This window comes from Njordella aestuarii (genome assembly GCF_056494165.1).
Genome location: NZ_CM151397.1, coordinates 2825897 through 3056582, shown reverse-complemented (window position 1 = coordinate 3056582; position 230686 = coordinate 2825897). Strand labels below are relative to the sequence as shown.

The following is a 230686-nucleotide window of genomic DNA, read 5'->3' as shown; positions in this document are numbered from 1 at the left end:
CAAAGCTAACACTAAGCCAATCTCAAAACAAAGCCAGCCCTTTGAATTCGTATAGCGTTCTGCAACCAACGTCTCATTCAAAAGACGCGGAAGTGTCGCCTGTAACTTTTTTGGAAATATGTACCCAGGTGGCACCGGGAAAGTGTTGTCTTCCGTCGAAGCAGGTACATCAAGATTGCAGTTGCACGCCGGGCAATGATCCACACCATTTTCGCGTGAAACGCCGATCGCAATCTTCGCCCCACATTCGTCGCAATCGAATCGTATCTCCCGCACTAAGTCTTGAGAGAGAGTTTCGTGCTGTTCACGTTCAAAGACATCGTAAATCTGCTTTGCTCTAGCACTATCGTCTGTTCTAACTTTGACTTTGAATCCACCCGTTGCGATTGTCAGCAGAAAGTGCATTGCACCCAACTGCTCGTTATCCAGCACGCTTTCAATGTCTTCATCTTCTAAGAGAAGTTGAAAACGTCGAGCCATCGGCTCGCGATCAAACGCCGCAATCGTTACTAAGTCGGGCATGTTCCCAATCATCCTAAAGGACCGGTGCGATGCATAACGTTGCTTGACCGGTTACCGAGCATTCCAGAATCGCGAGTATTTCTATTCTAAATGACGTTTGGCGACAAGTATCACCGCACGTTACTGAGCCTTTTACTACGTTATGGCCAATCGTGGCCATTCGCTGCATCGGAGACCTCCTAAAGATGTTGCCGATTCTTGCGACATGCGTCTACCAATTTGGCCTTTCATTATCCAGTTCGATATACACTTTTGCCCGCCCGACCGCCAATCAGTCCTACCGAACTTGGAAACGCTAATAGAGAGAATGTTAGAACGCATGAAAAATCATTGACAGCTTTCTTCAATGGAAGCAACCGTTATCGAATCAAAACAAAGAGTCCTGACACCTTTCTTTGAGTCGTTTTCGACCAAGCTGTACTTTGAAGCCACAATTGAATTCCACGCTGGCGAGAATTCTTGCTGTCTAGTTTTTATTAGAAGGCAACGTCGGCTAAATACGGTAAAGAAGGGCTTAACATCCAGAGCGGTATGACCTTTGCCCAGGAGAGCCCACCATGGGTAGCGTTGAACAAGACAGCTTGAAACGCTTTTCACGCCCAGCGAACAACGCCTCAAGTGCAAAGGCCTGCGGCCTGACTAACCCGACAGTCAAGATGGACGTTGGAAAGTCTAAGCGGTCCTTGGTAATTCAATTTTTCCATACGAGAAGCGTTCGTTGTTCGCGTTTTCACGATTCTCCAACGCCCCACACGGGGCAGTCTAAAACATAGAGGAATAGCCGTATGAGACGATTTAATTATCTTAAACTTAGGCTCCGACATGCAACCGCAATCGCTGCAAGTCTGCTGACAATCTCCAGCACCGCCATCGCACAACAAACGTCTGAAGCCGGTCGCCAAACACAGACAGCTCGCACAGGAGACGGATTACTTTCAATTGAAACATCCTTCCCAGAGCAAGTTCGCGCTAACGAACAATTTGATTTCGACGTCACGCTGACAAACTCGACAGACAATATGGTGTTGCATGACATCAAATTGAAGCACAAGGGCGATCAGGGTATAAGCATCGAATCGGTCAAGGGTGACGATCAGGCATCGAATTCGAAAAAAGAAAGTAGCCAATCCACCAATGATGCGGATCATGCATCTGATGCCGCTGCCAGGTATGACCGTGAAGCTGATAGTAATACGACGAATAGTAATACGAACAAGGGAAATCGCGGACAAGCCAAGGATTCGTTAGCAATCTCGAAACTTGAACCCGGCGAGTCGAAAACTCTGATTGTCACAGCATCGGCCGATCAGGAAGGTGCAGCCAATGCATGCTTGATGATTGAATCGTATATGCCAGCGCTTTGTCTGCAAACGCAAGTCGTAAAACCAGACTTGAAGATCACGAAAACTGCTCCAGACCGCGTTACCCAGTGTGATGTTATTGAGCTAACCTATACCGTGACGAACGATGGAACCGGTCCTGTTGGCGAGTTCGAAATCATCGACGAGCTTTCAGATGGCATCAAGACCATCGATGACCAGAACCGCTTGGCTTTCAAAGTCGATAATCTTCGCGCAGGCGACTCACGGCGGTTTGTCGCGAGAGTCTTTGCTACTAGAACCGGCGAGTTTAGAAGTCGTGCTATGGCTCAGGCAAGCCAAAGCGAACTTAAATCCCGTAGTCAAAACGTCGGCCCCCAAGTAGTTGGAACGGACCTCGAGGTAAACGTCGAATCGAACGGCACCGTTTATAGCAGCCGCCCCGCGATGTTTACGGCTCGGATAATGAATCATGGAAACGCCGCAGCCGAAGATGTACGCGTTCAAGTTCGCTGGCCCGAAAAGGCTCGTTTAGTCAATATCAGCTCGCCTCGCCTTATGAACCAACAAAATTCACAACAAAGTACTGCCACTCAAGAGAATAGTGATGCGGAACGCAACCAGCCAGCAAACGCCCAATCGGAAACTGTGTTAGAACAACAGGCCAACAGCGACACGGACAATTTAGCTAATCGCGATAACGAACCCGGGAGTGAGCAAGTTGCTAACCGAGAACAAAACACGCAAGCGAAGCAGAATAACATTGCAATGGACCAAGAAGAGATGACCATCGATCGTTTGGAACCAGGCCAAGCCGCTGAGTTCACGTATACCATTGCTATCCAAGGGATGGATCAAGTTCCGACCCGTGTAGAGGCAACGTCGATTTGTGCTATCGAAGGATTCCAGGACTCTGATCAAGCAGATGTTCGTACTACTGCACAAGGTATGGCGACCGCAGAAGTTATCCGACTTCCTTCACTTCAAGTGTATGCACTTGATGACGTCGACCCTGTCCCTACCAACAAACAGGTCACTTACACTATCAATGTGAAAAATGAAGGCGATGCAAGTGACAATAAAGTTCGTGTAACTGCCACTCTTCCAGACGAACTGGAGTTTGAGAGCGCCAACGGACCGACCGAGCACGAGCAAACTGATAACCGAATCACGTTCGATCCGATCAACACGCTGGAAGGCGGTCAAGAAGTCGGGTACACCATAACAGCGACTGCGAAAAGCGAAGGGAATGTAAAACTGCAGGTGCAGTTGGAAAGCGAAGCACTCAGTTCAACTGTAAGAGTCGCTGAACCGACGCAGCTCTTCAACGCCCAAGCGTCGAACTAGTACCGAACGCTGCCTCGCGGCCCTGCGGTTGCGTATTGGCAGGGACCGCACAAGATTCATAACTTTTCCCGGGTTGTTCTGATACGTTGGAACGGCCCGCTTACGAATACTTTCAAGGAGCTTTTCCATGATACAAAAACTTTTAGCGAGTAGCACACTTTTGATGCTTTTCACAGCTGGCTGCGAAAGCACAGATACCGAGGACATCCGAGTCGTGCCAGGTGCCAGTACCGACGCGAATGTCGATCCTTCTCATGATCATGCTAGCGTTGAGGACATAATCAAACCAGTCGAACCGGCAGAGCCTGTCGAGCCAGAGGCGCCGATATCCACACCCAACCCGACGCCCACTCCAAATGATGGGACCGATGAAATCGCAAACCCTGCGGTCGAAGAAGTTCCAAGCGGTTCTTAAAACGTGGACGGGGTGCATCGACCCTGCCGATTGCCACCCGCACAGGTTCGTAAGTGTATACTTGGTAAGGGATTTTCAAAAGGTTGGCTGCGAGTGACGCGTTGGGGCGTCGCTCGCAAACAGTTCATGAGTACGATTCAAGTGAAAGTGCCTATCGGCTTCGAACTATTGCGAAGCCGAGCAATCATCAAACGATACAGCGGGAGAGATTGGCATCGTTTGCTAATAGATCTTCCACCTCTGGCAGAACGTTTCGACTTGACAAGATCGTGTAAAAGGATTGTTTTATTGAAGGCGCCAACCGCACAGCCTCAATCCATTCTGATTTCGAAAATGGATCTGCCATTATTGTCTGCCAAAATCCAGTGGTTCGAAAAAGTTGGTCAATAACAGCATGATTGTCTGATTGCAATCGACTAATCAGATAGCTTGCAACGCCGACCTGCAGCCCGTGCAACCTCGGGCGCTGCGAGATTTGATCCAACGCGTGTGAGATCAAATGTTCGCTACCACTGGCGGGTCTTGAGGAGCCGCTCATCACCATTGCAACTCCGTTCATCATCAACGCAGTCGCAAGTAGTCGCATTCCAACGATGTCAAAAGTTGGATGACTGAGAAACGCATGCACGGATCCATCGGATAACAACGCTGCAAAATCGTCTACCGGTTCATTACACGCATGAAAGGCGAGCTTCCAATCCCGCACAGCCGTAAACTTGGCCACTAAATCGCCGATTCCGGATAGTGTCAGCTCCTTGGGAGCTTGTCGACAGACTTCCGTATCGATGACTAAGCCATAAGGAATGGTTGCCGGTAAGGAGCGACGTTTACCTCGGACCAACAAGCTTGATTGGGGGCTGCAGAACCCATCGTTCGACAATGATGTCGGCACTGCAAAATAAGGTAGGCCGGCAATGAAAGCTGTGTATTTCGCTACATCCAACGCGCGGCCACCACCAAGCCCGATAATAGCTGAAGCTTGGCTTGGAAGTTGGGAGAAGCGATCGATAACCGACTCCAGTGACAGCTCCGACGCCTCCAACCAACCGACTGCCTGAATTGATTTGCTTTCCAAGCTTTGCCGAGCCCGCGTCATCAGTGAACTAATGAGCCCATCGCTATGGATCACTACGACACATTTGTGTTGTGCTCGTTCTAGGTATATTCCTAGCCGATCGAGTGCTCCGTCTTTGACGCGAACTAAGGTCGGCAAACTAATTTGAGTACGAAGGGGCATATCTCAGATGTTTCTTAAGAGTTGCTCTGCAATATCTGACCAGACGTCGAACTTTCGGAATTCAAGTCCATCCCGTTGTAACTGTTTTGCGAGATCTCCACGTGCGAAACGTAGTGACCTGTCGACCAATCGAGCTGCTTCGGCATCTGGAAAGCCATCGCCTGCAAACGCCACAGAATAGCCTTGTTCAAGCCAATGCGAAACAACGCCAGCCTTATCGACGCCGATCGTTGGCGAAAGGAAGCGATCGCTTGCCGGAAGACTCATTTGTAATCCTTTACCAGGAATGAACACGCCTGGATTGGCGTAGACTTCGAGCGAGACGCCAGCTCTGTCGAGTAGATAATTGATATACCAGTCGCAACCTGCTGACGTGATCACCACCTTCCATCCAGCCTGGGCGAGAGCGGCCACAGATTTTGGAAGTTGCGGATCGATCTCCATGTCATTTACCATCGAGAGAACTTCTTCCTCGCTCGCCTCGATACTTTGAAAGTAGGCTTGAAGAGCTTCGAAGTGCGTCATTCTTCCTTGACGATAGTCTGTCCAATAGTTGGGACAACTTGCCGGTATTACCCGTTCAATCGCCAGCAAGTAAAAATCATGCCGCGTCATCGTACCGTCAAAGTCAGTAACCAAGACTCGCGGCCCATCTTTTTTAACCATAGCGAAAAGGTGTCAGGACTCGTTTTTAAATATTCGCAAAATACCAGCTTATTCATCGCAAAACCGGACACCGTCTCGTCAAAACGCAGACATGGTGTCGCAGATCCACCAAGCTCCCTAGTATTTAACCGGCAATACGGTTTTCTGAATAGTCGTAAGCCCGGTTGCGAACTCATCCAGTGCCAGCCCAGTAAGGATCTTTAGCCACGATGCAGCATCAAGATTTCGTTGTATACATTCGCAGTCCGAACGGCTCCCTTTCAAGCCAACCATGACGTCGCAATGCTCTTGAGGACCAACTAGTTGATCTTTGTTAAGACAACGCTATTAGCTCAGGTCCTGTTTTGAAGCGAACTCCCCGCAGGACGCAACGTCCTCAAGCTCAGTGAAGCTATACTACATGCGCCGTGAATTCCGGAGACCGGAGTTTCTGCCTAATGTCGTTGAGGTATTTCATAATGCAATATCTGAAAAGCCTTTGGAGTTGTGTGACGCTGAGATGCAGAGGTTTTATCAAAATTGATCGTTTGCATTTAAGCGACTCGACTTCTGCTGTGCCGCACGATTCCAGCAGGTCTCGTGCTGTGCGCCGGATATTTGCTGTCGGGGCGATACTGGCTTGTGTTACAACACCATCTCTCTGACAGCAATTAGATTGCAGTGAGATGCGTGCATCGGAGACAGAACCGCGATTCCTCGATGGTTTTTTCCCCATTGGAGTCTTTTCACAACATGCGCCTGCTCTCGAGCAATGGAAGAATCGCGGAATTAACACAGCTTTAGAAACACCGCAAAACCACGATCCTGTCGAATGGGATCAAATGGCACAGCGCGTCGGCCTACGTGTGATCCGTAGACCACTTCCTAACCCAAGCGACTATATTGGACGCGAGGATCTTTTAGCGTGGTCCCATTGGGACGAACCAGATGCTTCCGGACGCATCTTTGAATGGACGCCCATGTTCGAAAAGACGTACGATGAGTGGCGTAGCATCGATCCAAATCGAAAAATTTTTATCAACTTTGCGGGGCCGGACATAAGTTGGTTTGTTCCTCGGAACGACGAGTACTCTCGAAAGTACGCAGCTTTTTACCCGAGGCTGGTTGCAACGGCAGATTGGATTGCCAGCGATCTCTATCCTTGCGCGGGCTGGTTGAATCAAGCTCACTAGAAACGTCGCGGCGATGTAACGCTTATCACCGAACCATCGAGCTATATTCACAAGCTTGATCGCGACAGCGGAAATTTTCGACGCGAATACCGGTCCCAGTTTCCGGTGCAGCGATTATCGAGAAATCGGCGAAAAGTTCAGCTCGAATCGCTCAAGAAAGTACGATTGGGGTAAGGAACTGGCCGCCAAATCCCCCAGCTTCGAAATAAAATTGCGATATCTAAAACTTTTTCTGTCACGACTTCGACTGATCGAGATATGGGGTGACGGGCTCGATCATCATCGTATTGATAACCACGTCCTATCAATCCGCAACAATATGAATCATTCGTTTCTGCTAGCAACACAGGTTTACGTGTTCTCATCAGGTTCATCCCGTGCAGAATCGTTTTATCGATGTGATACGATTAGCTGCAAGTCAATCGCAAAATAGCGTCTAGCGATGTTAAAGAAATAACGTTTATGAATGACAGCGACCCACAAGCTTTGCGTATAGATGGAATTCCGACTGAATTGTCGGGAGTGTTACGTGCGATTGGCAGGCCCGTGCCTATTCCCAAATCAGACGATCCGCCTGAGGTGCAAGACCGCTTAACCAACGCACGTGCGCAGCAACTGCACGCGCGGGAGCTATTTTTAAAGCGTTATCAAGCCGCCATCCGCGCTTACATTGCGACCATTCTGCGCCAGCCCGAAGCGGTCTCGGCAGTGTGGGATTCGTTTGTCGACAAATGGCTCAATGGCAAACTGTCTGGGTATGAACCCGAAAAAGGGGAGTTTCGCAAGTATCTCAAAACGGTGTTGCGCAATGATTGCCGAGCCTATTGGATTCAAGCTCGCAGGTCAGAACTTGACCAGCGGCTGGATACCTCTTACGAAGATCAACTTGACTTGCAGGCCAATGCTTCAGCGGCATTTGACCGAGAGCTACAGCAAGATATTTTGCGTAGCGCGCAACGTGCCATTCTCGCAAGGGATCCTCGCAGCCATGAGTTGATCATGTTTCTTTCCGAAAATGAAAATGCAAGTCAGGTAAGTTCGCAACAAGTCGCGAATTTTTTGTATGCGCGCTGTGGCGAGGAAGTCACGGTCTCGCATGCCAGGCAGCTGAAGCATCGTGCGCGAGAAATGTACACTCAACAGATTATCGCGCAAGTCTCGCTGCTGTTGGACTCGCACTCGCTGACCGAAATTGAAGAGACGCTTTCGGACTTAGGCTTGCTTCGCTTTTGTCGCTCTGCCCTTCAAGCTTTAAAGTCAATCTAACTGCTTTAGTATGTTAAGGCATGATCTATCACGATGAATAATAACGATTATCCGCCGCAGTCGCCTGCATCGCCCGTAGATGACAGTTCTTCGCAAAAGAATACGGAAGAACAGTTGTTGGATGTCACTGCCGATCTAAGCGGCGGTGCATCTTCAAAATCAGGCACTGCATGGCCCGCCTTCGACGTGCAACCCACGGCGGAACATTCGGACTCCGACCATCAGACAATTGCAAAAGCTGCTAACGCTGCTAATTGGCCCAATATCGATGGTTATGTCATTCAGGAGTATTTGGGTGGCGGCGGTTTCGGAGATGTCTACCGGGCGCATTCGGTCAAGCTAGGCGGACCAGTTGCGATCAAAATTCTGAAGCCGCGGTTCAATGCAGACCAGAAGGTAGCACAGCGTTTTCAAATTGAGGTCCAAGCCGCAGCTCGCACTCGCCATGCCCACATCGTCCAAGTACTGGATACCGATGTTGCGCAAAATCCACCCTATCAAAATTGTCGCTACCTAGTAACGGAATACTTATCCGGTGGCGACTTTGGGCAGTGGATGCGAGCGAATTTTGCAAGCGCTCCGCTAGCCAAAAGCAAACTAGTCGATGCTGTTCGAATTCTGGTGGGTGTCTGCCGAGGCTTGGAAGCAATTCACCGCAACGGCATCGTGCACCGCGACTTAAAGCCTGAGAATGTTCTGCTAGACCAAGAAGGGAACCCCAAGCTAGGCGATTTCGGTCTGTCCGTTTTTCATCAAGAAGAGAATTTGCGGTTAACAGGCACCGATCAAATCTTCGGCACCTTGCCTTACATGTCGCCCGAACAAATCCTGAGTACGAAGAATGCCGTACCAGCGTCCGATCAGTATGCTTTTGGCGTGATGCTGTATGTCATCTTATTTCGCTTGCGACCTTGGCAAAGCAAACCAGCGGATGACCAAGAGCGAAGCCGCATCTTGTCCAATTTGAAATCGCAGCCTTCGCTACCGACGGAAGCAAGGTCAGTGGTTGATCCGGAGTTGCGTAACATCTGTCTTCGCTGTCTGCAGCCTTTGCCTGATATGCGTTATCCGTCAACGACTGAACTTCGAGAAGCTCTCGAAGCCTGGTTGCATGAGGATAAACATGCGGGAACAAAAACAACGGTTAAGCGAAGTAAGAACGTTATCCATTGGGCTTTGCCGACCGTGCTGCTTGGAGTCCTCTTATTGGGTGCTGCCGCTTTCATGATTTGGAACCGTCCATCGAAGGTAGCCGAAGGACCAAACGCGAGAAATGACCAAAGTGCGCCATCCGAACTTCCATCGGACTCAGTGCAAGAACCAAAGGTTGCTACGGCGTTACCGAGCAAGGTATCTGACAACGAGATCATCCGATTCGTCGAACAGGTTGGTGGTCGCATCACTTTGAACGATCCGCCTCTGGCGTCGATCAATCTTGCGACTCTGCAGGCCCCGCCTCCGTTGGCCGGCAATACGGTGCACTTCGATCTGCGCCGCTCGCCTGGATATCCAGACAAGTCATTCAACAATCCTGAATTGAAAGAATTCGCTAGGCTAATGGCCAGTCGTCCGGACATTCGAATAGGCGTCCTTTTTCTAGATAGCGGAATCACAAACTCAGGTCTTCTATCCTTGCGTGAACTGCCCATTCAAGAACTCTTGGTCCATCTAACGCACTGTGATTGCGATGCGATGGCAGGCGAGCTATCCCAGTTCCAAGTTACAGATATGGACGTTGGTGCATTGCTCAGCTCCCGAGGCTTGCCAACGATCATGCAGAATCCGAACCTCAAGGGAATCTCCTTGGATGCAGGTTTGATCGATATGAAGTCTCTTGCAGTCTTGGAGAATTCTACGATAGAACGACTGCAAATATTCGGTGGAAAGAATCGCCAAGTACCAAATCCAGAAGTCTTCCAGAAGCTTAAATCACTACGAGATTTATACTTGCCAATGTACGGCTTGAACCAACAGCAGGCCGATGAATATGAGAGAAAGTTACCTGGAGTCAAATTGCATTTGACCAGTTACGCAGATCGTCTGCCCGCCCGCACTTTGTATCCTGAGACCGACCAGCAAATACTCCAACTCGTCGAATCCTATAACGGATATATCCAACACAATGGACCCAATGGCTGGTCCATGATTCACGCGGCAGACTATCCACAACTAAACTCTCGATTGATGAGCGTCAACCTCACGGGGCAATGGGGTTTCAATGATGAAGCGCTGATGAAACTTGCTGGACTTTTGAAGGTGCGCCCCGATCTGCGCTTGCTTACTCTGCATTTATCCGGTACTTCCATCACCAATACTGGTCTTCGGCACTTAAAAGGAATCCCGATCGATCTACTCTTATCACACGTGGATGGACACGATTTAGCTCCGGAGATCGGCGAGTTTCGAATCAAGCAGTGGGCGTTTGTTTCGATTTTGCGTCCAGCTGACGCTATTGAATTCTTAAAGTCACCCTGGATAACGAAGTTTGACTTCTTGCCGCAGAATCTCAATGCAGACGTGATCGAAGCCATCAACCGCAGCGGATTGAAAGACATCGTGATTCTCGCTGATACCGATTCGATTCTTGAAAAGATGGATCTGCTCGGGCAGTTGAAAAAGTTGGGACGCTTGCATGTTGGAGGGAAAGCAGAAATCCCTGAAACTTGGTTAGATGAACTTCATCACAAGTTACCATTCATGGAATTGATAGATGCGCAGCGCAATAAGACGCGAGCACCGAAGCTAGACTCCATTCGTGAGCTATTGCAAGGAACAAGTGTCATTTCGTCAGGAGACTTTGCTCTGCTCGCCAATGACTTACCTGAAAATTATACGCTAGAGTTCAACATCCGTCGCATGTCGGGCGATAAAAGTGGATTTGCGATACGTTTTCCGATCGGGGACTCGGCAGCCGATCTGCATGTTGCTTGCTGGCCGGAATCGGGATACATCAGCGGTATTTCGATGGTAGACGGTGTAGCTGTTCCATCGCGAGCGGATAAGGTTGTCGGCGATCTGTTTGCCGATGACAAGGACCATCACTTGAGATTGGCAATCTCGCCCGATTCGATTCAGTTAGACGTGGATGGTACAAGCTATATCACCTGGCAAGGCGACCCATCGCGACTGACACCTCACGACTACTTTCGAAAGGACGTCGAGCTCTACCTTTGGTTCTTCTCTCAATTTGAAATCTCAAACCTGATGCTGAGCACCTCAAACTAGACTCCGCCGCTCAACTCCTCAGAAAAGGTGTCAGGACTCGATTCGAGTTGGTGCCCGCGAGCTTTGAGGAAATTCGCTGATTTCCTAGGGTCAAATGGAGTTTCGCTGTCTATCGATCACTCGTTCTAGCTGACAATCGGACTTTCCGGGAATTAACTTTCAGTTGGAATCATCTGCGGAAGATCGCTCGTTGAAGATTCCAAGATTATCATCCTTTTTGAAAGTGATGGTTCGGTATGGAAACGGAATCTCAATGCCAGCGTCGTCCAGCGCGCGTTTGATTGCGCTCACAACTTCGTCACGACTGCGGCGGATATCGATGGGCTTGGAACCTGTCCACCAAGCCACTTCGAAGTTAATGCTCGAACTGGCAAACTCCTGCGCGAACACTTCAACTGTACGCTTGCCTTCAACGGAGTCGCATGATTGAACTGCCTTCAAAATGACAGAACGTGAAGCGTCTACGTCTTCACCATAGGCGACTCCGCAAATGATTCGGACTCTGCGTTGCGGCATGCTCGTCAAAACGTCGACGTTATTTTTGAACAAAGTCGCATTGGGTACGACGGACAATTCACCATCCAGTTTTCTAACCAACGTGTTGCGGATCGTAATCTTGCTGACTTGACCAGTTACCTCTCCACAAGTTATGAAGTCGCCGGGATCGAAAGGGTATCTCCACAGAATCAAAACGCCGGCGAAGAAATTTCCGAAGATGTCTTTGAACGCAAAGCCCACGGCGATGGAGCCAAGGCCGAGGACGGTTAGTGCCTTGGCGGGTGTCATACCCGGAAATGCAACGACTGCAGCGATCATTAGGCCAACCACCCAGATGCCAATCGAAGTTAGCTGATGAATTAGATCCTTAAGACTTGTTCGCATCCCACGTTTGCTAAGAACCCGACGTATCGACCAGCCAACTGCTTTAACAACAAAGCTGGTAAGGACCAAAAACATCAGCGCCGAAAGTATTAATGGTGACCTTACAAGAAAGTCGGTCCAGAGCGCATCAAGTGATGTACTGATGATGTTTTTCGTTGATTCAAAATCGACTGCTTGGTCGACGGTAAGCTGATTTATTACGGCGACAACATCTTCAGTTCGCCCTGCGATATGCGCAGCCCATTGACGATGCTCTTCTGTATCAGCTTGACCAACGATAGTCACGATACCGCTCTCAAGCACAACGTCTGCGTCGGTTAGCCAGCCCGCCTTGCTAGCAGCTTCATAAATTCTCTTCAATCGACTTCGGATTGCATCGTCGTCGACAACATCCGCGACGGCAACCACTTCACCTGATGTGCTTTCATTATTAGGGGCATCAGCCTCGATCGACCGCTCTTGTGCGATTATTGGCGTCGCCAAAAAAATTGACAGCAGCCATAAACTGCAACAAGCGACTCGAGCGCGATTAATTTCGATTATCACAATCATAACATTTGTTGTTAGGCTTCAAAGGACGTCAGAATTTTTTGTTGAACGACAGAATTCTCCATGAAAACGTGTGAAACTGCTGTGCAAAGACGATACCAAAACGCACAAAAGCCTGCCTATAAGCTTCCTTACCCAGAAACAGAAGTCTGGAACACGCCTGTGGTAAATCTGAAAGTCTTACGTCTATTCGTCGGAATTACGGTGCAAGTGCTTGTCAAGAAACGATTTGATCAGTCGCATCCGCGTTTCATCGTAGAACGCGTCTTCGCCGTGTTGGCCGCCGTGGACTACTTCGAACTCAACTGGTAGGTTGAATTCCCGATAGCGGCCATGCAACTCGTGCGATTGATTGATGGGAACTTGTGGGTCCTGGTCACCATGTACAAGCAAAAGCGGAGGGTCTTGGCTGTCGATGTGAGACACTGGACTTGCAAGCCTCGCTAACTCAGGACTATCCTCGGGTTGTGCTCCTAACAGCAGTTGCAGTGCAGGAACGCGTACGTCCAGACCATGAGGCGTCGACTGTTGCAGGATGGTTGCAAAGTTTGTAGGACCATACAAATCAACTATAGCATCAACACGCGACGATTCGTCCAGACAATCGCCAATCGTTCCTTCGAGCTGTTTATGTTCGTTAGTAACACCAACTAAGGCCGCCAGATGTCCTCCCGCGGATGAGCCAGCGATCGCAATTCGGTCAGATCGATATCCATAACGCTTGGAAAGAGAGCGAAGATAACGAATCGCAGCCTTAATATCATGGACTTGCGCCGGGAACAGCGCTACGGGACTTAGCCGGTAATCGACGCTCGCGACGGTATAACCCGACTTAACAAGTTCACCAAGCGGCATTTCTTCTTTCGAACCACTTCGCCAAGCACCACCGTGTATCCAAACGACGAGCGGCGAATTGGAAGCGTGAAGCGGGAAATGCAAGTCCAACCGAAGCTGGGTTTCACCCACGGTCGCATACTCGATGTCTTTCAAAATCCAAGGTTGGTCGGCGTTTTTCGACGCCGACCAACTGCGTTCATGAGAGCCGAGTCCGCTGCCGTCGTCGATCGATACGCCCGCATCGGTCATGACACTCTGTAGAGCAATGATCGTTTCTGGTGACGGGCGAAAGTTACCCGGTCGATAACCGATCGCAATCTGCAGCGGCGTCCAGCCAGCGCGATTCGAGCGATTCCATACCTTGACATCAGCGCCATGATCGTAGAGAGCCTTTGTTAGAACGGGCAGGCTTTGATAGGCGGCACCGTGCATAACGGTTTCACCGTTTTGATCAACGGCATTGATGTCTGCACCAAGGCGAAGCAAGTATTCAACCGTCGCAAGGGTTTCTTCTTCGGTTCCTGCGGATTCATCGCCGTCCCCCAGAGCGCCGACACCTGACGCCGCCAGCAAGGGAGTCGTGCCGTCGACATTTGGGATCGTCACATCCGCTCCGAGCTCAACAAGCAATTTCATCAGAGGCAGGTCGGATGCTTGAGCGGCCAGCAAGAACGGAGTTGAACCGCTGTAGCTGAAGCGCCCGAGTTCCGATTTGCCATTCTCAAGTCTTGCGTCTAGATCAGCTTGTGCTTCGCTGAGCAGGCGGACCATATCGAGACTGTTGTATTTCCCTGAACCGCGGGGCGAGGGATCTCCGTCGCCGCGAATCGGTTTTCGAACCCATGTGATAACATGCAAAGCGGTATGGCCCGACGGTGCAGCGTTCGGATCGGCGCCTGCTTTGAGCAACGTTGCGGCCAGCTCAAAGTGACCGTTCTCGACCGCTAAAATCAAGGGCGTGAGTCGCAAACGGCCGTTTCCGAAGCGAACGCTTTGCTGCGTTTGGAAAACTTCGTTGACATCGCAACCTGCTTGAAGCAACCTCAATGCGACATCGGTTTTGCCTTGCCTAACAGCGAAAAGCAACGCAGAGAAACCAGAGCGAAGTTTCGCATGCACATCGGCTCCAGCGTCGATGAGCGCGTCTACAACTTCCAGATGCCCTTGAGCCGCCGCCCACATCAAAGCCGTCTGACCTTTCTGTTCGGTCGCATTGACATCAGCCCCTTTATCGATCAGCAGCTTGACAGGAGCAAGTCGCCCGGTTCTTGCCGCAGTCATAATCGCCGTCTCACCGCCAGGCAGACTTGAATTGGCATCGGCTCCATTCTCAAGCAGCAGGCTGACAAGCCTTTCTTCCCCGCTTTGGCATGCAAGCGCCAGTGGAGTCACCCCGTAGCGATTCGTTGCTTGAACATGGGCGCCCGAAGCGATCAGTCGCTGAGCCTGATCCAGCGCGTTGTGATGAATCGCCCAATGCAACGCCGTCATCCCGTCAGCTTGTGCTTGATTTGCATCGCTATGCTTATCGAGCAACGCTTGAAAGGTCTCGATATCGCGTGCTTCCATTGCATCCGCAAGTGATGGTTCGGCTGCGGCGACTGGCCGAACATAGCAAAGTGCCAGCAGGAGATAAATTCCGAGGAGTCTTTCGATTCGCATCTTGATCACGACTTCAGGGTTGCGATTTTGATTTGATTGGTGCGGCGGTTGCGTTGGATAACGCGACGCTCAAGTTAAGTTAAACGGGAAGAGGTTCGAACAGTTCATCAAAACGCCCGCTGCTATCTGCGAAGGCATCCAGGTGGACGCCGACTTTATCTAACAGCGACAAATGTAAATTCGCGAGCGGTGTTGGTTCGTTGCACTGGATGTGACGACCGCCTCGCATTTTGCCGGCCGCTCCGCCTGCTACAATGATGGGAAGGTTTGTATGGTCGTGCACATTAGGATTGCCCATACCGCTGCCGTAAAGGTAGAGCACGTTGTCGAGCAGCGAACCACTTCCTTCGGGGGTCGATTGAAGTTTCTCGAGGAATTCGGCAAAGAGCGATACGTGAAAATGATTGATCTTTGCCATCTTGGCGATCTTCTCGGGATCGTTGCCGTGATGCGTTAGCGGATGATGAGAATCATTCACGCCAATTTCGGGATACGATCGATTGCTGGTCTCTCGTGCCAACTGAAATGTTACAACGCGCGTAATATTGCCTTGCAAAGCGAGCAGTTGCAAATCGAACATCAACCTCGCATGATCTGCGTACGAAGCGGGCACACCCGTTGGACGATCAACGTCTGGCAAAGAGTTTTCTGCCGCAGCAGCTTCGGCGCGTTGGATACGTTGTTCTACATCGCGAACGGAATGAAGATATTCGTCGACTTTTCGCTGATCACTTGGTCCTAACGTACTCTTGAGTCTCTTCAATTCGTCCGAAACCGAATCGAGCAAACTCGCCTTTTCACGCATCGCTTCACGGCGAGCCGTTGCGTCGCGACCTTCCCCAAACAGTCGCTCAAAAACGATACGGGGATGGGCTTCAGCCGGTAACGGCGTTGTCGGCGATGACCACGAAAGGTTGTTTTGATAAACACATGCGTAGCCGTTGTCGCATTGTCCCACGACCGACAGCAGATCCATAGAAAGCTCGAGCGACGGAAGTTGCGTATCATGTCCGATTTGAGCCGCCGCAATTTGATCAACAGTCGTCCCTAAATGATAATCCGTGCTCTCGGTCCGTTTCGCCTTGGCCGCGCTCAGGAAAGAAGAGTTCGATGTAGCATGTGTACCCGGGTAAGCGTTTTTTAACTCAAGATTGGATACGATACAAACATTGTTTTTAACCGGAGCTAGTGGCATGAGAGTCGGCGATAACTCATCAAGGCGATCGGTTCCGGGCGGTGTCCAGCGTGTCACATCGCATCCCATCGGCATATAAACGAAACCAAGCCGCCGTAGTTGAGTTGCACTAGCAGGCGTTTGTGCGACTGCGGTCATCGCTGGGATCATGGCGTCCAAGAGCGGCAGCGAAAGCGCGGTCCCGAACCCTCGTAGGAACGTCCGCCGAGGCAATGCTTTTCGCGAAATGATCATTGTGATTTCCTCATCTGAAATGGAACGCTCTTTGTAATTTGCAACACGATATCCGAGAAGCGATAGTTCGATCGTTCGGCTTCGCTAACAATGTGACGCACTGCAGGTGCATCGAAGTGTTCTAAGCCGCGACCTAACGCGAAAGTCATCAGCTTTTCAGTCAGCGTTTGAACAAACAATTCTGGACGCTTCAATAATCCTTGTTCGAGGCCGTCGATTCCGTCAAATTCGTCACCGTCAGGCAGCCCACCAGACACGTCGAGCGGTCGACCGTCTTCCATTTCACGCCAACGCCCGATCGCATCAAAATTCTCAAGTGCAAAGCCAACCGGATCCAGCAAATCATGACAAACCGCGCACGCTTCATTTTCACGATGTTTCTGCAATCGTTCGCGAACCGATAGCGAGGCAGATACAGTGTTGTCCTCCAGGGCTGGCACATCGGGAGGTGGTGGCGGCGGTGGATTTCCCAAGATGTTTTTCAATACCCAATGTCCACGAATCACGGGCGAAGTTCGCGTCGCGTACGAGGTCACCGTCAAGATGCTGCCATGTCGCAACAAGCCGCCGCGGTGGCTCGCTTCGTTTAACGAGACCCGACGAAAATTGCTGCCGTAGACATGTTCAATTTCGTAATGCTTGGCAAGTCGTTCATTGAGGAAAGTGTAATCCGACTTGATCAAGTCGAGCACGCTGCGATCTTCGCGCACGATGCTTTCCAAGAAGAGTTCCGTTTCGGTTCGCAATGCTTGCCGCAGATTGTCATCGAAATCAGGATAGAGCCTCATGTCGGGAATGACGGAATCCAAATTGCGCAGATAGAGCCACTGACCAGCGAAATTGCGAATCATTGAGTCCGACTTTTTGTCTGCAAGCATTCGTCGCACTTGCGATTCAAAGATGTCAGGCTCTCGCAGCGTCCCGTTGATCGCGAGGCCCATCAGTTCGTCATCCGGTATGCTGCTCCATAAAAAGAACGACAGTCGCGATGCCAGCTCGATGGGCGACAGTTGATATGCTGTCTCGGGTGCAATTCCTGCTGGCTCGCGTTCGATGCGGAACAGAAACTGAGGGTTCACGAGTATAGCGCAGAGCGCCCGTTCGATTCCGGCATCGAAGCCACCGCTGGCGTGTCCTTCGCGATAGAAAGTCATCGGCGACTCCAAATCGTCGGCTGTGACTTCTCGTCGATATGCTCGACGCATCAAGTTCGACAGAATCGTCTCCGCGCACTTGAGTTCTTCGTCAGGTTTCTCTGGGTAGCAGATGAAAACACGTTCGCGACTAGGGGTCTCTCCGCCCGCTTGTCCGTTGAAGGGCCCACGAATTGTGACTTGATAGACGGCTGGCTCAATTCGTGGATGTCGGTAGTAATTAAAGTGAACATTCAGCGGTTCACGCGCAGTTTCAAGGAGCGAAGAAGAGTTCTTTGCAAAGACAACGGCGATATCGTGCGGGCCTGCCTTGATTGGAACTCTGGCAATCAAGTTTGCGTCAACGACTTTATCGCTCTGGCCGCGCGGTGGCGGGGCAATTGTGAACGATTTCGCTGGAGCTCGATCAACTAGAAAATCGAGTTGATGTTCGCCACGCATTCCTTCGAGTTCTTCATTGCGATCGCGCATCAGCCAAGCTTGAATTTCGTATTCACCATCTTGTGGGAACGTATGACGAACCACAGTTCCACCGCGTGAACCGATGGGAGTGCCTGGCAAGTGGGCGTCTTGCGTGACGTCGGGTGGAACGCGAAACGTTTTTTCTGCTGCAGGTTCGACTCGGACACCGATCGCTAATCGACTGATCTTTTGCGCCGCCGAAACATAACGATCCAGCAGCACCGGAGATAGTCCCGTGACCGTGATGTTGTCAAAACCATGGCTCGACTCATCGGCCGGAATCAAGTCGCTAGCATCTATATCCAGGGCCAAGAGATCTCGAATCGCGTATTGATATTCCGTTTGAGTCAGGCGTCGGAAAGAATCCGTTCGGCCAGGGTCGGGTTCCGACGCTGCTGCATGGTCAAGCTTATTAACTAAGCGAACAATCGTATCGTCGTAGTCGGCTTCACTGGGGCGAGCATTACCGACTGGTGGCATCTGTCGAGCCGAAAGTTTGCGAACGACCGACTCCCACGGCATTGCGCGTAATTCGACTGGCTGTTCGAGCAGCTCAACGAGTGACAAACCGCCTTCGCGATTCTCTGGACTGTGGCAATCGACGCAGTGAGACTTTATGAAGTTGGCGATATGAGGATCAGCTTGGGAATTGCCGCTGCTGGATAATGAAGATTGCGCGACCAGAGTTGACGAAAGCAGAAGTAGGACGAGCAAACTGCGGGTTCGTCGAAACGTTGGCGCACACTTATATAGGAGAGTCATTGTGCGGGTCGATAGAAGGCAAGAGGCGGGAAGCCCGAGAGGACTTGGTTCGAATCTAACGCAACTACTAGTATGAGGGCTGGCGTGGTGAAAGGCAAGCTAACACGTGAAGGTTCGTAAATATCCCGCGGACGAGCGAACATGCGTATACTCACCTTCGGCAAGAACCGTACGTCAGGAAAGGGCGGATTCTCGACGGTCGCGGGAATCATTACGCCAACGTAGTTATTTGATAGGGGTTTTCCCCTTGGCAAATTGCAAGTGCGCGCGGGTCGTGTAAGATTGACGAAAAGTCGACACTTTTTCAGCGACTGATTTTTTTCGCAAATCTTGCGTTGCCCGTCAGCGCACGAATTAACTCTGCTAGAATGAGGCGTATTACGACGTCAAAACCGCTGGAGACTTCTCATGGAAAATGAACCAAACGACTGGCTCGGTTCTGCGGATAAAGAAATGTTTATGGCTGGACGTGATGCGATCACGACTGACCGCAATGGCCGAACGGTTGACGATCTGATTAACTGGATTGTCGAAGATGCGCAATACCATAGCTCTGAATACTTACAAGAAACCAAAGTCGACTGCGAAGGTGAGTGACTCGCCGGTGTTGTCGCGCTTGATTGGCATTGAGACGGAGTATGCCTTTCGCTATGCCGACGGTAAACATCGCAACTCACATTTGCTGTATCATGCAATCGTGGCATCTGTTGCGCATCGGATGCCTCTCGTGCAATCGCTGCGAAATCCTAATCGCTGTTTTCTCGCCAATGGTGGCAGCATATCTTGGGAACCGGTACGAACGACACTTTCTGAATATACTGGATTCGTAGAAACCGCTACCCCACAGTGCAAGCGTCCCAAGCAGGTAGTCGCGTATTCGACGGCTTTTGATCATTTAATCACGGAAGCGTTGCTCGACCCGTTTGCGGTAGGTCGCGAACAACTTCCATTTTCCGCGATTAGAAATAGCTCTGATGCCTTTGGGAGAAGCTACGGCCAGCAAGAGAATTACGAAGTCGAAATCGCGAGCGGCACGTGGCTCTGGCTCTGGCGTCTCGGTTTGTTACTCCTGTTTCCACTGCTCCTTTGCCATCGAGTCTTCGCCAAGACTATCTTGGTATTAACGCTTGGAAGCACTTTCTTAACGACACGAGAGAACAACGGAGAAGATGAACCCTTTTCGCCCCAAAACTTTAGTAGTTTTCGGATTCGGGCCGCCGCCAAGATGCTCGAAGCTTGCCACGCTCCACTAGAGTTCATGTTCGCCCAGCTCTGTCGCTGCACATTGCTGAAAAAACAAAAGAATGCGCTTGGGACTTTCCTCGCGTCGCGTGTCATCATGGACGGCGGCGGGCATGTTGATAAGTACGGCTGTTTTTGGTTGAGTGCTCGAGCTCAACAGGTGACAGACTATATCGGCTTTTCGGGAGATGGCATTAAAAAACCGATCATTGATCTATCGCATTGGTTTCGCAGCTTGTGCCTTGACGATACCAGTGGATTCGTCGCGTATCGCAAGTTGTTCGGAAAACGGCAGCGTCTGCAGATATGCTGCGGCGATACGTCTACTAACGAACTTGTACGCTGGATACAAATCGGTTCAACTTGCTTGGTCCTGGATATGATCGAAGCAGGTTTTCTGAAAGATTGCCCAAAGATTAGAAGTTGCGAGCGCGTATTACGAAGATTTGCTCGCGATTCGAACCTTGATTTTGAAGCGGTAGATTTAAAGGGACGAAAGTGGTCCGCTCTCGCACTGCAGGATTACTTTGTGAAACATACAAGACGTTTTCTCCATGCGAACAAACGAACGCCCAGTGAAGCTTGGGAGATCCTCAACGCCTGGCAACTCATGTTAAGTCGTTTGCAAAGTCGACATACCGATCCAAAAGACTCGCAATGGCTGATCGCCCGCAGTGATTGGTATACCAAGCAGACTATTTTACGACACCTTCCAGCCAATGCTTCGTTTGCTACTCGTAAGAAAGTAGATATTCGTTATCACGAAGTTGGCGTTGAGGGATATTATCAACGGATTGCCCGGCAGCGAGAGATCGTGCCCTTGATCGATCGTCAGAATCTCGACCGCGCTACGCGTATGCCACCCGATGGAACTCCGGCAACAAAACGAGGCTACTTGATCCGCGAATTCGCCGGCAGCGACCAAGCGTTGTATGTGGATTGGGACGACACATGGCTGCATCCTCGAAAATGAAGATGCAACTTTCACGATGGATATGGTGCGCAGTTATGTTTGTCTGGGGTACATACGCTCCACTAGGCACGGTTCTTTTTTGAGCTGATCGACCCACTAGTTTATCGCAGCATCCCACGTTCTGGAGCTACTTTAGTGCTACTGATACTCTTACTTGCATTTCTTATAATCGTGTTGAATCACTTCCTTTATCCGTTTGTTGACTTTCTGTACGAGCGACACAGCGTAGAATGGCGAAAACGATGGAACAGCTTGCCGGAAGAACCAGAACTAACGCCTGCGGCATCCGAATTCATTGCGGCGAATACGCCTTGCTCGACAGCTTCAATGAAACTTGAAAACCCCCCGCCACCTTCTGTCAATCCTAACAATCCATAATTGAAATGCAATAATCGCGAGGTAGCCGTGGTTCTCGATTCGATGTTTGCCTTTTCGAGATGCATACGTTGCGTTGGTGTGGGTTGAGACAGTCGCTGCACCCTGGAAGGTAACGATACAACGTCAACGGTGAAGATCACGCCCGATTGCCCATGGCAGTATTATTAATCGAGCAAGCGGCGTTAATAATGCTACGAGGCTGACAATCAATATTGGTTGCGTTAACCAACGCAACATTTCGGCAGTGAAACTTGAGAGCCCGGTAGCTTGTACGCCCGAATAAGTGATCCCTAATATTGGGATGGTAACGGTTGCAACCAGACACATCCAAGCTAAGGTTGCACGGAACAACCAAGCGTATCGATGTGTTGTGTTCGGGAATGTCTTTAAGTGAATTCGCACTGAGATTGCAACGATGACGCATTTCGCCACGAGCGCAAATATGATCAGTGGCGGAAGTGTCGATCGCATTTCTAGCAGCGTACGTTGCGTGCTTTCCAAAGATTTTTGATTTATAAACCAGACCAAAACGGCTATCAGTGGCACGAGTATCGCCAACGCATTTAAGAACGAGGCTACAAATTTTGCTTTGCTGCGGTCTTGGTCATACAGCCAAATCCAAGCTAGCCCGCGCGATACGGACAGAAACAGGCTGACGATCGCAATGCACCATAGTAATTCGCGCCGCTGCTGCCACGCCGCCGCGTTAATCCACGAATCAAACCAAAGGATGACGCAAGCACCAAGCATCGCGATAAGACTCCAACGCAGATTCTTCATGAGTTGCCAAGTCGCTAACTGAATTTCCGTAAGCGGGCTGGTCGCAATCAGTAACGGCAAACGACGATCACCGCTGCGATTGTGCTCGGTTGCCGCTCCATTGCTGGTAAGAAAGACAAGATATATCCCGAAAGCAATCAGCAAAATACTTGGGATGGGATCATCAATAAGAATCGCCCACACCACCACGATCGGCAACGCAGACAATGCTAATATCGTATGCCGCCGCGTTACGAGGTCAGTGTATGAGGCAGCCGTGTTTGCCCCGTTAAGCATGTTACTGGATAAAAGCTGCCTAACGGAATCCAACACATAGGTCGCCTTCTCGCCAACCCAGCGTACGGTACTCTGAGCAGACGAACTTTCGTTATAACGCGCTCTAACAAACCAGCGGTGCGCCAAAACGAGACTTAGGCCTAGCCAAGCCATGTTCAGGAGATAGATGGGGGCTAGCCATAGCGTCGACCATCGTAACTCGTATAGGACTACTATATGGGCAATACCAAGGCAGTAGCTCAACGGTAGCACAACGATTATCGCCAAGATTCTCAACCACGCGGTTTCAAACTTCCGCCAACTTATTGCGGACACCCAAATCGCGGTGGCCATCCAGGCTAGCACTGAAGTTAGAGGAAAATCGGGATAATGTTCGAGGGGTACAGAGCTGAAGAAGCCAACCGATACAAGCATCACGATTAGCAGACTTTTCGCAGCTAATGGCACGCTGACGACTTTAAATGAGCGAATTGGGGATCGCAATAGCCACGGGTTGAACCCGGATTGCGCGTTAGAGAGATCTGGGTTGCCGAAGTCTAAGGCAAAAGTCGCAATGAGAGCCAGCGGCATCAAACAGATCGCTAGGATGCCGACATAGAATGGGGCGTCCAATTCCGGCAAAATTTGCCTTAGCAAAATGGTTAGCATGACTCCAGACAAAGCGGTCAACGCCGATCCAGTCAACGGCCAGCGATTGCGAACCCACAGTAACCTTGCGAGCGACAGAGTTTCGTTCATGCTACCACCTTTGTTTGACCAACTGCAGACTGACTCTTGGAAATTCTTGCTTCGAAGAACGTCTCCAAATTTACTGGCTTATGATTGATTAAAGACAATTGGTTCGTTGCGCAGAACGCCTGAGCCGACTGGGAACTGGTTGTGGACCGTTGGTCGAATTCTAGGATGATGGAGACCTCGAAATCGAACTCACGCACGCTAACGACTTCAGGAATGCCACGGAGTTCCGCTAGTCGCCGTGGGTGTGTCAACGATTCTGCAATTATTTCTACAAAACAACTGTCCAGTTTTTCCAGAGAAAAGCGTTCGATAATTTGTCCTTGGTGAAGAATCGCAATCGAATCACTTAGCCGTTGTACTTCGTCTAACAAGTGGCTGGAAAAGATAACCGTGCGGCCATCCTCGCTGATGGCACGAACGATCGACTCAAGAATTTGGTTGCGAGCTATCGGATCCAACCCGCTGCTAGGTTCATCTAGAATTAGGACTTCCGGACGGTGACCGATGGCTACCATCAAGCCTGCTCGGGCTCGCGTCCCTTTGGACAGCGACGATAGCTTTGCAGTCTTAGACAATTCGAACATGTCACAGAGATCGTTTGCATATCGTTCATCCCAAGTCGAGTAAACTGAACGGCAAAAACCCATGATGTCCGCTATCGTCAACCAAAGAGGCAAGGACTCTTCTTCAGACAGAAATCCTATCCGTTTCAAGACCGTCTCGCGGTCTGCGATCGGATCCTGTCCAAAGATTCGTACTGTGCCACTGTGAGGACGGTACAGGCCTAACAGATGTTTCAATAAAGTTGTTTTCCCCGCACCGTTAACGCCGACGAGTCCAAGTACGGTGCCTGAGGCGACCTCGAGACTAACGCCATTTAACGCTTGAGTCTTTCCGAAGCCGTACGATAATTCGCGAATGCAGATCGGCAACGATGCATTCGTAGCTTCGATAGGTCGACTAGTTCTGGTCGTCATGAGAATGCTCCTTTGCAGCCAAGCTAGTTTCGAAAAGTGATACTTCACGCGATCGAACTAGCTGAACTAGTTCGTCGATGGGAATGCCTAGACCTTGAGCGAGCACCAGTAGTTCGTCGATCGAAGGCATCAAGAGCTTGGTTCGCTCCGCGGTGGCAAGACTCACAGCCAGAGGCGCGACATAGGTCCCACGCGTCCGACGTTTCTCTACCAACCCTTCATGCTCTAATTCCCGATAAGCTCGCGCGATCGTATTCGGATTCACACGCAGTTGAATTGCCAAACTTCTGATCGCCGGAAGCTCGTCACCAGCAGCTAACTGACCGGCCAGGATCCGGTGCCGCAACTGCTGCACAACCTGCTGGTACAGCGGCATACCATCGTCGTTTACTTGAATTCGCATAAAACCGACCTCCCTTGTATTAGTACATTAATACAATAATGAAGTGACTGTCAATACTTTGCGGGAAGCATGTTTGGAAGAATTCCTAGAATTTTTGGGCACCGGCCGACGGGCAGAAATAGATCTTGAAGCAAGTTCAGCTGACCAATTCGAACAGAATCTTGGTCGCTTGCTTTGCCAAGCGCGACAGGACTATATCTGGATGGCCTGAAAACGGCACCGATTCTTGCCGCGCTAGGTTCGAGTGATGGTACACGCTCACCAAAACCTCTCCGGCCGGCTTTTCCGAAGCGACAACCTTCGGCACTGGCCCAAAGACTAACAGCCAATCGGCCGACGCTGCATGTCGCTCGGTTTCATTTGCATCGGGCGCCACGTACTGCCAGTGGGAATTGAGTACAATTGGCTGCGCGGGAGAAAGCGAATTTTGCGCTGCGGCAAAAAATGGGCCGGCGATGTTGCTAACTCCATACTCCAAAATGCTCAACGTTTCGCTCCGCTCCAACAGTCGTCGAAGCACTACGTCCCACAACTCGTCGTCGTCTTCCCCGAAGATGAACTCGCCTAAGCTAGAACGAATCTCAAGCAACGTCGATTGCATTTCAGCATCTGCTTCCTCCTGACTGGCAGCCAAAGTCGCAATTCGTAGATTGATCGTCGCTCTTGATACAGTGATTCCTACGAGCGGCTCACGTTGACGGGCAATGAGATCCGGAATTCGGACTTCAACGTCGCTTTCGCCCAGCCCGAAGAGCCGAAGATTTTTGAAGTACCATTGCTCTTTGCCAACGCCCATTTCGTCGATCAATCGCGGGCGCACTACTTCACTAAACATTTCATGCATTTCCGCCGGTACACCCGGCAAAGCAAAAATGCGAGTTGCACCCGACGGGGAAGATACGCCAGCGACATCAAGATCGATTCCTGGTGCCGATCCGAAGCGATTATCGATCAGGCGGCTTCCTTGCGGAAACATCGCTTGCACACGGTTGCGCTCGGGCATTGGTCGTTTGCGATGTGCGAACAATTGTTCGATATGCGTCATCGCGATTTGGCTAAACTCAAGCGGCCGCTGAAATGCATCTGCAATCGCATCTCGCGTCAAGTCGTCCGCTGTTGGGCCTAGGCCGCCGGTGGAAATAATTAGGTCGCTGCGATTGGCAGCCGAACGGAAAACATCGATATTTTCCGCGAGAGAGTCACCGACCGTGGAATGAAACGCCGTGCGTACGCCCAGCTTGGCAAGTTCCGCTGCGAGCCATTGCGAATTGGTGTCTAATCTTTGTCCGGAGGTAAGTTCGTCACCAATCGCAATTATTTCTGCTCGCATACTACTACTTGTTACATGTCCAACGAAATCGTCACCGTCTTGGTCTCGGTGTACGCTTTAAGGCCCTCTTCGCCCAGCTCGCGTCCTTGACCAGACATCTTGAAACCGCCAAACGGAGCGGCTGCATCGAACACATCGTAGCAGTTTACCCAGACCGTACCAGCGCGAACGCGTCGCGCAAAATCGTGGGCCTTGGCAATGTCGCGCGTCCATACGGCAGCCGCCAATCCGTAGAAGGTATCATTGGCACGAGTCAATAGGTCGTCCCAATTGTCGTAGGTCAAAATGCTGAGCACCGGGCCGAAGATCTCATTTCTTGCGATTTCCATATCGTCTGTAACGTTATCGAACACGGTTGGCTTAATAAAGTAACCTCGATCGCCAGCTCGTTCCCCTCCGGTCACGCATGTCGCGCCAGCAGCCTTGCCCTTTTCGATGTAGGACATGATTTTGTCGTACTGCGCTTGATCAATTTGCGGACCCTGCTCGGTACCTTTGTCGAAAGGATTTCCGACTTTACGATTCGCCGCCAACTTAACGAGCTTTTCCACGAATTGTTTGTGAACGTCCTTATGTACAAAGACGCGCGATCCAGCGCAGCAGCATTGGCCTTGGTTCAAGAACAGTCCGATGTAGCTTCCTTGAGCTGCCTTGTCTAAGTCGGCATCCGGAAGGATGACGTTCGGACTCTTGCCTCCAAGCTCGAATGTGATCCGTTTAAGCGAGTTGGCCGCTTCCTTCATAATGATCTTGGCCGTCGTAGTTTCGCCCGTGAAAGCGACTTTATCGACGCCGGGATGATTGACGACTGCGGCGCCAGCGGTGGGGCCGAATCCGGGAACGACGTTGATAACGCCGTCAGGAAAGCCGACCTCTTGTGCAAGCTGTGCCATTTTTAAACAAGTCAGCGGCGTCTGTTCCGCTGGCTTCATAACAATGGTGCAACCTGCTGCTAGGGCTGGCCCCCACTTCCAAGCTGTCATCAGCATCGGAAAATTCCAAGGGATAATCTGACCAGCCACGCCGACAGGTTCGCGACGCGTGTAGGTAAAATAGTTACCTCGAACAGGAATCGTCGAACCTTGGATTTTGTCTGCAAAGCCACCATAATATCGCAAGCAGTCGACGACGAGTGGCAAGTCGCCGTTGCGTGCTTCGGATAGCGGCTTACCATTGTCGAGCGTTTCTAGCGCTGCGAGATCATCGATCTGTTCCTCGATTACATCGGCTAATTTGTAAAGCAGACGACCGCGATCGCGTGCATCGATGCGAGACCATGGGCCATTGTCGAACGCTTTGCGAGCCGCTTTAACGGCTGCGTCGACATCTTCCTTGTCGCCTTCTGCGACGTCCGCGATCACTTCTTCCGTAGCGGGATTGATCGTTTCAAAGGTCTTACCACTTTTGGCCGGGACCCATTTGCCGCCAATAAAGCACTCTGTGTATTCAACTTTTACATCCGCTGGATTTTCAGCAACAGTCGCCATGGGTAGGATCTCCAACATTCAAACAGGCATTAAGGAAGGGAACATTACTAAAGCGTATCCGATACGAACTCAGATATAAACCCCCGGCCCGAATTGCAAATCGCAACTTTTTAGCGTCTTGGCGATAAAGCGAGACTGCAAGATGGCGTATCCGACGATCGCACGAAACTTCCTAATCTGAATCGCCCGCGCTCGCTTTGCCAGGAAGCAACCGCAAGAAGGCACGCAGAGAACGGCCGCGATGAGAGATAGCAGACTTGACGGCCGGTGCAAGCTCCGCGAAAGTCCGATGAAGTTCGACGATCTCAAAAAGCGGATCGTAGCCGAACCCGCCTTCACCTCGCCGCTGTGGCAAAATTCGTCCGTGGCATTCGCCTTCGGTAGCAATCAAAATGTTGCCTGCCGGATCGGCAAGTGCAATCGATGAAACGTAGTAAGCGCTGCGCTGCTCGTTCTTCAGCAGCGACATCTTTTCCAAAAGCAAGTCGTTGTTGGCTTGATCGTTAAGCATTGGATTATCGTGAGGTCGCCCCGCATACCTTGCCGAGTAAATTCCAGGCTCGCCATTCAAAGCCGGAACAACTAGACCGCTATCTTCGCCGATCGCATGCAGCCCAAAGTGTTTAGCTTGAGCAATCGCTTTGATGGCAGCATTTTCCGCGAAGGTCGCTCCGGTCTCTTCAACATCTGGAGCACTCGACAAGTCGACGTCGGCAATATCAAAACCCAAAGGAACGAGAAGCCGCCGCATTTCCGCAAGCTTCTTTCCGTTTGTCGTCGCAAGTACCAGTCGCATACTCAATCACAAGCCTTTGTATAGTCAGCCCGAAAAACATCTATCCTCAAATTCTGCAGTTCGACAAGCTTTTTACCATCGAGCGAAGGCCTTTCAAGCCACGAATCGGTCTTTTATTTCGCGCTTGCTTAATAAAGTCGACTCCCTAACGTATTAGAAATGCCAACTAGCACTTTCGTCGAGACGGTGCGATAATGTCGCAATGCGTCGGTGTGGTTCCATTGGCATGAGGCTTCACGCACTTACGACTTTTGCGGAATACCGCCACGATTGTACATGGAAGACGAAACTCATAGTGCTTTTTGCTTGCTTGCAAAAACCTCTTCGAATCAGGAGATCATCATGGTCAAACGCCCGCTTTCTAAACTTGTCTTGCTGTCATTGGTCATTCTTCTTGCAGGCAAAATTGCTGTGTCCCAGAACTCCGATAAACCTACGCTCGAATCTCTCTGGGCATCTTATCAAACGGCCGTCGATCGAGGGCTTCCTCAATCGGCTATCCAAAGATTGGAGCCAATTATCGAATTGACCAAATCCAGCAATAACTACCCAGAATTAGTCAAAGCAACCAGCCTCAAAATAATGTTGGAGGGCTCCATTCAGGGGAACAAACCAGAGGAAAAAATCACTCGCATGAAAGAGGAGATCGAGCAAGCGAGCGACGAAACGAAGCCAGTTCTGAATGCGATTCTCGCCAACTGGTATTGGCACTACTTCCAACAGAACCGTTGGCGGTTCATGCAACGAACGCAGACCGCGGAAGTGCCCGGCGACGATTTTACGACATGGAGTTTGCCTCAGATCTTGGCCGCAGTCGACGAGCAATTCGACAAGACCTTCGAATATTCTGAACAGTTGCAGAAACTCACCGTTGAAGACTACAAAGCGATTCTCGAACCTGGCACTGTTTCGAATACTTTTCGCCCTACGATGTTCGACGTGATCGCCCATAACGCGATTGAATTCTACTCGTCTGGAGAACAAGCGGGTGCCGCTGTGCAGGATGCCTTTTATCTAAGCGCCGATAGTCCTATCTTTGCACCTCGTAGCGAATTCATCGCCTGGAATCCCGAAACTCCCGACGAACGCTCGCTGATTCTCGAAGCGATAAAGCTTCATCAAGAACTGCTTAAGTTTCACCTGGACGACGAAGACAAAGCAGCGCTGCTTGATGCCGATCTCATCCGGCTCCAGTTTGGCAAGAAACAAGCTAAAGGCGAAGGAAAAGACGACTTTTATCGTCGGGCTCTCGAGAGATTTGATGAAGGTAACTCAAACCATGAAATTTCGACTCGAGCACTTGCCGAGCTCGCAAGTCTTGAATTCCAGAAGCAAAACTTTATTGAGGTACGCAAGATTGCTCAAAAAGCTATCGAGCGTTTCCCTGAAAGTATCGGTGCAAACCAATGTTATAACCTGATTCAGCAAATTGAACATCCTGAACTCAGTGCCAGCGTTGATCGAGTTTGGTCTGATCCGGCGCCGGTGATCAACGTTCGTTATCGTAACGTCGAAAAAGTCTTCTTTCGCCTAGTCAAATTTGATTTTCGAACAGATCTCGCTAACGGAAAATTGCCGCAGCAATACTTAGATGAGCAAGAGTGGCAGCGGCTTTTGCGACAAGCTCCAACGCAAGCGTGGAGCGCGGATCTCCCCAAGTCAGAAGATTTTAAGACGCAGAACGAACAACTAAAAGTTCCGACCGATCTGCCTTTAGGTTCCTATTATCTCCTATCGAGTCACCGTGAAGATTTTGCCGACACGTCCAACCGACTTGGCATGACCACGATTTGGGTCAGCAATCTGTCACTTGTTTTGCGAACCAATCATGAAACGGGAATCGTCGAGGGCTTTGTGCTGGATAGTAAAACTGGCAACCCGATTGAATCAGCAACGGTCGATGGCTGGCAGCAAAACTATGCTAACAACCGCCAGCAGATGGTAAAACTGGCGACGGTCAAAACAGACAAGAATGGCATCTTCCGTTTTGCGGCGGCAAACAACCGTAGCATGTTGCTGCTCGCCCAGAAAGATGGCGATGCACTCTCTTCCGTCGATCTTGTCCATTCATATCGACAACGGCAAGAGCGAGCGATTCAGTCACGCACGGAGTTTTTTACCGATCGCGCGATTTACCGACCTGGCCAAACGATCAACTACAAAGGCATCTCCTATTCCTTTGATCAGCAGAATGACAAGTATAGTGTGCTTCCGAATCAAAATATGAACGTCGTCTTCTTTGATACCAATGGCAAAGAAATCGAACGCGCACAGCATCGTACAAACGACTATGGTAGCTTCTCCGGTTCATTCACTGCTCCACGTGATCGCTTGATGGGCAGCATGTCTATCCAAACAGAGGGCGTTGCGAACGGCGGTACTTCAGTGCGTGTTGAAGAATACAAGCGGCCGAAATTTCAAGTTGAACTCGAGGACATGACCGACGCCGTAAAGCTTGGCAGCGACGTGACGGTTAAAGGCAACGCAAAATCTTACACCGGCGCTTCCATCAACGACGCCAAAGTGACGTGGCGCGTGGTTCGCCAAGTCCAGTACCCAGGCTGGTGGCATTGGCGATACTGGTGGCGGCCGTTTCCTCAACAACCCGCTGCAGAGATAGCAAACGGAATCACAGAAACGGATCCCAATGGAGCGTTCACGGTTAACTTCGTGGCAAAACCTGATCCTTCCGCCAGCGATGACAAAGACGCAATCTTTACGTACACAACCTACGCCGATGTGACCGACACGACTGGTGAGACTCGTTCGACCGAATCTTCCATCCGCGTCGGCTTCAAATTGATGACTGCGGAAATGAGCGCCGATGATTGGCAAGTTAGTAACGAACCGACAAAGATTAACGTAGTCACGAGGTCGATCAACGGAGCTGGTCAGGCTGCGACGGGCATCATCAAAATTTACGCACTTAAGCAGCCTGAGAAGGTCGTCCGCCCGAATCTCGGCGGTATTGATCCCATCCAGTTCGATTACCAGTTCAATCAACCGTCTGGTTATGGGGCTAAAATCCTACCAGCGCCCGGCGAGCAACCCGATAGAGACCTGAGCGATCCAAACACTTGGGCGCTTGGCGATGTCGTTGCAGAAGCTCCGTTCAATACCAATGGAGCGGGCACGGCGTCGGTAGAGTTTGACTTGAACGCCGGAGCGTTTCGCGCAGTGCTGGAGACGAAAGATGCTGATGGAAATGAAGTCGAAGCACAGCTTCCCATACAAGTCGTGGATCTCGAAGCTCAGAAATTTGCGATCAAGATACCTAACGTTTTGAAGGTCGAAGAAAACTCGCTGCAACCTGGCGACGAATTAAAAGCCGTGTGGGGCAGCGGCTACGACTCGGCACGCGCCTACATCGAAATCGAACACCGCGGCAAGCTACTACAAAGCTTTTGGACAGATGCCACACGTACACAAGTTGTCATTGACCAGAAAGTCAGCGAAGCAATGCGTGGCGGTTTTACTCTGCGAACAACAATGGTCCGTGAAAATCGCGCTTACATCGAAACGCAACAAATCGGTGTGCCTTGGAAGAACAAAGAACTAGAACTGAAGTGGGAGCACTTTACGTCCAAGCTGGAACCGGCTCAAAAAGAAACTTGGACGGCGATCGTCACCGGCCCCGATTCAGAACGAGCAGCGGCCGAGATGGTCGCAACGCTTTACGATGCTTCCCTTGATGCGTTTATCACACACGATTGGCTAAGAGCGTTCAACGTCTTCCGCCAGGAGTATAGCCGAACCAATTCCAGCTTCCAGAATTCGAGCCAGTCCATTGCCATTCGCCTGGATAATCTGCCGATCGACACAAGAAGCACGTATATCGTTTATCCGCAACTTTTGAACAGTCTGATTCAAGACATGCAGAATCAGTTGTTCTTTAGCAAATCGATGCGTCGCGGGGCACCGGCTGCTGGCGGAGGCTATAGTGCCGATTTCGGTATTGCGGAAGCGGCTCCGATGGAAGCTGACATGATGGCGGCCGAGCCTGCGATGACTGCGGCCTATGGAGCAGGTGAACTTCAGTTAATTACGAATGCTGCACTTAATTCGGAGGAAAGCAAATCTGATATCGATTTCTCCAACGTTTCCGCTCGCAAGAACCTATCGGAAACGGCGTTCTATTTTCCACAGTTGATCGCCGGCAAGGATGGATCGGTCCGCATTGAATTCACCATGCCGGAAGCATTAACCGAATGGAAGTTCCTTGGTTTTGCTCACGATAAAGAACTGCGATCGGGTTTCCTTTCCGGTTCGACGGTAACATCGAAAGAACTGATGATTCAACCGAACCCGCCTCGATTTTTGCGAGAAGGCGACCAGATCGAGTTCACAGTAAAGGTCAGCAACCAATCGGCAACTCGGCAGAACGGAACAGTGCGACTTACCTTCGCCGATGCTCGAACCAATGATTCTGTCGATGGCTCGCTAGGAAACAGCAACACGGACCAAGCGTTCGACATTGCGGCCGGCGAATCAAAATCCTATTCGTGGAAGTTGAACGTACCCGATGGACTCGAGTTCATCACTTACAAGGCGTTAGGTTCGAGCGGCCGCGTATCCGACGGTGAAGAAGGCTATCTGCCAATCCTTCCACGAAAGATCTTGGTAGCGGAATCCATCCAACTGCCGATTCGCGGCAAGCAGACGAAGACGATCAATTTTGAGAAACTGCTGAAGTCTGGCAGTTCCGATTCTCTAACGCACCAATCGTTGACCGTGCAGATGGTTTCAAACCCATCTTGGTACGCTGTCATGGCGCTGCCTTATTTGATGGAGTATCCATATGAATGTAACGAACAGACTTTCAATCGGCTCTATGCTAACGCACTCGCTCAGCATATTGCCGGCAGCGATCCGAAAATCGAACGCATCTTCGCTCAATGGCGTGCCACTCCAGCGCTCGACAGCCCATTGGCAAAAAACGAGGAACTAAAAGCGGTAACACTCGAAGAGACTCCTTGGTATCGTGATGCTCAAGACGAGTCTCAGGCGCGACGCAATGTCGGATTGCTTTTCGACAACAATCGCTTGGAAAGCGAAATAGCTCGTGCAATGTCAAAGCTTACCGAATCCCAATTGCCCGACGGCCAGTGGTCTTGGTTTCCAGGTGGACGTAACAACGAATATATTACGTTGTACATCACGACTGGCTTCGGTCGATTGCGACACCTCGGTGTCCCCGTCGATACCGCACCAGCAGTTCGGTCGCTCGCTTCCTTGGACGGTTGGATCAGTCGCATTTACGAAGACATTAAGGCGGTCGATCGCAAAGAAAACCACCTAAGCTCGACGATTGCGTTGTATCTGTACGGGCGCAGCTTTTTCCTTGACGATCTACCGGTCGCGCCCGAGCACAAAGAAGCATTCGATTACTTCATAGCTCAGTCACAACAGTATTGGTTGGAACTGAATAACCGACAATCGCAAGCTCATCTAGCAATTGCGCTCAAACGACTCGGACGACTCGATTCCGCAAAAGGTATCATGGCATCGATCAAAGAGCGCTCTGTGAGCAATGAAGAGATGGGGATGTTCTGGCGTGATACCGAACAATCGTGGTGGTGGTACCACGCTCCAATCGAATCGCAGGCTTTGATGATCGAAGCATTTGACGAAGTCATGAACGATACAGCCGCTGTCGAAGACTGCAAGGTTTGGCTTCTCAAGCAAAAGCAAACTCAAAATTGGAAGACGACCAAAGCAACAGCCGACGCCGTCTATGCCCTCCTGCTTAGAGGTACGCAGTTGTTAAGTTCGAACGAACTGGTTCAAGTGTCGCTGGGCGGCGAAAAGATCAGGCCGAAAAACGTTGAGGCCGGTACGGGCTTCTTCCAAGAACGATACACGGGTTCGGACATCAAGGCTGCCCAAGGCGAAATCGTCCTAACAAAAGTCGATGAAGGAGTCGCTTGGGGCGGCGTACATTGGCAGTACTTGGAGGATATCGCCAAGATCACTCCTCATGCAAGTAATCCGCTCAGCCTGACCAAGGAGCTTTATATCAAGAGCAACACGCCTCAAGGCCCAACGCTCAAGAAAGTTGAAGGACCAGTCTCGGTCGGCGATGAATTGGTTGTTCGTGTTGTCCTGCGAACCGATCGCGACATGGAATATGTTCACTTGCGAGATCACCGCGGCAGTGGTACCGAGCCAGTGAACGTCCTTTCGCGTTACAAGTTTCAAGATGGACTCGCGTACTATGAGTCGACACGTGACACGGCAACCCACTTCTTCATCGATTACTTGCCAAAGGGAACTTACGTGTTTGAATATTCAACTCGCGTCCAGTTGCGAGGTGAATATCAAACAGGCATGGCCAATATCCAGTGCATGTACGCTCCAGAATTCAGTAGCCATAGCGAAAGCTTACCGTTGAGCGTCAAATAATCGTTAGCCAATCGATGGTGCGTCCGGCAATTAAGTTTGCTTGACGCACGCTGATGGAGGCTCGCAGGGGCTCATTGCCAGTCGCAGATCGAATCGACATAGGCAGCCGACCCGTCGCGGACCCAGCCGTCCAACTGTGCGACGTCTTTTAGTTGCTGTCCGCGTTGGATCGGTACCGCAAAATATTCGCAGCTTACTTCAGGAAGGCTGCTCATATCGCCCCAAAGTTTCTCGAACTGGGAAACTGGGAAGATATCTTCTTGGCCTTGCCCCCAACGCTTCTTCACATCTTTAATGGTAATGTAAGTTGGCAGTCGTGCTGCAAGCTTTCGGACAGCGGCGCGAACCACTTCGGGACGATGAAGATCTTGTCGGCTAAGTTCAAAGACTCGAAGCAATTCATCGATATTGATCCACGTGGTCATCGAGTTGTAATAAGTCAGTTTGAATTCGGCGCGTTCGTCTGGCATTGCCAGCCCTTCAAGCAAGCGTGGTCGGCCGTCAACTAACGCTAGTCCACCACCACGATCGTCCATGCGCCTGGCAATAACTTCAAAACTTAGCGTGACTCCACTTTCGATGTGACGTCCTAGCAAGCTTGGATCGACGGCCGCACCGAGTGTATCGATGTTGTGTAACATCAGGAACTGCACCTGAGGCTGATCCTCGATCAGCTTTGCCAGTGTTCCGTTGAGTAGCATATTTGGGAATTCGTACCAATGTCCAACGGGATGCATGCACTGCATTGGCAGGTTGTCGACGTAATCCGACGCTGGCCCAGCGTCTTCCGCCCATTGCAGAAGCGCCGCTTGGGCACTTTGCTTTACTTTCTGTTGTTGTTCGTCCAGGACTTGCTGAGGCATCTCTTCCCACAAAAATCGGAGGTCGCGAGGAGTCGGAATCATGCGCAGGCCAACCGACATGCCTTTTGATAGATAAACCGGGCCCTCGAAGTTGTAATTGCCGTTCGCGGAGAGCACTTTTTCGATCGGGTCATGGGTAAGATAACCGGTCGTGAATACGTGCGGAATTTGCGTTGCATATCGCCGCGAAACTCGCCGCGTCTTGGCTAAATGCGTTTCGATAAATGTCCGGTGCCTGCCGTTGAACTGGCAGAAAGGATGCAAACCTTTGACAACGCCGGCGCCGCCAGTCCATCGGCTGCCTACACCGGCGGCCAACGTTACAATCGCGACTCTGCCATCAACAATCGCTTGCTCGCCCTTGAGCCGGTAAGCCTCGCCAGCATCACGTCGCATTTCAAAGACATGCTCAGAAGCGACATCTTCAATCTTTGTTTGCGGAGGTAACAAATTCTGAGCAAGCCCAATTCGGCCGTTTAAAATCGCTTCACGCAATTCATTGTGCGCTGTCGTATCAAAGCCGTTTTCAACGAGTAGTGTTGGAAGCGAATTGGTCTTCTGATCGGCCTTTTGCGATTGAGGCAACACGCAGTCAAGCATCCACTGCGACGTGTCGACATCGTCGCGAACTTGGGCGCTCAAGCGTATCCATTCGCGTTGAACTTGTGGTGTCATCGTGCGAAGATCGGCTTTGAGCCATTTCGGAACCATGATGGAATAGTAGCCGCGCGGCAGCATTGCCGCGGCACCTTCCAGAAGATCTGCCGATGTTCCATTATCGTTAATTTCGAAATTGTAAACGACGGGATCCATAGCAAACGGCAATTGCGTCTCCATGGCTCGTTTCGTGTCGACTAATGCATTTTCCAACCAATCCTGAGCCTCGCTCCGAATTTCGGGATCAAAGAGAAAGCCCATGCCTCCGCCGGACATGCCACCTAACATCCAAAAGCCCCAAAAGTGTTCCCCGAATCTCTCAGAGCATTGCTCGATCATGGAATTCGTAAAACGGTTTGTACACCACGGGATGATCGCTTGCAGTGCTTCTGTAAAATTCAAAGTTGTCAGTTGCCCGACACGCTGAATGTCGCCCGCTTCCAAAGCGAGTTGAATCTCATCAAGGATACCAATGGCAAGCTTGCGGGCCTTCCATTCGTCGTCACAACGCAAAAGATATTTTTCGGTAACCATTTCCAGTATCGGGCCCACATTCTGAGCCATCCCGCCATAGATAAGGATCAAGCTTTTTTCAAGCTTCCAGCGGGCTTCATCTGAAATCTGGTCCCGTTCCAATATCGTATGCTGTGGTAACAGACGACCGCGACTGATCCCGAATTCGCTATCATCCTGATTCGCCGTTGCGCCCGTGATCAGTTTGATGCCTGGCCATATGCCGCCAGAGTCTTGCCAACCGCCACCTGAGCCGCCCAGCCATTCACCCAAGATTGCTCGTGCCGTAATAAGTCTTCGCTCTTCCGCCGAAAGCCGTCCGGTGAACTCGTTGACTTGGCCTGTGATGCGCATCAAGGCTGATATTAGCGAGCCTAACAAGTTTGTTGAAACGGCAAGTCGAGAGCCTTTCGGAATATTGTTCACCGAAGACACTATCTCCAATCCCAAGTTAGGCCGGCCGATAAGCTGCAACAAAAGTTCCGCCATACTCCGGTGACACCCTTCCATCGCTGGTGGTACCAATCCTGAGGCGATCACCGCGGCTTTGAGCAGGCCAAGATAGTCTTTTGCAAAATCGAAAAGGTCGTCAATCTTAGTCAGCTCAACTTCGGCCTGCAGGTCAACGCTAACAAGTCGCAGCACGGGTCGGTCGATAACCCGAACATAAGCTTCCACCGGGGGCTTTGGAATTCTATCGCGACCTTCAACGCCCAAGTTAATCGACGCGTTGATCACGCGAGCCCCTTCGGGAAAATCCATCCCCAAGAAGAAAATGTCGCTCCAACCCGAGTGCGAAAAATCCATACGCACACTGGTTTCTTCGCGCAGGATTGGAAATGGCGATGTTTCGCTGTCGCGAGTAAGCATCCGCTTGTCCAATCGCAACGGATAGTCACTCGGATGTCCAATTCGGAACATCCACTGATTGCCGCGGACCGTACGCACGCTGCGTCGGACTTGGTCTGCTAGACGTTGAAACGCAAGTTGATGGTAGGCGCGGGACAGGGCGCTTGCGATCAAAACAGAAGGCCCCTCTTCATTCTGCACATGCAACAACTTGTCGATCGCTTCGTTGCTGTGACGTCGCAGAATTTGTTCGTACGCTTCGTAGGGGAGGTAGCTGTTCTTGCATTCGTCCAGAAGCGGTGGAAGCTGATAGCGATAAATGGACGTTAAGAAAAACAGGGCGCGAACTTGATGGTACAGATTCTCGTTGTCGCGCCGAAACTTATCGAGGCCTTCTGCAACTGCGAGCAAATCGTCGCGAGTCATGCCTCGACAAAGCGAATCGAGCGACTGATCGCGCACGCTCGAATCCGCTGCAACGATAGTCTCTATGAATTTCGCAGATAGATTTATTTTGACAGGAGTCACAGAGCAGACCTAAGACGTAAAGATTGGAAACGATAAAGTTATGAACGGTTTACTTGGCCAACGCAAGGTTCGACGGATGTGCTGACAAAAGTTCAATCATTTCGCGAAGGATGCGATCTCGATCAACCCCAGAAAGAGCAAGTGCAAGTTGCGTTTGTAACAAACCGTACTTAACGCCAATGTTGTGTCGCTGGCCTTCAATCTGAAGTGCAAGGACTTGCTCGCGAGAAGCAGCAAGGTTCAAAGCTTCGGACAACGCTACGGGGCGATCGAACGTCACGGCGAGCTCATTAAGCGCTTCGAAAATCCCCGGCGTTATAACGTGCATACCAAAGAAGCAGAGATAGGTCCCGCTGCGGAAACCGGCCGTCGTCAAGTATTGTTCCGCTTGAGTTGGAGTCGGCTTCTCAAGAACAATTTTTACATCGAATAGATCATCAAAGCCTGGGAGACGCTGACCACCGATTGCACCGAAGTACGGTAGCATCGATTCTCGCGTTGGTTGAACTGCAGATACGCAGCAGTTATGCGTCCGAGCAACTTGGAGAAGCTGTTCCGCGCACCGCACGGCAGAATGGCTGATATAAATATGGTCGCCAACCAGATGAAGCACGCTCTCGCCATCGGCGAAATCCTCACCGCATAATATTGCATCGCCGTAGCCGAGCGGCTTTCTTTGAATCAAAAATTCGAGACGATCAACCAGTCGACCAGCTGCGGATCGATAGGCGTCTTGATCTCCGTCGCGGATTACAATGGCCACTTCCTCGATTCCAGCCGAGTCAACTTCCTCAATAATCATTTCCAGAGCAGATTTCTCGACGCCATCGCGATCGACTAACCTTTGCAACGGAAGGGTATTTTGACCGGGGCCAGCAGCGGTAATGATTGCTTTTTGGATGGGCATCGTCGCAAGAAATCTCAAAATGGCGGAAGAGTGCGTTGGAGCGAACAGTTCCTTAGTTTACTCCGGCTCGGATGTCCGCCAATTCTCGGTTTAAATATTGCAAAGCAATTTTAGCTGGCTTAACGGAGCAATCGGAACCAGGAACGCTCTGAACGCCTCTACGAGGTGCTAAGGTCGCATAATCTTACAAAATCGCCACGAAACTATTAAGGATATGTCCGTTGTTTCAGAAAGTTAAAGGATCCGAATGCGGTAAATTCGCCGCCTCATATTGATGTCGCGATGGTAATTTGGCTAAAACGCACAAGGCGGTTTGAGCATCTGCACGCCGCGTCCCGACTTCATTCGATTGAGTATAGTAATGGCCGCGAGTAAAGCGACACGTCCAAGTTACCGACCACGATTTAGAACCGCCATTGCAGTCGCGTTTAGCTTCGTCTGTATCCTTTCGGGAGCCAACAGTGGTCGGTTGGCAGCACAATCCAGTCAGCCAACACACGGCGCGATCATCGATGGCAGATTTAATGTCCTCGAAGCGCCCCCACCTCCGAGTCCCTGGATTTTTGACATCCCTGACCTGACTGTTTCGGCAGACTCGACAACATTTGATCCGTTCAAACGAGATTTACCAGAAGCTGCTCCAGAGCTAGCTCCTCCATCATTACGCGTGCAAGTCTTTTCGCCCACGCTCCCGCAGTTACCCGACGACAACGGTGTCCAAAATGCCGTTCATTTTGACAATGGGGCAAGTGGCGTCGAACAAGCTACTGCGATTTCGGATCGGAAGATTGAAGATAGTGACAGCAGTTCGGACACCGCGGGATTGAATCGCGTTCCACGTTCATCAACGGCAACGGTTCAACTCGCCGCTCGTCAGCCAGACGAAACCAGCACTACAGCTGAAGTCAGCGAATTGCCTGCTTCCGCAACCGAACCAGCAACTGCGACCGAGAACGCGGTGGCACCGCCGACAAACGCCAACGTTCCAGCCGCCGGGAGCGCTTCGCCAGCCGTATCGGCAACTCCGTCTACGAACAGCATTGAATCACCGATATCAATCGAGCTCGTCGAACTTCGAAAACAGCAATTGGCAACCAGCACTGAACTTGAGGCGTCAGTGCGTGACGAGCTTATCAAACACTACGATATGATTCTCGCCGAATTGCAGTTGAGAAATGAGCGCGAAAAGAAAGCCAAGGAGTTTTCGGCCAAGGCGGAAGCCGCCCCGGGTGCAATTGCTGACTACAAACGTCGCAAAGAAAACCCGCCGAAGCTCGAGTCAATGACGACCTTCGCCCTGCGAACTTCGAAGCAGGAAGATCTGCAATCGATGTTACAGCAGCAGCAGACGGCGATGCAGTCGATCATTGATGGCAAAAGTTCGATTGACACAGCGGTAGCCGCACGTGAAGTGCAAAAAGGAAAAATTCCGCGTCTCATTAGCGAAGAAAAAGCATTGCAGGCGAAGATCACTGAGGATCTGGCAGCGCGTTCGAATGGAGATGCAAATCCACAGATCTCTGAAGCCAAAAACACACTTTTACGCGCGCGTCTGTCGGCCAGCATGGAACAGGTACGCATGCTTGAGCAAGAGATGCGAGCCTACCAAGCGGAAACTGAATTACTGCCACTGCAGAAGGAAGTCCTCGCAGTAGATGAGAAGCTGCTGAATGCAAAGATCAAAGAAATCACAGCTGAACTTGAAAGCCGCCGCGAAACCAAGATCGATAGCTACCGCAAATTTGCAGAGTCGATCCTTGCCAATTCGCCTTCCGCGAGCGATCGCGCGAGCGCGGAGAATATGATCAGGGCTTGGCTCGAATGGCGGAAAATCGTTTTAGAAGACCGCAAGATCCAACTTGAACTCGAGCAGTCGCAAGCTCGCTATGAGCTGTGGGATGAACGCAAGAAAGAAATGACGTCCCGAATTGATTCTAGGACTAAAAAGAGTTCCGGAAGCCAATTGGGCGGCTTAAATAGCTGGATCGGACTTATGCTCCGTCGCCAGCGGACGGAGTTGCCCAGCCTTCGACTGTTACAGCAGCAAATGGAAGGCTATCAGACTCGTATGCAGGACGTTGATCGATTAAACCTCGAGCTTAACGACTGGAAGAGCCGGCAGAGCGCCCTGAAGGAGGGCAGCTCTGAAGAATTAAGCAAGGTTCAAGAGAAAGAAATCGAACTGATCAACGATTTTCAGAAGGACGCCGACGACTTCTTTAATGACCTGATCAATATTTCTGATCGCAAAGATGACATGATCAAACTTGTTACAGCGTATCGGCAAATCATTGACCAGCACGTGTTGTGGATTCGATCAACGGAACCGATCAACAAATCCTATGCCCAACAGTTATGGCCTGCGCTTTCATGGATCTGTGACTTTGATTCCTGGAAAATGGTGGGCATTGCACTAGTAGCTGAATTTCGAGCCCGGCTAACCGAATCAATACTGTTTGTCATCGGCTGGATTGTGCTCGTGTTCAACACTCGCAAAATGCGCAACAAGATTCGAGAAGCGGGTGAAGCGGCGAGCAAATCGAGCAACATGCGCTACCTGCCCACCTTTCAAACAGTTCTATTGACCCTTCTGATCAGCTCGCCCTGGCCTGCGCTGATGGCCTACATTGGCCTTCGTCTTTACGGAGCACATAACGCTCAGCCATTTGTACAGCAGTTTGGTTTTGGGCTGGCCATAGCTGCGCGATTTTTCTTCGTCATCGAAGTGTTAAGGCAAGTTTGTCGGGCCGGCGGACTGGCTGAAAAACATCTCAATTGGGCCAGTGGAGCGACGGCACTTTTTCGGCGACATCTGCGCTGGTTCATCGACCTTTCGTTGCCGCTCGTTGCCATCGTAGCTATGGTCTTCGAAGGGGGCGACGAGGTATGGGAAAATTCCTTGGGGCGATTTGCCTACATCATCCTCATGGTAATCTCTGCATTTGCCATCGCTAAAATCTTCCATCCGACGCACGGCGCACTTCGCGAATACATTGCACGTCACGGTGGTGGCTGGGCAGACCGGTTGAGGTACGTTTGGTTCATCGGTTTAATCTCTATACCGCTTCTGCTCGCGTGTGGCTCGGCACTTGGTTACCATTACACGTCAGTACGACTCGCAATACTTTGCCACCGGACTGCGATCACGATGGTTGGAATTTTCATTGTCTACTGCTTGGCAACGCGCTGGCTGCTGCTCAGCCGACGCCGGCTTGCGATCGCACAAGCGCGGCAACGTTTGGAAGACGCCCAACGTGAAACGGCCAATACTCCTGTCGCCAGTGGTATGCACGATGTTCGAAGTACTGAATTCCGCAATGAGATGCGAAACGAGCAGAATTCAGTCGACTTGGTAGCAATCAATGCGCAAACAATGCGACTTGTATCAGCTTGCGCAGTCGTAGCCGCCATGGTTTCGTTCAGCCTGATTTGGAGCGACGTGCTTCCCGCTGTGAATGCCTTAGATCGGATTCAAATTTGGGATATTAAGGATGCCGCTGGTACTGTCACGGAAGTAATCACGCTTTCGAACATCCTGTTTGCAATTCCGATCGCAGTGCTAACGGCCTTTGCCGCGCGCAATTTGCCAGGGTTGTTGGAGATTGCGTTGCTGCAGCACCTACCAATTGAAAACGCTGTGCGCTATGCAATAACCACCGTCTCTCGCTATGCACTATTGATGGTCGGCATCGCAATGACCTTTAATTATATCGGCGTCCGCTGGTCCAGTATTCAATGGTTAGTCGCTGCATTGGGGGTCGGTCTTGGATTTGGTCTTCAAGAGATCTTCGCCAATTTCGTCTCGGGATTGATCCTATTGTTCGAACAACCGATTAGAGTCGGTGACGTCGTAACAATTGGTGACACGAGTGGTGCGATTGCAAAAATCCGCATGCGTGCTACTACGATCACAAACTGGGACCGCCAAGAATTGATCGTTCCTAACAAGGATTTGATTACGGGACGTTTGCTCAACTGGACGCTTTCCGATTCAACAAACCGCACGGTCATCACAGTCGGGATTGCTTATGGGTCGGACACCGAGCTAGCATGTAAGATTTTGCTGGACGCTTGTGCGGCACATCCAAACGTCTTGGTGGATCCTACACCGACTGCGTTCTTTGAGAACTTTGCCGATAGCACGCTACAGATTACATTGCGTTTTTTCTTACAAACTTTGGATCAGCGTCTGCAAACGCGACATGAGTTGCTGACAACGATCAATAAGATGTTTTCTGAAGCAGGAATTGAAATCGCATTCCCTCAGCGCGATCTACATCTGCGTTCCTTGCCTGTATCGCTCACCGATTACCTGTCCCGTTCCAACTTGTCGCTCGACCAGACAAACCAACCGCAAAACGGTAGTGTGTCCAACAGCGTCGACCAAACGTCGAAGTAATTGCTGTCCAGCGAGACCAGCCATCGCAGAGCTTATCGCGTTCGCTTTACGGGACAGCCGGCGGAGGATCGGGCACTTCTGAAGTAGATGTAGAAGTCGCAGCCGCAGCCACCGCTGCAGGTATTGCAGTTGGCACTACCGCGGCGATCGTCAAACGTGGTTTAGTACATTTAGCGACCAAGTTTGCATCGCCAAAAAAACGGCTCAACCCATAGCCATTTGTGCGTATGGGTGCAGTAATGACGATCGACAGTTGATCGGTACTATCCGTAATTTCTTCGGGAAACACTTCGACGACAAAATCCGATGCGCGTACAACAGAAAGCACTCGTGTTGCTTCTGCTCTTACTTGATCCGCGGTTGCGCCCGGGACAATGCCTGCTCTGGCGGCCTCGTAGGCGGCATTATCAAGCGTGTGCCGCAACATTGCTACGCGAGAAAATTCGATCGTGCCCATAAACATCATCAGCACGATGGGTATGGTGATGGCCATTTCTAGCGAAACAAGTCCGGAACGCTCTTTTTTAATACGAATCATGGTTCAATCGTTTTCAACTACACTACTCTTTTTACAATTCGATGCTTAGTTCGCAATCGGCAATACTTACTGTACGAGTCGGATCGGCAAGTCAGCGGCGATTTGACGAAATGCATCTTTTAGAGCTGATTCTGTGGGTGCGTTGTAGTATGTTCCGCCCGTAATGTCGGCGATCTGTTGCATGATGGCGGTGTTTGCGAAGTTACCGAACGATACAGCGTGAACCACGATACCTTCTGCGGCACACTCCGTAGCAGCTTCGATAGGATCTCGACCGACGTTTGGAATTCCATCTGTTAACACCACCATCGTCTTGACCGCGTCAAAGCGTGCGTTGGGGCTATTTTTAAGTTGGTTAAGGCCAACGGTCATTCCATCTCCCAGATTCGTCCAGCCATTGATAGGCGCACTTCCGCGAGCAGCTAGCGAAGCCGAAATACTGCCAAGCGAAAATGTAAAATCCAAGTCAGCGGTCGCATCGGTGGCATAAGACGCTAACGAAACTTTTTCGACGGCTGTCGTCGCATTCAGTGCTTGTTCAAAAATTGTGTAGCCATTACGCAACGCAGCCCAACGACTGCTGAAGAAACTAGGCGGCGTGAACTCGCTATGAAAAAACGGATAGACTCCGTCTTGATCTAACCGCCACATCATCGACCCACTGCGATCAATGACCAATGCAATGTCTCGATCAGATTTTACAGAGACGGCCGTTTCTGCGATGTCATATGAGCTGACTCCCAACAGGCCGCCGAAGAAAGTTGGTATTCCACTATTTCCCGAGGCCGACGATCGATCGACGCGCACTTTCACTGCGTTGATGGGTGTGGCACCTTCGTTGAATGTAAATAGACCTGCTCCATTTCGAGCGGCATTACCAAAAATAACAGCGTCAGGCGGCAGGTTATAGGTTTTGCCGGCGATCTTATTCATCGCAGCCACATTGATCGCGACTTGTCGAGCTTCCGCAACACTTCCGCCCATGTTCAGCTTTTGTGCAGCGGCTTTCGTCGCAGCATCGACCGTCGTGCGCAATTCCGTGCGCGAAGTTTGCATGTAGGCCACATTGACTGCGATGGCAGAAAATGTTGCGAATACGGACAAACTGATGGCAAGGAAAACGACTAACGCACCGAGCCGCGAGGGCCGCTGATGTCTTTTTTGTCGTAAAGGATTTCGATTCTTCATGTTCGGTCTGGTTTATCTTAGGACTGACCTATTCACGTACCATCGACGCCGACACGGCGACGGTCTTCGGTGAAAAAAGCCCCGTTCGAAGGTAAGTGTTTTGAGACATTGGGGCTGAGACGGTAACTGTCAATATCTGGCCGGGAGTTGAACTTTCCGGTGGCATACTGAAATTGAGTGAGGCACCGACGATTCGGCGTTCATCAAAAATCCGTGTACCCTCTTCGGTCGCGCTCGACGCCGTTCCCGCAGGACTTGCCGCGTTTCTGGCGCTCTCGTAAGCCGCAGTAGCTAGTGACTGTTTGAGAAAAATGTAAAACGTTAGTTCCAGCGATCCAAAGCAAAAAGCGACCAGGATTGGAGCAAACACAGCTAGCTCGACGACGGCAGCGCCGCAGCGGTTGCGCTTTTTCCATCTGCCATTGTTTGTAGTAAGCAACATTTCGAACTGCGCGGACTTTTGATACCAAGGGTTTCTCAATTGCTTTCCGCATCCAGATCGCTTCGAAGTTCGATGCAACCGCGCGGCTAGCTCACGACAATAAAGCTAAGTTGCAGTAGAGAAACACGCGAAAAATGTTGCAAACACGGCATTAGGTAATTCGCAACATGGACGGTTTGTGCGCGTCGTAGCGATTAAGCGGCTAGAAAGAAACTTCCGCGTTCAGAAGTTCGTCAGAAACGTAGGCTTTGCACGGAAATGCGAAACGCTATTAAACGTTTAATCTCTCAATCCGCATGGCTGCCATTATCTCTGCAGCGAGGAAGAACGACCCTGTAATACAGACAAGGCCACGTGTGCCGGCCAAGGTTCGGGCAAGGCGTAGGGATTCGGACGGTGAAGAACAAATGTGCGTTTGAGCGAGCAGTCGATCGACCTTCGACTCAAGAGCTTCTTCCACCAATTGACTTCCAACTTTCTTGACCACGGTTCGCAAAGTCTGGCAGTCGACCGCACGCGGGTTGGAATGGTATTGAGTTAAGATCAGTTGGTCGCACGATGGTAGCAACATCTCAATCATCTTCTGATATTCCTTGTCGCTGCTTGCCGCATATACAAGCACACGAGGAATCTTGGGACGCGCTAAATCGCGAGGCCAATAGCTGTCGAGCGTGTCGAGCATCGCTCCGATAGATGCTTGGTTATGGGCGGAATCGAGAATGATGGGCGGCGAGCCCGGAATAAATTGCATTCGAGCGGGAACTTGCGTGGTCGCCATCGCTTCCGCCACTGCTTCATCGGAAATCTCGAGGTGCACGCGTTGCGATAGAACGTCGAGCGCCGCAATTGCGGTCGCCGCATTCGACGCTTGATGAGCCCCCTTCATCCGTATCGTCAAGTTAGGCCGCGGCTTCGAGCGAGGCCAGCGATCACAGTCGACTTCATAATCGATGACCATGTTGCTCGGCGAATTGAAGCTAGCCGAACCCACTTGCATATCTTGAGATTCGGCCGTCGTAGATCCACGAATGACCGTCGAAAAATCTTCGCCAAGCTGACGGAGCTCGCTTCCACAATCAGCCGCTTTCCGGCGAATGACCTGTTGCGCTTCCGGATCCAAGACACCACTTACAACAGGTATCGCAGGTTTGATAATTCCTGCTTTTTCTTGCGCGATAGCTGGTATGGTGTTTCCAAGCTGTTGTTGGTGGTCAAAACTGATCGAAGTAATCACAGACACGGCGGGCACGCAGACGTTTGTACAATCCAACCTACCGCCCAAGCCTACCTCAATTACGGCAATATCAACATTCCGATTGGCAAACATCAGAAATCCGATGGCCGTCGTAAGTTCAAAGAAGGTTGGCTTACCATCACCGTTTGCAGTAAGCGATTCGGCGATCGGGAAAATCTGATTTACACCGTCAACAATCTCGGATTCATCGCATGGCACGCCCGCGATGACGAAACGTTCTTCCAAGCGGGTCAGATGAGGGGAAGTGTACAGCCCAACGTTTTGCCCATTGTGACGCAGCGTTTCAGCGATCAACCAAGCGACCGAGCCTTTGCCTTTCGTGCCAGCGATATGAACGATCGGGTATTTGCGATGCGGATTTCCAATGGCTGCCAGCAACTTGTGCATTCGAGCCAAACGAAAGTTCTTTTGGCTGTAAGACTTCTGACCTACTTTCTCGTAATTGATACGATCAAATAAGTACTTTGTCGCTGAAGCGTAATCGAAAGCCGGTGGGATGATTGATGAGTTCATCGAAACACGAATTGCGGCCCGACGACAGTTATTGCCGGAGCCTGACTTTCTTCAATCACCCAACTGAACTGCTGACCTTGCTCCCCAGCCACGAATGCTGGGAACTACTTCTCAATAAATCTAACCGCTCTGCGAGTATCGGCAAGATCGCGTCGGCGACATTTTAACCAAACATGCTAAACACTTGGGATTGTAGCAAAAAGGTTATAACACCAGAAAAATATCCAAGCAGTGCCCACGGGCCAATCTTGCGTAGATACCAAACAAATTCAATATGCTCTAGCCCCATCGCGGCGACTCCCGCCGCCGATCCGATGATCAAACAGCTCCCGCCAGTGCCTGCACAAAAGGCCAACATCATCCAAAAGTAAGAGTCTTCGGGGTAGGAATACATCTCGATACCCGCCGCGACTAACGGGACGTTGTCCACGATCGCCGACAAGAGCCCGATGATGATCGCAACTATCGACTGGTTTCCAATCGTATCGCTCAACCAAGTCGCTAGCTGACCGAGCAACCCAATCGATCCCAAAGCCCCAACGGCCAACAAGATTCCTAGGAAGAACAAAATGCTGGACATGTCAATGTTACGCAACACATGCAGTACGCCCGTCGAGCTTCTTGTGCGTTCGTCGACGGTGTGCGAGATGAGTTCCGAGACGATCCAGAGAATCGATAAGACAAGTATCATACCGATGAAAGGTGGCAAATGCGTCACACTCTTGAAGACTGGTACACTGATCAAACCACAAACGCCCAAGATCAAAAACAGCCCTTGATGAAATGGCGTCAAAGTCTTGTCGACGTGTTGATTGTCGGATGCTTTTACTTGCACCAAATCTCCCTTCAACGTTCTTGATAAGACAAGCAAGGGAACGAGCAAACACATAACACTCGGTAAAAAAAGCTGCTGCATCACGGCGATGGGAGTAATCTTGTGCTTCACCCATAGCATGGTCGTGGTAACGTCGCCAATAACAGACCAAGCGCCTCCGGCATTCGCCGCCACAATGGTCATACCGACAAAGACCGCACGCGTTGATCGATCGTGCACTAGCTTTCGCAAGAGAGATACCATGACGATGGTCGTCGTCAAGTTATCAAGCACCGCAGAAAGGAAAAACGTGAACCAAGCGACGATCCAAATCAGCTTGACCTTACTGGTCGCGTTGATGCGTTTGGTGACAAGAGCAAATCCCTCGTTGGCATCGACCAATTCGACGATGGTCATCGCCCCCATCAGGAAAAAAAGGATGCTCGCGATTTCATAAAGATGGTGCGCCAGCTCTCCTTCGATCAAGTACTCTCGGTTAATATTCGCGCCCGATTCAACATCCGAAGCGGGCACTACCGATGCCGTGTGGTTGGTTGCGTCGGAATCGACAGCTGGCGGTACCTGTGGATCATCGGCGTCGGGGTCAGACGCGGGACCGTGAGCGTGCGCTTCTGCGAGCTGCATCTTGAATGACTCAGGAACTTGCTCGATTGGCAATAACGAGTCAACATTCAATGCGCACAGAGTCCAGCACAAGCACCCTGTCAAAATCGCTGTCGGTGCCTTGTTGATATGTAGAGGATGTTCCAGCGCGATCGCGAGGTAACCCACTACGAAAATGATGATGATAGTCGCGACCATTCCGAACCCGTCTTTGTACACGTCATGTTAAGAAGCTGGATTTTAAGCTGGAACCTTAAACCAACCGAGCCGTTTTGCCTAGTCGTTTCGCTTCATATCACTGCAGGAAGCTACTGGGCAAGACCACTTTGGGAGTAGACAAGTTGCATACAAACATGAGCGAACCGCAATCGAATCGTGCTAGAAAAACTAGGGCGGAAGCGTTCTGGTGAAGTTTGTGCGGGTCGGCTATAAATGCGACTTCGCTGGAGACTCTTCGCAGTGGCTTGGAACACTCCAAATCATACGTCACTCCCATCAATTTTTTCAGATCGACAAGGAAATTTAGCTGTGCAAGCATCAATCGTACTGCTCCCCGGAGATGGTATTGGTCCTGAAGTTACGGCCCAAGCGGCGCGTGTCTTGCAAAAAATTGCCGAAAAGTTCGCTCACCGCTTCGATATGTCCGAACATTTGATTGGCGGAATTGCGATCGATCAAACCGGAAACCCGCTACCTGACTCGACCGTTGAAGCTTGCAAGAAATGCGATGCTATTCTACTTGGTGCGGTTGGCGGTCCTAAGTGGGATGATCCCTCTGCAAAGACTCGACCTGAAGCAGGCCTTTTGAAGATCCGTAAAGAACTTGGCTTGTTTGCAAACCTCCGCCCCATCGTGACGTTCGATGAACTTGTCGACGCTTCGCCATTAAAACGAGAAATCGTGGAAGGCACCGATATTCTTTTCTATCGCGAGCTGACCGGTGGTCTCTACTTCGGCGAATCGGGCTGTGAAACAATTTCCGAAGGTGTGGAGCGAGCGTTTAGTACGGCCGTCTATACGACCCCGGAAGTTGAACGCATCGTTCGCATGGCCGCCGAAGCGGCACGCAACCGCCGTAAGAAATTGACGATGGTTGATAAGGCAAACGTACTGGAGGCAAGCCGACTGTGGAGGCGCGTATCCGCTCGGCTGATGAAAGAAGAGTTCAGCGATTTGGAGTACGAAGTTGTATTAGTTGATTCGATGGCCATGCACCTGCTCTCTCGGCCCCGCAGTTTCGACGTTGTTGTAACCAGTAATATGTTTGGAGACATCCTCACCGACGAAGCATCGATGCTGCCAGGCTCTTTAGGCATGCTCCCGAGCGCATCGCTTGGTACAGATGGCCCCGGGTTGTACGAGCCAATCCACGGTTCAGCGCCCGATATCGCCGGCAAAGGTATCGCTAATCCGTTGGCAACGATTCTGGCGTCCGCGATGCTGCTGCGCCATTCTTTGAAGCTGGAGCAGGAAGCCGTCTGCATCGAAAACGCTGTCAAAGGTGTGCTCGCTGCCGGACTACGTACCGCCGACCTGGCTCGCGGCAGCACCTCAACGGTCGGCACTCAAGCGATGGCTGACGCCGTCCTAGAACGCATCTAGTCAAATCCTTTCACCCTGAATGTAACTCGAATGGCGCATTGTACGCATTGCTCGCTGCTGTGCCATTTCGAACACAAAGATGCGCTAGCGCACTGCGATCTGCGAAAATCGCTTCAAGACGCCCGAACAGTAAACTCTTGTCGAATCGGTGGCGTCGTTGCGCTCGCCTCCGACGCTGTACAGGCCGCAACTGAGCGACTGCGAGGCGCGCAACACGTACTCGTAACGGGGCACATTCAATCTGTTGAACTCTCCCGAATCGCAGTCCGTCTAGCGCGGCAGCTCGACGCAACTCTCGATTTGAGCTCCACCGATGCGAGCTTCGAATGGATCAAAGCAGTCCAGTCGCTCGGTTTCGATAGCACGACGTTCTCAGAAGCATCGAACCGTTCCGACCTCATTGTCTTGCTCGGGTGTGATCGATTGTTTCTAGCCTATCCACTTTTGCTGGAGCGATTGCTGGATTGCAACCCAACTAAAAAACGCACGCTCTTGTTACTCGGCAACTTTTCAGAGGATGTGGAACAAAATTGCAGAGCATTGTTTAGTGACACAATTCGTTGGAACGTCCTCGACCGTGACCTTGCACCGCTTATCCGTGGCAAGCTACTCGTCAACGGCAAGTCTACGATCACACAGATGATGGATGCCAGCGTCTACCCAGTCGTCTTGTGGCCCACTGGCCTCTATCGCCATTGGGACAGCGAATTCTATCGATGCTTGATCGAAGCAATTCGCAACGCAAGCAATACGCAACGAGTACTTTCGCTGCCACTGGCGAGCGAAACGGGGACATTTCAACAGACAGCAACTTGGCTCACCGGCTTCCCAGGCCGCATTCGATTTAGAGGACATGTCGCCACGTACGACCCTTGGTTGCATTCCGCAGCCCGTTTTGTCGAAGATTTGTCGATGCCTGCCGTGCCGACCGTCGCAATCCAGTTTCAAGAGTCAGCTCAAGCAAGCGACGTTGGCTTGGAGGACATTCCGCGTATCGTGTTTGGTTCGCATCCCGCGACATGTGGAGTGCAAGATATCTTTATGCCCATCGGAATCGCCGGCGTCGAACGACCAGCAACGCTGTTCCGCGCCGACACCGCAACTTCAATTCACTGCCAGAGGGCAGATAATGCGATCGGGCTGGACCTTGCCCTTGCGCTCGCCGAATCGCTGGAAGCATGCTCACAAATACCCACAGACTGATCTTGACTTTCTTGACGCGTCGTCAATAATTGACTTATGGTTACTTTGTCGCGCAAGCAACGTGAAATTCTGGAGCGGGAATCGCAGATTCTTGCATTGGCGCGTTCCATCCTGGTAAAGGAAGGCTTCCCATCGCTCAGTATGGAGCGTCTGGCGGCCGAGATGGAATACGCCAAAGGTACGCTCTACAATCATTTTCCTAATAAAGAAGAGATCGTAGCGGCCCTAGCCGTCGAATCGCTGGAACTACGTGCAAAGATGTTCGAGCAGGCTTCGCGATCGAGCCACGTCCCTCGACTAAGACTGACCGCGATTGGTTGTGCATGTGACATGTATGCGAGTACGTGCCGGGAACATTTTGCCGTCGAACAGATGCTCCGGAACACGATTATTTGGGAAAAATCATCCGAAAAGCGGCAAGAATTGATTCAAAAGTGCGAGTTTAGATCGATGTCGATTGTCGCCGGGATCGTCCGCGACGCTGTTGCAAATCAAGATCTCGTCCTCCCCGAATCGATGACTTGCGAGGAATTTGTATTTGGATTTTGGTCGCTGACATACGGTAGCCATTCGTTGATTATCTCGAGTCCTTCGTTGCCTGACATTGGGGTCAACGACCCCATGCGCAGTATCCGTTTCCACGCTTGGACCCTGATGAATGGATTCAACTGGAAGCCGTTCCAGACCTTTGATGAATCCGAGACCTTCCGCGCCGAAATCTCTGATCAGTTGCTATGTAGTATTTCTTAATCGGCCTTTACCTTTTTATTTGCCCAGGTTTTGACTATGCGTCAAAAATTGACACCGCGACAAACTGCTGCAGCTGTTTTCACAGCCGCGATTATTCCCCTGGTTGCGTTCATGGGTGTTTCGTACAGCGAAGCTCAAAACGACGAAGCGTCGGGAGACGCGGCACAATGGCACGAGGAAGGCATTCGCGCCATCGCCGTACATGCACAGCGTTTAGAGCAGGCGGGGCCGAGCAGTCTAATGCAAACTTATACAGGCATCGTAACGCCACGTCGCTCAAGTCTGCTCGCAGCCACAACGCTTGGCCGAGTGGAAGCTGCCTTGGTCGATATCGGCGATTCCGTTAAGCAGGGCGAATTGCTCGTCGAATTGGATACTCGAGAGTTGAATGCCGAACGTGCGCGGATCGACGCCAGCTTGGGCGCTGCGAAAGCTCTCCTGCGCGAACTGGAAGCAGGCCCGCGCCGCCAAGAAATACAAGCTGCTCAATCAAACGTCGATGAGATGGCGGCGAGCCTTGCTCTCGCGACCGCGAATTTTGAACGTATAACACAGCTCTTCGAAAACGGAACCGTCGCGACACAGGATCGCGATGAAAGCCGCGCCGCGCTGGATTCTGCTCGAGCCCGTTTAGACGCTGGACAACAGAGACTGCAGCTTTTGCAGGAAGGCACTCGTACCGAGCAAATTGATTCGCAGCGTGCTCAAGTGAACTCGTTGCAAGCCTCGCTGCAGCGTATAGATGTCTCCATTTCCGAAAAACAAATTCTTGCTCCTTTCGCTGGCAAGATCCAGCAAAGGTTCGTCGATGAAGGAGCGATTGTCTCTGCTGGCGACAAAATTTTAGAGATCGTCGAAACTTCTGCGCTGGAGGTTCACGTCGGCCTTCCTCCTCAACACTCAGAAGCAGCCCGCAACAATGATGTCCAGGCTGATGTAAACGGGACGCCTCTCAAACTGAGCTTCGGACGAATTTCGCCGGTCATTGACCGAACAACGAGAAACCTAGAAGCAATCTATGCGATCGAAGATCCTTCTTCACCACTCCTTACCATCGGTCAATCAGTTGACGTTCGTATTGACACCCAACAAGCTGATGACGGCTACTGGATTCCAAACGAGGCCTTGACAGCCGGAGCGCGTGGTTTGTGGGCCGTATTCATCGCCATACCGTCGGAATCACAGGACGCCTCATCAAACAACGTTCATACAATCGAACGACGCCAAGTTGAGCTCGTGCGCAGCCAAGGGAATTGGTCGCTGATACGTGGCCCCTTGTCGCCTGACGAATTGCTCGTGGCGGAAGGCGTCCACCGGATTACAAGCGGTCAAGTTGTACGCTGCCAGGAAATAGACACTGAACACTGTGAGGAAACACTTGTAGGCACCAAGCCATGAGCAAAGCAAACATTGACAACGACAGAGTCCGCGTGCCTGCCAAGGATCACACGAACAATCCACTTGGTAAAATTGCTGGCGCTTTCTACTCCAATCCACGCTGGATCCTGCTGACCGTCCTTCTGGTAGTAGCCTCGGGCGCTAGCTCGTTTTACATTCTTCCTCGGATGGAAGATCCAGCCCTACTTTCTCGTGCCGCTACGGTTACCACATTTTATCCTGGTGCAAATGCCGCTCGGGTGGAATCGCTAATCACAGAGAAGCTTGAAGATAAACTTCTGGATGTCTCTGAAATCAAGAGAGTTCGATCGCAAAGCCGAGCGGGCATCTCTTTCATCTCGGTCGAATTGAGGGACGAAGTCACCGACACCGAACCTGCTTGGTCTGAAATCCGCGGCAAAATCGAAGAATCGATTGCATTGCTGCCTCCCGACGCGCTTCGTCCGGAATTTAGTGAACTGGACATAGCCGCCTACGCTTGGATCGCGGCCGTTGTTTGGGATCGCGACGATGCTTCCTCGACGTCTTTATTACGAAGACTTGCGCGTGACTTCAAGGACTCGCTGATGGCGATTGAAGGAACCAAGAAAGTCGAACTGTTTGGTGATCCTCAAGAAGAAATTTTGGTTGAGATCGATGCAGATCGTGCCGCTGCTGTGGGGCTGACTGCCATCGACATCTCGCGTCAAATCAGGCGCGGCGATGTAAAGTCTGCCGTCGGGCTGCTTCGCAACACCGAAAATGAAACAATGATTGAGCTTTCCAATGAGTTCAACAGCTTGGAAGAAATCCTCAATACGAACTTGCGGTCCAACGCTAAAGGACAACTCTTGCGGCTAAATGAAGTCGCCGAGGTTCGCCGCTCGACGCGCGAGCCCGTGGCTTCGAAAGCGATTGTGGATGGTAAAGACGCTGTTGTAATCGGTGTATTATTGCGGCCTGACTATCGAATCGATCAATGGGCCAAAAACTCGAAACCGGTAATCGAAGCCTTCCAGTCGCAACTGCCGCGGGGAGTCAAGCTTGACGTAATTATGGAGCAGAACAACTATGTCGCCCAACGCATGGAATCACTCGGGTTCAACATCCTAATCGGCGTCTCCGCAGTCTCAGTCGTAACCGTCATCTTCTTAGGTTGGCGAAGTTCACTGCTAGTTAGTGCAACGCTTCCACTAGCTTCCTTGATGGTCATCGCTGCGATGCGTACGTTGGGAATTCCGATCCATCAGATGTCGATAACGGGGTTGATCATTGCGATGGGGTTGTTGATCGACAACGCAATTATAGCTGCCGACGAAATCGAGATAAGCTTGCGACGGGGGTTTCCTCCGCTCGAAGCCGTAAGCGATATGGTCGGTCGGCTTGCAGGCCCGCTGGTCGCATCCACACTGACTACTGCATTTTCGTTTGCACCGATCGCTTTGATGGAAGGACCAGCTGGTGAATTCGTCGGAGCCATTGCCATCACGGTGATGCTGGCAATTTTCAGTTCGCTCGGACTGTCGCTGACGATTTTACCTGTGTGCGCGGCTCTACTTCAGATAAAGAGCAAGCCCGCCAGTCCCAAACATGTTAATCCTGGCTTTTTCCGTACGTTATGGCAGCATGGGATCGCGTTACCAAGAGTAGCAACCTGGTATCGAAAAATCCTTACGAAACTCGTTGCTCGCCCATGGATGGGTATATGCATTGGTTGTGCTTTTCCTCTTCTCGGTTTCATCGCCGCTAGTCAATTGAGCGAACAGTTCTTTCCACCCGCAGATCGCAACCAGTTTTACATTGAAGTCGAACTGCGTCCGCAAGCGGCGATCCAGGAAACAGAAGAACTCGCTCGTTCAATTGATGCGGAACTTGCAACGTTCGACCGCATTGAACGAACGTCGTGGTTCTTAGGCGAGAGCGCGCCAGCGTTCTACTACAATATTTTGAGTCGCCGAAAAGGAAACCCAAACTATGCGCAAGCGATTGTAACGCTCGATGACAATGCGGCGGCAACGAATCTGATTCGGAAGGTCCAACGCGTTCTTGATGACCGCTTCCCCCAGGCCAGAGTTCTGGTTAGGCAGCTCGAACAAGGCCCGCCTTTCGACGCCCCGGTTGAAATCCGAGTTTACGGTCCAGACCTGGATCAGCTAGCGACTTACGGCGAAGAACTTCGTTTGCTTGCGACGAAAATTCCGAACATTCTCCATATCAGAACTTCTCTAAACGAAGTTCGTCCAGTCGCCACTGTCGCAGTGGATGCCAGCCAAGCGTCATGGGCAGGACTCGACGAGTCTGACGTTGCCGACCAATTGTTTGCCAAATTTGAGGGTCTAAACGCCGGGAGCATTATTGAACAAGTGGAGCAGATTCCGGTTCGCGTGCGCGTGCAAGGTGACCGCAGAGCTACGATCAACCAACTTCGTGAAACGTCGTTACAGGTTGTCTCGCAACGGACAGACTCGAGTTCGACCGATGCACTTAACGAACTGAGTTCGGTTGCGAGCCTGGCTGAAGTTCAGCTCTTGCCGCAACGCTCCGTGATAACGCGATACAACGGCCGCCGCATGAATGACGTGCAAGGGTATATCGTGGCCGGCACTTTACCATCCGATGCACTCAAGAATTTCCAGGCGTTGCTTGACAATGCCGATTTAAAGCTCCGGCCGGGCTATTCCATCGAATATGGTGGCGAAGCATCCGAACGAAATGCCGCAGTCGGCAGGTTGCTCGCTAATGTTACCATCCTGGTTGTCGGAATGGTTGCTTCCCTAGTGCTAGCGCTGGCTTCGTTTCGGTTGGCCGGCTTAATCGGCTGTGTGGCCGTTTTGTCCATCGGACTTGGACTCGGAGGTTTGTGGCTGTTTGGCTACCCGTTTGGATTCATGGCTATCATTGGCACCATGGGGCTAGTCGGTATTGCGATCAATGATTCAATCGTCGTCGTTGCAGCGATCAAAGAGAATGCTGCGGCTCGACTGGGAGATGTGGAAGCTATCGTCGATACAGTCATGGAAGTCAGTCGACACGTTCTGGCAACGACGGCGACCACCGTTGTAGGATTTCTACCATTGCTAGTCAGCGGAGGCGGCTTTTGGCCTCCCCTGGCGGTCGCAATTTCAATCGGTGTTACCGGAGCGACTTTGATATCGCTCTCACTCGTTCCATGCGCCATGCGAATACTCAGACCAAGACTCTCTGGTCCCGCTGGTAGTCTTGATAAACTGGGACAAGATCGCTTTTGAGATATTTGATCTGATCCGTTTTAAGGCCTTAGAGCGCGTCCCGTAACTGACCTGCGCATAAAAAATTCGCTATGAAACCTCTTTGAAAAGATCCCATAAACGAATACGGAGTCATAGCGAGATTCGCACTTGTTCGACTCACTGAGGTCATCTCTAACCCTCACACGAACTCAATTTGCAGAAGAATCAAGGCAAGAGAATGGATAGTGCATCATTCTTTTGCCAAAATCTGATTCTTCCGAACTGCGTAGCAGGAAAGCGACGAGCGTCGGTTCATGGGTTGGCAATCGGACGTTCAACTGAGTTTCCGACTTAAGATTGAAAACGCAGAGGCGCTGAGTGCGCGGAGCACCTGCGGAGCTGTTCTTTCTGCGTCCTCTGCGTCTCTGCGTTTTCATTTTTTAGAGTTAGAAGCTTATTGGGACAGAGGGCATATCGCGGTTCGAACCATCGAAGATCTTTGCACGATTAATTCGCACTTGTTCGACTCACTGATGGCATCGCTCACCCTCACGTGAACTCAATTGGCAAAAGAATGAAGGCAGAAGAATGAATTGCGCATCATTCTTTTGCCTTCATTCTCTTGCCATTATCTGATTCTTTCGAGCAGAGTTCCGGTAAAGGGACTAGCGTCGGTTCATGGGTTGGCGATTGGCCAGTCAACTGAGTTTCCGACTTAAGATTGAAAACGCAGAGACGCTGAGTGCGCAGAGGACCTGCGGAGCTGTTCTTTCTGCGTCCTCTGCGTCTCTGCGTTTTCATTTTTTAGAGTTAGAAGCTTATTGGGACAGAGGGCGTATCGCGGTTCGAACCATCGAAGATCTTTGGTCCATCCGGTAATTTCGTGAAGTTGGTAGAATCTGGGCTGGAGGAAATCAGCCATGCAAGACAAAGAATTGTACCAACACATCCTTGGACTCAACAATCCTTGGTTTGTTCAAGAAGTCGTTCTGGATCAAGTAGCCAAAGAGATTGTCGTTCGAGTAAACCACCCAGATCAAGCAACATTCTCATGCTCGCAGTGTGCTCACACTGGCGCATGCTATGATCATGCCGAAGAGCGACGCTGGCGGCATTTGGATTCGTGTCAATTTAAAACAATCCTTGTGGCACGTGTTCCGCGCGTCCAATGTCCCACGCATGGTATCAAGAATGTCGCGGTGCCTTGGGCAGAAAAGCATAGCCGGTTCACCTTGCTCTTCGAACGTTTGGCAATCGACGTGCTGCGAGCAACGCAAACGGTCAAAGGAGCCATGAACATCTTAGACATTAAATGGGACCAAGCCTGGAACATCCTGCAGCGTGCTGTCGAGCGTGGCCAAGCTCGCAAGCAAGCCAAACCAATCCCGCACGTTGGTATCGACGAAAAAGCTTTTCGCAAAGGTCATAGCTATGTGACCATGCTCTACGATCTGCAAAACAGTACGGTCGAAGCTATAAGTGAAGGGCATGATGTCGAGAGTGCAAAAGCCTGTTTTTCTCAGCTTTCTGAGGATCAAATCGCTTCAGTACAAGCGATCGCTATGGATATGAGCCCGAGCTTTGTGCGAGCCACCAAAGAAACAATTCCCCTTGCTGAAGAGAAGATCGTGCATGATCGATTTCATGTGATGCAGTTAGCGAATAAGGCGGTTGATAAGGTGCGTCGGCAAGAGCATCGCTCGTTGCTGTCGTTGGGAGATGATCGTCTTAGCAAGACAAAATACTTGTGGCTCAAAGGCGAAGAGAGTTTGAGCGAAGCACAAAGCGAAACGTTCGCCTCGATTTATCATGGTACGATGCAAACAGCGAAAGCTTGGTGCTCCAAAGAAATTCTTCGAGGACTTTGGGACCAGTGCGATGCGAGCACAGCGACGCAGTATTTTAACAAGTGGTATCGCAGCGTGATCCATACGAAACTTGAGCCGATGAAGTCCGTAGCCCGGACGATCAAAGAGCGACTGGGCAACGTAGTCAGTTACTGTACGCATCGGATCACGAACGCAGTGGCCGAAGGGATGAACAGTAAGATCATGTCGATCAAAAGGCGAGTAGGCGGGTATCGCAACGTAGAGAACTTCAAGATTGCAGTTTACTTCCACTGCGGCGGATTAGATCTCTACCCACGATAATCCCGGATGGACCAGATCTTTGCACGATCAAATCGCATCGGTTCGACTCACTGATGGCATCGCTCACTCTCACGCGCAGTCGTGATGCTAGTGCAGTGCTGCGTTAGGCTGGTTCGCGTCAGAGTTTGGTGCACCGATAGCCCGCCTGCTTGTTCGAAGCGTTGCGAGCGAGACAATCGCGAGCCAGCTATAACGTTTCGCTTTAGTTAAACTGCTGCTGGCGTTTCGTCTCCATGCAGCGATTCAAGGTGCATCAGCTTCTTGAAAAACGGCGAGATTACGATGATAACGACACCAACTGTAACTGCGATCCAGCCAACTGTTGTATAGACGCCAGTCACTTGATCCACACCCAACTCCTCTCCACCGCCCGTCGCACGTGCAATTAGGCCTGCAGTAAAGTTACCGAGAGCCGAAGCAAAAAACCACGTCCCCATGATCAGGCCGACCATATGCGGCAGGGCCAATTTAGTCATCGCCGAAAGTCCAACCGGCGACAGACATAGCTCGCCCGTCGTATGCAACAGGTAGATCAAAAAGATAAACATAACGGGCGTAAGGTTCCCTCCGGCAGCAACCGCACCTGCCACTAACACGAGAAAGCCCGCACCAAGCTGTATCATTGCGAGACCGAATTTTGCAGGCGTCGAAGGCTCAAGACCTCGCTTGGCTAAAAATGTCCATAGCCAAGCAAAGACGGGAGCGAGCAGGACTATATAGATGGCGTTGATCGATTGAAATGTTGAAGCTGGTACGTCGAAGCCAAAAATCCTGCGATCAACGCGTTTGTCTGTGAATAGGTTAAGCGACGAACCTGCTTGTTCGAACAGTGCCCAAAAGAGAATTGAAGCCCCCATTAAGAACATCGCCACAAAGATTCTGTCCCGGTCCTGCGACTTCAACGTGACAGCAGAAACAACAATCACGTAAGTGGCCAGCAACAGTCCGCAAATGCCTAGCAGCCACCCCACGACGGCTTGGTACTGGATCAACTGCCAAACTGCAAATACGGCTAGGACACCACCAATGTAGATTAGCCACTCGGTTGTTATGCCGGCGTGAGTAGCCTTTAACCTCTGAGGGAATGATGATTCACCGCGTCCCATCAGCAGCGGCTTACCTGCCACAAAGACAATCAGTCCCAGCACCATTCCGATCCCAGCCGCACCAAAACCATATTTCCAGCCAATGCGTTCGCCAAGATACCCGGCGATGATGGCTCCCAGAGCGGCCCCCAAATTGATGCCCATGTAAAATATAGTGAAGGCTGGATCTTTTCGTTTGTCGTCGCGTGAGTAGAGTGCTCCGACGATGGACGAAATATTTGCTTTTAGAAACCCCGAGCCAACGATGATGAAGCTGAGCGCAAGGTAGAAGAAGTTCAGGTAGTATTGGTTTTGACCGCCATCGCCTTCAAACGCCATCAAGATGTGGCCGAAAGTAAGCAAGACAGCGCCGTAGAAGACTGCTTTCCGTTGCCCAAGGAAGTTATCAGCGAGCCAGCCGCCGATGGCCGGTGTGATATAAACGAGCGACGTGTAGGCTCCGTAAATGATGTACGCTTTCTCTTCCGCGAAAAGAAAGTGCTGTGTCAGATACAACACCAACAGAGCTCGCATCCCATAGTAGGAGAACCGCTCCCACATTTCTGCAAAGAACAGAACGAACAAACCGATCGGGTGGCCCAAGAATGTTCTGCCCCCCACGCTGCCCGTTGGAACCGCAAGCTCCCCAGGCCCGTTATTTTGAGAAATATTCGGCTGTTCATATGGGTTTGAATTGCCCATGGATGTATCGCTTTCGAATCTAGACTATCGTAGTAACAATCAGTTGATGTATGTCGGCATCGCGACAAAGTTGAAGTAATATAAGGCTTTTCCCGTCGCGAGTTATACAGCAATTCTTCTTGCCAACAATTTTTGAACTACGAATCTTCTCGAAATATGCGTCTACTGATCAAATCAGTCATCGTTCTGCTTGTTTTGGCTGGAATTGTGGCGGGCATCGCCTTCCCAGTCCAACGGTATCTCGCCGAACGCAACCGCCCAATCTGGCGGACAGTCGAAGTCGTAGAAGGAGACATTTCCTTTCAGGTTAATGCGACTGGGAAAGTTCAACCCGTACACCGCGTCAACGTCGGGGCCTTTGTAAGCGGACCGGTCGAAGAGCTGCTGGTCGATTTTAATGATCGCGTTAAAGAAGGGCAGTTGCTCGCTCGCATCGACAGCAAACTTTACGATTCCGCCGTCCGCCGCGACGAAGCCGTGCTGAGTACCAGGCGAGCGGAACTGAAACGTTTCGAAGCGATGCTTGAACAAGCCATAACAGAGGAGCGCCGCTCCAAAGAGCTGCGAAAAGTCAACCCGGAGTTTATGAGCGAAACGGAATTTGACGCTCTGCGATTTGATCGAATTTCCCGCGAAGCTGAAGTCGCAGTGGCCAAGACCGGAATCGAACAAGCCGAAGCGAACCTGGAAAACTCGGTTGCAAACTTGGCGTATACCCGAATCCTTGCACCTTGCGATGGGATCATTATCGATCGCAAGATTGACAGCGGTCAGACGATAGCCGCTCAGTTTCAAACTCCAGAGCTTTTCACCGTTGCGCCCGACCTTGATAAAGTAGTCCACATTGAAGCGTCCGTAGATGAAGCTGACATTGGACTCATTCGGGCTGCTCAAGAAAAAGGCCAGCCGGTTTCATTTACCGTCGACGCATATCCCGAATCGCTCTTTGAGAGTGGAAAAATCTTACAAGTGCGGCTCAGCAGCGGCGAGAATCAAAACGTCATCACGTACCCGGTCATCGTAAAAACGCCTAACGAAGAGATGCGACTGCTGCCTGGCATGACCGCCAATTTATCGTTTTTGATTGAATCAAAAAATTCAGTTGTCAAGATCCCAAATGCCGCGCTTCGATTTTATCCCGACCGCCTGCGAGTACACCCGGACGATCGAAAAATCTTAGATGGAAACGCCGATTTGATCGACAATGCAAAGCAGATGATCACCAAACAGTCGGCCGAAGAGAAAGCCGAACAAGGCAAAAATCGGCGCGTGCGACATGTCTGGGTAACTGACGGAGAATTTCTTCGAGCCAAACGCGTGGTAACGGGAATTTCCGACAATCGCTTCACAGAACTTCTGGAAGGCGACATTGCAAAAGGCGAACAGCTAGTTACCGGCGAACAACCAAAGACGTAGTACTCATATGTTGATGCAAACTTTCGTCATTGCGGCTCGTGCGCTGCTTAAGAACAAGATGCGAGCGTCGCTCACGATCCTGGGCGTCGTGATTGGTATCGCGGCTGTAACAGCGATGGTCTCGATCGGAATGGCAGCCAGCCAACTGGTCCAGTCAGAATTTCAGAACTTGGGGACGAATGTTATCGTCATTTTGCCAGGAAGCCAACAAAATCGCGGCGCTGCACAAGGGCTTGTTCCAACTTTGACCGCTGATGATGTCGATGCGATTTCGCAGGAGTGTCCGAGCATCCTGGCAGCATCACCTATCGTCGGTTCGTCGATCCAAGTTGTATTCGGCAATACAAACGTGTCGCCAAAGGAGTCGCTGGGCGTCGGAGAAGACTTTTTGCTCGTGCGCAACTGGCAGATAAGCCGTGGTTATTTTTTTAGCTCAAGGGATATCGCCAATTCGAACAAAGTGTGTGTGATAGGGAAGACGATTGCAAAGAAGCTGTTTCAAACGTCGAACCCGCTGGGAGCATCTGTGCGGATCAACAAGATTCCTTTCGAAGTGGTCGGAGTCCTCGAAGAAAAAGGCGCGAATATTGTTGGCGAAGATCAAGACGATATTCTGTTGATGCCGTTTACTACCGTTCAAAAACGATTGCGTCGCATGAGCTTTAACAACATCGACGTGGCACTTGCTTCCGCTCGTGACATTACCGTTATGACTTCAGCTCAACGAGAGATAGAAGCGATCCTGTTGGACCGTCATGGGATTGCGATCGGTCAGCCACCCGATTTTGAAGTTGCCAATACAACGGAAATCGCTGGCATTTTCGGGATAATAACAGGAACGCTGACGGCTATGCTGTCTGCTATCGCAGGGATCTCGCTGCTGGTTGGTGGAGTTGGCATCATGAATATCATGCTCGTGTCAGTGACTGAACGAACCAGAGAGATAGGTATACGGATGGCGGTTGGAGCTACGTCGCGAGACATTTTGCTTCAGTTTCTCGTTGAATCGATTTTGCTTTCCGTCTTTGGAGGGCTGATTGGTTTGACGCTTGGCATTGGTGCATCCGTTGGTTTGGTCAGTTTAATCAATGCTGTATCGGCAGGCCGCGACTGGCCGATTTTCGTCAGCATTCCGGCGGCAGTAGGTGCGATTCTATTTTCTGCGGGTGTTGGAGTCGGATTTGGATTCTATCCCGCATGGCGAGCCAGCCGTCTCGACCCCATCGACGCGTTGCGTTACGAGTAAGACTGCATTGCATCGAGTGGCCACTCCCCCCGTGGCCACTCCCCCCGTGGCCACTCCCCCCGTGGCCACTACTCCCGTAGCTGCGTTCGCCTAGAACGCGGGTGAAGTTAGGTGCGATTCCTGAAATCGGTGCAATCCCTAAAACGGCTTTGGGCCGCACTCCTAAAACCGGGTGCCACTGCTGGCTTGCCCAGCAGTGCTCGTGGCGTAACAGCAAAACTTCCCAACACCTTCCCCCGTAGCTGCGTTCGCCTAGAAGGCGGGTGAAGTTAGGTGCGTTTTCTTCAACAGGCAGCTTCCTGAAACCGGGTGCCACTGCTGGCTCGTCCAGCAGTGCTCGTAGCGAAACAGCAAAACTTCCCAATACCTTCCCCCGTAGCTGCGTTCGCCTAGAACGCGGGTGAAGTTAGGTGCGTTTTCTTCAACAGGCAGCTTCCTGAAACCGGGTGCCACTGCTGGCTTCCTGAAAACGGGTGCCACTGCTGGCTTGTCCAGCAGTGCTCGTAGCGAAACAGCAAAGCTTCCCAACACCTCCCCGTTTTCCAGGCGAAGCCAGCTACGATGCGTTGAACGATGCGGACTTCCTGAAATCGGGCGCCACTGCTGGCTCGTCCAGCAGTGCTCGTAGCGTAACAGCAAAGCTTCCCAACACCTCCCCGGTTTCCAGGCGAAGCCAGCTAGAATCCGTTTGCACTCGAGCCCCTTCCCCAGTTGCTGCGTTCGCCTAGAACACGGTTGCACCTGATGGCGTCTCCTCAAAAACTCACCAGGCAGGACAACCCCTCCAAGCCCCCCATAAAAAAAGCTTGACTCAGCCTCACCCTAACCAAAATCCACTCTCGATTTTGCCAAACTTTTAGAAAAATCCATTACCACTGATTGCGACTCAAACTTCCAGCCCAATATAATTAGGACGTCACCCAGGGGAACGAAGTCCAGACTGACCGCAGCTTGACGTGTTCAATTCAAGCGATCTAGCGGACTTTGAACCCCGCTAGCTCCGACCTTACTCACGTGGGTGTAGATCATCGTTGTAGAAACATCCACGTGCCCCAGCAACTCTTGGATCGTACGAATATCCTTGCCTGATTCCAATAAATGCGTCGCAAAGCTATGACGCAATGCGTGGCAAGTTACCTTTTTCTTCATCCCCAGTCGACGCACCGCCTGCATTACCGCCTGCTGGACTGACGATTCGTGGATATGATGACGGCGGATCTGAGTTAAATCGCCCTCGACTTTTCGGCCACCATCTTTATCTTCAAGCACTTCGCGTGGGTAAGTATCACGGCTCAACTTCGGTGATGGGAACAAATACTGCCATCCGAGCGTTCGACCAAGACTCGGGTGTTTTACGGCCAATGCATAGGGAAGCCATGCCCAACCTGCACCGGATTGCACATCGATTTCGTGTTGCGACTGGACTCGCCGCATTTGCCGTTGCAGCGGATCGCGCAGCCGTTCTGGCATCGGCACGTAACGATCCTTTGCACCTTTTCCTTCGCGCACCACAATTTGGCTGCGATCAAAATCGATGTCCTTCATTCGCAGCCGACAGGCTTCCATGACTCGCAAGCCAGAACCGTACATGAGGCAGGCCATCAAGTGAAATGGGCCGGGAAGCATCTCATTTAAGATGGCTTGGACTTCTTGAATCGACAAGACAACTGGCAGTTTGCTCGGCCGTTTTGCACGAACCGCATCGATCTTGACGTCCATTTTGAGAACTTTTGTGTACAAGAAAAGGATTGCGGAAAAGGCTTGATTTTGCGTACTGGCGGCAACATTGCGTTCGACGGCCAGATTGGTCAAGAATTCATTGATGTCATCGTTTCCAAGCAGTGATGGATGAGTCCAAGAACCGTACTTATCTTTGGCGAAGACGAGATAGCGGTAGATCCAATTCAGATAAGCTTGTTCGGTGCGTTTGGCGATATGCAGCACGCGCATTTTCACTTTGGACTGATCGAGAAGATTGGATTTGACGCCATCGGCAACCAGCGGCGGCGTCTTGGAGAGTTCGTTGAATGGGACGTAAGAGGACGCGGAGTGCGGTTGTTTGTCAGTCATAGCAAATTGGACTTTTAGAGTGCTTTGGCGGGCTCATCATTCTGTATATTCCGGCAAAGGCAGTGCCCTGTATATTCTGGAAAACACAGTGCCCTGCATATCGTGGCAGCATATCACTTTTCAAGGGAGCTGCATATTCTGGGAGATTTCCTCATTAGGTTGCAGAAATGCAGCGACTAGTTGACTTTGCGAGCCGATGCGTGCACGATATACAGACTCCTGCGAAATTATATGCAGGGGACTTTATACTTCTTGTTCGTCGCTCAAAGACATGACACGCTCGCACCTAGAAATCGTTGAAGACCTTAACCAGTTTGGCCCACCCTGCGATGACTGGGACAAACTTCAAAAGATCCTCGACGATCTATGGAAAGACGGAAATCCATCGCAGGCAATCCCTGAATTGCTCGCGGTGTTCGAGCGATATCCTGGTGATGAGGATGGATGTGGCGTATTCTGGTCGATACTTCATGGGCTCGAAACACTGACCGGGTACGAAACACATCTAATGCGATCGGTCCAAAATTCGCCATCTGAATTCAGTGTCATGATGCTTGGGCGAATGCGCAATGCGAAAATTGATACAATAGGATCGGTCTCGATCGTTTCGGTGCTGCGCACGATAGGCGAATCGGAAGCGGCGTGCGAACGTGTGCGTAAGGTCGCAAACCGTTTTGCATCATCAGAATAGCGACGAACAAAAAAATGCACCCGAGTTGCCGATCGGGCGTTTCCTGAAACTAGAATCTCTTGGCGGCAACCGGGTGATTTTGGGCGTTCGTCCATGCAATGAAAATGAACTGGTACACATTTGCGATCTATCTCGACGGGGTTCGTCGTTACGAATCCTGCCAGGCTGATGCGATGTCTGTGCCGGAAATTATTGAACGATTACAATTTGTACACGACGAAATTGAATATTGCTTCGCAGAAGGTCGGTTGATCGATCGTGCGATTTTTGACGCTCTTGAAGATGCGGCGGATCGAATTTCCCGGGCGGACTACCCGACTGTTGATGAAGCTCGAATACTGGCGAAGCGATTGGCAGAGAGATATGGATTCGATAAAGAAGCTTCGATAACGGAGACGTGGATAAAAACGCAACAGAATGGTGAATGCGTGATTTGGATTGATCAATCAAAGATCATCACGGATTCAAATCGGCGGCTGTTCGGTTCACGTAGCTGATTTGAGAAAGCAAATGGACGAACAAAGCGTTGAACGCGAGCGGGCGATCACGCGGGTTTTGAAGTCAAAGTCCAACGCGCCCGCCGCGTTAACGCAGACGTTACCGCATCAAAGGATAATTGAATGGAGAGCCCGTACGCGCCTCCGCTTAACGCATCGTCAGAGACTTTGAGCCGTAGTTGGGTGCGGACTGGATTCGCGACTATCACCGCATTTATGTCGGTGCTAATGCTTGTTGGGATGGTAAGCAACTGCATCATCTTTGCTCAACTCCCGACATGGCCAACTGCGATTTGGCAGTGGGTGGGAATCATCGCAATGACATTTGTAATGTTGACGACCTCGCTTGCCTTTGCCTGCATCTCTATCGGGCTATTTCGAAACGTGGCCACTACCTGGAAGCGTGGACTTTGGATTCTATTAGGGAGCGTCTTAGGCTATGTTGCAATTGTTGCGTATGCCCTGACAATGCGAACCCTTACCTGATCGTGGCAGAAAATGCGGTAACTATCGCATGCACCGGAGTCGCGGGTCGGCCGGTTTTTCAATGGAACATCACTCGCCGCGACCGCGGTGATGCGTAACGTTCGTCGCTCAGAGCCAACTCAATGATATCGATCGCTTACTCATTGATGCTTGCCTTGGCGGTCATCGTCGTCTGGTCTATCATTTCGCACTTGCTGTTCCCTGCTCCTACCCTAGATTTCGCTGACTGTTGGATCGATCAAGGAGTTAGATGCCCACGTTGTGACTTCACATATACGATGACGGACGTCAAATCGAGACTTGTTGGTTTCTCCGGTGACACTGCGGGTGCAACTATCACGTGCTCTTCCTGTGGAATTGCTGCATGCTTCAAGATGGAATATAGTAGAATTCACTTTGAGTACTTTGCCCCAACGGATAGATACTGCTTAGATTGCGATAACCATTTCGAAGGGCGTGAGGATCAAGAGTGTCCGTTTTGCGGTGGACTTCATTCGGTCGATGCGGAACGAGACGACGGAGAGTTTCACTATCGCCCGAAACAAGCGACGAACAATCCGATGAACCCAAGCGGCGGATCGGGCGTTTCCTGAAATCAAGATTTTTTCGCCGCCGCTGGGTTATCGGTGGCGTTACCCGCCAGAAGGCATGGACTCCATTTGACACCGACGTCATTCGATGACTTGAGCGATCTCCGATACACGGTGTCGCTTCCCGACCAGAACGGGCAAGACCGATACCCGTTCGTTCATGTTGCGTTTTCCGGTGCCTACGGCGATCGTGACGATGCAGTGTTCATCGTCGCGATAATGGCTGCGGTGCAGACCGCTTGGTTCTCACCTGCGTTAATAATCGATCTCACTGCTCTCAGTTACACATGGGGAGACGAGATGGAATGGGTCTATGGGATCGGGTACGATAAGGACGAGCGGATTCGCAAACAACTTGTGATCGTTGTTGGGGATCGTTGTAGTGCTTCGCTCCAATCGCTCGATCCGGATGCGTATGCGGATCATTGCGTCGACAACCTTGACGCGGCGTTGGCAAAGCTCGGCAAGACGCAAGAGAGCGGGTAACCATCGCATGCAACGGAGCCGGCGGTCGGGTCGGTTTTGAATTCAACGCATCTCGCGCCGGCCCGCTGATGCGTGTCGTTATTTGGCAAAAACAATGGCGAATGGTTGAATGACGAACCCCGATCAACGAACGCCCGAATCGGATCCGCACACCATGACGGCGATTCGACTTGTCATTGGCGCCTGTCTCGTCCCGCTTCTGTGTTACCTATGCTTGCAGACGGATCACGCACGACTGAAGGGGACGCCGATGGAACCTTGGCGTCTCATTCCACTGATCTTGGCTGCAGCAACATTTGCCCTTCTTGGAAAACGTTTTCTGAATACAATCGCTGGGCTATTTCTCGGCGGAATTGGCGGTGTGTTTGGAACATTGGATAATCTCTCTGGTCCGTACGGTGGCGTTGTCGGCTTGCTCGTCGGCGGAATCGTCATCGCGATTCCCATCATGCACAAACCACGATCGAACAATACGACGATCGAGCACAACCCAGAGACTGGTGACACCGCACAAGATGGAACGTAAAGCCAAATAACAAAGCGTTGCACCGGAGTTGCGGCCGGCGGGTTTTCTGTTTTTCAAGCTTCCACCGGCCGCAACCCGGTGAACGCCGTCATTATCCAGCAGAGGTTCGATGACACCAGAGCAGTTCGAAGAGTCGATCACAATGCTTCGGAGTACCGATCCGATGACATACGAAGATGGCTACCATTCTCTGCAAGGCGACAATCTAATTCGATACGCCCCGCAGATTGTTGGCCTCCTTCAATCCGAAGTCGCCCCCGAGATGCGGGCAAGCTTGTGGAACTGGTCGGTGATGCGGATTTGCCTGAACACATTCCACTGCTTGTGCAAGAACTGTCGCACCCAAACCGCGAAGTGCGATTTTGGGCGTACAATCAACTCTCACTATCGAGACACGAATCCGCCAACCGTGAGGCACAGGAATATCGACGATCACATCCAGATGAAGACTTCTACTAACGAATAAGCTGGATAACAAACCGTTGCACACCGAGCCGCGGGCCGCGCGGGTTTTGAACTCAATACCGATCGCCGCGGCCGGGTGAACGGTGCCGTTCGTCCATGCAATGAAAATGAACTGGTACACATTTGCGATCTATCTCGACGGGGTTCGTCGTTACGAATCCTGCCAGGCTGATGCGATGTCTGTGCCGGAAATTATTGAACGATTACAATTTGTACACGACGAAATTGAATATTGCTTCGCAGAAGGTCGGTTGATCGATCGTGCGATTTTTGACGCTCTTGAAGATGCGGCGGATCGAATTTCCCGGGCGGACTACCCGACTGTTGATGAAGCTCGAATACTGGCGAAGCGATTGGCAGAGAGATATGGATTCGATAAAGAAGCTTCGATAACGGAGACGTGGATAAAAACGCAACAGAATGGTGAATGCGTGATTTGGATTGATCAATCAAAGATCATCACGGATTCAAATCGGCGGCTGTTCGGTTCACGTAGCTGATTTGAGAAAGCAAATGGACGAACAAAGCGTTGAACGCGAGCGGGCGATCACGCGGGTTTTGAAGTCAAAGTCCAACGCGCCCGCCGCGTTAACGCAGACGTTCGTGCTCATGAGGGCCGCATTGAAAAGAGCAATTCGCAAATGGTTTGCAATTCGATCGTATGCTCGTCGATTGCCTAAAGATCTGGTAAAGCGTTATGGTCGGAGCAAATACTACTCCCCTGCGCAGGTCATCAGAACCGTTGAGACACTTAGATTCAATTCGGACTGGATCGCATACGCATTTTGCATGCACTGTCGTTTCTCTGACATTGCAAGTTCCCATTCCGCAGTTGCTGAACAATGGTCCGTACTCCGATCCGAAATTGGAAAACGCTTTTACCGTGGAGGTACTGACTTCACCTCTGAGTCTTTTCGAAAACCTAGAAACACTTACGTCGAGAATTTGAATGATACGATGTCTCCTTCGGATGCATCCAACGGAGGCGACGATTTTTGACCAACCGTCAAAGACAACTGCAGATCCATCATCCCGCACGAACCAAGCGTTCGACCGAAGCCGCGGTGGCTAGCGCTTAGCTAATGGAAAATCTCTCGCCGCGGCATCGGTCAACGCTGTCGTTCGCTGATAAAGTTCAAACGATGTCGGACCTTCAATTGTTGCTCGCACGAAATGGCGTCAGAATCGGGTTGCTCTATCACTGCGGTCGATGCAAAGAACCGAATGACGTCGCTCGACACTTCGGCCTTCAAACCTCTTTGAATGGTTGGCACGAGATTGACAGAACAATGGCGACAGAAATACTCACGGACTTACTGACACGTGACTTGGCATACGCATGTGAAGCCGATTCCAAACCTATCGCATCTATAGCAGCAAAGGATTTTGTCGGTGAGTTCAAAGATGACACGCGATTTTTCACTAATTCCGAATGGCAACATCAGAATGGAACATTCAAGATTGGTTGTGGGTTTGCTGCGACCGAGTCCACGTTTGACTCCGGGATTGTTGCTTTAAATGACCATAAAATGGGCGTATACTGGGTCGAAGACGAGGACTGAATCGAACGTCTCGTCCAAGGTCCGATCAGCGAACCAAAAAATGCACCCGAGTTGCCGATCGGGCGTTTTTTGAAGGCAAACTCACTTGGCGGCAACCGGGTGATTTTGGCCGTTATTTGGGAGGAAAGAGATCATTGCCAACAACTGATTGGTATCGCCGAACAACGTGGACCGAAGTCGATCAAAGGGAATTCGCTGCGAAACTGAAACGAGCACGCGATAAACCGCAGTACTTGCGAATTCAGGCGCTTCACCTCTTCGAGGCAGGCCTGTATTCTGCTGCGATCGGTCTTCTGCATCAGATCGTCAAAGGATTTCCGGACGCGTCCCAAATCACGCAAGTGCATCTGCAATTGGCCCACGCATATTCCAAAACTGACGAACCAGACCTTGCTTTGCAACAGTTCAAACTGACGCTTGAATTGCAGAGAAAACACCCCAACTGGCAAACATCGGTATGGTTGGACTATCCGGTGTATGTGATTGAAAACAAGATTGCCACTGAGTATGCGAATGCCCGGAGCATTCTGTCGGAATTCAATCTTTCAAGTTCACTGTCTTTTCCAATTGAACGTTATAGATACTTCGCTTGCCTCGCACTTCTCGACGAAAATGATGGTAAAATCGAGTCTGCGAGACAGAATGCTTCACATGCGATGGCTGCGTGCGATGAGAAGCATTCGGGTTTTCGATATCATCCGACGGTCGGACTTGTAGGTCAGCAACGCGATGCCCTGTCGTCTCGGTTACTGCATCTAAATTCCAAATAACAAAATGTTGGACCGAAGCCCCCGACGGTCCGTTTCGAAATGGAAGCCGTGTTGGCGGGGGCTCGGTCAACATTGCCGTTATCTGCCAGGGAAGAGCAAATGCGAATTCAATATCTAATTCTGATTGCCACCTTCGCAATCGTTTCTGGATGCAACGTGCAAACCGGAGTTTCTCCAACGGAAACCGTCATCGCGGATTCCTCCGATCGTGATTTTGGCTTTGTCGGCACATGGATACCCGTTCCCAACAAAGACTTTCCGCGCGATGTCTCCACATATGAAATGGTGGTTGCGTGCGACGATGGGTACACAGCATACATTGACGAACAATCTGGTGACTCCAACGAAAAACTTATCTTCAATTTTCGAACGCATGCAATTTCTGAGGATCATCCTCACGCAATTGTCGAAATCGAACTGTTGGCGGAGGAAAAGATTGCATATCGCCGCCTCGGCATCGCGGCAGTCAAAGATGAACATCTTTATTTGTGGATGATTGACGGAAAGAAGATCGGCGAACATCTCTATAATGATGGCGTCACTGCCGTAATTGAACACTTTAACTTTTCCACGACCGTCCGTTGCGATCCTAAAAAGCTGTTAGAATCGCTGTTAAAGCACTCTGGCGACATTGTTGGAACTGCTCTGGAATTTCGGCGTAAACCCGCTAATGGCAGATAACAAAGCGATGCACACGAAGCCGCCGATCGCGCGGTTTGCCAATGGTGAGCGTGTCTCCGGCGGCTCGGTGATCGCCAGCGTTCGTCGCCCAACACCAAGTCGCAACGAGCCGCCAGGCAATTTCCGTTATGATGCTCAATCGCGATCAACCCCATCGGTGCTATCGCCTCATTGAGGTGCTTGCGGATGCTGAACTGAAACGAAACCGATCCGAATGGAAACTTGTAAAGGGCTGGCTTGAGTTGGCCGAACAACAATCGCCGGGTTCACCGAAAGCAGTTCTTGAAGGCGACTATGTTGTCAAGCTTCCCGAAGGATCAGTCTTCAAGGAGGTTTCGTTCAAATCTGAGCATGAATCAGTCGCTGATTCGCTGTCAGAATGGGCGGCGTCCGCTGGTCGGCGATGGGCATCCATCGAGAATGGGATCCTTATTGTTTCGGATGGGAGTCGTTTCTTGGAATCCGAGGCGCAGGTGACTCGCGTTTGAGTTTGGCAGCGGTTCGCGACCGCCGGAGAGACAGACAAGAGCGACGAACCAAGCCATGCACCGGAGTGGCGGTCGCCAGTGGATTTGAAATGGATACTTTACTCCCGCCACCCGGTGATGGCGGTCGTTATTTGGTAGAAGACATGTATGATGCGACCACCGAACCGCTGCTCAACGGAAAAGCGACTCGATACAGAGTACTTTCTAACAGGCGTGCTCTAACTTACGCCGACGCTCTCGAATTGCTTCGGAGCGACTCTGACTTTCGCACGTTCATGACTGGCCAGTTGACGCAATCGGTATACACTGCGTTTCGATGGGAAACACCGCATATTCAGACGGCAACCAGTTCCCGCGACTTCGAATTCGTCTTGCTTGACAATCCCTCATTCACAAAACGAAAAACTGATGCGGACACATATAAATCGTATTTTGCGGCTGCAAATGATGAAAATGGAATCGTGTCGTTTACCAACCTCGGTGGCGACGCCACATTGATCGTGCCATCACCGCGAACCAACGAGGACGCCTACGGACATTTTGCCTCCTTTTTGCGAAATGCTCCTGTATTGCAAATCGATGCTTTGTGGCAGGAGATTGGAGGTACGGTTCTTGGAATGGTTTCAGATCGCCCAATCTGGCTGAGTACCGCTGGCGGAGGCGTGGCTTGGCTACATGTCCGAATCGATTCAACGCCAAAGTATTACGGCTACGCACCATACCGAAATACCAAATAACCAACCGTTGCACCCAAGCCCGCGGTCGGGTGCTTTTGAAATGGAAACCTTCATCGCGCGGGCTGGGTGAACGGAATCGTTAGCAGCTGAGAGTCATGAGCCAGATCGATCCACGTCTGAACGCGGTCTTCGGCACCACCTTCAACAGTGGTCCAGCGACGGACGCGGCGGTCGCATCGGCAGAATTGACGCTTGGTCTACGCTTTCCTCCAAGTTACAGACAGTTCCTCATGCGATACGGCGCATCTTTGGGCTCGGGATTCGAGATCTACGGATTACCTCCTGATCCCGGCCCGGGCAAGCAACCCCAATGGCCGAACGTCGTACAATCAACGCTCCGCCGACGTCCAAACTGCCTGCCGCTAAATGCCATTGAAATCTCGCACGACGGCGGGGACCATGGATACTTCTTACAATGTTCCCCGTCCGATGCATCTTTTGAAGGCCCGGTCATCGAATGGGGGCCACGTCATGGTGGCGGCAAAATCATCGCGGATTCGTTCATGGACTTTGTGGAACAACAGAATCGCTGCTAACAATCGGTTCAACCGGAGCCGCGGGCCGCGCGGTTCCTAAAGTCAATTTTGGTTGGCCGCGGCCCGGTTAACCGTGGCGTTCGTAGCGTGCAGTGCCCATTGGACCGACGTACTCGCTTGCCATACTCGCGTTCATTGCTCGAATCCTACGCCTGACAATCGTGGCTGAATCTGACGCCCGAAGTGAGTAATCAAACCCAACGTCTCAATCGGTCTCTGATCCCAACGCCTGAAGTCCAACGCCTGAAGTCCAACGCCTGAAGTCCAACGCCTGAAGTCCAACGCCTGACGACCAACGTCTGACGACCAACGTCTGACGAACAACGTCTGACGAACAACGTCTGACGACCAACGTCTGACGAACAACGTCTGACGAACAACGTCTGACGAACAACGTCTGACGAACAACGCCCGAAAATGCTTGCGACTCGTTTGGGGATGGGATACGATGACACGACGTCGCACGTACGCGGCACATAGCTTTGCTCGGTCTGCCGTGTACGCTACGAACCATACGATGCACCGGAGTAGGGCTTGCGGCCGTTTTCAAGTGGAAGATCAATTCACCCGACCCGGTGATCGTCCACGTTCTGTCGGAAAGCCATGACGAAACCTCCGACGCAAATTGATGGTGCCGACGTGGTCGCATATGCGATTCTCGACCCTGCCATCCACGTAGATACTGGAGCACTACGCCTATACGCCGATGGTGCGTTGCAGACCTACTTCTATGGTTTGGCCATTGCCACCTATGACGTCGACAGGTTTTATCTCTTCTTCTGCGATAGCAATTGGGAAACGGAAAACGACACAGTGCACGACTCAGTGGACGATGCAATCGAAACCGCAAAACGCAAATTTGGAATACTTCCAGACCATTGGTGCTTCCACTTTGATGAGATGCGCCCAGATTGATGCGTTGCTGGCATCGATGCAGTAACGCGGGCGAAAACGTCTGGCATTGACTTGATTTTCGGGACAAACCGCTCGACAATCACAAAGACGCGGCACCCCACACCGCAGAAAACCGACAGAACCAAGCGATGAACACGAAGCCCTCGAACAGCCGTTTTGACTTGTGTTGAGTCAACTGCTCGGGCTCGGTTATCGCCACCGTTATTTTCTAAAATGGGCGGGGGCGGAATCGAACCACCTACCTTCGGGTTTTCAGTCCCGCTGCTCAACCATCGAGCTACCCGCCAAATTGCGGCGTTCCCTCCGCAATCCTCGCCAATTGGCGACTACGCAAAATAACAAAGCGGTGAACACGGAGCCGCCGTTCCAGCATGTTCACACTTTCCGAGCCTCTTGGCGGCGGCCCGGTTACCGCTGGCGTTCGTCGGTGAAGGCGCTGGCGTATTCTGATGCTCGGAACACTTTCGTTTCGCAAGCAGCTACATGAATCCATTCAAACAGATTGAGGACCGTTGTGATTGATCCCGCAGCTGGTGCTGGCGGCGCGATTATAGCGACCTGCCTTTTCGTCGTAACGCCAACAGCCGTTGCGCTTCACGCATGTTCGCGGCGGTACTTTACCATTTCTTTCGGAATCGCATTGACCAGCTTTCTTTTTTGGTTTTCGTTGTGGATATGGTTCGATGTCCTTGATAGTAATGGTGGATCGAGAATGTGGCACTCTCTTCCGCTCGTTGTCGCAGGATTTTGGTTACCGCTTATATTTGCTGCTATAATTGGATTGCCGTTCTGCTTGTTCCGGTATGTCAGGGCGAAGAATCAGAAAGATCCGTGGGACGACTAACACTAAAACTTCCATGCACCGTTCAATACCGACGAACAAAGCGTTGCACCGAAGTGGCACTCAGGTGCTTTTTGAACTTATTGGCGTTCACTCGTGCCACTCGGTGAACGCCGACGTTCGCCGACTAACGAGGCTTCTCACATGATTCGCATGTTTACGGCCATTTGTTTTGCAATACTAATCGTGGATTTCGCCGCCGCACAAACGGCGACGCTAAAAATGCGATTTGTCTTCGATGGCGTGCCACCGCCTCTCAAGCAAATCAACCTCGCGTTGCCAGGCGGTCCACTAATTGACGAGCGTCTGTTAGTCGACCCTAAGTCCAACGGTATCAAGAACGTGTTAGTCTACGTCTACACAGGACGCGGAGGATCCAAGCTTGACTTGCCTCCAGACCAGAATCCAAACCAGAAGCGACGCTTGACAATGTCAAACGGTCGTTTCGATCCTCACATTTTGATTGCCCAAGCTGGAGACACCCTCGAACTCATTGAGCAGGGCCCCATCCAACACAATCCAAACCTAAACTTCTTCGCGAATAAACCCCAAGGGATTTTAGTTCCGCCAGGAAAACCACGTCTTGTTCCAGTTCCGAAACCAGAGCCGGCGCCGATACCCGTCGACTGCAACATCCATCCATGGATGCGAGCATACGTTGTAGTCTTGGATCATCCTTTCGCCGCAGTGACAGACTCTGATGGCAATTTAGCAATCGATGGATTGCCTGCAGGGACTTCCCTCACATTTCGTGTTTTTCACGAGGCTGGACGAATTGACCGCGTTAGAATGTCGGGAGCTGAAACAGACTGGCAGAGGAGTCGATTCAATGTCGACCTTGCTGTCGGCGTGAACGATCTTGGCGACATTTTTATTCCGTCCGAATCTCTGGTCCCCTAACTGCTCCAAACCGGCGGCGAACCATGGGTTGCAACGGAGGCCGCGAGCTAGCGTTCTCGAAATGGTTAATCGTTCGCGCGGCCCCGCTGAACCCTAGCGTTATCCGCTTGAATCGAAGATCATGGGCAAACCGACTCTAGAGCAACAAACGATGGACGCAGGCGTTGCGAAGTTGATGCCTCTGCTTTCACCGTACGGTTTCTCCCACGCATCTTCGGATACCGGATCATCTTCGGGCGGTCGGTTTGCCACCGCGACATTCACAAAGAACAATCTCGAAATTGGACTGATCGTTCGGTTCGGTTCCGAACTTGGCTGCCCCAACTACTCCGAGGGAAATGGATATGCTGGCCACGGCGGATTGATGTCGGCCGTAGACCCAGATGCTGAGCCAAGACTCGTACCCAATGGCCCGATTTCGTATTGCGCCGTGGATGGTGGCGACCCATTCGATGCATTGATGTATGATTTGGAGCAAACCATCCTGCCTGCATTGAAGAGAGACCCCGCTGGATTCAGCGTGTCATTGGCGCAGGCACACGGCAGATTCCAACGTCAACTCAAAGGCGGCGGATAACCATGCGGTGAACGGGAGCCGCCGATGACGCGGGTTTTGAAATCATAGTCTTGTGGCGGCGGCCCCGTTACCGCCGTCGTTCTCGGGCAAAACTAGATGTCCATATTTCTCCAAGCATTCCGCGTCGGTGAGACAGTAGTGCTTGCCGATCAGGCATCTCTCGATGAACTGCAGACTCGTTACTCTGATCGACAAATCATCGTGCCCAATATGTCTCGATTTGCTGGTCGCCGGGTGCGGATCACATTCGCATGCACAGCGGATGGATACCAATTCGACGAGGTAGACGGTCGTTGGATGGAAGATGCGATAGTTGACCCTTGTTTGCAACCGAAGATTCAAGCCACAGATGCAATATCGTTCGCTCCAGCAAACCAAACCTACTTTGCAAGGGGCGATAGCCGCGTGGGACCAGGCTACGTTTCGATTGTCGACAGCGCTGACGAACTGTTCCTACGATTTAGAAGCAACAATCCAGATTGTGATTCTCAGAGAATCAATCGGATCGCCGGAATTAGGTGTAGAATTGCGTTCGAGATCAATCTCGGCTTCTACCCGAGATAATCGGCAATGGAACCCCAAAGCCCGAGAACCAAGAAATGCACGCAAGTCGCCGAACGCGTGCTGTGGTAGTGGTGAATCATGCGCGGCGACTGCGTGATTTCAAACGTTCCGCCTCACCGCAACTGAACTGGTTGCACCATGACGGATTTGGATGGAAAGTCGTGTGAGATTATCCGGAGCTGTCAATGCAAAGATTTCCGGAGCTGTCGATGCAACGGAACCGGTTGCCGACGCTTTGCCCCGAGCTCCATCGCCGCCAGCAGATCGTACGTACACGCACGGCATTGACCGATCAGAGACCGACCACAACGGGAATCCAGAATGGCGGGGATCGCGACAATTGGCTGCCGACGATGAGTTTGCAGCAGGCTAGTGCAAACGCTACAATGACCGAAACTGAAATCGCCGCCCGGGCAACAAACCCGACAAGCGGCGGAACCAAACAATGCACGAAAGTTCCGGTGGTTGGTCACTCGTGCACAAAAAGTCACTCGCCGGAACTTCGTGATTGTAACCGTTCGTTGGGAAAACCGAGCTCACCTGAGATGCACCCACAAAGCTTTGACCAAGCACTGCCAGGATTTCTTGAATGCCCGGCTCTCATGGAATCCAAGAAATGACTTACGAAATAGTCGGTGTGTTGATGCTGGCAATCTTCGCTGTCTCCATGCTCTACCCGTGGCATCCTTCTTGGCCTAAGGCAAGATGGCTCGTCCACATGCCACTGGTATTGCTACCGCTATGGGCTTGGTACGAAACGCTGATGCCACGCACGATGAATATCCGGTTCGATTTATTGTTCATCATTGGTGCAATGCGACTATTGTTCATGGTGTACGTTGTGCGCCTAATCCTGTTTTGGTGGCTACTCCATCGCAAGAACAAAAAAACAACCCAATCAGCAATCGGCTCACCGAATTGAGGACACGCTGACGGCGAACAAAACGACAACGAACAAAACGCTGAACCCGAGTTGCCGACGACGGGTTTTTGAAATGGAAGCTTTCTCGCGGCAACCGGGTTAGCGTAGTCGTTCGCCGACAGAGATGAACCGCATTGACGCCGACGAAACCATTTCGCTTTTCGATACGCTCTCTCCTTGTTTCAGTCACTGTGATTGCAGTGCTTCTGGCAGGAGTGACGTATGCGATACGTACAGTTAACGGTGTCCGTCAAGTCGTAATGGACGCTTACCGCGTATGGGGAACAGGCGAACTTGTGGTCGACTACATGAATGCGAATAACCAATGTTGGCCGCAATGTTGGGCTGACCTTGAAACCTTCTTCGCGAACTCGACCAAAACTTACACGGTGATCGAGACTTTCGACGACATACGCGAACACATCGATATTGACTTTGCATTCGACCCGCATTCACACTCGCTTGCCAACGACGCGGACGATCCACCATTTCGTGCGATCTGGCTTCGTAATGGCACTGAATCTCGCTATGTTGGGGCCGGCCCCAATCAAATCGTGTATGCCCATTTAAAGGAGCTCGCAAAAGCCCAGTCAGTTTCCGCAGGAACGCCAATACTGCAAACCGGCGAACATCTACATGGCCTTTGGAGTCAAGTAGTACGTGCGGGTAGACACGGTAAAAGTTTGCCATTTTTTTGTAGCTTGTTTCGTGAGTTCCCTTTCGCCTTCGCCCTTCACTCACAGTTGCGTTGGTGAAGGGCGAAGGCGGAAGGGAACGTACCAACTCGAATCAATTCCGAATTTTCTATCACTCAGATCGAAACGGTTGTTCTTGTTCCCTTTTGTCGAGCTCGGAGCTTGCACTCTCTCACCCGACCCCTTTGGCTACGGTACTGGCTTGGCTTTTCCTGGGGGGAGTCCACTCGCGGGCGGAACTGATGCTAGCGGTTGTCTTGCGCGTTTCCTTGTCGCTGAATTGCCCCGCTCGCCGCAGCGAGTCGGACCACGTGCTTCCCAGCAAGGCGGTTGCGTTCAAACATCTACCGGTGCTCTGCCAAACAACGCCGTGAAGCATTGCTCGGTGTCGGTCTGCGGCTGCTCCGAGGAGCTTACCACATTTCAATTGACCGACCGCATAGAAACTCATTCTGACCTGCTCGCTGCTATTCAATAGGGTTGGCTTTCCGGCTGCACAATCGCGAAGATCATGCAGACGCGGTTCCAGTTCGGGTTCAGCTAGTCGCTCAGGTGCAACATTTGCCTCAGTTCGGTGGAGTACTCCTGGTCTTCTGGATGGTTCTACTGGTTGGTTCTCTTCTGTAAGTAAAACGCTTCGCCAAGCCTCCAATCAATGCGCGTAAGAAACATGCGTCCGAGGAAAGCCTTTCAGGTCAGGCGGCTCCTCAGGGAGCCTCTGCCTACAACGACGGGTTCTTTCGCAGCTCTCTTAAAACGGCTCTGTTTCCTAGTGGCTTAGTTCGCCGGCCTGGCTAGCTTGGCGAAGCGAGTTCTCTTGTGTGTTAGGTTCCTATAATTAAGGTGGTGTGTAAAACAAAGCTGCTTCGTAATTCTTAGCTGAGTAAGCGGTTGAGGTCGAAGACTTGACGACGTCTAAGCATAAAGTAGACGGCCCGACCAAGCTTGACGGCCAAGATCGAGTTGGCTCGAGCCACTCCGTGCTTGCGTTCGATTCGCTGGCAGAAAGCTTTCACTTCTGGCGACTGGCGTTTGATCAGTGGTACGATTTCGCTGAACGCCCATTTGAGATACGCGTTGCCAATCTTGCGACCGGGCGAACCGTAGTTCTTGCCTGCCGAAGTATGCTGACCGCGAACCAGTCGAGCATAGGAGAGGAATTGACCGACTTCACCAAAGCGTCGGATGTTGTGGATCTCGTAGAGGATCGTCATGGCGATAATGCGTCCAACGCCGGGGATTGTTTGTAGCAAGAAGAAGTTGTTAGGGTCGTGAACTTTGGCAGATCGCTCGAGGATGACTTCCAGGCGTTTGATGTATTGATCGTAGTCGTGAAGCAGTCCTAGGTCGGTTTCGACGGAGAAGTGCAGTGAGGGATCGGTGAAGGCATCGGCGACTCCGGCGCGGTTACTTGCATACTGGAGCTTTTTGGTCGGTGGCAAGTTGGCTTGATGATGCAGGTGGGTTAAGTGCGTGAGCGTTTCGCCTCGACGGCGTACCAGATGCATGCGTCGCCGCAGCAGATCACGAGTGCTGCGCCAGGCGGCGGGATAAGCGTAGGCGACGGCAAAGTTTCCACCGCGAAGCAGGTAGGCGAGTTTTTCGGAATCGATCGCATCGTTTTTGACTTTGCCGGCATGGATAGCGCGTAGATAGAGGGCGTGGCCCAGTACAAAATGGATGCGTTGAGCTTCGCACAGGTCGCAGAGCCAGTACCAGTTGAAGGTCGATTCGCATCCGATGACGAGGTTGGAGCGAAAGGGCAGTAGTTTTTCGAGGAAGGTGGCGGTATCGCGGGTATGGAAGTTCGCGTGGAGTCGTTTTTCTCCTTGGGAATCGACGACGCAGGCGTACATACTGTTGGCGTGTAGGTCGATTCCGCAGTAGAATTGATGCTAATTTTGATAGAATTTCATCGTGCGTGTCTTCTTGGGTTGAGGGTGAAACAGTTTTAGCCAGCGATAGATTTCGCTTTGGAGTGTAAGCTCCATTGACGAATGTTTTACAGCTCCGACTGTAATGGAAAAACTGCCTCACCCAAGGAGGCCATGATGAGTATCAATGCGTTCAACCCAAGCCGCCGTGTTGCTTCAACTTACTAAAACGCGTTTCCCGGCGGCTGGGTTAACGCCCACGTTATGCGGATTCATCGCCAATCGATTGAACGCCACGAACAAATCCGCTCCACTCATCCGGCGTCATTTGATCTCGCAACGTTTCCAAAACATTCTTGATCTGCATTGCAAAACACCACGGACCGTCTGCCTTTCCTTGCTCTTCCTTCCATACGGTCGCCGCCTTGGCTTCCCATAAATCCCCGTCTCGTTCCATCGTTACTGTGATTGAGTACTTTTCTGTTTCGTTGTCCATTTGCATAATCCCGAACCGCATAACAAAAAATTGGATCGAAGTCGCGGTCATACCTCTTTCCAATGTCGCGTTCACTTGCCGCGACTCGATCAATTTAGTCGTTATGCCTTCAGATGAAACTTCACCCTCCAACATTCATCCGGCAAACTGACAGCGTCTTCGCTGACACATTGGCTGATAGTGGATTCCAACCTGACGGGCAGGACCACGAAGATGACTGGCACGTTGGTCGGCGATACCGAGCCGATGACCGCTATATCGAAATCACCGCCGATTGCCATTTTCGCGATGGTGAACCTGAGTGCCGAGTGATTCTGGGCCACGGTTCAAACGACTGGCCGGAATGCGATTGGAACTACATCGCGCTTTGGCGACTAAGTGGTACTGGTGCCAACTATCCGTTCAAGACGCCATCCGAAATTCCTGACCTCCTTGCGGTGATGCTTGCCGACCTTCAAATCCACGCATACGATTTCCTGAATGGTGACCTTGTCCGATTTATTAATGCGCGTGCTATACAGTCGCGAAATCGGGAGCCGATCAAGAGGTATTCGCCTCAATCTGACGGAACCTACGCGACCACGATCGACCCGGTTACTCAGGCACTGAAGGATCGGTATTCGAACCCTGATACGGCATAACCAAGCGTTGGACGCGGAGCCGCCGTTCGCGTCGTTCCTGAAGTCAATGTTGATTGGCGGCGGCCCGGTCAACGCGGCCGTTATTTGCCAAAAACAGATTCGTGAGAGATGCCTCTTGATCCCGCTAGCGACGACAGCTTTGCATGGCATATTGATCTGCGTTCCGTTTACTATCTTCGCAATCGGCACGTTTTGGACGCGTCCACGACTTTGGCTTCATAGCCTCCCACGCGACATTCAAGAAATGGCTGGTGCGAAGACGGACGCCGAAACAAATCAAACCAAATGGCTCCTTATTGCTTTTCTGATTCTACTCCCCGGCAGCTCGGTAGCCTCTCTGGTGTTTACAAGCTATTCGCGACCAATTGATTTGACTGTCGCTGGCGCATTCGTACATCTCTACGGTGTTTGGTTAATCGTCCACTTGTGGGATCTGCTGATAATTGATTTGGGGCACGTACTTTTCATTAACACCGAATCGCCACCAATCGCTAACACGGCGGGGGCACGTGGATACAAAGACTTTGCTTTTCATGGTCGTGCATTTGTGAAGGCATGCATCCTGAGCCTATTGTTTGTCGTACCGGCATCAATAATAATCGGCTTGGCTATTTGAACCGACACGAGCAAATAACAAAGCGGTGAACCGAAGTCGCCGACAACGCGTTTTTTGAAACCATAGTTTTCTGGCGGCGACTCGGTTACCGCTGCCGTTATTTGGCTAAGCGATGGATGCTCAACGATATATCGAAGTGACTGGCGAAGGCTGTTTCACCGAAACAGCGAATCGCTACGTTGCCGAAGTATCTGTCGAAGTACGCGCCGCAAAGAAGGAGACCGTTCTCGACGAGGTTCGAGAATTCTGGTCCGCAGCTATTGCATCTCTTCGTGAGAATGGAATTGCCGATACTGAAATTGCTGAAGGCGGCATCGATTATTTTCGACCTTGGTACTGGCGCAAGAAACCGGGGCAGACTGGCACACGAAAAATCATCCTGAAGGTCCCCGAATTCGACCGACTTAACACTGCGTTGGAGGCGCTCGAAACGCTTCGGTCAGGCGAGCGACGTTCGCTCACGGTCGATTTGAAACAACCAGAATTCGATTCTTCGTCGGACGCCAAATCGAATGCACTTTCCGCCGCATTCAGCGATGCGAAAACCAAAGCCGAAACATTGGCTCAACAAATGGGCGTCAACCTTGGCGACGTGCTACGCGTAGAAGAAGGGCGAACTGCTCGACGACGGTCAGGATTCAGTGGTGATGACGACTGGATTGGGGACGGCGACCGTTTTGGTGGCTATGGCGGCGCTGTCGTTCTTGCCGCCGGTGGTGGTGCGGCAGATGATGACGATGACTTTACGCCTGGTGATCCAACTCGCGACATTTGGGTAAAATGCCGGGTGCGGTTTTCGATCGCATCAAACGCTTAATCGCGAATCGCCAAATAACAAAAAAAATGCACCCGAGTCGCGAAGGCGGGCGTTTTGACAATGGACAATCTCTCGTCGCGACCCTCGTTGTTACACACAAGTTTCAGTAGCTCCGGGGCCGAAGGTTTGCCAGCAAGTGGCGATGAGGTACATCGCTTGAAGGCCAAGCCATACTGTCTGTGGACCAGGCGGACCGGCGTTCTTGCGATTTACATATCCGCCAAGCTGCGCGACCAACTGCGTCATCTCAAGTAACGACGGTGGCTTCTTCGGGAGTGGCTTCCGTTTGACCACTTGCCAAACGCTCTTCCATTCCGCTTCGGTATACAAATGCGAACATGGCTTCTCGGCATGCGTGCGGCTCATCCGACACACATAAAGACTGCGCCATGCCACGATCAAGTACAACGCTAACGCTGGTAAGAACCGATCCATGTGCTCAAAACGTCGTGACTCAATCTTGCAGCCACTCTTGAGCACTTTGAAAAACAATTCGATCATCCAACGTTGTAGGTAGTACTCAATGACTAGTTCGACTTCCTCTCGCGTCGAGATTGGCAAGCTGGTCAGCAACAGCCACTCAATCGGTTCATCGCTCGTGGTTGGTTTCGTTTCTCGAACCAAGACCGCTCGGACTGAAACACCTTCGCGTTTGCCTACACGTGGATCGTTCAGTGTGATCTCACCGCTGTGCACACTTACCAAAACACTTCGATCACGCCGGTCGGCCCGACTTGGATGGTGCTTGAGGGTTGCACTGCCCCAAGATTCCCGGGCGCGGATGTCAAGCTCACGAGTAAACAATGGTTTGCTTTGACGCAATGCTTCACGCACAGGAATCGATGGATTCGATTTGTTTTCCTTGTTCAAAATGCGGTCGCCATCGCTGCGGATCACCCACTCAAAGTCACTTTGTGATCGGCACAAATCGATGACTTCGGTAATGTCGCTCTCGCGATCAGCCAGCATGACGAGTTGTGTTTTGGGTAAGTGCGATTTGACTTCGGCGCAATGTTTGGCTGTGGTGAGCCAGCGGTAAGTCTCTTTCTCTTCGAAGGGTTTATTCTTGATCTGGATTCGTTTTTCGCTTGAGCCACGCTTGGCCGGTTGGTCTGCTCTGGGTTCGCGCGACCAAGCTTCGGCCGATACGGTTCCTAGCGGTGTGCCGTCGGTTGTGAAGGCATGCAGCAAGTGCAACAACGCTCCGCAACGATTTCCGTTTTGCAGTGGGCCGGCCCCTTCGACTTCCGAGTGGGGGCGCGTCAGGTCCAGTTCGGTCGTGTCTTGGATGAGCAAAGCGACTTTTTGGAGTTTGACTCGGCGGTAGGTGCTTTCGATGTGCGGTGCGATGACACTTTCAAAAGTGACTTTGTCATTATCGAAGAAGCGATAGGCGGCGACCATTTCGGCGCGGTCGTTGCAAGCCGCAGGAATGCTTGCAGTAGAAGCTTGCGAAAGGCTATCGAGCAGTTTTTGAAAGCGTTGTTCGAGTCGTTTATCGAATAGTTCGACGTCTTGAATTTCGTCCATGACCCACTGACTTCTCATGATCATTGACCTCCCTGTCAATTAGCGTCACATTCCCATCCCTGTTTGAAAACATCCCAAAATAATCAGCTTGACCTCGCCAAGCCGAATAGAACAAAATATAGCCTTTAAACTTGTGTGTAACAACAAAGTCGCGACCGGGTGATTTTAGACGTTATCCCATTCTATGCGCAGTGATGCCATGACTTGGACTCGCGAACAATTTCTAGAAACTGCGGTGTTGTTTCGCGACCGTTGGCGGATCGCGGCCGACCGTCTTCGAATTGAGCCGCGACGTTTCTGCGATCTCGTGAGGCTGCTGGATGCTGACTTCAAATCGCCGGAACAACACTCGAACGAAGCCGCGACCGACGATCCGCATTACCTTATCACTCACCGAATGCACTTGAATTTTGTCGCCCATCCTGCAACTGCGACACTGGCATCGCCATATGAACCACTCCTGCAAATCATCGAAAACGGTGGATGCTACACGGTCGAACATTGCTACATTGATGTACGAGACAACGAATGCAATCCTATTGGCGGGTTTGATGTGTCCGTCAAAACGATGGGATAACCAAGCGGTGAACCGAAGCCGCCGATGACGCGTTTTTTGAAATTATAGTTTTTTTGGCGGCGGCTCGGTTACCGCCGTCGTTCTCTGACCATTGCAATAGCTTCCAGGACTGACGGCGGCTAAACGATGCGCTTGCATTGAAGAATTGCACACCAACTTTGTTGCAAAAACGGAGCTAAACGATGCGCTCGATAAAACGGATATTCCGATGAAATTTTTTTGAGGATGCTTTTCACCTATCGAATCCAGTGCGACGGTAGCTAAACGATGCGCTCGAAAAACAGATTCTCCGATGAAACTTGCTTGATGATGCCTTTCATAAACCGCTTCCAGTGCAACGGTAGCTAAACGATGCGCTAGGAAATTGACTCACAAAATCCCAATGTTACCGACTCTAGTTATTTAACTTCGGAAATCGAAACAGAAATCGGTTATACTCCGAACTCTGCTACACTGGGTTCGTCAGAGAACCAAGCGATGAACACGAAGTCGCGGAGCCGGGCGATTTTGCAATGGATAATCAACCTCCGCGACTCGGTTATCGCACTCGTTCTCTGACCATTGCGATGGCTTCCAGGACGGACCGGGGCTAAACGATGCGCTTGCATTGGCGGCTTCAACACACGAACTTTGTTGAAGCAGAAGGAACTAAACGACGCGCTCGACAGCACGGATTCTCCGATGAAACTTGATTGATGATGCTTTTAATGAACCGCTTCCAGTACGACGGGAGCTAAACGATGCGCTCGGCAAAACAGATTCTCCGATGAAACTTGCTTGATGATGCCTTTTGTAAACCGCTTCCAGTGCAACGGTAGCTAAACGATGCGCTAGCAGATGGACTCGTAAAATCCCAATGTTATCGACTCTAGGTATTTAACCCCGGAAATAGAAGCAGAAATCGGTTATACTCCAAACTTGGGTACACTGGGTTCGTCAGAGAACCATGCGTTCAACCAAAGCCGCCGAGCTTGTCCAACTTACTAAACTGCGTTACCCGGCGGCTTGGTTAACGCTCACGTTCTGCTTGAAGATTCGACCGATGAAACAATTTCTATTGCTTGCACTCGGACTACTCAGCGGAACTTATACCACCGCATTTTCCCAGGAGCCGAGTGAAGCCTTCATCGAATCGATTAACGCTTTACTCGCCCATGCAAGCACTGATGCTTTACCAGAAGCGGACCGGATAGAGTTGTTTTTGCTTGAATTCGACAACGATGCGACAGCAGAGAAAGAAACGGAATTTGCGATTGCCGGCACTGATCTAGCATTCCCCATTGTTGCAAAAAAAGAATTGAGTGGAAAGCAATGTGCTCATTTGGTGGCGATGTGGCGTAAGACAACTGTATCAACGAGCGGCGGAGCATTCTGCCATGTCCCTAAGTACGGTATTCGAATCTACCGTGATACGAACTTGCTTCTAGAAACAACGGTTTCACATGAATGCGAGAATTTTTATATGCCACAACTTGACGCAAAGACTGGTTTGCCAATTTCGCAAATGACTAGTTTTGGAAGCGGCGAGGATAAACTATTGAAGGCTCTCGCATTACATTTCCGCGAGCACAACGATACTAAATAGCAGAACCAGACAATGCACCGAAGCGACAAACGGGTGCTTTTTCAAATGGAACAATTACCGTTGTCGCTCGGTGATTGTCGCCGTTATCCGCCTAAGCAAATCGCTACATTGAGATGTTTTCCAGAATGGCAAATTCCAACGTGAAAATCCTCTGGATTGACTGCCTTGGCGGCTTGATTGTCGGCGTTGTCGTCTTGTTGATCTGCGGACTGCTCAGCAAATGGGAGAACCTGCCAACTTCAATCGTAATCTCGATGGGCTTGGCTAATCTTTTCTATGGTGGCTACTCACTATACGTAACCACTCGAATACCTCGCCCGATGTCGCTTGTCAAAATCCTTGCAGTCGCCAACATGTTTTGGTTGTTCGTGTGCTTCGCAATTGCTGTATACTTTTGGGAGGAAATATCTGCCTTGGGGCTACTGCACGTTATTGGTGAGGGCATCTATGTTGCGGCCCTTGGCTTTACGGAGTGGAGGTGGAGGCATACTCTTTCCGTTGCAACAACGCGAATCGGCGGATAACAAAACGATGCACGCGAAGCCGCCGTCGGCGCGTATTTTGAAGCAATGATCACTCCGGCGGCTCGGTGATCGTAACCGTTCTGCCATTGGAAGCCCCACATGATTTATGCCCGCGCGATTTACTTATTTGCATTGTTCGCGATGCTTTCGCTTGGCTGCACTGGCACAAAAACTCAACAAGGCGCCACGTCATCGGTGCTCGCAACTGAAGCGACCCAGCGAATGGTTGGACAATGGGGAATTGATGGCGAGGTCTCGCTCATTATCAAGCTGGATCGTGATCAAGTTGTCGTTTCCGCACCAGACAACGATACATGGCGTATGGATATTTTGGACGCAAGAATCGTAGATGATGCAATCCACTTTACGCAGAAGAACTACTTACACGACGGCGAATTCCATTTTTTCAATGGTGTCGCCTGCAACTCGGTCGCAAAGTTAGTGGACGACGACACATTGGAAATGGGAATGACTACTGTGCAGATGCCAGAGTATGAATCCGATCTACTGACTCGCATCAAATGATGGCAGAACCAAGCGATGCACCTAAGCCGCCGAACGGTGCGTTTTGACCATGGAAAGATCACTCCGGCGGCTAGGTGATCGCAATCGTTATGTTGGAAAGGTCGCGTTTGTTGTGATCGTTCGCCGCGTCTACCTAGTTGAGCCTACAAACCAACTCGTCGAATTGCTTTCGTTTGACCCAAACCATCCGTTGCAGGACGATGTCGCCATCCTCTGCCCTGAATTGGACTTCGAACTGCATTACGATGGCTGGCGCAAGGCATGGGAAAGCAAGGCAAAATCTACGTTCGTTGAAAACGTAATTTCTGAGTGGGGCGACAGTCCGTCGGTTTCGCTCCTCGTAACAGACTTGCAATCTCGTACATACGCTGAAGCGTTCGACTCTTGGTGGACAATTCGCGAGATTGATCATTCGACGATTGACGCATCCTGGCGTCCCTCCTGATTTGAACGCTATTGCAGCGGCGCCGCGGTTGGCGTTAAATTTCTGTGTCCGTAATCGCCCTCGATTAAGCCATACGGTTTATCTGTGTTTGTGGTGCCCGGATCGTTACAACATAACAAGGCCATGCACGCCGAGCACGCGATCGGCCGTATTCCAATGGAGGCTTTCCTCGCGCGTGCCGGGTGATGGCCAGCGTTATTTGGCTGAGGATGTCTGATGAAGATGCAATCAACCTATGGCATTTTCGACGACGAAGCCGATCACCTAATTGCGATGGTTCGCAGCCACGCGCCCCTTGATTCTATCGCTGCAACTCCTTGCCCCGCATGCGGTACAAACATGGTCGTTTCGTTCAACGACGATGGCACCGGATTCGAACTGACCTGCAAAGGCGATCCGCTACACATGACCACGTTCCAGCAGATCACTAATCCGCCGCCGTGGTGGCAACAGTGCTACGAACAGCCAACTGACATGACTTGGTATTGGCGTGAATGGCATTCATTCGATGACAACGGGACACTTCACATGAAGATTTCAGGTTGGCGGGCTGATGATGTCCGTTGGTCCGGTGCGTTGGAATGCCCACGGGATCATCGCGACTATGACTTTTGGCAATGGATACTCAATGAATCGGGTTGCACAAAAGACCTTATCAGCGATACTGATCTGGACCTACTTCGAGCACAATACCAGAACGCCAAATAACCATCGCATGCAACGGAGCCGGCGGTCGGGTCGGTTTTGAAATCAACGCACCTCGCGCCGGCCCGCTGATGCGTGTCGTTCGCCTAGTGAGTTTCTCCCAACTGATTTGTGATTTCCAACATGCACAACTTTCAGGGAATCCCAACTGAACGGCATTTTGATCCATATGATGGCGACTTAGACGCGCAGTGTGCCTGGAAGAATTTTGGTGGTCTTACACTTGAAGCGGCCAAGATTAAATTTGCGACCCATCCAGAAGTATTCCAGGAAGACTTTATGTTCATGGGGGGAAAGGCCTTTGCGTACTACTATCCGGTGCTTGACTCGTACATACGTGACACTTCCATAATAGATCCAGAGGATCGTGATGACCGTGAGGCATGGATTATCCCACAGTGCATAAAGAATCAGTTTCAGGGGTGGAACTACCCCCACGTTCGACATCTCAAGCATCATGTACTTGAACTGTGTCTGTTTGTTCGCGAAAACCTATCGTTGTTTGGTTCGGATCAAAAGGAACTCGGCCAAATAAACGAGCAATGGCTATTACTACAGCAGCACCTAGAACAACTCAAATACTAGGCGAACCCAGAAATGCACCGAAGTTGCCGAGTCGGTCAAACTTACTAACAAATCACCTTCGGCAACTCGGTGATTTCAACCGTTCGTGCACCAACCTACAACCTAAGCCCCCCAATAAAATCTAGATGACACCCTACCTAATTGTTCGTGACGCGAGAAAAGCCATCGAGTTCTATTGCACGGCATTTCGTGCGCAAGAGGTCATTGTCTTGGCGATGGCAGACGGAAAAATTCCCCATGCGGAACTACAAATTGATGGTCAAGAAATGATGGTTGCCGATGAATTTCCTGCGATGGGTTATATGAGTCCAGAATCCCTTGGTGGAACAGCTGTATCGCTATACTTGCGCGTGCAGGATGTTGATTCTGTTGTTAGGAATGCTGTTTTGATTGGCGCGAAATGTACGTCAGAACCTACGGATCAATTCGACGGCGACCGTCGAGCCACATTGATCGACCCATTTGGACACAGTTGGCTTATTGCCACGACACAAGAATCGATCTCGAAATCCGAGATGAAGAATCGCTTTGATGCCATGATGCAATCAAACCCGCAGTAAGCACGAACAAAAACATGCACCCGAGTTGCGGATCGGGCGTTACTTCAAATCGATGTCGCTTGGCCGCAACCGGGTGATTTTAGTCGTTCGTCGGACTTAGCGTTTTCGCACTTCCGACCGTGGATATGGTGCGGACTGACTATGACCGTCATAGCTGCCATCAATTGGGAACTCCACGATGATCGTGTCTCCGTCGATTGATTCGACCCGCCCGTGATGGTTGGGCGGCATCCCTGGACACATTCGCCGCAACATCGCAAGCCCTGCGTCTAATACTTCAACGTCGTCACCGACTTTCAACTCGTCCATTAGTGTCCTCACTTTTCTGGTTTTCCTAGTGATTCCCATTTTGCCCACGCATCATCACATTTACTGACGCCACTCGATATTGGCGGACTGCCAATCACAAATGGCTTGCCACATCGCTCATCATCGCAATGGTGAGATGCCCAATACGTCTCCCATTGCTTCCGCTCGTCTGTCCTGTGATCGCAACCACAAAAGCCGACGAACAAAGCAATGCATGGGAGCACGCCATAGAAGAATCTTTTCATAATGGTAAACCTTTCGGGGCGTGCCCCATGATTGCCAGCGTTCGTCCGGCAAGAAGACATACTGAACACCATACCTAAAGCCACATCGCATGGACTCAACGAACAGCACCAACCCCTACGCACCACCGCTGTCAATCGAACGTTACCGCTTGTTCGGAACGCCAATGGATTTGCACCTGCGCGGAATCGCGACGGCAATTTGCTATCCGCTTGCTATCTTGCTCTACAAGTGGGACCCAACTGTACACGATGCCTCAATCGACATTCTCGCGAAGGTGATGATGTGGTCGGGTGTATTACTCATCGCTCCCCTTTTCATCGTGCCATGTCTTAATCAAAAGCGAATCGGACTATTGTGTTATGCAATCCCGATTCCAATCATCGCCATCTTGTGGATCCTTGGAATTCCACCGGGGATTCGGTAAACCGCGATTGCAGATGAACCAATGTAACAGCTCCACTATCGACAATACGGACGAACCAAGCGATGCACGCAAGTCGCCGGTCGGCCGCGAATTCAAATCATAGTGTTTTTGCGGCGACTGCGTGATCGCCAGCGTTCTGTCCCAAAACTGGTCACGACCATGGAAGCTGATTTGGCAACAGGAAATCGCAATGGCTTGGCGATCATTACCAAGTATGCAAAGATTCCGCCCAGTCGCATCACTTACCACTATGATGCAGGGACTGAAATGCTTGAACAAATTGAACGCGGCTTGCTCTTCGTGATGGCGTTCTGGAGCGGCACTTCATTCCAATCATTGATAGCGATTACTGAACTGTTGGCAGAACTTGATCCAGATGCGCGGCTTGAATTTGTGATCATTGACACGGACGGTGCAACCGAACTGTCTGATCATCCCAGTTTCAAGAATTGCCTTCATGGTTGCGGCGAGATTGCGTGGATTCGCAAAGGCAACATTGTCGCTACGACGAATATCGGATTCGACCCAAAAGACTACCGCAAGAACACGCAGGAACTCCTGAGTCTCGCGTGACGCGGGGACAGAACAAACCGTTGCCCCAAGCCCGCGATCGGGTGCTTTTGAAATGGAAACCTTCATCGCGCGGGCTGGGTGAACGGTGCCGTTCCCCGACTGAGACCCTTGATCGGCAACAATCGTTTCGGAGTCTGAAAAATTGCATCCAATCGTGCGCCGGGCACTCGCATTCACTGCGACACTGAAATGGGAAAACCCATCAGTGCTTGATACAAGACCTGCAGACGCCGAGATCGTTGCGACTTACGGTACTCCTGGGTACACGGACTACATGGCAATCACGATCGAAATGCAATGGTCGTCCTCCGCTCGCGAACACATTCTCGCTACTTCAAAAACTGCGGAGCGACCTGAGATTGAACGCTTTCTTGATTCACCGACAACGGTCGTGGTAACGTGTAGCCAAACTGATGTAATTCACCATTGTTTTCCCGGCATCGACCTCGACTAATTCAAGCCCAGGTCGGCGGGGAACCATGTGGTGCACCCGAGCACGCGAGCCGAGCGTTTTGGGATGGAGAGTCAACCGCGCGTGCCCTCGTTGTTACACACAAGTTTCAGTAGCTCCGGGGCCGAAGGTTTGCCAGCAAGTGGCGATTAGGTACATCGCTTGAAGGCCAAGCCATACTGTCTGTGGACCAGGCGGACCGGCGTTCTTGCGATTTACATATCCGCCAAGCTGCGCGACCAACTGCGTCATCTCAAGTAACGACGGTGGCTTCTTCGGGAGTGGCTTCCGTTTGACCACTTGCCAAACGCTCTTCCATTCCGCTTCGGTATACAAATGCGAACATGGCTTCTCGGCATGCGTGCGGCTCATCCGACACACATAAAGACTGCGCCATGCCACGATCAAGTACAACGCTAACGCTGGTAAGAACCGATCCATGTGCTCAAAACGTCGTGACTCAATCTTGCAGCCACTCTTGAGCACTTTGAAAAACAATTCGATCATCCAACGTTGTAGGTAGTACTCAATGACTAGTTCGACTTCCTCTCGCGTCGAGATTGGCAAGCTGGTCAGCAACAGCCACTCAATCGGTTCATCGCTCGTGGTTGGTTTCGTTTCTCGAACCAAGACCGCTCGGACTGAAACACCTTCGCGTTTGCCTACGCGTGGATCGTTCAGTGTGATCTCACCGCTGTGCACACTTACCAAAACACTTCGATCACGCCGGTCGGCCCGACTTGGATGGTGCTTGAGGGTTGCACTGCCCCAAGATTCCCGGGCGCGGATGTCAAGCTCACGAGTAAACAATGGTTTGCTTTGACGCAATGCTTCACGCACAGGAATCGATGGATTCGATTTGTTTTCCTTGTTCAAAATGCGGTCGCCATCGCTGCGGATCACCCACTCAAAGTCACTTTGTGATCGGCACAAATCGATGACTTCGGTAATGTCGCTCTCGCGATCAGCCAGCATGACGAGTTGTGTTTTGGGTAAGTGCGATTTGACTTCGGCGCAATGTTTGGCTGTGGTGAGCCAGCGGTAAGTCTCTTTCTCTTCGAAGGGTTTATTCTTGATCTGGATTCGTTTTTCGCTTGAGCCACGCTTGGCCGGTTGGTCTGCTCTGGGTTCGCGCGACCAAGCTTCGGCCGATACGGTTCCTAGCGGTGTGCCGTCGGTTGTGAAGGCATGCAGCAAGTGCAACAACGCTCCGCAACGATTTCCGTTTTGCAGTGGGCCGGCCCCTTCGACTTCCGAGTGGGGGCGCGTCAGGTCCAGTTCGGTCGTGTCTTGGATGAGCAAAGCGACTTTTTGGAGTTTGACTCGGCGGTAGGTGCTTTCGATGTGCGGTGCGATGACACTTTCAAAAGTGACTTTGTCATTATCGAAGAAGCGATAGGCGGCGACCATTTCGGCGCGGTCGTTGCAAGCCGCAGGAATGCTTGCAGTAGAAGCTTGCGAAAGGCTATCGAGCAGTTTTTGAAAGCGTTGTTCGAGTCGTTTATCGAATAGTTCGACGTCTTGAATTTCGTCCATGACCCACTGACTTCTCATGATCATTGACCTCCCTGTCAATTAGCGTCACATTCCCATCCCTGTTTGAAAACATCCCAAAATAATCAGCTTGACCTCGCCAAGCCGAATAGAACAAAATATAGCCTTTAAACTTGTGTGTAACAACAAAGTCGCCGCCGGGTGATTGGTGTCGTTATTTTGCTCTGGCGGCCTTCTGATGCTGACCTCAGATGAATTCCGAAAACGCTGGCTCAGCGATGGCGATTCAGACTCACTTGTCACGTTTCCGACCAACATTCTCATCGATATTGCCATTCCTTATGAATCAAAATCGTTTCTGACGAATGGTGGGTTGCCCGAATCGGCGGCACCATTCCTTGATTTCCGCGTGCCAGATAGTAACGCACTCCAGAATGTCGCCGAAATGTGGCAGCTTCCTCCTGAATACAATCGCTATCGAGTCATTGGCTTCACGGGTTCCGGCGATCCACTTTGCATCGACGAGTCTTTGAGTGGACAGATTGTCTATTTGAACCACGATTTCGATTTCCATCGTGTCCTGATTAATTCATCCGTTCCTCAACTGGCAGAAGCTTTATTGGCATTCCGTCACCTGATCAGCGAGACACAAAGGCGAAATGGCGAAGACGCATATCTTGATGGCGACATTCCACGCGATCTGCAACAATGGCTACTTAGTGAGATCATCCGCATTGATCCAGCCGCAGCGCATGCGGACTGCTTCTGGCCCAAAGAATTGGAAAACATTCGCGGAAGCGCAAAATAACAAAGCGTTGGACGCGGAGCCGCCGATCGCGTCGTTCCTGAAGTCAATGTTAATTGGCGGCGGCCCGGTCAACGCAAACGTTACCCGCATCGGGTCGTAGTCTTATGAACCATGCCCAACCTACTTCTTCTCGCCTCGTGCTTATTGTTGCGGCTCTGATTGCGTTGGTACTCATAGCCATCGTTTCGTTATCGGTTTCGTGGGCTGGGCATTGATGACGGGACGGGTTGCAGACACCAAGGTGTTGCCCGGAAACAAGCTGCCATCTCGAACTGCCCAAACTGTCTCTGCATCGGCGGGTTTGGCTCCAGGCGAACGGATACTTTACTTCTATTCGTCCGCAATGACGCCCGAAGGCGACGGTAATCTGTTGACCGACCAGCGTGTAATATCATACGTTAATGACGGAACTGACGCTTGGTGCGATTCCATTGCGGTTGATGATATTGTGTCGGTACACTTTACGAAGAGCGATAATTGGCTCGATGACTCCACAATTGTCATTACGTCATCCGACGGTTCCGAACTTACGCTGTACGCAAGTAGCGAAGGTGGTGGCGACGATCGTTTCGTAAACGCAATCCGCAGTGCCGCGAAAAAGGACGGCGGGTAACCATCCCGTGCACCGGAGCCGGGCTTGCGGCCGGTTTTGAAATGGTAGCCTTTACACTCCCGGCCCGGTGACGGGCACCGTTATGCGTCAAGTCCGAGGCTCAAAGTTTACACATCCGAACTCTGGCCCCGTAGCTACGCGAGGATCAACATGGTCGTCACGCAGCCACACCGTTTCTGCCACAATTGCGGTTGGCACAAACATCCAAGAACCATCATTCAGGTCGGCCCGCTCAACACGGTCCTGTTTCAATCCATCACAGAACTTCATCCCGATCGACGACACCACCTGCGAAGCATCCTCGTTCCAATGGCGGCAATTCTTGCAGCGTCTTTCGGCATCCCAATTAGACGCATAACAATGCGATGAACGCCGAGTTTGCTCGCTGTCCGGTGTTTCAATCGTTTCTGGTGTTGTCATCTCTTACCTTTTTGTTGACGTTAACAATATGGTCCGCAAACCGGGTTATCGCAGGCGTTACCCGATCGAAGCATGTACGTGAACGCCGTCACTAAACGTAGGCTCGTCCTAATAATCGGGTTCACGCTTATCTTTGCGATTGGTTGGTTTACCATTTCGCTCATTAAAACAATCCGCGAAATTCCTGAAGCCTACGCAGCATGGGACACGGGTACACTTTTGACGACCTACATGGACAAAAACGATGGTAGATGGCCATCAAATTGGGACGATCTTGCTACGGTAATCGATGATGGGCAACCTATGCTCTTTTCACGCTCGGATAGCGATGGCAATCCCATATCGAACAGGGAGTACATTGATAAACTGCGATCAATGATCAAAGTTGACTGGTCGTTTGATCCTGTCCCTGGAACAACCAGTTCCCCTGTCACTCGACCTGACGGCGGCAGTTTTCGGACGGTTTGGGTCGGCGCAGAACCCAATGAAATGGTAAGATCGTTCATCGCTCACCATGCAAACAACTCGGAGCGGACGGGTAACAATCCGATGCAACCGAGCGGCGAAGTTGGACGTTTTGAAGTGGATGATGAACCGTCGCCGCCGGCTGATCGGTAGCGTTATCCGACTGAAGCTGTGTATTTCGTAAACGCCTTCCATAGTGATTAATCCATACTCTTCTCCTTCGATTGCAGCATCTGATCGACCGCAGAATTGCGAACGCGTTCCAATGTGGATTCGTTGGGCGTCTGGCTTCCTTGCTGTCACGGGTGCAATATTCCTGCCATCAGTGTTGTGGATCGTATTCATCCCTGGTGGTATTGTTTGGCTTTTCTGGGTTTTTATTGCCTTCGGAAAGGCATGGGCCAACGTGCCTACCTTCTGGGCGTTCAGTATGTTGTGGAATTTGGGATGGGGGATTATTTTCTACACGCTTCAAGGTCCGAGTTTCAAGCCAATACTAATTCTTTTGCAATGTGGACTAGCTGCCGTTATTTCCGCCTGTGCACTGACACACACGAAAATCATTCGTCTCGGATAACCAAACAATGCACCGGAGCGACAAACGTGTGCTTATTAGAAATGGAACAATTACCGTTGTCGCTCGGTGATTGTTAGACGTTATCGCTTTCAAATCCTCGAATCATGCCGCAACCGAAACTCGATGAAGACTTGGTGCAACGTCTGGCCAAAATAGCGGCACGGCTAGATGGTGGCGACGAACTTGCCGACGCTTCGCTACTTGCCGAGTTCAATGAATGGGCTGGCACGGACATCCCGTTCTCGGAATTCCAGGGAATCTACGGCGCTGAAGAACACATTGATTATGTCCGTCGCGTGTTGACTGATGGGGCAACGGAAGCTTCGCCAGGCTTAGATCGCGAGGACTGGCGACAATGTTTGCAAAGGTGCTTGCCGACCCATGCGACGACGCTTATCTTCAATACGTGTTTTCTACAATCAAGAAGACGTTTGGTGACACACAGATCTCGGATTTGGTGTTTTGGCCGGGCGAATACTTCGGTGACGGCAATAATCATCGAGAACTTACCCCGGAACTCATGGCGGACGCTGTTCTCGAACGCCACGCCAAACGACAATCGCGATAACCAAGCGATGCACGCAAGTTGCCGGTCGGCCGCGAATTTGAATCATAGTTTTTTGGCGGCGACTGCGTGATCGCCAACGTTCGTGCTACGAAGGCTGACGCTCTACCGCACTAAATCCCGCATGAATCCATACCACTCGCCAAATGAACTAACCAGCGACAGCGCGGCATCTAACCCGTTGCATATGCGAATATCTATAGGTTCGGCGATGGGATATGGCGTTTGGCTGTTCGGTACGTTTCTCTTCACACTGATCGTTATGTTTGATTGTCTCGTTGGGACAAAACTGCCCGGTGGTGTGATCTACTTTGTATTCGTTCTCGGACCAATTCTCGGCATCTGTGGTGCGGTAGCAACTAATCACGGAACCCTTGGAAAAATCTCCTTGATCCTTACTACACTCTGTCTTCTACCGATCCAATTCATTATCATCGGAATGGTGCTAATTGCGACGACAGGGCTCGAGGGAACTCAATAATGCTCTGACTTGACGAAGACAGCACGAACCAACCGTTGCACCAAAGCCCGCGGTCGGGTGCTTTTGAAATGGAGACCTTCATCGCGCGGGCTGGGTGAACGGAGTCGTTCTGCAAGATAGCTGGCCAAATGAATACTAGGACACTAATTCCGGTAACTTTGCTGGCCTGTTTATTGTCATATGCTGCAATATCTTATCGGTCTGTTCGACCATATGAGACACTCCACAACGGCATGAAAGGAAGCGCAAACTCAACAACAATCATTACACCTATTGCGTGTCGTGGACCATCCTCTCCGACCGTTTTAATCGGTGAGGCGACGTGCTTGCAGATCCCGTACTTAGATGGTGAAAATCTACCATTTGTCATTTTCGTTGACCATTACGAGCACTCTGTCATCTCGATTGACGGGCAGGTTACATTTCCTAAAGAGCAATCAGATTCAATCTCATCTTTAACGTCGCTTGTTGTCGATGGCCAAACGTTTCAAATCCTTTATTCAATCTCGGATTCGCTTACCGCCAATGCAAAAGAAAATTTCTCATTGAATGGAACAGACTACAGTCTTTCGTCGGGGCGCATTTTTAGGATGCGTATTGATTCGCACGGTATTGCTGCCGTGGCGCAATTAGATCAAACTGCATCGAGAGAAATCTTCGGCAATGCGAAAACATTTACTGCGATGGCTAAACCAGTAATTGATTGGGCTCGCGCTACATCAAACAACTAAAACATGCCTGCAGAACAATGCGTTGCACCGAAGTGGCACTCAGGTGCGTTTTTTAGCCTAATGGCGTTCACCGGTGCCACTCGGTGAACGCGGTCGTTCGTCCGGCAAGAAGACATACTGAACACCATACCTAAAGCCACATCGCATGGACTCAACGAACAGCACCAACCCCTACGCACCACCGCTGTCAATCGAACGTTACCGCTTGTTCGGAACGCCAATGGATTTGCACCTGCGCGGAATCGCGACGGCAATTTGCTATCCGCTTGCTATCTTGCTCTACAAGTGGGACCCAACTGTACACGATGCCTCAATCGACATTCTCGCGAAGGTGATGATGTGGTCGGGTGTATTACTCATCGCTCCCCTTTTCATCGTGCCATGTCTTAATCAAAAGCGAATCGGACTATTGTGTTATGCAATCCCGATTCCAATCATCGCCATCTTGTGGATCCTTGGAATTCCACCGGGGATTCGGTAAACCGCGATTGCAGATGAACCAATGTAACAGCTCCACTATCGACAATACGGACGAACCAAGCGATGCACGCAAGTCGCCGGTCGGCCGCGAATTCAAATCATAGTGTTTTTGCGGCGACTGCGTGATCGCCAGCGTTATCAGGTCCAACAACATTTTTGCATTTCATGAAATATGATCGACGGGACTGAAACAATTTACCAACGAATTGCAGATGGTGCTGTTACCTCCCTTCCGGAAGACTGGAAAACAGCACAAATTGAAGCGGTGTTCTATTCAGACAGCATTGACTACTTTTGTGAATACACTACGGCATCTGGTAAGAGTGTAGACTTTGAGATCACAATGGACGTTACACGTGCATTCAGAGAGCTCCGAAGCAAATACAGGAACGCAGAAGTACCTTTGTGGGGACAGGCTAAATTTGAATTGCATAACGACGGCAAATTCACTATCAAGTGGGGTTATGATAATTGCGATGAGAATGGAGACACTGTTTGGAACGCGACAGAATGGCATCAGCGTTTGGAGAAACGCAGGAATCGTCATAACCATGGCTAGCGTTATAATATTGACGGATAACTAGTGGATGCACCGAAGTGGCGATGCGGTGGGAATTTGAAATGGTGGGTTTACCTTCGCCACTCGGTGATCCTTGTGTTATTTGGCTAAAACCTGAGAAACATGCGAATTGCTCTAATCCTACTGATTCTTGCTCAACTGCCGGCGTCCGCGTTCGCCCAGCAGGCGAATCCGGCTGAGCGGTGGGATCGTGCCGTTTGTCTCTTCACGGAAAAGAAGAAATCCGATGGGAATCGCGGGTATGCGTCTGCGTTTCTGGTCAAAAAGTCAAATGACCTTTTCCTCGTAACGGCATTGCACGCGGCAAAAGACACCGACGGCCTGTCGAAGTTGCTCTTCAGAAATCGTAGTTCGGAATCGAAATGGGCAACTCTCGATGTGGTCGCTGATTGCAAGGCAAATCCTTGGCGTTCATACCAAAACTCTGACATCGCGGTTGCGAAGCTTAATCTTCAAGAAGAGAAATCACGAGCCGCGTATCTTGATCTCGACGCGTTGGCAATCGACTACGAGAGCATTCCGCTGGACACTCTAATGAGGACAACGGAGATTGAAATTACTGGATTTCCAATTGGGATAGGCTCAGTACCGCCAATTTCGTCTCTTGCAATGAAAGGCTCAATAACGTCCCGCGAAATGATGGCAGACGCTCAATGGGGAGCTGAGCCTGTTATTTATGCTGTTCCAGTTGTTGGAGCTGGATGTAGCGGCGGCCCCGTATTCAAATCCTCCGATGATGTGACGCAATGTGACCTTGTCGGTATGTATATTGGAATGGCATACGATCCAACAGGTGTAAAACTGAGCAAGATCGTCCCATCGCGAATAATTCGTCTCGCGATTGATGCCTTCGAACCGTCAAACGCTGAAACTGCCAAATAACCATCCGATGCACCCGAGTCGCCGAGTCGGGCGTTTTGACAATGGAAGATCTCTCGCGGCGACCCTCGTTGTTACACACAAGTTTCAGTAGCTCCGGGGCCGAAGGTTTGCCAGCAAGTGGCGATGAGGTACATCGCTTGAAGGCCAAGCCATACTGTCTGTGGACCAGGCGGACCGGCGTTCTTGCGATTTACATATCCGCCAAGCTGCGCGACCAACTGCGTCATCTCAAGTAACGACGGTGGCTTCTTCGGGAGTGGCTTCCGTTTGACCACTTGCCAAACGCTCTTCCATTCCGCTTCGGTATACAAATGCGAACATGGCTTCTCGGCATGCGTGCGGCTCATCCGACACACATAAAGACTGCGCCATGCCACGATCAAGTACAACGCTAACGCTGGTAAGAACCGATCCATGTGCTCAAAACGTCGTGACTCAATCTTGCAGCCACTCTTGAGCACTTTGAAAAACAATTCGATCATCCAACGTTGTAGGTAGTACTCAATGACTAGTTCGACTTCCTCTCGCGTCGAGATTGGCAAGCTGGTCAGCAACAGCCACTCAATCGGTTCATCGCTCGTGGTTGGTTTCGTTTCTCGAACCAAGACCGCTCGGACTGAAACACCTTCGCGTTTGCCTACACGTGGATCGTTCAGTGTGATCTCACCGCTGTGCACACTTACCAAAACACTTCGATCACGCCGGTCGGCCCGACTTGGATGGTGCTTGAGGGTTGCACTGCCCCAAGATTCCCGGGCGCGGATGTCAAGCTCACGAGTAAACAATGGTTTGCTTTGACGCAATGCTTCACGCACAGGAATCGATGGATTCGATTTGTTTTCCTTGTTCAAAATGCGGTCGCCATCGCTGCGGATCACCCACTCAAAATCACTTTGTGATCGGCACAAATCGATGACTTCGGTGATGTCGCTCTCGCGATCAGCCAGCATCACGAGTTGTGTTTTGGGTAAGTGCGATCTGACTTCGGCGCAATGTTTGGCTGTGGTGAGCCAGCGGTAAGTCTCTTTCTCTTCGAAGGGTTTATGCTTGATCTGGATTCGTTTTTCGCTTGAGCCACGCTTGGCCGGTTGGTCCGCTCTGGGTTCGCGCGACCAAACTTCGGCCGATACGGTTCCTAAGGGTGTGCCGTCGGTTGTGAAGGCATGCAGCAAGTGCAGCAACGCTCCACAACGATTTCCGTTTTGCAGTGGCCCGGCCCCTTTGACTTCCGAGTGGGGGCGCGTCAGGTCCAGTTCGGTCGTGTCTTGGATGAGCAAAGCGACTTTTTGGAGTTTGACTCGGCGGTAGGTGCTTTCGATGTGCGGTGCGATGACACTTTCAAAACTGACTTTGTCATTATCGAAGAAGCGATAGGCGGCGACCATTTCGGCGCGGTCGTTGCAAGCCGCAGGAATGCTTGCAGTAGAAGCTTGCGAAAGGCTATCGAGCAGTTTTTGAAAGCGTTGTTCGAGTCGTTTATCGAATAGTTCGACGTCTTGAATTTCGTCCATGACCCACTGACTTCTCATGATCATTGACCTCCCTGTCAATTAGCGTCACATTCCCATCCCTGTTTGAAAACATCCCAAAATAATCAGCTTGACCTCGCCAAGCCGAATAGAACAAAATATAGCCTTTAAACTTGTGTGTAACAACAAAGCGGCGACCGGGTGATCGGTAACGTTCGTCTTGAAACCATGCAGATACTGAAAATCGTTGTCAAAGTCTTGATTGCATGCATGGCACTTGCCATCATCAACGGCTCAATGGCCGATTCTGCTCCGCGGCTTGTGGGAAGGCAGAGACACTTGTATTACTTGACTACCTTCGGATCCGTCGCGTTGCTACACCTGTTGATTTGGCAGTTCATCGTTGGCAATTCAGCTATAGTAGGGCGTGATCCAAAATCGTTCATTGAACTCGGCAGATCAAAAACGTTCTATTCTGGAACAACGGCTTTCGGATACATTGTCTTAGCTACACATTGTTTGCGGCTCGCAGGCTACCCACCATTTCCCCCGACGGCCTCTTTGGTCGATGGAAGATCGCTAATTTATGGACTCACTACAGGACTAACCTTGATTGGCATCGGAATGGCTGCGAGATTACGACTATTGCTTCAGACTTCGGTCAATTCCGGAGCGAAGTAGTATAGAATGAAGCGGGTTTACCAAGAACAACTCGTTCGAGTGTATCGCAATTAGAGACGAACAAAGTGGTGCACCGAAGTCGCCGCCGTCGCGTTGCTGACTTTTAGAAACGTGGTCTCCGGCGACATCGGTGACCACTGGCGTTCGTCGGGAAGAACATGAGGCGAAAACCTCCATTGGCCCCACTTACGATCAACAGCTTTCGAATAGCAGCGCCCATTCAACCTCCAAGCCATCGCAATTAACAAATGCTACGTCTAGTAATACTTGCAATCACGAAGCTGTTAGGAACGCTACTTTTTCTGAGCGGTCTTTATCTAATTCTGATATCATTGGCTTCTGGCAATATCCCTGACCGTCCTGTCCTCGTTGGATACGGCATTACAATCGGTGGGTGGATTTTGGCTGGATTAGGGGCAGCGATTTTTGGATACAGTCCAAAGAAAAAGCAACCTGAAGCAACAAGCGTTTGACCTGAACTTGTACAATCGACGAACAAAGCGATGGACGCGAAGGCCGCGAGCGGCCGTGAATGACTTGCGTTGAGTCAACTTACGCGGCCTCGGTCATCGCGGACGTTATGCCGCAAATGACTGATACAAACACGATGGAATCTTGCTCACACGATGCGCATTCAGTTGCCGAGCGCGCGGCGGAGATCATGCGGCGAGAGCCACGAACCGAAAAGACTCCGGCGATCCTGGCGTCGTTTGCGCATCCCCTTAATTACCGGCATCCCCTCGACACAATCCCGCATGAGCGCATCGCAGCGGCGCATGGCACGAATTTCGCGACCGTCGTGCAGGCGCTGCGCAATGCGAACGGACAACTTGTGCCCCAACCTCGACTGCCTGAATTGGGCATTGAGCTCCGTACTGGTGAAACTGCGATGTCCAACGGTGCGACCGTGCAAGGCCCACCCTTCGTATCGGCAGGGCGACTCCAGGCTGGACTGCACATGGCCAAACACTATGCCTTGATAGAAACGGGCCACGGTTCCCACTTCTGGGGAGTGCCCAATCGCAATGTGCTCTCGGAAGCGAGCAACATCCCGGTCATCGTCATCGGTGAGATTGTAGATCCTGAGGGGAGAGGAAAAGCGAATCACGAAGAGTATTATGTCAGGAACCCCATTTGGGTCGACAACCTTCCTGAGGACCACCCCTGGTACGGATGGACCTATGAGCAAGTTGGCACGATTATGGACGCGATGCAGATTCAAGCCGAGCGGGTAAATACTCGCATGTTGCTGGTGTGGGACCCGGAATCAAAGGGCCGGGACGAGACGTACCGCGAAGTCATGAAGGACGTGATTGCGATGATCTCCGCTGAACAAGAGATTGACTACGCGGATGTGCCTGTGCGTATGGTGAAGGAGTTGACGGAGACACAGATGAATTGCTTGACGGCCGACGATGTAAGAGGATTGCTTGCAATCGAGCAGGCGCAAACTCGGAATCGGCATACCAATGCGATGCACCGAAGTCGCGGAGCGGCCGCTTCCTGATGGTGAGTTTACTTGCCGCGACATCGGTGATCGCGAGCGTTATCCGTTAAAACTAAAGGCAACTCCAATGAACCAAAAGCCTGATCCCTTTTCCGTCCGCAAGCTCGCTAATGGAAAATGGGAGGTGCTAATTAAGGACGACGATTCGCTTTCATGCAACTCGGAAGCGGACGCGATGATTATTGCGTCCGCTCCTATTTATGAATACGAATCTCTCAATCGAATACGTACTGGACCAGACTTCGCCAACGAACTGGAACAACTCGCTAATGCTCTCGAAAAAAACGGACTTCGATACGGTGCCGGATTCTTTCGTGATAGCGCAGAGCAAGCTAGAACATAGACAGATTACTACTCTTGAAGAACACTTTCGCCGATTGGCTGCTCATGCTCGACGACCGATACCGCCACATCCACTTTTACCTGCCTTCTATAAATGTTCGTCTGAGCCTTCAGCGCAGCCTTTTGATGCGTTTCTGCCTCAACAATCACTGTATCGTGTGTCGTCTCTGTGATACTTACAGCCCACTTTTTCATAACAAAAACTCCAAAAACGGATAACCATGCGTTGGACCGAAGTTGCGGGTCCGCCGCCATTTTCTAAAAAGTCAACCGCCGCAACTCGGTCAACGCTAACGTTCGCCAAAGTAATAGTGCCTGCTCATGAGTTCGCTGTATTGGATGACTCTCGCTGCTTTTTGCCTGCTCATTGGAGCCTATCCGCTTATATACCTGTTGGCCGATGGCAAGATTGGCCTGCTTCAAACAAAATCCGATCAACTCGTGAACGATGCGTGGTGGTGGCGGCTGGGATTCTATACACACATAGTCTGTGGCGGAGTCGCACTATCAGTTGGCTGGTCGCAGTTCGTTAAGTCGTGGCGAGAACGCTACTTGAAATGGCATAGAGTAATCGGGAAATTGTACGTTCTTATGGTCTGCGTGAGTGGCTTGGCGGCCATTGGTATTTCGCCTCAGACATCCACAGGCTGGATTGCCGGTTTAGGCTTTGGCAGCTTGGGAGTGATTTGGGTGTTCGTGACGTTGCAGGCATACAAAAGTATTCGGCAAAGAAATGTGCATCGGCACCAGAGGATGATGGTCTACAGCTACAGTGCTTGCTTCGCAGCTGTGACCTTGCGATTTTGGTTGCCTTTGCTGACCGGTGTAATTCGCCTCGATTTTGCCGTTGCCTACCCGATTGTGGCATGGCTCTGCTGGGTGCCAAACCTCGTCGTCGCTTATTCAATCAATTCAAGATCTTTAACGAACGCACCGGAGTTGTTGCTGCGTTCGCCAGCAGTAATGGGCAGCACGGACAAAAGCTGAGTCGTCAAACCTATATTCGGCGAACAAAGCGTTGGACGCGGAGCCGCCGATTGCGTCGTTCCTGAAGTCAATGTTGATTGGCGGCGGCCCGGTCAACGCCGCCGTTATTTGGCTCAACTCATCAGTCGTAAATTCGAAGGGTGTACCCGATCATCAAACGTAAACTTCAGTTCGACACCCTTGAAGAGGCGGTTCTTGATGCTGAACGATTGCTCCAAACCGGTTACGTGATGACCGGAAATTGGGATTTAACTCAGTGCTGCAATCATATGGCAAAAGTGATGCTCTATCCGATTGACGGTTTCCCGCGTTTCCCACTGCACATGAAGATTGCCACGGGGATAATGCGATTCACTATCGCACCGGTCATGTTGAACCGTATTCTGCGTACCAATCAATGGCCCGAGCGAGTTCCGACAGATACCGAGTCTCTTCCCGTCGAAACTGGACGTGATCAACCCGCTGTTGAAGAATTCCGTTCTGCTGTGAATCGACTGCTAAACTTTAATGGTCCGTGGAAGACATCGCCGTTGTTTGGCCTGTTGGGGAAGGATCAACTAATACATTTGCACAGAATACACACCGCACATCACCTCGGGTTCCTTGTACCAAAATCCGATACAGCCAAATAACCATCGCGTGCACCGGAGCACGCGAGCCAGCGTTTTTGAAATTGAAAATCTTTCGCGCGTGCCCGGTTACGCGTGTCGTTATTTGGCAAAAGCAAAACCTACTGCGTACGGAGACACACGATGCGATACATGCAAAGACCTTTTCTCCTTATCTGCCTGGCTCTATTCGCAGTAATTTCTGTTGCCTACGCAGCAACTCCTGCGTCAATCACCAACGGAGACTCCTACCATCTTTACACCCAAGCGTTGACTTCGACGGACGCCGGTGTCGTCGTTGTCCCCTCCCGATTCAAATGGAGCATCGAAACAAGTTGGAGCGGCATTGACGCGCAGGGCAAAGACTTGCCTGACACTCGTGTGATGATGCGCCTCTATGACCCCGATCACAACTTCACGGCGTTTACGGCGCAAATGGATTTGGACAACGCAGAGAACCTACAAAGACAACTCGCAGATATCATCGCGAAGAAGCGGCAGAATCCTGACTATCAACATCGACCACAACTGTACGATCCCAGTATGATTCCAACTGGACGAATCACTGGCGTTGGCGATAACGGGCAAGCCACGATCGAATTTGAGAGCGGAAAAGCCAAATAACAAAGCGTTGCACCGGAGTTGCGGCCGGTGGGTTTTCTGTTTTTCGAGCATCCACCGGCCGCAACCCTCGTTGTTACACACAAGTTTCAGTAGCTCCGGGGCCGAAGGTTTGCCAGCAAGTGGCGATTAGGTACATCGCTTGAAGGCCAAGCCATACTGTCTGTGGACCAGGCGGACCGGCGTTCTTGCGATTTACATATCCGCCAAGCTGCGCGACCAACTGCGTCATCTCAAGTAACGTCGGTGGCTTCTTCGGGAGTGGCTTCCGTTTGACCACTTGCCAAACGCTCTTCCATTCCGCTTCGGTATACAAATGCGAACATGGCTTCTCGGCATGCGTGCGGCTCATCCGACACACATAAAGACTGCGCCATGCCACGATCAAGTACAACGCTAACGCTGGTAAGAACCGATCCATGTGCTCAAAACGTCGTGACTCAATCTTGCAGCCACTCTTGAGCACTTTGAAAAACAATTCGATCATCCAACGTTGTAGGTAGTACTCAATGACTAGTTCGACTTCCTCTCGCGTCGAGATTGGCAAGCTGGTCAGCAACAGCCACTCAATCGGTTCATCGCTCGTGGTTGGTTTCGTTTCTCGAACCAAGACCGCTCGGACTGAAACACCTTCGCGTTTGCCTACACGTGGATCGTTCAGTGTGATCTCACCGCTGTGCACACTTACCAAAACACTTCGATCACGCCGGTCGGCCCGACTTGGATGGTGCTTGAGGGTTGCACTGCCCCAAGATTCCCGGGCGCGGATGTCAAGCTCACGAGTAAACAATGGTTTGCTTTGACGCAATGCTTCACGCACAGGAATCGATGGATTCGCTTTGTTTTCCTTGTTCAAAATGCGGTCGCCATCGCTGCGGATCACCCACTCAAAGTCACTTTGTGATCGGCACAAATCGATGACTTCGGTAATGTCGCTCTCGCGATCAGCCAGCATGACGAGTTGTGTTTTGGGTAAGTGCGATTTGACTTCGGCGCAATGTTTGGCTGTGGTGAGCCAGCGGTAAGTCTCTTTCTCTTCGAAGGGTTTATTCTTGATCTGGATTCGTTTTTCGCTTGAGCCACGCTTGGCCGGTTGGTCTGCTCTGGGTTCGCGCGACCAAGCTTCGGCCGATACGGTTCCTAGCGGTGTGCCGTCGGTTGTGAAGGCATGCAGCAAGTGCAACAACGCTCCGCAACGATTTCCGTTTTGCAGTGGGCCGGCCCCTTCGACTTCCGAGTGGGGGCGCGTCAGGTCCAGTTCGGTCGTGTCTTGGATGAGCAAAGCGACTTTTTGGAGTTTGACTCGGCGGTAGGTGCTTTCGATGTGCGGTGCGATGACACTTTCAAAAGTGACTTTGTCATTATCGAAGAAGCGATAGGCGGCGACCATTTCGGCGCGGTCGTTGCAAGCCGCAGGAATGCTTGCAGTAGAAGCTTGCGAAAGGCTATCGAGCAGTTTTTGAAAGCGTTGTTCGAGTCGTTTATCGAATAGTTCGACGTCTTGAATTTCGTCCATGACCCACTGACTTCTCATGATCATTGACCTCCCTGTCAATTAGCGTCACATTCCCATCCCTGTTTGAAAACATCCCAAAATAATCAGCTTGACCTCGCCAAGCCGAATAGAACAAAATATAGCCTTTAAACTTGTGTGTAACAACAAAGCCGCAACCCGGTGAACGCTGTCGTTCGCCTACCAACGTGACGAGCTTTCGTGACAACAATTCTCATCCAACATGTTCATACACTCTGGACCAAGCGTTCGCGTGGCAGTGACGGAGCTCGACGTCGAAACGGTGTTCCGCATGCTGTAGCTTTGCCGCCGCAATGCGTACGCAATTCACGATGGATTCTACATTTAGCGACCTATTCCGAATGGGAACAGTTTGATCGCTCGGACCGGTGCGTTTATGCGGAAGACTTCAAGCAGTTGGGAATTCGTGATCTCGATTTCCAGCCTCAGGATGATGGGGTAGTGGTCCGCTATCATCGCGACTGCAACAACGCCGCTAGAACTTCGCCACTTCCATTCACTGACCTTCCGAAGATTGACCGAAACCATTGGATTCAACTTCGCTACAATGGTCGGTACGTGCACCGTACCACTGGCAATTGGTGGTACGAACAATCGTGTTACAATATCGGGTGGTTCGACTCGTTTGCCGAGGATGTGTTCCTTTCGACTGAACCAATCAATCGGTTCGAAGAGATCGCCACGCTTCATTGACTCGAACAATCGGCGAACATCTACATGGCCTTTGAAGTCAAGTAGTACGTACGGGTAGACACGGTAAAAGTTGCCATTTTTTTGTAGCTTGGTTTCGTGAGTTCCCTTTCGCCTTCGCCCTTCACTCACAGTTGCGTTGGTGAAGGGCGAAGGCGGAAGGGAACGGACCAACTCGAATCAGTTCCGAATTTTCTATCACTCAGATCGAAACGGTTGTTCTTGTTCCCTTTTGTCGAGCTCGGAGCTTGCACTCTGTCACCCGACCCCTTTGGCTACGGTACTGGCTTGGCTTTTCCTGGGGGGAGTCCACTCGCGGGCCGAGCTGATGCTAGCGGTTGTCTTGCGCGTTTCCTTGTCGCTGAACTGCCCCGCTCGCCGCAGCGAGTCGGAACACGTGCTTCCCAGCAAGGCGGTTGCGTTCAAACATCTACCGGTGCTCTGCCAAACAACGCCGTGAAGCATTGCTCGGTGTCGGTCTGCGGCTGCTCCGAGGAGCTTACCACATTTCAATTGACCGACCGCATAGAAACTCATTCTGACCTGCTCGCTGCTATTCAATAGGGTTGGCTTTCCGGCCACGCACGCTCTTTACGAGTCACGCAGACGCGGTTCCAGTTCGGGTTCAGCTAGTCGCTCAGGTGCAACGTTTGCCTCAGTTCGGTGGAGTACTCCTAGTCTTCTGGATAGTTCTACTGGTTGGTTCTCTTCTGTAAGTAAAACGCTTCGCCAAGCCTCCAATCAATGCGCGTAAGCTCGAAACATGCGTCCGAGGAAAGCCTTTCAGGTCAGGCGGCTCCTCAGGGAGCCTCTGCCTACAACGACGGGTTCTTTCGCAGCTCTCTTAAAACGGCTCTGTTTCCTAGTGGCTTAGTTCGCCGGCCTGGCTAGCTTGGCGAAGCGAGTTCTCTTGTGTGTTAGGTTCCTATCATTAAGGTGGTGTGTAAAACAAAGCTGCTTCGTTGATTTTTAGCTGAGTAAGCGGTTGAGGTCGAAGACTTGACGACGTCTAAGCATAAAGTAGACGGCCCGACCAAGCTTGACGGCCAAGATCGAGTTGGCTCGAGCCACTCCGTGCTTGCGTTCGATTCGCTGGCAGAAGGCTTTCACTTCTGGCGACTGGCGTTTGATCAGCGGTACAATTTCGCTGAACGCCCATTTGAGATACGCGTTGCCAATCTTGCGACCGGGCGAACCGTAGTTCTTGCCTGCCGAAGTATGCTGACCGCGAACCAGCCGAGCATAGGAGAGGAACTTCCCGACTTCACCAAAGCGTCGGATGTTGTGGATCTCGTAGAGGATCGTCATCGCGATAATGCGTCCAACGCCGGGGATTGTTTGTAGCAAGAAGAAGTTGTTAGGGTCGTGAACTTTGGCAGACCGCTCGAGGAAGACTTCCAGGCGTTTGATGTGTTGATCGTAGTCGTGAAGCAGTCCTAGGTCGGTTTCGACGGAGAAGTGCAGTGAGGGATCGGTGAAGGCATCGGCGACTCCGGCGCGGTTACTTGCATACTGGAGCTTTTTGGTCGGTGGCAAGTTGGCTTGATGATGCAGGTGGGTTAAGTGCGTGAGCGTTTCGCCTCGGCGGCGTACCAGATGCATGCGTCGCCGCAGCAGATCACGAGTGCTGCGCCAGGCGGCGGGATAAGCGTAGGCGACGGCAAAGTTTCCACCGCGAAGCAGGTAGGCGAGTTTTTCGGAATCGATCGCATCGTTTTTGACTTTGCCGGCATGGATAGCGCGTAGATAGAGGGCGTGGCCCAGTACAAAATGGATGCGTTGAGCTTCGCACAGGTCGCAGAGCCAGTACCAGTTGAAGGTCGATTCGCATCCGATGACGAGGTTGGAGCGAAAGGGCAGTAGTTTTTCGAGGAAGGTGGCGGTATCGCGGGTATGGAAGTTCGCGTGGAGTCGTTTTTCTCCTTGGGAATCGACGACGCAGGCGTACATACTGTTGGCGTGTAGGTCGATTCCGCAGTAGAATTGATGCTGATTTTGATAGAATTTCATCGTGAGTGTCTTCTTGGGTTGAGGGTGAAACAGTTTTAGCCAGCGATAGATTTCGCTTTGGAGTGTAAGCTCCATTGACGAACGTTTTACAGCTCCGACTGTAATGGAAAAACTGCCTCACCCAAGGAGGCCATGATGAGTATCAGAATGTTGGACCGAAGCCCCCGACGGTGCGTTTCGAAATGGAAGCCTTGTTGGCGGGGGCTCGGTCAACATGGACGTTATCCGACTGATGACTGTCGCATGCTACTGACGCAGAGCGTTTTTTCAATCGCGACGAGAATGGTGATGAGCTCGAGCGTATTTGCCGTACTTTCACATTTTGCTGCGAAGATTCGAAGGCACTCAACGAATACCCAGAGAGTGATCGCTTCCTTTTTGGTTGCCGCTGCTTCAATAGGTCAGAGTCAAGAAAACCGATGAAAGTTCGCTTTAAAAAGTGGTTGGGCAGGTTCACCAAGGCAATATTTGCATTACTTTCGCTCAGCGGCACGGCGATTCTTGTTTGGTGGTGGCTTCAGCCGCCGTTTCCTGAGAATAGGCCTGAATTACAGGAGGAACGCGTTGCATCCGAGGGCTACGAGCCCGTCGTGCGTGAAGCCACTAAAACTCTGAGCGAGGTTGCCGTCGAGCTTGGATTGCCATCCGTCTCGATTGCGGTATGTGTCGGCGGAGAAGTAAAGTGGGCGGCCGCATTCGGTATTAGTGATCTATCAAGTGGCCGCAAAGCTGACCTTCGAACTTTGTATCGAACCGGTAGTGTTGCCAAGGCAATGACCGGATTTGCCGCTGCTCAACTTGTCCGAAAGGGCGACCTGGAGCTTGACGCAAGCGTACATCAGTATCTCACCGATTATCCTGAGAAGCGATGGGATCTTACATTGCGTCAATTGGGTTCGCACACCGGTGGCGTACGGCATTACGCCAAGCCTGGAGAATCGGGTTTCGCAGCAGAACAGTTCTCCAAGCATCACTACGCTTCGGCAAATGAAGCTCTCAATATCTTCAACAGCGATCCACTCGCGTACGAACCCGGAACGGAATTTTTGTATTCTACGCATGGTTTTACACTGCTGAGTGCCGCAATGGAGAAGGCCACGGCATTAGAGTATCCTGACCTGATGGAGGAAATTGTTTGGGGACCTCTGCAAATGCATGACACTGATATTGACGACTTCAGAAAACGAAATGTCAAACGTGCGGTTCCCTATATGTCGATAGGCGGACGTGCGATTTATATCGAGGGCCCCAACCCAAGCTATAAGTGGGCGGGAGGCGGACTGCTCTCAACGCCGACGGATCTTGTCCGGTTGGGCAACGCCATGCTCTCCGAGGAATTTTTGAGTGAAGAACAGCGGAACGATTGTTTTACTCCTCGGCCTCTGGCTAACGGATCGGACAATCCGCAGGGCTACGCTCTTGGCTGGCGTAATGAAACACAGATCGACTTGATTGGATCTTCAGAGCCACTCTCTGTAATGCATCACGGGGGTGAGTCTCCGGGTGGATCTAGCTTTGTCTTGTTGATTCCAGACGCAGAAGTTTGTGCTGCCGTGATGACAAACGTCTCTCTGGCGGATTCATGGCCACTACGAGAAGCCTTATACAAAATTTCCGGTAGGTTTCGTCGCGTTGCAATAGAAGCTCTGTAGGTGGCGTTGCCTACTTTTTAAGTTTGAATTCACACGGGCGGATCTCCAGGAACATCACCAGCTTCCCACCCATGAGCGGGGTGAATTGCGTTAAGATGGAAAGGATGCGGCAACGGGCGAATGTTCCTCCACTGCCACCCCGAAGCGCAGCGTTGTAAGCCTGATAACAATGACATGCACCGGAGCCGGGCTTGCACGCGTTTTCAGGTGGTTGCTTTAACACTCCCGACCCGGTGATGCCGGACGTTATGCCCTCAATGTTTAGCCACTTCCCGAACATTCGACCTTCGAACCCAAACAGATTCCCCCGTTATCGCAATGCCAACCACAGACTGAAACAATGACCACGCAACACGCAAGCGAGCAACAACGCCATGAGTAGTGAATCTGAAAACATCGTATCTGGTGTTCGGGTCTCCGTTGTCGGCAAGGGCGGCCGCGACTTCTTCGGGATGCTTGATTCGTCTGGTATTCAATACATTCGAAAACGTCCACCAATGGGCGTTCCGATGGCCGGTGCTGATACTGCCGTCATCGCCGCTGCTATGATCGGAGCCTTTGCCCAAATCATTGCCGCTTGGATTACGTCTCGCCCATCCAGAAAAACTACTGTTACTCATATTGATCGCTCCATAACTGAAATTACCGTTATAATGAATCCAACTGACATCAACAAAACTCTTGATACTGCGTTTAGGGTGATGGTGTTCGATACCGACCCGCCTGAAGACCAGCCAGACAAGCAGGCATAACACACAGTTGCACTTAAGCCGCCGGGCGTGCGTTTTTGAAATGGATACCGTTCACCGGCGGCTAGGTGAACGGTGGCGTTCTGTTGCTTGAGGACCCATGAGGCGCAAACGCTTGAAACATGCCGCGGATACTTTGTGTCACATGTTTTGCGGATGGCGTCTTGCCAATTCCTATTCCGACCTCGAAACGCTTGGTTCGGGAACTCTTGAGATTGACGCACTTTCCGGCGATGCGAGATTCAACGGCTCTGCGATTGGACCACTAAATATTGCTGGCGAACTTCAAGCATGGCTACAGCACGATTGTGAAAACAACAATATTCCACTTTCGGGTATTCTTCACGCTCGACTCATTGCCGAACTTGATCTTACAGAAACCGCATGGAAAAACAGATCGACGAACGCTCATTGGTTTGATGAAAATGGCGGGAAAATTGATTGGCGTCAAATCAAACGATGTGTGATAAACTGTCGCTCATCAATCAAGACGGCTGAACACGAATATGATTCCGTTTACGATGACATCGAGGAATGGCCTGAAGGATTTCCTGGGGCGAACTGACACTTGAACAATCGCAACAGAACAACGCGATGCACACGAAGCGGCCGATCGCGCGGTTTGCCAATGGAGAGCGTGTCTCCGGCGGCTCGGTGATCGCCAGCGTTCGTCGGTCAACCGTTACTGCTGATGTTGCGCTTGCAACTTCCATGCTCGACGAGACTGACCTTCATTGCAAATGAACTTGCAACGCGCGGACGACGGATGCTTCGGTATGGACCACATTGGATCTGAAAACCGACCTGAGTTGCAATCAATGCACGCTGACGATCGTGATCGCAAAACGACGCGCGGATGACCTCCAATAATCGACCAGCGCCGCAAAAAGTTGCTCTGACCTTCATTGGACGCTACACTAACCATTCAATCGTCGGACTCTTCGGTCACGTAAGGCCGCAGCCCAGAAACAAAAAAAGACCGACGAACAACAAAATGCACCGAAGTCGCAAGTAAGGTCATCGCCTAATGGTCGCTCAATCCCTTGCGACTCGGTGATTTTAGACCGTTATGCCCATGAGCACATCACGCCCCGAGATTTGCGATCATCCATTGATCCAAGCGGATGATCTCCGCTTTTACCTCTCCGATCGTCTACGTGATGGCAACATCGACTTGTATTCGGCATTTCTACTCGCACACGAGGCGCTCCGGATCGGCCGCAACGGATATCTACAACCAGCTTGGAACTACAATCTATCAATATCGGGCTTGCTAAGAATATTCATGCACTGCCTAACCGCACGTGCTTTTCGCGCCGATAGAATGGCAACGATCGCCGAAGATTGGCTGGTCAATGATGCTTCCCACTTACAAGAACACCGCCCACATTTCTTCACCGATCGACTGTCGGATGGGCGTGCGTTGATCACCGATGGTGCGTTTTTGGAATCGTTGTCCGAAATGCGCGAACAATATGATTCACTGAATGATGACGAAGGCCCGTTTCACGTCGAGGTCTTCCCATGGCACTACGCCGCCCCTGAACGCGAATTACTGATGTCGGATTCGCAGGCCAAATTTCGCAACACCACTTCCGTTGATCCCGAGATCGAGGACTTGATTGTTGATCTGTGCGGCGGACAATGGGCATAACAAACCGGTGCCCCCCAGTCGCGTTGGTTGCCGCATTTTGAAGTCACGATCACTCACGCGACTGGGTGACCTTCGTCATTCGTCGATCAACACTTGAGATACGCAATTAGGACCGATGAATGATGGCAATCGAACGATGACTGTCCCTGAGTTAATTGCACAGTACTGTGGTGGCGCACGCGAATTCATTGACATTGATCTGGAAGACAACCTCGATTTTTCGGGTGAGAATTTTGAGGGAGCGATCTTCGATGGAACTTGGCTTTTTGGCGCCAATTTTCGAGACTGTAAGCTGCAAAACACGAGTTTTCGTCGCTGCAATTTGAAATGCTCCGACTTTCGTCGGGCTGATCTTCGGAATGCGGTTTTCGACGCTGCCCTCGAGAGTTCGGAATTTGCCGGTGCGATATTGGATGGAGCAAACTTCACAGGCTCCACGACCTACGGTTATACTATGAAGCCTGGCGAATTTCCGCCCCAATGAAATAAAATGAGAACGCGACGAACCAAGCGATGCACCCAAGGCGCCGGTCGGCCGCAAATTTAAATCATGGTTTTTTCGCGGCGACATGGGTGATCGCCAGCGTTATCCGAATTGAAAAGAATGATCAGCACTGAAGATCGTATTCGCAAAATGATCCGAGCAGCACTTCCTAGCTCAACACCTGAGGGAATAATTAGGTGTAACGCGTCCTCAGATTCTCTTGGTTGGACAGGTCATTATCGCGTCTCTTACGAGTCCTCAGAAACTGCGGACTTCAGCAATCTACTTCCGAGCGATCGAAAAAATCCAAAAAACGATTTCCTCACTCAACTAAAGCAACTTTATGCAGAATCATGCGGCAAAAATGATGTGTATCCGTGGTACCGCTGTAACATTGAGCTCAAAGGCGACGATTGCTCTTTTCGTTATTGGCGGGAAGATCCTACCATTTCAGATCTTTCGCTGCTTGAGCCGGATCTTCACGGATCAATGCCAACTTTTCCGTTTCGCAATCGATTTACGCTAGACCTTTTGAAGCAGTTAAAACCAAAGGATTACGAAAATGCTTTTCTAGAATTCGTACCAAATGCGATCCATGACGGTGCTAAACTCCCACAGATTACATATGGTTATTTTGCACTAATCGACTGGCAAGCCGACACAAACAATGGATCGTTAAATCAGTACTTTGATAGAGCATCCGATTGCCTTGGCGCTAACGTCGAGCGAATAGATCTTTTTCCTGAGGTTCGGACGACACTTAAATCGCTTGAATTGAATGACGCTGTAGCTTTGTTTGAGGAAGCGATTGCCCTTTATTCTCATTTTCATCCAGCCGTAGATCAAGCTCGCGATTCAATGCAAATCCCAGCGATACCAATGCAGACGGAAAGCGATATTATGGCTCGGTACTATGATATGCTCAGTCAAATAGAATCGCGCCAATGGTCTTACTTTGGGGACCATCTCAAAGACTTTGCTGTTGGATAACTAATGGATGCACCAAAGCGGGCGGACAAGCCGAGTTTCAATACTTTGATCACTACGCCCGCTTGGTGATCCTGGTCGTTACCGCATCAAAGGATAATTGAATGGAGAGCCCGTACGCGCCTCCGCTTAACGCATCGTCAGAGACTTTGAGCCGTAGTTGGGTGCGGACTGGATTCGCGACTATCACCGCATTTATGTCGGTGCTAATGCTTGTTGGGATGGTAAGCAACTGCATCATCTTTGCTCAACTCCCGACATGGCCAACTGCGATTTGGCAGTGGGTGGGAATCATCGCAATGACATTTGTAATGTTGACGACCTCGCTTGCCTTTGCCTGCATCTCTATCGGGCTATTTCGAAACGTGGCCACTACCTGGAAGCGTGGACTTTGGATTCTATTAGGGAGCGTCTTAGGCTATGTTGCAATTGTTGCGTATGCCCTGACAATGCGAACCCTTACCTGATCGTGGCAGAAAATGCGGTAACTATCGCATGCACCGGAGTCGCGGGTCGGCCGGTTTTTCAATGGAACATCACTCGCCGCGACCGCGGTGATGCGTAACGTTATCAGGTCCAACAACATTTTTGCATTTCATGAAATATGATCGACGGGATTGAAACAATTTACCAACGAATTGCAGATGGTGCTGTTACCTCCCTTCCGGGAGACTGGAAAACAGCACAAATTGAAGCGGTGTTCTATTCAGACAGCATTGACTACTTTTGTGAATACACTACGGCATCTGGTAAGAGTGTAGACTTTGAGATCACAATGGACGTTACGCGTGCATTCAGAGAGCTCCGAAGCAAATTCAGGAACGCAGAAGTACCTTTGTGGGGACAGGCTAAATTTGAATTGCATAACGACGGCAAATTCACTATCAAGTGGGGTTATGATAATTGCGATGAGAATGGAGACACTGTTTGGAACGCGACAGAATGGCATCAGCGTTTGGAGAAACGCAGGAATCGTCATAACCATGGCTAGCGTTATAATATTGACGGATAACTAGTGGATGCACCGAAGTGGCGATGCGGTGGGAATTTGAAATGGTGGGTTTACCTTCGCCACTCGGTGATCCTTGTGTTCCCCGACAACATGAATCAGCCTGAAGATACCGTGAAGTCGTTTATCCGCGAATACGCTGAGTGGAATCAACGCGCAAATGACCGCTGCAACGCAGTGCGATCCGGCGGCCCTGAAGACCAACTGGCATTCAAAACGGCTGAGACTGAATATATCGAAATCATCAAACGGTATGGAAGCAAGTCAGTTGTTCCGCAAGCGATAGCGTTCGGTGACGATACAACGCATGATCCAGAACGAGAGTCGATTGAATCCGTCGATCTCGACGAACAGATCGCCACGGTTCGTACCCGCCACATTGGCATGTTCGATTTTGTATCCAACTACGAATACCTGCTACTCAAAGAATCCGGTGAATGGCGAATCTCATCGTTGCTGTATATTGATGACGATGGCTCCTACGAATGCTTGTAACCGAAAGAGCGGGGAACCAAGCGATGCACCCCAGTCGCGGAGCCGAGCGTTTTGATAGTGGAAAATCTTTCTCCGCGACGGGGTGATCGCGGACGTTATTTGCTTTGATGGTCGAGACTACTGAAACCATTCGAACCGTACTCACGATCCAAGATCGAGGCGTCGTCGTATTGCCAGCAATTCCTTTTGCCACGAACGTGAATGTACGTGTTGGCGATCACGGCTACATACTCACACCGAATGGTGATTGCATAGACGTAATCATACGTGGTATGGAGCTTGTGCGAACGTCGAATCCGCTTGGTGCAGGCGTTCTGCTGCCGAGCGGCTTTGTTGAGTCCGATGTTCCGATTGGCTCGACATTCTTTGGTATCGCCGATTCACCGATGGACGGATCGCGGGATCACTCTGTATACAGTATAGGAGATGATGTTTCCGTTCGGCTGAACTGTCGGAACAAAACCTTTCGGGCAGGAACAATCGAGGAAAAGAAATGGCATCACAAGAACGGATTGTGGTACTATTACATTCGCGATTCAGACGGGTATCGTGTCAGCAAGCGGTACACGGCGGCTTGTCTTCTTCGCGTCGAAAACCGCAGATAACAAAACCATGCACCGAAGTGGCCGATCGGCGGCGATTGACTTTAGAAACTTTTTTGGCGGCCACTCGGTGATGGTTGCCGTTATCGGGAATAGGGAGGGCAACCGAACCGCAATCGACGATTGTGTGTCACTGCGACCATGGACCCCCAAACCGCACGAGCACTCCTGATTCTTGACCTCGACGAGACGCTGATCCACGGCTCAGAGACCCGGCTGGACCGAGATGCAGACTTTTCCATTGGGCCGTTTCACGTCTACAAACGACCTGGGGTTGACGCGTTTCTCGCAACGGTCGACCGTTACTATGACCTTGCCATATGGTCCTCTGCATCTGGCGACTACGTGCAAGGCATCGCGAATGCCTTGAGGGTCAACGTATCGGAGTGGAAATTTGTGTGGTCACGTTCACGATGCGTCCAGCGAATGCACCCCGAGACCTTTGAGGCAATTCCCATCAAAGATCTCAAAAAAGCCGCACGTCAGGGTTACCCAATGGAAAGAATCCTTATCGTGGATGACACGAGAGATAAGGTGAGCCGCAACTATGGAAATGCCATCTATATTCCGGAGTTTGTTGGAGCTCATGACGACACAGAACTACCACAACTGGCAAAGTTTTTGATACACTTGCAGTCGGCGCCAAATTTCCGATCCGTCGAGAAACGCGGTTGGCGTTCCCGTTCACTCCCAGACCCGCGATGAAGAAACCCGATAACATCTACATGGCCTTTGAAGTCAAGTAGTACGTACGGGTAGACACGGTAAAAGTTTGCCATTTTTTTGTAGCTTGGTTTCGTGAGTTCCCTTTCGCCTTCGCCCTTCACTCACAGCTGCGTTGGTGTAGGGCGAAGGCGAAAGGGAACGGACCAACTCGAATCAATTCCGAGTTTTCTATCACTCAGATCGAAACGGTTGTTCTTGTTCCCTTTTGTCGAGCTCGGAGCTTGCACTCTCTCACCCGACTCCTTTGGCTACGGTACTGGCTTGGCTTTTCCTGGGGGGAGTCCACTCGCGGGCCGAGCTGATGCTAGCGGTTGTCTTGCGCGTTTCCTTGTCGCTGAATTGCCCCGCTCGCCGGAGCGAGTCGGACCACGTGCTTCCCAGCAAGGCGGTTGCGTTCAAACATCTACCGGTGCTCTGCCAAACAACGCCGTGAAGCATTGCTCGGTGTCGGTCTGCGGCTGCTCCGAGGAGCTTACCACATTTCAATTGACCGACCGCATAGAAACTCATTCTGACCTGCTCGCTGCTATTCAATAGGGTTGGCTTTCCGGCCACGCGCGCTCTTTACGAGTCACGCAGACGCGGTTCCAGTTCGGGTTCAGCTAGTCGCTCAGGTGCAACGTTTGCCTCAGTTCGGTGGAGTACTCCTGGTCTTCTGGATGGTTCTACTGGTTGGTTCTCTTCTGTAAGTAAAACGCTTCGCCAAGCCTCCAATCAATGCGCGTAAGCTCGAAACATGCGTCCGAGGAAAGCCTTTCAGGTCAGGCGACTCCTCAGGGAGCCTCTGCCTACAACGACGGGTTCTTTCGCAGCTCTCTTAAAACGGCTCTGTTTCCTAGTGGCTTAGTTCGCCGGCCTGGCTAGCTTGGCGAAGCGAGTTCTCTTGTGTGTTAGGTTCCTGTAATATGGTGGTGTGTAAAACAAAGCTGCTTCGTTGATTTTTAGCTGAGTAAGCGGTTGAGGTCGAAGACTTGACGACGTCTAAGCATAAAGTAGACGGCCCGACCAAGCTTGACGGCCAGGATCGAGTTGGCTCGAGCCACTCCGTGCTTGCGTTCGATTCGCTGGCAGAAAGCTTTCACTTCTGGCGACTGGCGTTTGATCAGCGGTACGATTTCGCTGAACGCCCATTTGAGATATGCGTTGCCAATCTTGCGACCGGGCGAACCGTAGTTCTTGCCTGCTGAAGTATGCTGACCGCGAACTAGCCGAGCATAGGAGAGGAATTGACCGACTTCACCAAAGCGTCGGATGTTGTGGATCTCGTAGAGGATCGTCATGGCGATAATGCGTCCAACGCCGGGGATTGTTTGTAGCAAGAAGAAGTTGTTAGGGTCGTGAACTTTGGCAGACCGCTCGAGGAAGACTTCCAGGCGTTTGATGTGTTGATCGTAGTCGTGAAGCAGTCCTAGGTCGGTTTCGACGGAGAAGTGCAGTGAGGGATCGGTGAAGGCATCGGCGACTCCGGCGCGGTTACTTGCATACTGGAGCTTTTTGGTCGGTGGCAAGTTGGCTTGATGATGCAGGTGGGTTAAGTGCGTGAGCGTTTCGCCTCGGCGGCGTACCAGATGCATGCGTCGCCGCAGCAGATCGCGAGTGCTGCGCCAGGCGGCGGGATAAGCGTAGGCGACGGCAAAGTTTCCACCGCGAAGCAGGTAGGCGAGTTTTTCGGAATCGATCGCATCGTTTTTGACTTTGCCGGCATGGATAGCGCGTAGATAGAGGGCGTGGCCCAGTACAAAATGGATGCGTTGAGCTTCGCACAGGTCGCAGAGCCAGTACCAGTTGAAGGTCGATTCGCATCCGATGACGAGGTTGGAGCGAAAGGGCAGTAGTTTTTCGAGGAAGGTGGCGGTATCGCGGGTATGTAAGTTTGCGTGGAGTCGTTTTTCTCCTTGGGAATCGACGACGCAGGCGTACATACTGTTGGCGTGTAGGTCGATTCCGCAGTAGAATTGATGCTGATTTTGATAGAATTTCATCGTGCGTGTCTTCTTGGGTTGAGGGTGAAACAGTTTTAGCCAGCGATAGATTTCGCTTTGGAGTGTAAGCTCCATTGACGAATGTTTTACAGCTCCGACTGTAATGGAAAAACTGCCTCACCCAAGGAGGCCATGATGAGTATCAATGCGCTGCACACAAGTCGCGGATCGGGCGTTTCCTGATGGATAGTTTCTTGGCCGCGACTGGGTGATCGCGGCCGTTCGCCGAAATAAAATATGACGTCAACAATTAACATGTCGAACAGCGCTGATAATTGCGACATCGCAGCCGCCGATGTGTCTTTTGTCGACTGCATCGCCGAGGGTGTCTATTTTGAAACCGCACGCTTGACGCGAGTCACGTTTACTCGTTGCGACATGTACTGGGCGTCATTCTTAATGGCACAACTTGACGACGTCACCTTCGACCATTGCGACCTTCGCGGTTCAGACTTCACGGAATGCATACTGACGAATTGTTGTTTCCTGCACTGCAATGTTGGAGCTGATGCGGTCGGTGGCGAGACTCGATTTGACGGCGTAGACCTGTCGACCGTAAAATTTCTGAACTGCCACGGACGCTAATCGCTGGCTCGATAGTTGGGCATCGTAAGCGGCGAACCATGGGTTGGTACGGAGCGGCGGTGGTGCATTTGTTTCGAATGGATCGTCAACTCCCGCCGCCCGCACAATCCATCCGTTCGCCAATAGAAGCACATGCAAAACGACTGGAAACACTGCTATCGTTTGCGTGCATCGTTGCGGAATCTTGGCATGGTGGGCACAGCGTTTATGGTCGGCATGACCATTTTGTCTGTTGCCGCTTGGCTTCGACAACCTGCAAACGATCCGGTAAAGATGCCGTTTGTCATTTCGTGTTTCTTGCTTTTTGCTGGCCTCTACGTTTATTTCCTTTTGCTCTATCACAAGTATCGACTTTTTGTCGGCGATTCATGGATTCGACAACGTGGCATACTGCACGACAAACACGTGGACTTGAGCATGATTCACGAACTGAAATGGCGTTGCATTCCGCAACGCGGAAGCGTCCGTTTGATTGGGGATTATGGCGAACTAAAAATTGAACTAGGGAACCTTGAAAAGCAAGACCGTCTCCAAATGATCGACTTTCTAAGGCTAACCATCGCGGAGTCCAAACAAGTCGGCTGGCAAAAATTCAGAGACAAGTTTGCCAATACTCCTGATAGCCAAAAGAAATCCATTCGTGCAAAATGGTTGTTCGCATTGATTTTTGGCGCGCACTCGGTTGCCTTTGGTACAATTTGGGCAATTGGCGGTGGGATTCAGTTTTTAATCTTTTGTGTGATTAATGCGGGAATGGCCGTGTACCTTCTCCGTTTATATCGCCAGAAAATGGTCGGACTTAGCCGAGAAACCGGCGAACAAAGCGATGCAACGGGGCGGAAGTGGCGTTCCGATTTTTCCTGAGTTCCAATTTTCTTGGGCCATTTCCGCCCGCTGATCGCCAGCGTTCTTTCCATTCAAAAATGTGCGAAAGCTGTGAGCTAGGTTGTGGAGATGAACCCATATACGCCACCAATGGAAGACCAATCTTCAGGCATTGCAAACCCTGTTAGTCGATGGTCATTTCGGGCGCGTTTGAGAGTATTCATTAGTTTTGCATTTACTTCTTTGGCTCTAACGTTTGGTTTCTTTAATGCCTTTTTTATCGTGTGTTTTGGTGATACAGAACCTCTTGGAACCGAAATAGCTCATCGGTACATCGTAGCTATTGTTGGGATCGGGCTACCCATTCAGTGCTTGTTGTCGGCGATAGCATTGAATCGTAGGCTTGGTTTGGTTACGGTTGGATTTAACTGCGTAATCCTCGGGGTTCAGCTCTTTTACGTTTTTGAACTAATCAAAGCGGTTGCAAGCGGTCCTTAGCTCGCTACGATAAGGAAAGAACAATCCATTGGACACGGAGCACTCGATCGACCGTTTTGACTTGCGTTAAGTCTCCTTGCTCGTGCTCGGTCGATGAGGGCGTTCTGCTCACGAGGTAAAATGCAATCAGCTACGAAGGTACGATTAATCATTATCGGATATTGCGTAGTGCTTTGGACGACCAACTGGTCTTATGCTACGTCGTACGACCGCGATGTTGGCCTTACCAGTCAATCGCTAGACCTTCGCGGGCTCGGTGCGGTAATTGGTGGCCTGGTTTCCTTAGTGTGCATTCGCCGATTATGGCAACTGGTTCGCGAACTACTCGCATTGGGTGTCGTGATTCCGAGGGACGCCCGAATCTGTGGCGATTGGGGATTGCTTTGGCTACTGGCACCTATGGCACTAGGAGTTTGCAATCGCTCAACTGACATTTCGGACGAGGGCACATTGGCGACGACCATATTTCAGTACGGTGGCGACTGGCCGTCCATCATGTCGATCGCGCTTTCCGCTTCCGCTATCATACTATTTCAGACAGTTATCAGTATCGAATCGTACCATCCGGGCAAAGAGCAGAACCATGCGATGAACCGAAGTCGCGGAGCCACCGTTTTTCAAAATTGAAAATTCAATCGCCGCGACTCGGTTGTCGGTGGCCGTTCGCCCTGAGAGGAAACCTTTTTGGCAGTACATGAATCAATACCTCTGATTCTGTTTTCCGGACTTGCCGCCGACGCCAACGTGTTCGTTCCGCAGAAACTTACCTTTCCGCAATTGATCGTTCCCGCATGGCCGAAACCTCAATCAAGCGATACGCTAGATTCGTACTGTGAACGTCTCGCGGACATCATTCGACCGGACGTTGACACGCTTATTGGAGGTGCTTCGTTCGGTGGCATCATTGCGATACATGTCGCGCAGTACTTTAAGCCCGCAGCGGTGATTTTGATTGGTAGTCTTCGATCGCCGGCCGAACTACCTCGTTGGATACGGTTATGCCGTCCACTGAAACGGTTGATTCCGCTGATTCCGGTTCGACTGCTTCAAATCTACTGTGCTCCGATTGCATCCCAACTTGCTCGACGATGTTGTCCACACCATTGCGGCCTAGCTCGTCAGTTCCGCAGCGCCGATCCAGCGGTATTTAAATGGGCGCTTGCCCGAATTCTTGACTGGAATGTTGCTCCTGTGTTGGATTGCCCAGTGTTTCACATACACGGTGACCATGACCTCGTTCTGCCAATACGATATACTAATGCCGATACGAAGATTGGTGGTGGCGGCCACGTTATTTCGCTGACACATTCACGCGAGATCAACGACTTCATCCGTTCCGCTATCACCCAAGTATCTGGCGCACAAGCGGATGCACCCCAGTCGCCGAACGGTGCGTTTTGACAATGGAGCGATCACTCCGGCGACTTGGTGATCCGTACCGTTCTGCCTACATACCCAAAACTGTCGCGACACCACATCCCACGTCCCAACCAGCGACCGAACGAAAGAGCCATGAAAAAGACATCCCTTCATACAGCTGATGGTCCGACCAAAGAGCTCTTTGCTGACGGCACGGTTTCTGGGGAAGGCAAAATGAAGTCATGCAAACGTCATGGCAAATGGAAGTTCTATTACCGCAATGGACAAACTAAAGCGGTTGGCAAATATGCTGATGGTGAGCTAGACGGATATTGGGAATGGTGGCGTGAGAATGGGCAACCGCTCCAAGCTGGCGCATTCGCAAATCGTGTGCAGGTTGGGGCATGGAAGAGATATTACGAAAATGGACAACTTTGGGACGAAGGCGAATACCAAGACGGCAAGAAAATTGGTGAGTGGACGACATACGACAAGTCTGGTGTTGTAAAGCAACAGAAAACCCTCAAACCCAAGTAAAAGCCTAACGCTCGACTGGTGGAGACACAATTAACTGCACCCGCGTTGCCGATCGGGCGTTTCCTGAAGTCGAAGTCACTTGGCGGCAACCGGGTGATTTTGGTCGTTCGCTAAACCAGTGAACTTTTATGCCATCATAGGTGTCTTTTTCGGCAAGGAGGCTACCAATGCAAAAAGAATACATCGTTGACACTCGTCAGGACGCCTATGGAACATTCTTCAAGGACAACTTCGCCCATGATGCGTTCGCCGCGGCTGACACTGCAACGAGTTTGAAAGCACCTATCTTCGACCTTGTCGCTGACTGGCGCAGTGCTTCTTACGCAGGGGCATTGCCGGCGCAGATTCCGAGTGCGATCAAGCAATTTCACGATGCGTTCGCAAACGCCGAGACGGCCCCGTCTGGCATATTACAGTACTCCGAGGTTATTCTGGCAAAGCTCTCACGTGAGCTCCCTGAATTGGTCGCGGATCCGAGACTTCAACGGAAGCTTCACGAAAAACTCGTCGCGCTCTCATGCGAAATCGTTGATGCGAATGCTTCCGTCAATCAAGAGCTTGACGGAGACGACGTGTGGAACCAATACCTTGAGCTGCACCCATTTCAGCTAGGCCTGCATGGTACAATGCGGTTAGTCTACTTGGCGGTTTACGGAGCGTATGAAAATTTCCTTGTTCGCGCGTTATCCGTAGCGCACGGTGGAAAACGTATTCGGATCACAAACCCTGACTTCAAGGCAGACTTCCGTAACGCCCTAGGTAACTTGATCGACAACGCATGGTTCGCAGACGAAATTCGAGTTGCGCGTTTGGTACGGCATTCATTGGTTCATGCTGGGGGGCGCGTCACAGATGATCTGCGAAAATGCAAAATTCCGTTGGTTGTGCATGACGATTCATTGCATGTGTTCCCCGAGCATGTTTCGCAGTTGTACAATGCTCTAAAGGTTCCGGCACTCGCAGTCATGCGATCGGGCCGATTCCAAGTCGAAAATAGCGAACAAACAGCTGCACCAAAGTCGACGAATGGTGCGTATTGACAAAGGAGACATCACTCCGGCGACTTGGTGATCCGAGGCGTTATCCAATGAAGAAACTTTTCGTCATACTACTGTCGTGCACTCTTGTTGGCATGGCGTTCTGGTCAACCCGTGATGTGCACACGCATCAGAAAGTCCAAAACAAGGAACTAGAAACTGCATCGGCAGTTCTAAAGCCAAATCTACAAATAGTAAAGATGATTACGACGTTAGACACGTTTGACCTTCCGAAAACCTATTATGGGGTACTTCAGATCCGCAATAACGGAACTGCAGATTTGTTACTTGAGCTTTCTGCGTCGAATAGCAAATGTCGTGGCCCAAAACTGTCCATTCATAATAACAAACTACGTGTTCCACCAGGCGAGGTAGAAAGTATTGATATCCAAATTGCAACGATTCCTGGTCATCCGGTATTCTTCTTCGAATTTTTAACCAATGACCCTGAAAGTCCTACGTTGCGATACACTGTGTCAACAGTACAAAACTGACAACTGGATAACAAAGCGTTGCACCGAAGACGCGTTTACAGCTGGTTTTGAGACTTTGGGTTTATCGCCGCGTCTCGGTGAACGCGGACGTTTGTCCTTGGGAATCATGAATTGCGTATTGCAATAAACTGCCTTTTCGTACTACTGAGTTTGATTTCCGCGACCGCGGGAATAGGGCTGATCAACGCTGCGAGACTATTCCAATCCGCGGGGTTACCCCAGCGATACCGATCCTCGAGTAGTGCAAACCTTCACGACGAATACTACACAATTGATATGTTCGGCATCATGCGAATAGCAGGGACTCCCGATGCTCGCATTGGTTGGACATTACTACTGGTAGCACTAATACTTCTTTGTGGCGCAATTTTTCGAATGAAACTGGTTCCTACTTCGAAGAGCCATAAAGCAAGTGATTCGTCCACAAAGAACCCGTAACGAGATAGAATTGGATGAAAACGACGCTTGTTTCTGAATCCAGTGACAACAGGACGAACCAAACGATGCACGCAAGTCGCCGGTCGGCCGCGAATTTGAATCATAGTTTCTTGGCGGCGTCTGCGTGATCGCCAGCGTTACGTCCTAAAGGTGGAATGCATATCGGAACAAGAAACTCGAAAGTACGTTGGGCTGTTCCACGCTGGTCGTACGCGCCGCGAATGTGGCGAGGCCTTCGCCGGATACTAAATATACAATCACTCGTTCGCGTTGTGTTCGCTTCGGCAATTGTGTGTATGACGATTGTCTTGGCTCTCAAGCTTGCAATACCGAATCTAGCTTTACCAAACCTCTGGCCGATGCTTTTTGCGATACCTGGACTGCTCCTCGCCGTGGTCGCTCAGATGGCAATTCTCATGTTGATACCTCCATTCGTAACTATCCGAAACGATCGAGTTCAGTACGTTCATGGCCAACATGGATTTGAAATTAAGAGCAATTCGATTGTTTGGATTCAGGTTACGGTATTTTCAGAATCAGTAAAACGAATCAAAATTGCGTTCACACCAAAATGCAAACGGCGTATAATACGAATCGGTATTTCATCGAGAATAGACCTTGAAAATCTAATGCAATCGTTTCCCCTTGAACCGAAGGTGCTAGATGCAAGAGAAAAGTGGAGTACAAAAACGAAGACAAGGACTTAACAATCGCATGCCCCGGAGTCGCGGGTCGGCCGTTTTTACAAATCAAGCATCACTGCCGCGACCGCGGTGATGCGGGGCGTTCGTCCTTACAAGGATCATCATGCGTACTATAGCTTACTTCATGATGGCCATTCTCATGTGTGGATGCACCGTCGTACGTGTTCGCGACATACCTGGAACTCGATGGACCAAGGTGCATACGCAGGAACTTGTTGGATGGTGGTGTTCTGACCGAGACAAAGAACTATGGCGTGCAGAATTGACCGCCAAAGGCGATCTGTTAATCGGATCTATTTCACGACGAGCGGACGACCAATTTGAACTCATGGATTCCCTTGCGGTCCCGACACGTATTGGTGATCGTGATATGCTATGCGTACGAATCAAGACGAAAATCGAATCGGAGGCCGGATACGGTTTCATGCTGATGCGTCGTGACGGCACGGATAAGATTACTCTCCTGTTTCCAAATGGCGACAATATCAAACAAATGGTCGCCGAAGGTAAGATTGACGGCAGATTGGTCAAATACGAGAATTCAGAGGAGTCATTCGTTTACGTGGCTGAAAATGATGGAAACTTCCTTGGTGTTCTCAAAGACGCTCCGATTGACAAGATCTTTGACGATCGATTTAAGATCGAGCTAAGACGCGTGAAACTCCCGTAATCGGACGAACCAACCGTTGCACCCAAGCCCGCGATCGAGTGCTTTTGAACTGGAGACATTCATCGCGCGGGCTGGGTGAACGGAGTCGTTCGCCAAACATAATCACATGGGTCTATTCCTATCAGCTTCCGGAATACTTTCGCCGGACGGCGCTGCCGTTCGGAAAGCTGTTGCTTTGTACGTCGCAAGCTCCGGTGGTATGTTCGAACCTCGCGCGGGGACGACGAATGACCGCAATATCGGCGTAATCCTTTCATCCTCGACGACAACTACCATTCTCTATCCTGACGGGTTTTCGGACTGGGACGACCTTTCGAAGTTCCTGTCCGTCGAGATGAAGACGCCCGTATTTTCGTTTCACATCCATGACGGCGATCTCTGGATGTTTACCGCCTTCAGCGGCGGTAACGAAGTCGCGTGGTTCAATCCGATTCCTGACTATTGGGAACAAGTTGACGACGAAGAACGCAAACGTTGGGCCGGAAACGCACTGTCGGTTGTCTCCCTTGTTCCTGGGCTCGCTGCAAGATCAATCGAGCGATACTTCGTTCTATGGACAGAAGACATTCTCGCGGCCGACCAGAAATCGTATGATGACGATGACTTCGCAATTGGCGTCGATTGGCAACTTACCGACTTTATGCGACGACTTGGATTCATTTACCCGCTCGATGACTCTGGCACTCCTACCGGGGAAACCTTCTACTTGAAAATCCGCCGGCAGAGGCCACCGTCTGGGACCGCAGACACTCCAATACTTCGGCCGGAGACACCGACCCCGCAAACGAAATCACCGGCTAAACCTTGGTGGAAATTCTGGTAGCGCAACGAATTGGCGATCAAGCGGATGTACCCAAGTCGGCGAACGGTGCGTTTTTACAATGGAGAGATCATAGCGCCGACTTGGTGATCCGTAGCGTTCGTCGAAGTAAGATTGTTAACAATTTGCAACGCCCATCTACATTTCGCTTCACTTGATGATGCCTGAACACGAACAAATCCTTACACCACAACCAACTCACTTCAGAGTACGTGTTTTCGATGACTGTTGCAACGCGGCATATTTCGAGCTTCCGACTTTTCCACTGAGTAATTCTCGAGGATGTGTCGGTCGGACGGTCGCGATTCACCAGCTTCTTGGTGACGACTACGTTGGGCCGAAGCTGAATTTGGACTTCGATCACGACGGACGTCCGATCGGAATCGAGGTTTTGTATCCAATTAGCGAAGACGACGGAGATTGAGGCGATAATTCGCCGTGGCCTTAAAAAGTCTCTATAATTTATATTTGATCGTCTCCGATGTGGCCGTCGTTGCGGGGTAACAAAATGTTGGACCGAACCCCCGACGGTCCGTTTCGAAATGGAAGCCGTGTTGGCGGGGACTCGGTCAACATTGACGTTCGTCGCAACACCATGGAACCTCACCTACGTATCAAATTGCTGACAACTCCAACCGTCCTTTACGGGCGGCGCGAAGCGTTTACAACTGGCTACCGATCGCAGTTTCGATATCGCGGACAAGACAACGATGTTTCCATCACCATACCGGGAGATATTTGGATTGAACCGGGCGACTCAACAGACGCACTGCTGTCGTTCTATCGTCCTGAATCACAAAAATCGCGACTTCAACTAGGCTCTTCGTTTACACTGGCGGAGGGCGGGAAAAATATTGCTGCTGGGAGGATCACGGAAATTCTTGATCACACAATGAACAATCCAGAACCAAAGAAAGAATCTGTGGTTTTCGTAGATGTCGACGATACTCTGATTCGATCATTTGGGGCAAAACAGATCCCGATACCGAATGCTATTCGATACGTTCGCGATATGTTCAATGCAGGCAATGTGCTATATTGCTGGAGTCGCGGTGGTGCTCAGTATTCTCGCGATGTGGCGATTAAACTGGGTATCGCGGATTGCTTCGTTTGCTTTCTGCCAAAACCTGACGTCGTCGTTGACGATCGGCTGGAACAACTTCTCGATCATTGCGAGTTCATACATCCGAGAAACGCCGTAACAAAACCGGAAGCGACGAACAAACCGTTGAACCCAAGCGGCGGATCAACCGCTTCCTGAAATCAACATTTTTTGGCCGCCGCTGGGTTATCGGTGGCGTTACGTGTCGAAATCGATGCTATGTACTTCGCGATGAACATCAATGACATCTCCTGAGCATACGTTGGTCGGAATTCACTTCGCGTTTGCCACGGGGATTCACCGCGTCGTTGGTTGGCGTGGAGTTGCGATGGCGGGGGTCGCGTCGAACATTCCCGATTGGGATGGAATTCCAATGCTGTTTGACATGCAACGATTCGAAAGCGGGCACCGAGTTTGGGGGCACTGTGTATTGTCCATTCTTCTCACATCATTGCTCATTGGATTCATCCAGGTTCGTTGGGATTGGATAGGTCGCGTCGCAATTTGGTTGCAAAGAACTTTTCCTAAGACTGCTATTGTCGCGGCCCATCAAGACACGGCATGGCTTATTGGTGGTTTTGTGTTCGCTTTGATCGGAATGTGTGCTCAGCTTTTGCATTTACCATGTGATATGGTTGTCTCTGGGGGTAACGGTCTATCTGACTGGGCAGTTCAACCGTGGTGGCCATTTTCCAATGCCGCATACGTATACCCATTGATCCCATGGGGTGACATCGGTCCAACCGTTATTTTGATGGCTGGTATTATTGCGATCGCCAAACGAAACGCTCAAATATCACAAACGTCCTGCCTGACAATCGGAACGCTTAGCGGGTACCTCATTGTTCGTGGCTTGATTCGAGGTACATTAACTCTCTAGATCCGCCCTTCGTTGCGGCAATCAATGAACGACACGTAACAAAATGTTGGACCGAAGCCCCCAACGGTCCGTTTCGAAAAGGAAGCCTGGTTGGCGGGAGCTCGGTCAACATTGGCGTTCTGCGAATGCGAAACATCAGCATTATTGCGATTTGTACAGCAACCCTTTCAGGGGCTTGTTTCGCTGTTCACAAATACATCGATTACAATCACGGGCAGCCGATGCGCGACGTCTCGAAAATGATGTCTGTCCGAAACATAATTGCTGGTGAACTTTTGACATACTTCAAGCAACACGACAATTATCCCAGATCACTAGCTGAATTGTCGCTGGACTCATTGCCGTGGGGAGACGAGGGTTCGTCGGTTCGTGACGTCTGGAGTTGGCAATACAATTCTGACGGCAAATCTTTCTCCATGTTTTGGGTGCACGCATCCGGCCACGAGCTATTTCTTGGAGGACAAAACGAATCGCTTTTCTACTCCAGAATTGATGCGCAGAACATGTTACGAGATTATGCGTTACAATGAGTGCCGATCTTGCACAATGGGATGCAATTTGACGACTGCTGTCAAAACTCGACTTCAGACAATTCAACCACAACCATCGCAGAACAATGCGTTGCACCGAAGTGCTCGAATGGGCCTTTTTTTGAATTTAGGGCTATCGCTTGCACTCGGTGAACGCGGTCGTTCATTGCTAGGACGATGATGAAGGAAGCAACGCTTAGGCAACCGACAATCGATGATGCAGACGCGATGTGGCGAGTGAGAACCGCTGCGATTCTCTCTGTTTCCGATGCGTTCTATCCGACCGAAACGACGCGACAATGGGCGAACGTAACAAAACCGGACGACTTTGCCGATGCGTTCGATGCAATTGACGCTATCGTTTGCGAATATGATTCGGAAATAGTGGGTTGGGGATTCGCAAACCTTGCTGTGTCATACATCGCGGCCCTGTTTGTCTCACCCAATTGGCACAGACGAGGGTTTGGGGCAATGATAGCCGAGAGATTCGAGAACATGGCCAAGGACCGAAATATCGAGAAACTGCACCTTTCTTCGACTCTGAACGCAGTGTCATTTTACGAACGTTGAGGATTTGAATCACTCGGGAAGGTACCATACAATCATCCGAACGGTTTCGACCTTCCTAGTGTCAGAATGCGCAAATGGCTACGGGAGCCCTAGCAATCGCAACGAACAAAGCGGTCCACCAAAGTTCGCGATCGGCTGCTTTCCAAAAATTGAGTCACTTGTCGCGAACGCGGTGAACTTGTGCGTTATCCGATTGTGCGCATGGCCTGTAATACACCTACCAAAACGTGAACCCATACTCACCCGCATCGTCACCACCCGTTGCGCCAGACGCCACCCAACGACGGACGACTTGGTCAGTCTGGCTTGCTTCCACTTTGGTTGTTCTATTGACGCATTAGCTCCCTGCGTTCACCGTATCCCGCATAAACCCTCCACCAACCAGTTCGTTTCTTTGGTTGCATGCCACCAACACAGCGATATCCGTGATTGCCGCGTTGATGCTGCTGACGCATCCCCGGTAACGCTGGTTGCTCCTCACAATTCCCGTTGCCGTATTCCTGGCTTTGGTACAACACACTGCATGGACCCAATTTCCGTGATTGCAACTCGGGCGATTGTTGCTCGAGTTCGTTCGGTCCGCTACGCTTCGTTTATTGCAGGCGTGTATCCGACATGCCCGATGCTCGATCCAAGACGGCGGTTAACAAAGCCGTGCACCGGATCTGAGAGATTCCGTTTGGGTAGTGGTTACTTTTTCCTCCCGGCCCGGTGACGGCCGCCGTTCTGCACTAAAATCTCAGGCAGCAAATGCGAGTGAACCTGTTCTGTTTTCTAATTCTTGCCTTCGCTCTTAGCGTTGCAATCGGACTGGTTCGCCATTTCACCTTGGACGCTCCGGATTCAATGCTTTCTCTCTACGTTTCATCTGGCGCAATCATTGCGGTTTGGTTGTATTGTGCACTTTGGAAACGCGACGAACTGTGGTTGGATCTTTTGCGAGCATTATGTATATGGCTTTTTCTTCCGCTCGCATCCGCGGTTAGCATCATGGAGAGTTCACTCGGTTTCAGTGACGGAATATTCCGATACTCTCTTTTTCGGTTTGCACCCTTCCCGATACTATCCTGTTTTACCAATCTGTTGCTTATTGCTCTAACTGCATTGCAGACTCTTGCATACTTGAATCGAAAAGACCTGGGCGAGGACGTTTCGGTCGCTGGTTGTATTAGAAACAGTCTGTTGCAACAGGTCGCGATCGGACCAGTACTCTATTTTGCACTTGCGTACGCATAGATACGTGCAGAACCATGGCATGAACTCCGAGTCGCCGAGCATGCCAAACTTTGAAACATCACAAACCCGGCGACCAGGTTATGCCCACCGTTCGCCAACAAAGAAAAACTCGTGCTAGAATTCGATGACTCATACGAATGCAGCTGCATCTTGAGACTTTTCTCAGGGCGTGAGATCACACTAAATCGACTCATGCAATCAAGAACATACGCAGGACTGTTGGAAGGATCGCCGAGTCCGAAGTGGAACGACAGACTTATCGCTGAGGCGTTGGAACGAGCAACGCGAATGTTGGGCGGGCTTGGACCTGCTATTCTGATACCACCCAAGCGGATTGAACTTGAAGAAATGAGTGAGTTCGACGTGCGGTATATAGAAGAATGGCTTCCAAAAGTTGAATGCATCGCAGAATTTCAATCCATTTCCCCGGCGCGCGATATGGCCAAAGATGCTTCCTCACTTACAATTGTTTGGTATCAGAGTGATTTTGGCATAGATTCGACTGCGATTGACGATATTCGCACAGTCGCTTGGGAACGCTACGCGTGGGATTGGGAATACTGAACACTTGGCGAACAAACGGATGCACGTGCGTACTGGAAACGGTTTGAAAGCAAGTGGGTGCGATTCGCACCTGAGTAGCTCTTAGCCAGAGGCGCAATATCAAGTGTTGCAGCGTGTCTGGTAACTGCGACGTTGAAGCCCAGTGAAGCTTCTCTGGCAGAAAGGTAGCGAGGACGAAAGGTATCGACTGGCTGTCGAACCATGAACGATATTGAGCTCCGAAAACATTGTTTCCTGTCGGATCCTGCCCAAGGGGTGTGCATCCCTGAAGGCATTTTTCTTCGTTGGGATAAGGCAAGTGACGGTGAAAGGCCAGTAGTCGAAGGCTCGTAGTCGACGGCCCGTTCGCGTTACACAATTTGTTTTCAAGGCAACCAGTGAGATCCCATCATTCTTGACGGTCGAAATGTCGAGCGTGGAGTATGAGCAACCAATCTGAAGAGGAGAGGTAATCAAACGATAATGGGAAGTCGGAAGGCTGCATAGTACCGACGAAGCCGGGTAACTCTGGTCGAGGGAAGGCGGCTGAGCGATGGAGGCAATCGGTGTCGAACATCCTCTGGACACAGCACCGGAATCGGGATGCTAAGTCGACTTGATTGCAGAACGTGTTGACTCGTCAACACGGGACAGCCGTCGTGGTGAGCCGGATGCGTTAACTGCGCACCTCCGGTTCTGGGAGGGGGCGACGCTCAATCGATTGAGTCTAAGCTTTATGCTAAACTTGAAAGAGAGAGCCCGCTCTACTCACCCGAAGTCGCAGTTCACGCGTTTTTTTGAAATCATTGTTCACTGGCAGCGACTCGGTGAACACAAACGTTCGCCGAATTCAAGTTCATGTCGCGCGACGGAGAATAACATGTCACTTTGGTTTCAAAAACGCGATGCGAGCGGTACGCTCCATCATTACGCGATTCCATTCGAGCCAACGTGTCTTTACGACTATGCTCTGCTTCGCCTCTATGCCATTCCTCATTGCCTACCGAGATCTCGTTTTGTCCGATCCCGAATTTGTCGGCTTCGCAACAATTGGAATGTCCATAACGGGCATTCTTTTGTTTGCAATCGCTAAGCTGTCAGTAATTCAAAACGGCAATACCTTCTCATTTGGACCAACGTTGATGACTCGCAGAATGCGATCCACTTACCTGTTAGGTTACGGGCTGATGGCGACGGCGGCGTTCCTGATGGTATTGTTTATTGCAATTTCCGAATGAAATGTCACGGAACTATACCCGATGTTTTGCTTTTCGCATTGCGGACGGTATAACTAAAGGATCGATGATTTGTTGAATGCCAACAACATCTGCAGCGAATCGGCGAACAAAGCGGTGCACCGAAGTTCGCGATCAGCCGCAGTTTAATTATTGGGTGACTTGGCGCGAACTCGGTGATCTTGGTCGTTATCCCGCTTAAACAATTCGAGATATTTGAACTAGGCGTGGCCAACCGAATGAGACGATACTCGTTACGTGCACTTCTAACACTAACGTTGTTGGTCGCCATCTGTGCGTCCTTGCTTCGCCCGCGTGCTCACCCGACCGTGCAGGTCCGTCGAATACTAGTTCAAGATACGTCCAATTCAGAAAAACTCGAGCAGCTGGCGGACTTTTTCCAGCTTGGCGATCATTCAAACTTAATATCCGAGCGATTGGGAGTTTTACCCAATATCGATGGAGATGGCGCGGCTGGCTTTTATGATTGTTACTATACTGAATGTGGCCTTTTCGTTAGCTGTTACCCAGACGGCGTTTCGTATGCGATTGGTTACGCCTCGAAAGACGGCAGCCAGCCCGATCTTATTTGGCTAAGCCATCCAGGGATTGTTGGCTGGCCTCCAATGGCGCGCATTTCCAGATAACAACCGCATCCAACGGAGCCGGCGGTGGGGTCGGTTCTGAAATCAACGCGCATAGCGCCGGCCGGCTGATGCGTAACGTTCTACACAGGAGCATGCCATGAGGCTTCCAAAAACTGCAAATAACCGAGCCATGCACCTCAGCCGCGAATTGAGGCGTTTTGAAATGGTAGATCTCTCGTCGCGGCGAGGTGATCACGGTCATTATCCGGCTACACAACCAAAATGGCGACTCGAATCAGCAACTTGATCGCATGCCTTTTGGGATGTGTTGTCGCTTCAATGCTCGGCCTATTGCTGATGCTCAGATTTGATGGGCCATTACTTGGAATGCTAACTGCCGCGATTATCCCACCGATTGCTGTCAGATTATCCAGCGCTATAAACCCTCGCCAATTTGCAAAGATTGCCTTGTATGCTGGAATTGGTTGGATGCTTGGATTCAGCCTCCAACCGGTCGTCGCAGAAACCTCCGAATCGCACATACGTAGAATTCTCCAACTACCACTTCTCGGATACGATTGGCAAATTTACGGTAGTGCTGTCTCGACAATCTTGGCGATGGTTGGCGTATACTTTATTCCCAGAACATCAACTGTGAAACTTGTAGCCGACAAGTCAACTGGCGGCATAGAGTAAAAGCAACGAATAACGCCAAATAACTTTGCGATCAACCGAGACCGCAGAACCGGGCGGATTCGGAATGGAAAATCAAATCCCGCGGGTCGGTTATCGCGGGTGTTATCCGACAAGACGTTAGCGGCATTAAAATCAGAAACGACATGCTCTACATCATCTTCTCTGCACAACAATGGCTCGGTCCTGCGATGCTCCTTTCGCTTGCCATCGCTGCTATGATTGCGTTTCGACGTCGCCCTGCAGCATGGTCAATGCTATTTCTAATATCGGCAATTTCTACCCTGATCGGGTTCTACGGGAACGAACTCGCGATAAATACTTTTGGGACGCAAACTCAGATGCCGAACGGTTCAGTTCAAATTGGTTTCCATCCTGCATTGCGTTCCGTTTCACTTGTCGCACAGCTGGTCGGGTCGCTTTGCGCAATTGCGGGTGCTGCTCTGACGTTGCGTCTAGTCACTAACTCACCCGCTGAATTCAACGACGCTTCAGCCCGTGCTCGTTCCCAAACAGGCGGATAACCAAGCGGTGAACCAAAGCCGCCGACATGGCGTTTTTTTGAAGTCAATGTGTACTGGCGGCGACTCGGTTACCGCCGTCGTTCTATCGAGATTGCTATGAAGTTTGCAGTGTTTTTCTTGTGCCTTGTTTCACTTCTTTTTGTACCTGCAGCAGCGCAGGACCATCAGGAGCTGGTTCCAGAATCTCTGCTCAACTGGCTTCACATCATCGAGACAAAGGGCTTTACGTTGGTATACGCTAGCGACGACGATGGACTTTTCACAGCAATATCCGTTGATAGTGACGGTGATCTTTTGATCGCTTCTCACACGGAGAAGACAGACGATAAACAAGTAGGCGGCGCTAAGAGCGGTGAGGAGTGGTCAATGCATGTTGTTGACGTGAAGTCAGGACACGACCTTTGGGATGACAAGGTGAAGAAACCAAGTCCCGATTCTGCTCGTGTCACCCATTCTAGTACGAAAGGTTTTTTTACGTCATCGGTTACGATCGCCTATCCAAGAGGAATGCTCTACCCGTTAAAATCCTACGAAGGAAGAAAAGTGCGGTACGAGATTTACCGCCTTGTCAATGGTGCAAAAGAAACCAAACTGAGCTACGTCTTGACTCTTCCCAATCGCAAACTGGAGCGATAGAACAATCAAGTGCACGAAAGCTGCGGACGGTGCTCTGTGGCAATGAAACGCAACCGTCGCGACTCGGTGACGAGTGCCGTACTGTCGCTAGAGGAAAAATTGACCATCAACGATGATACCAATGAGCGCAACGAATGTCCTCTGATTGAAACTCGCCTGCTCCGTTGCTTACGTACCTGGCGCGTGACTCCAGATGTCATCGTCGACGGAGATCGCACCCTCTTTCAAGAAATTTGTATCTTGCTCGAATTCTATATTTGCGCGTGCATTCCTTACGGCCCCAAGAATCTTTGTGGATGGTGGTCTGATGGCGTCGTCCACCTTGATATTGCCCAGACCGCTCCCGACCGATTTACACTGCTTGGTGTGACTTGGATCGATTCACTTGGAATTGCCCCCTTCGAGATCGATTTGGAGCTGGATCCAAACGACGACACATACTTTGCTAAAACTGTATTTCGGATTGGAACGCTCGATAGCTACGGACGTCCCGCCGTTTGCAATCGAAATCTTGCGCCGACAGGTGTGCTTCAGATGCGCCCACGATACAATCGAGACTGGGCTATGGCGGTTGAATTGACGCCACCTCAACAAATCGCGACAGAACAAAGCGATCCACCCAAGTCGCCGGTCGGCCGCGAATTTGAATCATAGTTTTTTGGCGGAATCTGGGTGATTGCTGCCGTTATCCGACCCAAACCGAACCTTGCTGCGAGCTTTAGTCGATGTGTGAATTAGTGCTCGAAATCGAAGAAGCCTTTGGCATCTCGATTGCTGATGATCAGGCGGTGAACATCATTACCGTCGGTGATTTATACGCTGCGGTACTGGTTGCCAGCGCAGGCAAAACACGTAATCCCAATGTCTGCCTTTCGGCTCGTACGTTCTACGAGTTGCGACGATATATTCGGCTTCATGTTGCTGGAGGCGAAACTGCAATACGCATTGCACCTTCTACGCCTTTAACAGACCTCTTGCCTTACTCGCAGCGCCGCCGGACATGGGATCGAATGGCGAGTGATCTGAATCTGCGGTTTCCAGCCCTGCGTCGGCCTTCAACCATAACGCGGCTCGGTTGGTCGGTCGCCACTGCAATTGCGATAGTGTGCTTCATGTCGATCTACGGCACATTGACATTCGGACTCTCGGTTTTTGTCACCTTGCTTGCCTTTTCATTCTCATTGTGTCTGTACTTTTTGTTATCCGTTCCATTTGCCACGTTGCCAGACTCATCGTTTCTAACGTTGCGAGGACTGACGGAACAACTGCTAGCTCGTAACGGATCAAAGCTCGCCAACCGACACGATGCCTACAGTACACGCGATGTATGGACGATTCTTTGCCTGATACTAATGGAACAGCTCGGCGTAGACCGTGAAAAGATTGTCCCCGATGCACATTTGGTTCGTGACTTGGGGTACGATTGATCGTCCCGAACATGCCCGAACGTGCGATAGCTGCGGACCTGTCGAAACAGGTGCCCAACAACTCTTACGATCCGCTACCACTTTGGTATGTTGACAAAGACTTTGTTTGCGTCGAATGCGGGACGGAAGAAACCTGGACTGCCGCACAGCAGAAGTGGTACTTCGAAGAAGCCAAGGGCATGCTCTACGCAACTGCAAAAAGATGCCATGCATGACGATTGAAGATCCGTGAGGCTAAAAGCACTGCAGCGAGAGCAGGTAGCCGCTCCGAAGAAAGCAGACGCTGAATCAAACGATCGACAATCATTGGATTGACTCAGTCCAACTTAAAGAACAAAGTCAGAACGAAATCAGAACAAGGGGTTGCAGACGAAGCCCTCGATCAGCCGTTTTGATGTGCGTTGAGTCAACTCTTCGGCCACGCTGATCGCTGCCGTTATGCAACAGAAACATGCGAGCAATAGCTGAAACGCCACATCATGACCGTTACCTCATGGTCGCCGAACGCATCTCGGCCAACGCTTGGCGTGCCATCTGCGAGAGCGTCCGTTGTCATGTTGCCAAGGCTTCTGACCGAGATGACGTCGCGGATCCTCTGCAGCTAATCGAACCAAACTTGCCTCCAACGAGCCTCCCGTTCGTTGTATTGTTTCCTTACGCTGACATTCCGTCCGATACCAAATGGAACATAGCGTTTGATCCAACGAAACCATCGACAATCGAGCCTACCACCGCTGTTTTGCAGTTCGGGGTTTTCTGGGAACGAATTGCACTGCCATCAATAGAGCATGGACACCATCAAGTCGCCGTGATTGACTTTCCCGATGGCGTCCCGACGCTCTTACAGTCGCTTCCAATTGACTCCAACCGGCAAACGTACGACTATATTGGATTGTGCGACGTCAAGGACTTGCGGGCGATTCAAACCCGTCACGAAATCTTGGCAGAACAAATCTGTGAACCGGAGCAATCAACCACGCGGCAACTGAAATCATAGTCTTCTGTTCGTGCCCGGTTACGGCGGGCGTTATACCTTTCAGATCTGCAAATGACAGACACTCGCGATACTAAGCTACTTTGCGTGCATGCACTCAATGAATTCTCGTTCCTCGAAACAGAAGGTTTTGTTTCGTCACAAAATGTATCGGCGTCTTGGTTCACGATCGGCTATGCCCAACCTCAGGGTTCTATTGCAATCCAAATTGGCACATTTCTACCTCGTTACGAATACTATGTCGCAATTGATAGCGGCGGACAACGAATCGCTCTGGACGAGATCGAACGCGTCTTAGAACCAAGCAATCGCGATCCGATTCAATGGACATGGGCACATTCTGACCAGACGGATTTTGCACGGCGAATTTCCTATTCGGCGCTCCTGTTGCGTCGAAACTTGATGAACATACAGCAAGGTTTTGAAAATATACCCCTAAAGATTGCGAATTTGCGCGCGGAAGCTCAAGAATACGAAAAGCTCCGAGATCATGCTATCGCCGCTGATAATGCATTTTGCCACTGCCGATGGAACGAAGCTCTGGAAATTTACCGATCCTTGCCCAGCCTAACGCAGGTTCAGCTGAAACGAATGAGCATAGCGTCGCGGAAGGGATAACAATGCGTTTCACCCCAAGTCGCGGGTCGGTCGTTTCCTGATGGTTAGTATTTTGGCCGCAACTCCGTGATTTCTGTAGTTCGTCATTGCAGAGTATACTGAAAAAGTTAACCAATTTTCACTAAGGAACCATCGTTATGCTTGTGGCCATATCGTGGGTTGCATCATCGCAATCGCACTATTTAGTTCTGCTGCTCGCGCGGATCTCGTCATAAATTTTGCCCAGGTCGGAAATGACGTGGTGGCCACAGGCTCCGGCACCGTAAACTTGTCAGGTTTAAGCTTTCTTAGTACCATACCCGCCTAGCAAATCAACCTTGATGCAAGTGCAGGAAATTTTCGAGGCGGAACTGCCGGTGTCCCATTTAGTTTTTACGGAGGCCTGATCGGCCCCTCAAACTTCGGGCTAGGGACTGGAACCAATAACATTCCCAGTTCTAGCAGTGGCGACTACTTCGGCTTAACAGATTTCAATAATCGCCTGTATTTGCCAGGTGGCTATGTGTCGGGAACGCAGCTTTCCAACAGAACAACATGGAACAATCGAACGATTTCAAATCTTGGACTTGCAACAGAAGGCAGCACTTTCACTTACACTTGGGGAAGCGGCGCCAACGCTGACTCGCTGACAATCAATATCACAGCCGTACCTGAGCCGTCGTCTGCGCTTTGTCTGACCTTGGCAATAGGTTGTGTCGCGATGTTCCGTAGGACAAGAGTTTCAAATCCTCGCGTGGGATAGCAAAAGTAAAGTTTGACTTTACCTGCTCTCGAAGATAAGTTTGCAGGCGACGATGCCGTCTTCGTGAACCGATTTGAAAAACAATCGGATGCACCCAAATTCGCCGACAGGTGCGTTTTGGCAATGCTAAAACTGCCAGCGACTTGATGATCCGTGCCGTTCGGCCATGAGAAAAACAAACAATGGAAACATTACCACGCCTTGATCGCTCAAAAGCGTTGAAAACCAGCCTCGCCAGCCAAGGTGAGGGTTGTCGTGTGGTTGACCATTCGATGGTGGATCGCTTGAATATGGTTTGGCTATTGACGATCGCTTCATGGTCCATAAAGGATCGAAACATTGCTGCATCCAGACTACAAAGACATGTTGTCCGAGTTCATCGGCTCAGCCGTTGATTTCCTGTTGGTAGGGGCTTATGCCTTGGCCGCCCATGGATACCCCCGCTCAACTGGTGATATCGATATCTGGGTTCGTGCAGACAAACACACAGGCCCATTGGTTTACGCTTGTCTCTCGCGATTTGGCGCCCCACTGCACGACCTAACTGTAGACGACCTATCCACACCTGCGATGGTATTTCAAATTGGGGTTCCGCCAGTTCGAATTGATATTTTAACTAAAATTGACGGTGTCGTCTTTGAGGATGCATGGGTGAATCGCACGACCGTAGATTGGGATGGGCTGAAGATACCGGTCATCGGATTAGCAGATCTGATAAAGAACAAACGATCTACAGGGCGGACAAAAGACCTTGCGGACGCCGAGCAACTCGAAGCAAACCTAGGCGAGTAGCGACGGCCTGGCCGAACCAAGCGATGCACGAATCGAACGGGAAATAGTTGAAGACGGGTGACTGTGATTCTCACCTGAGTAGCTGTTAGTCAGAGGCTCAGTGTCGAGGCTTGCAACCAGCGTATAAGGCATTGTGCCGACGTCGCTGGTTGATGTGTAGTCAGGAAAGGTAGCGAGGACGAACGGTATCGCCAGACTGTCGAACCTTGAACGGTATTGAGCTCTGAAAACATTGCTCCTGTCAGATCCTGCCCAAGGTGTGTGCTTACCTGAAGGCAACATTCTTCGTTGCGTCATGGCAAGTGACGTAGAAAGGCCCGTAGTCTAAGTCTCGAAGTCGAAGGCCCGTTCACGTTACACAGTTTGTCTTCAAGGCAACCAGTGAGATCCAGCCCAAGCTCTATGCTAAACTTGAAAGAGAGAGCCCGCTCTACTCACCACGTGTTGCGGGTCGGCTGCGAATTCGAATCGTAGCCCTTTTACGGCGACTGCGTGATCGCCAGCGTTATCGGACAAAAAGATTTGCTTCGTTCCCATGGTCATCGACGTGAACATTGACTACTTCCTTGCGTTCGCAGAAGGACGGCACTTAATGCCATTCAAGGATTGGTGGGATGCAAACGCATCTCAGCTGGAATGTGAATTGTCGCGAACTCAATTCCTTCGACTGAAGATGCAATCTTTCGACGAAATCTGCCGCATCCTTAACGACCGCGGAATCCAATACAAAAAATCGCTTTCAAACTCGAATGTTCATGCATCGCGGTTGCCAATGAGCCACGATCCAATTGAACGTGATCCAGCATTCTCACTGCTTATTGAAGAGGCTGACAAAATGGCCGAAAAAGAACTGGCGAACGAAAGACGCCGTACTGGATTTTGTCATCTGTATTGGCGGACGAAAAAGCGAATATTGAAAGAAGAGTTCGGAGTTGAATGGAAAACTCCCGCAGAAATGAATCCGGGCGTTATGTTCGATTGAAACACAAAAAAATCCCATAACAATGGGATGTAGACGACGCTCTCGATCAGCCGTTTTGACTTGCGTAAAGTCAACTGATCGGGCTCGCTGAACCCGGCCGTTCGACGATTTAATCACTATGGACTTTGCCGCCAAGTTAGACTCACCGTCTGTGCGAGACCAATCGGAAGCAGCGTTTTTCTTACGATCCGAGGGCGTCAACGGTTTAACGTACCTACCATTGTTATTGCAGAAATGCCAGGCAATCGGGTCAAGCAATGAATTGGATCGGTACGAAGAAGCGTTGCTGGGATTTGGTGCGATGACCTTGAGCGGCATTATCACCGAGTCTGGCTTTGATGCAGGCGATCCTCTTCATGACAAGATCCTACGGTGGATTATGGAGTCTACGCAATCAACTAAAATCAATGTTGCTGGTCACGCCGTTTATGCATTAGGCGGATTGGGACAAGATTCCTCGGCCGCAAGAGAACGGCTATGTGAAATTGCCAACTCTGACCTTCGCGGTGACGAACATAAGGACGTTTCACTTCGTGCAGTCGCTCTGAGGCTTGTGCGACGAATTGATCCCGCCCTTGCAGCCACGTCTGTTGACGCTCCTGCTTTCGATGAGTATGTTCACGCAGTGGAGCATTGGATCGCGACCGACGCATCGAAGAATACTGAGACGCGACTCGAATTGGAACGTGAGCTTGCATGGCTACGGGAGACTAAGAATCGACGAACCAGGCCATGAACCCAAGTTGCCAATAGCGTCGTTACTTAAGGGAGAGATCAAACAAATCCCTTGGCGCATTGCAGAACCCTGTTTTAAAACCGGCACCTAACCAAACGCTGGACCGGATGCGCGGACCGGCCGTTTTACAATGGATGATCGTTCGCGGCGACCGCGGTCATCGCAATCGTTATAAGACTGAAATATGATGACAGACGACACGCCAGCCATACGTTATGATGCAAAGCACTACACGCGACGCTTGCTCGCGTTCTACGTAGGACTTACGCCACTTGGCGTCGCGATGCTGTATTCCGGGTTCTTCGTGAATTCCTTTGGAACGTTTCTCGTCGTTTCGCTACTGGGCTTTTTGGCGACATTCGCCTTCACAATGCTAATTATTCCTTACCCAAGATGCCCGACATGCGCGCGACCCATTCGCGAACGCCCTCTGGATATTCACTTGGAGACCCGCGAACCTGCATACTGTTGCTCAGTCTGTAAAACTCGCTGGATCGTTGCGTTGGAACCCAACTCGAATTGCACTGGCCCACACTCGATCCAGTCTGGCGGTTAACATTCGCATGCCCCGGATCCGGCGGCTGGGTCGGTGTTTGAAGTGAACACATAGCCCCGGCCGGCTGATGCGTGACGTTCTGCCTTCCTATGCTAACCAGTAATCCTCAAACAACGGCCTGGAATGACCTCGCCCCATCGAGGAGAGGCATTACATTGGTCGAGGATATGTATGGCACTCTACCGGATGTACTCCTCGAACAAATTCATCGTGTCAACGCTTCCTCGCTAAATGAAATGAATCGATGGTTGGATGTGCTGCTACCGCCGTCCGTGTCCGCTGATCAATTGGGCTTTCCAGAATCGCGGTTCCTCCAACTTGGGGAATCATCATGGAATACGGTTGACGGCATTCAATCTGTGCGACAATGGCTTCACGATTGTGGCGTCCCCTATAGCACTATCGTATATTTGTTTTATGACCGCGAGATGATCCTCGCGATGCCCTGGAAAATCGTACTACGGTATTGGAACGCGTGGGCTTGGTATGTAGGCTATTCAATGATTGCCGTGGTCTCGACCTGCCAATGGGCTTGCATGTTCCACCATGAAAACGTGATACAATTTGGTCGACACATAGAAACCAAGACAGAACAATAGGTTGCAACGGAGCAGGCTAATCGGGCGGTTTGACTGTGGTAACTCACGTGCGACTGCCCGCGGAACCCAAGCGTTCGCCGACCAAGAAGGCCAGATTCACATCTAGAATATGCGTAAAGTAGCGGCCGCCGTTTCTGTCATTGCATTGCTTGCTTGGCTCGCTTATCAGGCTACCGGTTCCCGGTACAGCGGTGATGTGACAACTCCCAACGACATTCCGGTCGTCGGAGCGCACTTGTCCGAACTAGTCTTTGTCGGAACGGCAAGCTTCCGCGGCTACGAACATCCGCATGGTGGCGGCACATTCACCATCACTGGAACTGCAACCCGCGACTCCGTTCAAGCGTTTTGCGATAACGCAGAGGTTTCACTGTCCAAAAACGGAACGAACATCGCTGACCGTGCCGACATTTTGGCGTACTTAGCGAACCGAGGAATAAAATTGTCGGAAGCAACGCCAGAAGAACCACCCGACGTCTTGTTCGGATACGGCGGTCGTTTCCATAAACTCTATGGCGTGTATAATGAAAAGACACGGGATTTTGTGATATCCTTGCAATTTGACGGCACAAAATGATCACATCGACCAACGGCTGTGAACCGGAGCGGCGAAACTTGCCGGTTTTGAAGTTGTGAATCTTCCGTCGCCGCTCGGTAAAGACCGCTGTTGGGCTGTGCATACAAACTTCAATATTGGAGACTACTCATGGACCGACGAAATGCGATGTTGACAGCCATCGGAACACTTGCAGTAGCCAATCACACGTTGGGTGCCGCTGAGGATCGGAAGCCCGACGATCGACTGTTTAAAGGCGTTGCGTCCTTATCTGTCACTGAATTCAACGAGAAAGTGCAGATCGAAAGTGATCTAAAGCGTTTTTTTGCTCATCAGATTTGCTTTCATTGTACGTGCAAGCCATTTAAGGGGGAGTTGGACAAAAAGACCTTAGCGTACCTAGAGATTGATGGACTCGAACATTCGTTTTCGAAAGCGCGGTTGTTCAATCTGACAGAAGACTTTGAGTCAAAACTTGTGGCTGGAAGTAGGCTTGATGTGCACGGGCTGATACTCGAACAGAATTATGGGGTCTGGTGGATTTGGGTATACTCTGCATCGCCATTGAATGCAGACGCATCAAAATAACTTAGGGGGGAAGCCGAACAGAACAATGCACACGAGTTGCGGGTCACTTTTCCTGATGGTAAATCACAAGGCCGCAACCGGGTGAATTCAGTCGTTCTGTCGTATTTAAAATGACAACCAGTATTTCAGGAAACCCATACGCTTCCCCAGCTATTCGACTTGGTAATATGGATGAGCCTCCAGCACCAGCACGACACAATATGCTATTGTGGGTTGTCGCTATTTCAGGCTCCGCATTACCATTGATCAACTATTTTTATGTGCTGCTCTTCTGGATTGTTTCAAGTTTTATGCTCGGTGAATGGGTGCGCCCAGGAACACACGATCCGAGTGATTTTCTGTTTGGCATTCCTTACGCACTACATGTCCTTTTCATGTCATCTTCGTTTGGAGTATTTCCGCTCATCTTTTTGATTGGGTATAGGATCGGCAGGCTCTGGCAGTTACTAACATTGTATATGTTCTCCTTCATGTCCGCCGTTGTTATGTTCCGGTTGGATGTATTGGAAGTCTCTACGTGGATTGCAGACTAGCTAGGACTGAGACGACAGAACATCTAGATGCCCTTTGAAGTCAAGTAGTAAGTACCGGTAGCCACGGTGAAAGTTGACTATTTTAGTAGCTCGGTTTCGTGAGTTCCCATTTTTCGAGCTCCGAGCATCGACCCACAGTTAGACTCCTACACTACTTTTCGTATGGCTTTTCCTCGGGGGAGATGATTCATTAACGATTCGGACTTGAAGTTGACTTGCGAGTCTCCTTGTCGCTGAACTGCTCCTGGCCGCGCTTTCGCGCGACTCAGAACAGGTGCTCGCCCAGTAAGGCGATCGTGGCCCGTTGGGCTCGCGGTTAAACGACCGATGCAACTTGTTTAACCGCGTGGGCAACGACTTGCGATAGGATGCTAAGAGCGCAGCCCGTTGGGCTGGCGGCTAAACTTAGTCTCGCGGGTACTAAAGTTCGGGTGGAGTCGTTTTTCTCCTTGGGAATCGACGACGCAGGTGTACATACGGTTGGCATGCAGGTCGATACAGCAGTAGAATTAGTGTTGTGTTTGATAGAATTTCATCGTGAGTGTCTTCTTGGGTTGAGGGTGAAAAACTGCCTCACCCAAGGAGGCCATGATGAGCATCAATGCGTTGCCCCGGAGACGGTTAAACAGTCGTTTTGAGAATCTATTTCCATCGCCGCGTCTCGGCAAACGCGGGCGTTATTGCACAAGTATGAAGCGATGAACAGAGTCGTGGCGGTGTTCTTGATCGTGACTGTTGGGTCCGCGTGCTGTGCGCAGGAGAATTCTCCATTCGCGGTATCGGATTTTTGTAGGATCACGCGCGATCCAGACAATCCCGACAATATAAAGATACAATTCGAGCCTAGACCTCGAACATGGAATCGCGGACTCATCTTTGAAACGCAGTTACCAACCGACGAACCACCCCGAATTCAAATTGATCTAGCGCAAGAAGATCGAGGCGCGACTAATCCGCTCAACACTCGTGGCCGGAGAATGACGGCATCTTTTTCGACGAGGATTGGTCCCAAGGGAAAGGTTCTCGCGTGGAAACAAAACGGCGAAAAACTTGACAATGACCAAATTTGGCAACTGGCTGAGCAGTCGATTCGCGGCGTTCTATTGCGTGATATTCCTAGCGACTGGAATCAGCTTGCCGAATACGCTGCTTATCTTGACCTAAATGTAGTTTTTATCTATCCCGGGCCATTGCTAAGCGAAATTGAACGCTCGCAACGGTAGCATTTCAATAACAAATGGTTGCAGCGAAGCGCTCGATAAGCTGAATTGTCTTGCGTTGAGTCAATTGCTTGGGCTCGCTGAACTCTGCCGTTCAGCTATTCATCCAGCGCCACTAGCGATGACAAAAACAGACGACACATAATAGACGCGGAAACGGAACCACTCATGCTCTAAGCCCGTGTACTTCAATGAACGAGAATCTCAAAACAGCATTTGCAATCGCGTTAACGATCTGCGTCACAAAATTGAAAACGCGAGAGCTACCGCGCGAGAAGCTGAGAGAACACAGAATCGCGCGCCTTGGAATAGCCGAAGCATCTCTCGGCTTGCACGTCACTCATGGCAATAGACGCTGGAAGAACCAAAATTTCAGAGAAAGGAGTTTCCTATCTTTCCAACATAGAGAAATTGGAATTCTTGTTTCTGTGGGACACAAATGTTGGCGACGGTATTTTAGAGGCAGTCGGGAATATGACGTACCTAAGAATGCTCGACGTTTCCAATTCACGTATTTCGCAAAATGCTTTCCAAGGACTTCGAAGATGCTTTCCGAATTGCTTGGTTTCACACTCAGAGTATGGTAAATTCTACCGCGACTATTCTGGAAACAATGCTATTCTCCAATGGGTCAACTGCGAGGAACAAAACGATGCAATCCACCCTAACTTGCAAGGTTTATCGGATGGATAGCAACTTGGTTCGGGCTGAAGGATCGTTAGCGTCCGTCAGACAAACCCATTCAAGCCTTTAGTACGATTCTCTACGAGATAACGCGTTCTGCTGCAACCTTCGAAACTGACAGATCATTTTTAGTATAGGCTGCCGTTGCAATGAGTCCGCTTTTCGTAATCGCCATGACTATATGCAGTTTCATTTCCATTCACTTGATTTCGAAGTGCATCAGTGGAAAATCACCGCGACTGAGCTCTGTGCATTTTCAGACTTGCTTTTGGGTGGTGTCTTTCTTCGCTACCTTTGGCTTAATTTATGTTTTTGAAATCGGATTCTTGTTTAGCTATTTTATTGCGTTATTGCTTGCTCAGACTACTGCCTTAACATGGTTTGGCAACGCAAATCCGCAATAGTGATACTCATTGCAGGTAGACCAGGACAGATCAGAAGAACAATTCGTTGCACCGCAGTGGGACGCGGTGCGTCATCGAACTTATTGGCGTTTACTTGTTTCACACAGTGCACACGGTCAGTTCTGAAATCAAACTTTACTCCTCGGTCTCTGCGATCCGGGATGTTTATGGTTACAGGCACGTAATTTGTATGTCGAAACGTTTTTCTTTGCGAATGCTCGTATTCATGTTGACGAGTTTTTGCGTCTTGAGCGCAATTGCGGTTGCACCTTCGAAAAGGGCACGGCTATTCGTAGACTCGTTTGAAGGACAAGTTGACAATCGAAAATTGAGTTGGATAGACGAAGATTTACGCAGCCAGATTCACTCGCAGACATCCAAACTTGGTCTCGTTTGGACCAACTGCGCGTTCTATCGGGCTGAGTTACAACCAATGAGCAGGGCTGATTTTTTTGCGATTCGCCGGCGCGTTCGGATTATGCATCACGGTGCGTGGGATTTCGATCCAAGCGTAGTGTTGATGGATGACCTCATCAATGGTAGCTTGACGGTTGATATCAACGTTAGTTTATTCACCTTGTATCCTAGTGAGGGAATAATACCTTTATTGCCATAACTCGTGGCTTAAGGAACCGCAACCATCGCGGCTCTTGCTGCGAGTTTGCTGAATGCAGGCGCGTGGTTCTTCTGGTAGGATTGAGGACTAAACAAAAGGTCGGACCGAATCTCCCGATGGTCCATTTCGAATTTTAGAGACCGTGTTGGGGGGCTCGGTCAACATTGTGTTTGGTTTTACGTCTAGTAGGTGCTCTCCACCAATGCGATTCTCCATCCGTGAGCTGCTGCTTTCTGTGACAATACTGGCCTTATTGGTTCCCTATGCATTGCCGTTCCTCCGTGCGCCAGACCGATTTCACGGCGACGAGCAGTTCTCGTATGCCCACGTCCGAGCCATGATCGAGAAGGCCGAACCCGCCGCGCAGTTTGGAAGTGGCGGCGGCGGTCGAAACTTTGCCGACGTCGAGGTGAGCGTCCCCGCCGGGATCGCAGACACCTTCATCGAGCGACTTTGTGATATTGTAGCGGAACGAATTCGCACGACGGGCTGGAGCACGCAGGGCGCTGGAATCTCACGTGGCGAACACGGCTTAATAGAGTTTTCGTATGATATGAAGAAAGGCGACCGGACGGGAAAACTCTTCGTATATGTCCTGGAACGTCGTGAATCAGACACGTTTTGGGAACAAGTCCATGGCCAAGAGATGGAGACTTTCCGCATCGTGACGCTCCGCTACCTGTACCGGGAATTCTGAATAGTCGAACTTGCCGTTACGCACAACGCTGCGGGCGGCGCGGTTCAGTGAAATGAATTGACCTACACACACGCATGAACAGAAATTTGAGTATTGTCGTCGGGCTAGTAGCGCTTCCAATCGCGATTTTTTTCGGCTATTCGTTTCTCGACACGAAGTATCAACGTGATATGGACATGATGCGGCGCAACCACGCCAGCGAGATCGTCGATCTCATTCGCGAATTCGCGGACAGGACCGGGCACCTACCGTTTCAAGGTGAGGCTCAAGAGCAACCGCTTATGATCTTAATTGGCCATTCGACAAATCATGAGGAAAAATTTGCCAACTATCCTGCGCTAAGACGTGAGGCGCGATGGGCAAACTCAACGTTGCTCGAATCTTTGCTAGCGGGAATGGCGTGGACGTCTGTTTCATTCCCACACGATAACCTACACTTTGAATCCCCCGCGATGATTCGTGGCAAGAATCCGTGCAACAATTCGAGGATCGACGCGTACATCGTGATCGACACGAGTATCAGTACTTCAGGCAAGTGGCTGCCATCTCAATCCAGGTACGCGCATAGATTTTTTCTGTCTTCTCCCGAATGTTGCGTAGCGAGGTTTACATGAGAGAAATACGCCGCCTGCTCTGCCAATACTGCAACGCCTCGGCCGAATTTTCAACGGAATTGGATCTTTCAGTCTGGAACGATCGGCCCTGCCCCACTTGTGGATGGACAGCAAACGAGTGCAGCAAGCTTGAGTCACCACTGGATGATGTATCACGGAAGCATGAAAAAATGTTGGATAAACCGGACCGAGGCGATACTGCTCACAAATCACAAGAGCACTCGATCGCACAGACCACCGCATCTCCAGGAGATGAAGTCGAAATCTTATCAGGCAACTTCACGGGAATGAGAGCAAAAGTCATTAGAAACAATGGTAAGAGTGTCGACCTGGCTGTTGATGTGTTTGGTAAGATTGTACCACTCACTCTACCGAACGAGATTCTTCGACGAGTCGATAACTAACGGCAAACCTTATGAGCAAGGTTGCAGTACATAGCGATGCACCAAAAAAGCATACGAGGCTAATCAAATCATGTTGAACCATCGATTCGCTATTGTTTTGTGTTTGATTACGCTCACACGTGGCGGCTGCACGTATGGCGAAGACGGAACCATCGAAAAAGCTACTTTTGGCGGAGGTTGCTACTGGTGTGTCGAAGCTGTATTTCAAAGCGTGAAAGGAGTCACGGGCGTCAAGCCTGGCTTTATGGGCGGGCGAACGAAAAATCCAACTTATGAGCAGGTCCTATCCGGCAAGACGGGGCATGTCGAAGTTGTTCAAATCGAGTTTGACCCTACAGTCGTTTCTTATGAGGAGTTATTGCAGATCTTCTGGCAGACGCATGACCCGACGACGAAGAATAGACAAGGACCGGATATCGGAACCCAATACCGAAGCGTGATCTTTACACACAACGAACAGCAACGACGCCAAGCGAGCGAATATAAAAGGCTCTTGGCTAGGCAGAAAGCATTTACGGCCCGCATTGTGACAACCATCGAATCCTCCAGTGAGTTCTACCCCACAGATGCAGATCACGCGAGCTATTTCCAGCGGAACAAAGACGCACCTTACTGCCAGACCAACATTGTTCCCAAGTTGAACAAACTAAAAGAGCTCTTTGGCGACAAGGTAGACTTGGTAGAGCCTAACCACTAAAATTCCCGATTTTAAAGCGATGGCACTGAGCCGCGTCAACAACTAAATTTGGATTTGCATTCATCTCCAAAGCCAAATACTGTCCAGCCAATCCTCCAAGTACTAGCCATTACGTTGTCTTTTCATAAATCCTAACTTAGTTAAGAGATCATCTTTCCGAATCCATCGTCATGGGAATGTTGGTAAAATTTGCGATTGCCGGACTTGTGTTGTACGCCGTATGGACGGTGGTAAGACCTAAATGGCATTTTCAGATTGTCGTTACACCCGATGCCGTGGAGTTTGTAGACGGCGTTCCTCATGCGAAACGCAGGTCATACGAAACATTTTTCTTGAATGATGTGAAGACAACCAATACGCTCAAAATCTATGTGCGACGTGAAAGCAATGGGCGACTCACCACGTTGATCAAAGGGACAGATGACGACGGACTGAAACAGCGAATCCGCAATTTCCTCGTTTCCGCTGGCTGAGCAGAGACGATGCCTGATACAATGCATCGAAACGATGACCACGGAGCATACGCGAATAACAATTGGTTGCAAACGACGCCCGCGATCTGCAATCTTGAAATCGCGTTGAGTCAATCGCACCGGCCAGCTGAACTCAGCCGTTACGTCGTATGAGATGCGAACACACAACTGCACACTCGATGTTGCTCTCGACTTGAAGGGACTACTGCCGCTTTCCGTATAAGCTACGAATGCCAGCCATTACGCTAACAACCACAATCGCGGCACCAATTGAGATGGTATTCGATCTGTCACGCAGTATCGATTTGCACGTTCAATCTACGGCGAAAACGAACGAACGGGCTATCGCTGGAAAGATGCACGGGTTGATAGAGCTTGGTGAGACGGTGACATGGGAAGCAACCCATTTCGGCGTACGTCAGTGTTTGACTGTTCGAGTGACCGAATTCGATCGCCCGAACTTCTTTCGAGACTCAATGGTATCCGGCGCTTTTTCAAGATTCGATCATGACCACAAATTCGAAACAGTCAAAGACGGAACAGTGATGACAGATGTGTTCGACTTTACTTCTCCACTCGGACCGTTGGGGCATGTTGCGAATTGGCTAGTTGTTACTCGTCATATGCGCAACTTGCTGTTAGAACGCAATAAATTGATAAAGTCTGTAGCAGAATCGGGTAACGCAAAGCGAGTTTTTGACCTTGAGATGCAGCTATCAAAGCGGTGAACCGCAGCCGCAGATCGTGCGTTTATTGAAATCACAGATCCTTAGCTGAGGCACGGCTACCGAGAGCAACAACGATGTAGTCCTGAGTTTGCGAGTAGCCTATGCCACGGCTTTTGAAATTTTGTGGTTTAGAAAATTTAGCCCCCAAGACGAGGAGTATTAAATGTCGATTTCACAGGAGGAAATCCGAACCTATCTGTCTTCTCTGGGAAACGTTTTTCTCCAGATCGCAAATCCTGAAGATGGCAGTCCAGAAATCGCGTGGGGCGACACATTCGTCTACTGTCGCAAGGGGGATGGAACGATTCCGAAGATGCCCTTCGTTACAATTGTGACCAAGGACTACGAAGGATTCGACGACGAGTCACAGTTGAACCGAGGAGGTCTATTCCGACTCAACATTGAACTAGGACGAGAACGATTTGAAGAGGCCTTTGGATTCAGCCCTGCAGCATGGGACGAGAATCGTGCCAAATTTGATGTCGCAGCGATAGACAGATTCTTCCCGCACCCGGTCTACGGCAAAAGTGGCTGGGCCTGCATCATCAATCCGTGCGAGGGTTCGCGAAATCTGGTAGAGTCACATTTGTCGTCTGCATTTAGATTTGCTTACAACCGTGTTGCGGTATAGGCGGGACAAATACTCCGGCGGATGACGTTGTTCAAAACTGTGAAGGAGCTGGGCGGTGGGATTTTCGGTGTATTGCTCGCTTCGTTCTACGGTGGCGTCGCTGGTGCTTTGATTATGACACTTGCGGCCGTGGTTCGTCGAAGAAAATTTAGAGCCAACAATCCTTGACGTTCACAATAGTGTGCTCCGCGAGCAAAGTGTGTATGCACATAGCATAACCCACGTTTTTTCCAGAGCCCCGCCGAAACCTTCAACCTTAATAACAACTCAGACACGACGGTTGCGTTATGCTCGCAGTTTGTCGCAACAGAGGATCTGAAGTACCACATCAACTATCAGAACGCTTTCTACCGCTTTCATACTTGCCACTTTCTTGGTCGTTACGGTTGGAACTGAGCGATGCATGCGATAATTTCCAAAAGCAGTTTTGCCCGCTAATCTCACGAATGTACACCAATAACAAGCGGTCACTTATCTTACACGTCACAATCTGATTCACGGGTATTGGGGATCTTCGCGGGCAAATACGATTGTCTTTGTTTAACGTGCGATTCAGCAGCGATAGTTCGTTGGCCGCAATTTCTTGGAAATCCCTATCCGCGTAGTCTTCCGAGCACTTTAGATCTGACTGCACACATCATAAGAAGGATCGGAGAACAGCAGCACAATGATGTACTGATGTAGTCCAAAAAATAGCCTCGCCGCGTACCAAAGACCTTACTCAAGTACTGGGCTTTTCGAATCCAGCAACATCTTTTTCTATTTGTCTCCAAACTGAGGGGCTCCAAGATCAAGGTTGCTTCCAAGAAGTCGTATGTCGAGGCACTTGCGAATGACCAAACGAATGCAGCGTTCTCGGGCAGATCTATGAGAAAACTTGAAGCATTGACTTCGGAAATAAATGAACTTGGTTTCAATATAGAGTAAAATGCGACTAACAAGCGATTGCAACCAAAGCCTTAACCAGCCGTCTTTTGCTCGCATAAAGCCAGTTGCTCGGGAGGCGTCTGTGCCGCCATGCTTCGAAAAAGCCTGAATTGCATGAGCAAAGACTTTCGGAACGAGCATCCGACGGTGCGTTTGCAACTTTAGAGTGATCCAAACCGAAACGCTTCAGGACGAAATAAGATCTTCCTTGGGTAAAAATAAATCAGAGGTGTTCGAACGATTTCCTCGAAGGCTCTTGATAGCGACAATCGGCTGTTGGGCCCTATACTTGCTGGCATTGGTCGTCTTCGAATCCTCGAGTGGCGTGCGGACAGGCATTCTCGTAGGCTTGTTCCAGTCCAGCCTCGTCTTAGTGGGAGTCTCTTTCTATGGACTATTCCGCTATCGCCGTAGCTCGTTCATGCTGCCGCTAGCCGCGTCTGCTCCGATTTTCGTAGTTGTGCTGTTCGAGTTCATCTACAGCTAAACGCACATTACCGCTCGATGCACCAAAAGAACTGCGTGGTCGGTTTACAAGCGTAGCCTCTGCAAGTAGAGAATATTGAGCTGACATCAACTGGATACTTGCAGTCCTGTAGTACGAATCACTAGCCCAGCTAAAAGTCGTCTTGGTACGCTTGGCGTACGAAGTTCCTGCGGCAAAATAAGGCTAAACGCATCGCGGGGAAAGGTAGTATATTCATTCCCATGATTGGCAATTCAACTGGTGCATACTCGTGTGGCATACTGCAACTCTGTCAGCGGTTGCTGTTTGTGCGTTACGGAAAGGCTTGACCACTTATCGCAACTTCGCACCATGGACCGATATGGCATGCTGAATTTTATTCCCTACGAATCTCCAATCGACGCAATAAACGAAGCAAACTCGGAAGGCACAGCGTTGGTTGGAAGCTGTTCTACAATGCTCGTTCGGACGTTCACGATGTTTCTTAGTGCCTTGCTTGGTGGCGGCGTTGGCTTGATCGCTGGCGTGCTTATTGGATTCTTCGGCGGATTGACCGTGTTCGCCGATGGGGGCGACTTTACAATGATCTACGTAACATCATGTGTTCTGATCGGCGGCGCGTGTGGCGCAGCAACAGGTGGTGGGGCGGGGATGATTCTGAGCATTTTTGCGTCAGGCACGGCAGAACATCCACCTGAGCATTCCCAAGACCAAGAGCAAGAATCTTGATAGCGTCCGATCCATGGACTTGTGGTAGGAAGAAGCTTAGCGAACATGTGGTGAGCAAATTGAGCTTACGGTTTCAGACCCCAAATATTGATCGAGTGCCCCATACGCTGTATCCAGGTTATACTTAGATTCCTTATTCCGAAAATGGAGAAAACTAGGCAATCGAAATATGGCTTGGTTCTGCAAACTTTGCAACGAGAAACACGGTGATCAATTCCAGTTGTGCTGGAAGTGTGGTACTGACAAGCTACAAGAGCTTTCCCCGGAAATACGCGATTTTGCCAATCCCCTTGATGAAGTCGATCGGCTTGATCTCGCTGAAGGATGTTTACCGTACGATGAGCTTGCCGACAGCGCCAAGAAGTTTCAAAGTGAACAATCGACTGTTTTGTCGAAGAGAAAGATGGTACCCGAACCGCCTGTTCCATTCTTGCATAGGCTTAACAAATACTTAGGCCGAGACGAGGAAACACCGATAACGGCGTACGACAGGATTTCACGAATGCCTTTTTACATGGTTACGAATGCATTTGTCCGGACGCCAGGCAAGACCTCCGATTATATCCGGCGCATATTGGAGCGGATCCGGGAAACTATTCGCAACTGCGGGATCCGAGAATAGTGGAAAGTCAAACTTATGAGCTAAACTTCGACTTTACCAAACAAAGTGTTAGGCCGGACTCCCCGCCGGTCTCGCTTCAATTTATAGACCGAATGGGCGGGGGCTCGGACGATATTCTGCTTTGCTAGTTTCGGAGAATTTAATTGCCAGATCTTGATTCAAGACATAACGACATTGCTCCGGTGATAAAACACTTGCGTTCTGCGATCGTCGTCTCGCAATGGTGTATTCCAAGTCCGATCGCTGCATTATGCGCTGTTGTCGGATTGCCCTTCGGCATTCTGGGACTGGCCGTCGGGTTTACAGTTGGTGTGTTTTTTGGGAGTCTTATTTCGATCATCATTTCGGCGATGCTGTCATGGATGATACACGTCCTGTTCCTCCTCAAGGACCTGGACAGATTCAAATGACTGCCTGTTTATCGAATTTACGATCCCTTCAGTATGTCGATGTCCTGTTAGCGATCAATTCGTTCGCGACTTGCAGATAGTGCGACGCGTAACCAACATCAGTTCACTCGGAGCAGCCATTAAGGTATCCCTGGGAAACGTCGGTTTGGTAGTGGCAATCGGGTACGTAGTAGGGTCCGGTTTAGGTAAGTTGGCCGCAATGACGAAAAACAAATTTTGACCGACCATCGACTCTTCCATGTCATTCATCATGCGTTCGGCGAATAAAGTCTGCACCGCAATCAATTTTACTATTGCCATTTTCTTCTTCATTACGTGCGTGATCTCACTCAGTACCGAACCCGTTCGCTTTCGTTGCCGGTAATTTTTTCGTCATACCGGCTTCCGGATAGGAGCTCGCCGAATGAATGTGCTGGTATAGAAAGCGTCGGCGGCTGCTTCTGGCACTTGGGATACTAAATCTTTTGTTCGCCAGTTTCTCCGCGTTCGTAGCTGTTACAATTATGGTCGAGGTTTTGGTGGCTGACGAACCGTTTTAATTCTGGTTCATCGTGACCTTGGGCATTTGCTTCGCGTTCATTGCTGGATACCTTGTTTGGTGCGGTTGGCGATGGCTCCGCTGTATCCAATTGGAAGCAACCGTGGACCAAGATAGAGTTTTGGGTAATAGTATGTTAAGGTTTGAGCCAAAAAGGAGTTTGCCAACATTACTCAGCGACAAGCAATCGCTCTTTGCATCCAAGCATCTAACGTTAGGTTGAACATAAGGAAATCAATATGCCTAGAAACAGCTATCGAAACTGGTTTGGACTTGCTCTGATCCTCTTGTTATTCGCAGTGTCGAACATGGCCGAGACGCAAACTACCGCAGACGAAGAATCAGACAATGCAAAGCAAGACGCCACAACGGAACTAATTGGAACTTGGCAGTTAGAGAAGGCCGAGGTCCCGGGAGCACCGTCGGGTATCGGTACACGACTGAAGATCTTTAACGAGACTCATTGGTGTGTAATTCAGCCAGATGAAGCTGGGAAAATCGTCTTCGTTCATGGTGGCACCTATGAGTTTGACGGAACCGAGCTAAAAACTAAGACCGATTTTGCTGGAGACCTCACTGGGTCACTAATTGGTACAAATACGACTGTCAAAATCGAACTTGACGGTGACACTCATCGCCAAATTGATCCGAACGGCGTCTTCAACGAAACCTGGATACGTGTAAAACTTCCGAATCCGAAATAGATTCAGATCTAGTTCACGACGTGTGGCACAACCCAACATTCCATCGGAGCGATCGAGCCGAGGTATTTCGAGTGAGAAATCAGTAACAGCTCATTTCGAGTGCGAACGGTTAGACCTTAGAATTGAAGCTTGAACGGAAAGAACCATAGTAGCGAAGTGACAAACGTGTGCGTTTTCAAGACAGGCAATAACCGTTGCCGCTCGGTGCTTGTTAGATGGTAAGTGGTTGAAGTTTAAGGAACCGACGAAATGATTCGCGCAGCGTGGATTGCAATTGGCTTAATTTTCTACTCATCGCCATCTGCCTTTGCTCAAGATGCTACGATCGATCAAATTAAGGCGAGTTGGTCTGGAACCATGGAGCGGACCAAAGTCTGCCGATTTGAGTGGGCAGAAGTACGCAATACATCCTCCGTTACCTCGACTACTAGCTTGTATACCTTGCTCTTGAGAAGCACCGACGATTTTCGGCTAGATCGAATTAAACGCCGTTTTGACCAAACTCGAGTTCGGTACGTGACTGAAACATACACGTCGACTTGGAACGGGACGGAAGGAAGATCGTTCTTTGGTATAGACGTATTCGATGAGGATCTTCACCCCACAGGATTTCAATCGAACAAACCATCGGATTGGGACACCATCCAAGTGCTGCCACTTTTACTGGCGGTTCGTCCACTTAACCCACACTTCTCTCCAATTTCGGAACGACCGTATACCGTGATCCCAGAAGTAACCGAACGCGATGGAAGAAATCTGCTGGAACTGGCACCGCAAGGACCTGTAGAAGCGAAAGATGCAGCTTATGTCTACTTCGTTGACCCGAAACGAGACTGCTGTATAACTCGCATCACCAAACATTGGATGGGAGAACAACTATGGGAGCTGGACATTCACAATGAGCGGGACGTGCGCGTAAATGCATGGCTACCAAAATCGTGGACGATGAAAAATCCATCCATGAACGAGGAGCGTATCGTGTCGAAAGTGGAGACGCATTTCGATGATAAACTCTCCGACGAGCAGTTTTGTTTCGAATTTCCGTTCGGGACTTTAGTGTCGAATCGGATCGAAGACCCGTCTGTATTGTATATCGCTCTACATCAAAATGGCCGATATGTTATACCGAGGGAAGCGCGACGCAAAATCATTCCGTACCTCGAATACCTATCCAAATCACTATCGACTGAACTCAATAGTGTCAAATAGACTTCAATGAGTCTTCTCCGCTTGCCTCTGCCGGCCAAGAAAGCTGTTGCCAGCAATACTCATAATGCAGACTCCGATCGTATCGTGTAAGAATTGTGGATCTTCGAGGCTTGTCGAAGGCAAAGTTTACGATGCCGACTTTAAGGCGAGTATTCCCTTTTCCAGAATAGTGCTGTCTGATCGATTGACCATCAAAGCCACCGCGTGTTTGGAGTGTGGAAATGTTGATTTGCGGGTCGACCCCAAAAAACTCAAATCGATCGTTGGAGTTGAAAAAACGCCAACAGATGGTTAAGGTTCGACCTGCTGCCACTCACATGGTTGAACTCACGGTGCATTTTTTTCTCGTGCAAACTGAACTGTCACTGTAGCATGTTAGCCAGAGCCTTTACTTAACCGAAACGACGACATTCGAGTGACCAACCCGTACGCGCGATTAGTTCTCGTTGCCCCGTGGTATAGGCAATCTCTGGTACAGCTTTCTTCGTATGATCGAACGCTTGTGCATCATCGCAAGCTCTCGTCTGCTTGCAATAGAAATTTCGGAAGAGTCTAATAGCACTAACATCGTCGCGTTGCATCCCCGACATTGAACAGAAGCCGCTCTGGAGTAGGCAGGATTTCCGATGAACCCATACTTAGAGCCTCAATTGGCAAACATACAGCGGCATGAGATCGTGGTCGATGTTCCGAAACGCGGCATCATACTGCTGATGTTTCTAAGCCAACTGGTTCTGTTGCTGGGAGGAATAGTTGGTTTCTTCGACGGTGAGACGCTCGAGATCTCTGGTGCAATTTACGCAGTGCTGACTTCGGCTCTAGCGGTGCTCGGTGTGCGTCATCGTGATTTAATCGTCAAGATGTTCTGCACCACCGGGATCGCATATTTATCTGCTGTCGCTATCGTAATCTATTTGTTTCGCTGGACACCTGAGGACGCGAGGATTCCGGTTTTCATTGCAAACTCAGTTTTCTTTTTTATAACGGTGTCTTGGTCAGCAAAAATTCTCTTTCGACGGCAGTACCAGTATCAAGTAAAATTATGAATTGAATCAGTTTGCAGCTGCCGAGTAGAACCCCAACGACCGAATCTCTACTCGGCATTCCAAGTCGATTTGTGAACACGGAGAACCACCGCAGATGGCCTTTATCCGGGTGTTGATTGTGAATGTATGAGCCAGACTGATTTTCGCCCGACACTTATAACGGCCGCCTTGATTTCAAGTGTTCATCTTGGTGCACTGATACTGTGTCCATTTCCGTCTATCTATTTGTTCCCCTTGGTACTGATCGTCCTGATCGTCACTACAGTTGGTGGTTTGTTTGTATACGCAACCTATGCGAGCTTCTTCGGAAAGAACGTTGATGGCAGGTTATCAGTACCTGAGAGCAATGCAATGAATGGTATGGCTCACTTTTGGGTCGCAGGCGTAATCTGCCTAGGCTTGATCGGAGTACCTTATCTTTGTTTTGCTGTCTGGTATACTTCAACATGCTCGTGGTAGATAAACCGCCAAGCTCGGCGTGCAAGTGGTCAACATACACTTATAACATCATTCAGCAGGAATAACTGCACTGCCACTAAAGATGAGCATTTTTCAGACAACTTAGTGTTAGGGGTTGTGCGCAGAACCTAGTGAATGTCTGCCGCTCGAATTCGAGATTCACAGAGAATTGTTGTCAATACGAACGTAGGTTTCAGATGCAAGTCAAATCAATGCTCCGGTTCTCAATCACATTCTTACTGCTGATAACACTGATTTGTGCGATCTTTGTCAGATGCTCGTTAATCCCCGAAATCCGGCGTCAGCAAATCACCTACGAGGTAGAGAATCGCGGCGGAGTGGTGACGTATGACGAGACAATTCCCGGATTGTGGCGATCTAGGAAACTAACTCGGATTGACAATCCTCCAAACATTTCAAATGAATGGCTATCACAACTGAAGCAGTTCGAGCATCTGCAACAGATATCTCTTGGAAAAACAACCTCGGTTTTAGGAATAGTTGGTGAGGTTATCATCGCGATACCAGAGTAGAGTGCGTTCTTTTCGGTCCTAACAAAAAGGCTTGAGAGTACGAAACGGGCATGCTTGGTATTCGAGTGTTCTATTTAGACTGTTAATTTCTACGAGGCAACTGATTGGTTATGAAGTATACTGAGGGTCATTTGTACTACTACTGGGATTCGCGCGAGAATCCTAGTAACTTTAGTCAGGTGATCATTTACACGTATCTGTACGAGGGAATTAGAAAATCCCAATGCAATTCGTTGACATGCGATGTTCCGTACCAGTTCTATCGGTTTAAAATCCTGACGTCGATCAACGAAGGCGAGCACATCGATTTTCCGAATTACGAAATGATGTGCAAAATCCTTCTCACTTTTCAGGAACTTCTAGAAGAGTTGAGCTTGAACGGTTTTGTCTATCATCGAGGCAGCAGTTAACGAACAACGAGTTGTTCTGCTGCACGCTTTGATTTCGATGAGCAGGACAAAACGACGGCGTTGAAGTCGTTCGAGATGAAGCGCTTTCTATGAAAAGCTCCGTGCGCTACTTTTGACGCCAGACCGGATCGTGATGGGAGTCTGTTTGCTTCGGCCAGCGCGCCATCGTAACCTTTTGGCGGGTGTAGAATTGGATGCCTTCCTTGCCTTGAACATGCAAGTCGCCAAAGAACGAGCGGTTCCACCCTGTGAATGGGAACCAAGCCATCGGAGCAGGAACTCCCACATTGATGCCTAACATTCCAGCGTTGAAATGTTGCTGGAACTGTCGAGCCGCGTAGCCGCTTTGAGTGAAGATCACGGCACCGTTGCCAAACTCACACTGATCACCTAGCGCCAACGCGTCCTCAATCGTTTGCACCCGAGCGACCGAAAGAACCGGCCCGAAAATCTCTTCCTTTGCAACGCGCATCTGCGGCTCGACAAAGTCTACCACGCTCGGACCAATTAAATAGCCAGGCCCTTTCACTTCGCGGCCATCTAGCGCCACTGTTGCTCCATCCGTTTTGGCGACGTCCAGATAATTGGCGACGCGCTTCCTGTGTTCTTCGCGAATGACTGGTCCCATGTCGATGGTCTCGTCTCCGTCGCTTGGCCCCACTTTCATCTTTGACGCGAATGAAACAAGTCCGTCCACGATTCGATCACCGGCATCTGCGACTGCGACGGCGAGGCTGCCAGCCATGCAGCGTTGTCCGGCACAACCATATGCACTGGCCGCAAGTGCCTTGACGGTTTGATCCAGATCCGCGTCAGGCATGATGATCAAATGGTTCTTGGCACCGCCGGCCGCTTGTACGCGTTTGCCATGAGCTGTGCCGACGCTATAAATTTGCTGGGCGACATTCGTCGAACCGACGAAGGAAATCGCGGCCACTTTGGGATGAGTCAGCAGGGCTTCGACACATTCGCGACTACCGTGAACAATGTTGAAAACTCCGTCAGGCAAACCCGCTTCCATAAGCAGCTCGCCAAGTCGGATGGCGGACAGCGGCGTCTTTTCAGATGGCTTTAAGATGAACGAATTGCCGCAGGTCAGTGCGACAGGAAACATCCACATTGGAACCATGGCAGGAAAATTGTAGGGCGTAATGCCAACGCAAACACCGACTGGATGCCGCACGCAGGTCGCATCGACATCGGTCGCAATATTCGGCAAAATTTCGCCCATCAAAAGGCTTGGAATGCCGCATGCGAACTCGACCACTTCGATGCCTCGGTTGAGTTCAGCGCGCGATTCCCCCAGAGTCTTGCCATGTTCGCGCGTGATCAGTCGAGAGATCGAGTCGAAGTGTTTTTCCAGCAATTCACGGTACTTGAACATGACGCGTGCCCTCTCAACGACGGGCGTGGAACCCCACTTCACCTGGGCTGAAGCGGCGGCTTGTACGACCTTATCGACGATGCTGGCGTTGCAAAGAGGCACGTCGCCGATCTTTTCACCAGTCGACGGATTGAAAACATCTTCATAAAAATCGACCTTCGCAGTTTCCCATTTTCCGGCGATAAGATTCTTCAGCGGTTCAACAGCAGGTGCGGCGGTCATCGATCAACTTCCTAACGTATAAGACTTGAAATTTTGATAGTGCAACTCTGTGTAAAGCCACAAAGGTTACGTAACGGGTGGCGGCATGCATGCCGAATCAGTTTGTCACACCTTGGGCTAATGTAAACCAGAAAAGAGAGGAGGTGAGGTCGCAAATAGTGTTCTTATTGAGAAACCCTTTGACAAGCTTACCATTCCGAAATACAAAGCATCTATGGGAATCCTCTCCGCCCAATCGCATTGCGTCAATCGGATTCGCTTGGCAAGTTCAAAAATTTGCCTTGCATCGATCCTTCGCCGCACAAAACTCGGTGCGATATTGTATAAGTAAGCAGTGATACACTGCCACATCCTTATCAGGAACATCTGCCAAAAAATGGTGAGAGGACCACGATCTTGGACTGTGATAGTTCGTTGGCATTTTTGAATTTGACAAGCGTAAGATCTATTTGATCGTTCGAAAGGAACCTCAATGGCGCGGATAGTACGAGGGGCATTGATTCAGGCGACAACGTGCGAACCAACGACTTCGCCCGTTGCGAAAATCAAACAAGCGATGATCGACAAACACGTAGCGATGATCGAAAAAGCGGCACAGCAAGGTGCGCAGGTTTGTTGTCTTCAAGAACTTTTTTATGGACCCTATTTCTGCGCCGAACAAGAACTCAAATGGTATGAGTTAACCGAAAGAGTGCCTGACGGTCCGACGGTCAAGTTGATGATGGATCTGGCGAAAAGACTTGAAATGGTCATGGTCGTTCCGATTTACGAAGAGCACATTACCGGAGTTTACTATAACACGGCCGCGGTCATCGACGCAGACGGCTCTTACCTGGGTAAGTTTCGCAAGATCCATATTCCTCAGTGTCAGCCTGGATTCTTCGAGAAGTTTTACTTCAAGCCTGGGAATCTCGGATACCCCGTCTTCGATACTCGAATTGGCAAAGTCGGTGTTTACATTTGTTACGACCGGCATTTTCCCGATGGAGCACGATGCCTGGGACTGAACGGAGCTGAGATTGTCTTTAACCCATCGGCAACGGTCGCGGGGCTGAGCGAATATCTTTGGAAACTCGAACAGCCTGCTCATGCGGTTGCGAATCAATACTTTGTAGGTGCGATCAATCGCCCCGGCTGGGAAGAACCATGGCGAATCGGCGAGTTCTACGGACAAAGCTATTTTTGCGACCCTCGTGGGCAAATGGTGGCCATGTCGGAAAAACGCGATGAAGATGACATTGTCATAGCGGACCTCGACTTTGATATGATTCGCGAAGTCCGGAACGTCTGGCAGTTTTTCCGCGATCGTCGTCCAGAAACCTATGGTGCTATCGTTGAACCATAAGCGAGCTTCAGTATGACGAGTAAAGGAATCCAAAGTTCGGTGGTCTATGGCCTTGACGACCGACCGCCGCTCACGCGCTCAATACTTCTGGCGCTGCAACATGTACTGACCATGTTCGGTTCGACAGTCGCCGTGCCACTGATCTTTGGTCCATTGCTGTGGCCCGTGCCTGGAACGTTACCAGAAGAGCTTAGAAACAGCCTGCTAGAATTGCAGTTGACCAACAAAGCGACACTCATTTCCAGCGTCATGCTATGCAGTGGCATTGCAACCTTGCTGCAATCTACCGTCGGCTCGCGTTTGCCGATCATTCAAGGCGTTTCGTTTTCTTTCCTGGCGGCCTTCTTCGGCATCGTCGCGCAATCGCAACTTACGCAAGCACCCAATTGGGAGACCGTCATTGCAGGGACTGCGAGTGGGGAAGAAGTGACGGGCCTTATTCAACAGTGGCAAGCCGCCGGGGCATTTGGCATGCAGAACATCGCCGGCGCTGTGATACTCGGCGCGGTCTTCGAAGCCGTCATTGGGTTCTCGGGCGTCATGGGGGTTTTGCGGCGATACCTGTCTCCGGTCGTGATTGGTCCAGTTATTATGCTGATCGGATTAGCCTTATTCCAAGGAGCAGGTGCGACAGTGGCGGCAACTAACTGGCCGATTTCGCTGTTGACGATGGCGTCGATTATTATATTTTCCCTTGTCCTCTCGCGCAAGCATCGGTTCTTTCAGCTCTTCCCAATGCTTCTGGCAATTCTGGTGAGCGTTGGAGTTTGCGGTCTGTTTACGATCAGCGGATCCGTTACACCAGAACATCCCATCTATGTCAACCTGTCCGCAGTAGCAAAATCGGATTGGGTGCGCACGAGCAATATTTTCTTACCCTGGGGACTTCCTCAGTTTGGGTTCGCTGCAACGATCGCTGTTTTAGCAGGCTACTTGGCATCCATGATAGAATCGTTTGGCGACTACCATGCTTGCAAGAATCTTGCCGGCGGCGGTGATCCCACGCCAGAAGAAATTTCACGAGGCATTGGAATGGAAGGAATCGCATGCGGTTTAACCGGAGTTTTCGGTGGATTCAGCTCGACAAGCTATAGTGAAAACGTCGGCTTGGTTGGACTGACTAAGGTCGGAAGTCGCGTTGTGGTACAGATCGGGGCCGTGATGCTTATACTGCTAGGAATCTTTGGGAAGTTTGGCGCGTGCGCAGCAGCGATTCCTCAGCCAGTTGTGGGAGGACTTTACTGTGTGCTGTTTGGGCTGATCGCAGCCGTCGGAGTGCGTCAGTTCGCTAAAGCAGATTTGGACAGCGATCGAAACTTGCTCATTGGTGGCTTCGCGTTATTCATGGGTTTGAGCGTTCCATTTTATTTTGGACAATATGGCAATGGAAAAAACGATATCGCGTTTATGACTGATTGGGTGCAATCCTTGGTTTTGGCGATTGGTACCACCGGAATGGCAGTCGCAGCGATTATTGGATTGACTTTAGACAATTTGATCCCCGGCAGTCTGTTGGAACGCGGTCTGGAACCTGAAATCCACCCTGGTACGTTAGTTCCTCAGGTAGCTGACGTTGATTTAGAACCGGCAAAATGACATGCTAAGAAATTGACGAACTGGGAAGCTTCCGATCACAAAGAATACTTTTTAAGGCACGAACAGACGGATAGTTCAATGGCAACTGACAGCAAATCTATGTCCCTACCGATCTGCGATCATCGACCGCAGCCTTACGATGGCCCGACAAAATCCGAAGTGATCGCGTTGCGTCACCAGTTTGTTTCGCCTGGCGTCTTTACCATCTACAAAGAGCCCTTGATGGTTGTCGAAGGACACATGCAATATGTATGGGACGAAACAGGAACGCGATACTTAGATGCATTTGCCGGAATTGTCACTGTCAGCGTCGGGCATTGCCATCCGAAGGTAGCAGAGAAAGTTCGAGCTCAAGTTGGAAAGCTGCAACATACGACCACAATCTACCTACATCCGACGATCGCGCAGTTCGCCGAAAAGCTGGCGAGTCACATGCCTGACGGACTTACGCGTACTTATTTTACGAATAGCGGTAGCGAGGCAAATGAGATCGCGATTTTGTCATCTCGCGAATATACCGGTAACACGGATGTCGTCGCTCTGCGAAACGGCTATCACGGCGGTACTTCTGCCACGATGGGGATTACAGCTCACGGAACCTGGAAGTTCAAGTCGAATGCGCAACCGAGCATTCATCACACGCATCCAGGCTATTGTTATCGATGCCCCTACGGATTGACCTATCCATCGTGCGAAATGAAGTGCGCACACGACATCAAAAACGTGATCCAATATCAGACTTCGGGACAAATCGCGTGTTTTATCGGCGAACCGATCCAAGGAGTTGGTGGCGCAGTCACGCCACCGAAAGAATTTTTTGAGATCGTTTACGGTATCGTGCGTCAGCATGGAGGCTTGTGCATTGCCGACGAAGTACAAGGTGGCTTTGGACGGACGGGCACGCATTTTTGGGCTCATCAAAATTGGGGCGTTACGCCAGACATTATTACGATGGCGAAAGGTATCGGGAACGGAGCTCCACTGGGTGCCATGACGACGACTGAACCAATTTCTGAGATGATGAAGCGTAAGATTCATTTTAACACTTACGGCGGAAATCCGATCAGCATGACACAAGGTCTAGCGACGCTGGAGGTCATCGAAGAAGATGGTCTGCAGGAAAATTCTCTGATCGTCGGGGCGTATTTGAAAGACCAATTGTTAGCCTTGCAAGACAAGCATCCGCTGATCGGAGAAGTCCGAGGGATGGGTTTGATGCTTGGTGTTGAACTCGTGCGCGACCGTATGTCAAAAGAACCAGCGACTTCGGAAGCAGCAGAAGTAATGGAAGCGATGAAGCTGCGTCAAGTTTTGGTCGGCAAAGGAGGTTTGATGGGCAATACGTTACGCATCAAGCCACCGATGTGTATCACAAAAGATGATGCTTTTTACTTGGTGTCCATGCTGGATGAAGTCTTATCGGAAATGAGTCAAAAAAATGCCCACGCTTGAAACCACCGTCAACGGACTTAAACTTCCCAACCCGTTTGTAATCGGTTCTGGCCCGCCTGGAACAAACGCAAACGTAATCTGCAAAGCGTTTGATGAAGGCTGGGGCGCAGTGATCTGCAAGACTGTCAGCTTGGATTCCTCCAAGGTCGTCAACGTGCAGCCGCGCTACCACCGTCTACGCAGCCGCGAAAGCGGTGAAATATACGGTTGGGAGAACATCGAACTGATAAGCGATCGTCCTTTCGAGACATGGATCGAAGAGTTCAAACAAATCAAGTCCTCGCATCCAACGGGGTGTTTGATTGCTTCCGTGATGGAGGAATATAACAAGAACGCTTGGCAAGAGATGATTGGGCGTTGCCAAGACGCCGGAGTAGATGCGTTTGAGCTTAATATGTCCTGTCCACATGGACTGCCGGAGCGAAAGATGGGGGCCGCGATGGGGCAAAGTCCGGAGATCCTGTCCGAAGTTTGTGGCTGGGTATCGGACGTCGCAAAGATCCCGGTCTGGGCCAAAATGACGCCAAACGTTATGCGCATCGAAGACCCTTCGCGAGCCAGCCTAGCCGCAGGTTGCGATGGAATCGCAGCGATCAATACAATTCGCAGCGTAATCGGAGTCGACCTTGAGACCTTACGGCCCGAACCGACCGTAGAAGGCTACACGACGCCCGGCGGATATTCCTGCCAAGCCGTTAAGCCGATTGCACTTCGGATGTGTATGGAGATTGCAACGATGATCCGAGACGAGTTTCCTGGTAAAACACTCAGTGGGATGGGCGGCGTCGAAACTGGCAAAGACGCTGCGGAATTCATTCTCTTGGGCAGCAACACGGTTCAGGTTTGTACCGGAGTGATGAAGATGGGATACCGTTGCGTTCAAGGCATGTGTCAAGAATTGCTCGAGTTTATGGAGAAGCATAAATTTGAAACGCTTGACGATTTCCGCGGTCATTCGCTGCAGTTCTTTACGACGCATGCAGATTTGGTACGACGCCAGGCCGAAGCACGCGCAGCCAAGAAAGCCGAGCACGATCGCAAGAAGATGATCCGCGCGGACGCAGAATGGGACGGCGATGACTTTGTAGACCAAAGCGATGCGCTAGCCCGAGGTTAAACAGGCTCTCGTTGACAGCCAAATCAGGTCAACAGCTCAGTGCGAATTTTGCCTTCGCTCCACACCATGGGGCGACCGATAGGCGTCATGGTTTCTACCGCAGGATCGACCCCGCACTCATGAAGGATTGTTGAGTGCAACTCCGGAATGGTAACCGGATCATTGACGACCTTGTCGAGATTGTCTTTGACTTCAAAATCGATCAGTTCTGATGTCGTAGCGCCGTGGACATATCCGCGGCGGAAACGACCGCCAGCTACCAGTGTACTGAAACCGGTGGGCCAATGATCACGACCACCGGCGGGATTAATCGAAGGTGTCCGGCCGAACTCACCGCTGCATAACACAATCGTGTTCTGGAGCATTTCGCGTTCTTCTAACAGCTTGAGAAGCGACGCGAGGGCTCCGTCCAAGTCTTTAGCGCGAGCATACTGAAAGTTGTGATTGTTCGCGTGTGAATCCCAACCGCCCAGTTCAACTTCGACGCACCTTACGCCCTGTTGCACCAATCGCACTGCGGCAAGGCAACCTCGTCCGAAGGCGGTATCGCCAAATGTGTCCCGAACGTCTTTGGCTTCTTTTGTTAAGTCGAATGCCTCTAGTTGAGTTGTATCCATCATGGCGACGGCGCGATTCGTGGTCGTTTTTTGCTGAAGCCGCATGGAATCCAGATCGGGGATGCGTCCGCGTTTGAATTCTTGATCAGCAATATCGCTCATCATTTTTAAGCGATTCGCTCGCCGTTCAGCGTCAATGCCACTGGTCAAGTTTGGCAGCGGCGATGCTGGATCGTACATTGTGAACGCATCGTACTGCGGGCCAAGGAAACCGCCACGCGAGGGCCATTGACCAGGCAGGATCGAGATGTGACGAGGCAAATCGATATTGTCCTCGCTCATGTGCGCCAGTACCGATCCGATGGAAGGATGCAGCAGCGTCGGCTCCGGTCGCCACCCAGTTTTAAAATTGCTGGTAGCACGCTCGTGGTCACCTTCTTTGCTAACCATCGACCGCACAAGAGTAGCCAAGTGCATTTGTTCAGCGACGGCTGGAAGGCTGTCGGCGATCTGCAGATCTTTGACGGTTGTAGAAATCGATTTCGCGTCACCACCGATTTTGCTATTCGGATGTGGATCGAAAGTTTCGAGTTGGCTTGGTCCACCTTGCAGCCATACAATGATCAACGCTTTCGCTTGGCCAGGAGAGCCGAGTTCCGACACATCAGTTCGTTCGCGCGCCAGTTGCTCAGCGACGACAGTCCATGGCGAGAGCATCGTTGCCGAAAGTGCGCCGGTGGACAAAAGCATTCGTCGACGGGAAAAATCATGGAGAGACCGACAGCCCGGATGTTCTATTGCAGATCGTTTCATGATCAATGGTTCCACTGGAGTTCGGCTGAATTGAGAAGCGCGTAGGCGAGGTCGCCACAGGCTCGGATAATTTCATCGCTCTGACGATCGGAGGTTTCATCGGCAGTCATGCTGTCGAATAATTCGCGGCGAACGGCATCGCGTTCGGTTGGTGAAGGATAGCGGTTAAGTGTTAAAAGATAGATCCGATCGATCTTTTCGTCTTCATTTTTAGCAAATGCGCCGATCCTAGAGACCGTATTGGCGATTAAGTCGTGCTTCGTCGCATCGTCGATCGCAGCTCCGTTCATGAGCAGGAGTCGTTGTGTTACAGTAGGCGCGAGGCCATTGAGTTCAGCATCGCCGAGATCGCCGAAGTCTCTGACAAAGTTATTTATTGTGTCATTACGCGTAAGTTGCTGGAGAATATTGGCATCGTCCGACATGCGACGGATTTGGGTAGCTTGGATGAGCGACAGCGCGATTTGTTCCGGCCGCAAGCGACTCACAGGATAGACAGCAAAACAGTTCTCGTGAGCGGTCGTTGGTTCAAAGGAATCGGAGCGAGACGATCGCTGAAAAGCCTCCGTCATGACAATTGTCCGCACCAGAGATTTAAAGCTATAGCCATCGGCAACAAAACGTTCCGCGAGCAGGTTGAGCGGTTCAAAGAGCAATGCATTATTTGTAATGTGATCGACGGGATCCACGAGAGGCCGCCCTGTCATGAGAGCCCACAACCGGTTCGTCGTTGCTCGCGCAAAGTGCTTGTTATGCGAACCGGTCAGCCACGCCGCAAATGCTTCACGCGGCGGTAGATCTTCGTTGAAGTTTTCTTCGTCAAACGGAACCGACGGCTTGATTACCGAAGGGTCAGAATCGCCTAGCAGGATGGCTTCATAAGGACGATCGTCGATTACTAAACCAGAGAATGGATTGGTGAACGAAGCACCCCCGAAGAATGACGCCAAGTGGTGGAAGTCAATCTGCGTTCCTGGACGCTCCCCCTCATCGGTTGCGAAATTGGTCGTCCCTAGAAAGTCGTCATGGCATTGAAGGCAGTCGATGCGTTGCCCTAAGAACACTCGCGCCGTCCGGCCTGCAATGCGAATGGGATCAGCGCGGTTGGTTTCCTCTCCATCAGCGGTCGCCGTGTAAAAGTTGACTTCGGGATGATCTGTCCACAAACCGTTGGCATTGACCAACTGAGATGCGAGTTCGTTGTAAGGGCGATCAGCTTGAAAATTGTCGGCGAGCCACATACGGAACTTACGACGTCGATAAAGCAAAAATGGACCTTCATTGTCGCCCACGAATGCTCGTGTAAATCGCTCTGCCCAGTAGTAGGACCAACGATTGTCAGCCAAACACGACTCCAGGAATGTTGAAACGCGTTCAGACTCGGGCAATGATTCGAGCTCATGGATGTCTTGAATCGACATTCCAGATCCGTGGAGGGCCAGGGAGATTCGCCGACACGCGGTCAGCCAGTCGGCTTGGGGCGCGAGTTCTAAAGATTCGGTAGCGGCAATCTCGCGAATACTTTCGTCGAACGCCGTGAAGTTCGAGTTTGAGATTCGACTGTCGGGCGGAACGCTTGGCCTGTTCGGATTGGAACCCAGCAAGCGAGAAACCGGAGTCGTCTTGGTTTTTTCGAACGGCGAATCGTATTTATGCGGAGCGAGAAAGGCTAGCATCATTGCTAGGAAACTGACGAGCATGGCCGACGCAATGCATATTTGTCTCCATTTCATCGTGACATCGCCTTAACTGAGGGAAGCCGGTTGCGTATTGCCGCGGTCAACAAGCTTTGAACTTTGGCTTGCTACCACAATTCTGGATTGTTTTTGGCAGTGTAGCTTGCAGGAACTTATCAAGTTTAAACGTTATTCGGGCGATCGAGCATCTTCTTGGGAAAAAAACTAAAATCCTCCCCGATTGCGTGAGGCCCCCGGTGGCTGATACCATAGGGCCGTAAGCTCGCGATGGCACGTGGTTTAGAACCAGCAGCATGACCTGACTACTTGATGAGTCCCGACATTATTTGGGAAGATTTGAGCGGTAGGAAAGAGTTGCGACCACGGAAGAGACATCGGACGCTTCATTTAAGTTGTTCAGTAAACTCGAATTCAACACCAACACGAATCAACGGCTTGCGAATATGCTCGCCGGATTCCAGGGTTGTGTGAGCGGTGTTCTGACCGAACTAACCAACAAATGATCCAGTTACTCCTTTCTCTCATTGCGGTGTCCCGGCTGATTTCAATCAGACTGGTTCGCATCGCCTTGAAGTTTCCGGTGCGCGACATCGACGCGAGTGGTCAAACGGCACTCAAGCGTGAATATTTGTGCGAACACATCGGAACAGGCCAAGCTGCGTCGGGCGCGAAAAATTGCCTGCGTGGACTGGTGGAGATTCCGCGAAATCGTATGCCGAGAACGATTAAGAATTCGTCAATGAGGCTCCGATTTTGCCGGACATTCGGCATTCGCGTATTCACGATGCCCGACGGTGCTATACGGCTGGATGAAGATACAAAGATTGCTCGTCTGCTAGGCGTCGAAATGTTTGCAAAATTTTCGTCGCGTTGCGATTGCGTTCTTCTGCATCGTCGATTTGTTGCGGTTGTTTGTTCGGTTTGACACTTCTGTTGTTGGGTTCGTTCCAAACATAGAAATAGTCAGTAGCAGTTGTTCGTCGAACTAGCTTGAAACAATCCGAATCGAGCGGCCAAGTTGGATGAGGCTGCTACCACGAAACCAAGGAATACGATCGTGGTAGAAACTTTCAATACTTATCAAGGCTGGAATGCCGAAATAATCCTCACAAATTTTGCGGACATCACGATGCTCGCTGCCGACGGTGGCGGCACAGGCACCATCGTGACTCTCATTGTTGCTGCAGTCGCGGCTTTCTTGGGTGCAGCCGCTTATCATGGCCTGAACGTTCTTCGCGGACGCGATGCAAAGTCACAGGCAACTGCGATTCTGGAGCAGGCGAAGATCGAATCTGCGAATACTGTCAAGCAAGCGGAACTTGAAAAGAAAGAGAAGCTGCTGACTTTGCAAAGTAAGTTCGATTCCGATATTTCGGCTCAGCGGAACGAACTGCAGAAGAGAGAAAAGCAAGTTGAGATCCGTGAACTGCAGCTTAAGCAATCGACCGATGAGTTCCGCAAACAGGAGAAACTGGTCGAACAGAATCAACGCAAGCTCGCAGACCGCATGGAGGACGCCAATCGGCGCAGTAAAGTCTACTCGCAGCTGATTGAAAAACAGAACGACGAACTCCAACGGCTTGCCGGAGTATCCAAGGATACGGCGGTTCAAATGCTGATGACGAACCTCGAAAAGGAGCTCAGCAGCGAAGTTGGAAGTGTGCTGCTAAAACATGAGCGTCGCGTGAATGAGCAGGCCGACCAAAAAGCTCGCGATATAATTTTGACGGCAATGCAACGTTATGCATCGGCACACACTGCCGAAAACACGACTAGCACTGTCGATATTCCTAATGACGACATGAAGGGTCGCATCATCGGTCGCGAGGGTCGCAACATTCGCGCCTTTGAAAAGGCTACGGGCACGGACGTGATCATCGACGATACGCCGGGCGTGGTGATCGTCAGCGGATTTGACCCAGTCCGCCGCGAAGTCGCTAGACAGACGTTACTTAAGCTGATCACAGACGGACGCATTCATCCAGCTCGTATAGAAGAGATAACGCTTACGACGCAGAAAGAGATTGAGAAGTTTATCTTGCGACGTGGCGAAGAAGCTGCAGAAGAAGTCGGCATCAACAATGTACCGCGCGGCGTACTTGAAGTGCTCGGTCGGCTTCATTTCCGAACCAGCTACTCACAGAACGTCCTGCAGCACAGCATTGAAGTTGCATTTCTGTCGGGCATGATGGCGGAAATGATTGGACTTGATCCGATGCTCGCGCGTCGATGCGGCTTGTTGCATGATATTGGAAAAGCTTCCGATCATGAAACAGAAGGCGGTCATCCAAAAATTGGCGCCGATTTGCTGAAGCGATTCAATGAAAATGAACACGTTGTGCATGCTGCTCTGGGCCATCACGACCTTTTGACGACCGAATACCCTTACACGCTATTGGTCGCAACAGCAGACGCTTGCAGTGCATCGCGTCCGGGAGCGCGGCGTGAGTCGTTAGAGCGTTATGTGAAACGCATGGAAGAGCTTGAGACCATCGCTCGAAGTTTCTCCGGCGTCGAGCAAGCGTTTGCGATACAAGCTGGTAGAGAGCTGCGGGTCATCGCCAACTCGAATCAGACCGACGACGCTGCGGCTGCGAAAATCTGCCGCGACATCGCAAGGGCGTTCGAGCAACAGCTACAATATCCTGGTGAGATCAAAGTGACCGTCGTACGTGAAACTCGGTTTACCGAATTGGCTCGATAGCGATCTAAAATGCAACCTGCAGATGTTTATCCTCCTGTGTCGCCTAATTGCATGCGATGTGTCATGGTAGGCGATATCGTCGGCAAACCGGGAATGCACATCGCGGAGCTGGCAGCGCCGTGGCTTAGGCAGCGGATGAAAGCGGACTTCCTTGTTGCGAACGGCGAGAATGCTGCCGACGGAACTGGCTTGCGAGTTCGCGAATTCGAGCGGCTGATCCGAGCTGGTTATGATGTCATAACGCTCGGCGATCATGTCTTCAAGAAGAAGGAGATCATGACCACTTTGGGCGAGAGCGATCGACTTGTTCGCCCGCTGAACTTCCCCAGTCAAGCTTCTGGAAAAGGCTTCACGACGGTCACTGCACGCAACGGTGTGGAGGTGAGTGTCATAAGCTTGATGGGTCGCGTGTTTATGCGGCCCGTTGACTGTCCGTTTGCGGCGATCGATAGATTGCTAAAGTCAGAAGAAAAGCTCGGCGTGATCAAGCTTGTTGACTTGCATGCCGAAGCGACTAGCGACAAACAATCCATGGGTTGGTATGTCGATGGTCGAGTGAGTGGGCTATTCGGGACTCACACTCATGTTGCAACGGCAGATGAACATATCATGGAAAAGCGTACTGCCTATCAGACAGACGTTGGTATGACAGGTCCCTTTCGAAGTATTTTGGGACGTAGCGTCGAGGCCGTGCTGGAAGCTACCGTTAGCTTTGAACCGACCGCGTTTCATGTTGCCACTGACGATGTTCGAATCACGGGCTGTTATGGTGACTTTGATACCGACACTGGCGTTTGCGTTGCTATTGCTCGCTTCCAGTGGAAGCTCGAGTTGCTGGCCACTTGGGAATCCCATGCCAAGCAGTTGGCCAAGAATCTTTAGTTTGTACTGCCGAATTCTTCTGAAACAAACACAAAAGCGGTAGGGCGCAAGCCCTCCGGTGTATTTTGGTATCACGACAGAACCGGACGGCTTGCGCCGATGCCGCTAACATTGAGTGACAGAATGCAAAAAGGCCGACTCATCTTGGGATGAGCCGGCCTCTGTTTTTTATATTTCGTTCGAGTTTGACTATCGATTCAGAGTCAATCCGAAGCTGATACCTGGCATAATCAAGTTTTGTTGTACGAAGCTTGCGGACGGTCCGAAGATCAGTGGCTGGTTGAAGCCGTCCGAGATGCCTCGAATCTGCGAACCGCGAGCAATCCCGTCACCGATCATGAGTAGTGACACACCTGATCGGAACGCTATGTTTCGTGTTAGGATGTAGGACGCATCGAGTCTAGCATCGAGACCGAACACAAACTTGTCATTGAGCCCTGGAGCGTCTGAGAGAATATTGACAGGTTCTGTTATGATCGTAGGATCGATGGGCGGAGTTGCTGGGCCAACCGCGCCGTATTCGAACTGGTATTCCTGAGTTTGCACCGAACCGGTTTGGAAGTTTCCGCCAAACAACGCTTTCGCTTCCCCCGAGAGTCGCATTCTACCGACGTCTCTGAAATATCGAAGTCCGAGTTGTCCAAGAAACATACGGTTCTGGTTGCGGATATCGCTCGTGTTGAACAATTCGACGGGATTACCCGCTGCGCTGGTGAAGGTTGTAAAACCGTCGGCCACGTTTATGTCTGTAAAATCCATGTATCGAAGACCCACTAGTGGCTCGAGGAAACCACCATGTTGGTACGGGGCAAGTCGCCACTTTTTGTTGACTTCGAAAGAGCTGAGCGAAGCGACGTTCAGGCTATCGCGGACAAAATATGTACCATCGCCAAAGTTCGGATCGAATGGATAGCGTTCGCGGAATATTTGGAAATCAAAGATGTTGTCTCCATCTACTGCGAGAATGTTAGCACGAATGTTTCGCGTGCCCGTGTACGTATTTGGACCCGACACGTTCAGGAACTGGAAGTCCCACCCGCTGTCATTGTCGCCCATGACACCGAAGGTAAACTTGTTACCCCAAGTCCGGTCGAACTTATTGTTCTCGGGTTCGATCAGCGGGCGGTCTAGGCCAACGTGCATCCGTTCGTAGGTTGCATACCAGCCATAGTTCGCTTTTTCACGAGCCGCAGCGTCTTCCAATGATTGGATGTCAACTGGAGCAAAAAACTGCCAGTCTGGATCGAAGCTCATCGGTTCCGCAAACGGATGGTATGGTTGATCGGCCATACTGGATGTCCCGGCTGCTGCCATTGCTGCTAGGACCAGCATGCGTAACGTGTTCTTTAACAACGCCATAGTATCTTTCCACCGTCGCATTGGGCTCATGATCTTGCAACACTAACAAAACCGGAGAGGCCCCCTCAGGCGCTCGATCCCGTCCGGTTTGGTCTATTGCACACTTTTCGGTTGTGCTGGTAGTATCGGATCAATCAGTCGTTCAAGTTGAGTTGTATTAGGTAAAGCTTGACGGAAATTCCGCTTCTAACGATCATTCCGAGAATGCCAGATAGTCCGCAGCCTGCCTATCTTACGCAGCGTTCGCTAAATGCTTGACGAAACAGCGGTTTGCGGCAACATTCAGATGATTCGCCGTTCCCAAAATTTATTTAGGAAATTGATTCGTTGTCGCTCGCAAAGACCTTCGCACCCGCCTTTTCAATTGGAAATGTCCTCGTTGACCCGCCGATTCTGCAAGCCCCGATGGCTGGCTTTACCAATTTCGCCTACCGACAGATCGTCCGCAGCTACGGTGGAGCTGGGTTGCAAGCGACCGAAATGGTGAACGCTCGGGGCTTTGTCTGGCTGGACGAGCACGACTGCGAGCATCCGGATCGGTTGTGGGGTGTCGCGGCCGAAGAGCGACCGCTAGCGGTTCAGATTTGGGACAACGACCCTGAAACCATGGCCAAAGTCGGCCGTCGTCTGGTCTCAGAGTATGGCGTAAGCGTCGTCGATATCAATTTTGGCTGTCCCGTTAAGCAGGTAACCGAGAAGGCGCACAGCGGCAGCTATCTCTTGCGGCAGCCCGAACGGATGTACGAAATTATCTCGCGGCTGGTCGAGGCCTGCTACCCGACGCCGGTCACTGCCAAGATCCGTTTGGGATGTACGCGTAAGGCGATGAATCACTTGTTGGTTGCGGAGACAGTGCGGAAGGCGGGGGCGTCGGCTCTGACGGTCCATGGTCGGACCGCCGAAGAGTTCTTCAAGGGCTCGGCCGACTGGGATCGCATTTCGGAAATCAAAGACGTCGTGGGTGACATGCCCTTGATTGGTAACGGCGACTTGAGTTCTGCGGAAGAGGTCGTGATGGCCTTTGAAAAGTATCGCGTCGACGGCGTCATGATCGCTCGCGCGGCACTCGGCAAGCCTTGGCTATTTGCGCAAGCCGCCGCAGCGATACGAGGCTTGCCGATTCCGCCAGAGCCTTCGCTGGAAGAGCAGCGGGCTTGTATGCTGCGCCATTATGCGATGGTGGTAGACCGGTTTGGACCTGAAAAAGGAACGTTGCTGATGCGGAAGTACGCATGTTGTTATGCTCAAGGCAAAAACGGCGCGCGATTCTTCCGCACCTATGTTGGCCACGTAAAAACTCCCGACGAATTTTACAAGGTCGTCGAAGACTACTTCCCGAAAGAACCAGGGCCGGTGCAGAGTTAGTCCGCGTTCAATTCTTTCAGCGCTCGGCGGGGCGGCGCATCGGTGCTCTTTCGTTCAATCGAGTGGGAGATTAAAGCTTCCGATTCCGAGGTTGCTTGGGACCATCGACCCAAGTTCGGACGGGGCTAAGGTCCCATCTTACGGATATTTTCTCCTCTGATTGCTTTCTGGTGCACTAGCAATTCAAATTGATAGGAGTGTGAATGAAGGAATCTGCTTGAAAGAATACCTAAATGCGAAACTCTCTCCCATCGTGTCTGCTAGCCTGCTTCGTTATCTGTAGTTCATTTCCATGTTATGCCGCAGACGAAATTGAATCGTCGATTCGAAATGTTGTTTTTCGGATTGATGTAAAGTCACGATTTCCTCAACTGATGGAACCGTGGGCGCGGCAGCCTGCTAAACAAAGCTCTGGATCGGGATTGTTGATTGAGGGCAATCGCATCGTAACCAACGCGCATGTTGTCGAGTTTGCGACGCAGGTCTATGTAATGCCGGACGATTCCGATCAGCAATGGAAGGCAAAGGTTACGCACGTCGCGCCGATGATGGATCTAGCGATTCTGGAATTAGAAGACCCGACCAACTTGGGCGAACGCCGTCCCCTCGAGATGAATGCGACCCGAATTAGCGTGGGATCAGACGTTACAGTCTATGGCTATCCGGTTGGCGGAGAGCGACTCTCGATGACGAAAGGAATTGTCTCGCGTCATGATTTTAGATTTTACCCACCATACGAAATCGGTTTGCGAACACAAATCGACGCCGCGATAAATCCAGGCAACAGCGGCGGACCGGCTTTGCAGGGAGACAAAGTCATTGGACTTGCCAACGGACGTTTAACTCAATCAGATAACATCGGGTTCATCATTCCGGTGGAAGAAATCGAAATGTTCTTGCAGGATATCGACGATGGGAAGTTTGACGGGCAATTGTTCTTGTGGGATACAGCCTCGACCGTCGAGAACAAAGCGCAGCGAAGAAAACTGAAGCTGGACGAGGGCGAAGGTGGTTTGCGAATTGAAATGCTGGACACCGACTTCGAAGACTATCCATTGCAAGTCGGCGACGTGATGACGAAGATCGGCGAGTTTCCTCTCGATCTAAACGGCAACGTTCGTGTTGACGATCAGGTTCTGGTCAGCGCGCGTTACGCCTTTCCCCGATCAGTTGTGGACGGGAAGGTTCGAATAAGCATCATTCGCGATGGAGAACGTTTGGAGCTTCAGGTACCAGGAGCCCCAATCTACGCCAAAATTTGTCAACCATTTCACCATCGTTACCCTGAGTACGCCATCTTCGGGCCACTCCCGTTCACACCGGTATCTTTTGAGTTCGTATCGGCAGCGTCATCACTGGAGAACGTTTCATCCCTGTTGACTCGAGTATCCAATCCGGTTGTTACGAAGTTTGCAGCCAACCGCGGTTCACCCGACGAAGAGCTTGTTTTAATTCCCGGCACTCCCTGGTCGCATCCACTGATGAAAGGTTATGGCTCTCCGTACATGTACGTTGTTGAGTCGGTCAACGGCGTCAAGATTCGAAACTTGAAGCATTTGGTAGAAATAATCCGTGACTGCACTGAAGACTACTTAGAGTTCGATTTTGCAGGTAACACTGCGGAGACTTACATCTTTGATCGCCAAGAGTTTTTGGACTCTACGGAAGACATTCTGTCTGACAACAACATTCGAGATCAGTTCTCTAGCAGTATGCGGGATGTATGGGAAGCTCGCAACGACAAGGACTAAATGCCGTTTCTTTTAACAGATAGCTAAAACCATCATTTAGTCTGTTAGCAGAAAACGAAAAGCTTAATCTGGTTCAACCGCGTTTTAAGAGCGTGTCCCGAAATTGGCGTGTGCATAAAAAATTGCTATGAAACCGATTTGAAAAATCGCATAACAGAGTCATAGCGAGATTCGCACTTGCTCGACTCACTGATGGCATCGCTCACCCTCACGCGAATTCAATTGGCAGAAGAATGAAGGCAGATGAATGGATTGCGCATCATTCTCTTGCCTTCATTCTCCTGCCATTATCTGATTCTTTCAAACAGGGTGCCAGTAAAGGGACGAGCGTCGGTTCATGGGTTGGCGATCGGACAATCAACTGAGTTGCCGACTTAAGATTTGAAACGCAGAGACGCTGAGTGCGCAGAGGACCTGCAGAGCTGTTCTTTCTGCGTCCTCTGCGTCTCTGCGTTTTCAATTCTTTGAGTTAGAAGCTTATTAGGGCAGAGGGCGTATCGCAGGTTGAACCATCAAAGTTTGATGTTCAATGAATTATGCATCGGTTCAACTTACTGATGGCATCGCTCACCCTCACGCGAATTCAATTGGCAGAAGAATGAAGGCAGAAGAATGGATTGCGCATCATTCTCTTGCCTTCATTCTCCTGCCATTATCTGATTCTTTCGAACTGCGTACCAGTAAAGCGACGCGCATCAGTTCATGCGTTGGCGATTGGCCAATCAAAGAAAAATCACACTAAGCCATCATTGGAATCACGATGATCGCATTGATATTGAAGAGGCTAGAAAAAGTCCGAAATCAATTTCGGGACACGCTTTAAGCGAACGCAGCGACGGAAGCTGTACAGTACAGATGCGACATCAGAGCGGCGACTTCGATGGTTGTCCAGCGATTTCGCGAACTAGCTTCGGAACACCATAGCCCGGTAGCGCAGTCCGCAATCGATCGATGATCTGAACACCGTTTTGCTCTTGAGTCTCAAACCGCTCCGCCCCACGAACGCGGTCCAGTTGGTGTAGATAATAGGGTAGCACGCTAATTTGAATTAGACGTTCGCATAATTCGAGCTGGGCTTCCCAAGTGTCGTTGATACCCCGCAATAAAACCGCTTGGTTCAAGACCATGCAGCCTGCATTGCGAATGCGTTGGATCGCCGCGACGACTTCAGCATCGATTTCGTTCGCGTGGTTCACATGAATCACGACCCAAGTTCCCAGTCGCGTTTTCCCCAGGAGCTCGATGAACGCGTCGGTCACTCGCGAAGGCAAAACGACTGGCAGGCGGGTGTGGATCCGCAAACGCTGCACGTGGTCGATGGAGGCAATCTCGTCGCAAAGACGATCAAGCGTCGCATCGACCAAGGTTAGCGGATCGCCGCCAGACAAAATGACTTCGCGGATCGTGGGCTCTTGGCGGATATAATCCAGTGCCGGCTGGAATGCTGCGACGCTATGTGGCATTTGCGAGTAAGGAAAATTTTGCCGAAAGCAGTATCTGCAGTGAATCGCGCAGGCGCCAGTCGTCACCAAAAGGACTCGCCCCGCGTATTTGTGCAGCAGTCCATCGGCAACGATCGCTTCACAATCGCCGACTGGGTCCAGCGCAAATGGTTCGGTTTGTTCCGACTGGCCTTCTTGGAGAGTGGTCGGCCAAACTTGCTGCAGAAGCGGATCAGCCAGGTTTCGCTTTTGCATTCGCTGTGCGAAAGGCCTCGTCACCAGCAGTGGGAACCCGTTTTGCACAGCCTGGCAGGCTTCGTCGATCGCACTGCGCGGTAGTTCGAGGAATTCACCGAGCGTTTCCGGAGAGCGGAAGGCCAGTTTGAGTTCATGCCGCCAGGATGCATCCAGCGGGCTATCGTGCGGTTTTAGCATATTTTCAGTAGGTTTGCCGCGTTCAAGAGAACTTCGTGATAAGAGTTTTGGAGCAAGTGGGGCGAGGAATTTTGTAACCTACTGGCAACATACGAGTAAGCGGCTAAAATCTGCCGCAGTTTCGCGGAGCACGATGTTTTCGCTACCGTTCGACGATAGGTTACTCGCTTTACTTTGGACATTCTACGTGGCAACTTACAAAACTAGCGATCTTAAAAAGGGACTGAAGGTCCAAATTGACGGCGAGCCTTACTTGTTGAGCGAAGTGTTTTTCGTCAAGCCAGGGAAGGGTAACGCCTTATACAAGTGCAAGCTAAAGAACCTGATCCGCGGCACAGTTCTCGACCGAACGTACAAGGGCGGTGACGAACTGGAGGTGGCTGACGTCGAAGAAATTGAAACGCAGTTTCTTTACCAACAGTCCGAGACTTTCGTGTTTATGGACAACGTGTCCTTCGAGCAATACGAGCTTACTGCTGATCAGGTCGACGACAACTGGAAGTACCTTAAAGAAGGTCTGGCCGTTGCCATGGTGCTCTACAATGGAAACCCGATCACTCTGACGCCTCCGTCGCATATCGAATTGCGTGTCGTGGAAACGGATCCAGGCACCAAGGGTGATACTGCGACGAACGTGACCAAGCCTGCGAAAACGGAGACCGGTGGCGAATTCTCTGTTCCTGGTTTTATCAAAGAAGGCAACGTAATCAAGGTCGATACGCGAACCGGCGAATACGTCGAACGCGTCAGCATTACGTAGAATTTGCGGACTTACTTGTCAGCAGACAGTGACATCGTCGCTCCGCCTCGCGTTTGCCCGAGGTGGAAGCAGGCTCGATATAAGTCCAGTCTCTAACAAGTTTTAGATGCCGTCACTGGCCAGGGTTGTTTCTAGAGCAATTCGATTTGAAACGCAAGATTTGGCTGATAGATGCTCGCTCAGTCAGACTGAGTCGACCAATATCAACATCGTCGCGGACTTTCGCTCTTCTGGGAAAGACCTAGATGGTTTCCCGCAGCGTGGCGTAGCTTAGATAAGCGATTATTCCAGCGCTGACGACAAAGACGATATCCATCGTCATGTTATGTCCGCCGAACGGCGCCGCACTCACGCCCGCCATCGATAATACGAGGTCGAGCAAGAATAGGAGCGCAATAAGGCCGGATAGGATCAAGCCTATTATGCACAATACCCTTGGCATCAACACCCTCGATGTAACGACTAGAACGCTGTTGGAATCACAAGTTGGAATAGCCGCGGGTTAGTATAATTGAACTTTTTGCAGTGTCACCTACGGACACGAATTCCGCGCGTCTTTTCGTAAATTGCTGTGTAGTTCGCAATTACTTTGGTAAAACGCAGCGAAACAAAACCCCGCCTCCTGTCATAACTTACTTGCACAATGCCGGAATTTCGATCGAAACCTGAATCTATTTCACAAAAACTGCGGTCGCAAATGCCGGTTATAGCGGATTATGCGTATTTTGATCACGCCGCAGTTGGGCCGCTGACCCTAGCGGCCACGACCGCGATCGAACGCTGGTTGTTGCAAGTGTCGACTTCCGGCGACGTAAAATGGCTCGATTGGTCGCGGGGGATCGACCAGACGCGAGCATCCTGTGCGACCCTGATTGGTGCCGATCGGGCGGAAATTGCACTGATTCCAAGTACTACGTATGGCATCAATATCGTCGCGAATGGCTGGAATTGGCAACCCGGCGACTCGGTGATTGTGCCCGCCAACGAATTTCCTAGCAACTATTTGCCTTGGAGTGGATTAGCTGAACGCGGTGTCGCGATGCGGTTAGTTAAGCCGCAACCCAACGGCGCGATCTTAGTCGACGATATCATCGATCAGATCGATGCGACAACGCGAATGATTTCCGTCAGTTGGGTTGGCTACGTCACTGGCTACCGAATCGATTTGCAAGAGCTCATCGGGCGGGCGCACGAGAAAGGCGTGTTTGTCTTTGTCGACGCGATTCAAGGACTGGGCGTATTTCCGATCGATGTCAAAAAGCTTGACGTCGACTTTCTCGCCGCGGATGGTCACAAATGGATGTTAGGTCCGGAAGGCGCTGGGATGCTGTATATCAACCACAAGCATCTCGAAGGAATCCAGCCGCAGATGATTGGTTGGAATTCGGTTGAGAGCTCTGGTACGTTCAGTAACGCCAATACAAAATTGAAGCCGACGGCTGGTCGCTTCGAAGGCGGCACTACCAACATGGTCGGCATGCTTGGATTCGGAGCATCCGTGCAGACGCTGATCGACCACGGATGCAGCGATCCTACCAGCGGCTTCCAAAACTCAGTTTTAGATACAGCGGCCTATGCGCAAGATTGCTTAGAGAAATTGGGCGCCGAGGTTTTTCGTGATCATCCGGTAGAGAATCACTCGGGAATCATTTCATTTCGCTTTGCCAATATCGATAGCAACAAGATTCGAAACTGCTGCATGTCGCAAAACGTCGTGCTCAGCGTCCGCAGTGAAAAGCTCCGCATCGCAGTCCATGCATACAATAATGCTGCTGACGTCGATCGACTCATTTCTGCCATTAACCTTGCGATTTCAGACTAACTGTAGCCCTAGGGCTGCTTTAAACCAATCCGTGATGTGATAAGCTTTACTCTTCCCACTCCAAAAACTCAAAATGTGAGCAAATCAGAATGGACAACAATCCCGTAAATCCATTTGAAGCGTCTTATACACAAACTGGTTTGCCAACGGGCCAGGATTACGCGGCGCAGTACGATCTACCCTCAACGCAGCCATCGGGAATTCGTGTAATCGGCATTGTCTATGTCGTGTTTGGCGCGCTCGGTCTGCTAGGTTTGATAATAACCATCGTCAACTTTTTAATTATGGGCTTCATGTTCACGGCAAACGCGTCGACAGAGGAGACGATGCGGCAAAGTGTGGCTTACAGCGATTCCCCTGAAACTCACCAAGTGAATCTAGTAAATGTCAATCGGCTGGCGCTTCAAGATGAATTAGAGCCATCGGCGACGATTGAGGAAGGTGACGATTCGTTATCCGATTCGGGCTTGGGTGACCCAGTGGACAATGCCATCGATCGTAACGCGAGAATGGAGCGACAGACGCAAGAGTTCCAGGCATCTTTTCGCAAATTGATGATTTATCAAATTCCGCCAATGATACTCTCAACGATTGTTTCGATCCTGATGCTGGTTTCTGGTATAGGACTGTTGATGTCACGACTTTGGGGCGCAAAACTGGGAGTGATTGCATCTTATGCCGGGATCTTCAACTATGTAGTAACATTCGGAATTACACTACTAACTTACGGCGACAATCCCGCGTTAGGGATGATGCAAGACACACAAGGCGTTAGCGCTGCTCAGATGCAAGGCTTGGTCCAGACGTTTACGATCATCGGATTGGTCATCGGACTAGTCTTCTACTTGTTGTTTGGCGCATTGTATTTGTGGATCGCTTCTTATCTGCGCAAGCCGCATGTTCGCGCATTCTTGCACTAAACACCATTGTTTGTGTCCTTTAGCGATTTCAATTATGAGCAATCCGTCCGACCGACTTTGTGCGCGCATCGCCGTTTATACTGGCTCGTTTGATCCTGTAACGCTCGGCCATTTGCACATTATCGAACGCAGCGCACAGCTTTATGAGACTTTGGTGATTGGAATCGGGATCAATGCAACCAAGCAATCTCTATTTTCGATCGATGAACGGCTCGAGATGATCCGCGAGGTGACGCAACATATTCCGAATGTGAAAGTCGATTCGTTCGATGGACTGGCGGTCGATTTTGTTCGTCGTTGCGGTTCCTGCGTGATGGTCCGCGGCGTGCGGCCGCTGACCGATATTGCGGCAGAATTTACGATGATGATGGCCAACCGGCAGTTGGACGATCAAATCGAAACCGTGTTTCTGATGGCCGATGAACAGTTTGCGCACGTGTCAAGCTCGCTGATCAAGCAAGTCGCAGCACTTTCCAATGGTCGCGCGCTTGAGAAATTCGTACCTGCATCAGTTGTCAAACCACTTATTGCAAAGACTACCGGAAGCGCCCAATGAGCGATTCGGTGCGAACCGGTCTAGATGCGAGTCAGCCATGCGTTGCCGCCGCTGGAACTTTGCGGCCGCATGACCCAAACTTTGAAATAGAATTTGAACGCGGCAACGGGAGCACTCTGTATGACTGCCACGGCAAGGATTATATCGATCTAGTTTCCGGCTACTCGTCCAATAATTTTGGCCACGCGCACCCGCAGTTGATTGCCCGAGCATCTGACCAACTAAATTCGATTGGGCATCTGGTCGGACTCAGGCATCCAGAGCGAACCAAGCTTGAACAACGTTTGGCGGGTTTATACGGAGACGCGCAAACAACGCGAGTCTGGCTCACGACGACCGGAGCGCGTGCTGTCGAGCTTGCTTGGAAGGCCGCAATTGCCCGCAAGCCCGGGAAGATCGTGCATTTTGACCTCGGTTTTCATGGTCGTTCGATAGCCACGTCGCAAATCAGCTGTACGAGTCGGATTGCAATCGGAAGTTTTGAGATCGCGCCGCCACTAGCCTTTCCGCGCTGCACCCGCTGCCCGGTGGGTTCGGCTCCAAACACTTGTAAAGTTGAATGCCTCGACTCTCAATTCGAAGAGCTTACCGAACAAGCGTCTTCAATATCAGCAATTATCGTAGAGCCAGCCATTGGTGCGCGTGGATATTATTTCGCTCCGGTGCAAATGTTTCATAACTTACGTCGATTCTGTGACAAGCACGACATTTGCTTGATCAGCGACGAAATTCAGATGGGGATGGGGCGAATGGGCTCTTTGATGGTGTGCCGAGAGCAAGGTTGGCTGGCCGATCTGGTCGTTCTTGGCAAGAGCCTTGCAGGCGGTATCACTCCGTTGTCCGCAGTCGTCGGAAAATCAAAGTGGCTTGACGCAATTCAACCAGGAATTGAATCTGAAACCTTTGCCGCATCGCCGTTGGCTTGTGGCATTGCCAATGCGGCGCTCGATCTTTGCGATCAATTGAACCTGGGTGAACGAGCCAAAGACATCGGTCGAATTGTGTTAGTGCGACTGACTGACGCGTTTGAAGGTTTTTCAAAATCTGCCACAATAGAGGTCCGCGGTGCTGCAATCGTCATCGAGTTTAAGAGTGAAACACACCAAGCTACACTCGCAAGAAAATTCAGCGAGCTGGCTCGAGATCATGGCGTGCTGGTCCACCTGACCGGCGAATTTGAGGACCGTGTGGCAATCATCCCGCCGCTTACCATCACGACTGACGAACTCGAACTTGCGCTTCATCGATTGGAGAATGCGATCCGATCGTTCGAGCCGTCCGGTCAGCTAACAAACTCGCAAGACATTTTCAAATAACCGCTTAAACGAGACAAGTTGTGTCAAAAAATGGAATGTACCGCGTGTTACACACGGCGGATTGGCATTTGGGAAAAACGCTTTGTGATCAAAGTCGTGAAGATGAACATCGCGCGTTTCTCGCATGGTTGGCGCAGACGATTGTTGAGTTAGATGTAGATCTACTGCTCGTTGCCGGCGACATCTTCGATTCGGCCAATCCGCCGCACTCAGCAACCGCGATGTACTATGACTTTCTTTACAATTTGCATTGTCACGACCAATGTGATGTGGTTGTCATCGGAGGCAATCACGATTCGGCCAGACAGTTGGACTCCGTTGCGCCGCTCTTGCGCACGCATTGCGTACACGTAATCGGCGCGATGCCAGCGCAAGCCGAGGACTGTGTATTGCTGCTGCCAGACAGGAAAGCTCCCAAGATCGCCGTCGCGGCAGTCCCCTTTCTGAGGGACCGAGATGTTCGCGTTGGCCAGATTGGACAGACTGCGAATGAAATTCAAGCGCAACTGATTGATGGGATTGCGCGGCGGTACAACGAAGCATTTACCAAAGCAGCAGAACAGGCGCCGAATTTGCCGATCATCGCCACGGGGCACTTAACCATCGCCGGCTCAACCTCAAGCGAAAGTGAGCGTGAAATTCATATAGGCGGTTTAGGCGCCGTTACTTCGGATCATTTTTCGCCTGAATTTGCTTACATCGCGTTGGGGCACTTGCATCGACCGCAAACAACGAACGCCCAAGGCACGATGCGGTACTCAGGTTCACCAATCGCCTTAAGTTTTAGCGAGGCGAACGATTCCAAAGAAGTTCGTCTGCTAGATTTTGATACGAACAAGCTAGTGCACCAAGAGTCACTTTCCGTTCCACTGTATCGCAAGCTATTACGGTTGGCATGCCCGGCAGAAAAGGCAATCGAGTTCGTTTCAAATTACTCATGGCCTGAAATAGAAGGTGGCTGCTTTGTCGAACTTACGTTAGTTGGGGCTAGCGCTGTGTCGATTTCCGCAGACGCGATTCGCGCCTGTGTGACGAACCCGAATGTTCGCATCCTGCAAATTGTCATGGAGAATACAGCCTTGGACATTAGCCTTCGAGCTGGCGAAGTCGCCATCGAGGATGCAATTCGCGATCTGCGCGATCAACCGAAAGCGGTGTTCAAACGACGACTCGACGATCTTTCGGAACTGACTGCTTCGGATAAAGAGGCACTGCAGGTGGAATTCGACTGCTTGCTGGATGAAATGTTCACGGCGGAAGCTGGTGCATCACCGGAACAAATGCCATCACAGGAGTCAGCGACGTGAAAATTCAAAAAGTCATCTTCTCGAACCTCAACTCCTTGCGTGGCACGCACACAATTCCATTCGATTCAGGGTTGCTGGCAGACGTCGGCATATTTGCAATAACCGGGCCGACGGGAGCAGGCAAGTCAACGATCCTGGACGCTATCACGCTGGCTATGTTTGGTCGCGCTGCTAGGTATGCGGCGACGCCATCGCCAGCGGATATCATGAGCCGCGGGACGGCCGAAGCATCATCAGAGGTGCACTTCCAAGTAACTAATGGTACCATCTATCGCGCGTCGTGGCATCTGAAACGAGCTCGATTGAAAGCGGACGGAAAGATCCAAGCGGCCAAGAGATTTATCTACGACAGCGATGGCGTTGAGTTGGCTTCGGGAGTTCGCGATTGCGATAGCTTGATTGAGCAGATCGTCGGCCTAGATGCTGACCGATTTTTTCGTTCAGCCATGCTTGCTCAGGGCGAGTTCGCGAAGTTCTTGCGAGCCAACGACGACGAACGAGCGTCGCTATTGGAAAGCTTGACGAATACCGCTGTTTATTCACGCATTAGCGAACTTGCATTCACGCGGTTTCGCGATTGCGAGAAGGCTCTTGACGCAGAACGTGCTAAACTCGGGGCCATCGATTTGCTAACTGAAGAAATGATAGCTGCCAAAAACGAAGAAATTAGCGTCTTAAACGCTAAGAAGACAGCTACAGATGAACTTTTGAAACCGCTTCGTTTAAAAGTTGATCAGCTAACGCGAGCTACTTCTCTCGCGTCCGATATTGAGCAGTTGTTAGCAAAGCAAGCGAACATTAACGCCCAATCGCAGTCAATGCAACTCGAACGAGAGCTATTGCAAGGCCACAGCTCGGCTCTACTCTTTTTGCCCGAACTAACTGAAGTGAAACGACTCCATAAGCGTTTCGATCATGAACAGATTCAGTTGCAAGAACGACAAGCGAACCTGAACGACCAGCAGGCAAAATATGCTAACCTGATTCAGCATTCACTCCTGGTGGTATCGAGCAAACTTGAACGGGTGGACAATATCCTAGAAGCATTAAGGCTTCAAAAGGAATCAACGGAGCAGAATACCAGAGAAATTCATCAATGGTTGAACGATCGCAGCGACCTCGACCAACTCGGAAATCAGTTCTCGGAAATTCAAAATTTGGCAGCGGATGTAGACACGGAAAGCCTGCAAGTCCAGTCGCTTGTTAAGTCGAGTGCCGAAATACTTGCTGATTGTACGTCAGCAACCAAAGACTGCGAGGAAAATTCGGCTGAAGTGAAAAGCATTGAAAACTCGCTGGCTGAACAAGTTAAAGCACTCGACAATTTAAACCAGCAGTTCGCTAGTCAGTTTTCCGATCTATCAGTCGACCAGCTCAACAAAGAAATCGACGACGACGAAACTTTGCGATTGAAATTGATGGAGCTTGGCAATTTCCTGCGCCAGACGGAGAATCTATCGACAGATCAAACCGACGCGCAGAACAAACTGCAGTTGATAACGAAGCAAAGCGAAGAGTTCCAAAGTAAGGCAAGCGATTATGACAATGCCGTAGAAATCCTAGAGAACCTTGTTGCGTCGCTGCGGACCAATCTTCAACAAGCGACATTGATTCGCAGCCTTGATGAGCATCGCAGTTCGCTAGTCGCAGGCGAACCTTGCCCCTTGTGTGGTTCGCACGAGCATCCATTTGCACTCGAGACGGATTTCCCAGACGAGGATTCGACTGCGAAATCGCTCGCCGATGCCGAAGCAAAGCTCGAAGCTGCAGAATCGTTGCAACGCGACAACCAAATTAAGTTGGCTTCTGCTGCAAACCAGTGCAATGATCTGCAGGCACAGCTTGCAACGATCGTTAGAAAACTTGGATCACTGCGAAAAGAGCAGGAGTTTATATGCGCAAGGATTGCTGTCCAATGCGAGTCCCTACAAGCCGCCGAAGCGCTGATCATGGAAGTCGCTGAACGAATCCAGCGACGCAAGCGTAGCGTTGCCGACATGACTAAGACGCAACGCGAAATCGCAACTCAGCAACAACTCGTCGACAGCTTAACAGTACAAAAAACTGAAGCACTTCACCGCGGCGAGTTGTTTAAAACTGCGCTTGATAAATTGTATGCCAAACGCAACAACAACGATGTTGCTCTGCGATCGAGCGAAGCCGTTCTTCAGCAGCGACGGGTTGCATTTGTTGCAGCATTGCAGCCTTGGAAAAAGCACCTTGAGATGTCCGACTTGGATAGTTGCAGCGTCAAAATCGTTTGTGAAGAACTGCTGCTGCAAGTCTCAACTTACCGCAACAAGTTAGCTGAACTTGCAAAACTCGAGAAGTCATTGCGTGAATCCGTCGAGTCAGAAAAAGAGCAGTCCAATATCCGATGCGACTGGGAAAAAGTACGGTCGGTACTGACGACCAGTCGCGAGTCGCTTCCGACGGCAGCTTTTCCTGACATGGATGTTTGCACGGAGCCGTCGCTGGAAAACATGACGCAAGATGCATATCTAACCCAACACAGCACTGCTCGTGAGGCTTGGTTGAATGCTGCGACAGAGCTGAACATGCAGAAAAAGGCAACCGAAGATGCTAAATCTGATTGGGATAAGGCACGCTCTGCTTTGATAGAAAGTTTACACTCTAGTCCATTTACGTCGCGCGAAAATCTCGAGGGGGCGATATTACCAGACGATCGACGGACTATAATTCAACAGACTTTTGACGAACTTCAAAAGCAATTTGCGGAAGTGGCTACCAAGCTTTCGCTAAAACAAAGCGAGCTTGAACAGTTGCAGCAAGTCACTTCAGGCGAGCAATCAAACCTCAATGACTTGCAGACAACAATCGCTCAGTTGGAACAGGATGTCGAGGCATTGATTCGCCAACAGAGCGGTCTTCAGGAGCAGTTGAGGCAGGATACTGAAAATCGTTCGAAACAACAGGCAGGCTACGAGCGATTACAGGATGCGCTTGCGAAACTCGAAACGCGGCGACAGTTAAATGTCCTTATTGGATCGGCCGATGGTAAAAAGTTTCGAACGTACGCGCAGGGATTGGTGCTCGACTATCTCGTGAGCCATGCCAATGTGCATCTAAAGCGATTCTCGGATCGCTACCGTTTGTTACGCTCCGAAAGCGGTAAATTAGATCTTCAAATCTGCGATCTTCATCAGGCAAACGCGGTTCGTCCCATGGCCTCGCTCTCTGGCGGGGAAAGTTTCCTTGTGTCCCTGTCGCTGGCGTTAGGGTTATCCGAGCTTTCGGGATCAAATGTACAGATCCATTCGCTATTTATTGACGAAGGATTTGGTACGTTGGACCCCGACACACTTGATATTGCGATCTCCGCTCTGGAATCGCTGCGAAATAATAACAAAACGATTGGCGTAATTTCGCATGTTGAGTTGTTGAAAGAGCGGATCCGTGCTCAAATTCAGGTGACCAAATTACATAGCGGATGCAGTACACTAGAGATTGTGAATGGTTCTATCTAGCGACATCGCCGCTGATTCGAGATCCACGAAATTCATTGATAAGTTATGAACTCTCGCCAACTTATGGTTCCGATCGTGCTATTGATCGGAATACTGGAGACTGTCGGTCACGCCGACGATACGACTAGTAGACTAGTCGACCTGAAAACCGATCCTGTCCTTCCGATGGATACTAGCTCGATCGGAGAATGGACATTGATTAACGACAACACCACTCCGGTGCATTATCATGTCGACTGGAAAATTCAACTCAATTCACAGTTGATATCGCTTGAGCAAGTCGATGACACGTTGGGTATTGATCACGCTTTGAACGGAACTTCGAAGGTCGTCGTTGACGGGACGGATCATGGCGATGCGAAGTTGACCGATGGAAACGCTCACACTGGTTTTGAAACGAGTTGGGGAAATGGTTATCTCGAAGCGGTCGTTACGATTGATCTGGGGGAATCGCGTTCGGTTACGGCGATGGAGTGGGAAGCAGGTGATGCAAACTGGATTTGGAATGTCGATGTATCTGCTAGTCTGACTGGGGAAAACTACGAAAATATTGAAGCGCTGCAAAATATTGACCTTCATCAAAAATGGAGCAGGCAAAGCTTTCCGGATTTCCAGCAGGTCTCCGCACGCTTTCTCAAGTTCCGATTTCACAACAATGGAAAATCGACGAACATCATTCGACTGCCGATGAGCATTATGGTTTTCGATGGCAGCGCGAACGATCAAGTTACGATTCCCGAGGTCGGGCCAATCGTTCAGTCTGGCGAGTTTGAAGCGATGCTTGGCTCAGGAGCAAGCCGTTCCATACCAGCAGAGCTTGACCATTTGCTGCTCCCCGGATCGTATCTAGTCTCGTGGGAGACTAAAATCAACGGCGTGGCCCAATCCCATTGGAAGCAAATCTTTGTTAAGCCATCCCCCCGACCTGATAGTGCGGCGGTGCATCGATTCGGCATCAACGGTTCTTTGATTCAGTTGGTTGATTCATTGGCGGAATGTGGGTTTGGCTGGGTGCGTTTTGAGAATGGCAAATGGCAGATGTTCAGCGATGCGCGTGATCACTACGCATTTGATGGCTCCATCGCCCCCTGGCATGTCGATCAAGACCATATCTATTCAACTTATAATTCGAAAGGCCTCAAGGTATTGCCATACGTATTTCAAACGCCTGAGTGGGCCACTCGAGCAGGAGAGGACGTAAAGGAGAACCGAGCCGGGCATCCCCCCAAGGACAATGCTGATTACGGTGAAGCTATCTTCCAAATGGTTGCACGTTTCGGCAGCAAAACGCATGACGCTAGCAGCTTGAAGACTACAGATGGCAAGAGTGGCCTCAACTGCATTCAAGCGTTAGAGTTGTGGAACGAACCGAATTTGGTTGGACCATCTTGGGCACCTTTTGTTGGCACCGTCGATGAATATTTCGAATTGATGCGTGTAGGAGTCGAAGCAGCGCGACGCGCTGACCCAGAACTTCCAATCAGCAATGCGGGTTGGGCCGGGGTAGACCTTCAGACTGTCGCAAAGATGTCAGAGTACAAGTATGCGGACGGAGTTCGACCAATCGACTTGGTTGATATCGTCAATGTGCATTTTTACAGTGGTCGGGACAACCCTGAGACCAGCGTATTTGATCCTAATCAACGCGATGGACAGAGCGATTCAACAGCTCTGACCTTTCCTCAGCAAGTGGATGCACTTGTAAAATGGCGTGATGAAAATAATGCAGATGCGGAAATCTGGCTGACGGAAACGGGTAATGATGTTGGCGGCCCGATTGGACTGTCAGAACGTGATCAGGCAGCGAAACTTCCGCGCGTGATGATGTTATCGCTGGCAGGCGGGATTGATAAAGTTTTCATTTATCGGGAAAGTGGCTCCGATGCCACGATGCACGCTGGAGCTGGTTTGATGCGAAATGATTTTACGCTACGACCATCTTGGTTCACCGTCGCGAACGCTATACGCCAGTTACAAGGATTTGACGGAAAGGCAGAGCGGATTCCAACGGCAGACACTGCAACGTGGCTGCTCGTATGGAAATCAGAGACTAAAATGGTTATTGCCGGATGGACGATCGATGGCGATGCGAGTCACAAGATCTCGTCGTACATTCCGTTGGCAGATATTGAAACGGTCATTGACGCCTTTGGCTGTCCGGTGAAAGAATCACTCAAGCAGGATCTCGACGTTTCGCTTGGCGCATTTCCGAACTATATTCATATCCGATCTGGCAGCGAAACATGGCAACGTTTCCAATAAAGCTACCTTCGACCTCCATTCGACTAAATCTAGGATTAATCATGCTTAATTCGAACATTACATACAAGTGCGCTTTCGGACTACTGCTTTCGTTTGCGGCGTTCATTCCACTCCGAGCGGCGGAAGAGCTCACCGCTCAGCAAGTTGTGGAGCGGAGTGTAACAGCGTCTGGCGGCATGGATAATTATCGCTCGCTTGAAACACTAGCGTTCAATGGACATTTGAATATGCCAGGCATTGGCCTCGCTGGACCGTTTGACATCTACTATCAGGCTCCTGACAAAGTACTTATCAAAATCGAGCTAGGGAATGTGGCGACGGTCGAGCAAGGTCGCAACGGCGATGTTGCTTGGGAAAAATCAACGGCTACAGGAAGTCGTCGAGTTTCGTCCAACGAAGCTGACGAATTTCTAGAGTCAGTTGGACTGAAAGCGGTCTTCGAAATGGATTCGGTATACGAAGATGCGAAGATGGAAGGGATTGAGACGGTCGGTAAATCAGAGTGTTATAAACTTACTTTCAAACGCAAATCGAATGGCGAACGCGAAACGATCTACTATTCGACAACGACATTTCTGCCAGTAAAATCCGTCGCGAGTCGCACCTCCGCCGAAGGAGTTATGAAGGTCATCACTACTTTCAAAGAGTACAAGAAGTTTGAAGGACTTATGATCGCGGTCAAGCTGACTAATGAAATTCCGGAAATGAATTTGACTCAGGAAATTGAGTTCAAGAAAGTTGAGATCAACAAGCCGGTTGTTTCGTCGAATTTTGAAGTTCCGGACGAATTCGCTAAATCATCGAAATGATGCTCGCGCTTCATCGCATAAAGTAATACGCTGAAAGTGCAAATCCGATGGCAATGACAGCGTACCTAACCAAGTTCTTGTCAAAGCGCCGCGCCGTTCGCGCCCCTAAATAACCGCCAATGATCGCGGCGACGATCATTGGGAACGCGAGCCGCCAATTGATCATCCCGAACCAAACAAACAGTATGACAGAAATACTGTTGATGGCTGATGCCAGAATGGTCTTAATGCCATTCATCTGATGGATGTCGGATATGCCCATGAGTGCAAGGGAGCTGAGCATTAGGATTCCGATGCCCGCGCCAAAGTAGCCTCCGTAAACCGACACGACAAATTGGAAGCAGATGATAAGGTATTGAACCTTGGGCAAAACGGCATCATGAGATTTGCCGATTCCGGTCCATTTCGAAATGGCAGGCTGTAACAAGAACAGTAAGGTTGCCAATAGAATCAGCCAGGGGATCAACAGTTGAAATTCGTTTGGATCGCGTTTCGCTACGAGCCACGTTCCTACGCCAGCTCCCAGCAACGATGGAATCATCAAAGGCATAATCCAGTTTTTCATCCCGCGCAGATTCTTGCGATACCCCCAAGCTGACGCAAGCGAGCCTGGTAAGAGTGCAGACGTGCTGGTTGCGTTGGCGATCACCAGGGAAGTCGCCGACGGGCCAAGGACCCATACGAGCGCCGGAAAGGTCAACAGTGTCCCGCCACCTGCGATCGAGTTGATCATGCCGGCAAGCATCGACGCGAGGCATAGCACGAGAAATGATGTAATGGTCATCGGGCGAGACGCGTGTCCTTTTCGAGCCCTCATGCGTGGGCAACTTGCGTGGGCACAAAGCCAGTGGAGTTGGATAAAAAGTGCAATGCCGAAACTTTTTGCGCGATTATGTCACAGTCCAGCTTGCGGGCTAGAGTTTACCGATTTCCGCGAAACATCGCGAATGCGAAACTAGGATCGGCGGAAGAATCTATTAAGGCTGGCTATTGCAGGGCAGATTGATCTTTACTTTGCACTTTGACTTTTTAGATAATCTAGACGAACTCATCATCAGTCGTATAGCGTAAGCAGGAACATACCCTTGAAACAACGTCGAAAATTGTCGAAAAAGGTATCGACCTTTGTGATCTCCTGGGCCGTCGCCGTAGTGATTTTTGTGCTCCGTTGGACGTGTCGCGTTCGAGTCCACAACGACCATCGCGCGCAGATTTTGGCAAGTGGCCAAACGTACGTCTACGCAATACTTCACGCACATCAAGTGCCCTCGATAATGGACGCGGAACGTGGAGCGGCTGCGATGGTATCCCGCAGTACCGATGGTGAATTTGTTATACCTGCCATGAAGCTGCGAGGAATTGTGCCAATTCGCGGTTCAGGTATCCGTGCAGGCAAATCGTCGAAGGGCGGATTAGCGGCTCTTGAGCAACTTGTTGCACACGTTTCGGGCGGCAAGACGGCGTGCATTGCCGTCGATGGACCGGCGGGCCCGCGTGGTTTCGCACACAAAGGCGTTGCGGTTCTCAGCATGCGAACAGGGGCCGCGGTCGTTCCCATGGTCGCAGTGACTGCGAGGAAGTGGATCCTGAAAAAGGCGTGGGATCGTTTGCAGATACCGATGCCATTTACTCGAATCGATGGCTACTTTGGCGATCCCATGCACGCGTTTCCTGACGAAACATCTGAGCAGTTTCGCATTCGAATCGAGAACAAGCTTTTAGAGTTAGAAGCAGAGCATGATCCAAGCGAAGCCGTCTTCTCTTACCGGTCGCTAACCGATTGTCCTGACAGTGTCGCCACCACGTCCGTCGCCGCTTAGTCGACGCATGTTTGACGTTCTGCCAGAGAAAAAATCACAATTTGGACTGACAAAACGCGAAAAATGTGAATAAGATGTTCGGAATTCGCGATCTGGATTTTACAAAAGATCAGTGTCTTAATGCTGGGAAGCATTAAACAACGAAGCTTTTCTTGGCCCTGTGTGGTTTCAACGCCGGCCAAAACTCGGATTAGCACCGATACCGCTGTGAGTTAAGCGGTACGATTTTACACTGTTTCATCTACACATAGAGAATTATGAATCGTCATTCAAAGCCGCAAAGCGGTGAGGCTACGGGTCTACAACGACTGAACAAAGTATTGGCAGCAGCAGGTTTCGGTTCCCGACGTGGTGTCGACGAACTGATCGAGCAAGGACGGGTCGAAGTCAACGGGAAAGTTTGCGATGTTCTAGGCACGCAGATCGACGTTGAAACGGCGAAGGTATCGGTCGACGGCGAAGCGATCCGATCGATACGGCCGATCTATTATGCTGTCAACAAACCTGGCGGAGTGCTCTGCACGAACCGCGATCCGCAAGGCCGTCCACGCGTTGTCGATTTGGTTCCACAAGGTCCTCGTCTTTTCAGTATCGGTCGGCTCGATCGCAATTCAACCGGCCTGATTTTGTTGACCAATGATGGTTCGCTCGCCCAAACACTGACGCATCCAAAATATGGAGTGCGGAAGACTTATCGCGTCGTCGTCGTCGGCCACATCGACCAAGAGTCGCTTGAGAAACTTAAGAAGGGCATCTATCTTGCCGAAGGTCGCGCTCGAGTGGACGACGTTCGCATCAAACGCGTTCGTAAAGGAGCTAGCGAGCTCGAAATGGTCCTGAGCGAAGGCAAGAACCGCGAAATCCGACGTGTCTTTGCTCGCCTGGGCCACAAGGTTGTTATGCTACAACGTGTCGCAGTTGGCCCAGTAAAGCTTGGCAACCTTGCGGAGAGTGACTATCGCCCACTCACACGTTCTGAAGTCTCAGCACTTCAGCTCGCCGGCGCTCAAACGTTGCGTTCAACGAAGCCGGATCGCAAGAAGGTCAAGAAGAGCACGATGGATGGCGCCTTCGTGGCTGAAGGGAACGCCGTTATTGATGAAGATGACGAGAGCGATTCAAATGCTTCGGCTGAATATGGTGACGCCGACCTACCTGAGAATGTTCGCAAGGATGCTCGCTTCGTCAAAGACCCGTCGCAGATTCCAGCGGCGAATTGGGACGATGATGAAGAGTATGACTTGAGCGATACGCATGCTGACGAAATCGATCTGGATGCAGTGCTCAAAGATGACGATGACGAAGACGATTGGGATAGCGATTCAGCCGACGAGTTTGCTGCAAGTGCGACTGGCGAGCATGATGACGAAGAGGAAGAGAGCGACGGGGACAGCGATCCCGATGAATTCGACAGTGAAGTCGAAGACGACGACGATGAAGATGATACAGAAGATGACGATTCAGAAGATGAAGAAGGTATGACGGCGGCAGATCGTAAACTCCTAGCTTCTCTAGATGATGACGATGACGACGGCGAATCCCCAAACGATCTAGTGGGCGGCGACGCTATCTTGGTTCGCGATTCGGGACCAACGCGCAAGGGCAAAGTCGTCGACTTCCGCTCTGGCAATTTTGGCAAGAATCCACGTGGCGAAAAGCCATGGACTCCTTCGTTTGATCGAGCAGACCAAAACGAACGCAGTGGTCGTGTTCGATCCAATGAATCGCAAGATCCTCGTGATCGGGCGCCTCGTGGCGATCGTGGACCTAGTCGCGGTCGTCCTGATTCGCGTAACGATCGTGGAGGACAAGACGGTCGTCGCCCGAGTGGTCCACCTCGTCGCGACGGCGGTGGTCACGGCGGCCGCAGCGAAGGCGGTCCGCCACGCTACAGCGAAAGTCGCGGACCTCGCTCGGGTGAAGGACGTGGCTATGGCGATCGACCTCAGAATCGAGACGACCGGCCACGCGAAGGCAATCGCGGCGGCTATGCACCTCGCGGTGACCGCCCAAGTTATGGCGGGCGATCAGAGCGACCATCAGGACCACGTCGCGAAGGCGGCTATCAACCACGTGATGGACAAAGAGATGATCGCCGCGGCGGTTATCAAGGCGGTGAGAATCGCGGCGGCGGCTACCAAGGCGGACGCGGCGATCAAGCTAGATCCGGAGATCGCCCATCACGTCCGTACAGCAATGATCGAAACAACTCAAGTGATCGCGGTGGTCGACCTGAAGGTCGATCTCGCTACGAACGTCCTAGCGATGGACCTCGCGGCGGCGATCGGGGCGGTGACCGGAATTCAGATCGTGGCGGCGAGCGTCGCTACGGCGGTGGACGCCCTGAGGGTCAGAATCGCGGCGGCTACGGCCAAGATCGTGGTTATGGCCAACGCGACCAAGGCGGCGGAGGTGGCGGTGAACGACGTTACGGCGGTGGAAATCGCGATGACCGACGCAGTTCAGGTGGAGACCAGCGTTCAGGCGATCGGCCAGCATACGGCCAAGACCGACCGCGAAGCGGCGGCTACGGCGGTCGCCCCTCGGGTGCAGGCCCGCGTTCCGAAGGCGGCCCACGCGGTGGTTACGGTGGCGGACAAGGTGGCGGTTATGGCGGAGGCGCTGGACGTGGCCCGTCGCGCGGCCCCGGCCGTGGCGGCCCAAGCTCAGGGCCAAGCCGTGGTCCAGGTCGAGGTGGACCTAGTCGCGGACCAAGCCGTGGTGGGCCAAGCCGCGGACCAGGTCGTGGCGGGCCAAGCCGTGGCGGTCGCGATTAATTCGCCTTTGAAGGCTAAAGATCTTATTGAAAACAAAATGGCATTGCGATACTCCGCGATGCCAACTTTTTTGAAATGCTGGTCAGGCTTCACTTTGGCAGACCAGCAGGCTTAAGACTTTAAGAATATTGCAACTTGAAATCGACGAGGATTTGGGAACATGGAGAGCTTTGCCGCTCGTCTGACGAACGCTGTGACGACTAAAGGTAACGCTGTTTGCGTCGGGTTGGACCCCCGCGCTGACTTGCTTCCCAGTTCCGTGCACGGCAAATCCTGCGAAGTAATCGCTGCCGCTTACGAAGAGTTTTGCTGCCGCATTATCGACACCGTCAGCGGTTTAGTACCCGTGGTTAAACCTCAAGCCGCGTTTTTCGAAGCACTTGGCCCCGATGGTTGCATCGCACTAAGAAATGTGAATCGATACGCACAGCAAAACGGGCTCCTTGTTGTTATGGACGCGAAACGCGGCGACATCGGCAGTACCGCTGAAGCCTATGCGGAAGCGTACCTGAGTGGCACCGATTCGCCTTGGAAGTCTGACGCCCTCACGGTAAATCCGTTTCTCGGCGATGATACACTCGCACCGTATGTGGAGCGATGCGATGCACATGGAACTGGAATATTCGTTCTAGTGAAAACGTCGAACCCCGGAAGTGCATTCATCCAGCAGAGCATGCGGAACAATCAAGACATCTCGAGCCAGCTGGCGAATTGGATCCAATCGGAGAACGAGCGGTTGTTTGCAACTGCGAAAAGTGGTTGCGTAGCCTTTGGTTCGATCGGAGCGGTGGTAGGAGCGACCTACCCCGAAGAACTTGAACGGCTACGCGCGCGAATGCCCAGTTCTTGGTTGTTGATTCCCGGCTATGGTGCACAAGGGGGTTCGAGTGAAGATCTCAAATTCGCTTGGAATTCTGATGGCAGTGGCGCAATTGTAAACAGCTCTCGGGGCATCATCTTTGCCTACCGCAATGCTTCTGCAACGGGGCACGATTGGCTCGGTCACGTTCGCGCCGCAACTATCGCCATGATAGAGGATCTCAATCGAGTTCGACTTGGTTAGTTAGCGAACTGTTAATTCCACTACAGAGGAACGTCAAAGATGCTTCAACGATTTCTGTTCATCATGACCATCGCCGTGGCAGCAACGGCGAGTATGATCGCACCTCATTTTGCACAGCAAGCCCCCGATTCGCCAGTCGATTCGCCAGTCGATTCGCCGGTCGATTCGCCGGTCGATAGCGACAGTATCACAATCCCAGCATTGCCACCGCCGACGCCGAGCGACTATACCAATGACCCGGTTTATCAAGAGATCAAAGATTTATTGGGCGCAAAACCGCAGATGAAAGCGGGGTTGATCGCTGACGTCGAGGCAAATAGTTCTAAATCAATCTCGTCAAATTCGTACTATGCTGCCGAGCTGACCCTAAAAGCTGCTAGGCTATTAGAGAGTGAAATGAAAGGCGACGCGAGCCAATCGCCCGCTCGAACAGCTCAGATCGCGCAACTGCGGAGCACCGCGGCAGAGATCCTCAATACGCAATGAAGTCGCGACTGAGCACCAACAGCTAATACGAAAGTTACCCTAGCCGATGGGAAGTCTAATTAGTATCAATTTTGATCTACAACAAACTGAGAATGCATGCGACGCGGATCTGAGCGTCGCACGATGCTAGATCAACTCTTCTCACTCGTTTCGAACAGCTTCCCCGTTTCTGACCTGACCGGGCCGTTGCTGCTGATCGTTGGCGCAGTCCTGCTGGTCGTCAATCTGGTCATTTTTGCCTTAGCGTACTTCTTCGGCGGATTGTGGCTGCAAGCTTACATGTCCAACGCAGATGTTAGTATGCTGAGCCTCGTTGGCATGAGCTTTCGTCAAGTCGACCCCCGAGTGATTGTGCGAGCGAAAATAACGCTTGCGCAGGCGGGACTTGATATTGGGGCGGAGCACGGCATAACAACAGCTGGACTTGAGGCACACGTCCTAGCTGGTGGAAATGTCGTCGACGTTGTACAAGCAATTATTATCGCGAATCGAGCTGGCATCAATTGCGATTTTGATAGCGCATCGGCGATTGACCTAGCGGGGCGTGACGTCTTAGATGCAATCCGAACGAGCGTCCTTCCGAAGGTCATTGATTGTCCGCCTCAGAACACAAGCGACAGCGCGACGATCAGCGCCATTGCTAAAGACGGAGTGGAGCTTTGTGTTCATGCTCGCGTTACAGTCCGAGCTAACCTCAAACAACTGCTGGGCGGTGCTACGGACGATACGATTATTGCACGTGTCGGACAGGGAATCATCAGCACCGTGGGTTCGGCGGACACTCATATGCAAGTGCTAGTTAGCCCCGATGAAATATCGAAGGGGCTGCTTAGTCGCGGATTGGATGTTAACACGATTTATCATATCGTCTCTATTGATATCGCAAGTATCAACGTTGGAAAGAACATCGGAGCACGTTTGCAGATTGAGCAAGCGGAAGCTGATGTTCGTGCCGCTCAAGCGTTAGCAGAGCGTAGGCTCGCGAATGCAATGGCGGATCAACAACAGATGAAAGCTCGAGTGGCCGAGATGAGGGGCAATCTTGTGTTAGCGGAAGCTGACGTCCAATCGGCGCTTGCAGCCTCGTTCACTACCGGCAGTTTTGCGCGTCCCAAGAAGGCCGTCACGGAAGCCACTATCGCCACCGAAAACGCAAAGCGATTTGCAATCCCTTTTAATCGCTAGCTCCAGCCGCATCATGTGCCGGAATGTATAACAATTGCGACGATTGTGGAAGCATTGCATCACACGGAAGCAACTGACTGTTTTGCACTCCAATTCCTGGCATTGAGCGATGAAGATTGACTGCGATCACTTCGTCGGTCACTGATTCAGGATGACGCTCCTGGAACAACGAATTCCGAGGAATGGCAATCTCCGCTACCCAATGGTCGGCGAACTGTTGATTTGCGACATACCATTTAGGATCCCATTTGGAGATAAAATTTAGCCGGTCATAGGTATCGCCTGATTGGCTGACTGCTAGTTCAAAGTAGGTTAAATAGTCTCGATCAATATCGAGCCTCATCCGCACATGATCTTGCTCTCGTACATCCGCGTCACGGCTGCGAGTTTTCGCTTTTCCGAGACTTGCAATGCTCGCCACCTTCGAATCGCCGTCGTGCTTGGTCGGACAACGCATTGCAACATAGATAAAGTCGTTGTCGCACGCAAAGAATACTAGTGTGGCTTGGTCAAAATCCTCTGGCCAAGGCGATTCAAGTTTAACAGCTTTATCAATCTCCCAGAACGGCTCGTCAAGCTTTCCATCCAGGGTCGGACGTTGCAACGTAAAGATGGCGTTCAGCGGCGAGTTTATCTTTGAAGGATTGCCTGCCATTTTTTTCGCATCGGACAATCCGTTAGGCTGATTCAAACTCGGATACTCTCGATTGACAAGTTGCTCCCAACCTAACAATCCTTTACTCGAAGCTATTGAACGCAGCGGGGTCTCGTACGAATCTTTAGCGCCTGCTCGACGGCGATTCAGCGAGTTTGTTACCAGCATGGTTCGCAGATCGAGCCTATTAATGACGGAAATTGTCCCCTGCTTCTCAAACACTTCGGGTGCAATACCGAACCCAGGAAGCGGGGCTTCTGCTAGATTTGTTTCGCTTGAGTTCGAGACGTACTCTGCATTGACGACGTTGACTTTGGGCGACGAATCCGTTCGATTTTTTACCTGCTCAAAAGGACTCACAAATGCGGCGGGTTGCACATTCGACTGCTTTGTCGGTGAAGAAGCGGACACAAGTTTTAGAGGAGCAGCCTCCATCGCTTCACGATAGCCAGCCCCAAAGGCATGTTCTAGCTCGCCACTAACAGCAAACTGGATAGCAATCTTGGAGCCTATCTCTTTCCAAACTGTTGCTTTCGGCTCCAGCATGAGATAGTCGTGGCTTTTCCGCCACGCAAAGAGGTCACCTCGCCTCAAACTTACAATCCCTAACTCAAGGAGCAATCGTGATCGGTCATCGGAAGCGAGCGAGCCGCTATGATTGGAAAGCTCCATTAGCCATTTCTCGCGTTGCGTCTGCGTTGAAAGATCAGCGTTAGACAGTACGTCGAAGGCTTGTTGCTGCTTAAGGAACGCACCCAACAATTGAAGGTTTCGCAACTTGCTGTGACCAATTGTTCGTTGCGATGCAGGGTCAACCGGCAGACCAGCATAGTAGCTAGACGCCTGGGACACAGGCCGCTTACCGCCACGTGTTCCCCAGTAATCGCCGTAGAGACAAATATTGTTCCAGAGTAGCCCCGATGCAGGCACTTCTCTGGTCGCCTTTGTCGGCATCGCATCTAGATCGAAGAGTTCATCGATGCCACGGGTGCTTGTTACTAACGCCGCTGCTATCCTCACGCGGTCGGCCACCGTGAGCCCCGAGCTGCCTAACAATTCAGTTGCCTCAACCGTCCAATCAGCCAACGAATTCGAAGCGCGGCGTGGTGATCTTCGGATAATGCGTTGCACTTTCCATGCTGGCAATTCAAACTCGGACTCAGCAACAAACGGAGAATAGCTGTCGACGGCGGCTAACTGGATAGCTTCCAGTATCGCAACATTGCAAGCGGTTGAGATCGGATCGCTATCAGAGTTCATCACGATAATGTCGGGCCTACTGGTTCTTATTGCTACAACTAGCCGTTTTTCGACATTCGAGGGTTGATTGCCGAGGCGACTATAGCCAGCAAGGTCCAATGATCGTGGGCTAGTTCCACGCAAGTTCCCAATGGGAAAGTCACTTAACGTTTCAATCTTTGACGCGTTAACGGTCGCTGCTATTTCGCTCGCACGAGTCTCGTCGTCTGTCCAGACATCCGCTTTGAGATCGTTGTTTTGCGAGTGCACGACTAACGCGGCCACATGCTTCATCTCAGCGAGCGCGTCATGAACCAAGGCATCAATTGGTAAGTCAGATATTCTGGCAACTACCGCCAGCATTGCTTGCCGTTGACCAAGCTGATGCTTCATCCACCACCCCTGTCCCGCATTCCTTGTTTCAACGATATTGCACATTTCTCCGTAAGCAACCGCATGTTCGGATGTTACCGCGCACACGGTTTTCAACGGAACCGGACAGCCTGTATGGTGTACGGAAAAGCTCTTGCCGTCGACACTAGACAACAACGTGCCGGGCAAGTTTGTACTGATCCAAACATGATTGTCTTTAATGGTGATCGAGTGCAGGTCTAAAATCTCTGCGTCTTCAGCCGCGACTGCCAACTTAATTCGTTCCCAAGTCTGGAGATTGCGAGAACGGTAGATCTGGCAATCTGCTCCGACGAGCCATATTGAAGTTCCGTCGCTCGCGGCGTCAAGAATGGGTGACGTCGGCGTCGAAGGGAGATTGAGTTGCTCAAAGGTGCGACCGTCGGAGCAGACAAACACCCTGGACAGCCTATCGACAATTACACCTTGGACTGGATTCAACCATGCCGAACAAGTTAAATGAGAACAGGGGACGGGCCGGGCGACAAAAGTTTCACCGCCATCGTGGCTCTCAAATAGAGAACTCTGGTGCACATTTGACCAGTCGCCCCAAGCCATAACATCCAATTCGCCAAGAACTTGAACACCTGACAAATGGCTGAGTCCGTGTCCTTCGACCGCTTTCCAGTATTCACCACCATCTGTGGTCCGTAGAACAGTGCCATCGCTGCGGCCTGTGAGGGGCCATGCAAATCCGCCTACAATCCAACCACGCTGGGAATTGGCAAATGCAACTCCCGTCAAATTAACGCCAGAAGTAAGTTCGGGTTGCGTCCAGGTACGACCACCATCGCGGCTGGCCATAACCAACCCTCGATCTCCAACAGCCCAAATGCGATCGACTGACGCCGCAACGCTGTCGCGCAGCGTGGCATCTTTGCATTCATTCGGGCCAACCGTCCACGGAACTCCCTCGCCATACACCGCAGCGGTTGCGAGCATGAAAAGGAATGTTTGTACACATCGGGTGAATTGGAAGTGGGCGAACATGGCTGTTTCCAAGTAGACAGGTCAATCTTTTCATGCTGATAGCACAAGAAGGCCAAGTTTCGCTAGCCCTACGACAGCTAAGTCAACACATTTCGACAATTTGCAATGATCCGACGGCGAGTTTTGCAAGCATAAGACAACGTCCTGCAGTTTTGATTACAATCTTGCTCTCACCAGAAATGATCGCGTCAGCGCTCCTGCCTACCTCTATCCTCTCGATTGGAGTACATCCATGTTGTTACGACTTTTAACCTTGGCAACGCTTCTCGCTACGCCAACGTTCCTGTTCGGCCAAGGGCTAGACGATTTCTACAAGCTTGGTCCAGACTCACTCGCGCAAGAAGGCGTTCCGAAAGGTGAAATTTTTGGCCCAGAAGTTTTACCCAGTGAAGCTTATCCGGGTACACAGCACACCTACTGGGTCTACGTGCCCGCTCAATACAAACCTGATGTTGAAGCGAGCTTGATGATCTTCAACGATGGACAAGCTTTTAAAGACGAAAACGGTGCCATCCGCGCACAGAACGTCATGGATAATTTGATATTCCGACGCGAGATTCCAGTGATGATCGGCGTCTTTATCAATCCAGGGCGTACACCTGAGCAGCCGGAGCCGACACCAAGCGATTGGGGTGATCGAGCCACGAATCGTCCAACCGAATACAATAGCTTGGATGACAAGTACGCACGAGTGATAGTCAATGAACTTCTACCAGTACTTTATTCGAAATACAATATTTCAAAAGACGCCAAGCGACACGGAGTTGGCGGTGCGAGCTCAGGCGCAATAGCTGCCTTCACTGTTGCTTGGCAACGCCCCGATCAGTTCCACAAAGTTTTGAGTATCGTCGGGAGTTTTACAAACATCCGCGGCGGCCATGCATACCCTGATATTATTCGCGAATCGGAAAAAAAGGATATTCGAATGTTCTTCCAAGATGGACGCAACGACAATCGCGGCCAACGGCGCGGAGGTCGCTATGACGAGACGTGGGATTGGTACAAACAGAACGTCCGCATGGTAGAAGCGATGACTGAAAAAGGTTACGACATCAACTATTCTTGGGGCATTGGCCTGCATGGAAGCAAGCAAGGAGGTGCCATGCTGCCCGAGATGATGCGTTGGTTATGGCGAGACCATGGAACGTCTACCGATCCTAACGACGAAGCGGAACGATCTTACAACCGGCCTTGAACAGGCACTCTAAGTGCACCGGTACTTTCCATGGAAACATGCATGGCGAACTAGCTATCGACAAACTAGGCTTGGTCGACCCTCGCCTTGGCCACGGATGTACCCTTAGTTCAAATCGCGATCGCGAACCCCGAGAAGATAGAGAACTGCGTCGAGTCCCATCGTAGAAACTCGATGCTCGGCGGATTGACGTACAAGTGGTTTAGCGTGAAAAGCAATCCCCAGCCCAGCTCGAGCTAGCATAGGCAGATCGTTGGCACCATCGCCAATCGCAATAAGTTGTTTACGATCAACGCCCTCGTCGAATGCGAGTTGTTCGAGCAAAGCGGCTTTACGTTGCGCGTTCACAATCTGCCCAAGAACGCGTCCCGTGAGCTTGCCGTCGACAATTTCGAGTTCGTTTGCGTAGACGTGATCAATAGCCAATTTCTGCTGTAAGTAGTTGCCGAAGTAAGTAAAACCCCCGGAAATGATCGCTGTACGATAGCCGAACCGACGCAGGGTTGTCAGCAGCAACTCGGCTCCTTCAGTCAGTTCTAAACGCGCCGCAATCTTCGGCAGGACGTCTGCGGAAAGCCCAGCAAGCAGTTGGACACGCGTTCGCAACGATTCATCAAAGTCAATCTCGCCGCGCATGGCCGCTTCGGTTATCGAGATGACTTGTTCACCGACGCCAGCTTCTTTGGCAAGTTCATCGATGACTTCAGCCTGCAACAAAGTCGAATCCATGTCTAAAGCGACGACACGCCGTATGCGACGATAAGCGTCGTCGCGCTGCCAAGCCAAATCGAGATTCAGCTGGCTTGAGAGTTCAAGCAAACTTGCTTTTAGCTGATTGGTATCCCGCGGCTCACCGCGTAGCGAAAACTCGACACATGCTCGCGTTAATTTATGGACTCCAGATCGGGGCGGGCGGCCAGATAGACGAGTGATTACATCGATGTTCAGACCTTGTGCAGCCAGCATTTGGCTGACCGCATGGAACTGTTTCGCGGTAATCGCGCGACTGAGCATTGTTAAGATAAATCGCGATTTCCCCTGCCGGCCTACCCAGTCGTCGTAATCTTTTTCCGAAACCGATTTGTGTTTGCATTTCAGCCCCAACTCGTGACCGCGTACTTGGGCCTGAAGGATCACTTGCTCTGCGTCTTGATTTGACGGAATCCGTACAAGCAACCCCAGCAGCAGCGACTGATGAATTACAGCTTGATTTACGTCGATTATCGAGCAGTCGAAGGTCGCTAAAAGTTCCGATAGGCCCGCGGTGATTCCAGGCCGGTCATCGCCGGTAAAATGTAGCAAAACGAAGGTGTCGACAGCATTGGAGATTGCGTTACTCATAACGAGTATCGTAACGATAATCCGCGATCTTTCGAGCCCATTCGAGGAACCGATCACTGATAGAATATGCGCAGTTACGTTTTTCCATTGCTGCGTTCGCCAACAGCGCGGTTGAATCTGGGTGCGATTTCTTTCCCATGTGGCTCCTGAAAAGGGTGCCACTGCTGGCTTGCCCAGCAGTGCTCGTAGCGAAACAGCAAACCTCCCCAACACGACCCCGGCTTCTAGGCGAAGCCAGCCACGATGCGCTTAACCGGCTTCGGGCTTGCAAAGCAGTGTTCGTCACGAAACGGCAATGCATTCCACTACCCGGGCTTCGAAGCGAAACGAGCCAGAATCGGCCACGGGTTCAGAGTAGATAGCAGGGAAAAGCCTTGCTGAGCCCCTTACAAAAGTGCTTTCTTCAAAATTGCTCCGAGATTCCAACATTATTAGTGATCCCGTGCGCAATCGAATTACGCCTAATAATAGATTGTCTCTGCACAATCAAGCACATCGGTTTGCGCAAACGACTCAACGAAGGGACCCGTTCCTCCAGCGACCCTGCATTTTTAGCTCAAAATGCGATCGGCAGAAGTTTTGAATAAGTTTTTCAAGAGGATGATTTTCTAGCACATTCGATGCTTGGGAAAGTTATGATAATCCGCAAACTCAACGTCGCCCCGTCTCACCTGTAGATTACTGAGAGCAAGTTTCGCGTGCAGCTTAAGCCTGATCAGAACGACGTCCTAGTTGCTGAAGCAAACGTGAAGCAACAAGAGGTAAGATACGAGCACTCTTCGAACTTTGCGACCGTGCTAGAGCAGTTGCAGATGAGCTTACTCGTCTCGACTTACCAAGCCGGTAAGCTGCTGGTGATCGGTAGCCATGCGGGTCAATTGACTTTCGCCTTCCATAGCTTCGATCAAGTCATGGGCGTCGCAGTGAGTCCGACTCAATTGGCGGTTGGGATGCGGAGGCAAGTTTGCTTCCTGAATTCTTCGCACGAGTTCGCACCGCAGATCGCTCCTGAGGGAACGCATGACCGGTGCTGGTTGGCACGCACGTCATTTACCACCGGCAGCATTCACGTTCATGATTTAGCTTGGGGCACCGAGGGGTTGTGGGTCGTAAACACGCTTTTCTCCTCACTCTGTACGCTCAGTACCCAGTACAACTTTGTGCCGCGGTGGCGTCCGCCCTTTATTTCAAAACTGATTGATCAGGATCGATGTCATTTGAATGGCTTAGCCATGGAGTCGGGCGAGCCTCGCTACGTTACGGTGCTTGGCGAAACCGACGAACCTGCTGGCTGGCGTGCGAATAAAGTCAGCGGTGGCGCAATTATCGACGTGCCTAGCGGCCGAACGATCGCTCGCGGTCTATGTATGCCTCATTCGCCGCGGATCTTTGGAAGTCAACTTTACTTTTGCAATTCAGGGCTTGGCAACATTTCCAAAGTCGATCGCCTCACCGGCAATATCGAACCGATAGCAAAGCTTCCAGGTTACACCCGAGGCCTTGCAATTCACGGCGGGTATGCATTCGTTGGCCTTTCGAAGATCCGCGAAACAAACATCTTCGGTGGCTTGCCAATCGGCGAATATAGTGACGAGCTTCGGTGCGGCGTCGGAGTAATCGAGCTTGCGACTGGTCGCACGATCGCCACTCTACAATTCCACTCGGGCGTTGAAGAAATCTTTGCCGTCGAAGCGATCCCGGGCGCACGCAATCCAAAGCTATGTGGGCCTGTCTTGACCGAGTCGACGGAAAGCGAAATTTGGGTAGTCCCCAGCCAAATAGCTTCTTCTCCACTTGAATCCCAGCTTGAACCGCAATTCGGTTTCACTGCCAGTGCACCTGCCGATCAGCAACCCCCAGTCGATCAGCAAGCGGTTGCTCAGGAGGGCGTCCGAGCTCATGGCCGCGGCGATTTGCAAGAAGCACTCCGGTGCTATCGACTTGCAATGCAATCGGGGCCACCGACTGCCCAGTTGCTCACTAGTCTTGGGAACTTGAATCAAGACTTGGACGACTCGGCTGCCGCCATGGCGTGCTATCTACAGGCAGTCCAGCTTGATCCGCTCAGTAGCCCAGCGCACCAAAACCTCGGAGTTTTGTATTCGACGCAGAACCAGCCTCACCGAGCTCTGCACCATTTCGAGCTAGCACAACAAGCCTCACCCCATCCCATAAACTTTGTACTTGGGGCTCAGATATTGCCGATCATTTACGATTCGGTAGATCAAGTGCAGTATTGGCGTGAGCGACTCTCGGGTCGAATCCGCGATTTGACAGATAGCGGACTTCAAATCGACACTGCATCCAGCACGATTCCAACCAGTTTCTTCTTTGCATATCAAGGCGAGAACGATCGCCTTTTGATGGAAGGCTTGAGCAAGGTTTACCGCGGCGTCGAATGCTGTGCATCGGCAAAAGAGAGTAGTCACAAACCGAAGGGAAAACGTATCCGAGTGGGCTTCGTATCGTCCTACTTTTGTAACCATACGATCGGTAGATTGAACCTTGGAGTCATCGAACGGTTATCACGCGATGACTTTGAAGTAACCGTTATTTCGCTGCGATCTCATGGTGATGACTACTCGACAAGGTATCGCAAGGCGGCCGACAATTTTGTAAAAGTGCCACGCGATCCGGTTGAGGCGAGAAAGGCGATCGCTGCGCTAGAACTGGACATTCTGATTTTTACCGATGTGGGAATGGACAGCTTGACTCAAAGTCTGTGTTACTCACGAATGGCTCCGATCCAAGCCGTGACTTGGGGACATCCCGACACTACGGGCAGCCCTGCAATCGATTACTTCATTTCAAGCGATTTGGCTGAACCTGAGGACGCAGAATCGCACTACAGCGAGCAGTTAGTGCGTCTACCAACGATGGGTGTCTACTATCCGTCGACCGAGTTGGCAGGTAAGCCGCGCGACAAGACATCCTTTGCGCTCGATCCTGCTCGCCGCGTCTATTTATGCCCGCAGACGCTTTTTAAATTCCATCCTGGATACGACGAAGTTCTCAGTGGTATCCTTGAGCAAGACCCGCAAGGCGATCTGGCCGTGATTTCCAGCTCGAATCCACATTGGAATGCGGCGCTAGTTTCGCGTTGGAATCGCATTTTACCAGGCGGTGAGCGCCGAGTGCGTTTTGTGCCATCGCAGCCACGCAACGAATTCTTGCACTTGCTGAACGTTGCCGATGTGATGCTCGATCCATTCCCCTTCTGCGGCGGCAACACTACTTACGAAGCGATCGCGGTCGGAACGCCGGTGGTCACGTTGCCTGGAAAATATCTGCGAGGACGGTTAACGTACGCCATGTATCAAAGAATGAAGCTCGATTTGATGGTAGCAAAAAACCCTCAAGAATATGTCGAACTGTCGGTCCGCATCGCGACTGATTCGACTTTCGGGAATGAAGTTCGACGGGCCATTCGCGAAACAAGCAGCGTTTTATACGAAAATCAAACTGACGTTTTGGCTTACGAAGAAGTGCTGAAACGCTGGTGTTTTCGAGTCTAGTTTCTTTTACATCAGGACTTTAACGCACTCATGTTTAATCGACACAAAGTTCTCCGCAAAAAAAGTCGAAACGCTCGACGAAGGCTGTCCATTGAAAAGCTTGAGAAGCGGCGTTTATTGGTCAACGATTTTAACTTGATCGACATCAATCAGCGACCTGAGTCTGTTGGATCGCTACCTGAAGAGATCGTGTCGATTGGTAGCACCGCTTATTTCACTGCGGATACTCCTGCACACGGGCGTGAGTTGTGGAAGAGCAATGGCACGTCAGCTGGCACATTGCTGGTCAAGGACTTGCTGGTCGGAAGCGAGGGGTCCAATCCATCGCGATTGACGCCTGTCGGCTCTCGACTGTTCTTTCTGACAGAAAACGAAACGGGGACTACGTCGAGTAGTAGTCGAGATTTGTGGCGAAGCGATGGAACAGCGTCGGGCACGTTTAAGCTACTGACTGGTGTTTCGCGTTTCACCAGCATGGTCGATTTCAATGGTACGCTCTTCTTCAGTGCTGAAACGTCCGGGACAGGTACTGAATTATGGAAAAGCAACGGAACCGTCGCCGGTACCGTGATGGTGAAGGATATTGCCCCCGGATCGTCGAGCTCTGGTCCGGCAGGACTTACCAATGTCAGCGGAACGCTCTTCTTCAGCGCAGACGATGGCCCTGATGGCATCAATGGTCGCGAACTCTGGAAAAGTAATGGGACGAGTGCCGGAACAGTACTTGTGAAAGACATTACTCCAGGGCCAGCTGATAGTCGTATCGCCATTATGGGCAACGTTAACGGGATCGTTATGTTCGCAATTGGAGACGAGTCGGGCGGGGTGAGTTTATGGAAAAGTAGCGGGACGTCTGGCGGCACGACTCTGGTTCGCGAACTTTCCGCGGTCGGTGCGAACTTCCGATTCGAAGAATTGGAAGTTGTTGGTTCGACACTCTTTTTCACTTTTCTAAGCTCAGCAGGATTCTCAGAGTTGTGGAAAAGCGATGGGACCAGCGCCGGGACTGTCGAGGTGAAAGACATCTTGCCTGGCCCAGACAGTTCGGGACCGCGGTCGCTTACGCAAGTGGGCAATACGCTGTATTTCACCGCAAATGATGGAATTGCAGGTACGAATGTGTGGAAGAGTAATGGCACTGCGGCAGGCACAGTTTTGCTGAAGGATATTGATACAGGCGTTTTTGGTCCTGACAGCCTGACCAATGTCAACGGAACACTGTACTTCGTTGGAGCAAGTGGCCTGGATCTCTGGAAAAGCGACGGCACGAATGCCGGTACGGTGCGTCTGGTCAATATGATCATCGGTTCGAATACCGACTCGCCTGTGCTGGCAAACGTCAATGGCACATTGTTTTTCAATGGACGCGGTACCAATGGAACAGAGTTGTGGAAGTCGAATGGAACAACAGCCGGAACCGTTGAAGTTAGAAACATTCGCGAGGGAACCATTGGATCGAGACCCAGAGTCCTGACGAACTTTGCAGGCGCACTGTTCTTCTCCGCCAACGACGGAACGTCGGGTACCGAGCTATGGAAAAGTAATGGAACTGAGGGTGGCACAGTCCTAGTCAAAGATATCAGTCCAGGCGCTTCAAGTTCATCTCCATCAAACCTGACAGTAGTCGGCAACGAGCTTTTCTTTACTGCATTTGACTCAACCAATGGTATTGAATTGTGGAAGACGATTGGGACAACCGCTGGAACAGTCCTGGTCAAAGACATTCGACCGGGCAATTTGTTTTCCAGTCCGAGCGCTATGTTCAATCACAATGGAATTCTCTACTTCACGGCTAACGATGGCACAAATGGACCCGAGTTGTGGAGAAGCAACGGAACGGAGGCCGGAACATTCCTCGTGAAAGACATTCGGCCCGGCAGTGGTGGCTCCTCACCAAGAAATTTCGCCAGCCTTGGGACCGACCTATTCTTCATGGCCAACGACGGCGCAAACGGCCAAGAGATATGGAAATCCAATGGTACCGCAGCCGGAACCGTCCTAGTAAAAGACATCGCCTCGGGATCGAGTTCATCATACCCCAGCCAACTCACCGTTGTCGGCGACACGCTTTACTTTGTGGCTGAAGAAGAAGAAGGTGGCTTCAACGAACAGTTGTGGAAGTCTAATGGTACGACTGCTGGGACGATTCAAGTGAACGAAACGAGCATTGGTTTTCTTCCGCGAGATCTGACGAACTTCAACGGAACCCTCTATTTCTCAGCCTCGTTCGGTGGCTCGGCTCAAACGTTGTGGAAGTCCGACGGGACCGAAGCGGGAACAGTGCTGGTCACGGATCCCGAGTCGACTGACCCTGAATCGCCGGAGGCACCGCTCAACCCGGAGAGACTCGTCGTTGTCAACAACTTGCTGATGTTCACGACCAATGAAAACGTTGACACCAGTGACGCGGGTGCCTTGTGGCGAAGCAATGGTACCGCTGCGGGAACCGTGCTCGTCAAACAGTTCGATGCTTTTGATGACTTTTCTTCCGTTGACTTTCAATTCATGGTGAATGCCAACGGAACCTTGTACTTTTCACCAAAAACAGTGAGCCACGGTTTTGAGCTATGGAAGAGCAACGGCACGACAGCGGGAACTGTCTTCGTGCAGGACTTCGAACCAGGTCCGCTTAGCAGTGACCTAACTCCGGTCATCGCAGTTGGCAGCACGTTGTTCCTTACGGCAACCACGGCTCAATCGGGAACAGAACTCTATGTCGCCCCGGGCTCGACACCCCCAACGTCACTAGCAATCGCTGCAACAAGTGCTGATAAAAATGAAGGGCAGTCGGGAACGACCGCGTTTACGTTCACGGTCACGCGTAGCGGTTCGCTCTCGGGCGCAACGACTGTAAATTATGCGGTAACGGGTGTTGGAGGAAGCGCTGCGGCCGCGAACGACTTTGTGGGTAACGCGTTCCCCAGTGGTACAATGACCTTTGCGGCAGGCCAAGCGTCTCGCATAATTTCGATCCCTGTTCGGGGTGATACAACCGTTGAACCCAATGAGACTTTCAAAGTGACGCTCTCGGGCGCAAGCGGTGGAGCGAACATCACAACTGCCGCTGCCAATGGCGTCATCCGCAATGATGATACAGCGCCATTGCCAACATCTCTTGCCATCGCAGCCACCAGTGCGAACAAGAACGAAGGCAATACGGGAACAACCGCGTTTACGTTTACTGTAACGCGCAGCGCTTCGCTTACGGGTGCAACTACTGTCAATTATGCAGTGACGGGTGTCGGAGCGAACGCTGCAACAGCCAATGACTTTGCAGGCAATGTATTTCCAAGTGGCACTGTGACGTTTGCAGCAGGGCAAGCGTCTCGGGTGATCACAATTCCAGTTCGCGGTGATACAACGGTTGAATCAGACGAAGGCTTTCGGGTAACGTTGTCGGGTGCTAGTGGTGGAGCGACCATCACGACAGCGACTGCCAATGGTTTGATCCGCAATGATGATTCCGCACTGGCAATTGCTCCGACAAGTGCTGACAAGACCGAAGGCAATTCTGGCAATAAAGCGTTTACCTTTACCGTAACTCGCACCGGAGCTCTCACTGGCTGGACGACCGTTAACTATGCCGTTCGGGGTGCTGGTGCGAATCCGGCTAATGCGGCGGACTTCGGTGGCAGCTTGCCCGCTGGCCAAATCGCTCTGCGGCCTGGACTTGCAAGCGCTGTCGTTACCATTCTAGTTAGCGGTGATCTGGAGGTCGAAGCCAACGAAGGTTTCATTATTTCACTTTCTAATCCAAGCGCCGGAGCTACTATTACTGCTGCGCATGCTGTCGGAAGAATTCGCAACGACGATTCGACGCTGGCCATAGCAGCGACGAGCGCTGATAAAGCAGAAGGGAACGGTGGAAATACAGCGTTTACGTTTACCGTGACCAGGTCGGGAGCTCTTACGGGTTGGACCACGGTCAATTATGCCGTACGAGGAGCAGGGGCGAACCCTGCCGACGCCGCTGATTTCGGTGGTACATTACCTAATGGCCAAGTGGCAATGCGGCCAGGGGTGTCGAGCATCGTAGTTACGATTCCGGTTCGAGGCGATGCGCTTGAGGAGTTGAACGAAGGCTTTATTATTTCGCTGTCCAACCCAAGCGCCGGAGCGACGATTACGGCTGCGCATGCTGTCGGAAGGATTCGCAACGATGATTCGACGCTAGCGATCGCTCCGCTGAATGCAAGCCAATTGGAAGGCAACGCCGGACTGACTCAGTTTACGTTCTTGGTGACGCGAACTGGATTGCTTACGGGCACAACAACTGTCAATTACAGTGTACGAGGCGGCGGGGCGAATCCTGTTCACACAAACGACTTTGTAGGGAACGTCTTGCCCAGCGGTCAAGTGACCTTTACCCCAGGCCAGACCAGCAGAACGATCATCGTCTACGTACGCGGCGACTCGACGGTAGAAGCAAACGAACGCTTCATCATTTCCCTTGCCAACCCAAGTGTTGGAGTGACGATTTCAAATGCTCATGCGGTTGGTTTGATTCGCAATGATGATGTTTAGCACCACGAACAAGAAGATGGCCCCAAAGTAGGAATGAATTAACGATAAACCACGAATGTTACGAATCACACGCTCTTTGAGTTTGACTTGATTGATTCTTGCGAGTTGATTGTGCTTATCGTTGATTGATGAGATTAGTAGGTTACGAACTGTTAGAACCAGAAGGAAGATTGCAGCACTGATTGGCTGAGCAATTGACACAGGAAAATGAACATGAAATCAAGAAAGTTCAACTCAAGCAAACCCCTTAACGCGGTAACGAGACGCGCGGCTCAGCAACGCCTGCGATTCGAGACGCTCGAAGATCGTTGCTTGCTTGCCGGCGTACCGGAGTTGTTGAAGGATATCAACCTCACTCCTGCATCTTCCAATCCGCAGGAGTTTGTCCAGGTTGGATCGAACACGTTCTTTGTTGCCAACGATGGTAATAGCGGAATGGAGTTGTGGAAGACGAATGGTACTGAGGCAGGCACGGTACTTGTTAAAGACATCAATCCAGGCCGCTACTCCTCAAGCCCGCTGTCACATCCGACTCTTCCGATTCCAAGCAACCTCACTAACTTGGGAGGTACTTTGATTTTTGTTGCTTATGACAATAACACCAACGGCCTAGGTGATCGTGAATTGTGGAAAAGTGACGGCACCGCCGCTGGCACCGTGCGTTTGAAGGATATTAACACTGGACTGACTGGTTCCGATCCGAATCTATTTCTTAAAGTTGGCTCATTTCTATTTTTTGAAGCCAATAATGGAACCACTGGTCGAGAGCTGTGGAGGACTGACGGGACAGCGGCTGGAACCATCTTGCTCAAGGATATCCTTCCTGGAGCAGCTTCCTCGACAATTGGCAACATGACTAATGTGAACGGAACGCTGTTCTTCACGGCTAATGATGGTACTAATGGAACTGAGTTGTGGAAGAGCAATGGAACCGCGGCAGGAACCGTGCTCGTCAAGGATGTTAATCCCGGCGCTGCTCATTCAGCTATTGACTTCATGACCAATGTGAATGGCACGCTGTTCTTCAGAGCTTTTTCTACCGGTACCAGCACTGAGCTTTGGGCGAGCAATGGGACACCCGCAGGAACTGTCATCGTCAAGGATATTGATCCGGGTATCGGGTCATCGAACCCAAGCAAACTGACGAACATCAATGGCACGCTTTTCTTCGTGGCCTCTGGCGAGTTGTGGAAGAGCAATGGATCGGACATCGGCACAATTCTCGTTAGGGACATTTCAACAGGTTCCACTGGTGCGTTGATCGACAATATGACCAACGTGAATGGCACTTTATTCTTTACGGCTAGGGGAATGAGCGGCAGCATCGGTAGCTTCACTACGACGGGCTACGAGCTTTGGAAAAGCGATGGAACTGCGGCGGGAACGATATTGGTTAAAGACATTCGGTCGGGCGAGGACAGTTCGCATCCAGCGCAGTTAACGAACGTCAACGGAACCTTGTTCTTCACGGCCAATGACGGTACTACGGGTGTCGAACTTTGGAAGAGCAATGGCACGTCAGCGGGTACGCAGCGCGTCAAGGATATCGTACCCGGTAGCGAAAGTGCTTCGCTCAGCAACTTCTTGAGCCTCAACGGCTTGCTCTATTTCCAAGTCAATGATGGCACAAGCGGTACCGAGCTTTGGAGAAGCAACGGAATGGACTCCGGGACCGAACGCGTTAAAGACATCAAACCCGGAGTTGTTGGCTCGTTTCCTTCATTACTTACCAATGTGAATGGAACGCTCTACTTCAGTGCTAATGGTCCAACCGGCCGTGAGCTCTGGAAAAGCAATGGTACAGATGCTGGAACCGTAATCGTTAAGGACATCAATCCTCTGAACGACGGTGGCGTAAGTTACATACCCGTGAACGTCAACGGTACCATTTTCTTCGCAGCCACTACTGAAGATGGCGGCAGGGAACTGTGGAAGAGCAATGGAACTGAAGCTGGAACTGTTTTGATCAAGGATATCAATCCGGGACCAGGCTCTTCAAATCCAGACCGTTTGATCAACATCAACGGCACGTTGTATTTTGTTGCCAACAATGGCACGCATGGACATGAACTTTGGAAAAGCAATGGGACAGCAACGGGCACAGTCCTTGTCAAAGATGTACGAGCCGGCAGCATCGGCATGAACACACATCCTGCCGGTGACACGATCATCAACCCGTATTTCACCAATGTGAACGGCACCTTGTTTTTCCGCGCCAATGACGGCAGTTCCGGCGAAGAAGTGTGGAGGAGCGACGGAACCGAGGCTGGCACTTTCTTCGTGAAAGACATTCGCCCTGGTAGCACCTTTAGTTCAATTAACTACCTAACGAGTGTTGGCGGCACGCTGTTTTTTTCGGCGAACGATGGCACTAATGGTAGGGAGTTGTGGAAAACGAATGGAACTGAGGTGGGTACAGTACGCGTCAAAGATATCAACCCAGAATCCGGCAATTCAGACCCCAAACGGCTTGCAAATATCGACGGTACTCTCTATTTCGCGGCCAGGGACAATGACGCTGGTGGTTCGGGCGTATTTGATTCAGAAGTGTGGAAAAGCGATGGGACTGAAGTAGGCACAGTGAGAGTCAAGGACATCAATCCCGGGCCCGCTGGCTCTGATCCGCGAGGCTTTACCCAGATTGGTGGGGATATCTACTTTAGTGCAAACAACGGTACGAATGGCATTGAGCTTTGGAAGACCAACGGGACCGAAGTTGGCACCGTTCCAGTCAGGACTTTTGTTCCAGGCATCTCTGGTGCTGCGTTAACTGAACGTGTCCAAATTGGCTCCACGTTGTTTTACCGCGGGATCATGGGTTTAAGTGGAGAAGAGCTATTCAAAACCGATGGCACCGAGGCGGGCACGGTCTTGGTCAAGGACATCATCCCTGGTCTTGGTAGCTCAAGTCCGTCTAGCCTTACCAACGTGAATGGTACGCTCTACTTCTTGGCAACGGACCCGACGAACCGACGAGAGCTCTGGAAGAGTGATGGTACTGAAGCCGGAACGGTGAAGGTGATGGCTTTGGGAAATACAGGTTCGTTTCCTCTTTCTGCCGCGGGTTTGACAAATGTTGATGGGACGTTGTACTTCGCATCTTCAGATGGCATCCGCGGAGTTGAAATGTGGACGCTTCGCCCTGGCGCAAGCAGTACTTCTCTCGCGATTGCAGCGACAAGTGCGAACAAGAACGAAGGCAATGCCGGAACGACCGCGTTTACGTTCACGGTCACGCGTAGCGGTTCGTTAACGGGCGCAACCACTGTCAACTATGCGGTAACGGGTGTTGGAGGAAGCGCTTCGGCCGCGAACGACTTTGTGGGTAACGCGTTCCCCAGTGGTACAATGACCTTTGCGGCAGGGCAAGCGTCTCGCGTCATTTCGATTCCAGTTCGGGGTGATACGACCGTTGAACCCAATGAGACTTTCCAAGTGACGCTCTCGGGCGCAAGCGTTGGAGCGACCATCACAACTGCCGCTGCCAATGGCGTCATCCGCAACGATGATACAGCGCCATTACCAACGTCTCTTGCCATCGCAGCCACCAGTGCGAACAAGAACGAAGGCAATGCGGGAACAACTGCGTTTACGTTTACTGTAACGCGCAGCGGTTCGCTTACGGGTGCAACGACTGTAAATTATGCAGTGACGGGTGTCGGAGCGAACGCTGCAACAGCCAATGAGTTTGTAGGCAATGTATTTCCAAGTGGTACTGTGACGTTTGCAGCAGGGCAAGCGTCTCGGGTGATCACAATTCCAGTTCGCGGTGATACAACGGTTGAATCTGACGAAGGCTTTCGGGTAACGTTGTCGGGTGCTAGTGGCGGAGCGACCATTACGACAGCGACTGCCAATGGTTTGATCCGCAATGATGATTCCGCACTGGCAATTGCTCCGACAAGTGCTGACAAGACCGAAGGCAATTCTGGCAATAAAGCGTTTACCTTTACCGTAACTCGCACCGGAGCTCTCACTGGCTGGACGACTGTTAACTATGCCGTTCGGGGTGCTGGTGCGAATCCGGCTAATGCGGCGGACTTCGGTGGCAGCTTGCCCGCTGGCCAAGTCGCTCTGCGGCCTGGACTTGCAAGCGCTGTGATCACTATTCTCGTGCGCGGTGATCTGGAGGTCGAAGCCAACGAAGGTTTCATTATTTCACTTTCTAATCCAAGCGCCGGAGCGACAATCGCGGCGGCGCATGCTGTCGGAAAAATTCGCAACGACGATTCGACGCTGGCCATTGCAGCGACGAGCGCTGATAAAGCAGAAGGGAACAGTGGAAATACAGCGTTTACGTTTACCGTGACCAGGTCGGGAGCTCTTACGGGTTGGACCACGGTCAATTATGCCGTACGAGGAGCGGGGGCGAATCCTGCCGACGCCGCTGATTTCGGTGGCACTTTACCTACTGGCCAAGTGGCAATGCGGCCAGGGGTGTCGAGCATCGTAGTTACGATTCCGGTTCGAGGCGATGCGCTTGAGGAGTTGAACGAAGGCTTTATTATTTCGCTGTCCAACCCAAGCGCCGGAGCGACGATTACGGCTGCGCATGCTGTCGGAAGGATTCGCAACGATGATTCGACGCTAGCGATCGCTCCGCTGAATGCAAACCAATTGGAAGGCAACGCGGGACTGACTCAGTTTACGTTCTTGGTCACTCGAACTGGATTGCTTACGGGCACAACAACTGTCAATTACAGTGTACGAGGCGGCGGGGCGAATCCTGTTCACACAAACGACTTTGTAGGGAACGTCTTGCCCAGCGGTCAGGTGACCTTTACCCCAGGCCAGACCAGCAGAACGATCATCGTCTACGTACGTGGCGACTCGACGGTAGAAGCAAACGAACGCTTCATCATTTCCCTTGCCAACCCAAGTGTTGGAGTGACGATTTCAAATGCTCATGCGGTTGGTTTGATTCGCAATGATGATGTTTAGGTGTTTACCATTCCACTCGAAACTAAAATCCCTTACGCGTCAGATTATAGTAAAAACGAAAATCTAGAAATACTTTCGCTCGACCAGGTCAATTCATTGTTCCTTAGACTTTGATTCTCTATTCTAATTTTGACGACAGCAACCAGAAATAACACCGATGATCAATAGAAGTAGGCTCCAGCAAAGATCTAAAATCGTACGCCGGTTAAGTGTTGAACAGCTCGAGAGCCGGAGATTGCTCGCTGTTGATTTGCAGTTGCTCAAAGACATCAATCCAACAACCGGGACGGGATCGATTCCAGGAAACTTTGCTCAGGTTGGATCGTTTGTTTATTTCACTGCGACGACGGCGACCGATGGTGAGGAATTGTGGCGAACGGACGGCACTGAAGCAGGCACGATCCAGGTCAAGGACATCAGGGAGGGTAGCCAAGGCTCGGAACCCCGCTACCTGACGAACATAAATGGAACGTTGTTTTTTCGTGCCGACTACGAAAACGGAAGGCGTGCGTTATGGAAGAGCGACGGCACCGCGGCAGGGACCGTCGAGGTCAAGACCACCTTTATTGGTTTTGGAACTTCAAATCCAGAAAATCTCACGAACGTGAACGGAACGCTGTTTTATTCTGCCGTAGATGAAAACAATGATCGCGAGTTATGGAAGAGCGACGGCACTGATGCGGGAACCGTCCGTGTGAAGGAAATTCGTCCCGGAAGTGGGTCTTCCGGAAGTTCACTTCCAAGCGAACTGACGAACGTGAACGGAACACTTTTCTTTCGTGCCAACGATGGTACGAACGGTAATGAGTTGTGGAAAAGTAACGGCACCGAAGCGGGAACCGTTCGGGTCAAAGATGTTCGCGCCGGCAGCGGCAGCGCGGACCCTCGCTACTTAACGAATGTTAGTGGGATCTTGTATTTTCGCGCCAATGATGGAGCCAATGGACCTGAGCTTTGGAAGACCAATGGCACCGAAGCCGGTACTGTTTTAGTCAAAGATCTCCGCACTAGCGGTTTCTTAGACGGCTCTTACCCTGCGGACCTCACAAACGTGAATGGCACGCTGTATTTCAGTGCCGATGATGGCGTGAATGGTACTGAGCTATGGAAGTCCAATGGCACGGAAGCTGGAACCGTCCAGGTCAAAGACATTCGCGTTGGAGGTTCTGGTTCTTTCCCAGACAGCCTGACAAACGTGAACGGAACGTTGTATTTTGTCGCCAACGACGCCACGAATGGTTTTGAAATTTGGAAGAGCAACGGTAGTGATGCTGGAACCGTCCAGGTTAAGGACATCGTTGCGGGCATCGGTACGGCAAATCCTCAGTCTCTTGAAAATGTAAACGGGACGTTGTATTTCCGTGCCGATGAAGGTGTCAGCGGTTTCGAGTTGTGGAAGAGTAACGGCAGCCAAGCGGGTACCGTTCGGGTCAAAGACATCCGAGTTGGTAGTGATAGTTCGGATCCGAGCAACCTAACCGACTTTAACGGGACGCTTCTATTCATTGCCAACGATGGCACCAGCGGTGTCGAGCTGTGGAAGAGCAACGGCAGCCAAGCGGGTACTGTGCGATTGAAGGATATTCGCCCTGGAACTAGCAGTTCTAGACCGAACCAATTCATGGACGTAAACGGGACGCTGTTTTTTCGCGCCAATGATGGTACGAATGGTGACGAGCTTTGGAAGAGTGACGGCACTCCAGCGGGTACGGTGAGAGTGAAGGATATTCGGCCTGGCAGCAGCAGTGGAAACCCAAGCTCACTTACAAACGTGAACGGGACGCTGTTTTTCACCGCCAATGATGGCGCGAGTGGTTATGAGCTGTGGAAGAGCGATGGCAGTGAGGCGGGAACGTTACGCGTCAAAGACATCAGCACAGGCAGCTATCTTTCTTCTTCTTTTCCAACCTCGCTGTCGAACGTAAACGGGACGCTGTTTTTCAGCGCCTTTGATAACAGCAATGGCGCCGAACTTTGGAAGAGCAACGGCACCGACGCTGGAACAGTACGGGTCAAGGACATTAACCCGGGATTAGGCCCTAGCAATCCCCGCGATATCACAAACGTAAACGGGACGCTATTCTTCCGCGCAAATGACGGAACGAATGGTGAGGAGCTTTGGAAGAGCAATGGCAGCGAAGCCGGTACCGTTCGCGTCAAGGACATTAGAGCCGGAAGTTCCGGATCCAGTCTAGGCTACTTAACAAACGTGAACGGCACGCTGTATTTTCGTGCCAATGACGGAACAAGTGGAATTGAGTTGTGGAAGAGCAACGGCAGCGAAACTGGTACCGTGCGGGTCAAAGACATCGTTGCTGGCAGCGGAAGTTCTTCCCCACAGTTCCTGACAAACGTAAACGGGACGCTGTTTTTTCGCGCGAATAACGGTACCAACGGCGTCGAGCTATGGAAGAGCAACGGCAGTGCAACTGGAACCGTCCAGATCAAAGACATTCGACCTGGCATGGATGGTGCTTATCCGACAAGGCTAACAGAAGTTAACGGCACGCTCTTTTTCACCGCCAACAACGGCACTAATGGTTTTGAGTTGTGGAAGAGCAACGGTACCCAAGCGGGAACTGTCCAGGTCAAGGACATCTTCGCTGGCGAAGTTCGTTCACTACCCGTTTTCCTGACAAATGTGAACGGGACGTTGTTTTTCCGTGCCTCTGACGGGTCCACTGGTATTGAACCTTGGATGAGTGACGGCACGTCAACAGGTACTGTGATCGTCGAAGACCTCGCCCCCGGTGTTGGAGGAAGTGAGCCACTGTTCTTCAGCGAAATCAACGGAAAGTTAGTTTTAGTCGCTACCACAGAAACGTACGGTACTGAGCTTTATGTTGGAAACCTAGGCCAACAGGGGGGCAACACATCGCTGGCGGTCGCCGCCACAAATGCCAATAAACTTGAAGGTAACGCAGGCACTGAATCCTTTACTTTTACGATCACGCGCAGCGGATTAACCACAGGCGCAACCTCTGTTAATTACGCTGTCACAGGTTTTGGAGCGAACTCTGCAACAGCGAATGATTTTGCTGGCAACGCGTTTCCAAGTGGCACGGTCAGTTTTGCTGCGGGACAGACTAGCCGAACGTTCTCGATCCCTGTTCGAGGTGATTTGACCGCTGAAGCAGACGAAGGCTTTCGCGTGACGTTGTCTGGTGCAAGTGGCGGAGCGACCATCACGACGGCCGCTGCCAATGGGAACATTCGAAATGATGATTCTGGGCTAGCCATTGCAGCGACGAATTCCGACAGAACTGAGGGCAACTCAGGCAACCGACCATTCACCTTTACCGTTACCAGATCGGGGGCTCTCAATGGCTGGACCACCGTAGACTACGCTGTACGTGGCGCTGGCGCTTTTCCAGTGGACGCGGCTGATTTTGGTGGAACACTTCCAAGTGGCCAAGTTGCGATGCGGCCAGGACTTGCAAGCGCTGTCGTTACGATTCTAGTTAGCGGTGATTTGGAAGTTGAACTTAACGAAGGTTTCATTATTTCCCTTTCCAATCCAAGCGCCGGAGCTACCATTACTGCGGCGCATGCTGTCGGAAAAATTCGCAACGACGATTCAACGTTGGCCATTGCAGCGACGAATTCCGACAGGCCTGAGGGCAATTCAGGCAACCGACCATTCACCTTTACCGTTACCAGATCGGGGGCTCTCAATGGCTGGACCACCGTAGACTACGCTGTACGTGGCGCTGGCGCCTTTCCAGTGGACGCTGCTGATTTTGGTGGAACACTTCCAAGTGGCCAAGTTGCGATGCGGCCAGGACAATCGAGCGCTAATATCACAGTCTTTGTCAGCGGTGATTTGGAAGTTGAACTTAACGAAGGTTTCATTATTTCCCTTTCCAATCCAAGCGCCGGAGCTACTATTACTGCTGCGCATGCTGTCGGAAAAATTCGCAACGACGATTCGACGCTGGCCATTGCAGCGAAGAGCGCTGATAAAGCAGAAGGGAACGGTGGAAACACGGCGTTTACGTTTACCGTGACCAGGTCGGGAGCTCTTACGGGTTGGACCACGGTCAATTATGCCGTACGAGGAGCGGGGGCGAACCCTGCCGACGCCGCTGATTTCGGTGGCACTTTACCTACTGGCCAAGTGGTAATGCGGCCAGGGGTGTCGAGGATCGTAGTCACGATTCCGGTTCGAGGCGATGCGCTTGAGGAGTTGAACGAAGGCTTTATTATTTCGCTGTCCAACCCAAGCGCCGGAGCGACGATTACGGCTGCGCATGCTGTCGGAAGGATTCGCAACGATGATTCGACGCTAGCGATCGCTCCGCTGAATGCAAACCAATTGGAAGGAAACGCCGGACTGACTCAGTTTACGTTCTTGGTCACTCGAACTGGATTGCTTACGGGCACATCGACTGTCAATTACAGAGTACGAGGCGGCGGGGCGAATCCTGTTCACACCAATGACTTTGTAGGGAACGTCTTGCCCAGCGGTCAGGTGACCTTTACCCCAGGCCAGACCAGCAGAACGATCATCGTCTACGTACGCGGCGACACGACGGTGGAAGCAAACGAAGGATTCATTATTTCACTTGCCAACCCAAGTGTTGGGACAGCAATTTCAAACGCCCATGCGGTTGGTTTGATTCGCAATGATGATGCCTGACAAAAGGTACTGAAATAGTCCGACTATGAGCGATATTCTGTCTCGCAATCTTATCCGCGAGCGACAGGCTCTTGCGGCAGACCGCAGCAAGATGTCTTCGTCGTTAGGCTTCGCAATTTTATGTCGATCTTTATGCGAATTCGGGATGCCGTTTCCTGACTGATTTTTGGGAAAATTGGTACGCTCGATGCTCTAACCGACCGTGTCTTTTCAAAACCAAGGTTTTCCTTGGTGGAAGACGGAACGCTGCCTTTGGTCAGTGTGTTACGTTGGGCTATAGAGCGACATATCGTATTATGGAGAATCACCAAACCGAAAATTCTTGCGCGTTTCATGTCGTGGGAATTGGTGCTTCGGCAGGTGGATTGGAAGCATTAGAAAACTTCTTTCGGGCAACCCCGACGACGACGGGAATGGCTTTCGTCGTGATTCAACATCTATCGCCCGATTTCAAGAGCCACATGGAAGAGTTGTTGGGTAGGCATACCAATATGCCTATCCACCGGGTAGAGAATGGAATGCGGGTTGAACCAAATTCTATCTACCTGATCCCGGCGAAAATGATGATGGTCATAAGCGGTTGCAAACTGCTCTTGACGGAAAAAGGCCATGAAAGATCTGCCTCACATCCGATCGACGAGTTCTTTCGCTCGCTCGCTGAAGATGTCGGAAAATTCGCCGTTGGAATTATCCTATCAGGCACCGGGAGCGACGGCTCACGCGGTATCAGACACATTCATGAAGCAGGCGGCCTCGTAATTGCGCAAGAGGAAGGCTCGGCAAAGTTTGACGGGATGCCAAAAAGTGCGCAGGAGACGGGAGTGGTCGATCTTATGCTAAGTCCAGCGGCGATGCCACCAACCCTTATCAAATATGTCGAAAGAGGGCTAACGCCGGCTGCTTTAAGCGAGGAAGATTCCGTTGCAACTTCAGCAGAAGGAATTGATCGAATACATCAGCTATTGCACCGACAACATGGAATCGATTTTACACAATATAAAGTCGCGACGGTGGGACGCAGGATTCAACGACGGATCGACATGATGCAGCACAAGTCAATGGATGATTATATTCGACAGATAGAATCTGACCCTGCTGAAGTAAATCGTCTGTATAAAGATCTGCTGATTGGCGTGACCAAATTCTTCCGCGATGAGGAAGCTTTCGAAGCGATGGAGCGCGAGGTCGTGCCAAACCTGGTTGCAAACGCTGCGAACTCTGGTGCAATTCGAGTCTGGGTGGCAGGTTGCGCTTCGGGCGAAGAAGCTTATTCGCTCGCGATTTTGTTCGACGAAGCGATGCGAGATCAGTCGCGTCTTTTGGACCTCAAGATCTTTGCAACTGACGCGCATCGAGACTCTTTACAAACAGCTGCTCGCGGAATCTACCCGGAATCTTCGTTGACGGATCTGTCCGCCGATCGTCGAGCGAGATATTTTCGTACTAGTCGAGACGGGTTTCATATTGTTCCCGAGCTTCGGAAATGCGTACTGTTTGCTCCGCATAACCTAACGCGTGATGCACCCTTCACGCAGATGGATCTCGTAACCTGCCGTAACTTGCTCATCTATTTCCAGCCGCACGCACAGCGCAAGGCACTGGCAACTTTTCACTTTGCTCTCAAAACCCACGGTGTCTTGCTGCTTGGGCCCAGTGAATCGCCCGGAGAGATAGCCGACGAGTTCGATATTATCGACAAGAAGTGGCGCATCTACCGCAAACGCAGAGACGTTCGATTGCCGCTTGACACTCGCATGCCTTACAATTCGATCGCCGCAAATCTTGGTGGACTTCCCAACGCAGCTGCGAGTTCTGCCAAACTGCCCAAGGTCGATAGCTCACTGTTAGCTACTTACGACTATTTGCTCTCGAGTAGGATGCCGCCGAGCATACTCGTCAACAGCAGCCATGAAATCATTCATGTGTTCTCGGGAGGCGAGAAGTACTTGCAGTTGAAGCCAGGACGACCAAGCGCGGCTGTGAGCGAAAATGTCCATGATTCGCTGAAGAGCACGTTACAGGGAGCACTGCGCCATGCAGGGGAAAAGGGGGAGTCGGTAAAATACGCAGGGATCCGACTCAACCGACTGGGCCAAGATGAAACGATCCAGCTAACCGTTGAACCGATCCTGGACCCTGCGCGCAAGATTGAAAATTTTCTTGTTCAGATTGAATCCACAAAACCGAAGTCCGTGGACTCAGATGGAGTAGCTTCGTTTCAGGTCAACTTGGATGAAAAAGATCGCTCGCACATCGTTTCGTTGGAGTCAGAGCTTCGGTATACGCAAGAGAACTTGCAGGCAACGATCGAAGAGATGGAAGCTTCCAACGAGGAGCTTCAAGCGGCGAATGAGGAACTAGTCGCCTCGAACGAAGAGCTTCAGAGTACAAACGAGGAATTGCACTCGGTTAACGAAGAGCTTTACACGGTCAATGCCGAACACCAACGTCGTGTTGAGGAGCTGGCACGGGCCAACGACGACATGGATAACTTACTGGCATCGACGCACGTCGGGGTCGTGTTCTTAGACGATGAGCTAGCGATTCGAAGGTTTACGCCCGAGGCTGCTCGGCTGTTTGAACTACACGGCCATGATATCGGTCGCTCCGTTCGCGGATTTCTCCACTTTTTGAAGAGTCCGGGAGTTTATGAAAGGATAACTGAGGTTCTGGCGAATCAGGAGTCTCAGGAAGTAAGTTGCGAAGGCAGGAACGGGCGCAGTTACTTGCTGCGCATCGTGCCCTATCGAAGTGGCGAAAATGTCGTGGGAGTCGTCCTTTCCATCATCGACGTGACTTCGCTGAAGGCTGCTCAAGCAGACCTCGAACGCTTCAAGTTTATGGTAAGTTCGGCCGTCGATTCGATTGCGCTGATCAACCAAGACGGCAAGATTGTGTACGCGAATCCTGCCATGTGCAAAACACTTGGGTACGAGGAAAGCGAGTTGCTATCCATGTCGGTAATGCAGATCAACACCGTCTACGATCTGCCGCGCTATCGTAAAGTATTCGCGGAAGCAAGCACGCAGCCATTGCGATCATTGCCCGCGGAGTGGAGACGAAAAGACGGCAGCCCGTTGCCTGTCGAAATCAGTTGCAGCAGTGTCGTCTTTAATGGTCAGCGTTACCTATGCTCTAACATTCGCGATGTGACCGAACGACGCAAAGCTGAACAGGCAATGCGACTTCAACATTTGGCGATCGAATCAGCGGTTAGCGGTATTATCATTACCGACGCAAAAGATGGCGAATTCCCAATTACCTATGCAAATGCAGGCTTCTGCAAAATGACTGGTTACGGGCAAGAAGAAATCCTCGGGCGTAACTGTAGGTTTTTGCAAGGGCCAGATTCCGATACAGAATCGATCAAGCATCTGCGTGAAGCTATCGCGAAACGCGAGACGTGCCGCTTGACCATTTTAAACTATCGCAAAAACGGCACGCCGTTTTGGAATGACCTTCAGGTTACTCCAGTATTTGACGAGCATGGGAGACTTGCAAGCTATCTCGGTATTCAAAATGATATTTCCGAACGAGTGGAAGCTGAGGAAATTGCGACACGTAACGCGGAGCGAGTCGCAGGCATCTTGGACACGGCTGCCGAAGGAGTGTACGGTATTGATACTGAAGGAAGATGTACTTTCTGCAACCGTTCTGCAGTCAAAATGTTAGGTTACGACAGCGATGCAGACTTAATTGGTCAGGACATGCATGAGCTAATTCATCACACGACCGCTTCAGGTTCGCACTATCCTCTGCCAGAGTGCCCGATATACATCGCTGCACAGTCGCGGAAAGCGTCGCATGCCACG

General features: G+C 51.0%; 214 protein-coding genes and 1 tRNA gene (2 of these 215 cut by a window edge). 164 read left to right on the top strand and 51 right to left on the bottom strand.

Translation table 11 applies throughout. The features are described 5' to 3' along the window. Positions 1-522, bottom strand: the 5' portion of a protein-coding gene (locus SH451x_RS11980) for a hypothetical protein (RefSeq protein WP_479362690.1). Its footprint begins 36 nt before the window's first position; only the first 522 of its 558 coding nucleotides appear in the window; it begins with the start codon at positions 520-522; its stop codon lies off the left edge, out of view. A gap of 785 nt (positions 523-1307) precedes the next feature. Here SH451x_RS11980 and SH451x_RS11975 point away from each other — a divergent pair. Next, complete coding sequence (locus SH451x_RS11975; protein ID WP_479362689.1) at positions 1308-3188, top strand: COG1361 family protein; 1881 nt, start codon at positions 1308-1310, stop codon at positions 3186-3188. A gap of 127 nt (positions 3189-3315) precedes the next feature. After that, positions 3316-3603: a hypothetical protein gene (locus tag SH451x_RS11970; protein ID WP_479362688.1), complete on the top strand. Its 288-nt coding sequence runs from the start codon at positions 3316-3318 to the stop codon at positions 3601-3603. Between the two features lie 187 nt (positions 3604-3790). Here the strand turns inward: SH451x_RS11970 and SH451x_RS11965 are convergent, their stop codons facing one another. Then, a complete protein-coding gene (locus SH451x_RS11965) occupies positions 3791-4840 on the bottom strand; it encodes an iron-containing alcohol dehydrogenase family protein (protein WP_479362687.1) in 1050 nt (349 codons plus the stop codon). 3 nt (positions 4841-4843) lie between these two features. After that, positions 4844-5506: an HAD-IB family phosphatase gene (locus SH451x_RS11960; RefSeq protein WP_479362686.1), complete on the bottom strand. Its 663-nt coding sequence runs from the start codon at positions 5504-5506 to the stop codon at positions 4844-4846. A gap of 665 nt (positions 5507-6171) precedes the next feature. On the opposite strand from SH451x_RS11960, the gene SH451x_RS11955 reads away from it, so the two are divergent. Continuing rightward, entirely contained in the window at positions 6172-6678 is a 507-nt protein-coding gene (locus tag SH451x_RS11955; RefSeq protein ID WP_479362685.1) for a hypothetical protein, read from the top strand. 137 nt (positions 6679-6815) lie between these two features. On the opposite strand, the gene SH451x_RS11950 is transcribed toward SH451x_RS11955, so the two are convergent. Next, positions 6816-7043, bottom strand: coding sequence for a hypothetical protein (locus SH451x_RS11950; protein WP_479362684.1), 228 nt, complete (start codon positions 7041-7043; stop codon positions 6816-6818). 97 nt (positions 7044-7140) lie between these two features. Here SH451x_RS11950 and SH451x_RS11945 point away from each other — a divergent pair, with 97 nt between their 5' ends. After that, complete coding sequence (locus tag SH451x_RS11945; RefSeq protein WP_479362683.1) at positions 7141-7944, top strand: RNA polymerase sigma factor; 804 nt, start codon at positions 7141-7143, stop codon at positions 7942-7944. Between the two features lie 33 nt (positions 7945-7977). Next, positions 7978-11169: a serine/threonine protein kinase gene (locus SH451x_RS11940; protein ID WP_479362682.1), complete on the top strand. Its 3192-nt coding sequence runs from the start codon at positions 7978-7980 to the stop codon at positions 11167-11169. Between the two features lie 159 nt (positions 11170-11328). On the opposite strand, the gene SH451x_RS11935 is transcribed toward SH451x_RS11940, so the two are convergent. The 4 genes from SH451x_RS11935 to SH451x_RS11920 all read right to left on the bottom strand — a co-directional run bounded on the left by SH451x_RS11935 (position 11329) and on the right by SH451x_RS11920 (position 18906). Continuing rightward, positions 11329-12603, bottom strand: coding sequence for a mechanosensitive ion channel domain-containing protein (locus SH451x_RS11935; RefSeq protein ID WP_479362681.1), 1275 nt, complete (start codon positions 12601-12603; stop codon positions 11329-11331). 183 nt (positions 12604-12786) lie between these two features. Continuing rightward, positions 12787-15099 carry an ankyrin repeat domain-containing protein gene (locus SH451x_RS11930; RefSeq protein WP_479362680.1) on the bottom strand — a complete coding sequence of 771 codons (2313 nt, stop codon included), beginning with the start codon at positions 15097-15099 and terminating at the stop codon, positions 12787-12789. 79 nt (positions 15100-15178) lie between these two features. Next, on the bottom strand, positions 15179-16528 hold the full coding sequence (locus tag SH451x_RS11925) for a DUF1552 domain-containing protein (protein WP_479362679.1): 1350 nt from the start codon (positions 16526-16528) through the stop codon (positions 15179-15181). Continuing rightward, positions 16525-18906, bottom strand: coding sequence for a DUF1592 domain-containing protein (locus SH451x_RS11920; protein WP_479362678.1), 2382 nt, complete (start codon positions 18904-18906; stop codon positions 16525-16527). The genes SH451x_RS11925 and SH451x_RS11920 overlap by 4 nt, the downstream gene beginning before the upstream one ends. Before the next feature lie 408 nt (positions 18907-19314). On the opposite strand from SH451x_RS11920, the gene SH451x_RS11915 reads away from it, so the two are divergent. The 3 genes from SH451x_RS11915 (at position 19315) to SH451x_RS11905 (ending at position 21499) form a co-directional block, all read left to right on the top strand. Further along, positions 19315-19503 carry a hypothetical protein gene (locus SH451x_RS11915; RefSeq protein WP_479362677.1) on the top strand — a complete coding sequence of 63 codons (189 nt, stop codon included), beginning with the start codon at positions 19315-19317 and terminating at the stop codon, positions 19501-19503. Then, positions 19496-21121 (top strand): proteasome accessory factor PafA2 family protein, encoded by a 1626-nt coding sequence (locus tag SH451x_RS11910; RefSeq protein WP_479362676.1) that lies wholly within the window; start codon positions 19496-19498, stop codon positions 21119-21121. The genes SH451x_RS11915 and SH451x_RS11910 overlap by 8 nt, the downstream gene beginning before the upstream one ends. 171 nt (positions 21122-21292) lie before the next feature. Beyond that, on the top strand, positions 21293-21499 hold the full coding sequence (locus tag SH451x_RS11905; protein ID WP_479362675.1) for a hypothetical protein: 207 nt from the start codon (positions 21293-21295) through the stop codon (positions 21497-21499). A 123-nt stretch (positions 21500-21622) separates the two neighbouring features. Here the strand turns inward: SH451x_RS11905 and SH451x_RS11900 are convergent, their stop codons facing one another. The 6 genes from SH451x_RS11900 to rdgB all read right to left on the bottom strand — a co-directional run bounded on the left by SH451x_RS11900 (position 21623) and on the right by rdgB (position 28286). Beyond that, positions 21623-23293: a hypothetical protein gene (locus SH451x_RS11900; protein WP_479362674.1), complete on the bottom strand. Its 1671-nt coding sequence runs from the start codon at positions 23291-23293 to the stop codon at positions 21623-21625. Beyond that, entirely contained in the window at positions 23290-24270 is a 981-nt protein-coding gene (locus tag SH451x_RS11895) for an ABC transporter ATP-binding protein (RefSeq protein WP_479362673.1), read from the bottom strand. The genes SH451x_RS11900 and SH451x_RS11895 overlap by 4 nt, the downstream gene beginning before the upstream one ends. Beyond that, on the bottom strand, positions 24254-24673 hold the full coding sequence (locus tag SH451x_RS11890; RefSeq protein WP_479362672.1) for a GntR family transcriptional regulator: 420 nt from the start codon (positions 24671-24673) through the stop codon (positions 24254-24256). The genes SH451x_RS11895 and SH451x_RS11890 overlap by 17 nt, the downstream gene beginning before the upstream one ends. A 136-nt stretch (positions 24674-24809) precedes the next feature. Further along, positions 24810-26003, bottom strand: a complete 1194-nt coding sequence (locus SH451x_RS11885; protein WP_479362671.1) for a competence/damage-inducible protein A — start codon at positions 26001-26003, stop codon at positions 24810-24812. 11 nt (positions 26004-26014) lie between these two features. After that, on the bottom strand, positions 26015-27490 hold the full coding sequence (locus SH451x_RS11880) for an aldehyde dehydrogenase family protein (RefSeq protein WP_479362670.1): 1476 nt from the start codon (positions 27488-27490) through the stop codon (positions 26015-26017). 172 nt (positions 27491-27662) lie between these two features. Beyond that, positions 27663-28286, bottom strand: coding sequence for an RdgB/HAM1 family non-canonical purine NTP pyrophosphatase (gene rdgB, locus SH451x_RS11875; RefSeq protein ID WP_479362906.1), 624 nt, complete (start codon positions 28284-28286; stop codon positions 27663-27665). A 342-nt stretch (positions 28287-28628) separates the two neighbouring features. Here rdgB and SH451x_RS11870 point away from each other — a divergent pair, with 342 nt between their 5' ends. After that, entirely contained in the window at positions 28629-34688 is a 6060-nt protein-coding gene (locus SH451x_RS11870) for an alpha-2-macroglobulin family protein (protein WP_479362669.1), read from the top strand. Positions 34689-34759: 71 nt separating this feature from the next. Here the strand turns inward: SH451x_RS11870 and SH451x_RS11865 are convergent, their stop codons facing one another. Both SH451x_RS11865 and SH451x_RS11860 read right to left on the bottom strand, forming a co-directional pair. Beyond that, positions 34760-38098 (bottom strand): UTP--glucose-1-phosphate uridylyltransferase, encoded by a 3339-nt coding sequence (locus SH451x_RS11865; protein ID WP_479362668.1) that lies wholly within the window; start codon positions 38096-38098, stop codon positions 34760-34762. 49 nt (positions 38099-38147) lie between these two features. Continuing rightward, the gene (locus SH451x_RS11860) at positions 38148-39005 is read right to left on the bottom strand and encodes a sugar phosphate nucleotidyltransferase (RefSeq protein WP_479362667.1); all 858 of its coding nucleotides are present in this window, start codon (positions 39003-39005) and stop codon (positions 38148-38150) included. 361 nt (positions 39006-39366) lie between these two features. Between SH451x_RS11860 and SH451x_RS11855 the strand changes: the two genes are divergently transcribed. Continuing rightward, positions 39367-43404 (top strand): mechanosensitive ion channel domain-containing protein, encoded by a 4038-nt coding sequence (locus SH451x_RS11855; protein WP_479362666.1) that lies wholly within the window; start codon positions 39367-39369, stop codon positions 43402-43404. Positions 43405-43450: 46 nt separating this feature from the next. On the opposite strand, the gene SH451x_RS11850 is transcribed toward SH451x_RS11855, so the two are convergent. The 5 genes from SH451x_RS11850 to nhaD all read right to left on the bottom strand — a co-directional run bounded on the left by SH451x_RS11850 (position 43451) and on the right by nhaD (position 48976). Further along, entirely contained in the window at positions 43451-43942 is a 492-nt protein-coding gene (locus tag SH451x_RS11850; protein ID WP_479362665.1) for a TadE/TadG family type IV pilus assembly protein, read from the bottom strand. 66 nt (positions 43943-44008) lie between these two features. Next, on the bottom strand, positions 44009-45130 hold the full coding sequence (locus SH451x_RS11845) for a VWA domain-containing protein (protein ID WP_479362664.1): 1122 nt from the start codon (positions 45128-45130) through the stop codon (positions 44009-44011). A gap of 28 nt (positions 45131-45158) precedes the next feature. Further along, entirely contained in the window at positions 45159-45572 is a 414-nt protein-coding gene (locus SH451x_RS11840; RefSeq protein ID WP_479362663.1) for a TadE family protein, read from the bottom strand. A 271-nt stretch (positions 45573-45843) separates the two neighbouring features. Next, positions 45844-47340, bottom strand: coding sequence for a bifunctional folylpolyglutamate synthase/dihydrofolate synthase (locus SH451x_RS11835; protein ID WP_479362662.1), 1497 nt, complete (start codon positions 47338-47340; stop codon positions 45844-45846). Between the two features lie 163 nt (positions 47341-47503). After that, positions 47504-48976: a sodium:proton antiporter NhaD gene (gene nhaD / locus SH451x_RS11830; protein ID WP_479362661.1), complete on the bottom strand. Its 1473-nt coding sequence runs from the start codon at positions 48974-48976 to the stop codon at positions 47504-47506. Positions 48977-49306: 330 nt separating this feature from the next. Here nhaD and leuB point away from each other — a divergent pair, with 330 nt between their 5' ends. The 6 genes from leuB (at position 49307) to SH451x_RS11800 (ending at position 59069) form a co-directional block, all read left to right on the top strand. Next, complete coding sequence (gene leuB / locus SH451x_RS11825) at positions 49307-50380, top strand: 3-isopropylmalate dehydrogenase (RefSeq protein WP_479362660.1); 1074 nt, start codon at positions 49307-49309, stop codon at positions 50378-50380. 30 nt (positions 50381-50410) lie between these two features. Further along, on the top strand, positions 50411-51583 hold the full coding sequence (locus SH451x_RS11820) for a molybdopterin-binding domain-containing protein (protein WP_479362659.1): 1173 nt from the start codon (positions 50411-50413) through the stop codon (positions 51581-51583). A gap of 36 nt (positions 51584-51619) precedes the next feature. After that, a complete protein-coding gene (locus tag SH451x_RS11815; protein WP_479362658.1) occupies positions 51620-52333 on the top strand; it encodes a TetR/AcrR family transcriptional regulator in 714 nt (237 codons plus the stop codon). Positions 52334-52369: 36 nt separating this feature from the next. Further along, positions 52370-53731 carry an efflux RND transporter periplasmic adaptor subunit gene (locus SH451x_RS11810; protein ID WP_479362657.1) on the top strand — a complete coding sequence of 454 codons (1362 nt, stop codon included), beginning with the start codon at positions 52370-52372 and terminating at the stop codon, positions 53729-53731. Beyond that, positions 53728-56958 carry an efflux RND transporter permease subunit gene (locus SH451x_RS11805; protein ID WP_479362656.1) on the top strand — a complete coding sequence of 1077 codons (3231 nt, stop codon included), beginning with the start codon at positions 53728-53730 and terminating at the stop codon, positions 56956-56958. The genes SH451x_RS11810 and SH451x_RS11805 overlap by 4 nt, the downstream gene beginning before the upstream one ends. An 881-nt stretch (positions 56959-57839) precedes the next feature. Next, positions 57840-59069, top strand: coding sequence for an ISL3 family transposase (locus SH451x_RS11800; RefSeq protein WP_479360537.1), 1230 nt, complete (start codon positions 57840-57842; stop codon positions 59067-59069). Positions 59070-59275: 206 nt separating this feature from the next. Here SH451x_RS11800 and SH451x_RS11795 read toward each other — a convergent pair whose 3' ends face one another. Next, entirely contained in the window at positions 59276-60856 is a 1581-nt protein-coding gene (locus tag SH451x_RS11795; protein ID WP_479362655.1) for a peptide MFS transporter, read from the bottom strand. 156 nt (positions 60857-61012) lie between these two features. On the opposite strand from SH451x_RS11795, the gene SH451x_RS11790 reads away from it, so the two are divergent. Both SH451x_RS11790 and SH451x_RS11785 read left to right on the top strand, forming a co-directional pair. Continuing rightward, positions 61013-62272 (top strand): efflux RND transporter periplasmic adaptor subunit, encoded by a 1260-nt coding sequence (locus SH451x_RS11790; protein WP_479362654.1) that lies wholly within the window; start codon positions 61013-61015, stop codon positions 62270-62272. 13 nt (positions 62273-62285) lie between these two features. Further along, positions 62286-63518, top strand: a complete 1233-nt coding sequence (locus tag SH451x_RS11785) for an ABC transporter permease (RefSeq protein WP_479362653.1) — start codon at positions 62286-62288, stop codon at positions 63516-63518. Positions 63519-64478: 960 nt separating this feature from the next. Here the strand turns inward: SH451x_RS11785 and SH451x_RS11780 are convergent. After that, on the bottom strand, positions 64479-65588 hold the full coding sequence (locus SH451x_RS11780; RefSeq protein ID WP_479362652.1) for an integron integrase: 1110 nt from the start codon (positions 65586-65588) through the stop codon (positions 64479-64481). A gap of 271 nt (positions 65589-65859) precedes the next feature. Here SH451x_RS11780 and SH451x_RS11775 point away from each other — a divergent pair, with 271 nt between their 5' ends. The 6 genes from SH451x_RS11775 to SH451x_RS11750 all read left to right on the top strand — a co-directional run bounded on the left by SH451x_RS11775 (position 65860) and on the right by SH451x_RS11750 (position 68864). Continuing rightward, positions 65860-66279, top strand: a complete 420-nt coding sequence (locus SH451x_RS11775) for a hypothetical protein (RefSeq protein ID WP_479362651.1) — start codon at positions 65860-65862, stop codon at positions 66277-66279. Positions 66280-66383: 104 nt separating this feature from the next. After that, positions 66384-66776 carry a hypothetical protein gene (locus SH451x_RS11770; protein WP_479362646.1) on the top strand — a complete coding sequence of 131 codons (393 nt, stop codon included), beginning with the start codon at positions 66384-66386 and terminating at the stop codon, positions 66774-66776. A 123-nt stretch (positions 66777-66899) separates the two neighbouring features. Then, the gene (locus SH451x_RS11765; protein WP_479362587.1) at positions 66900-67262 is read left to right on the top strand and encodes a hypothetical protein; all 363 of its coding nucleotides are present in this window, start codon (positions 66900-66902) and stop codon (positions 67260-67262) included. A 122-nt stretch (positions 67263-67384) separates the two neighbouring features. Beyond that, entirely contained in the window at positions 67385-67855 is a 471-nt protein-coding gene (locus SH451x_RS11760) for a hypothetical protein (RefSeq protein WP_479362650.1), read from the top strand. Positions 67856-67921: 66 nt separating this feature from the next. Continuing rightward, positions 67922-68338, top strand: a complete 417-nt coding sequence (locus SH451x_RS11755) for a hypothetical protein (RefSeq protein ID WP_479362649.1) — start codon at positions 67922-67924, stop codon at positions 68336-68338. A gap of 109 nt (positions 68339-68447) precedes the next feature. Further along, positions 68448-68864 (top strand): hypothetical protein, encoded by a 417-nt coding sequence (locus tag SH451x_RS11750; protein ID WP_479362648.1) that lies wholly within the window; start codon positions 68448-68450, stop codon positions 68862-68864. A 205-nt stretch (positions 68865-69069) separates the two neighbouring features. On the opposite strand, the gene SH451x_RS11745 is transcribed toward SH451x_RS11750, so the two are convergent. Next, positions 69070-69450, bottom strand: coding sequence for a hypothetical protein (locus SH451x_RS11745; protein WP_479362647.1), 381 nt, complete (start codon positions 69448-69450; stop codon positions 69070-69072). Between SH451x_RS11745 and SH451x_RS11740 the strand changes: the two genes are divergently transcribed. The 9 genes from SH451x_RS11740 (at position 69437) to SH451x_RS11700 (ending at position 75018) form a co-directional block, all read left to right on the top strand. Then, on the top strand, positions 69437-69829 hold the full coding sequence (locus SH451x_RS11740; protein ID WP_479362646.1) for a hypothetical protein: 393 nt from the start codon (positions 69437-69439) through the stop codon (positions 69827-69829). The two genes, SH451x_RS11745 and SH451x_RS11740, sit on opposite strands and share 14 nt — an antisense overlap. A gap of 13 nt (positions 69830-69842) precedes the next feature. Further along, entirely contained in the window at positions 69843-70328 is a 486-nt protein-coding gene (locus tag SH451x_RS11735) for a DUF6559 family protein (RefSeq protein WP_479362645.1), read from the top strand. Between the two features lie 143 nt (positions 70329-70471). Further along, positions 70472-70891 (top strand): hypothetical protein, encoded by a 420-nt coding sequence (locus tag SH451x_RS11730; protein WP_479362644.1) that lies wholly within the window; start codon positions 70472-70474, stop codon positions 70889-70891. Positions 70892-71025: 134 nt separating this feature from the next. Continuing rightward, complete coding sequence (locus SH451x_RS11725; RefSeq protein WP_479362643.1) at positions 71026-71661, top strand: outer membrane protein assembly factor BamD; 636 nt, start codon at positions 71026-71028, stop codon at positions 71659-71661. 99 nt (positions 71662-71760) lie between these two features. Further along, positions 71761-72342: a hypothetical protein gene (locus SH451x_RS11720; protein ID WP_479362642.1), complete on the top strand. Its 582-nt coding sequence runs from the start codon at positions 71761-71763 to the stop codon at positions 72340-72342. Positions 72343-72470: 128 nt separating this feature from the next. Next, positions 72471-72830, top strand: a complete 360-nt coding sequence (locus SH451x_RS11715) for a hypothetical protein (protein WP_479362641.1) — start codon at positions 72471-72473, stop codon at positions 72828-72830. 89 nt (positions 72831-72919) lie between these two features. After that, positions 72920-73567: a DUF6940 family protein gene (locus SH451x_RS11710; protein ID WP_479362640.1), complete on the top strand. Its 648-nt coding sequence runs from the start codon at positions 72920-72922 to the stop codon at positions 73565-73567. Positions 73568-73662: 95 nt separating this feature from the next. Beyond that, the gene (locus SH451x_RS11705; protein WP_479362639.1) at positions 73663-74103 is read left to right on the top strand and encodes an SMI1/KNR4 family protein; all 441 of its coding nucleotides are present in this window, start codon (positions 73663-73665) and stop codon (positions 74101-74103) included. 603 nt (positions 74104-74706) lie between these two features. Then, entirely contained in the window at positions 74707-75018 is a 312-nt protein-coding gene (locus tag SH451x_RS11700) for a hypothetical protein (protein WP_479362638.1), read from the top strand. A 214-nt stretch (positions 75019-75232) separates the two neighbouring features. Here the strand turns inward: SH451x_RS11700 and SH451x_RS11695 are convergent. Beyond that, a tRNA-OTHER gene (locus SH451x_RS11695) sits at positions 75233-75304 on the bottom strand. A 699-nt stretch (positions 75305-76003) separates the two neighbouring features. Between SH451x_RS11695 and SH451x_RS11690 the strand changes: the two genes are divergently transcribed. From SH451x_RS11690 to SH451x_RS11665, 6 genes are all read left to right on the top strand, one after another. Continuing rightward, positions 76004-76759 (top strand): cupredoxin domain-containing protein, encoded by a 756-nt coding sequence (locus SH451x_RS11690; RefSeq protein WP_479362637.1) that lies wholly within the window; start codon positions 76004-76006, stop codon positions 76757-76759. Positions 76760-76880: 121 nt separating this feature from the next. Next, positions 76881-77336, top strand: coding sequence for a hypothetical protein (locus tag SH451x_RS11685; RefSeq protein ID WP_479362636.1), 456 nt, complete (start codon positions 76881-76883; stop codon positions 77334-77336). Between the two features lie 96 nt (positions 77337-77432). Continuing rightward, on the top strand, positions 77433-77900 hold the full coding sequence (locus SH451x_RS11680) for a hypothetical protein (protein ID WP_479362635.1): 468 nt from the start codon (positions 77433-77435) through the stop codon (positions 77898-77900). 163 nt (positions 77901-78063) lie between these two features. Beyond that, complete coding sequence (locus SH451x_RS11675) at positions 78064-78273, top strand: hypothetical protein (protein ID WP_479362634.1); 210 nt, start codon at positions 78064-78066, stop codon at positions 78271-78273. Between the two features lie 243 nt (positions 78274-78516). Further along, positions 78517-78822 (top strand): hypothetical protein, encoded by a 306-nt coding sequence (locus SH451x_RS11670; protein ID WP_479362633.1) that lies wholly within the window; start codon positions 78517-78519, stop codon positions 78820-78822. A 191-nt stretch (positions 78823-79013) separates the two neighbouring features. Then, positions 79014-79577, top strand: a complete 564-nt coding sequence (locus SH451x_RS11665) for a hypothetical protein (RefSeq protein WP_479362632.1) — start codon at positions 79014-79016, stop codon at positions 79575-79577. A 112-nt stretch (positions 79578-79689) separates the two neighbouring features. Here SH451x_RS11665 and SH451x_RS11660 read toward each other — a convergent pair whose 3' ends face one another. The 3 genes from SH451x_RS11660 to SH451x_RS11650 form a co-directional block, all read right to left on the bottom strand. Continuing rightward, positions 79690-79968 carry a hypothetical protein gene (locus tag SH451x_RS11660; protein ID WP_479362582.1) on the bottom strand — a complete coding sequence of 93 codons (279 nt, stop codon included), beginning with the start codon at positions 79966-79968 and terminating at the stop codon, positions 79690-79692. A 424-nt stretch (positions 79969-80392) separates the two neighbouring features. Further along, positions 80393-81394 carry an IS110 family RNA-guided transposase gene (locus SH451x_RS11655; protein ID WP_479362905.1) on the bottom strand — a complete coding sequence of 334 codons (1002 nt, stop codon included), beginning with the start codon at positions 81392-81394 and terminating at the stop codon, positions 80393-80395. A 259-nt stretch (positions 81395-81653) separates the two neighbouring features. Continuing rightward, positions 81654-81887, bottom strand: a complete 234-nt coding sequence (locus tag SH451x_RS11650; protein ID WP_479362631.1) for a hypothetical protein — start codon at positions 81885-81887, stop codon at positions 81654-81656. A gap of 113 nt (positions 81888-82000) precedes the next feature. Here SH451x_RS11650 and SH451x_RS11645 point away from each other — a divergent pair, with 113 nt between their 5' ends. The 3 genes from SH451x_RS11645 (at position 82001) to SH451x_RS11635 (ending at position 83961) form a co-directional block, all read left to right on the top strand. Continuing rightward, the gene (locus SH451x_RS11645; protein ID WP_479362630.1) at positions 82001-82528 is read left to right on the top strand and encodes a hypothetical protein; all 528 of its coding nucleotides are present in this window, start codon (positions 82001-82003) and stop codon (positions 82526-82528) included. 46 nt (positions 82529-82574) lie between these two features. Beyond that, the gene (locus SH451x_RS11640; RefSeq protein WP_479362629.1) at positions 82575-83144 is read left to right on the top strand and encodes a hypothetical protein; all 570 of its coding nucleotides are present in this window, start codon (positions 82575-82577) and stop codon (positions 83142-83144) included. 112 nt (positions 83145-83256) lie between these two features. Then, positions 83257-83961 carry an SIMPL domain-containing protein gene (locus SH451x_RS11635; protein ID WP_479362628.1) on the top strand — a complete coding sequence of 235 codons (705 nt, stop codon included), beginning with the start codon at positions 83257-83259 and terminating at the stop codon, positions 83959-83961. Between the two features lie 90 nt (positions 83962-84051). On the opposite strand, the gene SH451x_RS11630 is transcribed toward SH451x_RS11635, so the two are convergent. Continuing rightward, the gene (locus SH451x_RS11630) at positions 84052-85509 is read right to left on the bottom strand and encodes an IS4 family transposase (RefSeq protein WP_479361910.1); all 1458 of its coding nucleotides are present in this window, start codon (positions 85507-85509) and stop codon (positions 84052-84054) included. Positions 85510-85675: 166 nt separating this feature from the next. On the opposite strand from SH451x_RS11630, the gene SH451x_RS11625 reads away from it, so the two are divergent. From SH451x_RS11625 to SH451x_RS11590, 8 genes are all read left to right on the top strand, one after another. Further along, a complete protein-coding gene (locus tag SH451x_RS11625) occupies positions 85676-86068 on the top strand; it encodes a hypothetical protein (RefSeq protein ID WP_479362627.1) in 393 nt (130 codons plus the stop codon). A gap of 946 nt (positions 86069-87014) precedes the next feature. Continuing rightward, the gene (locus tag SH451x_RS11620; RefSeq protein ID WP_479362626.1) at positions 87015-87653 is read left to right on the top strand and encodes a hypothetical protein; all 639 of its coding nucleotides are present in this window, start codon (positions 87015-87017) and stop codon (positions 87651-87653) included. Between the two features lie 125 nt (positions 87654-87778). Continuing rightward, positions 87779-88177 carry a hypothetical protein gene (locus SH451x_RS11615; RefSeq protein ID WP_479362625.1) on the top strand — a complete coding sequence of 133 codons (399 nt, stop codon included), beginning with the start codon at positions 87779-87781 and terminating at the stop codon, positions 88175-88177. Between the two features lie 99 nt (positions 88178-88276). After that, positions 88277-88702: a hypothetical protein gene (locus SH451x_RS11610; RefSeq protein WP_479362624.1), complete on the top strand. Its 426-nt coding sequence runs from the start codon at positions 88277-88279 to the stop codon at positions 88700-88702. 49 nt (positions 88703-88751) lie between these two features. Further along, positions 88752-89147 carry a hypothetical protein gene (locus SH451x_RS11605; RefSeq protein ID WP_479362623.1) on the top strand — a complete coding sequence of 132 codons (396 nt, stop codon included), beginning with the start codon at positions 88752-88754 and terminating at the stop codon, positions 89145-89147. 216 nt (positions 89148-89363) lie between these two features. Continuing rightward, positions 89364-89855 (top strand): hypothetical protein, encoded by a 492-nt coding sequence (locus tag SH451x_RS11600; RefSeq protein WP_479362622.1) that lies wholly within the window; start codon positions 89364-89366, stop codon positions 89853-89855. 120 nt (positions 89856-89975) lie between these two features. Then, positions 89976-90437: a hypothetical protein gene (locus SH451x_RS11595; protein WP_479362621.1), complete on the top strand. Its 462-nt coding sequence runs from the start codon at positions 89976-89978 to the stop codon at positions 90435-90437. Positions 90438-90562: 125 nt separating this feature from the next. Beyond that, positions 90563-90997 carry a VOC family protein gene (locus tag SH451x_RS11590; protein WP_479362620.1) on the top strand — a complete coding sequence of 145 codons (435 nt, stop codon included), beginning with the start codon at positions 90563-90565 and terminating at the stop codon, positions 90995-90997. A gap of 96 nt (positions 90998-91093) precedes the next feature. Here SH451x_RS11590 and SH451x_RS11585 read toward each other — a convergent pair whose 3' ends face one another. After that, positions 91094-91306, bottom strand: a complete 213-nt coding sequence (locus tag SH451x_RS11585; RefSeq protein WP_479362619.1) for a hypothetical protein — start codon at positions 91304-91306, stop codon at positions 91094-91096. Between the two features lie 8 nt (positions 91307-91314). Then, the gene (locus SH451x_RS11580; protein WP_479362618.1) at positions 91315-91551 is read right to left on the bottom strand and encodes a hypothetical protein; all 237 of its coding nucleotides are present in this window, start codon (positions 91549-91551) and stop codon (positions 91315-91317) included. An 89-nt stretch (positions 91552-91640) separates the two neighbouring features. Between SH451x_RS11580 and SH451x_RS11575 the strand changes: the two genes are divergently transcribed. The 3 genes from SH451x_RS11575 (at position 91641) to SH451x_RS11565 (ending at position 93003) form a co-directional block, all read left to right on the top strand. Next, positions 91641-91976, top strand: a complete 336-nt coding sequence (locus SH451x_RS11575) for a hypothetical protein (protein ID WP_479362607.1) — start codon at positions 91641-91643, stop codon at positions 91974-91976. A 159-nt stretch (positions 91977-92135) separates the two neighbouring features. Then, entirely contained in the window at positions 92136-92549 is a 414-nt protein-coding gene (locus SH451x_RS11570; protein ID WP_479362617.1) for a hypothetical protein, read from the top strand. A gap of 205 nt (positions 92550-92754) precedes the next feature. Beyond that, positions 92755-93003, top strand: coding sequence for a hypothetical protein (locus SH451x_RS11565; RefSeq protein ID WP_479362616.1), 249 nt, complete (start codon positions 92755-92757; stop codon positions 93001-93003). Positions 93004-93096: 93 nt separating this feature from the next. Here SH451x_RS11565 and SH451x_RS11560 read toward each other — a convergent pair whose 3' ends face one another. Next, complete coding sequence (locus SH451x_RS11560) at positions 93097-94554, bottom strand: IS4 family transposase (protein ID WP_479361910.1); 1458 nt, start codon at positions 94552-94554, stop codon at positions 93097-93099. A 178-nt stretch (positions 94555-94732) separates the two neighbouring features. On the opposite strand from SH451x_RS11560, the gene SH451x_RS11555 reads away from it, so the two are divergent. Both SH451x_RS11555 and SH451x_RS11550 read left to right on the top strand, forming a co-directional pair. After that, a complete protein-coding gene (locus tag SH451x_RS11555) occupies positions 94733-95302 on the top strand; it encodes an SUKH-4 family immunity protein (RefSeq protein WP_479362615.1) in 570 nt (189 codons plus the stop codon). A 214-nt stretch (positions 95303-95516) separates the two neighbouring features. Beyond that, positions 95517-95915, top strand: coding sequence for a hypothetical protein (locus tag SH451x_RS11550; RefSeq protein ID WP_479362614.1), 399 nt, complete (start codon positions 95517-95519; stop codon positions 95913-95915). A gap of 87 nt (positions 95916-96002) precedes the next feature. Here the strand turns inward: SH451x_RS11550 and SH451x_RS11545 are convergent, their stop codons facing one another. Further along, positions 96003-96335, bottom strand: a complete 333-nt coding sequence (locus SH451x_RS11545; protein ID WP_479362613.1) for a hypothetical protein — start codon at positions 96333-96335, stop codon at positions 96003-96005. 78 nt (positions 96336-96413) lie between these two features. Here SH451x_RS11545 and SH451x_RS11540 point away from each other — a divergent pair, with 78 nt between their 5' ends. The 8 genes from SH451x_RS11540 (at position 96414) to SH451x_RS11505 (ending at position 101096) form a co-directional block, all read left to right on the top strand. Continuing rightward, positions 96414-96953 (top strand): hypothetical protein, encoded by a 540-nt coding sequence (locus SH451x_RS11540; RefSeq protein WP_479362612.1) that lies wholly within the window; start codon positions 96414-96416, stop codon positions 96951-96953. 43 nt (positions 96954-96996) lie between these two features. Next, entirely contained in the window at positions 96997-97377 is a 381-nt protein-coding gene (locus SH451x_RS11535) for a hypothetical protein (protein WP_479362611.1), read from the top strand. A 104-nt stretch (positions 97378-97481) separates the two neighbouring features. Next, complete coding sequence (locus SH451x_RS11530) at positions 97482-98015, top strand: hypothetical protein (protein WP_479362610.1); 534 nt, start codon at positions 97482-97484, stop codon at positions 98013-98015. Positions 98016-98066: 51 nt separating this feature from the next. Then, complete coding sequence (locus tag SH451x_RS11525; protein ID WP_479362609.1) at positions 98067-98423, top strand: hypothetical protein; 357 nt, start codon at positions 98067-98069, stop codon at positions 98421-98423. A gap of 233 nt (positions 98424-98656) precedes the next feature. Next, positions 98657-99154 carry a hypothetical protein gene (locus tag SH451x_RS11520; protein ID WP_479362608.1) on the top strand — a complete coding sequence of 166 codons (498 nt, stop codon included), beginning with the start codon at positions 98657-98659 and terminating at the stop codon, positions 99152-99154. Positions 99155-99299: 145 nt separating this feature from the next. Then, positions 99300-99635, top strand: coding sequence for a hypothetical protein (locus SH451x_RS11515; RefSeq protein WP_479362607.1), 336 nt, complete (start codon positions 99300-99302; stop codon positions 99633-99635). A gap of 171 nt (positions 99636-99806) precedes the next feature. Further along, complete coding sequence (locus SH451x_RS11510; RefSeq protein WP_479362606.1) at positions 99807-100193, top strand: immunity protein YezG family protein; 387 nt, start codon at positions 99807-99809, stop codon at positions 100191-100193. A 123-nt stretch (positions 100194-100316) separates the two neighbouring features. Next, on the top strand, positions 100317-101096 hold the full coding sequence (locus tag SH451x_RS11505; protein WP_479362605.1) for a S1 family serine peptidase: 780 nt from the start codon (positions 100317-100319) through the stop codon (positions 101094-101096). 71 nt (positions 101097-101167) lie between these two features. On the opposite strand, the gene SH451x_RS11500 is transcribed toward SH451x_RS11505, so the two are convergent. After that, on the bottom strand, positions 101168-102625 hold the full coding sequence (locus SH451x_RS11500; RefSeq protein WP_479362604.1) for an IS4 family transposase: 1458 nt from the start codon (positions 102623-102625) through the stop codon (positions 101168-101170). 168 nt (positions 102626-102793) lie between these two features. Between SH451x_RS11500 and SH451x_RS11495 the strand changes: the two genes are divergently transcribed. From SH451x_RS11495 to SH451x_RS11480, 4 genes are all read left to right on the top strand, one after another. Further along, positions 102794-103246, top strand: a complete 453-nt coding sequence (locus SH451x_RS11495) for a hypothetical protein (RefSeq protein ID WP_479362603.1) — start codon at positions 102794-102796, stop codon at positions 103244-103246. 248 nt (positions 103247-103494) lie between these two features. Further along, a complete protein-coding gene (locus tag SH451x_RS11490) occupies positions 103495-103719 on the top strand; it encodes a hypothetical protein (protein WP_479362602.1) in 225 nt (74 codons plus the stop codon). Between the two features lie 59 nt (positions 103720-103778). Continuing rightward, a complete protein-coding gene (locus SH451x_RS11485; protein WP_479362601.1) occupies positions 103779-104753 on the top strand; it encodes a hypothetical protein in 975 nt (324 codons plus the stop codon). A 67-nt stretch (positions 104754-104820) separates the two neighbouring features. After that, a complete protein-coding gene (locus tag SH451x_RS11480) occupies positions 104821-105096 on the top strand; it encodes a hypothetical protein (RefSeq protein WP_479362600.1) in 276 nt (91 codons plus the stop codon). A gap of 8 nt (positions 105097-105104) precedes the next feature. Here SH451x_RS11480 and SH451x_RS11475 read toward each other — a convergent pair whose 3' ends face one another. Further along, a complete protein-coding gene (locus SH451x_RS11475) occupies positions 105105-105290 on the bottom strand; it encodes a hypothetical protein (RefSeq protein ID WP_479362599.1) in 186 nt (61 codons plus the stop codon). A gap of 126 nt (positions 105291-105416) precedes the next feature. Here SH451x_RS11475 and SH451x_RS11470 point away from each other — a divergent pair, with 126 nt between their 5' ends. From SH451x_RS11470 to SH451x_RS11460, 3 genes are all read left to right on the top strand, one after another. Further along, positions 105417-106082: a DUF2306 domain-containing protein gene (locus SH451x_RS11470; RefSeq protein ID WP_479362598.1), complete on the top strand. Its 666-nt coding sequence runs from the start codon at positions 105417-105419 to the stop codon at positions 106080-106082. A gap of 140 nt (positions 106083-106222) precedes the next feature. Next, positions 106223-106714, top strand: coding sequence for a DUF1569 domain-containing protein (locus SH451x_RS11465; protein ID WP_479362597.1), 492 nt, complete (start codon positions 106223-106225; stop codon positions 106712-106714). Between the two features lie 120 nt (positions 106715-106834). Continuing rightward, on the top strand, positions 106835-107314 hold the full coding sequence (locus SH451x_RS11460; RefSeq protein ID WP_479362596.1) for a hypothetical protein: 480 nt from the start codon (positions 106835-106837) through the stop codon (positions 107312-107314). 73 nt (positions 107315-107387) lie between these two features. Here SH451x_RS11460 and SH451x_RS11455 read toward each other — a convergent pair whose 3' ends face one another. Then, complete coding sequence (locus SH451x_RS11455) at positions 107388-108845, bottom strand: IS4 family transposase (protein ID WP_479361071.1); 1458 nt, start codon at positions 108843-108845, stop codon at positions 107388-107390. Positions 108846-109025: 180 nt separating this feature from the next. Here SH451x_RS11455 and SH451x_RS11450 point away from each other — a divergent pair, with 180 nt between their 5' ends. Then, positions 109026-109538, top strand: coding sequence for a hypothetical protein (locus SH451x_RS11450; protein WP_479362595.1), 513 nt, complete (start codon positions 109026-109028; stop codon positions 109536-109538). 255 nt (positions 109539-109793) lie between these two features. Here the strand turns inward: SH451x_RS11450 and SH451x_RS11445 are convergent, their stop codons facing one another. Beyond that, positions 109794-110072, bottom strand: coding sequence for a hypothetical protein (locus tag SH451x_RS11445; protein WP_479362180.1), 279 nt, complete (start codon positions 110070-110072; stop codon positions 109794-109796). A 432-nt stretch (positions 110073-110504) separates the two neighbouring features. Further along, entirely contained in the window at positions 110505-111620 is a 1116-nt protein-coding gene (locus tag SH451x_RS11440) for an IS110 family RNA-guided transposase (RefSeq protein ID WP_479362594.1), read from the bottom strand. Between the two features lie 344 nt (positions 111621-111964). Here SH451x_RS11440 and SH451x_RS11435 point away from each other — a divergent pair, with 344 nt between their 5' ends. The 11 genes from SH451x_RS11435 (at position 111965) to SH451x_RS11385 (ending at position 119882) form a co-directional block, all read left to right on the top strand. Further along, complete coding sequence (locus SH451x_RS11435) at positions 111965-113197, top strand: serine hydrolase domain-containing protein (RefSeq protein WP_479362593.1); 1233 nt, start codon at positions 111965-111967, stop codon at positions 113195-113197. 374 nt (positions 113198-113571) lie between these two features. Beyond that, positions 113572-113949 (top strand): hypothetical protein, encoded by a 378-nt coding sequence (locus SH451x_RS11430; RefSeq protein WP_479362592.1) that lies wholly within the window; start codon positions 113572-113574, stop codon positions 113947-113949. Between the two features lie 97 nt (positions 113950-114046). Then, entirely contained in the window at positions 114047-114511 is a 465-nt protein-coding gene (locus SH451x_RS11425; protein ID WP_479362591.1) for a hypothetical protein, read from the top strand. A 510-nt stretch (positions 114512-115021) separates the two neighbouring features. Next, positions 115022-115600 carry a hypothetical protein gene (locus SH451x_RS11420; RefSeq protein ID WP_479362590.1) on the top strand — a complete coding sequence of 193 codons (579 nt, stop codon included), beginning with the start codon at positions 115022-115024 and terminating at the stop codon, positions 115598-115600. A 115-nt stretch (positions 115601-115715) separates the two neighbouring features. Further along, a complete protein-coding gene (locus SH451x_RS11415; RefSeq protein WP_479362589.1) occupies positions 115716-116084 on the top strand; it encodes a pentapeptide repeat-containing protein in 369 nt (122 codons plus the stop codon). Positions 116085-116204: 120 nt separating this feature from the next. After that, positions 116205-117074 (top strand): DMP19 family protein, encoded by an 870-nt coding sequence (locus tag SH451x_RS11410; RefSeq protein WP_479362588.1) that lies wholly within the window; start codon positions 116205-116207, stop codon positions 117072-117074. 101 nt (positions 117075-117175) lie between these two features. Beyond that, positions 117176-117538, top strand: coding sequence for a hypothetical protein (locus SH451x_RS11405; RefSeq protein WP_479362587.1), 363 nt, complete (start codon positions 117176-117178; stop codon positions 117536-117538). Positions 117539-117675: 137 nt separating this feature from the next. Further along, positions 117676-118062, top strand: coding sequence for an immunity protein YezG family protein (locus SH451x_RS11400; RefSeq protein WP_479362586.1), 387 nt, complete (start codon positions 117676-117678; stop codon positions 118060-118062). A gap of 24 nt (positions 118063-118086) precedes the next feature. Continuing rightward, a complete protein-coding gene (locus SH451x_RS11395; RefSeq protein ID WP_479362585.1) occupies positions 118087-118575 on the top strand; it encodes a hypothetical protein in 489 nt (162 codons plus the stop codon). Between the two features lie 107 nt (positions 118576-118682). Continuing rightward, complete coding sequence (locus SH451x_RS11390; RefSeq protein ID WP_479362584.1) at positions 118683-119180, top strand: hypothetical protein; 498 nt, start codon at positions 118683-118685, stop codon at positions 119178-119180. A 138-nt stretch (positions 119181-119318) separates the two neighbouring features. Beyond that, complete coding sequence (locus SH451x_RS11385) at positions 119319-119882, top strand: NIF family HAD-type phosphatase (protein ID WP_479362583.1); 564 nt, start codon at positions 119319-119321, stop codon at positions 119880-119882. 252 nt (positions 119883-120134) lie between these two features. Here SH451x_RS11385 and SH451x_RS11380 read toward each other — a convergent pair whose 3' ends face one another. Together SH451x_RS11380 and SH451x_RS11375 are read right to left on the bottom strand one after the other, a co-directional pair. Then, positions 120135-120413 (bottom strand): hypothetical protein, encoded by a 279-nt coding sequence (locus tag SH451x_RS11380; protein WP_479362582.1) that lies wholly within the window; start codon positions 120411-120413, stop codon positions 120135-120137. Between the two features lie 431 nt (positions 120414-120844). Further along, positions 120845-121960, bottom strand: a complete 1116-nt coding sequence (locus tag SH451x_RS11375) for an IS110 family RNA-guided transposase (RefSeq protein WP_479362581.1) — start codon at positions 121958-121960, stop codon at positions 120845-120847. A gap of 162 nt (positions 121961-122122) precedes the next feature. Between SH451x_RS11375 and SH451x_RS11370 the strand changes: the two genes are divergently transcribed. The 26 genes from SH451x_RS11370 (at position 122123) to SH451x_RS11245 (ending at position 141427) form a co-directional block, all read left to right on the top strand. Further along, positions 122123-122470, top strand: a complete 348-nt coding sequence (locus tag SH451x_RS11370; RefSeq protein WP_479362580.1) for a pentapeptide repeat-containing protein — start codon at positions 122123-122125, stop codon at positions 122468-122470. A 132-nt stretch (positions 122471-122602) separates the two neighbouring features. After that, positions 122603-123334 (top strand): hypothetical protein, encoded by a 732-nt coding sequence (locus tag SH451x_RS11365; RefSeq protein WP_479362579.1) that lies wholly within the window; start codon positions 122603-122605, stop codon positions 123332-123334. Positions 123335-123913: 579 nt separating this feature from the next. Then, positions 123914-124420, top strand: coding sequence for a hypothetical protein (locus SH451x_RS11360; protein WP_479362578.1), 507 nt, complete (start codon positions 123914-123916; stop codon positions 124418-124420). A gap of 57 nt (positions 124421-124477) precedes the next feature. After that, the gene (locus SH451x_RS11355; protein ID WP_479362577.1) at positions 124478-125194 is read left to right on the top strand and encodes an alpha/beta fold hydrolase; all 717 of its coding nucleotides are present in this window, start codon (positions 124478-124480) and stop codon (positions 125192-125194) included. Between the two features lie 111 nt (positions 125195-125305). Next, positions 125306-125689, top strand: a complete 384-nt coding sequence (locus SH451x_RS11350) for a toxin-antitoxin system YwqK family antitoxin (RefSeq protein WP_479362576.1) — start codon at positions 125306-125308, stop codon at positions 125687-125689. A gap of 167 nt (positions 125690-125856) precedes the next feature. After that, the gene (locus tag SH451x_RS11345) at positions 125857-126729 is read left to right on the top strand and encodes a hypothetical protein (RefSeq protein WP_479362575.1); all 873 of its coding nucleotides are present in this window, start codon (positions 125857-125859) and stop codon (positions 126727-126729) included. A gap of 47 nt (positions 126730-126776) precedes the next feature. After that, a complete protein-coding gene (locus tag SH451x_RS11340; protein ID WP_479362574.1) occupies positions 126777-127220 on the top strand; it encodes a hypothetical protein in 444 nt (147 codons plus the stop codon). Positions 127221-127954: 734 nt separating this feature from the next. Next, entirely contained in the window at positions 127955-128365 is a 411-nt protein-coding gene (locus SH451x_RS11335) for a hypothetical protein (RefSeq protein ID WP_479362573.1), read from the top strand. Positions 128366-128465: 100 nt separating this feature from the next. Beyond that, positions 128466-129032, top strand: a complete 567-nt coding sequence (locus SH451x_RS11330; RefSeq protein WP_479362572.1) for a hypothetical protein — start codon at positions 128466-128468, stop codon at positions 129030-129032. A gap of 106 nt (positions 129033-129138) precedes the next feature. Continuing rightward, positions 129139-129855: a hypothetical protein gene (locus SH451x_RS11325; protein WP_479362571.1), complete on the top strand. Its 717-nt coding sequence runs from the start codon at positions 129139-129141 to the stop codon at positions 129853-129855. Between the two features lie 505 nt (positions 129856-130360). After that, positions 130361-131113 carry a hypothetical protein gene (locus SH451x_RS11320; RefSeq protein ID WP_479362570.1) on the top strand — a complete coding sequence of 251 codons (753 nt, stop codon included), beginning with the start codon at positions 130361-130363 and terminating at the stop codon, positions 131111-131113. An 82-nt stretch (positions 131114-131195) separates the two neighbouring features. Further along, positions 131196-131834, top strand: a complete 639-nt coding sequence (locus tag SH451x_RS11315; RefSeq protein ID WP_479362569.1) for a metal-dependent hydrolase — start codon at positions 131196-131198, stop codon at positions 131832-131834. 125 nt (positions 131835-131959) lie between these two features. Continuing rightward, positions 131960-132364: a hypothetical protein gene (locus tag SH451x_RS11310; RefSeq protein ID WP_479362568.1), complete on the top strand. Its 405-nt coding sequence runs from the start codon at positions 131960-131962 to the stop codon at positions 132362-132364. Positions 132365-132541: 177 nt separating this feature from the next. Then, positions 132542-132934, top strand: a complete 393-nt coding sequence (locus SH451x_RS11305; protein ID WP_479362567.1) for a GNAT family N-acetyltransferase — start codon at positions 132542-132544, stop codon at positions 132932-132934. Between the two features lie 750 nt (positions 132935-133684). Beyond that, on the top strand, positions 133685-134170 hold the full coding sequence (locus tag SH451x_RS11300; protein ID WP_479362566.1) for a hypothetical protein: 486 nt from the start codon (positions 133685-133687) through the stop codon (positions 134168-134170). 192 nt (positions 134171-134362) lie between these two features. After that, positions 134363-134734: a hypothetical protein gene (locus tag SH451x_RS11295; RefSeq protein ID WP_479362565.1), complete on the top strand. Its 372-nt coding sequence runs from the start codon at positions 134363-134365 to the stop codon at positions 134732-134734. Between the two features lie 944 nt (positions 134735-135678). Then, positions 135679-135951, top strand: a complete 273-nt coding sequence (locus SH451x_RS11290; protein WP_479362564.1) for a hypothetical protein — start codon at positions 135679-135681, stop codon at positions 135949-135951. A gap of 236 nt (positions 135952-136187) precedes the next feature. Next, positions 136188-136595: a hypothetical protein gene (locus SH451x_RS11285; RefSeq protein WP_479362563.1), complete on the top strand. Its 408-nt coding sequence runs from the start codon at positions 136188-136190 to the stop codon at positions 136593-136595. A gap of 222 nt (positions 136596-136817) precedes the next feature. Further along, positions 136818-137231, top strand: coding sequence for a hypothetical protein (locus SH451x_RS11280; RefSeq protein WP_479362562.1), 414 nt, complete (start codon positions 136818-136820; stop codon positions 137229-137231). A gap of 143 nt (positions 137232-137374) precedes the next feature. Then, complete coding sequence (locus SH451x_RS11275) at positions 137375-137752, top strand: hypothetical protein (protein WP_479362561.1); 378 nt, start codon at positions 137375-137377, stop codon at positions 137750-137752. A 96-nt stretch (positions 137753-137848) separates the two neighbouring features. After that, positions 137849-138388 (top strand): hypothetical protein, encoded by a 540-nt coding sequence (locus SH451x_RS11270; protein ID WP_479362560.1) that lies wholly within the window; start codon positions 137849-137851, stop codon positions 138386-138388. Positions 138389-138430: 42 nt separating this feature from the next. Then, positions 138431-139042 carry a hypothetical protein gene (locus SH451x_RS11265; protein ID WP_479362559.1) on the top strand — a complete coding sequence of 204 codons (612 nt, stop codon included), beginning with the start codon at positions 138431-138433 and terminating at the stop codon, positions 139040-139042. A 71-nt stretch (positions 139043-139113) separates the two neighbouring features. Continuing rightward, a complete protein-coding gene (locus tag SH451x_RS11260; RefSeq protein ID WP_479362558.1) occupies positions 139114-139815 on the top strand; it encodes an acyl carrier protein in 702 nt (233 codons plus the stop codon). Between the two features lie 11 nt (positions 139816-139826). Further along, on the top strand, positions 139827-140030 hold the full coding sequence (locus SH451x_RS11255; RefSeq protein ID WP_479362557.1) for a zinc-ribbon domain containing protein: 204 nt from the start codon (positions 139827-139829) through the stop codon (positions 140028-140030). Between the two features lie 236 nt (positions 140031-140266). Then, on the top strand, positions 140267-140812 hold the full coding sequence (locus SH451x_RS11250) for a hypothetical protein (protein ID WP_479362556.1): 546 nt from the start codon (positions 140267-140269) through the stop codon (positions 140810-140812). A 51-nt stretch (positions 140813-140863) separates the two neighbouring features. Then, positions 140864-141427, top strand: a complete 564-nt coding sequence (locus tag SH451x_RS11245) for a hypothetical protein (protein WP_479362555.1) — start codon at positions 140864-140866, stop codon at positions 141425-141427. Positions 141428-142295: 868 nt separating this feature from the next. Here SH451x_RS11245 and SH451x_RS11240 read toward each other — a convergent pair. Continuing rightward, positions 142296-142487 carry a hypothetical protein gene (locus SH451x_RS11240; RefSeq protein ID WP_479362554.1) on the bottom strand — a complete coding sequence of 64 codons (192 nt, stop codon included), beginning with the start codon at positions 142485-142487 and terminating at the stop codon, positions 142296-142298. 21 nt (positions 142488-142508) lie between these two features. Between SH451x_RS11240 and SH451x_RS11235 the strand changes: the two genes are divergently transcribed. The 21 genes from SH451x_RS11235 to SH451x_RS11135 all read left to right on the top strand — a co-directional run bounded on the left by SH451x_RS11235 (position 142509) and on the right by SH451x_RS11135 (position 157833). Beyond that, complete coding sequence (locus SH451x_RS11235) at positions 142509-142961, top strand: nucleotidyltransferase (RefSeq protein WP_479362553.1); 453 nt, start codon at positions 142509-142511, stop codon at positions 142959-142961. 547 nt (positions 142962-143508) lie between these two features. After that, positions 143509-143943, top strand: coding sequence for a hypothetical protein (locus SH451x_RS11230; protein WP_479362552.1), 435 nt, complete (start codon positions 143509-143511; stop codon positions 143941-143943). Positions 143944-144061: 118 nt separating this feature from the next. Beyond that, positions 144062-144679: a hypothetical protein gene (locus SH451x_RS11225; protein ID WP_479362551.1), complete on the top strand. Its 618-nt coding sequence runs from the start codon at positions 144062-144064 to the stop codon at positions 144677-144679. 184 nt (positions 144680-144863) lie between these two features. Then, positions 144864-145235 (top strand): hypothetical protein, encoded by a 372-nt coding sequence (locus tag SH451x_RS11220; RefSeq protein ID WP_479362550.1) that lies wholly within the window; start codon positions 144864-144866, stop codon positions 145233-145235. A gap of 89 nt (positions 145236-145324) precedes the next feature. After that, positions 145325-145834: a hypothetical protein gene (locus tag SH451x_RS11215; RefSeq protein WP_479362549.1), complete on the top strand. Its 510-nt coding sequence runs from the start codon at positions 145325-145327 to the stop codon at positions 145832-145834. Between the two features lie 109 nt (positions 145835-145943). Then, positions 145944-146411 (top strand): hypothetical protein, encoded by a 468-nt coding sequence (locus SH451x_RS11210; protein ID WP_479362548.1) that lies wholly within the window; start codon positions 145944-145946, stop codon positions 146409-146411. A 129-nt stretch (positions 146412-146540) separates the two neighbouring features. Further along, a complete protein-coding gene (locus SH451x_RS11205) occupies positions 146541-146978 on the top strand; it encodes a hypothetical protein (protein WP_479362547.1) in 438 nt (145 codons plus the stop codon). 110 nt (positions 146979-147088) lie between these two features. Beyond that, complete coding sequence (locus SH451x_RS11200; protein WP_479362546.1) at positions 147089-147511, top strand: hypothetical protein; 423 nt, start codon at positions 147089-147091, stop codon at positions 147509-147511. Positions 147512-148209: 698 nt separating this feature from the next. Then, positions 148210-148734, top strand: a complete 525-nt coding sequence (locus SH451x_RS11195) for a hypothetical protein (RefSeq protein WP_479362545.1) — start codon at positions 148210-148212, stop codon at positions 148732-148734. A 1518-nt stretch (positions 148735-150252) separates the two neighbouring features. Beyond that, complete coding sequence (locus tag SH451x_RS11190; RefSeq protein WP_479362544.1) at positions 150253-150435, top strand: hypothetical protein; 183 nt, start codon at positions 150253-150255, stop codon at positions 150433-150435. A 202-nt stretch (positions 150436-150637) separates the two neighbouring features. Beyond that, entirely contained in the window at positions 150638-151132 is a 495-nt protein-coding gene (locus SH451x_RS11185) for a hypothetical protein (protein WP_479362543.1), read from the top strand. A gap of 74 nt (positions 151133-151206) precedes the next feature. Then, positions 151207-151746 carry a hypothetical protein gene (locus SH451x_RS11180; RefSeq protein ID WP_479362542.1) on the top strand — a complete coding sequence of 180 codons (540 nt, stop codon included), beginning with the start codon at positions 151207-151209 and terminating at the stop codon, positions 151744-151746. A gap of 170 nt (positions 151747-151916) precedes the next feature. Next, complete coding sequence (locus SH451x_RS11175) at positions 151917-152150, top strand: KOW domain-containing RNA-binding protein (protein ID WP_479362541.1); 234 nt, start codon at positions 151917-151919, stop codon at positions 152148-152150. A gap of 70 nt (positions 152151-152220) precedes the next feature. Further along, the gene (msrA, locus tag SH451x_RS11170) at positions 152221-152847 is read left to right on the top strand and encodes a peptide-methionine (S)-S-oxide reductase MsrA (protein ID WP_479362540.1); all 627 of its coding nucleotides are present in this window, start codon (positions 152221-152223) and stop codon (positions 152845-152847) included. Between the two features lie 176 nt (positions 152848-153023). Next, the gene (locus SH451x_RS11165; RefSeq protein ID WP_479362539.1) at positions 153024-153320 is read left to right on the top strand and encodes a hypothetical protein; all 297 of its coding nucleotides are present in this window, start codon (positions 153024-153026) and stop codon (positions 153318-153320) included. 230 nt (positions 153321-153550) lie between these two features. After that, entirely contained in the window at positions 153551-154048 is a 498-nt protein-coding gene (locus tag SH451x_RS11160) for an SRPBCC family protein (RefSeq protein ID WP_479362538.1), read from the top strand. Positions 154049-154211: 163 nt separating this feature from the next. Beyond that, a complete protein-coding gene (locus SH451x_RS11155; RefSeq protein WP_479362537.1) occupies positions 154212-154679 on the top strand; it encodes a DUF6194 family protein in 468 nt (155 codons plus the stop codon). A gap of 21 nt (positions 154680-154700) precedes the next feature. After that, complete coding sequence (locus SH451x_RS11150; RefSeq protein WP_479362536.1) at positions 154701-154847, top strand: hypothetical protein; 147 nt, start codon at positions 154701-154703, stop codon at positions 154845-154847. 1576 nt (positions 154848-156423) lie between these two features. Beyond that, positions 156424-156801 carry a hypothetical protein gene (locus tag SH451x_RS11145; RefSeq protein ID WP_479362535.1) on the top strand — a complete coding sequence of 126 codons (378 nt, stop codon included), beginning with the start codon at positions 156424-156426 and terminating at the stop codon, positions 156799-156801. Between the two features lie 169 nt (positions 156802-156970). After that, a complete protein-coding gene (locus SH451x_RS11140) occupies positions 156971-157423 on the top strand; it encodes a hypothetical protein (protein ID WP_479362534.1) in 453 nt (150 codons plus the stop codon). A gap of 143 nt (positions 157424-157566) precedes the next feature. Next, positions 157567-157833, top strand: coding sequence for a hypothetical protein (locus tag SH451x_RS11135; protein ID WP_479362533.1), 267 nt, complete (start codon positions 157567-157569; stop codon positions 157831-157833). Positions 157834-157887: 54 nt separating this feature from the next. Here SH451x_RS11135 and SH451x_RS11130 read toward each other — a convergent pair whose 3' ends face one another. After that, a complete protein-coding gene (locus SH451x_RS11130; RefSeq protein WP_479362532.1) occupies positions 157888-158133 on the bottom strand; it encodes a hypothetical protein in 246 nt (81 codons plus the stop codon). A 477-nt stretch (positions 158134-158610) separates the two neighbouring features. Between SH451x_RS11130 and SH451x_RS11125 the strand changes: the two genes are divergently transcribed. The 6 genes from SH451x_RS11125 (at position 158611) to SH451x_RS11100 (ending at position 162732) form a co-directional block, all read left to right on the top strand. Then, positions 158611-159075, top strand: a complete 465-nt coding sequence (locus SH451x_RS11125; protein ID WP_479362531.1) for a hypothetical protein — start codon at positions 158611-158613, stop codon at positions 159073-159075. Between the two features lie 249 nt (positions 159076-159324). Next, complete coding sequence (locus SH451x_RS11120; RefSeq protein WP_479362530.1) at positions 159325-160284, top strand: hypothetical protein; 960 nt, start codon at positions 159325-159327, stop codon at positions 160282-160284. Positions 160285-160910: 626 nt separating this feature from the next. After that, entirely contained in the window at positions 160911-161330 is a 420-nt protein-coding gene (locus SH451x_RS11115) for a hypothetical protein (protein WP_479362529.1), read from the top strand. Positions 161331-161456: 126 nt separating this feature from the next. Next, positions 161457-161789 (top strand): hypothetical protein, encoded by a 333-nt coding sequence (locus tag SH451x_RS11110; protein ID WP_479362528.1) that lies wholly within the window; start codon positions 161457-161459, stop codon positions 161787-161789. Positions 161790-161986: 197 nt separating this feature from the next. Further along, positions 161987-162322 carry a hypothetical protein gene (locus tag SH451x_RS11105; RefSeq protein WP_479362527.1) on the top strand — a complete coding sequence of 112 codons (336 nt, stop codon included), beginning with the start codon at positions 161987-161989 and terminating at the stop codon, positions 162320-162322. Between the two features lie 110 nt (positions 162323-162432). After that, positions 162433-162732 carry a hypothetical protein gene (locus SH451x_RS11100; RefSeq protein ID WP_479362526.1) on the top strand — a complete coding sequence of 100 codons (300 nt, stop codon included), beginning with the start codon at positions 162433-162435 and terminating at the stop codon, positions 162730-162732. A gap of 106 nt (positions 162733-162838) precedes the next feature. On the opposite strand, the gene SH451x_RS11095 is transcribed toward SH451x_RS11100, so the two are convergent. Continuing rightward, positions 162839-164338 (bottom strand): CoA-acylating methylmalonate-semialdehyde dehydrogenase, encoded by a 1500-nt coding sequence (locus SH451x_RS11095; RefSeq protein ID WP_479362525.1) that lies wholly within the window; start codon positions 164336-164338, stop codon positions 162839-162841. A gap of 472 nt (positions 164339-164810) precedes the next feature. On the opposite strand from SH451x_RS11095, the gene SH451x_RS11090 reads away from it, so the two are divergent. From SH451x_RS11090 to preA, 4 genes are all read left to right on the top strand, one after another. Continuing rightward, entirely contained in the window at positions 164811-165683 is an 873-nt protein-coding gene (locus tag SH451x_RS11090) for a nitrilase-related carbon-nitrogen hydrolase (RefSeq protein ID WP_479362524.1), read from the top strand. Between the two features lie 12 nt (positions 165684-165695). After that, a complete protein-coding gene (locus SH451x_RS11085) occupies positions 165696-167279 on the top strand; it encodes a uracil-xanthine permease family protein (RefSeq protein WP_479362523.1) in 1584 nt (527 codons plus the stop codon). Positions 167280-167357: 78 nt separating this feature from the next. Continuing rightward, positions 167358-168731, top strand: coding sequence for an aspartate aminotransferase family protein (locus SH451x_RS11080; RefSeq protein WP_479362522.1), 1374 nt, complete (start codon positions 167358-167360; stop codon positions 168729-168731). Beyond that, positions 168718-169848 carry an NAD-dependent dihydropyrimidine dehydrogenase subunit PreA gene (gene preA, locus SH451x_RS11075; protein WP_479362521.1) on the top strand — a complete coding sequence of 377 codons (1131 nt, stop codon included), beginning with the start codon at positions 168718-168720 and terminating at the stop codon, positions 169846-169848. The genes SH451x_RS11080 and preA overlap by 14 nt, the downstream gene beginning before the upstream one ends. 23 nt (positions 169849-169871) lie before the next feature. Here preA and SH451x_RS11070 read toward each other — a convergent pair whose 3' ends face one another. Further along, the gene (locus SH451x_RS11070; protein WP_479362520.1) at positions 169872-171218 is read right to left on the bottom strand and encodes a DUF1501 domain-containing protein; all 1347 of its coding nucleotides are present in this window, start codon (positions 171216-171218) and stop codon (positions 169872-169874) included. Positions 171219-171220: 2 nt separating this feature from the next. Continuing rightward, positions 171221-172951: a DUF1553 domain-containing protein gene (locus SH451x_RS11065; RefSeq protein WP_479362519.1), complete on the bottom strand. Its 1731-nt coding sequence runs from the start codon at positions 172949-172951 to the stop codon at positions 171221-171223. Between the two features lie 463 nt (positions 172952-173414). Between SH451x_RS11065 and SH451x_RS11060 the strand changes: the two genes are divergently transcribed. The 3 genes from SH451x_RS11060 (at position 173415) to SH451x_RS11050 (ending at position 176501) form a co-directional block, all read left to right on the top strand. After that, on the top strand, positions 173415-173840 hold the full coding sequence (locus SH451x_RS11060; RefSeq protein ID WP_479362518.1) for a hypothetical protein: 426 nt from the start codon (positions 173415-173417) through the stop codon (positions 173838-173840). 204 nt (positions 173841-174044) lie between these two features. Next, positions 174045-175619, top strand: a complete 1575-nt coding sequence (gene rny, locus SH451x_RS11055) for a ribonuclease Y (RefSeq protein ID WP_479362904.1) — start codon at positions 174045-174047, stop codon at positions 175617-175619. Between the two features lie 9 nt (positions 175620-175628). Further along, on the top strand, positions 175629-176501 hold the full coding sequence (locus SH451x_RS11050; RefSeq protein WP_479362517.1) for a TIGR00282 family metallophosphoesterase: 873 nt from the start codon (positions 175629-175631) through the stop codon (positions 176499-176501). A gap of 189 nt (positions 176502-176690) precedes the next feature. Here SH451x_RS11050 and SH451x_RS11045 read toward each other — a convergent pair whose 3' ends face one another. Beyond that, a complete protein-coding gene (locus tag SH451x_RS11045; protein WP_479362516.1) occupies positions 176691-177860 on the bottom strand; it encodes a BBP7 family outer membrane beta-barrel protein in 1170 nt (389 codons plus the stop codon). Positions 177861-178265: 405 nt separating this feature from the next. Here SH451x_RS11045 and SH451x_RS11040 point away from each other — a divergent pair, with 405 nt between their 5' ends. Continuing rightward, the gene (locus SH451x_RS11040) at positions 178266-179225 is read left to right on the top strand and encodes a tRNA dihydrouridine synthase (protein WP_479362903.1); all 960 of its coding nucleotides are present in this window, start codon (positions 178266-178268) and stop codon (positions 179223-179225) included. Positions 179226-179458: 233 nt separating this feature from the next. Next, positions 179459-180976, top strand: coding sequence for a S1C family serine protease (locus SH451x_RS11035; protein ID WP_479362515.1), 1518 nt, complete (start codon positions 179459-179461; stop codon positions 180974-180976). An 863-nt stretch (positions 180977-181839) separates the two neighbouring features. Here the strand turns inward: SH451x_RS11035 and epmB are convergent. Next, positions 181840-182853, bottom strand: coding sequence for an EF-P beta-lysylation protein EpmB (gene epmB / locus SH451x_RS11030; RefSeq protein WP_479362514.1), 1014 nt, complete (start codon positions 182851-182853; stop codon positions 181840-181842). A gap of 187 nt (positions 182854-183040) precedes the next feature. Between epmB and efp the strand changes: the two genes are divergently transcribed. After that, complete coding sequence (efp, locus tag SH451x_RS11025; protein WP_479362513.1) at positions 183041-183613, top strand: elongation factor P; 573 nt, start codon at positions 183041-183043, stop codon at positions 183611-183613. A 241-nt stretch (positions 183614-183854) separates the two neighbouring features. Here efp and SH451x_RS11020 read toward each other — a convergent pair whose 3' ends face one another. Continuing rightward, the gene (locus tag SH451x_RS11020) at positions 183855-184055 is read right to left on the bottom strand and encodes a hypothetical protein (protein ID WP_479362512.1); all 201 of its coding nucleotides are present in this window, start codon (positions 184053-184055) and stop codon (positions 183855-183857) included. A 201-nt stretch (positions 184056-184256) separates the two neighbouring features. On the opposite strand from SH451x_RS11020, the gene SH451x_RS11015 reads away from it, so the two are divergent. The 8 genes from SH451x_RS11015 to SH451x_RS10980 all read left to right on the top strand — a co-directional run bounded on the left by SH451x_RS11015 (position 184257) and on the right by SH451x_RS10980 (position 196093). Further along, positions 184257-185435: an aminotransferase class V-fold PLP-dependent enzyme gene (locus SH451x_RS11015; protein WP_479362511.1), complete on the top strand. Its 1179-nt coding sequence runs from the start codon at positions 184257-184259 to the stop codon at positions 185433-185435. An 89-nt stretch (positions 185436-185524) separates the two neighbouring features. Beyond that, positions 185525-186355 (top strand): hypothetical protein, encoded by an 831-nt coding sequence (locus tag SH451x_RS11010; protein WP_479362510.1) that lies wholly within the window; start codon positions 185525-185527, stop codon positions 186353-186355. 34 nt (positions 186356-186389) lie between these two features. Beyond that, a complete protein-coding gene (gene coaD / locus SH451x_RS11005) occupies positions 186390-186911 on the top strand; it encodes a pantetheine-phosphate adenylyltransferase (protein ID WP_479362509.1) in 522 nt (173 codons plus the stop codon). Next, positions 186908-188227: an aspartate aminotransferase family protein gene (locus SH451x_RS11000; RefSeq protein ID WP_479362508.1), complete on the top strand. Its 1320-nt coding sequence runs from the start codon at positions 186908-186910 to the stop codon at positions 188225-188227. Before coaD ends, SH451x_RS11000 begins: the two co-directional genes overlap by 4 nt. 20 nt (positions 188228-188247) lie before the next feature. After that, a complete protein-coding gene (sbcD, locus tag SH451x_RS10995) occupies positions 188248-189534 on the top strand; it encodes an exonuclease subunit SbcD (protein ID WP_479362507.1) in 1287 nt (428 codons plus the stop codon). Next, complete coding sequence (locus SH451x_RS10990) at positions 189531-193022, top strand: AAA family ATPase (RefSeq protein ID WP_479362506.1); 3492 nt, start codon at positions 189531-189533, stop codon at positions 193020-193022. The genes sbcD and SH451x_RS10990 overlap by 4 nt, the downstream gene beginning before the upstream one ends. Positions 193023-193067: 45 nt before the next feature. Further along, positions 193068-195284: a discoidin domain-containing protein gene (locus SH451x_RS10985; protein WP_479362505.1), complete on the top strand. Its 2217-nt coding sequence runs from the start codon at positions 193068-193070 to the stop codon at positions 195282-195284. A 41-nt stretch (positions 195285-195325) separates the two neighbouring features. Continuing rightward, positions 195326-196093, top strand: coding sequence for a hypothetical protein (locus SH451x_RS10980; protein ID WP_479362504.1), 768 nt, complete (start codon positions 195326-195328; stop codon positions 196091-196093). 10 nt (positions 196094-196103) lie between these two features. Here SH451x_RS10980 and SH451x_RS10975 read toward each other — a convergent pair whose 3' ends face one another. Further along, on the bottom strand, positions 196104-196877 hold the full coding sequence (locus SH451x_RS10975) for a sulfite exporter TauE/SafE family protein (RefSeq protein ID WP_479362503.1): 774 nt from the start codon (positions 196875-196877) through the stop codon (positions 196104-196106). A gap of 301 nt (positions 196878-197178) precedes the next feature. Here SH451x_RS10975 and SH451x_RS10970 point away from each other — a divergent pair, with 301 nt between their 5' ends. From SH451x_RS10970 to SH451x_RS10950, 5 genes are all read left to right on the top strand, one after another. Continuing rightward, positions 197179-197913: a lysophospholipid acyltransferase family protein gene (locus SH451x_RS10970; protein ID WP_479362502.1), complete on the top strand. Its 735-nt coding sequence runs from the start codon at positions 197179-197181 to the stop codon at positions 197911-197913. 257 nt (positions 197914-198170) lie between these two features. Next, on the top strand, positions 198171-200690 hold the full coding sequence (locus SH451x_RS10965) for a pseudouridine synthase (protein ID WP_479362501.1): 2520 nt from the start codon (positions 198171-198173) through the stop codon (positions 200688-200690). Between the two features lie 160 nt (positions 200691-200850). Continuing rightward, positions 200851-201753 (top strand): orotidine-5'-phosphate decarboxylase, encoded by a 903-nt coding sequence (gene pyrF / locus SH451x_RS10960; RefSeq protein WP_479362500.1) that lies wholly within the window; start codon positions 200851-200853, stop codon positions 201751-201753. Between the two features lie 39 nt (positions 201754-201792). Continuing rightward, positions 201793-202239, top strand: coding sequence for a hypothetical protein (locus SH451x_RS10955; RefSeq protein ID WP_479362499.1), 447 nt, complete (start codon positions 201793-201795; stop codon positions 202237-202239). A 96-nt stretch (positions 202240-202335) separates the two neighbouring features. Beyond that, positions 202336-203424, top strand: coding sequence for a flotillin-like FloA family protein (locus SH451x_RS10950; protein WP_479362498.1), 1089 nt, complete (start codon positions 202336-202338; stop codon positions 203422-203424). On the opposite strand, the gene SH451x_RS10945 is transcribed toward SH451x_RS10950, so the two are convergent. After that, positions 203414-206719: a hypothetical protein gene (locus tag SH451x_RS10945; RefSeq protein ID WP_479362497.1), complete on the bottom strand. Its 3306-nt coding sequence runs from the start codon at positions 206717-206719 to the stop codon at positions 203414-203416. The two genes, SH451x_RS10950 and SH451x_RS10945, sit on opposite strands and share 11 nt — an antisense overlap. A 232-nt stretch (positions 206720-206951) precedes the next feature. Between SH451x_RS10945 and SH451x_RS10940 the strand changes: the two genes are divergently transcribed. Then, a complete protein-coding gene (locus SH451x_RS10940; RefSeq protein WP_479362496.1) occupies positions 206952-207914 on the top strand; it encodes an alpha/beta hydrolase in 963 nt (320 codons plus the stop codon). 105 nt (positions 207915-208019) lie between these two features. Here SH451x_RS10940 and serB read toward each other — a convergent pair whose 3' ends face one another. Next, a complete protein-coding gene (gene serB / locus SH451x_RS10935) occupies positions 208020-209255 on the bottom strand; it encodes a phosphoserine phosphatase SerB (protein WP_479362495.1) in 1236 nt (411 codons plus the stop codon). A gap of 698 nt (positions 209256-209953) precedes the next feature. On the opposite strand from serB, the gene SH451x_RS10930 reads away from it, so the two are divergent. The 5 genes from SH451x_RS10930 to SH451x_RS10910 form a co-directional block, all read left to right on the top strand. Then, positions 209954-212770 (top strand): TIGR03032 family protein, encoded by a 2817-nt coding sequence (locus SH451x_RS10930; RefSeq protein ID WP_479362494.1) that lies wholly within the window; start codon positions 209954-209956, stop codon positions 212768-212770. Between the two features lie 30 nt (positions 212771-212800). Further along, complete coding sequence (locus tag SH451x_RS10925) at positions 212801-217294, top strand: ELWxxDGT repeat protein (RefSeq protein WP_479362493.1); 4494 nt, start codon at positions 212801-212803, stop codon at positions 217292-217294. 213 nt (positions 217295-217507) lie between these two features. Continuing rightward, a complete protein-coding gene (locus SH451x_RS10920; RefSeq protein ID WP_479362492.1) occupies positions 217508-222235 on the top strand; it encodes an ELWxxDGT repeat protein in 4728 nt (1575 codons plus the stop codon). A 157-nt stretch (positions 222236-222392) separates the two neighbouring features. Beyond that, a complete protein-coding gene (locus SH451x_RS10915) occupies positions 222393-226874 on the top strand; it encodes an ELWxxDGT repeat protein (RefSeq protein WP_479362491.1) in 4482 nt (1493 codons plus the stop codon). Positions 226875-227170: 296 nt separating this feature from the next. Next, positions 227171-230686 carry the 5' portion of a PAS domain S-box protein gene (locus tag SH451x_RS10910; RefSeq protein WP_479362490.1) on the top strand. 1707 nt of this gene lie beyond the right edge of the window, so only the first 3516 of its 5223 coding nucleotides appear in the window; its start codon is at positions 227171-227173; its stop codon lies off the right edge, out of view.

Excerpts from the sequence above, each read along its gene's own strand:
- serB (WP_479362495.1), bottom strand. The coding sequence starts at position 209,255 with ATGAGTAACGCAATCTCCAATGCTGTCGACACCTTCGTTTTGCTACAT.
- SH451x_RS11930 (WP_479362680.1), bottom strand. The coding sequence starts at position 15,099 with ATGCGAATCGAAAGACTCCTCGGAATTTATCTCCTGCTGGCACTTTGC.
- SH451x_RS11960 (WP_479362686.1), bottom strand. The coding sequence starts at position 5,506 with ATGGTTAAAAAAGATGGGCCGCGAGTCTTGGTTACTGACTTTGACGGT.
- SH451x_RS11045 (WP_479362516.1), bottom strand. The coding sequence starts at position 177,860 with ATGGCGTTGTTAAAGAACACGTTACGCATGCTGGTCCTAGCAGCAATG.
- SH451x_RS11480 (WP_479362600.1), top strand. The coding sequence starts at position 104,821 with ATGAACCAAAAGCCTGATCCCTTTTCCGTCCGCAAGCTCGCTAATGGA.
- SH451x_RS11870 (WP_479362669.1), top strand. The coding sequence starts at position 28,629 with ATGGTCAAACGCCCGCTTTCTAAACTTGTCTTGCTGTCATTGGTCATT.
- SH451x_RS11260 (WP_479362558.1), top strand. The coding sequence starts at position 139,114 with ATGTGTGAATTAGTGCTCGAAATCGAAGAAGCCTTTGGCATCTCGATT.
- SH451x_RS11035 (WP_479362515.1), top strand. The coding sequence starts at position 179,459 with ATGCGAAACTCTCTCCCATCGTGTCTGCTAGCCTGCTTCGTTATCTGT.
- SH451x_RS10920 (WP_479362492.1), top strand. The coding sequence starts at position 217,508 with ATGAAATCAAGAAAGTTCAACTCAAGCAAACCCCTTAACGCGGTAACG.
- SH451x_RS11945 (WP_479362683.1), top strand. The coding sequence starts at position 7,141 with ATGAATGACAGCGACCCACAAGCTTTGCGTATAGATGGAATTCCGACT.
- SH451x_RS11805 (WP_479362656.1), top strand. The coding sequence starts at position 53,728 with ATGAGCAAAGCAAACATTGACAACGACAGAGTCCGCGTGCCTGCCAAG.
- SH451x_RS11175 (WP_479362541.1), top strand. The coding sequence starts at position 151,917 with ATGTTGGATAAACCGGACCGAGGCGATACTGCTCACAAATCACAAGAG.
- SH451x_RS11590 (WP_479362620.1), top strand. The coding sequence starts at position 90,563 with ATGACACCCTACCTAATTGTTCGTGACGCGAGAAAAGCCATCGAGTTC.
- SH451x_RS11455 (WP_479361071.1), bottom strand. The coding sequence starts at position 108,845 with ATGAGAAGTCAGTGGGTCATGGACGAAATTCAAGACGTCGAACTATTC.
- SH451x_RS11380 (WP_479362582.1), bottom strand. The coding sequence starts at position 120,413 with ATGAGTTTCTATGCGGTCGGTCAATTGAAATGTGGTAAGCTCCTCGGA.
- SH451x_RS11100 (WP_479362526.1), top strand. The coding sequence starts at position 162,433 with ATGAAGTATACTGAGGGTCATTTGTACTACTACTGGGATTCGCGCGAG.
- SH451x_RS11815 (WP_479362658.1), top strand. The coding sequence starts at position 51,620 with ATGGTTACTTTGTCGCGCAAGCAACGTGAAATTCTGGAGCGGGAATCG.
- SH451x_RS11560 (WP_479361910.1), bottom strand. The coding sequence starts at position 94,554 with ATGAGAAGTCAGTGGGTCATGGACGAAATTCAAGACGTCGAACTATTC.
- SH451x_RS11730 (WP_479362644.1), top strand. The coding sequence starts at position 70,472 with ATGTCGGACCTTCAATTGTTGCTCGCACGAAATGGCGTCAGAATCGGG.
- SH451x_RS11150 (WP_479362536.1), top strand. The coding sequence starts at position 154,701 with ATGACGTTGTTCAAAACTGTGAAGGAGCTGGGCGGTGGGATTTTCGGT.
- SH451x_RS11300 (WP_479362566.1), top strand. The coding sequence starts at position 133,685 with ATGCGAGTGAACCTGTTCTGTTTTCTAATTCTTGCCTTCGCTCTTAGC.
- SH451x_RS11855 (WP_479362666.1), top strand. The coding sequence starts at position 39,367 with ATGGCCGCGAGTAAAGCGACACGTCCAAGTTACCGACCACGATTTAGA.
- SH451x_RS11160 (WP_479362538.1), top strand. The coding sequence starts at position 153,551 with ATGCCAGCCATTACGCTAACAACCACAATCGCGGCACCAATTGAGATG.
- SH451x_RS11900 (WP_479362674.1), bottom strand. The coding sequence starts at position 23,293 with ATGAACGAAACTCTGTCGCTCGCAAGGTTACTGTGGGTTCGCAATCGC.
- SH451x_RS11575 (WP_479362607.1), top strand. The coding sequence starts at position 91,641 with ATGGACTCAACGAACAGCACCAACCCCTACGCACCACCGCTGTCAATC.
- SH451x_RS11115 (WP_479362529.1), top strand. The coding sequence starts at position 160,911 with ATGAACCCATACTTAGAGCCTCAATTGGCAAACATACAGCGGCATGAG.
- SH451x_RS11580 (WP_479362618.1), bottom strand. The coding sequence starts at position 91,551 with ATGAAAAGATTCTTCTATGGCGTGCTCCCATGCATTGCTTTGTTCGTC.
- SH451x_RS11280 (WP_479362562.1), top strand. The coding sequence starts at position 136,818 with ATGGCGACTCGAATCAGCAACTTGATCGCATGCCTTTTGGGATGTGTT.
- SH451x_RS11970 (WP_479362688.1), top strand. The coding sequence starts at position 3,316 with ATGATACAAAAACTTTTAGCGAGTAGCACACTTTTGATGCTTTTCACA.
- SH451x_RS11750 (WP_479362648.1), top strand. The coding sequence starts at position 68,448 with ATGACGAACCCCGATCAACGAACGCCCGAATCGGATCCGCACACCATG.
- SH451x_RS11500 (WP_479362604.1), bottom strand. The coding sequence starts at position 102,625 with ATGAGAAGTCAGTGGGTCATGGACGAAATTCAAGACGTCGAACTATTC.
- SH451x_RS11190 (WP_479362544.1), top strand. The coding sequence starts at position 150,253 with ATGAGCAGGGCTGATTTTTTTGCGATTCGCCGGCGCGTTCGGATTATG.
- SH451x_RS11310 (WP_479362568.1), top strand. The coding sequence starts at position 131,960 with ATGCGAAACATCAGCATTATTGCGATTTGTACAGCAACCCTTTCAGGG.
- SH451x_RS11220 (WP_479362550.1), top strand. The coding sequence starts at position 144,864 with ATGATGACAGACGACACGCCAGCCATACGTTATGATGCAAAGCACTAC.
- SH451x_RS11435 (WP_479362593.1), top strand. The coding sequence starts at position 111,965 with ATGAAAGTTCGCTTTAAAAAGTGGTTGGGCAGGTTCACCAAGGCAATA.
- SH451x_RS11955 (WP_479362685.1), top strand. The coding sequence starts at position 6,172 with ATGCGTGCATCGGAGACAGAACCGCGATTCCTCGATGGTTTTTTCCCC.
- SH451x_RS11420 (WP_479362590.1), top strand. The coding sequence starts at position 115,022 with ATGAGCACATCACGCCCCGAGATTTGCGATCATCCATTGATCCAAGCG.
- SH451x_RS11405 (WP_479362587.1), top strand. The coding sequence starts at position 117,176 with ATGGAGAGCCCGTACGCGCCTCCGCTTAACGCATCGTCAGAGACTTTG.
- SH451x_RS10925 (WP_479362493.1), top strand. The coding sequence starts at position 212,801 with ATGTTTAATCGACACAAAGTTCTCCGCAAAAAAAGTCGAAACGCTCGA.
- SH451x_RS11340 (WP_479362574.1), top strand. The coding sequence starts at position 126,777 with ATGAAGAAACTTTTCGTCATACTACTGTCGTGCACTCTTGTTGGCATG.
- SH451x_RS11525 (WP_479362609.1), top strand. The coding sequence starts at position 98,067 with ATGAATCCATACCACTCGCCAAATGAACTAACCAGCGACAGCGCGGCA.
- SH451x_RS11240 (WP_479362554.1), bottom strand. The coding sequence starts at position 142,487 with ATGAAGCGATCGTCAATAGCCAAACCATATTCAAGCGATCCACCATCG.
- SH451x_RS11350 (WP_479362576.1), top strand. The coding sequence starts at position 125,306 with ATGAAAAAGACATCCCTTCATACAGCTGATGGTCCGACCAAAGAGCTC.
- SH451x_RS11740 (WP_479362646.1), top strand. The coding sequence starts at position 69,437 with ATGAACTGGTACACATTTGCGATCTATCTCGACGGGGTTCGTCGTTAC.
- SH451x_RS11315 (WP_479362569.1), top strand. The coding sequence starts at position 131,196 with ATGACATCTCCTGAGCATACGTTGGTCGGAATTCACTTCGCGTTTGCC.
- SH451x_RS11140 (WP_479362534.1), top strand. The coding sequence starts at position 156,971 with ATGGCTTGGTTCTGCAAACTTTGCAACGAGAAACACGGTGATCAATTC.
- SH451x_RS11125 (WP_479362531.1), top strand. The coding sequence starts at position 158,611 with ATGCCTAGAAACAGCTATCGAAACTGGTTTGGACTTGCTCTGATCCTC.
- SH451x_RS11460 (WP_479362596.1), top strand. The coding sequence starts at position 106,835 with ATGCGATACATGCAAAGACCTTTTCTCCTTATCTGCCTGGCTCTATTC.
- SH451x_RS11390 (WP_479362584.1), top strand. The coding sequence starts at position 118,683 with ATGGTCGAGACTACTGAAACCATTCGAACCGTACTCACGATCCAAGAT.
- msrA (WP_479362540.1), top strand. The coding sequence starts at position 152,221 with ATGTTGAACCATCGATTCGCTATTGTTTTGTGTTTGATTACGCTCACA.
- SH451x_RS11305 (WP_479362567.1), top strand. The coding sequence starts at position 132,542 with ATGATGAAGGAAGCAACGCTTAGGCAACCGACAATCGATGATGCAGAC.
- SH451x_RS11185 (WP_479362543.1), top strand. The coding sequence starts at position 150,638 with ATGCGATTCTCCATCCGTGAGCTGCTGCTTTCTGTGACAATACTGGCC.
- SH451x_RS11425 (WP_479362591.1), top strand. The coding sequence starts at position 114,047 with ATGAGGCGCAAACGCTTGAAACATGCCGCGGATACTTTGTGTCACATG.
- SH451x_RS11715 (WP_479362641.1), top strand. The coding sequence starts at position 72,471 with ATGATGCTCAATCGCGATCAACCCCATCGGTGCTATCGCCTCATTGAG.
- SH451x_RS11685 (WP_479362636.1), top strand. The coding sequence starts at position 76,881 with ATGGGCAAACCGACTCTAGAGCAACAAACGATGGACGCAGGCGTTGCG.
- SH451x_RS10945 (WP_479362497.1), bottom strand. The coding sequence starts at position 206,719 with ATGTTCGCCCACTTCCAATTCACCCGATGTGTACAAACATTCCTTTTC.
- SH451x_RS11440 (WP_479362594.1), bottom strand. The coding sequence starts at position 111,620 with ATGGAGCTTACACTCCAAAGCGAAATCTATCGCTGGCTAAAACTGTTT.
- SH451x_RS11605 (WP_479362623.1), top strand. The coding sequence starts at position 88,752 with ATGGAAAGATCACTCCGGCGGCTAGGTGATCGCAATCGTTATGTTGGA.
- SH451x_RS10950 (WP_479362498.1), top strand. The coding sequence starts at position 202,336 with ATGCGACGCGGATCTGAGCGTCGCACGATGCTAGATCAACTCTTCTCA.
- SH451x_RS11690 (WP_479362637.1), top strand. The coding sequence starts at position 76,004 with ATGATTCGCATGTTTACGGCCATTTGTTTTGCAATACTAATCGTGGAT.
- SH451x_RS11760 (WP_479362650.1), top strand. The coding sequence starts at position 67,385 with ATGATATCGATCGCTTACTCATTGATGCTTGCCTTGGCGGTCATCGTC.
- SH451x_RS11015 (WP_479362511.1), top strand. The coding sequence starts at position 184,257 with ATGCCGGAATTTCGATCGAAACCTGAATCTATTTCACAAAAACTGCGG.
- SH451x_RS11890 (WP_479362672.1), bottom strand. The coding sequence starts at position 24,673 with ATGCGAATTCAAGTAAACGACGATGGTATGCCGCTGTACCAGCAGGTT.
- SH451x_RS11800 (WP_479360537.1), top strand. The coding sequence starts at position 57,840 with ATGCAAGACAAAGAATTGTACCAACACATCCTTGGACTCAACAATCCT.
- SH451x_RS10985 (WP_479362505.1), top strand. The coding sequence starts at position 193,068 with ATGAACTCTCGCCAACTTATGGTTCCGATCGTGCTATTGATCGGAATA.
- SH451x_RS11835 (WP_479362662.1), bottom strand. The coding sequence starts at position 47,340 with ATGAACTCATCAATCATCCCACCGGCTTTCGATTACGCTTCAGCGACA.
- SH451x_RS11360 (WP_479362578.1), top strand. The coding sequence starts at position 123,914 with ATGCAATCAGCTACGAAGGTACGATTAATCATTATCGGATATTGCGTA.
- SH451x_RS11270 (WP_479362560.1), top strand. The coding sequence starts at position 137,849 with ATGAAGTTTGCAGTGTTTTTCTTGTGCCTTGTTTCACTTCTTTTTGTA.
- SH451x_RS11345 (WP_479362575.1), top strand. The coding sequence starts at position 125,857 with ATGCAAAAAGAATACATCGTTGACACTCGTCAGGACGCCTATGGAACA.
- SH451x_RS11020 (WP_479362512.1), bottom strand. The coding sequence starts at position 184,055 with ATGCCAAGGGTATTGTGCATAATAGGCTTGATCCTATCCGGCCTTATT.
- SH451x_RS11325 (WP_479362571.1), top strand. The coding sequence starts at position 129,139 with ATGGGTCTATTCCTATCAGCTTCCGGAATACTTTCGCCGGACGGCGCT.
- SH451x_RS11470 (WP_479362598.1), top strand. The coding sequence starts at position 105,417 with ATGAGTTCGCTGTATTGGATGACTCTCGCTGCTTTTTGCCTGCTCATT.
- SH451x_RS11975 (WP_479362689.1), top strand. The coding sequence starts at position 1,308 with ATGAGACGATTTAATTATCTTAAACTTAGGCTCCGACATGCAACCGCA.
- SH451x_RS11275 (WP_479362561.1), top strand. The coding sequence starts at position 137,375 with ATGCTCTACATCATCTTCTCTGCACAACAATGGCTCGGTCCTGCGATG.
- SH451x_RS11245 (WP_479362555.1), top strand. The coding sequence starts at position 140,864 with ATGACAGACACTCGCGATACTAAGCTACTTTGCGTGCATGCACTCAAT.
- SH451x_RS11710 (WP_479362640.1), top strand. The coding sequence starts at position 72,920 with ATGGATACTTTACTCCCGCCACCCGGTGATGGCGGTCGTTATTTGGTA.
- SH451x_RS10965 (WP_479362501.1), top strand. The coding sequence starts at position 198,171 with ATGAATCGTCATTCAAAGCCGCAAAGCGGTGAGGCTACGGGTCTACAA.
- SH451x_RS11415 (WP_479362589.1), top strand. The coding sequence starts at position 115,716 with ATGAATGATGGCAATCGAACGATGACTGTCCCTGAGTTAATTGCACAG.
- SH451x_RS11920 (WP_479362678.1), bottom strand. The coding sequence starts at position 18,906 with ATGACTCTCCTATATAAGTGTGCGCCAACGTTTCGACGAACCCGCAGT.
- SH451x_RS11080 (WP_479362522.1), top strand. The coding sequence starts at position 167,358 with ATGGCAACTGACAGCAAATCTATGTCCCTACCGATCTGCGATCATCGA.
- SH451x_RS11940 (WP_479362682.1), top strand. The coding sequence starts at position 7,978 with ATGAATAATAACGATTATCCGCCGCAGTCGCCTGCATCGCCCGTAGAT.
- SH451x_RS11720 (WP_479362642.1), top strand. The coding sequence starts at position 71,761 with ATGCGAATTCAATATCTAATTCTGATTGCCACCTTCGCAATCGTTTCT.
- SH451x_RS11585 (WP_479362619.1), bottom strand. The coding sequence starts at position 91,306 with ATGGACGAGTTGAAAGTCGGTGACGACGTTGAAGTATTAGACGCAGGG.
- SH451x_RS11210 (WP_479362548.1), top strand. The coding sequence starts at position 145,944 with ATGCGTAAAGTAGCGGCCGCCGTTTCTGTCATTGCATTGCTTGCTTGG.
- SH451x_RS11520 (WP_479362608.1), top strand. The coding sequence starts at position 98,657 with ATGAAAGGAAGCGCAAACTCAACAACAATCATTACACCTATTGCGTGT.
- SH451x_RS11880 (WP_479362670.1), bottom strand. The coding sequence starts at position 27,490 with ATGGCGACTGTTGCTGAAAATCCAGCGGATGTAAAAGTTGAATACACA.
- SH451x_RS11180 (WP_479362542.1), top strand. The coding sequence starts at position 151,207 with ATGAACAGAAATTTGAGTATTGTCGTCGGGCTAGTAGCGCTTCCAATC.
- SH451x_RS11370 (WP_479362580.1), top strand. The coding sequence starts at position 122,123 with ATGACGTCAACAATTAACATGTCGAACAGCGCTGATAATTGCGACATC.
- SH451x_RS11065 (WP_479362519.1), bottom strand. The coding sequence starts at position 172,951 with ATGAAATGGAGACAAATATGCATTGCGTCGGCCATGCTCGTCAGTTTC.
- SH451x_RS11620 (WP_479362626.1), top strand. The coding sequence starts at position 87,015 with ATGCGTTCAACCAAAGCCGCCGAGCTTGTCCAACTTACTAAACTGCGT.
- SH451x_RS11050 (WP_479362517.1), top strand. The coding sequence starts at position 175,629 with ATGCAACCTGCAGATGTTTATCCTCCTGTGTCGCCTAATTGCATGCGA.
- SH451x_RS11650 (WP_479362631.1), bottom strand. The coding sequence starts at position 81,887 with ATGGACAACGAAACAGAAAAGTACTCAATCACAGTAACGATGGAACGA.
- SH451x_RS11530 (WP_479362610.1), top strand. The coding sequence starts at position 97,482 with ATGCCGCAACCGAAACTCGATGAAGACTTGGTGCAACGTCTGGCCAAA.
- SH451x_RS11120 (WP_479362530.1), top strand. The coding sequence starts at position 159,325 with ATGATTCGCGCAGCGTGGATTGCAATTGGCTTAATTTTCTACTCATCG.
- SH451x_RS11545 (WP_479362613.1), bottom strand. The coding sequence starts at position 96,335 with ATGACAACACCAGAAACGATTGAAACACCGGACAGCGAGCAAACTCGG.
- SH451x_RS11060 (WP_479362518.1), top strand. The coding sequence starts at position 173,415 with ATGATCCAGTTACTCCTTTCTCTCATTGCGGTGTCCCGGCTGATTTCA.
- SH451x_RS11845 (WP_479362664.1), bottom strand. The coding sequence starts at position 45,130 with ATGAAGAATCGAAATCCTTTACGACAAAAAAGACATCAGCGGCCCTCG.
- SH451x_RS11850 (WP_479362665.1), bottom strand. The coding sequence starts at position 43,942 with ATGATTCGTATTAAAAAAGAGCGTTCCGGACTTGTTTCGCTAGAAATG.
- SH451x_RS11365 (WP_479362579.1), top strand. The coding sequence starts at position 122,603 with ATGCAAAACGACTGGAAACACTGCTATCGTTTGCGTGCATCGTTGCGG.
- nhaD (WP_479362661.1), bottom strand. The coding sequence starts at position 48,976 with ATGGTCGCGACTATCATCATCATTTTCGTAGTGGGTTACCTCGCGATC.
- SH451x_RS11290 (WP_479362564.1), top strand. The coding sequence starts at position 135,679 with ATGCTCTGCTTCGCCTCTATGCCATTCCTCATTGCCTACCGAGATCTC.
- SH451x_RS11330 (WP_479362572.1), top strand. The coding sequence starts at position 128,466 with ATGCGTACTATAGCTTACTTCATGATGGCCATTCTCATGTGTGGATGC.
- coaD (WP_479362509.1), top strand. The coding sequence starts at position 186,390 with ATGAGCAATCCGTCCGACCGACTTTGTGCGCGCATCGCCGTTTATACT.
- SH451x_RS11680 (WP_479362635.1), top strand. The coding sequence starts at position 77,433 with ATGTCCATATTTCTCCAAGCATTCCGCGTCGGTGAGACAGTAGTGCTT.
- SH451x_RS11785 (WP_479362653.1), top strand. The coding sequence starts at position 62,286 with ATGCAAACTTTCGTCATTGCGGCTCGTGCGCTGCTTAAGAACAAGATG.
- SH451x_RS11250 (WP_479362556.1), top strand. The coding sequence starts at position 140,267 with ATGCGAGCAATAGCTGAAACGCCACATCATGACCGTTACCTCATGGTC.
- SH451x_RS11600 (WP_479362622.1), top strand. The coding sequence starts at position 89,364 with ATGAAGATGCAATCAACCTATGGCATTTTCGACGACGAAGCCGATCAC.
- SH451x_RS11770 (WP_479362646.1), top strand. The coding sequence starts at position 66,384 with ATGAACTGGTACACATTTGCGATCTATCTCGACGGGGTTCGTCGTTAC.
- SH451x_RS11155 (WP_479362537.1), top strand. The coding sequence starts at position 154,212 with ATGTCGATTTCACAGGAGGAAATCCGAACCTATCTGTCTTCTCTGGGA.
- rdgB (WP_479362906.1), bottom strand. The coding sequence starts at position 28,286 with ATGCGACTGGTACTTGCGACGACAAACGGAAAGAAGCTTGCGGAAATG.
- SH451x_RS11640 (WP_479362629.1), top strand. The coding sequence starts at position 82,575 with ATGTTGATTGGCGGCGGCCCGGTCAACGCGGCCGTTATTTGCCAAAAA.
- SH451x_RS11860 (WP_479362667.1), bottom strand. The coding sequence starts at position 39,005 with ATGCCCATCCAAAAAGCAATCATTACCGCTGCTGGCCCCGGTCAAAAT.
- epmB (WP_479362514.1), bottom strand. The coding sequence starts at position 182,853 with ATGCTAAAACCGCACGATAGCCCGCTGGATGCATCCTGGCGGCATGAA.
- SH451x_RS11965 (WP_479362687.1), bottom strand. The coding sequence starts at position 4,840 with ATGCCCCTTCGTACTCAAATTAGTTTGCCGACCTTAGTTCGCGTCAAA.
- SH451x_RS11090 (WP_479362524.1), top strand. The coding sequence starts at position 164,811 with ATGGCGCGGATAGTACGAGGGGCATTGATTCAGGCGACAACGTGCGAA.
- SH451x_RS11495 (WP_479362603.1), top strand. The coding sequence starts at position 102,794 with ATGCAGATACTGAAAATCGTTGTCAAAGTCTTGATTGCATGCATGGCA.
- SH451x_RS11000 (WP_479362508.1), top strand. The coding sequence starts at position 186,908 with ATGAGCGATTCGGTGCGAACCGGTCTAGATGCGAGTCAGCCATGCGTT.
- SH451x_RS11475 (WP_479362599.1), bottom strand. The coding sequence starts at position 105,290 with ATGAAAAAGTGGGCTGTAAGTATCACAGAGACGACACACGATACAGTG.
- SH451x_RS11840 (WP_479362663.1), bottom strand. The coding sequence starts at position 45,572 with ATGTTGCTTACTACAAACAATGGCAGATGGAAAAAGCGCAACCGCTGC.
- SH451x_RS11400 (WP_479362586.1), top strand. The coding sequence starts at position 117,676 with ATGATCGACGGGATTGAAACAATTTACCAACGAATTGCAGATGGTGCT.
- SH451x_RS11145 (WP_479362535.1), top strand. The coding sequence starts at position 156,424 with ATGGACCGATATGGCATGCTGAATTTTATTCCCTACGAATCTCCAATC.
- SH451x_RS11295 (WP_479362565.1), top strand. The coding sequence starts at position 134,363 with ATGCAATCAAGAACATACGCAGGACTGTTGGAAGGATCGCCGAGTCCG.
- SH451x_RS11925 (WP_479362679.1), bottom strand. The coding sequence starts at position 16,528 with ATGATCATTTCGCGAAAAGCATTGCCTCGGCGGACGTTCCTACGAGGG.
- SH451x_RS11070 (WP_479362520.1), bottom strand. The coding sequence starts at position 171,218 with ATGAAACGATCTGCAATAGAACATCCGGGCTGTCGGTCTCTCCATGAT.
- SH451x_RS10915 (WP_479362491.1), top strand. The coding sequence starts at position 222,393 with ATGATCAATAGAAGTAGGCTCCAGCAAAGATCTAAAATCGTACGCCGG.
- SH451x_RS11225 (WP_479362551.1), top strand. The coding sequence starts at position 144,062 with ATGGACTTTGCCGCCAAGTTAGACTCACCGTCTGTGCGAGACCAATCG.
- SH451x_RS11510 (WP_479362606.1), top strand. The coding sequence starts at position 99,807 with ATGATCGACGGGACTGAAACAATTTACCAACGAATTGCAGATGGTGCT.
- SH451x_RS11700 (WP_479362638.1), top strand. The coding sequence starts at position 74,707 with ATGACGAAACCTCCGACGCAAATTGATGGTGCCGACGTGGTCGCATAT.
- SH451x_RS11320 (WP_479362570.1), top strand. The coding sequence starts at position 130,361 with ATGTTGGACCGAACCCCCGACGGTCCGTTTCGAAATGGAAGCCGTGTT.
- SH451x_RS10955 (WP_479362499.1), top strand. The coding sequence starts at position 201,793 with ATGCTTCAACGATTTCTGTTCATCATGACCATCGCCGTGGCAGCAACG.
- SH451x_RS11780 (WP_479362652.1), bottom strand. The coding sequence starts at position 65,588 with ATGACTGACAAACAACCGCACTCCGCGTCCTCTTACGTCCCATTCAAC.
- SH451x_RS11885 (WP_479362671.1), bottom strand. The coding sequence starts at position 26,003 with ATGCGAGCAGAAATAATTGCGATTGGTGACGAACTTACCTCCGGACAA.
- SH451x_RS11200 (WP_479362546.1), top strand. The coding sequence starts at position 147,089 with ATGACAACCAGTATTTCAGGAAACCCATACGCTTCCCCAGCTATTCGA.
- SH451x_RS11630 (WP_479361910.1), bottom strand. The coding sequence starts at position 85,509 with ATGAGAAGTCAGTGGGTCATGGACGAAATTCAAGACGTCGAACTATTC.
- SH451x_RS11430 (WP_479362592.1), top strand. The coding sequence starts at position 113,572 with ATGAGTAGTGAATCTGAAAACATCGTATCTGGTGTTCGGGTCTCCGTT.
- SH451x_RS11555 (WP_479362615.1), top strand. The coding sequence starts at position 94,733 with ATGCTGACCTCAGATGAATTCCGAAAACGCTGGCTCAGCGATGGCGAT.
- SH451x_RS11790 (WP_479362654.1), top strand. The coding sequence starts at position 61,013 with ATGCGTCTACTGATCAAATCAGTCATCGTTCTGCTTGTTTTGGCTGGA.
- SH451x_RS11775 (WP_479362651.1), top strand. The coding sequence starts at position 65,860 with ATGACACGCTCGCACCTAGAAATCGTTGAAGACCTTAACCAGTTTGGC.
- SH451x_RS10975 (WP_479362503.1), bottom strand. The coding sequence starts at position 196,877 with ATGACCATTACATCATTTCTCGTGCTATGCCTCGCGTCGATGCTTGCC.
- SH451x_RS11205 (WP_479362547.1), top strand. The coding sequence starts at position 146,541 with ATGGACCGACGAAATGCGATGTTGACAGCCATCGGAACACTTGCAGTA.
- SH451x_RS11085 (WP_479362523.1), top strand. The coding sequence starts at position 165,696 with ATGACGAGTAAAGGAATCCAAAGTTCGGTGGTCTATGGCCTTGACGAC.
- SH451x_RS11485 (WP_479362601.1), top strand. The coding sequence starts at position 103,779 with ATGACTTGCGTTGAGTCAACTTACGCGGCCTCGGTCATCGCGGACGTT.
- SH451x_RS11915 (WP_479362677.1), top strand. The coding sequence starts at position 19,315 with ATGGAAAATGAACCAAACGACTGGCTCGGTTCTGCGGATAAAGAAATG.
- SH451x_RS11095 (WP_479362525.1), bottom strand. The coding sequence starts at position 164,338 with ATGACCGCCGCACCTGCTGTTGAACCGCTGAAGAATCTTATCGCCGGA.
- SH451x_RS11660 (WP_479362582.1), bottom strand. The coding sequence starts at position 79,968 with ATGAGTTTCTATGCGGTCGGTCAATTGAAATGTGGTAAGCTCCTCGGA.
- SH451x_RS11550 (WP_479362614.1), top strand. The coding sequence starts at position 95,517 with ATGACGGGACGGGTTGCAGACACCAAGGTGTTGCCCGGAAACAAGCTG.
- SH451x_RS11765 (WP_479362587.1), top strand. The coding sequence starts at position 66,900 with ATGGAGAGCCCGTACGCGCCTCCGCTTAACGCATCGTCAGAGACTTTG.
- SH451x_RS11265 (WP_479362559.1), top strand. The coding sequence starts at position 138,431 with ATGAAACGCAACCGTCGCGACTCGGTGACGAGTGCCGTACTGTCGCTA.
- SH451x_RS11895 (WP_479362673.1), bottom strand. The coding sequence starts at position 24,270 with ATGACGACCAGAACTAGTCGACCTATCGAAGCTACGAATGCATCGTTG.
- SH451x_RS11645 (WP_479362630.1), top strand. The coding sequence starts at position 82,001 with ATGAAACTTCACCCTCCAACATTCATCCGGCAAACTGACAGCGTCTTC.
- SH451x_RS11105 (WP_479362527.1), top strand. The coding sequence starts at position 161,987 with ATGCAAGTCAAATCAATGCTCCGGTTCTCAATCACATTCTTACTGCTG.
- SH451x_RS11010 (WP_479362510.1), top strand. The coding sequence starts at position 185,525 with ATGGACAACAATCCCGTAAATCCATTTGAAGCGTCTTATACACAAACT.
- SH451x_RS11255 (WP_479362557.1), top strand. The coding sequence starts at position 139,827 with ATGCCCGAACGTGCGATAGCTGCGGACCTGTCGAAACAGGTGCCCAAC.
- SH451x_RS11375 (WP_479362581.1), bottom strand. The coding sequence starts at position 121,960 with ATGGAGCTTACACTCCAAAGCGAAATCTATCGCTGGCTAAAACTGTTT.
- SH451x_RS11595 (WP_479362621.1), top strand. The coding sequence starts at position 89,976 with ATGCACAACTTTCAGGGAATCCCAACTGAACGGCATTTTGATCCATAT.
- SH451x_RS11735 (WP_479362645.1), top strand. The coding sequence starts at position 69,843 with ATGGACGAACAAAGCGTTGAACGCGAGCGGGCGATCACGCGGGTTTTG.
- pyrF (WP_479362500.1), top strand. The coding sequence starts at position 200,851 with ATGGAGAGCTTTGCCGCTCGTCTGACGAACGCTGTGACGACTAAAGGT.
- SH451x_RS10940 (WP_479362496.1), top strand. The coding sequence starts at position 206,952 with ATGTTGTTACGACTTTTAACCTTGGCAACGCTTCTCGCTACGCCAACG.
- SH451x_RS11130 (WP_479362532.1), bottom strand. The coding sequence starts at position 158,133 with ATGGCAATAGTAAAATTGATTGCGGTGCAGACTTTATTCGCCGAACGC.
- SH451x_RS11040 (WP_479362903.1), top strand. The coding sequence starts at position 178,266 with ATGGCTGGCTTTACCAATTTCGCCTACCGACAGATCGTCCGCAGCTAC.
- SH451x_RS11285 (WP_479362563.1), top strand. The coding sequence starts at position 136,188 with ATGAGACGATACTCGTTACGTGCACTTCTAACACTAACGTTGTTGGTC.
- SH451x_RS11615 (WP_479362625.1), top strand. The coding sequence starts at position 87,779 with ATGGCAAATTCCAACGTGAAAATCCTCTGGATTGACTGCCTTGGCGGC.
- SH451x_RS11610 (WP_479362624.1), top strand. The coding sequence starts at position 88,277 with ATGATTTATGCCCGCGCGATTTACTTATTTGCATTGTTCGCGATGCTT.
- rny (WP_479362904.1), top strand. The coding sequence starts at position 174,045 with ATGCTCGCTGCCGACGGTGGCGGCACAGGCACCATCGTGACTCTCATT.
- SH451x_RS11950 (WP_479362684.1), bottom strand. The coding sequence starts at position 7,043 with ATGAGAACACGTAAACCTGTGTTGCTAGCAGAAACGAATGATTCATAT.
- SH451x_RS11705 (WP_479362639.1), top strand. The coding sequence starts at position 73,663 with ATGAGCCAGATCGATCCACGTCTGAACGCGGTCTTCGGCACCACCTTC.
- SH451x_RS11335 (WP_479362573.1), top strand. The coding sequence starts at position 127,955 with ATGACGATTGTCTTGGCTCTCAAGCTTGCAATACCGAATCTAGCTTTA.
- SH451x_RS11810 (WP_479362657.1), top strand. The coding sequence starts at position 52,370 with ATGCGTCAAAAATTGACACCGCGACAAACTGCTGCAGCTGTTTTCACA.
- SH451x_RS10980 (WP_479362504.1), top strand. The coding sequence starts at position 195,326 with ATGCTTAATTCGAACATTACATACAAGTGCGCTTTCGGACTACTGCTT.
- SH451x_RS11195 (WP_479362545.1), top strand. The coding sequence starts at position 148,210 with ATGAACAGAGTCGTGGCGGTGTTCTTGATCGTGACTGTTGGGTCCGCG.
- SH451x_RS11385 (WP_479362583.1), top strand. The coding sequence starts at position 119,319 with ATGGACCCCCAAACCGCACGAGCACTCCTGATTCTTGACCTCGACGAG.
- SH451x_RS11110 (WP_479362528.1), top strand. The coding sequence starts at position 161,457 with ATGAGCCAGACTGATTTTCGCCCGACACTTATAACGGCCGCCTTGATT.
- SH451x_RS11635 (WP_479362628.1), top strand. The coding sequence starts at position 83,257 with ATGGATGCTCAACGATATATCGAAGTGACTGGCGAAGGCTGTTTCACC.
- SH451x_RS11795 (WP_479362655.1), bottom strand. The coding sequence starts at position 60,856 with ATGGGCAATTCAAACCCATATGAACAGCCGAATATTTCTCAAAATAAC.
- SH451x_RS11410 (WP_479362588.1), top strand. The coding sequence starts at position 116,205 with ATGATCAGCACTGAAGATCGTATTCGCAAAATGATCCGAGCAGCACTT.
- SH451x_RS11935 (WP_479362681.1), bottom strand. The coding sequence starts at position 12,603 with ATGATTGTGATAATCGAAATTAATCGCGCTCGAGTCGCTTGTTGCAGT.
- SH451x_RS11670 (WP_479362633.1), top strand. The coding sequence starts at position 78,517 with ATGACTTACGAAATAGTCGGTGTGTTGATGCTGGCAATCTTCGCTGTC.
- SH451x_RS11515 (WP_479362607.1), top strand. The coding sequence starts at position 99,300 with ATGGACTCAACGAACAGCACCAACCCCTACGCACCACCGCTGTCAATC.
- SH451x_RS11570 (WP_479362617.1), top strand. The coding sequence starts at position 92,136 with ATGGAAGCTGATTTGGCAACAGGAAATCGCAATGGCTTGGCGATCATT.
- SH451x_RS11490 (WP_479362602.1), top strand. The coding sequence starts at position 103,495 with ATGCTACGTCTAGTAATACTTGCAATCACGAAGCTGTTAGGAACGCTA.
- SH451x_RS11820 (WP_479362659.1), top strand. The coding sequence starts at position 50,411 with ATGGCGCATTGTACGCATTGCTCGCTGCTGTGCCATTTCGAACACAAA.
- SH451x_RS11505 (WP_479362605.1), top strand. The coding sequence starts at position 100,317 with ATGCGAATTGCTCTAATCCTACTGATTCTTGCTCAACTGCCGGCGTCC.
- SH451x_RS11215 (WP_479362549.1), top strand. The coding sequence starts at position 145,325 with ATGCTAACCAGTAATCCTCAAACAACGGCCTGGAATGACCTCGCCCCA.
- SH451x_RS11625 (WP_479362627.1), top strand. The coding sequence starts at position 85,676 with ATGCGCAGTGATGCCATGACTTGGACTCGCGAACAATTTCTAGAAACT.
- preA (WP_479362521.1), top strand. The coding sequence starts at position 168,718 with ATGCCCACGCTTGAAACCACCGTCAACGGACTTAAACTTCCCAACCCG.
- SH451x_RS11445 (WP_479362180.1), bottom strand. The coding sequence starts at position 110,072 with ATGAGTTTCTATGCGGTCGGTCAATTGAAATGTGGTAAGCTCCTCGGA.
- SH451x_RS11165 (WP_479362539.1), top strand. The coding sequence starts at position 153,024 with ATGTTGGTAAAATTTGCGATTGCCGGACTTGTGTTGTACGCCGTATGG.